Genomic DNA, 224648 nt, shown 5'->3' with positions numbered 1-224648 from the left:
AGCCGAGCATCGCCATGCCGTCGACCGCGACGGCGTTCTTGTCGAAGCCGGCCGCGAGGCCGAACGGGCCGTGCATGCGCAGGCCGAACGCCTCGGTGCGCAGCTCCTTGTAGCGGGGCGCGAGCACGGCGGCGACGAACGTACGCAGAACGGGGACGCGGGCCGCCAGGCGGATCCAGCGGAAGGCCATGTGGTGGGCCTGCTCGGGGTCCATGCGCTTGAAGACGAGGTGGAAGAAGAGTTTGTACATGGTCGGTGTCCTCGGTGGCTCGGGGAGAGGGCTCATGAAGAGGGGGACACCGTTTCCGGTGTCCCCCTGCTTCCCCGTCCGCTAGTCGCGGGCCGCGGTCAGGTGTTCCGCGTGTTCCTGGAGGGAACGTACGCCCACGTCACCGCGGTTGAGGGCGTCGATGCCCTGGACGGCGGCGGCGAGCGCCTGGACCGTGGTCAGGCAGGGCACGGAGCGGGCGACCGCCGCCGTGCGGATCTCGTAGCCGTCGAGGCGGCCACCGGTGCCGTACGGCGTGTTGACGATGAGGTCCACCTCGCCGTCGTGGATGAGCTGGACGATCGTCTTCTCGCCGTTCGGGCCCTCGCCCTCGCTGAGCTTGCGCACGACCGTGGCGTTGATGCCGTTGCGGCGCAGCACCTCGGCGGTGCCGGAGGTGGCCAGCAACTCGAAGCCGTGGGCGACCAGTTCGCGCGCCGGGAAGATCATCGTGCGCTTGTCCCGGTTGGCCACCGAGATGAACGCGCGGCCCTTGGTCGGCAGCGGACCGTAGGCGCCCGCCTGCGACTTGGCGTACGCGGTGCCGAACACCGAGTCGATGCCCATGACTTCACCGGTGGAGCGCATCTCCGGGCCGAGCACCGTGTCGACGCCGCGTCCGTGGACGTCGCGGAAGCGGCTCCACGGCATCACGGCCTCCTTGACGGAGATCGGCGCGTCCAGCGGCAGTGTGCCGCCGTCGCCCTCCCTGGGCAGCATGCCCTCGGCGCGCAGCTCGGCGACGGTGGCGCCCAGCGAGATGCGGGCCGCGGCCTTGGCGAGCGGCACCGCGGTCGCCTTGGAGGTGAAGGGCACGGTGCGCGAGGCGCGCGGGTTGGCTTCCAGGACGTACAGGATGTCGCCGGCCATGGCGAACTGGATGTTGATCAGACCGCGGACGCCGACGCCCTTGGCGATGGCCTCCGTCGAGGCGCGCAGGCGCTTTATGTCGTGGCCGCCCAGCGTGATCGGGGGCAGCGCGCACGCCGAGTCGCCGGAGTGGATGCCGGCCTCCTCGATGTGCTCCATGACGCCGCCGAGGTAGAGCTCGGTGCCGTCGTAGAGGGCGTCCACGTCGATCTCGATCGCGTCGTCGAGGAAGCGGTCGACCAGGACCGGCCGGGTCGGGCTGATCTCGGTGGACTCGGCGATGTAGGAGGCCAGGCGCTCCTCGTCGTACACGATCTCCATGCCGCGGCCGCCGAGCACGTACGAGGGGCGTACGAGGACGGGGTAGCCGATCTCGTCGGCGATGGCCTTGGCGCCGGCGAAGGTGGTGGCGGTGCCGTGCTTGGGCGCGGGCAGGCCGGCCTCGGCGAGCACCCGGCCGAAGGCGCCCCGGTCCTCGGCCGCGTGGATGGCCTCGGGCGAGGTGCCGACCACGCGGACGCCGTTGTCCTTGAGCGCCTGCGCCAGGCCCAGCGGGGTCTGCCCGCCGAGCTGGACAACGACGCCCGCGACCGGTCCGGCAAGCGTCTCGGCGTGGACGATCTCAAGGACGTCTTCGAGCGTCAGGGGCTCGAAGTACAGGCGGTCGGAGGTGTCGTAGTCGGTGGAGACGGTCTCCGGGTTGCAGTTGACCATCACGGTCTCGTAGCCCGCGTCGCTCAGCGCGAAGGAGGCGTGGACGCAGGAGTAGTCGAACTCGATGCCCTGGCCGATGCGGTTGGGACCGGAGCCCAGGATGATCACCGCGGGCTTCTCGCGCGGGGCGACCTCGCTCTCCTCGTCGTAGGAGGAGTAGAAGTACGGCGTCTTGGCGGCGAACTCGGCGGCGCAGGTGTCGACCGTCTTGTAGACCGGGCGCACCCCGAGCGCGTGCCTGACCTCGCGCACCACGTCCTCGCGCAGACCCCGGATGCCGGCGATCTGGACGTCGGAGAAGCCGTGGCGCTTGGCCCCGGCCAGCAGCTCGGGGCCGAGCTTGTCGGCGGCGGCCAGCTCGTCGGCGATCTCCTTGATGAGGAAGAGCTGGTCGACGAACCAGGGGTCGATCTTCGTGGAGTCGAAGACCTCTTCCTGGGTGGCACCGGCGCGGATCGCCGCCATGACCGTGTTGATGCGGCCGTCGGTGGGGCGCTTGGCCTCGGCAAGCAGGGTGTCCTTGTCACCGGTCGGGCTCGTGAAGTCGAACTGCGAGCCCTTCTTCTCCAGGGAGCGCAGCGCCTTTTGCAGGGCCTCGGTGAAGTTGCGGCCGATCGCCATGGCCTCGCCCACCGACTTCATGGTGGTGGTGAGGGTGGAGTCGGCAGAGGGGAACTTCTCGAAGGCGAAGCGCGGGGCCTTCACCACGACGTAGTCGAGGGACGGCTCGAAGGAGGCCGGCGTCTTCTCGGTGATGTCGTTGGGGACCTCGTCCAGCGTGTAGCCGATGGCGAGCTTGGCCGCGATCTTGGCGATCGGGAAGCCGGTGGCCTTGGAGGCGAGCGCGGAGGAGCGCGAGACGCGCGGGTTCATCTCGATGACGATGACGCGGCCGTCGGCCGGGTCGATCGCGAACTGGATGTTGCAGCCGCCGGTGTCGACGCCGACCTCGCGGATGATCGCGATGCCGATGTCGCGCAGGCGCTGGTACTCGCGGTCGGTCAGGGTCATCGCCGGGGCGACGGTGATGGAGTCGCCGGTGTGCACGCCCATCGGGTCGAAGTTCTCGATGGAGCAGACGACCACGACGTTGTCGTTCTTGTCGCGCATCAGCTCCAGCTCGTACTCCTTCCAGCCGAGGATGGACTCCTCCAGAAGCACCTCGGTGGTCGGCGAGAGCGTGAGGCCCTGGCCGGCGATGCGGCGCAGCTCCTCCTCGTCATGCGCGAAGCCGGAGCCCGCGCCGCCCATGGTGAAGGAGGGGCGGACCACGACGGGGTAGCCGCCGAGGGTGTCGACGCCGGCGATGACGTCGTCCATGGTGTGGCAGATGACCGAGCGGGCGGACTCGCCGTAGCCGATCTTCTGCTTGACGGCCTCGACGACGCCCTTGAACAGGTCGCGGTCCTCGCCCTTGTTGATGGCCTCGACGTTGGCGCCGATCAGCTCCACGCCGTACTTCTCGAGCACACCCTGCTCGTGCATGGAGATCGCGGTGTTGAGCGCGGTCTGGCCGCCGAGGGTGGGCAGGAGGGCGTCGGGGCGCTCCTTGGCGATGATCTTCTCGACGAACTCGGGGGTGATCGGCTCGACGTACGTGGCGTCGGCGATCTCCGGGTCGGTCATGATCGTCGCGGGGTTGGAGTTCACCAGGATGACCCGCAGGCCCTCGGCCTTGAGGATGCGGCAGGCCTGGGTGCCGGAGTAGTCGAACTCGGCTGCCTGGCCGATGACGATCGGGCCGGAGCCGATGACCAGGACGGACTGGATGTCGGAGCGCTTAGGCACGCTGGCCCTCCATGAGCTCTACGAAGCGGTCGAAGAGGTACGCGGCGTCGTGCGGGCCCGCGGCGGCTTCGGGATGGTACTGGACGCTGAAGGCCGGCTGGTCGAGCAGCTGGAGGCCTTCGACGACCTGGTCGTTCAGACAGACGTGGGAGACCTCGGCGCGCCCGTAGGGCGTCTGCGAGACCTCGTCGAGCGGCGCGTCCACGGCGAAGCCGTGGTTGTGCGCGGTGACCTCGACCTTGCCGGTGGTGCGGTCCTGCACGGGCTGGTTGATGCCCCGGTGACCGTACTTCAGCTTGTAGGTGCCGAAGCCGAGCGCGCGGCCGAGGATCTGGTTGCCGAAGCAGATGCCGAACAGCGGTGTCTTGCGTTCGAGTACGGCGCGCATCACGGCGACGGGACCGTCGGCGGTGGCCGGGTCGCCCGGGCCGTTGGAGAAGAACACCCCGTCGGGGTGGACCGCGTACACGTCCTCGACGGTGGCGGTCGCGGGCAGCACGTGCACCTCGATGCCGCGCTCGGCCATGCGGTGCGGGGTCATGCCCTTGATGCCGAGGTCCACGGCGGCGACGGTGAACTTCTTGGTCCCGATGGCGGGGACGACGTACGTCTCCTTGGTGGCGACCTCTGCGGAGAGGTTCGCGCCCACCATCTGGGGCGCTTCCTTCACGCGGGCCAGCAGCGCCGCGTCGTCCGCGACCGCGTCACCGGAGAAGATGCCGACGCGCATGGCGCCGCGCTCGCGCAGGTGGCGGGTGAGGGCGCGGGTGTCGACGCCCGAGATCCCGACGACGCCCTGCTGGACGAGTTCGTCGTCCAGGGTGCGGCGCGAGCGCCAGTTGGAGGGCATCCGGGCAGGGTCGCGCACGACGTAGCCCGCCACCCAGATCCGCGCGGACTCGGGGTCCTCGTCGTTCACGCCGGTGTTGCCGACGTGCGGGGCGGTCATCACGACGACCTGGCGGTGGTACGAGGGGTCGGTCAGGGTCTCCTGGTAGCCGGTCATGCCGGTGGAGAACACGGCCTCGCCGAAGGTCTCCCCCACGGCCCCGTAGGAGCGGCCGCGGAAGATGCGGCCGTCCTCCAGGACGAGTACGGCGGGAGTCGCCTTTCCTGAGGGGGCGATTCCCCGGGTGGAGGTCGTCATCGTGCGGCGCCTTCCGTCGTGGTGGTGGGTTGTTCAGTGGTCTGGGCGGTCTGAGCGGTCTGGGTGGCCCGACCGGTCCGAGCGGGCTCGGGCATGGAGTTGATGGCCTCGACCCAGGCCGGGTGCTCTTCGGCCCGGTCGGAGCGGAAGCCCGAGTCGATCAGGCGGTCGCCGTGGTCCCAGGTGATGACCAGCAGCCCGCCCTCGGTGAGGACCTTGCCCGCGATGCCCTTGTCGAGCCGGGCCTCGTGGAGCTGTTCGGCCGGGACGAAGAAGTCGTTCGCCCCGGGGCGTACGACGATCAGGCCCGCGTCCGTCAGGGTGAGCTCCGCCTTGCTGCGCACGCCGAGGCCGTGCGCCACGATGCGGTCGAGCCACTGCCCGGCGGTGGTGGAGCCGTGGTAGCGGCCGCTCAGCCTCAGTTTCACCTCGCCGGGCTCTTGCGGCGCGGCGGGGAGGGCGGGAAGGTCGGACTGGAGGCGGCGGCGCCACTGCCAGCCCTGGCGCATCAGCCAGTAGACGAGGGCCACGAAGAGCGCGAGGCCGACCAGCCAGCCGATGCGCCCGCCCCAGTTGGTCACCTCGGCGGACTTCTCCTCGGCGGCCAGATTGATCAGTGGTGCGTACCTCACGCCAGCTTCCCGTCCACGAGCGTTGCCCGGCCCCGCAGGAAGGTGTGCGTGACGCGCCCGGGCAGCTCGCGGCCCTCGTAGGGGGTGTTGCGGCTGCGGGAGGCGAAGCCCGCGGGGTTCACCTCACCACGGTATGCCGGATCCACCAGGGTCAGGTTGGCGGGTTCGCCTGCCGAGACGGGGCGGCCGTGGCCGGTGGCCCGCCCGATCTCGGCGGGCTTGTGCGCCATGCGGTCGGCGACGCCCGCCCAGTCGAGCAGCCCGGTCTCGACCATCGTGTGCTGGACGACCGAGAGCGCCGTCTCCAGGCCGACCATGCCCATGGCGGCGGCGGCCCACTCGCAGTCCTTGTCCTCGTGCGGGTGCGGCGCGTGGTCGGTGGCGACGATGTCGATGGTGCCGTCGGCCAGCGCCTCGCGCAGCGCCATGACGTCCTTCTCGGTGCGCAGCGGCGGGTTGACCTTGTAGACCGGGTCGTAGGAGCGGACCAGCTCGTCGGTGAGGAGCAGGTGGTGCGGGGTGACCTCGGCGGTCACGTCGATGCCGCGCGACTTGGCCCAGCGCACGATCTCGACCGAGCCGGCCGTGGAGAGGTGGCAGATGTGCACGCGGGAGCCGACGTGCTCGGCGAGCAGCACATCGCGGGCGATGATCGACTCCTCGGCGACGGCGGGCCAGCCGCCGAGGCCGAGCTCGGCCGAGACGACGCCCTCGTTCATCTGGGCGCCCTCGGTCAGGCGGGGCTCCTGGGCGTGCTGGGCGACGACGCCGCCGAAGGCCTTCACGTACTCCAGGGCGCGGCGCATGATCACCGCGTCGTGGACGCACTTGCCGTCGTCGGAGAAGACGGTGACGCCGGCGGCGGATTCGTGCATGGCGCCGAGCTCCGCGAGCTGCTTGCCCTCAAGGCCCACTGTGACGGCACCGATGGGCTGCACGTCGCAGTAGCCGGACTCCTTGCCGAGCCGCCATACCTGCTCGACCACGCCCGCGGTGTCGGCGACGGGGAAGGTGTTGGCCATGGCGAACACGGAGGTGTAGCCGCCGCTCGCGGCCGCCCGGGTGCCGGTCAGGACGGTCTCGGAGTCCTCGCGGCCGGGCTCGCGCAGATGGGTGTGCAGGTCGACGAGGCCGGGCAGCAGGATCTGGCCGGTGGCGTCGACGACGGTCGCGTCCCCGGCGTCGAGGCCGGTGCCGACGGCCGCGATGGTCTCGCCGTCGATCAGTACGTCCTGGACGTCACCGCCGAGGACCTTCGCACCACGGATAAGGATCGTGCTCATGGTTACTTGTTCTCCGCATCGGTGGGGCGGGCGTGGCTGACGGCGGGCTCGTTGCCGCCCAGGAGCAGGTACAGGACCGCCATACGGGTGTGGACGCCGTTGGCGACCTGTTCGACGACCGTGCAGCGGTCGGAGTCGGCGACCTCGGCGGTGATCTCCATGCCGCGCACCATCGGGCCGGGGTGCATGACGATGCCGTGCTCGGGCATCTTGGCCATGCGGTCGCCGTCGAGTCCGTAGCGCCGCGAGTACTCGCGCTCGGTCGGGAAGAAGGCGGCGTTCATGCGTTCGCGCTGCACACGCAGCATCATCACCGCGTCGGACTTCGGCAGCACGGCGTTCAGGTCGTACGACACGTCGCAGGTCCAGTGTTCGACGCCGACCGGGAGCAGGGTGGGCGGGGCCACCAGGGTGACCTCGGCGCCGAGCGTGTGCAAAAGGTCGACGTTGGAACGGGCGACGCGGCTGTGCAGCACGTCGCCGACCAGGGTGACGCGCTTGCCGGACAGGTCCTGGCCGAGCGCGTCCTCGCCGACCAGGCGCCGGCGCATGGTGAACGCGTCGAGCAGCGCCTGGGTGGGGTGCTGGTGGGTGCCGTCGCCGGCGTTGATGACGGGCGCGTCGATCCAGCCGGACGTGGCCAGGCGGTAGGGGGCGCCGGACGCGCTGTGGCGGATGACGACGGCGTCCACGCCCATCGCCTCCAGGGTCTGCGCGGTGTCCTTCAGGGACTCGCCCTTGGAGACCGAGGAGCCCTTGGCGGCGAAGTTGATGACGTCGGCCGACAGGCGCTTCTCGGCGGCCTCGAAGGAGATCCGGGTGCGGGTGGAGTCCTCGAAGAACAGGTTGCAGACGGTCCGGCCGCGCAGGGCGGGGAGCTTCTTGATGGGCCGGTCGGAGACCCGGGCCATCTCCTCGGCGGTGTCGAGGACGAGGACGGCGTCGTCGCGGGTGAGGTCGGCGGCCGAGATGAGGTGACGCATCATCGGGGGGTTCTCCAGGTGGGATGGAGGGTGGGGGCGTGCGGGCGCGCAGAAGCAGCCCGTGCGGGTCCGAGGGGCCGTACGGGGGTGCGGGGAGCTACTGCTCGCCGGCCGGAGCGGTCTGCTTGACACCGAGCAGCACGGCGTCGCGGCCGTCCTCCTCGGCGAGCTGGACCTTGACCGTCTCCCGCAGCGACGTGGGGAGGTTCTTGCCGACGTAGTCGGCGCGGATGGGCAGTTCGCGGTGGCCGCGGTCGACGAGGACCGCGAGCTGGACGGCGCGGGGGCGGCCGAGGTCGCCGAGGGCGTCCAGGGCGGCGCGGATGGTGCGGCCGGAGAACAGGACGTCGTCCACCAGGACGACCAGGCGGCCGTCGATGCCGTCGCCGGGGATCTCGGTGCGGCCGAGCGCGCGGGCGGGCTTCATCCGCAGGTCGTCGCGGTACATGGTGATGTCGAGGGAGCCGACGGGAGTCTTGCGCCCGGTGATGGCTTCGAGCTTCACGGCGAGCCGTTCGGCGAGGAAGACGCCTCGGGTCGGGATGCCGAGGAGCACCACGTCGTCGGCGCCCTTGGCGCGTTCGACGATCTCGTGGGCGATGCGGGTCAGGACGCGGGCGATGTCGGGGCCTTCGAGAACGGGCCGCGCCGCATCGGGTTGCGCCGGATCCTGCTGGTTCTGCGGGTGCTGCGTGTCCATATGAAACGGACCTCCTTCTCCGCCTCACGGGACGGACCTTAAAGGACGTCGAAATTGCGACCCCCACGTTACCAGGGGCCGAGGCCCGCCCGGTACCGGCCCCTCACTCGTACGGGTGAACGGGCCGGGACGATCGCCGTGACCAGGAGGGGCGCGCCACGCCCGGAGCGTGTCACTCCTGCGGGGCGTGGGTGTGGACCATTCGGCTTGACGCGGCCAAGTAACGCTGCGTAACCTCACAGTGAGTTACAGCCGCGCGGCGGAGCCGCACGTTGTCACAGCGTCCGGGGAGCTATATGTCCAGCGAATACGCAAAACAGCTCGGGGCCAAGCTCCGCGCCATCCGCACCCAGCAGGGCCTGTCCCTGCACGGTGTGGAGGAGAAGTCCCAGGGCCGCTGGAAGGCCGTCGTGGTCGGGTCGTACGAGCGTGGCGACCGCGCCGTGACCGTTCAGCGCCTCGCCGAGCTGGCGGACTTCTACGGGGTCCCGGTGCAGGAGCTGCTGCCGGGTACCACGCCGGGCGGGGCCGCCGAGCCGCCGCCGAAGCTCGTCCTCGACCTTGAGCGCCTGGCGCACGTGCCGCCGGAGAAGGCCGGCCCGCTCCAGCGCTACGCGGCGACCATCCAGTCGCAGCGCGGCGACTACAACGGCAAGGTGCTCTCGATCCGCCAGGACGACCTGCGCACCCTCGCCGTCATCTACGACCAGTCGCCCTCGGTCCTCACCGAGCAGCTGATCAGCTGGGGCGTCCTGGACGCGGACGCGCGCCGCGCCGTCGCCCACGAAGAGGCCTGACGGCCTTAAGCAGAAACGTGCCGCCGGGCCCGGTGTGAGCAATCGCTCCCACCGGGCCCGCCGGCGTTTCGGGAGGCGCCCGGGGATCCGGGGGGCCGGGTGCCCTGGACCGGCTCCAGGGCCTCCCGCGTGCCCGCCGAGGCCGGGCGCTCCAGGCCCCCCGAGCTCCCGGGGGATCCCGAACCCCCGAAGCTGGCCCCAGGCCTCCCCAGCATCCCAAGGACACCGGATCCCGAGGCCGGACCCCTGGCCTTCCGAATTCCCGGGGGACCCGGATCCCAAAGCCGGACGGGCCCCTGAGTGCCCGAAGAATCCGGGACCCCCGAGGCAGGGCCCCAGGCCCCCAGGCCCCCAGGCCCCGAGTGCCCGAGGGACCCGGGATCCCAGGATCGGGCTCTGGGGCTTCCCAAGTTCCCGAAAGGTCGCGGATTCCGAGGCCGGACCTCGGCCTCCGGGGGCCGGGGGCCGGGGCCGGGGGCCGGGGCCGGGGGCCGGGGGCCGGGGGCCGGGGGCCGGGGGCCGGGGGCCGGGGGCCAGAGTCTCCGGGATCCCGGAGGTGCCGGGTTCCGAGGGGCCCGGGTTCCGAGGGGCCCGGATTCCGAGGGTCCCGGGTTCTGAGGGGCCCGGGTTCTGAGGGGCCCGGGTTTCCGAGGGACCCGGCGGGCCCGGGGGGTCCCCGGGATGCCGGAGGGCCCGCGGCGTGTGCCGCGGGCCCTTCGGTTGGCTCCTGTACCGCCGGAGGCTAGTCGCGGCGCAGGCTGGGCTTGAGGTCCTTGAAGCGGGCGAGCATCCCGTTCACGAAGGCCGGGGAGTCGTCCGTGGAGAACTCCTTGGCCAGCTGGACGGCCTCGTCGATGACGACCGCGTCGGGCGTCTCGTCCTCCCAGACCAGCTCGTAGGTGCCGAGCCGCAGGATGTTCCGGTCGACGACCGGCATCCGGTCGAGCGTCCAGTCCACCGCGTAGGTGGAGATCAGGTCGTCGATGCGGTCCACGTACTCCGCGTACCCCTCGACGAGCTGCATCGTGTACTCGTTGACCGGAGGCTGACGGTCGTCGGACCGCGAGTGCCGCACCCAGTCCGCGAGGACCGTCTGCACGGTCTCACCGCGCTGGTCGGCCTCGAAGAGGATCTGGAAGGCGCGCTTGCGGGCCTTGTTCCGGGCAGCCACGGTTAGCTGTTCACCCGGCCGAGGTAGTCGCCCGTGCGGGTGTCGACCTTGATCTTCTCACCGGTGGTGATGAAGAGCGGGACGCCGATCTCGTAACCGGTCTCCAGGGTGGCCGGCTTGGTGCCGCCGGTGGAGCGGTCGCCCTGGACGCCCGGGTCGGTGTGCTGGATGGTCAGCTCGACGGCGGCCGGCAGCTCGACGTAGAGCACCTCGCCCTCGTGCTGCGCGACCGAGGCGGTGAAGCCCTCGATCAGGAAGTTGGCGGCGTCGCCGACAGCCTTGCGGTCGACCATCAGCTGGTCGTACGTGTCCATGTCCATGAAGACGAAGTAGTCGCCGTCCATGTACGAGAACTGCATGTCGCGCCGGTCAATGGTGGCCGTCTCGACCTTCACACCGGCGTTGAAGGTCTTGTCGACCACCTTGCCGGAGAGCACGTTCTTGAGCTTGGTGCGCACGAAGGCCGGGCCCTTGCCGGGCTTGACGTGCTGGAACTCGACGACGGACCAGAGCTGGCCTCCGTCGAGCTTGAGCACCAGGCCGTTCTTGAGGTCGTTCGTGGAAGCCACGGTTGCGGAATCTCCTGGACTGAAAGCTGGTGGACGACCGAGGGTACGCGCGCGGTGCGCGTACGCGTGCTAGAGCGCTAGCAGCTCCTTGGTCGTGATGGTGAGTAGCTCGGGGCCGCCGTCCGCCTCGGGGCGTACGACGAGCGTGTCATCGATCCGGACGCCGCCCCGGCCCGGGAGGTGGACCCCCGGTTCGACGGTGACCGGCACGCAAGTGTCCAGTTTACCCATGGCTACAGGTGCGAGCTGCGGCTCCTCGTCGATTTCGAGCCCGACCCCGTGTCCGGTGAGCGGTCCGACGGCCTCCGCGTGGCCGGCCGCGTCCAGGACCTGACGGGCCGCACGGTCCACCGCGCGGTACTCGGTGCCGGGCAGCAGGGCCTCCCGGCCGGCCCGCTGGGCTGCGAAGACGGCGTCGTACAGCTCGATCTGCCAGTCGGCGGGGGTCGTGCCGATCACGAACGTACGGCCGATCTCGCAGCGGTATCCGCGGTAGGTGGCGCCCAGGCAGACCGAGAGGAAGTCGCCCTCCTCGACCCTGCGGTCGGCCGGCCGGTGGCCCGCGCGGCCGGAGTTGGGGCCGGTGCCGACCGACGTCATGAAGGCGGGCCCGTCGGCGCCGTGGTCGACCAGGCGGCGTTCCAGCTCCAGGGCGAGGTGGCGTTCGGTGCGGCCCACCAGGATCGACTCGAGGAGTTCACCCAGGGCCTGGTCGGTGATCTCCGCGGCGATCCGCAGACAGGCGATCTCCTCCTCGTCCTTGACCAGGCGGCGCTGTTCCACCGCGCCCGCGAGGTCGCCCAGGAGCAGGTGCGGCGCGACCGAGCCGATGGCGCGGTGACGGGCCACGGACAGGTGGTGCTCCTCCACGGCGAGGGAGTCGGCCCCGCCGGCCTGGGCGAGGTCGGCGGCCGCCACGGCCGGGTCGCCGCCGGGGGCCGGCAGCACGGTGAGCCGCAGCTGTTCGTCGAGGTGGCCCTCGATGAGGTCGCCCGAGGGCGTGCGCGGGCACAGCAGGACGTCCTCGGCCGGGCCGATCAGCAGGACCGCGCCCGGCGGGGCGCCGCCCGCGAGGTAGCGGACGTTGGCCGGGCGCGAGACCAGGGCGGCCGCGCTGCCTGCGGCCGCGCAGCGGTCCCGCAGCCAGGCGCGGCGCACCGCGAACACCTCTGACATGCCCCGAGCGTATGAGCGGGGCGGGTGTTCGGCCGTTTCTGCGCGTCCGACCGGGGGCCGCCCCGGTAGTCGGTCCGTCCTTGTCCTCAATCGCCGGACGGGCTGAGGTTGCCCATGCCCGGCATGCCACCGGGGCCGACCCCGCCCGGGGCCTCGAACGCCGGGCCGGCTGGGGGTGTGCATGCTGCCCGGCACCAGTACCGCCAGGGGCGCGGGGAACTGCGCGAGACGCCAGCACGATCCGCAGACGGAAACGGGGATGCCAGGGGCCTCCGCCCCTCCGCACGCCCCGGACGGGCCGAGGATTCCGCCGTCGCCCGGCACCGAGTAGTCCAGGGGCGCGGGGAACTGCGCGAGACGCCAGCACGATCCGCAGACGAAAACGGGGGTGCCTGGGGCCTCCGCCCCTCCGCACGCCCCGAACGGGCCGAGGATTCCGCCGTCGCCCGACACCGAGTAGTCCAGGGGCGCGGGGAACTGCGCGAGACGCCAGCACGATCCGCAGACGGAAACGGGGATGCCAGGGGCCTCCGCCCCTCCGCACACCCCGGACGGGCCGAGGATTCCGCCGTCGCCCGACACCGAGTAGTCCAGGGGCGCGGGGAACTGCGCGAGACGCCAGCACGATCCGCAGACGGAAACGGGGGTGCCTGGGGCTTCGCCCCAGGGGTGGGGGCCGGGGCTACCAGGCCGGGGGGCTCGCGATGGTGCGGGCCAGGACGTCGTCCAGGAGGCGGGCCGTGGTGGGGACGTCGTACTGGGAGTTGTCGATGATCGGCAGGCCCGAGCCGTACCAGCCGGCCATGCGTCCGTGGATGCCCGCCACTTCCTCGTCGGACAGGCGCCGGTTGCCGCTGCGCTCCGCGTTGCGCTCCAGGACCACTTCGAGGCCGGGCAGGAGCACGACGGGAAGCAGCCCGGGCCCCACGTGCCGTTTCCAGCCGCCGAGGCCGACGACCGGCCGGTCGGGGAAGACCGCGTCGTCCAGGATGCAGGAGATCCCGTTGGCCAGGAAGTTGCGCGCGGCGAAGCCGCAGGTGCGCCGGGCCAGGCGGTACTGGGCCTCGGAGTGGTCGTTCCAGCCGGACTGGGGGTCGGCGAACCCCGAGCACACCCACTCGCGTACGTCGTCGAGGCTGATGTGCGCGGTGGGCACCTGGCGGTGCTGCGCCCAGTACCGGGCCACGGTCGTCTTGCCCGCGCCCGCCGGGCCGATGAGCAGCACGGCGAGCGTGGTGGCGCCGGTGCCCTCGGGCGCCTGGGGCACCGGCACGGGCCCGCCGGGCGGCAGGGCGACGTGCCCGGTGGTGTCGAGGGAGGGCGGCCGCACCGAGGCGTGCTGCGGCGCCGGGCCGTGCCAGCCCTGGCCGGGCGGCTGCTGGGTGGCGGGGTGGCGCGGCGCCTGGGCCGGCGGGGCCGGGGGGTGGGCCGGCGGCCCGGCGGGACCGGCTCCCGGCGCGGCCCCCGGCTGGTAGGACGGCGAGGCGCCGGCCAAGGGCGCGGCCGGCCGCACTGGAGCCGTGCCTTCCGGTTCGATGCCCTGGACCCACTCGTGCGGGGGCTGCCCCGGGGCGTGGGGCGGCGGCAGTGGAGCCCCCCCTGCGTGCTGCATCCGGTGCCACTCCGTCTCGTACAGGCAACTGGCGCTGGTGGGACGCCCGTCGGTGTCGGGCGGCCCGGTGCAGAACCGTACCTTCCCCGGCCGCCACAGTGTGAACGGCCGGGAGGCGTCAAGCATGCCCCGTCAGCCGGTTTCCGCGGCCAGTTCGTCGGCGAGCGCGCGCAGGGCGAGCCGGTAGGAGCCGATGCCGAAGCCCGCGACGGTGCCGGTGGCCACGGGCGCGATCACCGAGGTGTGGCGGAATTCCTCCCGCGCGTACGGGTTGGAGATGTGCACCTCGATGAGCGGCGCGGTGCGCTGAGCGGCCGCGTCGCGCATTCCGTACGAGTAGTGCGTGAAGGCGCCCGGGTTGATGACGACCGGAACGCGCCCGTCCGCGGCCTCGTGGAGCCAGCGGATGAGCTCACCCTCGTCGTTGGTCTCGCGCACCGAGACCTCGAAGCCGAGCTCCTTGCCCAGCGTCTCGCAGACCTCGACGAGGCCGGCGTAGCTGGTGGCGCCGTACACGTCGGGCTCGCGCGAGCCGAGGCGGCCGAGGTTGGGGCCGTTGAGGACGAACACGCGCCGGGTCACGCGGAGACCTCGCCGTAGGCGGCGAGCAGCATCGCCGGGTCGGGGCCCTCAAGGACGGTCGGCTTGGCGAGGCCGTCGAGGACGATGAAGCGGAGCAGGTTGCCCCGGGACTTCTTGTCGAGCTTCATGTTCTCCACGAGCTTGGGCCACTGGTCGCCCCGGTAGGTCAGCGGAAGCCCGACCGACTTGAGGACAGCGCTGTGCCGGTCGGCGGTCGCGTCGTCCAACCGCCCTGCCAGGCGGCCGAGTTCGGCCGCGAAGACCATGCCGACGGAGACGGCGGCGCCGTGGCGCCACTTGTAGCGCTCGTTCTTCTCGATCGCGTGGGCGAGGGTGTGGCCGTAGTTCAGGATCTCGCGCCGGCCCGATTCCCTCAGGTCGCCCGAGACCACCTCGGCCTTGACCCGGATGGAGCGCTCGATGAGCTCGGCGGTGTGCGGGCCCTCGGGGGTGCGGGCGCCGGCCGGGTCGGACTCGATGAGGTCGAGGATGACCGGGTCGGCGATGAAGCCGGTCTTGATGACCTCGGCCAGGCCCGACACGTAGTCGTTGACGGGCAGCGAGTCCAGCGCGGCCAGGTCGCACAGGACGCCGGCGGGCGGGTGGAAGGCGCCCACCAGGTTCTTGCCCTCGGCGGTGTTGATGCCGGTCTTGCCGCCGACGGCCGCGTCCACCATGCCGAGCACGGTGGTCGGCACCGAGATCCAGCGCACCCCGCGCAGCCAGGTGGCCGCGACGAAACCCGCGAGGTCGGTGGTGGCGCCGCCGCCCACGCCGATGACGAGGTCGGTGCGGGTGAAGCCGGACTGCCCGAGCGCCTTCCAGCAGTAGGCGGCGACCTCGGCGGTCTTGGCCTCCTCGGCGTTGGGCACCTGGATCGCGATGACCTCGTAGTCCTGGCCCGCGAGGTCGTCGCGGATCGCGTCCCCCGTGCCGGCCAGGGCCTCGGGGTGGATGATCGCGACCCGCTTCGCCTTGTCGCCGATGAGCCCGCCCAGTTCGCCCAGCAGGTTGCGGCCGACGAGCACGTCGTACGGGTCGGTGCCGGCGGCGGCGCCGACCTGGATCCGGGTGGGTGCCTGCTCCGTCATGCGTCCTTCAACTCCAGTGCGTCGAGGACCGCCTGGGCGACCTCTTCGGGGGTGCGCTCGTCGGTCGCGACGACCGCACGGGCGACTTCGGTGTACAGATGGCGCCGCGCGTCCATCAGCTCGCGCCACTGCCGGCGCGGGTTGACGGCGAGCAGCGGGCGGGCGGTGTTCAGGCCGACGCGCTTGACGGCCGCCTCGACGTCCATCGAGAGGTAGACCACCGGGTGCGGCGCGAGCAGCGCCCGGGTGCCCTCGTCGAGGATGGCGCCGCCGCCGAGCGCGAGGACACCCGTGTGCCCGGCGAGCGCGGCGCGTACCGCGTCGCGCTCCAGGGCGCGGAAGTGCTCCTCGCCGTCCTCGACGAAGATGTCCGAGATGGCGCGGCCCTCGGTGGCCACGATGTCGGCGTCGGTGTCCCGGTAGGGCACGCCGAGCCGCTGGGCCAGCAGCGCGCCCACGGTGGACTTGCCCGAGCCCATCGGGCCGACCAGGACGACCAGGGGTCCGGTGGCGCTCACCGGATCTGGAGGTTGTCGAGGTAGGAGCGCACGTTGCGGCGGGTCTCGGGCACGCTGTCGCCGCCGAACTTCTCGACGACCGCGTCCGCGAGGACGAGCGCGACCATGGCCTCGGCGACGATGCCGGCGGCCGGCACGGCGCACACGTCGGAGCGCTGGTGGTGGGCCTTGGCGGCCTCGCCGGTTGCGACGTCGATGGTGGCCAGCGCGCGCGGCACGGTCGCGATGGGCTTCATCGCGGCGCGCACCCGCAGCAGTTCACCGGTGGTCAGACCGCCCTCGGTGCCGCCGGAGCGGCCGGAGGTGCGCTTGACGCCCTCGGGGGTGTTGACGATCTCGTCGTGCGCCTGGGAGCCGGGCACCCGGGCCAGGTCGAAGCCGTCGCCGACCTCGACGCCCTTGATCGCCTGGATGCCCATGAGGGCGGCGGCGAGGCGCGCGTCCAGGCGGCGGTCCCAGTGCACGTGCGAGCCGAGACCGACGGGCACGCCGTAGGCAAGGACCTCCACGACCCCGCCGAGGGTGTCGCCGTCCTTGTGGGCCTGGTCGATCTCGGCGACCATCGCCTTCGACGCGTCCGCGTCCAGGCAGCGCACCGGGTCCTCGTCCAGCTTCTCGACGTCGGCGGGCGTCGGGTAGACGCCGTAGGGGGCCTTGGCCGCGGCCAGCTCCACCACATGGCTGACGATCTCGATGCCGGCCGTCTCCTTCAGGAAGGAGCGGGCCACCGCGCCGAGCGCGACCCGGGCGGCGGTCTCGCGGGCGCTGGCGCGCTCCAGGATCGGCCGGGCCTCGTCGAAGCCGTACTTCTGCATGCCGGCGAGGTCGGCGTGGCCGGGCCTGGGGCGGGTCAGCGGCGCGTTGCGGGCCTGCTCGGCCAGCACCTCGGGGGCCACCGGGTCGGCCGACATGACCTGCTCCCACTTGGGCCACTCGGTGTTGCCCACCATGACCGCGACGGGCGAGCCCATGGACAGGCCGTGCCGTACGCCGCCGAGGAAGGTCACCTCGTCCCGCTCGAACTTCATGCGGGCGCCGCGTCCGTAGCCGAGCCGCCGCCGGGCCAGGTGGTCGGCCACCATCTCCGTGGTGATCGGTACGCCGGCGGGAAGACCCTCCAGCGTCGCGACAAGTGCGGGTCCGTGGGATTCCCCAGCGGTCAGCCAGCGCAGCCTGCTCAACGGTGCTCCTCGTTGCTCGCGCGTCCTGGTAATCCGACGGCGCGGCCGGGGTGCGCGGCCCTGGCCCGCCACCACTGATCCTCCCACGTCCAAGATGGTGGGCCGGGACGTAGTCCAGCTGGCGGACTGTGATCTGGTCCCGTGCGGGCCGTTGTGGGTTGCTCGCGCAGTTCCCCGCGCCCCTGTAGGTGGCGCGGCCCCGAGCGTGCGGCCCACCCGAGTTCAGGTCGCGCCCGTGCGGCGGAGGCACGCCGAGTGAGGGCTCAGCGCTCTGCCAGGGCGGCTTCGCCTGCCTTGCGCATGGCGTCCAGTGGCGCGCTCGCGCAGCCCGTCATCTGCTCGACCTGGAGCACGGCCTGGTGGACGAGCAGGTCGAGGCCGCCGACGACCGCTCCCCCGCGCTCCGCCCAGGCCGCCGCCAGCGCGGTCGGCCATGGCTCGTACAGCACGTCGAAGAGGGTGCCCCCGTGGTCGGGGACGGCGCCGGCCAGGGCGTCGGTGGCGCCGGCCGGCGTGGTGGCGACGACGAGCGGCGCCGCGAAGGCTTCCGCCGCCCGCGACCAGTCGACGGTGCGGACGTCGACCTCGAGGCGTTCGCCCCAGCCGCGCATCTCGGCGGCGCGCGTCTCGCCGCGTACGTACGCGGTGACCGGACCCGTGCAGATCCGGGCGAGCGCGGCGAGCGCCGAGGACGCGGTGGCGCCCGCTCCCAGGACGGCGGCGGACTCCACTCGGGTCACCCCGCGCTCCCCCAGGGCCGCGACCATGCCCGGGATGTCGGTGTTGTCGCCCAGGCGGCGGCCGTCGTCCGCGAAGACGACGGTGTTGACCGCCTCCACCAGCGCCGCGGTGGGGCTCACCGCGTCGAGCAGCGGGATGACCGCGCGCTTGAGCGGCATCGTGAGCGAGAGGCCGGCCCAGGACGTGTCGAGCTCCGCGAAGAAGCCCGCGAGTCCCGCCTCGTCGACCTCGAACCGGTCGTAGGACCAGTGGCCGAGGCCGAGTTCGGCGTACGCGGCCCGGTGCAGGACCGGGGACAGCGAGTGCGCGATGGGCGACCCGAGGACGGCCGCCCGGCGCGCTCCCTCACTGGCCGGACTGGGCATTGAACTCTTCCTTCAGCTTGTTGAACTCGGCGAGCGTCTTGGCGAATTCCGTCTTGTGCTTGCCGTCGGTGGCCACGAAGTACATCCAGCCGTCCTTCGTGGGATCCAGCGCCGCCGCCATCGCCTCGCTGCCCGGGTTGCCGATCGGCCCGGGGGTCAGGCCCCGCCACTTGTAGGTGTTGTACGGGTCCGGGTTGCTGTTGATCTCGGACAGGCCGATCTTGATGTTGCTCTGGTTGGTCAGGTAGTTGTACGCCGAGTCGAACTGGAGCTTCTGGTTGGTCTGGTAGTTGTCCGGCTTGAGGCGGTTGTAGATGACCTCCGACATCTTGCGGAAGTCGTCGGGCGTCTTGCCCTCCGCCTGCACCAGGCTCGCCACCGTGATGAGCTGCCAGGGACCGTCCAGCTTGAGCTTCTTGGCCTCGGCGGCCAGGTCCTGCTTGCCGTACTCCGAGGTGGCGCGATCCACCATCTTCTTCAGGACGTCCTCGGGCTTCATGCCCTTGGCGACCGGGTAGCTCGCCGGGTAGAGGAATCCTTCCAGCGGGTCCTTGACGTCCTTGTGGTTCTTGGCCCAGTCGGGCAGGCCCATGCTGCCCGCGTCCTTGAGCGCGACGCCCTTGGTCGTCCCCGGCGCCACGCCGAGCCGCTTGTCGATCTGCTCGTACACCCAGGCGTTGCGTTTGCCTTCGGGAATGATGAGCGCGTTGCGGCTGCTCGGATTGAGCATCAGCTTGATCGCGTTCGCCGCCGACATGCCCTTCTTCATCGTGTAGGCGCCGGCCTGGATCGTCTTGCCCTTGGGGTCGTCGTTCTGGGCCTGCACGAAGGCGTCGATGCTCTTGACGACACCGGCCTGCTTGAGGAGCTGGCCGATCTCGGAGCCGCCCGCGCCGGCCGGCACCTCGATGGTGACCGTGTCGCCGCTGCCCTCGCCCACATAGTCGGGCGCCGCGCCGAACTTCTTCTGGTAGAAGTCGTACCCCACGTAGCCGATGCCGCCGGCGCCCACGGCGAAGATCACCGCGAGCACGAGGCAGGCGCGCCCGCTCTTGCCCTTCTTCTTCGGCTTGCTGCGCCGGTCGCGTCCGGCGCCGCCGTCCGCGGCCCGACCGGACTCGCGCGGCTCTTCGCCTTCGCCTTCGCTGTCGCCAACGCCGGTGAAGAACGGGTGGTCCTCCTCCTGCGCCTCGGCGTTCCACTCCTCGCCCTGCCCCGGCACCTCGGGCACGGTGGGTGCCTTGCGCTGGCCGGGGGGCTGGGGCGGCGGGAACGCCTCGTCGGTCCGGTAGGGGTCGTGCCCCTCGGCGCCGTAGCCGTTGTGGTACGGATCGGGCTGCTGGCCCCCGTACGGCATCGCGGCCTGCTCGCCGGTGGCCGTGTCCCAGCCACCGCTGAACTGCTGGGCCTGGGAGGGCTGCGCCGCGTACTGGCCGGCGTACTGGTCCGCGTGCTGGTCCGCGTGCTGGTCCGCGTGCTGGTCCACGTGCTGCTGCGGATAGCCCTGCTGGGGCTGTTCCGCGTACCCCTGCTGGTACTGCTGCTCGGCATAGTGCGCCTGGGGCTGCTGCTGGGCGTAGTGCTGCCCGGGCTGCTGCTGCTCGGCGTAGTGCGCCTGGGGCTGCTGCTGTCCGTACGGATCCTGCGACTGCTGCGGGTAGTACTGCTGCTGCTGAGGCTGCTGCTGGTACTGCTCGTCCTGGCCGGCGTACAGAGCCTGACCGGAGGCAGCCTGGCGCTCTCCCCACCCCTGGTCCCCGTAGAGGGGGTCCTCTGGGTGCCACGGTTCGGAGCCTTGGCCCCGGCCATACTCAGTCATCGGTCCCCTAGAGCCGCGAGGCATCCGGACGGTCCGCCTCTTTTGCTGTGCGGCGACTGTTCGAATGCCTCCGCATCGGCCGGAACGTTACCGTATCGCGATCAGATAACCACTTCGACGCCTTCGCCCGGTTCCGTGTCCGACACCCGTTCGGCCTCAAGGGCGTTCTGAAGGATGATCACGGCGGCGGCCTGGTCGATGACCGATCTGCCCTTCTTCGACTTCACGCCCGAGGCCCGCAGCCCCTGGGTGGCCGTGATGGTCGTCATGCGCTCGTCGACGAGCCGGACCCCGACCGGGGCGATGCCGCGCGCCAACTCCTGGGCGAAACGCCGGACTTTGGCCGCGGCCGGACCCTCGCCCCCGTTGAGGGAGCGGGGCAGTCCGACGATCACCTCGATCGGTTCGTACTCCTCGACCAGCTGCCGCAGCCGCCGGTGGGCGGCCGGGACATCGCGTCCCGGCACGGTCTCCACCGGCGTGGCGAGCACCCCGTCGGGGTCGCACGAGGCGACCCCGATCCGGGCGTCACCGACATCGATCGCCAGTCGGCGTCCTCTGCGCATCAGGCGGTCTCGGCGACCTGGCGCTCGACGGCGTCGATGGCGTCGCCGATCGCGTCCGGGTTCTGTCCGCCGCCCTGGGCGACGTCCGGCTTGCCGCCACCGCCGCCGCCGAGGGTCTTGGCCGCCGTACGGACCAGTTCACCGGCCTTCAGACCGCGCTCGCGGGCGGCCTCGTTGGTGGCGATGACGGTGACCGGACGGCCGTTGGCCGTGGTGAACAGCGCGACGACCGCCGGGCGGTCACCAGGGATGCGGCCCCGGACGTCCAGGACCAGCTTGCGCAGGTCGTCGGCGGAGGTACCGTCCGGCACCTGGCCGGTGACGAGCGCGGTGCCGCGGACGTCCTTGGCGGAGTCGACGAGACCGGCGGCGGCCTGGAGCACCTTCTCCGCGCGGAACTTCTCGATCTCCTTCTCGGCGTCCTTCAGCTTGCCGAGCATCGCGGAGATCTTCTCCGGCAGCTCCTCGGAACGGCCCTTGACCAGCTCCTGGAGCTGGGCGACGACCGTGTGCTCACGGGCCAGGAAGTTGTACGCGTCGACGCCGACCAGGGCCTCGATGCGGCGCACGCCGGAGCCGATGGACGACTCGCCGAGCAGCTTGACCAGGCCGAGCTGGGCGGTGTTGTGCACGTGGGTGCCGCCGCACAGCTCCTTGGAGAAGTCGCCGATGGTGACCACGCGGACCCGCTCGCCGTACTTCTCGCCGAACTCGGCGATGGCGCCCTGCTTCTTGGCCTCGTCGATCGACATGACCTCGGCCTGCACGTCGAGCTCGCGGGCCAGGACCTCGTTGATCTTCTGCTCGACGTCGGTGAGGACCGTGCCGGGGACGGCGGCGGGGGAACCGAAGTCGAAGCGGAAGCGGCCCGGGGAGTTCTCGGAGCCGGCCTGGGCGGCCGTCGGGCCGAGCGCGTCACGCAGCGCCTGGTGGGTGAGGTGGGTGGCGGAGTGGGCGCGGGCGATGGCGCGCCGGCGCTTGGTGTCGATGGCGGCGTACGCGGACGCGCCGACCGTCACCTCGCCGACCTGCACGACCCCCTTGTGCACATGCACGCCGGGGACCGGCTTCTGTACGTCGCGGATCTCGATGACCGCGCCGCTGTCGAGCTTGATGCGGCCCTGGTCGGCGAGCTGGCCGCCGCCCTCGGCGTAGAACGGGCTGCGGTCGAGGACGACCTCGACCTCGTCGCCCTCGGTGGCGGCCGGCGAGGGCACGCCGTCGACGAGCAGGCCGACGATGGTCGACTCGTTCTCGGTGGAGGTGTAGCCGGTGAAGTCGGTGGCGCCGGAGACGTCGGCCACCTCGCGGTAGGCCGACAGGTCGGCGTGGCCGGTCTTCTTGGCGCGCGCGTCGGCCTTGGCCTGGTCGCGCTGCTGCTTCATCAGGCGGCGGAAGCCGTCCTCGTCCACGGAAAGGCCCTGTTCGGCGGCCATCTCCAGGGTGAGGTCGATCGGGAAGCCCCAGGTGTCGTGGAGCAGGAACGCCTTGTCGCCGGCGAGGACGGTGCCACCGGTGGCCTTGGTCTCGGTGATGGCGGTGTCGAGGATGTTGGTGCCGCCGCGCAGCGCCTTGAGGAACGCGGCCTCCTCGGCGAGCGCGACCGTCTCGATGCGCTTGCGGTCGGTGACGAGCTCCGGGTACTGCTGGCCCATCGTCTTGATCACGACGTCGATGAGGTCCTGGACGACCTGGCCGGTGGCGCCCATGAGGCGCATGTTGCGGATGGCGCGGCGCATGATGCGGCGCAGCACATAGCCGCGGCCCTCGTTGCCCGGGGTCACACCGTCGCCGATGAGCATCACGGACGTACGGATGTGGTCGGCGACCACGCGCATCGAGACGTCGGAGGTGTGCTGGTCGCCGTAGCGCACACCGGTCAGCTCGGTGGCCTTGTCCATGACGACGCGCAGGGTGTCGGTCTCGTACATGTTCCGCACGCCCTGAAGGATCATCGCGAGGCGTTCGAGGCCGAGGCCGGTGTCGATGTTCTTGGAGGGCAGGTCCCCGAGGATCGGGAAGTCCTCCTTGTTCTCACCGGCGCCGCGCTCGTACTGCATGAAGACCAGGTTCCAGATCTCCACGTAGCGCTCGTCGTTGACGGCCGGGCCGCCCTCGGGGCCGAACTCGGGACCCCGGTCGTAGTTGATCTCGGAGCAGGGCCCGCACGGTCCCGGCACGCCCATGGACCAGAAGTTGTCCTTCTTGCCCAGGCGCTGGATGCGCTCGGAGGGCACGCCGATCACGTCGCGCCAGATCGTCTCGGCCTCGTCGTCGTCGAGGTAGACGGTGATCCACAGCTTCTCGGGCTCAAGGCCGTAGCCGCCGTCCGCCACGGAGCTGGTCAGCAGCTCCCAGGCGTACTTGATGGCGCCTTCCTTGAAGTAGTCACCGAAGGAGAAGTTGCCGCACATCTGGAAGAACGTGCCGTGGCGGGTGGTCTTGCCGACCTCTTCGATGTCGGGGGTGCGCACGCACTTCTGCACGCTGGTGGCGCGCGGGGCGGGCGGCTTGGTCTCGCCGAGGAAGTAGGGCTTGAAGGGGACCATGCCCGCGTTGACGAGCAGCAGAGTCGGGTCGTCCGCGATGAGCGACGCCGAAGGGACGACGGTGTGCCCGCGCTCCTCGAAGAAGCTCAGCCAGCGGCGGCGAATCTCGGCCGACTCCATCAGTGGTCCTCATTCCGGTTGTACGAATGCGTGCTGTTCTGCTGCTGGGGGTACTGCTGCTTGCTGTCCTGCTGCTTGCCGTACCGCTCGTGGGCGGTCTCCAGCGCGACGAGGCGGCGCTGCGCGGGAAGTTCGCGCGCCTCGCTCTCGCCGATGCCCAGGACGTCGTTGAGTTCGGCCTCGCGCTGGGCCATGCCGGACTTGATGTCGAGGGCGAAGTCCTTGAGCCGGTGGCCGGCCTCGACGGCCTTGTCGGCGGTGCGCGCGGCCAGGCTCTCGGGGGTCAGTTGCTTCAGCTTCCGGTTGACCTTGGTGGTGGCCCAGACGCCGGCGGCCGCGCCCGCGGTGAACCAGAACGTACGGCGGAACATCGCGGCGTCAGCCCTTTCGCTTGGTGCGCCGCGCGGACGGCACGGTCCGCCCGACGATCACGGTTCGTCGGCTCTCCCGAGCGGGTCCCTCGGCGGCGGCGCCCTTGCGTCCGATCGCCCGGCGCACCCCGTATCCGAAGGCGGCCACCTTCACCAGCGGGCCGCCGAAGGTGGAGGCGACGGTGGTGGAGAGCGCGGACGCGTTGGAGGTGACCTCCTGGACGTCGGAGGCGATGGCGTCGACCCGGGCCAGCTGGGTCTGCGCGGAACGCACCGCGGTGGAGGCGTCCGCGAGCAGGGGCACCGCTTGGTCGGTCACGTCCGCGACCAGTCTGGTCGTCGCCTTGAGCGTCTGGGCCAGCCTCACGAGAACGACCGCGAGGAAGGACACCAGGATCGCCCAGAAGACGGCCACCAGGATCCCGGCCACCTCACCACCGGACACTTGCACCGCTCCCCGCAACCCGTCGGAACTCGAAAACCTCGAAATATAGCCCCCTGAGCCTATCGCGCCGGGCATCGCTTCCCGAACCGCGTCACGGCCCGTCACAAGCGGAGTCGCGCAAGCCGATTGTACGCAGTGCATACCCTTGAGTACGCTGCGTGTTCCATGCGCTCCCATCTGCCCGCAGAGTTGAACCGTTTCGTCGGGCGAGACCGAGATCTGGCCCGCCTCGACCGCCTGCTCACCGAGGCGCGCATGGTCACCGTGACCGGCGTCGGCGGCGTCGGCAAGTCCCGGCTCGCGCTGCGGGCCGCGGCCACCACGGCCGAGCAGGAACGGTACTGCGACGGCGTGCGGCTGGTCGAGCTGTCGTGCCTGAACGACCCCGCCCTGCTCGACCACGCGGTCATCGAGGCCCTTGGCCTGACCGACCACACGGCGCGCGCTCCCCGCCGGCTGCTCCTCGACCACCTCGGTGAGTGCGAACTCCTGCTGGTGGTCGACGGGTTCGAGCAGATCGTGGACGCCTGCGCCGAACTCGTACGCGAACTCCTCAGGGGCTGCCCCGGACTTCGGGTGCTCGCCGCCGGCCGGCTGCCGCTGAGGATCGACGGCGAGCGGGTGTTCGCGCTGGCGCCGATGTCCGAGGAGGACGCGCTGCTGCTGTTCACCGAGCGCGCGGCCGCGGCCCGTGCCGGGGAACGGCCGGCCGAGGGGCAGCAGGCCGCGGCCGCCGAGCTGTGCCGGCGCCTCGACGGGATCCCGCTGGCCCTGGAGCTCGCGGCCGGGCGGCTCGGCACGCTCTCGGTGGAGCAGCTGCTGAAGCGCCTTGACGACCGGTTCCGGCTGCTGACCGGCGGCGGCCGGGGCGCGCTGCCCCGCCACCAGACCCTGCGCACGACCATCGGCTGGAGCCATGAGCTGTGCACGGCGGGCCAGCGGCTCCTGTGGGCGCGGCTGTCGGTGTTCGCCGGGACCTTCGACCTGGAGGCGGTGGAGTACATCTGTGTCGGCTCGGGTCTGCCCCAGGAGCAGGTCCTTGACGTCCTCGGGGCGCTGCTCGATCAGTCGCTCGTGGTGCGCGAGGACGGCCCGTGCGGCGTCCGCTACCGGCTCCTGGACACGGTGCGGGAGTACGGCGCGCAGTGGCTGGCCGAGACGGGCGACGCGGAGCGGCTGCGCCGGCGCCACCGCGACTGGTTCCTCGGGCTCGCCACCTGGTGCGAGCTGGACTGGTTCAGCCCGCGCCAGGGCGAGGTCGCGACGCGGATCGAGGGCGAACTGCCCAATCTGCGGGCCGCGATGGAGTTCTCGCTCGCCTCGCCCGAGGACGCGCACCTGGCCCAGTACCTGGCGGGCACGCTCTGGTTCTGCTGGGTGGGCTGCGGGCGCCTCGCCGAGGGGCGGCACTGGCTGGCCCAGGTCCTCGACGCCTCGGCCGAGCACGGCAGTTCACGCCTGAAGGCGCTGTGGGTCCTTGGCTATGCGGCCGTGCTCCAGGGGGACGCGGTGGCGGCGATCGCCGCGCTCCAGGAGTGCCGCGAGGAGGCCGAGGCGCGGGGCGACCGGGTCGCGGCGGCGTACGCCGTGCACCGCTCGGGGTGTCTGGCCCTGGTCACCGACGACATGCCGCGCGCCGAGGAACTGCTGGGGGCCGCGCTCGCCGGGTACGAGGAGGTCGGCGAGCTCAACAGCAATGTGCTGATGGGGCAGGTGGAGCTGGCGATGGCGGTGGGTTTCCGCGGCCGTCTCGACGAGGCCGTGGCGATGTGCGAACGGACGGTGGCGATCTGCGACGACCACGGCGAACGCTGGGCCCGCGCCTACGCGGTGTACGTCCTGGCGTACGCGGCCTGGTGCCGCGGCGACGGCGACCGCGCACGGGCGCTGCTGCGCGAAACGCTCGCCGTCCACCACGCCTTCCACGACCTGGTGGGCACGGTGCTCACCCTGGAGATGCTGGCGCTGGTGGCGGTGGACGCCGGGGATCCGGTGGAGGCGGCCGTGCTCCAGGGGGCCGCCGAGCGGATCTGGCCCTCGGTGGGGCTGCCCCTGTTCGGTTCGGCGTACTTCTACGCCGCGCACGTCCGCTGCGAGGAGCGGACCCGGGAGCTGCTGGGCGACGCGCGGTATGAGGAGCACCGCCGCCGGGGCGCCCGGATCGACGCGGACGCGGCCGTCGAGCGGGCGCTGGGACACGGCCGAGGGACGGGCGGAGTACGGGAGTTGGCGCCGGCACGCGAGGCGCGGGCGGCGCGCGCGGGGCAGGCCGGCGACGACCAGCCGCACGAGGGGTCCGGACACGACGGGTCGGGACATGAGGGGCCCGGGCGCACGGGGTCCGGACAAGCGGAAGCCCGCCGCCTCCCGCTCCGTGCGGAGCGGGGGGACGGCGGGCTGAAGCGCTGAGGCTCCGGTGCTACGCCGTGATCAGCGGGCGTAGTACTCGACGACGAGCTGCTCGTCGCAGATGACCGGGATTTCCTTGCGGTTCGGGTCGCGGTCCAGGCGGAAGGCCAGGGCCTTCAGGTTCACCTGGAGGTAGCGCGGGGTCTCGCCCTCGCCGGCGTAGCCACCCTCGCGGGCGACCTGGAAGGGGACCTTCTCGCGGCTGCGCTCGCGGACCGTCACGACGTCGTCGGGACGGACGCGGAACGACGGCTTGTCGACCTTGCCACCGTTGACCTGGATGTGACCGTGCACGACCATCTGGCGGGCCTGGTAGATCGTGCGGGCGATGCCCGAACGCAGGACCAGCGCGTCGAGGCGGCGCTCGAGCTCGACGACCAGCGCCTCGCCCGTCTTGCCCTCGGCCTTCTTGGCGCGGTCGTAGGCACGCGCCATCTGGCGCTCGCTGATGTCGTACTGGGCGCGCAGACGCTGCTTCTCGAGCAGACGGACCTTGTAGTCCGAGTTCTGCTTGCGGCCACGGCCGTGCTCGCCCGGCGGGTAGGGGCGGGCCTCGAAGTACTTGACGGCCTTCGGCGTCAGCGCGATGCCGAGCGCACGGGACTTCTTGACCTTGGGACGCGACTGGTTAGGCACGTTCTCCAAACCTCCATGGTTGGGTTAGGTTAGGCTCACCTTACTCAAGGAGATCGCATGTCGCGTCCGGGGAACACCAGTCACATCACGGACAGCACGAAGAAGGCCGACCCTGCTCCCTCGGGAGAGGTCGACTCCTCCGGCCCCCAGTCGAAGCATGGGGCCGGGCACGTGACGGAGGTCCGATCAGATCGTGGTCAGCCGCGTCCCAGCGGACTTGAAATCGCGCGGATGCCGTCAGCAGCCGAGCGCACACGAACTCTCGTACATAGTACCTGCTCGGCGGTGCTCCTCGTACCGGGCCTCCCGGCGGCCCGGCCCGACCAGCTCGTCGCCGACCTCCGCACCGTGGGGCCCGACGGCGATGTCTTCCTCGACTTCCCCGCCGATTCCCCGGCCGTACGGGCCGCGACCCGTTCCGAGGACGGCGAGGTCCGGGCGGTGCTGGAGATCACGGATGTGGCTCCGGTCTCCGTCCCCCGCCGGATCCGGGGACGGGCCTGGGTCTCCGGCCGGCTGACCCCGGTGCCGGGCCAGGCCGGGCCCGGGCGCATGACGCTGCGCCTGGACGTGGGCGAGGCCTGCGTGGACGATCTGTGGGGCGCAGGACCGGTGGACCCCGAGGACTTCGCGCGGGCCGCCCCCGATCCCCTGCTGCGCCACGAGACCGAAATCCTCCAGCACCTGGCCTCGGCCCACGGCGAGCAGATGGACCTGCTGTGCTCGCTCGTGGGACGCGAAGGCGTGACAGGGGCCACGCCGCTGGCCCTGGACCGCTTCGGTCTGCGGGTGCGGTTCGCCCTGGACGACGGCCACACCTTCGACGCCCGCTTCGACTTCCCCGAGCCGGTGGCCGACATCACGGACCTGCGCCGCGCGATGCACCGGCTCTTCGAGGCCGCGGCCCGCTAGCCGCCGCCGCGAGGCGCGAGGGCTTCCACACCCGCCAAGGGGCGCGAGGAACTGCGCGCCCAGCCACCGACGGCCCGCACCCGGAACACGGGGCGCGCCCCGGCGTGGCGATCCGGACCGACATCGCGGCCCGCCCGGCCGGGCACCCCGCGCCCCGTCGAGGGCGTCAGTCCTCGCCCCGCCGGAGGCGCTCGCGCACCTTCTCCACCACATCCGCGTACCGCGCCTCCGCTCCGTACCGCGTCGGCTCGTAGTAGCGCCGGTCGGCCACCGCGTCCGGTGCGTACTGCTGGGGGGCGATCGCGCCCGGCACGTCGTGCGGATAGACATAGCCCTGGGCGTGCCCCAGCTTGGCCGCACCCTTGTAGTGGCCGTCCCGCAGATGCGGCGGGACCGGGCCCGCCAGGCCCTTGCGCACGTCTTCCATCGCGGCGGCGATCGCCGTCGTCGCGGAGTTGGACTTCGGGGCCAGTGCCAGCGCGATCGTGGCGTGGCTCAGGGTCAGGGCCGCTTCCGGGAAGCCGATGAGGGCCACGGCCTGGGCCGCCGCGACGGCCGTGGGCAGCGCGGTCGGATCGGCCAGGCCGATGTCCTCGCTCGCGGAGATGATCAGACGCCGGGCGATGAAGCGGGGGTCCTCGCCCGCCTCGATCATCCGGGCCAGATAGTGCAGCGCCGCGTCCACGTCGGAGCCACGGATCGACTTGATCAGGGCGCTCGCCACGTCGTAGTGCTGGTCGCCGCCCTTGTCGTACTTCACCGCAGCCCGGTCGACGGTCTCCTCCACCGTCTGGAGCGTGATCTCCTGCTCCGACTTGGCCAGCGCCGACCCGGCCGCCGCCTCGAGCGCGGTCAGCGCCCGGCGCGCGTCACCGCCCGCGATGCGCAGCAGATGCGCCTCCGCGTCCGCCGGCAGCGTGACCGCGGAGCCCAGACCCCGCTCCTCCACCAGCGCCCGCCGCACCAGGGCCCGCAGGTCGTCGTCGGTGAGCGGTTCGAGCGTGAGCAGCAGGGAGCGCGAGAGCAGGGGGGAGATCACCGAGAAGTACGGGTTCTCTGTCGTCGCCGCGATCAGGGTGACCCAGCGGTTCTCGACGGCGGGGAGCAGGGAGTCCTGCTGGGCCTTGGAGAAGCGGTGGATCTCGTCGAGGAAGAGGACGGTCTCCTTGCCGAAGCCGCCGATGGCGCGGCGCGCGCCGTCGATGACCGCGCGGACCTCCTTGACCCCGGCGGTGATCGCCGAGAGCTCGACGAACCGCTTGTTGGTGGCCTTGGACACCACGTACGCCAGCGTCGTCTTGCCCGTGCCCGGCGGGCCCCAAAGGATCACCGAGGACGGCCCGGCGGGGCCGCCCGCGCCCTCACCGACCAGGCGCCGCAGCGGCGAGCCCTGCTTCAGGAGGTGCTGCTGGCCGACCACCTCGTCCAGGACGCGCGGGCGCATCCGTACGGCAAGAGGGCTGCCCGCCGGGTCTTTCTCCTGGCGGTCCTCTGCGGCTGCGGTGAAGAGATCGGGTTCCACGTCAACGAGCCTAGGGCACGCCACTGACAACGCCGCCGACCAGCGGCGACGCCGGTCAGCTGGTCCAGAAGTCCCACCAGCGCGTCAGGATCAGCATGCCGATGATCCCGATGTGCAGCACCGTAAGCACCCAGGTGAACTCGGACAGGAAGTTCTTCATCCAGCGCGGCGCGGGCAGCAGGCCCTTGCGCAGGTTGAAGGAGGTGACGTACCAGAACATCAGGATCGTGGCGACCCAGGCCAGGCAGCACCACAGGCAGAGCGAGTTGATGCGGTACAGCGACTCGAACTGGAGCCAGCTGACGAAGCAGACACCGAAGAGAGTGCCGGCGTTGAAGGTCAGCCAGTACCAGCGGCGGAAGCGGCCGCCCGCCAGGATGCTCATGCCGACGCAGACGACGATGCCGTAGGTGACCAGGCCCAGCATCGGGTTCGGGAACCCGAAGGCCGCCGCCTGGTCGCTCTTCATGATGTTGCCGCAGGAGACGACCGGGTTGAGGCTGCACCCCGGTACGAAGTTCGGGTTCTCCAGCAGCTTGAACTTGTCGAGCGTGATGACCCAGGCCGCCAGTACACCGGCGGCGCCGGTGATCACGAGCAGCCAGGCGAAGGCGCGGCCGGCGCCGATCGTCCCCTCGCTGCTCACCTCCCGGTTGCCGGAGTCGGAGGAGACGTCGTCAAGTGGTGTCGTCATAGCGCCGGTCCGTCATCCCGTCATCGTTGTCCTGTGCTGCCGCCGCCTCATTCTGCCGCACGGGGCGCACTGTTCACCGTTCGATGCGGATAAGGAAGCCGCTCCGGGGCCGGGCGCGGGGGGGCGCCTTGTGACAGGCGGCTCCCCCGGCTCCGTCCCGTCTCAGGCCAGCCGCTCCTGAAGGGTGCTCAGGACGTCGTCCAGGCCCACCGGCGTCTGCTCGCCGGACTCCATGTCCTTCAGCTGCACCATGCCCTCCGCGAGGTCGCGCTCACCCGCGACCAGCGCGAAGCGGGCGCCGGAGCGGTTGGCGTTCTTCATGGCGCCCTTCAGACCCTTGCCGCCGAAGCTGAAGTCGGCCGAGATGCCGGCTCGGCGCAGCTCGGTCACCTTGGCGAACAGCACGCGCCGCGCCTCCTCGCCCAGCGGGACCGCGAACACGCTGGTGGTGGAGGGGAGTTCGAGGGTCACGCCCTCGGCTTCGAGGGCCAGGACCGTACGGTCCACGCCGAGCGCCCAGCCCACCGACGGCAGCGCGGGGCCGCCGATCATCTCCGAGAGCCCGTCGTAGCGGCCGCCGCCGCCGACCGCGGACTGCGAGCCGAGGCCGTCGTGGACGAACTCGAAGGTCGTGCGCGTGTAGTAGTCCAGGCCGCGCACCAGCTTCTCGTCGTCCTCGAAGGCGACGCCCGCCGCCGTGATCAGGACGCGCACCTCCTCGTGGTACGCCTTGCACGCGTCGCACAGGTAGTCGCGCAGCACCGGCGCGCCCACGAGCTGCTTCCGCACATCGGGGCGCTTGTCGTCGAGGACCCGCAGCGGGTTGATCTCGGCGCGGCGGACCGTCTCCGCGTCGAGGTCGAGGCCGCGCAGGAAGGACTGAAGGGCCTCCCGGTAGACCGGACGGCACTCCTTGTCGCCGAGCGAGTTCAGCAGGATGCGGAAGTTCCGCAGGCCGAGCGAGCGGTACGCGTCGTTCGCCAGGATGATCAGCTCGGCGTCGATCGCCGGGTCCTCGGCGCCGATCGCCTCGGCGCCGACCTGCGAGAAGTGGCGGTAACGGCCCTTCTGGGGGCGCTCGTAGCGGTAGTACGAGCCGGAGTACCAGAGCTTGACGGGCAGGTTGCCCGCCTTGTGCAGGTTGGCCTCGAGGGCCGCGCGCAGCACGGAGGCGGTGCCCTCGGGGCGCAGCGCGAGCCGGTCGCCGCCCTTGGTCTCGAAGGCGTACATCTCCTTGGTGACGATGTCGGTGGACTCGCCGACCCCGCGCGCGAACAGCTCGACGTTCTCGAAGCCGGGCGTCTCGATGTAGCCGTAGCCGGAACCGCGCAGGGGCGCGGCGATCGCCTCGCGGACCGCGAGGAACGTCGCGGAGTCCGGCGGGAGCAGGTCGTAGGTGCCCTTGGGGGCCTGGAAGGTACTCATGGGAAGACTTCTCGTCACATTCCTCGTCGGGGAGAGGCGATGCCCTCTCCCTGGCCGGCGGCCACCTGCCGCAGATACGGATTGGTGGCGCGCTCCTGGCCGATGGTCGTCTGGGAGCCGTGGCCGGACAGCACCACGGTGGAGTCGTCGAGCGGCAGGCACACGCGGCCCAGCGACTCGAGCAGTTCCCCGTGGCTGCCGCCGGGCAGGTCGGTGCGTCCGACGGAGCCGGCGAAGAGCAGGTCGCCCGAGAACAGGATCGGAGGGATGTCCTCCGCCTCGGGCAGCCCGAACGTCACCGACCCCTTGGTATGGCCGGGCGCGTGCGACACGGTGAGCTCCATGCCCGCGAGCGCCAGCTTGGCGCCGTCGGTGAGCTCCTTGACGTCGTCGGGCTCCCCCACCGTCAGCTCGCCCAGGAGCTGGGCGCCGAAGGCGCGGCCGAGCGCCTTCTCCGGGTCGCTCATCATGTAGCGGTCCTGGGGATGGATCCAGGCGGGTACGTCGTGGGCTCCGCAGACCGGGACGACCGAGGCACAGTGGTCGATGTGGCCGTGGGTGAGGACGACGGCGACGGGCTTGAGCCGATGCTTCCTCAGCGTTTCCTCGACGCCCTGGGCGGCCTGGTGGCCGGGGTCGATGATCACGCATTCCTCGCCTGCGGCGGGGGCGACCAGATAGCAGTTGGTCCCCCAGGCCCCGGCGGGGAACCCGGCAATCAGCACGATCGTCCTCGATTTCTTGCGCGGCGGGTGATTACGGCTGTTCAGAGCCTACCGGCGCTGCTCCGATCACAGCGAACCCATATACGGTACGGGGCACAGTCAGCTCGTACGCACGTACCCGCAACCTCATGAGACCGCACAAGGAGACGACCGGTGGTCAGCAGCGAACAGCGTCGGCGCCAGCTCGCGCGCGAGAAGTTCGAGCGGCAGCAGCAGCGCCGGGAGGCAGCCCGGCGCAGGGCCAGGCGCCGCAACACCGTCATCGCGGCCACCCTCGCGGTGATCGTCGCCGCGGGCGGCGCCGCCTACGCGACGGGTGTGTTCTCCGGCGACGGCGACAAGAAGAGCGACGCCGCGTCCCCGTCGAGCAGCCCCTCGCCCTCCGCAAGTTCCTCGGCCGAGCCGAAGATGGCCGTCGACGCCAAGGCGAAGTACGACATGGCGCTCAAGACGAACGCCGGTGACATCACGTTCGCCATGGACGCCGCGAAGACCCCGCACACGGTGAACTCGTTCAAGTACCTCGCCGACAAGGGCTTCTTCAACAACACCAAGTGCCACCGTCTGACCACGCAGGGCATCTATGTGCTCCAGTGCGGCGACCCCCAGGGCACCGGCTCGGGCGGTCCCGGCTACACGATCCCCGACGAGAACCTGACCGGCCTCGGCAAGGCGGGCGCGGACGGCACCGTGACGTATCCGGCGGGCACCGTCGCCATGGCCAATACCGGCCAGGCGCACACCGGCGGCAGCCAGTTCTTCCTGGTGTACAAGGACAGCAAACTGCCGCCCACCTACACGCCGTTCGGCACGATCGACGCCGCCGGTCTGAAGGCCGTCCAGGACGTCGCCAAGGAGGGCGTCGAGGGTGGCGCGGGCGACGGGGCGCCGAAGAAGGCCGTCACCATCGAGAAGGCCACCGTCACCAAGCAGTGACTCCGGTCGGCGCCCGGCGCCCGGCACCGAGCGTGAACCGCTGAATTCGGCCGCGCTGAGTGCGGACAGCCGGGCGGCCGGTCGCCTAGATTGGCGTTGTGCGGCGCGGGCTCGTGAACCGCGCCGTGGAGGGCGGGCGAGGCCCGCCGGGAAACTGTGGACGATGCCCCGGGGGGAGGACCCCCCGCGCAGGCATCATGTGGAGGAGGCGCTGTGAGCAGCGACCCGTGGGGCCGCGTCGATGAGACGGGCACCGTGTATGTGCGTACAGCCGAGGGCGAAGTCGTCGTCGGATCGTGGCAGGCGGGCTCCCCGGAGGAGGCCCTGGCCTACTTCGAGCGCAAGTACGAGGGCCTGGTCGTCGAGATCGGCCTCCTCGAACGACGGGTGAAAACCACCGACCTGTCGGCGAAGGACGCCGGGGCCGCGATCGACCATCTGCGCGCGCAGGTGGACGAGCACCACGCGGTCGGTGACCTCGACGCGTTGCGGGGGCGCCTCGACCAGCTCGTGAAGACCGTCGAGTCGCGTCGCGAGGAGCGCAAGGTCCAGAAGGCCAAGCAGACCGACGAGGCCAAGCACGCCAAGGAGGCGCTGGTCGCCGAGGCGGAGGAGCTGGCGCAGAGCGAGCAGTGGCGCTCGGCGGGCGAGCGGCTGCGAGCCCTGGTGGACACGTGGAAGGGGCTGCCGCGCCTGGACCGCAAGTCCGACGACGAGCTGTGGCACCGCTTCTCGCACGCCCGCTCGGCGTTCTCCAAGCGCCGCAAGGCGCACTTCGCGTCGCTCGACGCGCAGCGTGAGGACGCCCGCAAGGTCAAGGAGAAGCTGGTCGTCGAGGCGGAGGCGCTGTCCGGGTCGACGGACTGGGCGCCGACCGCCGCGCGTTACCGCGATCTGATGGCGGAGTGGAAGGCCGCGGGGCGTGCGCAGCGCGAGGCGGAGGACGAGCTGTGGAACCGCTTCCGCGGCGCCCAGGACGTCTTCTTCGCGGCGCGCAGTGAGGTCTTCGCCGAGCGCGACGCCGAGCAGAGCGAGAACCTGAAGCTCAAGGAGGAGCTGGCCGTCGAGGCCGAGAAGATCCTCCCGGTGACCGATCTGAAGGCGGCGCGGGCCGCGTTCCGCTCGGTCAACGAGCGGTGGGAGGCCATCGGTCACGTGCCGCGGGACGCGCGGCCCAAGGTCGAGGGGCGGATGCACGCCGTGGAGCGGGCGATCCAGGAGGCCGAGGAGGCCGAGTGGCGCCGTACGAATCCGGAGGCGCGGGCCCGTGCGGCCGGGCTCACGGGTCAGCTCCAGGATGCCGTCGACAAGCTGCACCGGCAGATCGACGCGGCGCGTTCGGCCGGCAACGATGCCAAGGCGGACAAGTTGGCCCGTGAGTTGGAGGGCCGCCAGGCCCTCCTCGACCAGGCCCTGAAGGGCCTGGAGGAATTCGGCGGCTGAGCCGCCCGCCGCATCCCGGCGGCGAGGCCCCCGGAACTCTAGGGTTCCGGGGGCCTCCCCATGCACCCGGCCCCGGGGAGGGGCGCGGGGAGCCGCGCCACGGCCCGCACACGAGTGGGGGCCCAGCCCCGACTCACCCCCCAGGCCGACCAGGCCCACGCGGGCCGACACCGCCCCTGCCAGGGGCGCGGGGAACTGCGCGCCCAGCCACGCACGGCCCGCTGCCGAGGCCCCTGGGCCTCCGCCCCAGACCCCGGGTTGCCCCTCCCCGCCCCTCCCCTAAACCCTCCGGGGGTGAAAGCAAAACCCCCTGGGGCTCCGCCCCAGACCCCGTTCGGCCTGAACGGCCTCGTCCTCAAACGCCGGACGGGCTGAGGTTGCCCGTGCGGGCCAGCACCAGGTGCTCAGGGGCGCGGGGAACCGCGCAGGCCGAGCTGAAACCCCCGTGCGGGCCAGCGCCAGGTGGTCAGGGGCGCGGGGAACTGCGCAGGCTGAAGCCCCCGAGCGGGCCAGCACCAAGTGCCCAGGGGCGCGGGGAACTGCGCAGGCCAAGCTGAAGCCCCCGCGCGGGCCAGCACCAGGTGCTCAGGGGCGCGGGGAACTGCGTGGCCAGCCCAGCACGACCCGCACCTGGAAGCGGGCCGCACGGGGTAGGGGCTGGGAGACCCGGCCCGGGCGGAACCCGGGGAGGTTTCCAGCGCGCCGCAGGCTAGGGGCGGCGCGCCGACGTGACCCGGTACACGTCGTACACACCCTCCACACCCCGAACCGCCTTGAGCACGTGCCCCAGGTGCTTGGGATCCCCCATCTCGAAGGTGAACCGTGACGTCGCGACCCGGTCGCGAGACGTCTGCACCGCCGCCGAGAGGATGTTGACGTGCTGGTCGGACAGGACCCGCGTGACGTCGGACAGCAGCCGCGAGCGGTCAAGCGCCTCGACCTGGATGGCGACCAGGAAGACCGAGGACTGCGTCGGCGCCCACTCCACCTCCAGGATCCGCTCGGGCTGCTGGGACAGCGAGTCCACGTTCACACAGTCCGCCCGGTGCACCGAGACGCCGCTGCCCCGCGTGACGAAGCCGATGATGGGGTCGCCGGGAACGGGCGTACAGCAGCGCGCGAGCTTGACCCACACGTCGTCGACGCCCTTGACGACCACGCCCGGGTCGGCGTTCTTGCGGCGCTTGCTGCGGCCCCGCGAGGGCGGCGCCGACTCGGCGATGTCCTCGTTGGCGGCCTCCTCGCCGCCGAGCGCCTGCACCAGCTTCTGCACGACGCCCTGGGCCGCGACATGGCCCTCCCCGATCGCCGCGTACAGCGAGGAGATGTCGGGGTAGCGCATCTCGTGGGCGAGGGTGACCAGCGAGTCACCGGTCAGGATCCGCTGGATCGGCAGGTTCTGCTTGCGCATGGCACGCGCGATCGCGTCCTTGCCCTGCTCGATCGCCTCTTCGCGGCGCTCCTTGGAGAACCAGGCCCGGATCTTGTTGCGGGCGCGCGGCGACTTGACGAAGCCGAGCCAGTCCCGCGAGGGCCCCGCGCCGGCCGCCTTGGAGGTGAAGACCTCCACCAGGTCGCCGTTGTCCAGGGTCGATTCGAGCGGTACGAGCCGGCCGTTGACCCGCGCGCCTATGGTGCGGTGACCGACCTCGGTGTGCACCGCGTAGGAGAAGTCGACGGGTGTCGAGCCGGCCGGGAGCGCGATGACGTCGCCCTTGGGCGTGAAGACGAAGACCTCGTTGCGCGACAGGTCGAAGCGCAGCGACTCAAGGAACTCGCTGGGGTCCTCGGTCTCCTTCTGCCAGTCCAGGAGCTGGCGCAGCCACGCCATGTCGTTGAGATGGTCGTCCTTGCCGGTCTTGCGCGGCACGTCGGTGCGCACCTTGGACGCGCCGGCGACCGCCTCTTGCTTGTACTTCCAGTGCGCGGCGATGCCGTACTCGGCGCGGCGGTGCATGTCGAACGTGCGGATCTGGAGCTCGACAGGCTTGCCGTTGGGGCCGATCACCGTCGTGTGCAGCGACTGGTACATGTTGAACTTGGGCATCGCGATGTAGTCCTTGAACCGGCCGGGGACCGGATTCCATCGCGCGTGCACCGTGCCGAGCGCCGCGTAGCAGTCGCGGACCGTGTCCACCAGGACGCGGATGCCCACCAGGTCGTAGATCTCCGCGAAGTCACGGCCGCGGACGATCATCTTCTGGTAGACGCTGTAGTAGTGCTTGGGGCGGCCGGTGACGGTCGCCTTGATGCGGGCCGCGCGCAGGTCGGACTGGACCTCGTCGGTCACTATGGCCAGATACTCGTCGCGCTTGGGCGCGCGCTCGGCGACGAGCCGCACGATCTCGTCGTACATCTTGGGGTAGAGGATCGCGAAGGAGAGGTCCTCCAGCTCCCACTTGATGGTGTTCATGCCCAGGCGGTGGGCGAGCGGCGCGTAGATCTCCAGGGTCTCGCGCGCCTTCTTCTCCTGCTTCTCACGCTTGAGGTAGCGCATGGTGCGCATGTTGTGCAGGCGGTCGGCGAGCTTGATGACCAGGACGCGGGGGTCCTTGGCCATCGCCACGACCATTTTGCGTACGGTCTCGGCCTGCGCGGCGTCGCCGAACTGCACCCGGTCGAGCTTGGTGACGCCGTCGACGAGCAGGGCCACCTGGTCGCCGAAGTCGCGCCGCAGGGTGTCCAGGCCGTACTCGGTGTCCTCGACGGTGTCGTGCAGCAGGCCCGCCATCAAGGTGGCCGGATCCATGCCGAGCTCGGCGAGGATCGTGGTCACCGCGAGGGGGTGGGTGATGTACGGGTCGCCGCTCTTGCGCTTCTGTCCCCGGTGCCAGCGCTCGGCGACCTGGTAGGCCTTCTCGACCTGGCGCAGCGTGGCCGTCTCGATCTTGGGGTCGTTGCCGCGCACTATCCGCAGCAGCGGTTCGAGCACCGGGTTGTACGCGGACGAGCGCTGCACACCCAGGCGGGCGAGGCGGGCGCGGACCCGGTTGGAGGAGCCGCCGGAGCGCGACACCGCGCCGGCCGGCACGACCGGCTTCGCGACGGGCGCGGGAGCCTTGGCCGGCGGGGCCGGGCTCTCGGCCTTTCCGGGCGCGGCGGGCTCGGCCTCGGCCGCGGGCTCGGAGGGCGCGGCCGGGGCCGCCGCGGGCTCTTCGGCCGTGTGGTCGGGCTCGTCGGGCTGCGCGGCGGAGAGTGGCTGGGCCTCGTCTGGCAAGAGCGCTCCTCTGGGGTCCCCCCGGACGGTGTCTGGGGGAGGGTCCGGGTCCCCCGGTCAGGCCCGGAAGTACATGGTATCGAGCCAGGGCCCCGCGCTCGCCCCCGGCCGGGTGCGAGCGCTCTGCCCCGACCAACGCCGAAGGCGGGCGCCGGATTCCTCCGGGCCCGCCTTCGGCGGTCTGTGCGACCGGCTCAGATGGTGATCAGGGCGTCGAGCGGGGCGCCCGCCAGGGCGGCGCTCAGGCGCTCACGGCCGCCGAGGAAGCCGAGCTCCATCAGGACCGCGACGCCTGCGACCTCGGCCCCGGCGCGGCGGATCAGATCGAGGGACGCCTCCGCGGTGCCTCCGGTGGCCAGCACGTCGTCGATGACCAGGACACGGTCGCCCGCGCTCAGGTCCTCGGCGTGCACCTCGATCTCCGCGGTGCCGTACTCCAGCTCGTAGGCCTGCTTGAGCGTGGCCCCTGGCAGCTTGCCCGCCTTGCGTACGGGGATGAAACCGACCCCGGCGCGGACGGCGACGGGCGCCGCCAGGATGAAGCCGCGCGCCTCAAGTCCGACGATCTTCGTCGCGCCGTGCTGGACGCACAGTGCGGCGAGGGTGTCGGTGAGGGCCGTGAACGCCTCCGGGTCCGCGAGCAGCGGGGTGATGTCCTTGAACATCACACCCGGCTTCGGATAGTCCGGCACGTCACGGATGCGGCTGAGCAGCAGCCCGACGGTTTCGGTGGAGACGCTGGTCATCGGCGCTTCCCCCGGTTGTTGCGGCTGGGCTGACGGCGCTGGCCGACGACCGCGCCCGCGGTCTGCGCCGCGTCGGTGTCATCGTCCTCAGCGTCCGCGCCGTCCTGCGCGTAGGCGCTCTCGTCCCGCGCTCCCTCGTCCGGCTCGCCCTTGGCGGCGGCCGCCGCGCGCTTGGCGAGCACCCGCTTCTTGAGCGCCTTCATCTCCGGCATGGTCTCCTTCAGGTCGGCGACCAGCGGAGTGGCGATGAAGATCGAGGAGTACGCGCCGGCGGCGAGACCGACGAACAGCGAGAGCGAGATGTCGTTCAGCATGCCGGCGCCGAGGACGCCGCCACCGATGAACAGCAGGCCCGCCACCGGGAGCAGCGCCACGACCGTGGTGTTGATGGAACGGACCAGGGTGCCGTTGAGGCTCTTGTTCGCCATCTCGCTGTAGGTGACCCGGGTCTGCTTGGTGATCCCCTTCTGGCCCTCCTTGAGTCCGTCGAAGACGACGACGGTGTCGTAGAGGGAGTAACCGAGGATCGTGAGCAGACCGATCACGGTGCCCGGGGTGACCTCGAAACCGACCAGGGCGTAGATGCCGACCGTGATCGTGAGGTCGTGGATCAGGGCGACCAGGGCCGCGAGCGCCATCCGCCACTCGAAGGCGATCGCCAGGTAGAGCACGACGAGGACCATGAAGATGATCAGGCCCGTCCAGGCCTTGTTGGCGATCGTCTGGCCCCAACTGGGGCCCACCAGGTCGGCGTTGATGTTGTTCGCATCGACCTTGAGGTTCTTGGCCAGGTCCTGCTTGATCTGGTCGGACTTCGCGGTGTCGACGCCGCCGATGGTGATGCGGATGGTGTTGTCGCCGAGCTTCTGGGCGATCGCGTCGTGGCCCGACGCGGCTTCGGCGTACTTCTCCGCCTGTGAGGCCGACAGGGAGGTCTTCGGGGTGGTGAAGACCGCCCCGCCCTCGAACTCGATGCCCATCGTCAGACCCCGCACCGCCAGGCCCACGATGGCCGTGATGGTGATCAGGATCGAGATGCCGTACCAGATCTTCCGCTTGCCGACGAAGTCGTAACCGACCTCACCGCGGTACAGCCTGGCGCCGAGAGTGCCGAGCTTCGACATCTCACGCCTCCTTCGGGTTGTCGACGGGGGCGGAGGTGGTGCGGCGGGCCCGGCGCAGCGGGGGCTTGGCGCCGAGTCGCTTCGGGTCGAGGCCGGACCAGGGGTGGCCGCCGGCGAAGAACTTCCGGCGGGCCAGAAGCGTCATCACCGGCTTGGTGAACAGGAAGACGACGACGACGTCGAGCAGGGTGGTCAGGCCCAGCGTGAACGCGAAGCCCTGGACCTTGCCGACCGTCACGATGAACAGCACCGCCGCGGCCAGGAACGACACGAAGTCGGAGACCAGGATGGTGCGCCGGGCGCGCGGCCAGGCCCGCTCGACGGCGGGACGCAGGGTGCGGCCCTCGCGGATCTCGTCACGGATGCGTTCGAAGTACACGATGAACGAGTCCGCGGTGATGCCGATGGCGACGATGGCGCCGCAGACCGCGGGCAGGTTCAGCGCGAAGCCGATGCCGGGGCCGAGCAGCGTCATGATCGTGTACGTCAGGATCGCCGAGACGACGAGACTGAGGATGGCGATCGTGGCCAGTCCCCGGTAGTAGGCCACCAGGTAGATGATGACCAGCGCGAGGCCGATGGCACCGGCGATGAGACCCGCGTGCAGCTGGTCGGCGCCGAGGGCCGCGGTCACGGTGGTGACGCTCTGCTCCTGGAAGGAGAGCGGCAGCGCGCCGTAGGACAGCACGTTGGCCAGGTCCTGGGCGCTCGTCTGGTTGAAGTTGCCGGAGATCTCGGCGGAGCCGCTGAGCGTGGAACTCACCGTCGGGGCCGAGACGACCTGGTTGTCCAGCGCGATCGCGAAGCGGTTGTTCGGGTACTGCTGCTGCGAGAGCTTCCCGGTGATCGCCGCGAACTTCTTCGAGCCGCCGCTGGTGAAGTCCATCTGAACGATCCACTGACCGTTCTGGTTGATCACGGCCTGCGACTTGGAGACGTCGGTGCCGTCGACCTCGGCCGGGCCGAGGATGTACTTCTCCGCGCCGTCCTTGTCGCACGCCACGGTCGGCTCGCTGGACTTGGCGCCCTGGCCGGCCTTGGAACGGGCTTCCCTGGTGGAGCAGTCCAGCGCCGCGAACTGGGCCTGGAGCTTGGCCGCGGCCGCGTCACCGGAGGCCGACGGGTCGGGCGCGGGGCTGGCCGGCTTGCTCGCGCCCGGCGTGGGCGAGCCTGGGGCCTTGAGCGCGTCGGTCAGGGCGCGGCCCTGGGGCGTGCTGCCGGAGCTCGGCTTGCCCGCGTTCGGCGTGCCCTTGGCGGAGGCGTTCGGCGCGGGCTTGCCGGTCGCGCTCGGGGCGCCCGAGGGGGTGGCCTTGCCGGTGCCGCTCGGAGAAGCGCTCGGGGTGGGCGCCGCGGTCGGCTGGGCGGTCAGGACCGGCCGGAAGTACAGCTTGGCGGTCTGGCCGACCTGCTGGCGGGCCTGCTCGGAGTTCGTACCCTTGGGGATGTTGACAATGATGTTGTCACTGCCCTGGGTCTGAACCTCGGCTTCGGTGACACCGAGACCATTGACGCGGCGGTTCATGATCTGGACCGCCGTGTCCATGTTCTTCTTGTTGATCGCCGACTCCTGGCCGGGCTCCGCCTTGGCCTTGAGCGTGATGCTCGTGCCGCCGGCGAGGTCGATGCCCAGCCTCGGGGTGGTGGTGTGGGAAATGAACATCCCACCGGTGAGCGCGACCATGGCGATGAGGATGAAGGCCAGGGCACGGCCCGGCCTGCTCTGACCCCCCGCCGCCGGCCTTCGGCCCTTGTTCGGTGCTGCCACCTTGTCGTTTCTCCCTGTCCAACCGCCCGGCGCCGGGTAATGCGCGTGGGCGGCCACGAAGTGTTGTGGGGACGTCCCCCGCGGAAGTCGGCCCGCTCGGGGGCCGTCGGCGCCGGTCGGGCGCCGTGCGGTCCCGGCGCGTGACTACTTCGCTTCGGCCCCGCCGTCGGCCTTGCCGTCCTTGCCGTCCGTGTCGTCCGTGGGCAGGGCCGCGTTCTGCGCCTCGTCCTTCTTGCCCAGGTCGATCTTGGCGTTCTTGCTGTCCTCGGCCCCGGCCTCGGTGGCGCCGGTCAGCGACGAGGCGTCGTCCGGCACCTCCGGGAGCTCGACGTCGGTGTCGTCGGTGTCGCCGTGCACGATGCGGTTGTACTCGGCGTCACTGAGGACCGCGCCGATCGCGTTCTTGGCGTAGACGGCGTGGACGCCGGGCGCCACCTCCAGGAGGACCGTCTCGTCGCCGATCTCCTTGACCGTGGCGTACATGCCCCCGATCGTGCGGATACCGGTGCCGGGCTGCATCTCTTCGCGCATAGCCGCGGCGGCCTGCTGCTTCTTCTTGGCCGACCGCGTCATCAGGAACATGGCCCCGATAAGCAAAACCAAGGGGAGGAGGGTGATAGGGCTCACGGGACGGAACTTCCTTCGCATGACCACACGAAAGCGCGGCCTGATCTGGGGGTGGGTACGCCGGCCTGGAAGGGCGGCATCGGCGGAGTCTAAGCGAGTCCGCACAGATGGAACAACGCCCAGCATCCCACCGGGGTTCCTCCGCGTACGATCCTCCGCGCCGTCACGCCCCGAAGAGCCCCGGTTGTCCGCTTCCCGCCGGGCCGCCGCCCTGCCGCGGGGGTACGAGGCCGAGGTGGGCCCAGGCGGCGGGCGTCGCCACCCGGCCCCTCGGGGTGCGCGCGAGCAGACCCTCGCGCACGAGGAAGGGCTCGGCCACCTCCTCCACCGTTTCGCGCTCCTCCCCCACCGCGACCGCCAGGGTGGACAGGCCCACCGGGCCGCCGCCGAACAGCTTGAGCAGGGCCTGGAGCACCGCCCGGTCCAGGCGGTCGAGGCCGCGCGCGTCGACCTCGTACACCCCGAGCGCGGCCGACGCGATCTCAGGGGTGATGACGCCGTCCGCCTTGACCTGGGCGTAGTCGCGCACGCGGCGCAGCAGCCGGTTGGCGATGCGGGGGGTGCCACGGGAGCGGCCGGCGATCTCGGCGGCGCCCGCGGTGTCGATCTCCACGTCGAGCAGCCGGGCGGAGCGGTGGATGACGCGCTCCAGCTCGGCGGGTTCGTAGAACTCCATGTGACCGGTGAAGCCGAACCGGTCACGCAGCGGGGGCGGCAGGAGGCCCGCCCTGGTGGTGGCGCCGACCAGCGTGAAGGGGGGCAGTTCCAGCGGGATCGCGGTGGCGCCGGGGCCCTTGCCGACGATGACGTCGACCCGGAAGTCCTCCATCGCCATGTACAGCATCTCCTCGGCGGGGCGCGACATCCGGTGGATCTCGTCGAGGAACAGGACCTCGCCCTCCTGGAGGGAGGAGAGGATCGCGGCGAGGTCGCCCGCGTGCTGGATGGCGGGGCCGCTGGTGATGCGGATCGGGGCGCCCATCTCGGCCGCGATGATCATCGAAAGAGTGGTCTTGCCGAGGCCGGGGGCGCCCGAGAGCAGCACGTGGTCGGCGGTCGCGCCCCGGGCCCGTGCCGCGCGCAGAACCAGATCCAGCTGTTCGCGGACCTTCTCCTGGCCGACGAACTCCTCCAGGTCCTTGGGGCGCAGGGCGGCCTCGACCGCGGTGTCCTCGCCGTCGGCGGCGGCCCCCACCAAGCGGTCGCCGGGGCCGTCGGCGGTCGCCGACAGATCCGCGGTGCCGGAGCTGTCTTCCCAGTTCATGACGTGTGCCTCGGATCGTGGTGGGTGGTCGCGGTGCGGGGGCGCAGGCGGGGGGTGTGGGGGCGGGCCGGGGGCGCTCGGTGACCGCCGGGCGCCCCTGGCTCAGCGGGCGCGGTTGAGGGTCTGCAAGGCGGCCTTGAGCAGCGCGCCCACGTTCGGCGGGCTGGAGGCCTCGGCCTGGGGGGTCACCGCGGCGACCGCCTCGTCGGCCTCGCGCGTGGCGTAGCCGAGACCGATGAGGGCCGCGTGCAGCTGGTCGCGCCAGCCCGAGGTGACGGGTGCGCCGACGGCGGGGGCGCTGCCGACGGGCGCTCCCAGCCGGTCCTTCAGCTCGATGAGGAGCTTCTGGGCGCCCTTCTTGCCGATGCCGGGCACGGCGGTGAGCGCCTTCTCGTCGCCGGAGGCGAAGGCGCGGCGCAGCGCGTCGGGCGTGTGCACGGACAGGACGGCCTGGGCGAGCCGGGGACCGACGCCGTTGGCGGTCTGGAGCAGTTCGAACACCTGCTTCTCGTCGTCGTCGGCGAAGCCGTACAGGGTCAGCGAGTCCTCCCGCACGACCAACGACGTGGCGAGCTTGGTGTGTTGGCCCACGCGCAGTTCGGCCAGGGTGTTGGGCGTGCACTGAAGGGCCATGCCGACGCCGCCGACCTCGACCACCGCGGTGTCGGGAGCGAGGGCGGCGACCGGGCCGCTGACGAAGGCGATCATCGGGTGACCTTCCGGACGGAGTGCTGGGCGTGGGCCTGTTGGAGCCGGTTGAGCGCGGGGGCTCGCCAGATGTGACAGATGGCCAGGGCGAGCGCGTCCGCGGCGTCGGCCGGCTTGGGCGGGGCGTCGAGCCGCAGCAGGCGCGTGACCATCGCGCCGACCTGGGCCTTGTCGGCGCGGCCGCTGCCGGTGACGGCGGCCTTGACCTCGCTCGGGGTGTGCAGGGCGACAGGGATGCCGCGCCGGGACGCGCACAGCATGGCGACCGCGCTCGCCTGGGCGGTGCCCATCACCGTACGCACGTTGTGCTGGCTGAACACGCGCTCCACGGCGACGAATTCGGGCCGGTGCGTATCCAGCCACTCCTCGATGCCGCGCTCGATGGCGACGAGCCGGTGGCCCAGCTCCGCGTCCGCCGGTGTGCGCACGACGCCGACGCCGAGCATGGTGAGCGGCCGGCCCGCGACCCCCTCGACGACGCCCACGCCACATCGCGTGAGGCCGGGGTCCACCCCCAGTACGCGCACGGCCCCTCCCCTCGACGATCTTCGACCTTCCGCCAGGCTAACCGGCGGCACTGACAACGGCGGCGGGCCGATGGGACGTGTCCCATCGGCCCGCCACAACCGCTCGGCTCACGGTGATGCCAGGGGGTGTCTGGTGGATCAGGGTCGGTCAGGGTGCGGCGCCTGGTGCGGTGCATCGCAAGGCGCTGGAACGTCGTGATAGCGGAGCTATCGGGGCGTTTCGGCAACGCCGCGAGGTGCCGTGCCAGGCGCCGCACCCCCGGCCATGATCCACCAGACACCCCCCTAGGCGTCGACCTTCTCCATGACCTCGTCGGAGACGTCGAAGTTGGCGAAGACGTTCTGCACGTCGTCGCTGTCCTCCAGCGCGTCGATCAGCTTGAAGATCTTCCGCGCGCCCTCTTCGTCCAGCTCGACCTGCATGGTCGGGACGAAGTTGGCCTCGGCCGAGTCGTAGTCGATGCCGGCCTCCTGGAGCGCCGTGCGGACCGCGACCATGTCGGTGGCCTCGGAGATGATCTCGAAGGAGTCACCGAGGTCGTTGACCTCCTCGGCGCCCGCCTCGAGCACGGTCTCCAGGACGTCGTCCTCGGAGAGCTCACCCTTGGGCAGGACGACGACGCCCTTGCGGTTGAACAGGTACGACACGGAGCCCGGGTCGGCCATCGAGCCGCCGTTGCGGGTCATCGCGACGCGGACGTCGGACGCGGCGCGGTTGCGGTTGTCGGTAAGGCACTCGATGAGCACCGCGACACCGTTCGGACCGTAGCCCTCGTACATGATCGTCTCGTAGTCGGCGCCGCCCGCCTCGAGACCGGCGCCGCGCTTGAGCGCGGAGTCGATGTTCTTGTTGGGCACCGACTGCTTCTTCGCCTTCTGCACGGCGTCGAAGAGGGTCGGGTTGCCGTCGATGTCGGCGCCCCCGGTGCGGGCCGCGACCTCGATGTTCTTGATCAGCTTCGCGAAGAGCTTGCCACGCTTGGCGTCGATCACGGCCTTCTTGTGCTTCGTCGTAGCCCATTTAGAGTGGCCGGACATCTGCCTGTCTCCTTCGCGTAACCCATTCTGCGTCGTTCGGCAGAGATCCTACCGGGACCCGGCCCACCCGTCGCCCGGCCCCCGCGTCGCGGGCGCCGGGCGGGCGCTTGTCAGCCGGCGGCGCGCACCATGTCGACGAAGAGCGCGTGCATGCGGTGGTCGCCGGTGAGTTCGGGGTGGAACGAGGTCGCCAGCGCGTTGCCCTGGCGTACGGCGACGATGTGGCCGCCGTGCTCGGCCAGCACCTCGGCCCCGGCGCCGACGGACTCCACCCAGGGCGCGCGGATGAACACGCCTTCCACGGGGCCCACGCCCGCGACCTCCACGGTCGCCTCGAACGACTCGTTCTGGCGGCCGAAGGCGTTGCGGCGCACGATCATCTCGATGCCGCCGAAGGTCTCCTGGCCCGAGCGCGGGTCGAGGATCTTGTCGGCGAGCATGATCAGGCCGGCGCAGGTGCCGTAGACGGGCAGGCCCGCGCGGACCCGCTCGCGCAGCGGCTCCAGCATGCCGAACAGGGCGGCCAGCTTGGAGATGGTGGTGGACTCGCCGCCGGGGATGACGAGGCCGTCCACCTCGGCGAGCTCTTCGGGGCGCCTCACCGGCCTGGCCACGGCGTCCGCCGCGGCCAGGGCGATCAAGTGCTCCCGTACGTCGCCCTGGAGCGCGAGGACGCCGATGACGGGGGGGTTGTTCATGAGGGATTACCAGCCGCGGTTGGCGTAGCGCTCGGTCTCGGGCAGCGTGTCGCAGTTGATGCCGACCATGGCCTCGCCGAGGTTGCGGGAGGCGTCCGCGATGATCTTCGGGTCGTCGTAGAAGGTGGTGGCCTTCACGATGGCGGCGGCGCGCTTGGCGGGGTCGCCCGACTTGAAGATGCCGGAGCCCACGAAGACGCCCTCGGCGCCGAGCTGGCGCATCAGGGCAGCGTCGGCGGGGGTGGCCACGCCACCGGCGGAGAACAGCACGACCGGGAGCTTGCCGAGCTCGGAGACTTCCTTGACGAGCTCGTACGGGGCGCGCAGCTCCTTGGCGGCGGCGTACAGCTCGTTGTTGTCGAAGCCGCGCAGCTTGGCGATCTCGTTCTTGATCTGGCGCAGGTGGCGGACGGCCTCGACCACGTTGCCGGTGCCGGCCTCGCCCTTGGAGCGGATCATGGCCGCGCCCTCGGCGATGCGGCGCAGGGCCTCGCCCAGGTTGGTGGCGCCGCACACGAACGGCGTGGTGAAGGCGAACTTGTCGCTGTGGTTGACCTCGTCGGCCGGGGTCAGGACCTCGGACTCGTCGATGTAGTCCACGCCGAGCGACTGAAGGACCTGGGCCTCGACGAAGTGGCCGATGCGGGACTTGGCCATCACCGGGATGGAGACCGCGCCGATGATCTCCTCGATCATGTTCGGGTCGGACATCCGGGCCACGCCGCCGTCCTTGCGGATGTCGGCCGGAACCCGCTCGAGGGCCATGACGGCGACGGCGCCCGCGTCCTCGGCGATCTTCGCCTGCTCGGCGTTGACCACGTCCATGATCACACCGCCCTTGAGCTGCTCGGCCATGCCGCGCTTGACGCGTGCGGTACCGACGGCGGGGCTGTCGGCCTGGGGGGTGCTGGAAGGGGTGCTGGACACGGAGCGACCTCACGGGGGTGAAGATGGGATTCTGCTGTCCCGAGACAACCCCGGTGGGGCGGGCCACATCAAGGGCCAATGCGCACCCGGTGGATCGTTTTTCCTGCTGGAGCGGGTCATCGGCCCCGCGAGCGCGCCGCTTGGCGCGCCGCCCAGGTTCCGCCGGGCTCAGCTCCCCGGCCGGTCGGCGAGCGCCGTCGGCGGCTCGTCGTCCATCTCGAAGGCGAGCGGGAACGGCGCGTGGCCCGCGAGCCGGAACCAGCGCACCGTGCGGTGCCTGCGCAGCGCCCTGGCCGCGCGGACGGCGTCATTGTGGAAGCGCCGCGCCATCGGCACCCGGCGCGCCGCCTGAGCCAGCTCCTCTGCGGCCTCCACACCGCCGGGCGCCGCGCGGACGGCGTCCACCTGCGCGGGCTCGGTGAAGACGGCGCGCAGCGCCTGGCTGAGCTCGCTCTCGGCGACCTCCCGGTGCTCCTCCTCCGCCTGGCGCGCGGCGTGCGCGGCCTCGTAGAGCACGATGGAGGCGGCCGGGTCGAGCACGCCGCTGGTGGCGATTTCCTGGGTGACCGAGGCGCGGCGCACCAGCTGGGCGTCGAGGGCCGCCCTGGCCGCGTCGATGCGGGCGTGCAGGCGGTCGAGGCGGCCCGCGGTCCAGCCGAGGTAGAGGCCGATCGCGACGAGGGCGACGGCGATCCAGATGAGGGTTACGGTCACGGGCCGCAAGGCTACCGGCAGCCGTCCGGCGGTTGAGGCCGAACGCCGTGCGGGCCGAACCCGGGTCTGGGGCAGCCCCAGGGGCCCCGGCTGCGGGCCGTGGGTGGCTGGGCGCGCAGTTCCCCGCGCCCCTGGCAGGGCTCGGGCGGGCCCGCATGGGCATCCTCGGGCCGCCTGGAGCAGCCAATCCTGGCCCGCACCGGCATCCCCAGCCGGCTTGGAGCATTCAACCCTGGCCCGCACAGGCGTGGTCAGCCCGTCATGGCGGTCCCGCCTGGCCCTTAAGGCCTTGGGGGAGATTGAGGACGAGGGCCCTTCAGGCCCGAACGGGGGTCTGGGGCGGAGCCCCAGGGACGTCGGCTGCGGGTCGTGGTCGCTTCTCGCGCAGTTCCCCGCGCCCCTGGCAGGGTTGGCGCTGGCCCACACCGGCACCCTCAGCCCGTCATGGGGGTCCCCCCTGGCCCTTAAGGCCTTGGGGGAGGTTGAGGCCGAACGCCGTGCGGGCCGAACCCGGGTCTGGGGCAGCCCCAGGGGCCCCGGCTGCGGGCCGTGGGTGGCTGGGCGCGCAGTTCCCCGCGCCCCTGGCGGGGCTCGGGCGGGCCCGCATCGGCATCCTCGGCCCGCCTGGAGCATTCAACCCTGGCCCGCATCGGCATCCGCAGCCCGCCTGGAGCATTCAACCCTGGCCCGCACCGGCATCCGCAGCCCGCCTGGAGCATTCAACCCTGGCCCGCACCGGCATCCGCAGCCCGCCTGGAGCATCCAATCCTGGCCCGCACCGGCATCCCCAGGCCGCCTGGAGCATCCCATCCTGGCCCGCATCGGCATACCGTCGCCGGGGCTCAGTCGCGGGCCAGGCCGAAGCGGGCCCGGAAGCCCGGGCGTTCGTCGGCCGCGACGGCCGCCGCCCCGTGCGTCACCGTCTCGTACACCGCGAGGATGTCCGCACCGACCGTCGACCAGTCGAAGCGCCGCACATGGGCCGAGCCGCGCCGGCTCAGGCCCGCGCGGCGCCCGGGGTCGGCGAGCAGCCGCACCGCGGCCGACGCCAACGCGTCGGCGTCCTCGTTGGCGAACAGATCGCCCGCCTCCCCCTGGTCGAGCACCTGCGCGAACGCGTCCAGGTCGCTGGCGAGGACCGCGGCGCCCGCCGACAGCGCCTCGACCAGGATGATCCCGAAGCTCTCGCCCCCGGTGTTGGGCGCGACGTACACATCGACGCTGCGCAGCAGCCGCGCCTTGTCCTCGTCGCTCACCATGCCAAGGAACTCCACTCGGGAGCGCAGCTCGGGCGGCAGGGAGGCGACCGCTTCCTCCTCGTCGCCCCGTCCCGCCACGAGCAGCCGGGCGCCAGGGCGCTCGGCGAAGATCTTCGGCAGCGCCTTCATCAGGACCGGCAGGCCCTTGCGGGGCTCGTCGATGCGGCCGATGAAGCCCAGGGTCTGGCCCTGCCACTCCTTGTTCGGCTCCGCCCGCGCGAAGAAGTCGACGTCGACCCCGTTGGGGATGACCACCGCGTCGCCGCCCAGGTGCTCCACCAGGGTGCGGCGCGCGTACTCGCTGACCGCGATGCGCGCGCTGATCTTCTCCAGGGCCGGCTGGAGGATGGGGTACGCCGCGATCATGGCCCGCGAGCGCGGGTTGGAGGTGTGGAAGGTCGCCACGATGGGGCCCTGCGCGGCCCAGCACGAGAGCAGGCCGAGCGAGGGCGAGGCGGGCTCGTGGATGTGGATGACGTCGAAGGTGCCCTCGTGCAGCCAGCGCCGCACGCGCGCCGCCGAGAGGAACCCGAAGTTGAGCCGCGCCACCGAGCCGTTGTAGGGCACCGGCACGGCACGGCCCGCCGAGACGACATAGCGGGGCAGCGGGGTCTCGTCGTCGGCCGGCGCGAGGACCGACACGTCGTGGCCCAGCCGGATCAGGTGCTCCGCCAGGTCCCTGACGTGGAACTGGACGCCGCCCGGCACGTCCCAGGAGTACGGGCAGACGATGCCGATCTTCACGCCCGTCGTTCCTCCAGATCCGCGAGCCACACCCGTTGCAGCATGTGCCAGTCCTCCGGGTGGTCGGCGATTCCGCCGGCGAAGGCGTCCGCCAGCGCCTGTGTCATGACGGACGTCTTCGCGGCCCGGTCGCCTGTCTCGGGCACCTCGATGGGCGGGTGCACCCGGCCCTTCATGACGGGCGTCTCGTCGTACCAGAGCGTCACCGGCAGCAGCAGCGCGCCGGTCTGCTGGGCCAGCAGCGCCGGGCCCGCCGGCATCCGGGCGGTCTCGCCGAAGAACGTGACCTCGACGCCTGAGGCCGAGAGGTCGCGGTCGGCGACCAGGCAGACCAGGCCGCCCGCGCGCAGCCGCCGGGCCAGCGCGCCGAAGGCCGCGCCGCCGGTGTGCGGCAGCACCTCCATGCCAAGGCCCTCGCGGTAGGCGACGAAGCGGTCGTACAGCGTCTCGGGCTTGAGGCGTTGGGCGACCGTGGTGAAGGGGGTGTCCAGGCGGGTGGTGACCCAGGCGCCCGCGAGGTCGTAGTTGCCCATGTGCGGCAGGGCGACGACGACGCCGCGCCCGGAGGCGAGACCGTCGACGAGGTGGTGGATGCCCTCGCCCTCGAACCCGTTCCTCATCCGCTCCTTGCTCCACGCGGGCAGCCGGAAGGACTCCATCCAGTACCGCATGTACGAGCGCAGGCCGGCCCGGGAGAGCTCGGCGAGCCGGTCGGGGCCCGCGTCGGGGACGACGCGCGCCAGGTTGGCCTCCAGGCGCAGCACGCTCTTGCCGCGCCGCTTCCACACCTGGTCGGCGATGCGCCGGCCAAGACCGGTCGCGACGGGTTCGGGCAGTTTCTTGACCGTGGCCCAGCCGAGGCCGTACAGCGCGTCGCTCAGCCTGTCGTTCATGCGCCCGCCTCGCCGGCGGACCGCGCGGCGGCCGTGTCCGCCTCGGCGGACTCACGGCGGACCGTCACCACGCGCTGGATCAGCGTGATCAGGCTGCCCACGGCGACGATCCACAGCGCGATGGGCAGCAGCACCTGGATGCCCGGCACGCCGAAGCCGTGCAGTCCCGCGAGGCCCGCGGCGACCAGCGAGATCACCAGGCGCTCGGCGCGCTCCACCAGGCCGTTGACCGCGACCGGGAGCCCGATCGCCTCGCCGCGCGCCTTGGTGTAGGAGACGACCTGGCCGCTGGCCAGGCAGAAGATGGCGACCGCGCACAGAATGTTGTCGTCGCCGCGTCCGGCGTACCAGAGCGCGAAGCCGCCGAAGATCGCGCCGTCGGCGACCCGGTCGAGCGTGGAGTCGAGGAAGGCGCCCCAGCGGCTGGAGATCCCGGCCTGGCGGGCCATGTTGCCGTCGACCAGGTCCGAGAAGACGAACAGGGTGATGACGATCGTGCCCCAGAAGAACTCTCCACGGGGGAAGAAGACCAGCGCACCCGCCATCACTCCGGCCGTGCCGACGAGGGTCACCGCGTCGGGGCTGACTCCTCGGCGGAGCAGAAACGCGGCGATCGGCGTGAGGACACGCGTGAAGAATGCACGCGCGTACTTGTTCAGCATGGCCTTCCCGAGGGGTCGGTGTGGCCGCGCGGCCCCTGCTGGCCACCGGCCGACCCATCGTAGCCACGACTGGCGGGCGCCACCGCCGGGCACCCGCCGGGCGGCGCCCGGGCGGCGTGTGTCACGTACGACGTATGGACGCACCGTGACCGGAGTGGAAAGCTCGAATTACCGCGGGCATCGCAGCTGCCGCCTCGGCACGCGCAGTCCGCGTGTCCGCGCCCTCACACCACCTCGCCGCGCGTCACGAGCGGGAGGACCGAGAGGAACCGACATGGGCGACAAGGCGAACGCACACCCCGGGGCCGCCGGCAGGGCCACGACGGCCGGCCACCCCGCATCGGTACGGAATGTGGTGCTGGTCGGCCACAGCGGCTCAGGAAAGACCACGCTGGTGGAAGCCCTCGCGCTGGCGGCGGGGGCCGTCAACCGCGCGGGCCGGGTCGAAGACGGCGGGACCGTCTCCGACCACGACGAGATCGAGCACCGCCAGCAGCGCTCCGTACAGCTGTCGCTGGTCCCGATCGCCTGGGACGGCTTCAAGATCAACCTACTGGACACCCCCGGATACGCCGACTTCGTCGGGGAGCTCAGGGCCGGTCTGCGGGCGGCGGACGCGGCCCTGTTCGTCGTCTCGGCGGCGGACGGCATGGACGGCTCCACCCGGATGCTCTGGGACGAGTGCGCGGCCGTACGCATGCCGAGGGCCATCGTGGTCACGCACCTGGAGGCGGCCCGCGCCGACTTCGACGCGATGACCGGGATCTGCGCGGGCGCCTTCGGCGGCGACGATCCCGACGCCGTACTCCCGCTCTACCTGCCGGCGCACGGCGCGCCGGGCCCCGACGGGCACGCCCCGGTGACCGGGCTCATCGGCCTGCTCTCGCAGCGGGTGTTCGACTACTCATCGGGTGAGCGCAAGGAGATCGGGCCCGACGCGGGCCAGCTCCCGCTGATCGAACAGGCCCGCAACCGGCTCATCGAGGGGATCATCGCGGAGAGCGAGGACGAAACCCTCATGGACCGCTACCTGAGCGGCGAGGACATCGACTTCACGTCGCTGGTCGCCGATCTGGAGCGAGCCGTGGCGCGCGGCACCTTCCACCCCGTCCTGGCCGCGGCGCCCGCCGCCGACGGCGCCCGGCACGGCCTCGGCACCATCGAACTGCTCGAACTCATCACCGGCGGCTTCCCCTCGCCCCTGGAGCGGGCCACGCCCGACCTCACGACCCCCGAGGGCAAGCCCCGCCCGGCCCCGGCCCGCACCGCCGATGGTCCCCTGGTCGCCGAGGTGATCAAGACCTCGTCCGACCCGTACGTGGGCCGGATCAGCCTGGTACGGGTCTTCTCGGGCACCCTGCGCCCCGACGAGACGGTGCACGTCTCGGGTCACGGCATGGCGGAGCGGGGCCATGAGGACCACGACGTCGAGGAGCGCGTCGGCGCCCTGTCCTCGCCCTTCGGCAAACAGCAGCGCCCCCTCACGCAGTGCGTCGCGGGCGACCTGGCGTGCGTGGCGAAGCTGGCGCGGGCCGAGACCGGCGACACCCTGTCCGCCAAGGACGACCCGCTCCTGATGGCGCCCTGGGACATGCCCGATCCGCTGCTCCCCCTCGCCATCGAGGCCCACAGCAAGGCCGACGAGGACAAGCTCTCGCAGGGCCTGGCCCGGCTGGTGGCCGAGGACCCGACCATGCGGCTCGAACAGAACCCGGGCACCCACCAGTTGGTGCTGTGGTGCCTGGGCGAGGCCCACCGCGACGTCGCCCTGGAGCGCCTGCGCACCAGGTACGGCGTCCAGGTCGACGTCGTCCCGCACAAGGTGTCCCTGCGGGAGACCTTCGGCGCGCGCTCGGCCGGGCGCGGCCGGCACGTCAAACAGTCGGGCGGGCACGGGCAGTTCGCGATCTGCGAGATCGAGGTGGAGCCCCTGCCGCCGGGCAGCGGCATCGAGTTCGTCGACAAGGTGGTCGGCGGCTCCGTGCCGCGCCAGTTCATCCCCTCGGTCGAAAAGGGCGTACGGTCCCAGGCCGCCAAGGGTGTGGCCGCGGGCTATCCGCTGGTGGACGTGCGCGTCACACTCCTGGACGGCAAGGCGCACTCGGTGGACTCCTCCGACGCCGCGTTCCAGACCGCCGGGGCGCTCGCCCTGCGCGAGGCGGCCGCCGAGGCCCGCATCCATCTGCTCGAACCGGTCGCCGAGGTCCAGGTCATGGTCGCCGACGACTACGTGGGCCCGGTCATGAGCGACCTGTCGGGACGCCGGGGCCGGGTGGTGGGCACCGAACAGGCGGGACCGGGGCGCACCCTGGTCAGGGCCGAGATCCCCGAGATCGAGATCGGCCGCTACGCCCTCGACCTCAGGTCGCTCTCGCACGGCACCGGACAGTTCAGCCGCAGGTACGCACGGCACGAGCCGATGCCGCCCCAGCTCGCCGACAAGATGCGCGCACAGGACGAAGGGAAGTGAGGGGGCACAAGGGCGGGAAGGCGCACGGCAGTTGACGTTGCGTCAGCAGGGCGCCCGGCGCGCGCCTCCGCTCGACGGGCGGCATCACGACGTCACCTGACGGGCGGGCCGCCTCCCCGATACGCTGGGGTCGCAGATCAGATGGTGTGCGCGGGGCGGCGGCCGGGAACAGGCCGCAGGACGGCGTGCGGCGATGGGGGCGGCAGTGACCACGGAAGAGCCATTCTTCGACTTCTTGCCCAGGCCACAGGTGCCGTTGCAGGGCTCCGCGGGCCAGACGGCGGCGACCCAGGCCCTCGCCTCGGCCGCGTACCGGGACAGCCCGGTCCAGGACATACTCATGGCCAACAGCGAGTGGCACGAGTCCGTGGTGACCAAGGGCAAACTGTCCCTCCTGGAACCCAACCTCGGCGAGGCCTTCTCGCGTGCCGTGCAGTCCCGGATGCTCGGCGCCACCCGCAAGGGCATCATCCAGTCCTTCGGCACCGAGCCCGGCACCATCGTCGAGCACTGCCTGGCCGCGATCCGCATCCGCAAGGAACGCGACACCAAACTCACCCTGGTCATGGCCGTCTTCGGGCTGCTCTTCCTGCCCGGCATGCTGCTCTGGCTCGGCCTCTTCCAGCTGCGCCGCACCCTGGCCGGGGCCAAGGACCGCCGCGTCGGGGCGCTCGGCACCATCCTGCTCGTGGCGGCCGCGGGCCTGGCCGTGCTCTTCCTGATCAAACTGCCCTTCCACGGCTTCCTCGGCCTCTATCTGCGCGCGATGATCGTGGCCCCGGTCATCGGCTGGTTCTGGGCCAAGGTGATCTGCGAGAAGACCGCGCGCGACCTGCGCTCCCGCTGGGACAGCCTGCTCGGCGGCGGCGGCATAGGAGCCAAGATCCCCGAGGCGGTGCCCAAGAGCGCGGCGGCCGGCTCCGCCGAGCAGCTGCGCCAGTCCCTGGTCAAGCTGGCCGCCGAGGACCAGAGCAACGTCGTCTTCTACGCCGGGCCCAAGGGAATACTGGGCATGGGCACCCGCTGGGGCAGCTGGCAGCTCGCCGAGGAGCTTGAACCCAAGGAGCCCGGCAAGGAGATCCACGGCTTTCGCAGCTGGGACGTCATACGGGCCATCCAGGACCGCCTCCAGCTCCTGGAACGCGGTCCGCTGCACACCGGCGGCTTCCCCACCCCCTCCATCAAGAACTGGGTGGTCTCCCCCATCGGCGAGGGCGCCAAGGAGGTGTCACGCCCCAGTGGCCAGGACATCGACAACTTCCAGGTGCGCCAGCACGAGATACAGCGCATCTGCAACGAGCAGCAGTTCTCCAGCGGGAACCGGCACTACCTCGGCATCCAATTCACGCTGTGGGACGGCCAGTTGGTCATCACGATGATGGTCACCGTCACCGTGCTGCACGAGACGCTGCGGATCGAGGTGACCGGGCACGCACTAGGCCCGGTGCACCCCTTGTTCACCACCAAGCCCTCCCCCAAGACCAAGGAGGTCGACAAGACCTTCAAGTTCTGGGAGAAGAAGACGGTCCAGCTGCCCCTGGTCGACGCCGCGGAAGTGGTGCGGCTCACCGCCCGCGCCCCGCTGACCTGGTACCCGCCGGTCCTCGACCACCTGGGCGGCAAAATAGCGCTGCCCGAGCCCTTCGGCCTGCGGCACGCCTGGGCGGACAAGCCCTGGCGCCACCGCTTCATGGCCGACGACGCGATGCGCGCGGCGACACCCGTCCTGCGGGTGGTGCACGCCGCGGCCATGAAGGTGCTCGACGAGCACGGGGTGAACACCGAGCGCTTCACCAACCGCTCGATGATCCTCAGCGGCCTGGTCCAGGACCCGGCGCCCAGGAAGGCCGACGTGTACGACGCGTAGACCCTGTCCAGGTGTCACGGTGTCACGACCCGCGGGCGCGCGAACACCGAGTTGTCGATGACGACGTCCATCATCGGCAACGGGTCGACTTCCCGCAGATGGACGCGCTCGGCGGCCAGATACCTGGTGCGGTGCAGCGTCTCCGCCCCGGCCCAGTCCTGGTCCCGCTCGGCACCCCGCCGGACGGACAGTTCCGCGTCCACCCGCAACCACACGCGGAAGTCCCAGTAAGCGTTGATCTCGGGACGGAAGGCGAACACCCCGTCCACGATCAGCACGGAGTCCGCCCCGAGCGGCGTCACTTCGGATGAGTGGTCGCGCTGGGTCAGTGGGTCGATGCCGCACAGCGCACACGTCGTCGCTCGCGATGACCGGCAGGGGTCCAGCAACAGGCGCTTGACCGCTTCGTAGTCGTACGCGTTCCGGTAGTACCCCTCACCGGACTCCCGGTCGTAGAGGTGCCGGTCCCTCCACGGCTTCTTGAAGTCGTCGAGAGTCGCCCGGAGTACCGGCCGTCCCGCTGCGCTGATCCGCTCGGCCAGTTCATGCCCGAAGCTCGTCTTCCCGGCTGCGGTGAAGCCGTCGATCCCGACGAGCAGACGGTCCTGACCGCATGCGAGGACGCGCTCGGCGATCTCTTCCACCAGCGCGCCGCGCTCGGCGGAGGCTTCCGGCGGACAGGGCTGCCGCCAGGACGAAGCCGAATGCTGGACGGCTGGCCGCGGTGGTCTCATGGAGGGAACCTATCGGCCGGTTCGTCGGCCGGGAAGATCACACGTCAGCGGCCGACGGCTCAGGTGAGGGCGGTGACCAGGGTGGCGAAGGCGGCGATGATGACGGCGACGCGGACGTAGTGGAAGCGCTGCCAGCGGTCCAGTTGCTCTCTCCAGTCGGCGGGCCGGTCCTCGGGGGTCCACGTCTTGTTCCGGTTGTTGATCGGGACGAGCAGCAGGATCGACATGATCACGCTGAGAATCAGCAGCGCGCCCGCGGTGACGACCAGGCCGGCGCCGCGATGGTGCCGGCCGGTGACGGCCCAGGCCGCGACGAGGACGCACGAGCCGATGTACCAGAACGGCATCACGGCGCCGAGCATCCGGCCCCCGTGGGCGTGGCCCTGCTGGGCGCTGTCCTCCGGGAGGGCGTTGAGGATCCGGCTCATGACGACGAGGACGGCGAACTCCACCCCCACCAGCACGCCGACCACCACAGTGGTGAAGACCTCGAGTGCGTGGAACATGACGGCCCCTCCTAGAATCTAGCGCCGCTAGCCGATGAGGCAACGCTAGACCTACTGCCGCTCGATTGTCTAGCGGTGCTAGAATCGGATCATGTCGGTACAGGAACGCAAGGAACGCGACCGGGCGGAGCGCGAGCGCCTGATCGTGGCGACGGCCCGCCAACTCGCCGAGCAGCAGGGCTGGGACGCGGTCACCACCCGCCGGCTCGCCGAGCGCATCGAGTACAGCCAGCCGGTCCTCTACAGCCACTTCCGCGGCAAGCGCGAGATCATCGGCGCCGTCGCCCTCCAGGGCTCCACCGAGATGGCCGCGGCGGTGCGGGCCGCGACCGCCGCCGCGAACGGGCCGCGCGCCCGGGTGTACGCCCTCGCCCGCGCCTACCTCGACTTCGCCGAACGCAACCCGGCGGTCTATGACGCCATCTTCCAGCTCGACGGCGGCCTCGCGTACGCACAGGAGGAGACCCCGGAACCCCTCAAGGACGCTTTCGCCGCGCTACTGGAGTGCCTGGGCGAGGTCACGGGGGAAGGCGTCGCTTCGGGACTGTTCACCGAGGTGTTCTGGGCGTCCCTGCACGGAGTGGCGACCCTGACCCGGTCGGGACGGCTCCCGCCGGAGGACACCGAGGCGAGGGTGCGGCTGCTGGTGGACCGGCTTCCTGTGCACGCTGCCGAGGGCGGGCTCAACGGCGGGGCGTGACCGGGTCCCGCACACCGAGCCACGGAGCGGCACCCGAGGCCCGGTAGCGCTCCACCTCGGTGAACCCCGGCTTTGCCGCGAGGCGCATCGAGGCGGCGCCGGCGGTCGGGGTGGCGAGCACCACCGGCTCACCGGGGAGGACACTGTCGAACCAGTCGAGCGCCGCCGCGCAGCTCGATGAACGCCGCGAACAAGACGTGCGGACCCGCCGGCCCCTCGGTGCCCTAGGCAGGCCAGGCGTTTGCGAGCATCGTGCGGGTGTCCGCGAGGAGTTGGGGCAGCACCCGGGTGTGGCCGACGACCGGCATGAAGTTGGTGTCGCCGCCCCAGCGGGGCACGATGTGCTGGTGCAGATGGGCGGCGATCCCGGCACCGGCCACCGAGCCCTGGTTCATGCCGATGTTGAACCCGTGCGCGCCGGACGCCGCGCGCAGCGCGGTCATCGCCCGCTTGGTGAGCTCGCCCAGCTCCAGGGTCTCGGCCGCGTCGAGCTCGGTGTAGTCGGCGACGTGCCGGTAGGGGACGACCATGAGGTGCCCGCCGTTGTACGGGTACAGGTTGAGCACCGCGTACACGTGCTCGCCCCGCTTGACGATCAGCCCGTCCTCGTCCGACTTCGCCGGAATCGAGCAGAACGGACACCCGTCGCCGGACTCCGGTCCCGTCGGCTTGTTCTCGCCCTGGATGTAGGCCATCCGGTGAGGCGTCCACAGGCGCTGGAACGCGTCCTGGACACCCACTCCGATCTGCTGCTCCGGCTCACTCGTCATGGGGAAAAGCATAGGACTTCGGTGCCCCGGCACATCGTCCGGGTCACCCGCCACGGAACATGCGCGGGCCCCCGGGAAGGCGCGCTTCCCGGGGGCCCGGCGTGGGGCGGGGCTCAGACCTGGGTCCGCTCCGCCACGACCTTCTCGATCTTCGCGATGGCCTCGGCCACCGGGATGCCGTTCTCCTGCGAACCGTCGCGGTAGCGGAAGGAGACGGCGCCCGCCGCCATGTCCTCGTCACCCGCGATGATCATGAACGGGACCTTCTGCTTCTGCGCGTTGCGGATCTTCTTCTGCATGCGGTCCGACGAGGCGTCGACCTCGACCCGCAGCCCCTGGGCCTTGGCCTGGCGGGCGAAGTCCTGAAGGTACTCCACGTGCGCGTCACCGATCGGGATGCCGACCGCCTGGACGGGGGCGAGCCACGCCGGGAACGCGCCCGCGTAGTGCTCCAGGAGCACCGCGAAGAAGCGCTCGATGGAGCCGAACAGCGCGCGGTGGATCATGACCGGACGCTGCTTGGTGCCGTCGGACGAGGTGTACTCGAGGCCGAAGCGCTCGGGCTGGTTGAAGTCGACCTGGATGGTCGACATCTGCCAGGACCGCCCGATCGCGTCCTTGGCCTGCACCGAGATCTTCGGGCCGTAGAACGCGGCGCCGCCCGGGTCGGGAACCAGCGGGAGGTTCTGCTTCTCGGCCGCCAGACGCAGCGCCTCGGTGGCCTCCTCCCAGGCCTCGTCGGTGCCGATGAACTTGTCGGACTCCGGGTCACGGGTGGACAGTTCGAGCTCGAAGTCGTCCAGGCCGTAGTCGCGCAGCAGGTCGAGCACGAAGGTCAGGAGCGAGTCGAGCTCCTGCGGCATCTGCTCCTTGGTGCAGTAGATGTGCGAGTCGTCCTGCGTGAAGCCCCGCGCGCGGGTCAGGCCGTGCACCACGCCGGACTTCTCGTAGCGGTAGACCGTGCCGAACTCGAAGAGCCGCAGCGGCAGTTCACGGTAGGAGCGGCCGCGCGCCTTGAAGATCAGGTTGTGCATGGGGCAGTTCATCGCCTTGAGGCGGTAGTTCTGCCCGTCGAACTCCACCGGCGGGAACATGCCCTCGCCATAGTGCGGCAGGTGGCCCGAGGTGACGAAGAGCTCTTCCTTGGAGATGTGCGGGGTGTTCACGAACTCGTAGTCGGCAGCCTCGTGCTTCTGGCGCGAGTACGCCTCCATCTCCCGCCGGACGATGCCGCCCTTGGGGTGGAAGACCGCGAGACCCGAGCCCAGCTCCTCGGGGATGGAGAACAGGTCGAGCTCGGCGCCGAGCTTGCGGTGGTCGCGCTTCTCGGCCTCGGCAAGGAACTCCAGGTGCGCCTTGAGCTCTTCCTTGGTCGGCCACGCGGTGCCGTAGATGCGCTGGAGCATCGGGTTCTTCTCGCTGCCTCGCCAGTAGGCGGCGGCGTTGCGCATCAGCTTGAACGCGGGGATGGCGCGGGTGGTCGGCAGGTGCGGACCGCGGCAGAGGTCCTTCCAGCACAGCTCGCCGGTCTTGGCGTCGAGGTTGTCGTAAATGGTCAGCTCGCTGCCGCCCACCTCGACGTCGGCGCCGTCGTCCGTGGACGCCGAGCCCTTGATGCCGATGAGCTCCAGCTTGTACGGCTCGTCGGCCAGCTCCGCGCGGGCCGCCTCGTCGCTGACGACGCGGCGCGAGAAGCGCTGGCCGCGCTTCTGGATCTCCTGCATCTTCTTCTCGATGGCCTTCAGGTCCTCGGGAGTGAAGGGCTTCTCGACGTCGAAGTCGTAGTAGAAGCCGTCCCGGACCGGCGGGCCGATGCCGAGCTTCGCCTCCGGGTGCAGCTCCTGCACGGCCTGGGCCATGACGTGCGCGGTGGAGTGGCGCAGGATGTTGAGGCCGTCCTCGGAGGAGATCTCGACGGGCTCGACCTCCTCGCCGTCCTTCACCTCGTACGCGAGGTCCTTCAGCTCGCCGGCCACGCGGGCCGCGACGATGGTGCGCTCACCGGCGAAGAGCTCGGCCGCCGTAGTGCCCGTCGTCACCACGCGCTCTTCCCGCTCGGAATCGCGTTGGATGATCACACGGACGTCTGACACCGGACTTCTCCTGCCGTAGGGGGCGCGCAGCGCTTCTCGCGTACGCGGGACGATCCTACCGAGCCGGTGGGGTACGTCGCGAAATGGATATCGCGGCGCTCACCGGGGAGCGGGTCCCGCTTCCGTGCCGCAGGCCTCCTCGAAGAAGTCGACGTTCTCCTGGAGCGACTTCATCAGCCGGTCCCGCTCGGCGTCGTCCACCGGGACCGGCGCCACGTCATGGGCGCCGCGGATCCGCCGGAACCCGTCCCGGCTCTCCAGCTGCCCCACGACCCGGATCGGCAGCCCGACCAGGTGCGCGTGCCCGGCGATGCGGTACGCCTCCTCGTCCAGCTCCACGCGCACGTGCGCGACCTCGGCCCCGGCCAGCACCCGCAGCCGTACGAACCCCGGACCGCGCGGCTCAGGCCGGCGCAGGCGCACCACCGCGCCGGTGACGCGCACCGGCACCGACGGTTCGCCGCCCAGGTAGCGGGCGCCGGCGGCGCGCAGGGCGGGCAGGTCGCCGGGTGAGAAGTCGACGGGTTCGGGCCGGGCCGCGCAGCCTTCGGGGACTCCCGCTGCGGGTGCCCAGGCCAGGGCCACGCGCGCTCCCTCGCTGCCCCGCACCAGGGCGACAAGGGACTCGGTCAGCTCCCTGCTGACGCCCGCGTTCACGGCGGCGTCGAAGGCCTCCATGCCGCCGGTGGTGCGCTGGTAGTCCACCGCGTCGCGGACCGCGTTCAGCGCCGCGTACAGCTGGACCACGGCCGCTCGCGCGGTGGCCGCGGGCACGAACGCGGTGAGCCCGCCGCCCCGCGCGGGTTCCACCAGGACGCCGTCGAGGCAGGCAAGGGCCTGGCGGCGGTGGCGCGCCCCGTGGTGGCCGGCGGGCCCGCGCGCGGCCAGGGCTCCCGCGAGCAGCATCCGGTGGGCCGCGCCGCGCAGGTGTTCCTGCTCGGCCCAGGAAGCGGTGCCGGCCGGTCCCTCGGGCACCTCGCGCCACCAGCGCACCTCGTCGCTCGGCACGGCGAGCGAGACGAGCACGTCGCGTGCCGAGGGCGCGGCGCTGCGCGCGAGCGCGGTCAGGGCTTCGCCGATCAGGTCGTCGCTGTCGGGGTAGGCACGGCTCTCGGGGACCAGCAGGCTGGTGCCCGGGCCGGCCGCGCCCGGCGGCGTCCAGCGCGCGTAGCGCCCCGGGGCTCCGCCGCGCCGGTGCCAGCCGTGCCGGCGCAGCAGCGCGCCGAGGACGGCCGGGTCGACCGGGCCGGGGACCGGCGGGATCGAGCCGGGTTCTTCGTCGGGCCGGCGCATCAGGGTCTCCCTCCCGCTCCGACCCGCGTCATGATCTCGCAGAGCGCGCGGTCGTCGAAGATCCGCGAGGTCGGTATCCGCACCGTGGTCCTGCGCCGGCCGGTCACCGGGTGTCCGGCCAGGTTGATCCAGTAGCAGCAGTGGCGCAGGGCCAGGCGGTCGTGGCCCGCGCGCAGCCACTCGTCCCGGCTCCTCGGCGCCAGCATCACGACCAGGATCTTGTGGACCGACACGGGTGTGCGGGCCAGCTTCACCAGGTGGTCGTTGTCCAGCGTGAAGGAGAAGACCCCGCCCGGCGGGTGCGGCGGGATCTGGTAGGTGCACTTGAGCTGCACCTTGATCGTCACTTCGTCGTCGACGACATGGCCTGCGGCGCTGTGGCTCACGTGCCAGTCGATCCCGTTGTCGGGGAAGGGCTGGGACAGCGAGCACCCCGCTGCGGCCGCCACCGCGTGCAGGTAGCCCACCTGAAGGGTCTCCATGCAGGCGGTGGTGGCGAGTGAGCCGCGCAGCGGTGCGATCCGCCCCGACAGCAGACCGTGGCCGGGCGCGGCCGGATCGGGCTGCGCGAGCGCCATGGCTGCCGTATGCCTTCCGGGCGGTGCCGAACCATTTCTCATGACGGTCCGTCAACACCTTGGACCGTCATCTGTGTTGTCTCCGCAGTCCACGGCCCGCAAACGGCGTATGACGCAAACAGCACGGGTATCACGCAATCGGGCAGGGGAAGCACGCCATCTGCCAGGAGTGCGCGAGGAGTTGAGTAGACATGACGTGCTGGTACGAGGGTCCCCTGGCGGCGTTCGACACGGAGACGACCGGGGTGGACGTCGAAGGGGACCGCATGGTGTCGGCCGCGCTGGTCGTGCAGGACGGCCCGGGCGGGCGGCCTCGGGTGACGCGCTGGCTGATCAACCCGGGCATACCCGTCCCGGCGGGCGCGACCGCCGTGCACGGTCTGACCGACGAGCACCTGCGGCTGAACGGGCGCTGGCCGGCGCCGGTGATGGAGGAGGTCGCCAAGGCGCTGGCCGAGCAGTGCGCGGCGGGGCGCCCGCTGGTCATCATGAACGCGCCGTTCGATCTGACGCTGCTCGACCGGGAGTTGCGCCGCCATCGCGCGGCCTCCCTCGGCCACTACCTGGGCCGCAATCCGCTGCGGGTGCTGGATCCCCGGGTCCTGGACAAGCATCTGGACCGCTACCGCAAGGGCCGGCGCACCCTGACCGATCTGTGCGAGCACTACGGCGTGACGCTGGAGGGCGCGCACGACGCGGCCGCCGACGCGCTGGCCGCCCTGGAGGTCGTACGGGCCCTCGGGCGCAGGTTCGCGGGCCGGCTGGAACGGCTGACGCCCACCGAGCTGCACGCGCTCCAGGCGACCTGGCACGCGGCCCAGGCGCGGGGCCTTCAGGCCTGGTTCAGCAAGCAGGGCACCCCGGAGCTGGTGGACACCGCGTGGCCGTTGCGGCCCGAACTCCCGGCGGCCGCCTGAGCGTTGGCGGGCCGGCGGTGGAGGCGGGCAGCAAAAAGGCCGGTCCGTCGGGGACGGACCGGCCTTTCCCGGTGGGCGATACTGGGTTCGAACCAGTGACCTCTTCGGTGTGAACGAAGCGCTCTCCCACTGAGCTAATCGCCCGGGAACGGACTGAACCATACAGGCCTTGTGGCCCCGCTTTCAAACCGCGCCCAGACGCCGGCGAAGGCGACGGCGACCGGAGCGCATCATCAGGGCGTGGTTGGCCCGGAACAGCGGGCGGCCCGGCACGGCGAGGCGGCGCAGGAGCGGCCGGACGACCTCGACGTCCTGCTCGTAGACGACGCGCGTACCGGCGCCGTGCGCGCTCAGCGTCCAGCGCGCCATGCCTTCGAGGTCGCCGCTGAGTGCGGCCTCCAGGACCAGCGCCACCGGATCGCGCCGGGTCTCGCGCGCGGTGACGACCAGCTCGTATGGGATGAGCGCGCGGAACCGGGCGGTGGCGGTGCGCTCGTCGAGCGGGACCATCTCGCGGACCTCGGGCCACCAGTGGGGGTACTCCTCGTGGCGCTCCAGGACGGCGTAGACGGCGCCAGGGGCGGCCGGCAGGTCCCAGACGCTGCGGAAGCGGTAATGGCTCCAGTTCATGCGGCCAGTGTGCGCGGGGCGGCGAGGCGGCGGCCGGGCGCCCCCGGGGCGGGAACGCCGAAGGCCCCGGAGATCGTGACGATCTCCGGGGCCTTCGGTCCGGGTGGGCGATACTGGGTTCGAACCAGTGACCTCTTCGGTGTGAACGAAGCGCTCTCCCACTGAGCTAATCGCCCGGGCGCAGCGCCAACATTACCGCATGTCAGCGGGGTCTTTGACCACGCGCCGTCAGTTGTTGATCTTCCATGGCGCCACCATGCCGAACTTCCCCACGTAGACGCCCGCGAGCGCGGCGGCGATCACCAGGCCGGCCGTGGTCACGGTGATGTTGCGCCGCCGCACCTTGGGGTCGAGCGCCTTGCGCGTCGCCTCGGCGACCTTCCGCTTGGTCCAGCGCAGCACGAGCTGGGCCCAGACGAATTCGGTCGCCCAGATCGCCATGCCGCCGAAGATCACCAGCCAGCCGGGGCCCGGCAGCGGCAGCATGACCACGCCCCCGGCCACGACCGCGAGACCCACCACGAAAACGCCGACCTGCCAGCTCAGGCGCAGCGGCCTCGACGCCCTGATGAACGCGGGCGCCCGCGACCCGAGTGCCGTGGTGCCCTGCTCGTCACTCCCCGTATCCATGCGCCCCAACGTACCGGACGGGTGTCTCGAAACGGGTTCACCGAAATGGGCGTATAACCCAAAGTAATACTCCGCCGTACGAGCTACGTGAACCCCTTCAAAACGGTCAGAGGGGTTTACAACGGCACCGTAGGTGGCATGTCGATTTCGCCGACGTGCGAATCCCCGAGCGCACACTGAGCGAAAGGCCCTGGCGCTTATGAACACCACGGTCAGCTGCGAGCTGCACCTGCGCCTCGTTGTGTCGAGCGAGTCCTCACTGCCTGTACCCGCGGGCCTGCGGTATGACACGGCCGATCCCTATGCCGTGCACGCCACCTTCCACACCGGAGCCGAGGAAACCGTCGAGTGGGTCTTCGCTCGCGACCTCCTCGCGGAGGGCCTGCACCGGCCCACCGGAACCGGCGACGTCAGAGTCTGGCCGTCGCGCAGTCACGGCCAGGGCGTCGTCTGTATCGCCTTGAGCTCGCCGGAAGGAGAAGCCCTGCTCGAAGCCCCCGCGCGGGCCCTGGAGTCGTTCCTCAAGCGGACCGACGCCGCGGTGCCGCCCGGCACCGAGCACCGTCACTTCGATCTCGACACGGAACTCTCGCACATCCTGGCCGAGAACAACTGAGGCCAGGCAGAGAGCCGCACGGCGCCGTCCGACTCGGGGCGACGGCGCCGCGCGGACAACCACGGAGCGGCAGCCACCGGCGCCGTCCCCCACGAAGCCGTCGTGGGGGACGGCGCCGGTGCGCGTCCGGCACGAGCCGCTAGAGTCGGCCAGCATCCGACGGGCGCCGCCCGCCGCAGGCCAGGGAGCGAATCGTGCTGATCCCTCACGACACCCGGATCGCGCTCGACATGGTGGTCGATCTGGTGAACACCGCACCGGAGAGCGAGGCCAGGGACCGTCTCGCGGACGTCGACGCGCTGCACGCCTTCGTCAAGGACCACAGCGTCAGCGGCGTGGAACGGCTCTCCCCCGGTGACCTCCTGGGCGTCAAGCAGGTGCGCGCCCGGTTCGCCGAGATCTTCGCCGCGCCCGACGCCCGCAGCGCGGCCGCGCTGGTCAACCAGCTCGTCGCGGCCGCCGGCACCACCCCGCAGCTGACCGACCACGACGGCTACGACTGGCACGTGCACTACTTCGCGCCGGGCGCCTCGGTCGCCGACCACCTGGCGGCCGACGGCGGCATGGCGCTCGCCTTCATCGTCGTCACCGGGGAGCAGGAGCGTCTGCGCCGGTGTGAGGCGCCGGACTGCGGGCGGGCCTTCGTGGACCTCTCGCGCAACCGCTCCCGCCGCTACTGTTCGAGCCGTACCTGCGGGAACCGGCTGCACGTGGCCGCCTACCGGGCCCGGCGCAAGGAAGCCGCCGGCTGAGCCGTCCCGGCGGCGGGCCTCAGAGCAGGAACAGATCGTGTACGGCCGCCATGAGCAACAGGGCGCCGATCACCCCCAGGAAGATCATCAGGGGCGGCTGGGAGAGCGCGAAGAGGCAGCCCCGCGCCTGGGGGTCGGGGGCGCTCGGCTCGTCGGTGGGTGCAGGGACGGGGCCCTGGGAAGTGTCCAGCATCTCGGGGTGATGATGACCCAGCCGCGCCGCATGGATATACCAACGTGGCCATATTCAGCGGGAGTTCACCCGATCTTGCGGCGCGTACGAAAACAGCCGCACGGGCCGGCGCACCTAGGCGCGCGCGGCGGCCGGGCCGCCTCAGATGCCGTGCTTCTTCAAGATGGCCTCGATGTCGCTGAAGTCCTCGTTCGCCGCCGGCTTGCCCTGGGGCCGGGCGGCCGGCTGAGCCGGCGCGCGGCCCGCGCCGAGCGAGGGGGCCGACGCCTCCGGCGCCACCGCCTCACGCCGGGCGGCCGCCGCCGCCTTGCGCTCCTTGCGGGTGCCACCGCCGCGCCGCTCCACGGCGCGGGTCGCCAGGAACAGCAGCCACGCGGCCCCGAGCAGGCCGAAGCCGATCCAGACGCTGGGCTTGAAGACGATGCCGGACACCCACTGCACGACGCCCGTCATGACCAGGCCCACAGGGACCAGCGAGTAGGCGGCGACGCGCGTGGCCGCCAGAAAGCGCCTGCGGTACGCCGTGATGGCGGCGATGCCCAGGCCGGCCGCGGAAACGGCGGAGCAGACGGTCTCGGCAAGCATCCGGTTCCTCCAGGCGGGAGCGGCGGGGCGAAACGAACGGTGGGGCGAAATCAGCGGTGGGGCGAAATGAGTGGTGACGCTCCTTCCATCCTGCACCGGAACGTGGTCCGCGGGCCACGCCCGGCCTCGACCTCAGGGACATCTCCGGGGCCAGATCCTCCCCAGGTGCCGGTTGCTGGGAGACTGGACCCATGAGCGACACCGCCCCCTCCAGCACCACCGGCCCCGCCGACGCCCCTGGCACCCCTGGCCCCCTTGTCCTCGATGTGTGGTGCGAGTTGCAGTGCCCCGACTGCCACACCGCCCTGGACGACATCCGCGCCCTGCGCGCCCGCTACGGCGACCGCCTCGACATCCGGCTGCGGCACTTCCCGCTGGACAAGCACCAGCACGCCTTCGCCGCCGCCCAGGCCGCCGAGGAGGCCTTCGAGCAGGGGCAGGGCTGGCCGTACGTGGAGGCCGTGCTCGCGCGCACCGAGCGCCTGGCCACCCGGGGCGAGCGCACGCTGGTGGAGACGGCGGGCGAACTCGGCCTGGACACCGACGAGTTCGAGACCGCCCTCATCGACGGGCGGCACATGCTGATCGTCGACGCCGACCAGGCCGAGGGCAAGGCGATCGGGGTGACGGGCACACCGACGTACGTCATCGGCGAGGAGCGTCTGGACGGCGGCACGAGCCAGGAAGGGCTGCGCGAGCGCATCGAGGAGATCGTGGACCGCCTGCTCGCCCGCTAGGGGGTGTCTGGTGGATCAGGGTCGGTCAGGGCGCGGCGTCTGGTGCGGTGCATCGCAAGGCGCCGGAGCGTCTCGATAGCGGAGCTATCGGGGCGATTCGGCAACGCCGCGAGGTGCCGTGCCAGACGCCGCGCCCCCGGCCATGGTCCACCAGACACCCCCTAGCTCAGAGCAGCCGTTTGACGAGGTGGTGGCGGGTGGCGCGGTAGCCGAGGGAGTCGTACAGGCGCGCCGCCGGGGTGTTGTCGGCGTAGACGTGCAGCCCGATCGTGTTCATACCGTCGGCCAGCGCCACCCGCTCCGCCAGCAGCATCAGCGAGCGCCCGTGAGCGCGCCCCCGGTGCTCGTCGGCGACCAGGACGTCGTAGATGTAGCCGCCTCCCCCGGGTTCCTCGCGTTCCTCGCGTTCCTCGCGTTCCTCGGTCGGCGCGGACGCGGGCGCCCGGGCCACCCAGAGGCTGCCGACCGCCCTGCCCCGCTCCTCGAGGACCATCAGATGCGCCCCCTCGGTCGCGGCTCCCCCGGGCAGCAGCTCACCGTGCTCGCGCTCGGACATCGCCCGGGCCCGCGCCTCGTCCGTGCCCCGCTCGATCCAGTCCCGCGCGTAGCCCTCCACCGCCTTCGCGCGCCAGCTCGCGTACTCCTCGGCGGTCATGGGCCTGCCGGTGGTCCCGGCGGGCAACTCCGGCGGTACGGGCGGGAGTTGCTTGACCATGGTGCGGCTGCGCTCCACGTAGCCGAGGGCGCCCGCCATCCTGAGCGCCGCATCGGCCTCCGCCGGGACGGTGACACGGACCTCGCCGCTGCCCCAGCCGCGCAGCACCTCCTCGGCGGCGAGCGCGGCGACGGTGCCCCGGCCGCGCCCCCGGTCGGCCTCCTCGATCCGCAGTCCTTCGATCCGGCCCACGGCGGGCCCGAACCGCGGGTCGGTGGCGATCTGGATCCGTCCGACGTGCCGGCTGTTCACACACACGTCGTAGGTACGTGACTTGGCGCCGTCGGCACCCTGCTGGAGCGGCCCGGTCGGCCGAATGGTGGTGGTCATCAAGGCCGTTGTACCTGCCCCGGCGCCCCCCGTCACGGGGTTTACGGGTCCAGATCCGATCCGGCCCGCTCCTCGAAGATCCGCATGGCCTTCGCCGTGACCGGACCGGGCGCCGTGCCCAGAACCCGCCCGTCGACCCGGTGCACGGCCTGGACGTCGCGCAGGGTGGAGGTCAGGAAGATCTCCTCGGCGCGCTCCAGGACGTCCAGGTCCAGCTCGCTCTCGTACGCGCCGGTCCACTCCACGGTCAGCGCGCGGGTGATCCCGCCGAGGCAGCCGGAGGCGAGCGGCGGGGTGTGCAGGCGGCCTTCGACGACCACGAACACATTGGAGCCGGTGCCTTCGCACAGCCGGCCCGCGGTGTTCGCGAACAGGGCCTCCGACGCCCCGGCCGCGTGCGCCCTGGCGAGGGCGACGACGTTCTCCGCGTACGAGGTGGTCTTCAGGCCCGCCACCGCACTGTGCTCGTTGCGGGTCCAGGGCACCGTGACCACGGCGGTCGTGTCGGGGCGGCGCGCGGTCTCGCCGAGCGCGACGACCAGGCTCGGCCGGTCGTCGCCCCGGTCGGAGCCGAGCGGTGAGATGCCGCCGGTGTAGGTGATCCGCAGCCGGCCCAGCGGCATGGGGTTGGCGTCAAGAACGGCCGCGCAGGCCCGCCGCACCTCGTCGAGGTCGGGGTCGGGCAGGCCGAGGCCGCGGGCCGAGCGCGTCAGCCGGTCCAGATGGCGGGTGAGCGCGAAGAGCCTCCCGCCGGTGGCCTTCACCGTCTCGAAGACGCCGTCGCCCACGGTGAGCCCGTGGTCGAGCACCGACACCTGCGCTGCGCCGGCGTCACGCAGGGCGCCGTTGACCCAGATCTGCATTTACGCGGTCCTTCCCCTGTGCCCGTCGTGGGCCCGGTCGCCCGACGCTATCGCGAGCAGCCTGGAGGCCTTCAGCTCGGTCTCGCGCCACTCCCCCTCGGGGTCGGAGCCCCAGGTGATGCCCGCCCCCGCGCCGAACCGCAGCATTCCGTGCGGCCGGTCGAGCCAGAACGTGCGTATACCCACGGCGATCTCCGCGGTGCCCCGGTCGGCGTCGACCCAGCCGATGCCGCCGCAGTAGGGGCCACGGGGTTCGGTCTCCAGCGCCTCGATGATCCGCGTCGCGCTGGTCTTCGGTGCCCCGGTGACCGAGCCCGGCGGGAAGGCGGCGGCAAGCAGCTCCGGCCAGCCGGCCCCCTCGCGCAGCTCGCCGCGCACGGTGGAGACGAGGTGGACGAGGCCCGGGTACTCCTGGACCGCGCACAGCTCGGGCACGCTCACCGTGCCGGTGGCGCAGACGCGCCCCAGGTCGTTGCGGACGAGGTCCACGATCATCACGTTCTCGGCGTGGTCCTTCTCCAGCAGGTCCGCCTCGGTGCGCGCGGTCCCCTTGATGGGTCCGGACTCCACGGTCCGCCCGGCGCGGCGCAGGAAGAGTTCGGGTGAGGCGGTGGCGATCTCGACCCCGTGGGCGGGCAGACGGATCGTTCCCGCGTACGAGGCGGGGTTGCCCCGGGCAAGCAGCGCGGTGAGCGCGTCCACGTCGGCCGTCGCCGGCTCGGGCAGCGGGGCGCTCAGTACCCGGCAGAGATTCACCTGGTAGACGTCGCCGGCCGCGATGTGCTCGCGGATGCGGCGTACGCCCGCCAGGTAGGCGGCGCGGTCGAGGGAGGTCGTCCAGTCCTCGGCGGCGGGCCCGCGCCAGGCGCCCGGTACGGGCTCGGGGACGGGCAGGGTGCGGACGTCCGCGAACCGGGCGCAGACGAGCCGTCCCTCGAAGTCGGCCGAGACGGCCCAGAAACCCGCGGAGTCGAGGGCCGCGGGGTCACTGGTGACATCACGCAGGTCAGTGGCGACGAGGCGGCCGAAACGGGCCAGCGGAGTGAGTGCGTGCACGCTGGTGAGTCTAGAGCGGGTGCGGGTGGGGTGCCCCTGGGTGACGTGGAGGCGAACGCCGGGCGTCGTCCCTGGCGGGGGCACGGACCGGACGCACCGCAGCACGCTGCACAAACGCGTTTTTGTACTGGCCCGGGAATCCGCTAGAGTTCAACACGTCGCCGGGACGCGCAAGCGGAACGGAAACGACAAGCGGACGTGGCTCAGTTGGTAGAGCATCACCTTGCCAAGGTGAGGGTCGCGAGTTCGAATCTCGTCGTCCGCTCGATGTGGGGGATCTTCCCGACCCTCATATGCACTCCTGGTGGAGTGGCCGAGAGGCGAGGCAACGGCCTGCAAAGCCGTCTACACGGGTTCAAATCCCGTCTCCACCTCCAGGCGCGATTAGCTCAGCGGGAGAGCGCTTCCCTGACACGGAAGAGGTCACTGGTTCAATCCCAGTATCGCGCACGCAGTAACACGAAGTAACCGGTCCCGTAGGGTTTGGGGCCGTTCCCGCGCGATTAGCTCAGCGGGAGAGCGCTTCCCTGACACGGAAGAGGTCACTGGTTCAATCCCAGTATCGCGCACGCAGTAACACGAAGTAACCGGCCCGGTAAGGTTTGGGGCCGTTCCCGCGCGATTAGCTCAGCGGGAGAGCGCTTCCCTGACACGGAAGAGGTCACTGGTTCAATCCCAGTATCGCGCACCACCCGGGACCCCCGGCCTTCTCGAAGGCCGGGGGTTTCGTCGTTCGGGCCGTCGGCTTGGCAGCTCAACACCCTTGCGGGAGCGCCGAGTCGGGGACCGAGTCGCGAACGAGCCGTGGGACGTGCCGCAGAACGAGCCATGGGAACGGCGAGGAAAAGGCGTGGCCCGATCGGCTCCCCAGCCGATCGGGCCACGCCTTCTACTGCCGTCCGCCGCACCCCCGTCCCCACGGGGCTGATATGGCCGGATGTCCCGACCCGGTCCGCTCTACCGGGTCCGGGGCGCCGCTCAGCGCCCCAGCATCACGCCCACGGACGACGCTTGTGTGACCACCGCGTCCCAGCCGCCGAAGACGACTACGAGCAGGGCCGCCAGGGGAAGGACCATGGCCGTCGCCACCAGGGGGTGGCGCGGGCCGGAACGACGGGCGCCGAACGCGATGCCGTGCGCCGCGCGTCCCCGCGCGCGGACGACTGGCCGCGTCACCGTGTGCGCCATGGTCCTCTCCTGTCCGGTTCAAGGTGTTCTTCGTTGCCGCTGCCAAGCGTCGTGCTTGGCAGCGGCGGGTGTCTGGCCTCGGGGGACGAGTGCGCCACCCGCCGCTTGACTCCCACAGTAGGCAGGCGCGCGGCGCCGCACGTCATGCCCTCGTACCGCTTGACTGGCCTCCCAGGGGATGAGCCGTCACCCCCGTGCCTACTCCCCTGGGTGGAGACGGGCCTCCTGCCTCTTGGGGTCTTCCCGGAGGGGACGGGGCCCCGGGCGGCTCTCCCGCTCCCCCGCGTCCTCCCTGGGGACGGGCTGCTCGACCAGGGCGAGCACCCGCGTCGCCATGAAGCGGGCGGTGCGCACGACCGTGCCGCTGCGGGTGACTTCGCTCACTTCGACCACACCGCGACGGACCGCCGTCTCGACCCTGCGCCCCGCCCTGCTCGCCACCACTTCATAGGTGCGCGTCGTGTCTCCGGCGTCCACCACTATCTCCACGCGGTCACCCTTCATGGCCCCAAACCCCCTTCTGCGACGGACCGTTGAGATCTCGCACGGGCCAGCCGCCAGGGATCCACGGCTCGCTGACCACTCTTCAAGTTTCCCACCGGGCACTGACAATCGGTCGGGCCGTGAGGGCGCGGCCTATGAGCACACCGGGCGACGGGTACGTAAGCTGTGCCACGTCAACAGGACTGGCAGCGGGGATGAAAATGGCGATGATGCGGCTCCGGCGCGAGGACCCGCGTGTCGTCGGCTCGTTCAGGCTCCACCGGCGTCTCGGCGCCGGCGGCATGGGGGTGGTGTACCTCGGTTCGGACCGGCGCGGGCAGCGGGTGGCGCTGAAGGTGATCCGGCCCGACCTCGCCGAGGACCAGGAGTTCAGGTCGCGGTTCGCCCGCGAGGTCTCGGCGGCGCGCCGGATCCGTGGCGGGTGCACGGCCCGGCTGGTTGCCGCCGACCTGGAGGCGGAGCGCCCCTGGTTCGCCACCCAGTACGTCCCGGGACCCTCGCTGCACGACAAGGTCGCCGAGGAGGGCCCGTTGACGGCCGCCGACACCGCGGCAATCGGCGCCGCCCTGTCCGAGGGCCTGGTCGCGGTGCACGAGGCCGGGGTCGTCCACCGCGACCTCAAGCCGTCCAACATCCTGCTGTCCCCCAAGGGACCGAGGATCATCGACTTCGGCATCGCGTGGGCCACCGGCGCCTCGACGCTGACCCATGTCGGCACGGCCGTGGGCTCCCCCGGCTTCCTCGCCCCCGAGCAGGTGCGCGGCGCCGCGGTCACGCCGGCCACCGATGTCTTCTCGCTCGGCGCGACCCTGGCGTACGCCGCGATGGGTGACTCGCCGTTCGGACACGGCAGTTCCGAGGTGATGCTCTACCGCGTGGTCCACGAGGAGGCGCAGCTGCGCGGTGTGCCCGACGCGCTGGCCCCCTTGGTCCAGGCGTGTCTGGCCAAGGACCCCGAGGAGCGGCCGAGCACCTTGCAGCTGTCCATGCGGCTCAAGGAGATCGCCGCACGGGAGGCGCAGGGCGGCTCGCACGCACCGGGCGCGGACGTGCGTCCCCCGGTGCAGCGCGACCGTGCCGAGGTGGAGCGGCCCACCGGACGGATCGACGAGCGCACCCAGCGCTACACCGAGGCCGGCCGTGACATCCCTTCCCCCGCGTCCCGGCCCGGGGCGCGCACGGGCGGCTCCGCGTCCCGTACGGGCGGCTCGTCATCCCGTACGGGCGGTTCCGCGCCGCGCACGGGCGGCTCGGCGCCTCGTACCGGTGGCTCCTCTTCGCGTACCGGCGGCTCCTCGTCGCGCACCGGTGGTTCGCGTCCGGGTGGGCCGCGCGGGGGTGCGTCCCGCCCCGGGGGGCGTCCCGGGACGCGGCCCGGGGCGCGCACGTCGGGCGGGGGGCTGCGGCCCGCCAACCCGCGGCTGCTGCGGCAGCGGCTCACCGTGTTCGTGCTGGTGACCTTGATCGTGCTGTTGGGCATCGCGGCGGTCAAGCAGTTCTGAGCAGTTCTCAAGGCGGGCAGACCTCTCGGTGCTCACGCGCCCCGGGTGGCTGCCGCTACTTGGTCCGCAGCGTGGCCAAGGGGTCGGGGTCCGCCTCGAGTTCGCTCATCACCGCCTTCCAGGAGGTGTCGCCCGGGTGGAGGGCGCTGTGCAGGAACGCCGTGGTGAGGCGCTGGAGCAGGGCGACACGTGTCGGGTTCTCATCCGTCGTCTCGCCGGCCTCGTATCCGGCGACGCCGCCCAGCGAATGCTCCCCGCCGGCCAGGGTGAGCAGGCTCTTGGGGGCCGGGCTGTGGGTGTAGGGGTCGGTGAACCAGTCCGGCCCGCGCGTGGTCAGCCGGGAGTGGTCGTTGTCCCCGGCGACGACGAGCGTGGGCGGCGTCATGGCGGCGAAGGACGGCGTCATGAAGGGAAGGTGCTCCCGCGCGAACGGGGTCAGCTCGTCGCCGAGGCCCGGCGCGGCGAGCAGCACGCCCGCCGTCACGCGGGGATCGGACATGTCCTCTCCGGGCGCACCGTCCGGGCCGAGGACGCGCGCGCCCAGCAGCATGCTCGCGCTCTGGGCCCCCCAGGAGTGCCCCGCCACGGCGACCCGGGCGCGATCGACGCGGCCGGCCAGGCCCGGTATCGCCGCTTCCAGGACGGCCAGTTCGTCCAGCACGCGCACCAGGTCCGCGACGCGCACGCGCCAGATGCCCGGCGTGCGGGGATCGTCGGCGGGTAGGGCGAGGGTGCGGGAGTCGAGGTGGGTGGGTTGCACGACCACGAAGCCGTGCGCGGCCCAGTGGTCGGCCAGCGGGCCGTAGCCGTTCATCGAGGAGCCGGAGCCGTGCGAGAGGACGACGACGGGCAGATCGCCGCCGGTCGCGGGGGCGGACACGCGGACCTGAAGGTCCTCGCCGCGGCCCGGGGCGGGCAGGACGACCGGCTTCGCGGAGACCACCGCGGCGGGGACGCCCCGCACGTTGCGCGCGGCGAGGGTGATGGAGTCGGACATGGAGGTGCCTTCCCTTGACGGCGATGGCGGGCCGGGGTCCGGTCTGCCATCATGAGTGAAGCGGAACCTTGTTCCGTTTACGATACGGAACCGTGTTCCGTTTTACAAGGGTGAATCCGGGTGATCGCGAGAGGTGATCGCCGAACACCGCCCGGCGGTGCGGAAAAAGGGAAGGGAGTGCCGCGTGAGCGACAGCGGCAAGGGGACGGCGGGCTCGGCCGGGTCCCGGCGCAAGGACGCCCGGCGCAATCAGCAGACGCTGCTGGAGGCCGCGGCCGCGGTCTTCGTCGAATCGGGCGTGGAGGCGCCGGTCCGGGACATCGCCGCCGAGGCGGGGGTCGGCGTGGGCACCATCTACCGCCACTTCCCCACCCGGGCGGACCTCGTCGTCGCGGTCTACCGCCATCAGGTGGACGCCTGCGCCGAGGCGGGCCCCGCCCTGCTGACGGCGGCGCCCTCACCCCGGGCCGCCCTGGAACAGTGGGTGGACCAGTTCGTCGACTTCCTGGTCACCAAACACGGCCTCGCCGGGGCGCTGCGGGCCGACACCAGCGGCTTCGAGCCGCTGCACACCTATTTCCTCGACCGGCTCCTGCCGGTCTGCGCCGGGCTCCTGGACGCCGCCGCCGAGTCCGGGGAGATACGCTCCGACCTCGAGGCCTATCAGCTCATGCGGGGCATCGGAAACCTGTGCGCGGGCGCCGAGGACGACCCGCGCTATGACGCGCGCCGCCTGGTCGCGCTGCTCCTCGCGGGACTGCGAAAGGACCCGGCGGCCCGGAGTTGAGCGCCGGAGTCCGGCGCGGTCAGGCCGTCGGCCTGCCGGTGGCCACCGCGTAGAAGGCGACGGCCGCCGCCGCGCCCACGTTGAGCGAGTCGACGCCGTGGGCCATCGGGATGCGTACCCATTCGTCGGCGGCGACCAGCGCCTGACGGGACAGCCCCTCGCCCTCCGCGCCCAGCATGAGGGCCACCTTGTCGAGCGTGTGCGGCGCGGCATCGTCGATGCTGGAGGCCTGCTCGGCCGGGGTGAGCGCGAGCAGCTTGCAGCCGGCCGCGCGGACCGTCTCCAACCCCTTGGGCCAGGAGTCGAGCCGGGCGTAGGGGACCGAGAAGACCGCGCCCATCGACACCTTCACCGACCGCCGGTACAGCGGGTCGGCGCAGTCCGGCGAGAGCAGCACCGCGTCCATGCCGAGGGCGGCGGCGCTCCGGAAGATCGCGCCGATGTTCGTGTGGTCGTTGACGGCTTCCATGACCACCACGCGGCGCGCGGTGGTCAGCAGTTCCTCGGCGGCGGGCAGCGGCTTGCGCTGCATCGAGGCCAGCGCCCCCCGGTGCACGTGGTAGCCGGTGACGCGTTCGGCGAGGTCGGGGCTCACCGCGTAGACGGGCGCGGGCAGTTCGTCGATGACGTCCCGCATCACGTCGACCCACTTGGCCGAGAGCAGCATCGAGCGCATCTCGTACCCGGCGTCCTTGGCCCGTCTGATGACCTTCTCGCCCTCGGCGATGAAGAGGCCTTCCGCGGGTTCGCGGCGGCGCCGCAGTTCCACGTCGGTCAGGCCCGTGTAATCGCGCAGACGGGGATCGTCGGGGTCGTCGACGGTGATGAGATCGGCCACAGGGTGATACTGCCTTGTCCTGAGTGAGGTGCCAACGGCTGGAACGCGGCTCCGTCACTGAGGGGCGGGGGCCGCGTCACCGAGGGTGAGCGGGCGGCGGGCGTTCGCGGGGGTCAGGGGCGCGCGTTCACCCTGACGACCTCGCCGACGACGATGACGGCCGGAGGCTTGACCTCCTCGGCCCTGGCGACCTCGCCCACGCTTCCCAAAGTGGCGTCCACGCGGCGCTGGGCGGCGGTGGTGCCTTCCTGGACGAGCGCGACGGGGGTCTCGGGGCTCTTGCCGTGCGCGATGAGCGCCCGCGCGATCGCGCCGATCTTGTCGACGCCCATGAGGATCACCAGGGTGCCGCGCAGCTGGGCCAGCGACTTCCAGTCGACGAGCGAGCGCTCGTCGTCCGGGGCCACATGGCCACTGACCACGGTGAACTCGTGCGCGACACCCCGGTGCGTGACGGGAATGCCGGCCGCGCTCGGCACCGAGATGGAGCTGGAGATGCCGGGCACCACGGTGCAGGTGATGCCCTCGTCGGCCAGCGCCTGGAGCTCTTCCATGCCGCGCCCGAAGACGTACGGGTCGCCGCCCTTGAGCCGCACGACGGCCTTGCCGGCCTTCGCGTGCTCGATCAGCGCGTTGTTGATGGCCTCCTGGGCCATGAAGCGGCCGTAGGGGATCTTCGCCGCGTCGATGACCTCGACGTGCGGCGGCAGTTCGTCGAGCAGGTCGCGCGGCCCGAGCCGGTCGGCGATGACCACGTCGGCCTCGGCCAGCAGCCTGCGGCCGCGCACGGTGATGAGGTCCGGGTCGCCGGGGCCGCCGCCGACCAGGGCGACGCCCGGGGTGCGGGTGCGCTGCTGCGGGGCGACCAGCGTGCCGTCGCGCAGGCCCTCGACGACCGCGTCACGGATCGCGGCCGAGCGGCGCGGGTCGGGGGTGTCGGTGGTGAGGACGGCGACCGTCACGCCCTCGGAGCGGCCGGTGGCCGGGGTCCAGGCGGTGGCGGCGCTCGCGTCGTCGGAGCGTACGCACCAGACGCGGAAGCGCTCGGCCTCGGCGGAGATCCGCTCGTTGGAGGCAGTGTCGGCGGTGGCGACGAGCGCGTACCAGGCGTCCGCGAGGTCGCCGTCCTGGAAGCGGCGGCGCTCCCAGCGGATCTCGCCCGCGTCGGCCATCGCCTCGACGGAGGGGGTGGCGCTCGGGGAGATCAGGGTGACGTCCGCCCCGGCGGCGACGAGGGCCGGCAGACGGCGCTGGGCGACCTGGCCGCCGCCGACGACGACGACGCGGCGGCCGGTGAGGCGAAGGCCCACCGGGTACGCGGGGTGTTCGACCATGGTGGCGGTGCTCCTCGGGCGGGCTGGCGTGCGATGGGCCGCTGCGGCGGTGAAGCGGCTGGTGGGAGGGGTACGCGCCCCCGCCGACAGCCTAAGGGGCGGGTGCGGCGTCGGCGGGGGCCGGGGTCGCCGGCCCCGGCCCCCGCCGACGCGTACGTACTACTTCTCGGTGACGCCCGCCGAGTCGAACGTGGCGACCTCGTGCATGGCGCGGGCCGCGCTCTGCACCAGGGGCAGGGCGAGCAGCGCGCCGGTGCCCTCACCGAGGCGCAGGTCCAGGTCGACCAGCGGGCGAAGGCCCAGCTTGTTGAGGGCGGCCACATGCCCGGGCTCGGCGCTGCGGTGTCCGGCGATGCAGGCGGACAGCACCTCGGGGGCGATCGCGCGGGCGACCAGGGCGGCCGCTCCCGTGCTGACGCCGTCGAGGATCACCGGCGTACGCAGCGACGCGCCACCGAGCAGGAAACCGACCAGGGCCGCGTGCTCCAGACCACCGATCGCGGCGAGGACGCCGATCGGGTCGGCCGGGTCGGGCCGGTGCAGTTCCAGGGCACGGCGTACGACATCGACCTTGCGGGCGTGCGTCTCGTCGTTGATGCCGGTACCGCGTCCGGTCACCTCCACCGGGTCGACGCCCGTGTAGAGCGAGATGAGGGCGGCGGACACGGTGGTGTTGGCGATGCCCATCTCACCGGTCAGGAGCGCCTTGTTGCCGGCCGCCACCAGGTCGCGGGCGGTCTCGATGCCGACCTCGATGGCGGCGATCGCCTCCTCGCGGGTCATGGCGGGCCCGGCCGTCATGTCGCCCGTACCCGGGCGCACCTTGCGGGGCAACAGGCCGGGAGTGGCCGGGAGTTCACTGGCCACGCCCACGTCGATCACGCAGACCTCGGCGCCCACCTGGCCGGCGAAGGCGTTGCAGACGGCGCCGCCGCCGAGGAAGTTGGCGACCATCTGGCCGGTGACTTCCTGGGGCCAGGGGGTGACGCCCTGCGCGTGCACCCCGTGGTCACCGGCGAAGATCGCGACGGCGGCCGGCTCGGGGATCGGCGGCGGGCACTTGCGCGAAAGCCCGGACAGCTGCGCGGAGATGATCTCCAGCATGCCGAGGGCGCCCGCCGGCTTGGTCATCCGCTTCTGCCGCTCCCAGGCCTCGCCGAGCGCCTTGGCGTCGAGCGGGCGGATCCCGGCGATGGTCTCCTGAAGGAGGTCGTGCGGGTCCTCGCCGGGCAGCGCGCGCCGGCCGTACGTCTCCTCGTGCACGACCCACGACAGCGGGCGGCGCTTGGACCAGCCGGCCTGCATCAGCTCGGGCTCGTCCGGGAACTCGTCCACGTAGCCGACGCACAGGTAGGCGACGACCTCCAGGTGCTCGGGCAGGCCGAGGGCGCGGACCATCTCGCGCTCGTCGAAGAAGGAGACCCAGCCGACACCGAGGCCTTCGGCGCGGGCGGCGAGCCACAGGTTCTCGACGGCGAGCGCCGAGGAATACGGGGCCATCTGCGGCTGCGTGTAGCGGCCCAGGGTGTGCCGGCCGCCACGCGTCGGGTCCGCGGTGACCACGATGTTCACCGGGGTTTCGAGGATGGCCTCGATCTTCAGTTCCTTGAACTGCTTGGCCCGGCCCTTGGGCAGCGACTTGGCGTAGGCCTCGCGCTGGCGCTCGGCCAGTTCGTGCATGGTGCGCCTGGTCTCGGCGGACCGGATCACCACGAAGTCCCAGGGCTGGGAGTGCCCGACGCTGGGCGCGGTGTGGGCCGCCTCCAGGACGCGCAGCAGCACCTCGTGCGGGATGGGGTCGGAGCGGAAGCCGTTGCGGATGTCACGGCGCTCACGCATGACGCGCAGGACGGCCTCGCGTTCGGCGTCGTCGTACCCGGGCGCGGCGGGCCCCTGCTCCAGGACTTCGGCCCCCTCATCGGCCCGCTCGGGCGTCTCCGCCTCCGCCTCCCCGGCGGCCGGCACGACCGCTTCCGGAGCCTCGACCGGCTGCGGCGCGACGGCCGCTTCGGGAGCCACGGGCGCGGCAGCGGCCTCGGCCACCGGCGCCGCAGGGGCGACCTCCTGGACCGGTTCGGCGGGCTGGGCCGCGCCCTGGTCCTGCCGCGGTACGAGGACGGGCTCGGGGGCCTGCACGGGTTCGGGGGCCTGGACCTGCTCGGAGGCTTGGGCGGGCTCGGGCACGATGGCGGCGGCCGCCGCCTCGGGGACGCCGGGCTGCCCCGGGACCTGCTCCTCGGCCACGATCTGCGGCACGGGGACGGCGACATGCGTGGGCGCCTGGTCCGGCGCGACCGCGACCGGCGCGGGCTCGGCGGCGGGTGCGACGGGTTCGGCGGCGGGCGCCGACTGGGCCGGGGCCGGCTCGACGACGGTCGGCTCGACGACGGGCTCGGCCACGGCCGGCTCGGCGGGAAGCGGCTGGGCCGTCTGATGAGCTTCGGCTGCCTGGGGTCCGGCCACCTGGGGCTCGGTGGGCAGCGGCGCGACGACAGCGTCGGGCGCGGCGGGCGCGGACGCGGCTGCCTCGGGCGCGGCGGGCTCGGGCATGACGGCCTCGGCCACGACGGGCTGGGCGACGACGGGTTCGGGAGCGACCGCCTCAGGCGCGACGGATTCGGGCGCGACGGATGCGGGCCCGGTGGCCTCAGGCGCGACCGCATCGGACACGACCGCATCAGGCGCGGCGGATTCGGCAACGGCCTGCGGGGCCGGGGTCGGAGCCTGGGTCTGCTCGGCGGCCCCCGCATGCGCAACCTGCGGCGCGGCGGCCGACGCCTCGGGGGCGGGCGCGTCGGGGGCGGTCGCGACGGACTCGGCGCCGGGCTCGACCACGGCCGGTTCGGGCGTCACGGGCGCGGCGGCGTCCGGAGCCACGGGCGCGGCCTCGGCGGCCGGCTCCGGCTGTGCGACCACGGCGACGGCCTCGGGTGCCGGCTGCGGCACCTCCTGCGCGCCGGCCACCTCGGGCGCGGGCGCGTCCGACGCGGGCACCTCAGGCGCGGGCGCGTCCGACGCGGGCACAAGGCGCTCGGGCGCGAGGTGCGGTCCGGTCGGGACCGAGCCCTCCACGGGCACGAACTGGCCCACCGGCTGCGGCTGTCCGCCCTGTCGCGGCTGTCCGCCCTGCTGCGCCACGAGCTGGTCCACCAGGAGCATGGGCGCGGGCTGCGTCATGTGCGGGGCCGCCTGCGGCGATGCCTGGGCCGGTACGGCCCGAACCGCCGCGTGCGCTTCGGCACCCTCCGGGACGACCGTTTCTGCAGGGGCCACGGGCGTGTTGAGTGACGTCTGCGGCGCGGAACGCTGCTGAGGCGTCCATGCCATACCTCCCCCCGGCTGCCCGTCCCCGGGCTGGGGCGCCGGGGGCTGCGGAGCGGCTTCCTCGCGCGGGACGTCCAAGTACTCGGGGCCGACGGTGGGCGGCGCCTGCGTCCGGACGGGCATCGGGTTCGCGGGGGCGCCGGCCGGGCCCCGGTCGGCGAGGGAGCGTACGACGCCGGAGGAGGTGTCCGGCACCTGGGGGCCGAGGTGCAGGGGGCGACGGGCCGGTGGCGGAGCGGGGTTCGCGGGCGCCTGCGCGGCGCGGGCGCCGCCGAGGTCGACCGAGCCCGTGTCGCGGCCGCCGGTCTCGTGCGCGCCGGGCTCCGGTGACGGGCCGGGAGCGGGCGCCGCCGGGGCGGCGACAGGGGCAGCGGCGGCCGCCGACTGCGGGTCGATCCAGGCACCTTGGGCGCCGGGCATCAGGAGCAGGTCGTCGTCGTCCATGGCGGTCGCCGCGTTGTCGGAGGGGTCGAGGAAGGTGTAGGCGCCGGGAGCGGGGACGCCCGGCTGTTCCACCATGCCTGCGTTCTCCGGCAGTCCCTCGCCCGGGATCTGGCCGGTGTCAGTCATGCGTACCCCTCGCCCATCTGTAGTGCTCCTTCGGCCTGCGCCCGGGACCACACACGCTCGGCTCGCGGCACCCGTCGCTCAGGACGTGTGCGCCGCGCGGTTGCGAACGGCCCGCAGGTGTCAACGACACCATGCATTGTCGCGGGCCTTCGCCGCCGTGGCGGTCAGTCCCGGCCACGGACCGTGTGGGCTGCGCCACGTTGCGCGTCCCCCGGATGTGCCGTACCGACCACGGGTCCCTCAATCGGTTCCCCTGTCCGGCCCTTGGCGAGCGGCGCCGCGAACGGCAGGGTGCGGTACAACGATCGGCCAGCCTACCCTTTGCGACGCGCCGCGACCGTCACAGGGATCTTTCTTTTCGCCGTCCGCAGAGCAGGAACGCGACCGAGCGTTCGCGCTCCGACCAGGCACGCGGGTCGAGGTCGACCGATTGGAGGAGCGCGCACTCGACGTCGTATCCGCCGGCGCTCAAAACGGCTCCCACGGCCTCCGCCTCGTCCCGTGTCGAGGCATGCGTGACGATGCGCTCGGGCCTGCGGTCGGCGCACGCCTCCACCACGCCGGCCCCGCCGCCCCCGATCCGTACGACGTCGGGCTCGGGCAGCGTCTCCAGGATGTGCGGGGCCCGGCCCCTGACCACCTGGAGCTGCACGCCGAAGCGGCGGGCGGTGGACTCGGCGCGCGAGCAGGCCCCCGCGTCCTCGTCGACGGCTATCACCGCGGCGCCGAACCGCGCCGCTTCCACCGACAGGGCGCCGCTGCCGCAGCCGATGTCCCACACGAGGTCGCCGACCCTGGGCCCGAGCCTGGCGAGTTGGGCGGCGCGCAACTCGGCGGTCTCACCGGTGCCGAGCCCGGCGTCGTACTCGCGGGCCGGCAGCGCCCAGCCGCGCGGCGCCGAGGGGTAGCCGGGGGCGGGCCCCGCGAGCCAGCCCTCGCCTTCGCCCGCCGGGCCGCCGCCCAGGACGATGACGACGTTGGGGTCGCGCCAGGCGTGGTCGGCGGCGCTCTCGGAGGTGAGGACGGTGACCTGTTCGCGGTCGCTGCCCAGTTCCTCGCAGATGACGAAGGTGCGGTGGACGCCTTCGAGGAGCAGCGCGAGTTCGGCGGGTCCCGCGCCGGGCGAGGTGAGGACGGCGACCTTGGGGTGGGCGCGGCAGACGTTGACGGCGCGGCGCAGGGTGCGGGGGTGGGCGACGACGATCCGGGCGTCGTCCCAGGGCATGCCGGCCCGGGCGAAGGCTCCGGCGACGGCGGAGACGGCCGGCACGACCTCGACCTCAAGGCCGTGCTCGGGGTCCCTGAGGGTGCGCAGGACGCCGAAGAACCCGGGGTCGCCGTCGGCGAGGACGACCGCGCTCCCCCGGTGCCCCGCGATGCGCCGGGCGGCCAGGCTCACGCTGCCGAGCCGGATGCGTTCGGCGCCCGCGGGCACTTCGGGGAGCGCGAGGTGGTGGGCGGCGCCGGCGACCAGGGTCGCGGCGGTCAGGGCGGAGGTGGCCGCGGGGGTGAGGGGCGAGCCGTCCCAGCCGATCACCGTGACGCGGTCGGCCATCTTCGTCAGACTCCAGGGGGTGGCAGGTCGGGCGGCGGGTGCGCCGGGTACGGACTTGAGGGTAGCTCCGGAAAGGGAAGCGGCCGCCGGCCCCGGATCAGTTCCAGTCGGGATAGGAGGCGTATCCGGCCTCCGTGAGCTGGTCGGCGACGCCGTCGAGGTCTTCGGGGAGCAGGCTCCAGACGATGAGGTCGGTGCGGATGTCCGTCCAGCCGCCGTCCTCCGTCTGCGTACGCGCTATCCAGGCGTTGCGCAGGACTCCCTCGCTGACGCAGCCGATCTTCTGGGCGACCTGCTGGGAGGCGGTGTTGTCGGCGGCGGTGCGCAGTTCCAGGCGCTCGAACCGCTGGTCCCTGAAGAGCCATTGGGCCGTGGCGAGCACGGCCTCGGTGGCGTAGCCCTCGCCGCGCGCCCAGGGCGCCACCACATAGCCGACCTCGGTGGCCAGGGTGCGCCAGTTGGTGTGCTGGAGGTGGACGATGCCCACCAGGCGCTGGGTCAGGAACTCGGTGACCGCCAGAACGATTCCTCGGCCCTCGGAGCGCTCGCGCGGGGCGATGTGGCGGACCCAGTCGTCGGCGTCGCGCGCGGTGTAGGGGTGGGGCACCGCGGTCCAGGCGACCACCTGCTCGTCGTTCATCATCTCGATGAGCGCGGAGCCGTCGGCGTCCTCGAAGGGGCGCAGCACCAGCCGGTCCGTGCTGATGGAGATGTCCGGGAACACCGGAAGGTGGGTAGTCATGTGCCGCTCCATGCCGTGGACCGCCTTGGGGACCGCGCCGGCCCCGGGGCCGCGTGGCCCGTCAACCTGTGAGGACCGTAAAGGCACAGCATGCAGCATGGGGACCTCGGCGCGCATGGCCGGGTGGCGGTGACGACGAAGGTCCCGGACACCTGACGCGGTGTCCGGGACCTTCGTCCTGCCATACGTGCAGGGCTACTTGGCGGGGCCGAACGCGGGGACGACGGAGCCCGCGTACTTGTCGGTGATGAACTTCTTGACCTCGTCGGAGTTCAGGAGCTTGGCGAGCTTCTGGATGCGCGGGTCGTTCTCGTTGCCCTTCTTGACGGCGAGGAAGTTGGCGTAGGGGTTGCCTTCGGCCTTCTCCAGGGCGAGGGCGTCCTTGGCGGGCTTGAGGTTCGCCTCGATGGCGTAGTTGCCGTTGATGACGGCGGCGTCCACGTCGTTCAGAGCACGCGGCAGCGTGGCGGCCTCCAGCTCCTTGAACTTCAGGCCCTTGCTGTCCTTGATGTCGGAGAGCTTGGCGCCGGAGCCGACGCCGTCCTTGAGGGTGATCAGGCCGTTGGACGCGAGCAGTTGGAGCGCGCGGCCCTCGTTGGTGGTGTCGTTGGGGACGGCGACGGTCTGGCCGGAGGCAAGGTCCTTGAGCGACTTGACCTTGTGCGAGTAGAGGCCGAGCGGTTCCAGCTCCACGTCGACGACGGGCACGATGTGGGTGCCGTTCTTCTTGTTGAAGTCGTCCAGGTAGGGCTTGTGCTGGAAGAAGTTGGCGTCGACCTGACCCTGCTCGGTGGCGGTGTTGGGCAGGACGTAGTCGGTGAACTCCTTCACCTCCAGCTTCAGTCCGGCCTTGGCGGCCAAGTTGTCCTTGACGAACTTGAGGATGTCGGCGTGCGGGGTCGGGGACGCCGCGACGACCAGCGCCTTGGACTCGTCGGCCTTGCCGGCCGGCTTGGGGTCGGAGGAGGAGCCGCAGGCGGTGAGGCCGACGGCGAGCGCGGCGGTGGCGAGGGCGGCAGCGGTGATCTTGGTGTTCTTACGCACGAAAAGTGCCTCTTTCCGGTGGTGCGGTGTGACGCCCGGACAAGGAGTGCGGGCCGTTTTTCTCAAGGGAGGTTCAGGAGGCCCGGCCGCGACGGGCGAGCAGGCGTCCGATGCCGTCGCCGAGCAGCTGGACCACGGTGACGATCACGATCAGGACGGCGACCGTGATGAGCATGAAGGTGGTCTCGAAGCGCTGGTAGCCGTAGGTGATGGCGACCGAGCCGAGTCCGCCGCCGCCGACCGCGCCGGCCAGCGCGGAGTAGCCGACCAGCGTGATCACGGTGGTGGTGGCCGCCGAGACGAGCGAGGGCAGCGCCTGCGGGAGCAGCACCTTCCACACGATGGTGGGGATGCCGCCGCCCATGGACTGCGCGGCCTCCACTAGCCCGTGGTCGACCTCGCGCACGGCGGTCTCCACCAGACGCGCGAAGAACGGGATGGCGCCGATGGAGAGCGGCACGATCATCGCGCTCGGGCCGATGAACGTGCCGACGGCCCAGGTGGTGAACGGGATCAGGGCGATCAGCAGGATGATGAAGGGCAGCGAGCGGCCGATGTTCACGATCACGCCGACGACCTTGTTCACCGGGCGGTTCTGGAGCAGTCCGCCCTTGTCGGTGAGGACGAGCAGCACGCCGAGCGGCAGGCCTGCCGCGATGGTGACGACGGTCGCCCACAGCACCATGTAGAGGCTGTCGTACGTGCCCTGCGACAGCAGCGGCTGCATCTCCGACCAGGTCACTTGGCACCTTCCTTCACGAGACCGGCCGTCCGGGCCTCGGCCTCGGCGCTGTCGTCCACGACGTCCACCTGGAGGCCCTGCTCGCGCAGGAAGCCGACGGGGACGACGTTCTCCTCGTAACGCCCTGGCAGTTCGATCCGCATCCGGCCGATCTGCTTGCCGGCGACGGTGTCCATCGCGGCGCCGAGGATCGAGATGTCGATGTTGTACGTCCGCGACAGCTGCGAGATGACCGGCTGGGTGGCGGCCTCGCCGTGGAAGGTGACGTCGATGACGGTGCGCTCGGGGCCGGTGGCGGCGCCGGTCACCGGGAACAGTGCGGCGGCGAGTTCGGAGCCGGGCGTCGCCAGCAGTTCGCTCACCGTGCCGGACTCGATGATCCGTCCCTTACGCATCAGCGCGGCCGAGTCGCAGACCGTCTTGACGACGTCCATCTCGTGCGTGATGAGCAGGACGGTGAGGCCGAGCTGCTGGTTGAGGTCGCGCAGGAGCTGGAGGATCGAGCGGGTGGTCTCGGGGTCGAGCGCGCTGGTCGCCTCGTCGGAGAGCAGCACCTTGGGGTCGCCGGCCAGGGCGCGGGCGATGCCGACGCGCTGCTTCTGGCCGCCGGAGAGCTGGGCGGGGTGGGCCTTGGCCTTGTCGGCGAGGCCGACGAGGTCGAGCAGTTCCAGGGCTTTGCGGGTGCGCTCGGCGCCGGAGATTCCGAGGATTTCCAGGGGCAGCTCGACGTTGTCCCGCACGGTGCGCGAGGACAGCAGGTTGAAGTGCTGGAAGACCATGCCGATGCGGGAGCGGGCCCGGCGCAGGTCCCTGCCGGCCCGGCGGCCGCGCCCGGCGAGCGCGGTGAGGTCGACGCCGTCGACGCTCACGGTGCCCGACGTGGGGCGCTCCAGGAGGTTGACGCAGCGGATGAGAGAGGACTTGCCGGCGCCGCTCTGGCCGATGACGCCGTACACCTCGCCCTCGCGGACGTGCAGGTCGACGCCGTCGAGCGCGGTGACATCTCGTCCGCGCGACTGGTAGACCTTGGTCAGGCCCGTTGTGGTGATCACAGGATTTCCGTCACTGTCGAGTGCGCGGCGCGGGGTATGCCGGGCACGGGGCAAACGTGTTCGGGGCGCGGCTCGGCCCCCGCGGTGGGTACCGGGGGCGCGGTGTGCGCGGGGCAGGCCGGGTCCGTGGGATCGGGTACGGAACCGGGCGCGGCCGTCGTGGTCTCGCTTCGGGGCGCGAGGCTCAGGCGGGGGCCCTCAGAAGGCGCACATTCGACACATACAACGAGCACCGGGCGTCATCTTCGCCTCGGTCGCAAGGGTGCGGCTGCTCGTCGTGGTCATGTCGGCAAGTAAAGCAGAACCGGCCCGGCACCCCTCGGAGATGTCCGAATAGCGGACACACCTGGACGGCTCCACGGACGGACGGCCTCCGCCGCGCCGACCCCGACGCCACCCGCTGTGACCTGCGCGGACACGGCCGGAAATGCGACGGCGACCGCAGCCCATCCGGGCGCGTCGGCCGGGGGCGCTGTGGTCAAGGCCACGGTCGCCCGGACCGCCTCGCGCCCGGTGCGGCGACGGCGGCGGTGCCGCGCTCCTCGCCGGGCAGGGGTGAGCGCATCGGGCCTTTCGGACCGTAATACCCTCGACCCCATGCTCGATGCCCTGACGGTCGCGGTCGCCGCCGCCGCGCTCGCCCTCGCCGCCTGGTGCGGATATGCCGCATACCGGGACCAGGCCACCAAGGACTGGCACTTCATCGGCATGGCCGTGGTCGCCGTCCTGGCGCTGGCCCAGCTGGTCGTCGGCCTGGTGGAGCTCGGCCGGGGCGAGCGGCCCGAGCAGGGTGTCGCGATCTTCATCGCGTATCTGGCCGGAGCGTTCGCGGCCGTCCCCGCGGCGGGTTTCCTCTCGCTGTCCGAGCGGACCAAGTGGGGCTCGGTGACGGTGTCGGCGGGCGCCGTGGTGCTCGCCGTGCTCGAAGTGCGTCTCTACGACATCTGGGGAGGCTGACCGTGACCGAGTCCGCCACTGACACCACGCCCGTCGAGAAGATCGGCACCGGGCCCGGCCGGGTGCTCGTCTGGTTCTACGGGGTCTTCACCGTGGCCGCCGCGTCCCGTTCGATCGTCCAGTCGGTCCTGGACTTCGGCAAGGCGCCGCTGGCGTACGTACTGTCCGCGATCGCGGCCTGCGTGTACGGCTTCATCACGTACTCGCTGGTGCGCGGCGGGGAGCGGGCCCGCCGCGCGGCCCTGGTGTGCTGCGCGGCGGAGCTCCTGTTCGTCCTGATCGTCGGCACCTGGACGCTGGTGGACGCCTCGGCCTTCCCCGACAAGACGGTCTGGTCCGACTACGGCATGGGCTACCTCTTCATCCCGGTGATCCTGCCGGTCCTCGGCATGCTGTGGCTCAGGCGCGCCAAGCGCCCACAGCCAGGCGCCGAGCGCTAGGCGCTAGGCGCTGGCCACGAACTCCTGCGCCGCCGCGGCCTTTTCGAGGGTGATCAGGGAGAGCCGCGCGCTCACGGGCTCCGTGGCGACGGTCGCGTAACCGTGCCTGCGGTACAGCCGCAGGTTCGACTCGCTGCGCCGGCCGGTGAGGAGCTGGAAGCGTTTGGCGGCGAGCTCCGCGGCGAAGTGGGCCTCGATGGCGCTCAGGAGCCGGCCGCCCAGGCCGTGCCGCCGCATCCGGGGGTGGACGATCAGCTTGTCGATCCGGCCGGTTCCGGACTCGTCCACCCGGCCCCGCACCGAGGCCACGACCTCGTCGCCGAGCCGGGCCACCAGGGCGTACCCCGTGGACAGTTCACCGCGCAGCTCATCGAGGGTCTGCGTCAGGGGCTCGATCGAGTAGTCGCCGTAGAGTTCGGCCTCGCTCTGGTAGCACAGGTATTGCAGCTTCAGTATCTGCTCGGCATCCTGTGCGCCGGCCGCAGAGATGGTCACGCTCATGCCCATGTGCGCATGCCTCTCGCTCAACTGGTCCCCGATGGTCTACCGCTCCTTTCCCCCGCGTTCAGGAGCGGCAACCTCCGCCGCCAGCATTCTGCGCAGGCATCCCAGGCAACGGGAACGCGTCGGCCCCAGGCTGCCCTGTGAGATATCCAACTCCCCTGCGATTTCCCGGTAGGTGGGGTCCTTCGGTGAGAGCAGCGCGGTGAGCAGACGGGGGCAGCCGCCCGGCGTGCGGGCGATCGCCGCGCGCAGGACACGCCGCCGTTCGGCGCTGAGCGCGGCCAGTTCGGGCCCCGGGCCCGGATCGGGCGCGCGCTCACCGGCGTAGGGACTCTCCTGACGCCGCAGCCGCCGGGCCCGGCGCGCCTCGGCCCGTACGGCGCTGCGCACCCAGCGCGCCGGGAGCGGCAGGTCCGACGGCCGGCGCTCCAACAGCCGCAGCCAGACGGCCTGTTCGAGATCGGCGGCGTCGACACCGGTGCCGGATGCCTCGGCCGCCGCTTCGGCGGCGAGGAGCGGGCTGAGCTCTGTGACGAGATCCATGCCGGGCGGGACGCGCCCGCCGGGGAAGCCGGTTTCCCCGGCGGACACTTGTCACCCGTACGGGGCGGAGGTCAGCGTCCCCGGAAGTCGGCCGCCGCGAGCAGGGCGGTGTCGGCGTTGTCGGAGAACACCGCGTCGATGCCGGTCGCGAAGTACGTCCTGAAGGCGCCGAACGCGTCGCCGTAGGCGTTGGGGTCGCTGCCGCGCCGGTACTCGGCGGGCAGGAAGGTGTTCTCGTCGCGCATCGTGTAGGGGTGCAGGATCAGGCCCTGGGCGTGCGCGTCACGGACGAGGGTGGTCGGCCGGGTCAGCTTCCCGTCGGCGTCCTTGGGGATGATCAGGTCGAGAGTGGGGCCTATGCCCTGGGCGTAGGAGGCGATCCACCGCAGGCCCGCCGGCTTGACCAGGTCGTCCACCGTGCGCGGATCGCCGCTGACGACGAAGTCCCAGGGCTTGGTGCCGGCGTTGGAGAGCAGCACCACGGCAGGGGTGTCCACCAGCTTCGCCAGGCGCTGGATGCTGCTGGGCTCGAAGGACTCGAGGAACTGCGGGGAGTCGGCGCGGTTGCGGCCGTAGCGGCGCAGCAGTGTCGCGACCCGGTTCTCCAGGGGCAGTCCGATGCCCCGGAAGTAGGTGGGGTGCTTGGTCTCGGAGTGCAGCCAGATCCGGCGGCCGAGACGGCGCCCCTGCTCCTCGGCCCAGCGCAGCACCTCCTCGAACGTGGGCACGTCCCAGCGGCCGTCGTATAGCGTGTTGTGCTGCCGGTTGCCCGGGATGCGCTCCTTGGCGCGCAGCGTCTTGAGCTCGGCGAGGGTGAAGTCCTCGGTGAACCATCCGGTGACGGCGGTCCCGTCGACGCTCTTGGTGGTCTTGCGGGACGCGAACTCGGGGTGCGCGGAGACGTCGGTGGTGGCCGATATGTCGTTCTCGTGACGGCACACCAGATGCCCGTCCTTGGTGGGGACCAGGTCCTGCTCGATGACGTGGGCGCCGAGGTCGAGGGCGTGCTGGTAGGAGCCGAGGGTGTGCTCTGGCCGGTATCCGGCGGTGCCCCGGTGCCCGATGACGTACGGGACGGGCAGGTCGCGGTATCCGGCCGGGCCGCCTCCCCGGCGCGGCGCGGCCTCGGCCTCCCCCGCCGTCAGGCCGACGGCAGCCGAGCCGAACACGGCCGCGCCCGCCACGCCCGCCGCACCGAGCACGGCGCGCCGTCCGGGGCTCATCCGCTCACCCTCACTCATGAACTCTCCTTCGTCTGGATGCCACTGGTGTCGCACCTGTCCCGCGGCTGCCCGCCGGGAGGGCACGAGCGTAGGCGGACCGAGCTGAAGAGCGGGATGTCTACGGGGTACTCGGGGGTGAACGAGGGCCAAATCCGGCGCGAACACGCGCCAAGAACGTGTATCCACTGCGTGAACCCGATGTGCGATCGGACGTGCGCCGCGAGTATCGTCCTCACCTGCACAGACAACCGACATCCACCCAGACGACCCCGGAGGGCCCGTTGTCCCGCTTCGCGCTCATCAAGGCAGTGCTCGGACCGATCATGCGCCTGATGTTCCGCCCACAGGTGGAAGGCGCCGAGAACATCCCGGGCACCGGTCCAGTCATCCTCGCCGGTAACCACGTGACGTTCATCGACTCGATCGTGCTGCCCATTGTGTGCGACCGGCAGGTCTCCTTCATCGGCAAGGACGAGTACGTCACGGGCAAGGGGCTCAAGGGCCGCCTGATGGCCTGGTTCTTCACCGGCGTCGGCATGATCCCGGTCGACCGGGACGGCGCGAACGGTGGTGTCGCGGCGCTGATGACCGGCCGCCGCGTGCTGGAGAACGGCCAGATGTTCGGCATCTACCCGGAGGGCACCCGCTCCCCCGACGGCCGCCTCTACCGCGGCCGTACGGGCGTTGCGCGGCTGACCCTGATGACGGGCGCGCCGGTCGTCCCCTTCGCGATGATCGGCACGGACAAGCTCCAGCCGGGCGGCGCGGGGATGCCGCGCCCCGGCAAGGTGACGGTGCGCTTCGGTGAGCCGATGGAGTTCTCGCGCTACGAGGGCATGGACCGGGACCGCTATGTCCTGCGGGCCGTCACGGACTCGGTGATGGCCGAGGTCATGCGGCTGTCCGGGCAGGAGTACGTCGACATGTACGCCACGAAGGCGAAGGCGGCGTAGTCCCTCCGGGGGTCCGCCCCGACCCCGCGTCGCCCGCGCCCTGGCCGGGCCGGCCCTGTTGGGGGCGCGGGGAACTGCCCGACCAGCCACGACGGGCCTGCGGCCGAACAACAGGCCCCCGGGGGCGCCGTCCACGTCAAAGTGCGGACCGCAGGGGGCTGGTCGCGCAGTTCCCCGCGCCCCTGACAGAGCGCATGCCGAGCCCCCGCAAAGTGAACCCCCATCCCGCGCGGGCCCACAGCGCACCCGCGCCCCGCCGGGATCAGTGGTGCTCGGGGCTTTCGGGGAGGCGCTGGCCCCGGAGCAGGAAGAACGCCACCGTCGCCGTGGCGAACAGCACCACCGCCCCCACCCCCGCCGCCGTCTGGAACCCTTGCGTGAACGCGTCCTTGGCCGATGCCAGGACCGCGCGCGCCTGATCGCCCGGCAGCCGCACCGCCGCCTCGACCGCCCCGCCGAGCGAATCGTGGGCCTCGGCCGCGAGATCGGCGGGCACCCCGGCCGGCACCTCGAAGCCCCGGTAGATCCCGGTCACCACCGAGCCGAGCAGCGCGATGCCGAGGGCCGCGCCCAGTTCGTACGCCGTCTCGGAGACCGCCGACGCCGCGCCCGCCTGCTCCTTGGGGACGCTGGAGAGGATGACGTCCGCCGTCACCGTGAAGGCGAGACCCGCGCCGAGACCGCCCACGAACAGGGCGATGCCGAGCGAGACGATGTCCGTGTCCGCGCCGAGCAGGACGCAGGCGGCGAGGGCGACGCCGACCGCCGCGAGACCGCCCGACACCGCGGCCCGCACCGAGGTCCGCCGGGCGATGGAACCGGCCGCGAGCCCCGACCCCACCGCGCCGACGGCGGCGGGCAGTTCGATGAGCCCGGCCTCCAACGGCGAGCGGCCCTGGACCAGTTGGAGGAACTGGGAGAGGAAGAAGACGAGGCCCGAGAGGCCGAGGATGGTCAGCAGGTCGGCCAGGACGGCCCCGGAGAAGCCCCGGTGGTGGAAGAGGCGGATGTCCAGGAGCGGCGAGTCGAGCCGGCGCTGGCGCCGTACGAACCAGACCAGCGCGGCGACGCCGAGGACCGCGGAGGCCAGGATGTCCCAGCGGAACCCGTTGACCGCGGCCTCCTTCACCGCGTATACGACCGCGACCACGCCGACCAGGGAGAGCCCGACGCTGATGAGGTCCCAGGGCCCAGGGGCGGGGTCGCGGGACTCGGGCAGCAGCTTGATGCCGACCAGGACGAGGACGGCCATGACCGGCAGGTTGATGAGGAAGACCGAGCCCCACCAGAAGTTCTCCAGGAGGAATCCGCCGACGACCGGCCCGACCGCCGTGCCGGCGGAGGCGGCGGCGCCCCAGATGCCGATGGCGAGGCTGCGCTCCCTGGGGTCGTGGAAGATGTTGCGGATCAGGGCGAGCGTGGAGGGCATGAGGGTCGCGCCCGCGATGCCGAGCAGCGCCCGGGCCACGATCATCATCTCGGGGCTCGACGCGTAGGCGTTGAGCACGGACACCGCGCCGAAGGCCACCGCGCCGCAGAGCAGGAGTTTCTTACGGCCGATGCGGTCGCCGAGGCTGCCCATGGAGACCAGGAGCCCGGCGATGACGAACGAGTAGACGTCGCCGATCCACAGCAGCTGGGTGCCGGACGGCTTCAGGTCCTCACTGAGGAAGGGCGTGGCGAGGCCGAGCACGGTCGCGTCGACGGCGACGAGCAGGACAGCCAGGACGAGTACCGCCAGCGCGAGCCAGCGGCCCGTGGGGCCGACGGCCTGGGGCGGGCGGGCTTGGGTCGCGGTCACTTCTCCACGCTCCGCCGTACACCGCCGAGCAGCAACTCGACGATCATGTACTGGAAGTCCTTGGCGGCCACCCGGCCGTCCTGCACGCCCCAGGCCCCGGCGCCGATCAGCCCGTACAGCGCCTCGGTGAGCCAGGCGGGCGTGAGGTCGATGCGGAACTCGCCCCGCTCCTGGCCGCGCCGGAAGAGCGCGGAGACCCGGGTGTCGATGCGGGCCCAGCCCGCGTTCATCTCCTCGCCCTCGAAGAGCTGGTTCTCGGTGACGAGGAAGGCGAGCAGGCCCGCGACGGGTTCGACCTCCGCGACCATCCGGCGCAGTCCGTCCGTCGCCGCGCCCTCCTCCAGACGGGCGGCGTCCAGGGCGCCCTCCAGCTCCCGGATGCCCAGCTCCTCCAGCGCTCTGACCAGCGCCTCGCGGCCCGCGAAGTGGCGGTGCAGGGTGGCCCGGCCGATGCCGGCGGCGCGGGCGACCTCGTCCATGGTGGCGGTCGCTTTGCGGGTGAGGAGGGCTGCGGCGGTGCGGAGTACCTGGTCTCGGTCCACGGTCATGAGACAACTCTAGCCCCAGTGAGACACACACGTCTCACTGGGGCGAGGGGAGCCCGGTCCGCCCGGACGCTACTTCTTCGCGTCGGCCCAGGCGCGCTGGACCGCCAAGTCGGCTTTCAGTTCGGCCAGTTGGACGGCGACGGCCGAGGGGGCCGTGCCGCCGCGCCCGTCGCGGGAGGCGAGCGCGCCCTTGACGTCCAGCACCGTACGGACCTCGGGCGTCAGATGCTCGGAGATCTTCGCGAACTGCTCATCGGTGAGCTGGCCGAGCTCGATGCCGTGCGCCTCGCACTCCTTGACGCACTCCCCCGCGACCTCGTGCGCCACCCGGAACGGCACGCCCTGCTTGACCAGCCACTCGGCGATGTCGGTGGCGAGCGAGAACCCGGCGGGGGCCAGCTCCTCCATCCGCTCCCGGTTGACGGTGAGCGTGGCCATCATGCCGGTGAAGGCCGGAAGCAGGACCTCCAGCTGGTCGCAGGAGTCGAAGACGGGCTCCTTGTCCTCCTGGAGGTCGCGGTTGTAGGCGAGCGGGAGCGCCTTCAGGGTCGCCATCAGGCCGGTGAGGTTGCCGATGAGCCGGCCCGACTTGCCACGCGCCAGCTCGGCGATGTCCGGGTTCTTCTTCTGCGGCATGATCGACGAGCCGGTCGAGAAGGCGTCGTGCAGGGTCACGAAGGAGAACTCCTTCGTGTTCCAGATGATGATCTCCTCGGCGATCCGCGAGAGGTTCACGCCGGTCATCGCGGTGATGAAGGCGAACTCGGCGACGAAGTCGCGCGAGGCCGTGCCGTCGATGGAGTTGCCCACCGAGCCGTGCTCGAAGCCGAGCTCCGCGGCGACCGCCTCCGGGTCGAGCCCCAGCGAGGAGCCCGCGAGCGCGCCGGAGCCGTAGGGCGAAACGGCGGTCCGCTCGTCCCACTGCCGCAGGCGCTCGGCGTCCCGGGACAGGGACTGCACGTGGGCGAGCACATGGTGGGCGAAGAGGACCGGCTGGGCGTGCTGGAGGTGCGTACGGCCGGGCATGGCGACGTCCGCGTGCGCCTCGGCGAGGCCGATCAGGGCGTCCTGGAGGTCGGCGATCAGGCCACCGATGATCCGGGCATGGTCGCGCAGGTACATCTTGAAGAGCGTGGCCACCTGGTCGTTGCGGGACCGCCCGGCCCGCAGCTTGCCGCCGAGGTCGGGGCCAAGGCGCTCAAGGAGGCCGCGCTCAAGGGCGGTGTGGCAGTCCTCGTCCGCCACGGTGCCGACGAACGAGCCGTCGGCGACGTCGCTCGCCAGCTGGTCGAGGCCCGCGAGCATCCGCTGGAGCTCGTCGGCGGTGAGCAGGCCGGCCGCGTGCAGCACACGGGCGTGGGCGCGCGAGCCCGCGATGTCGTAGGGGGCGAGCCGCCAGTCGAAGTGGACCGACGCGGACAGCTTCGCCAGCGCCTCGGCGGGACCGTCGGCGAACCGGGCACCCCAGAGCCGGACGTCACCGTTGTTGCTGCTCACAGCTCAAGCTCCTCAGAAGTGGGCGGGCCGCCCGGCGGCGATCTCGTTGTTGGCATAACTATGCAGAGCTCTGCATGTTTTGTCAAAGCACTCGGGGGCGCGGACGTGCGAGCTCTGTCCACGGGCCGGAATTTCCGGTGACCGCCCGGGCGGCGGCGGATAATCCGCCCATGGGAAAGACGTACGACCGCATAGACGGCCGCCTCAGGACCTTCATCGAGAACCAGCCCCTCTTCTTCACCGCCACCGCCCCGCTCGGCCAGGAGGGGACCATCAACCTCTCCCCCAAGGGTGTCGCCGGCTCCTTCGCGGTGCTCGACGAGCGGACCGTGGCCTATCTCGACTTCGCCGGCAGCAACGCCGAGACCATCGCTCACCTGAGGGAGAACGGCCGCATCACCCTGATGTGGTGCGCCTTCCAGGGGCCGCCGAACATCGTGCGGGTGCACGGCAGGGGCGAGCCGGTCTTCCGTGACGACCCGCGCTTCGAAGATCTTGTGGCCCGCTTCCCCGGCGTCGACCCGGCCCCGCACGGGCTGCGCGCCGTCGTGGTCGTCACCGCCGAACTCATCCGCGACACCTGCGGATACGCGGTGCCGTTCCTGTCGTACGACGAGGACCGCGACCTGCACGCCAAACGCTTCGCGCGGGAGGACGACGCCAGTCTGAGCGCGTACTTCGCGAAGAAGGAGCACATCGCCACCAGCATCGACGGCCTGCCCGGGCTCCCGCTCCCGCTGCCCGGACGCGTGGGCTGACGGGCGGGCGGCGGCGCGGGCGCGTCCCGCTTACGGAGCAACCCGGGCCGGTTCGGGCGGCCGTCGCCAGCGGCGGCGCATACGGTCACGAGCATGCGCATCGCCACGCTGCTCCTCGCCTCCCTGCTGGTCCCGCTCGCCGCGCCGGAGCCTCCCGCGCCGCTGCCGGAGCGGCTTGCCCGCACCGGCGGGGGCAGCCAGCTGCTGACCGCGGAGGCGGCCGAGCTCGGCTCGACCACCGGGCGGCTGACCTGGTGGGACCTGCGCGAGGGGCACTGGGTGGCGGCGGGGTCCGCGCCCGCGAGGTTCGGCGCCAAGGGCCTGGCGGATGGCGAGACGCGCGTGCAGGGCACCAACACGACGCCGACCGGCCTGTACGCGTTTCCGTACGCCTTCGGGGTGGCCGCCGCGCCGCCCGGCATCCGCTATCCCTACCGGCGCGCCACCGACCGTTCCTGGTGGTGCGAGGACAACGAGTCCCGCTCCTACAACCGCTGGGTGGAGGGGCTGCCCAAGGACTGCCGGGCGTCGGAGTCGGAGCATCTGACGGCGTTCGCCGGCCAGTACGCCCGGGCGCTCGTCATCGGCTACAACTACGAGCGGCCGGTGCGCGGCCGGGGCGCCGGGATCTTTCTGCACGTCAACGGAAGCGGCGCGACCGCCGGTTGTGTGTCGGTGCCCGCCGAGGCGATGGACCAGGTGCTCGCCTGGGCCGATCCGGCCCGCTCCCCGCACATCGCGATCGGCACGGACACCGGCCCCACCGCCATCACCGGGTACTGAACCGCCCTTCGTCTGACGGCAGTTGAGGGCCGGGCCTCCAACTCCCCTCAGCGGTGGTCGTTCTGCGCCAGGCGCAGCAGATGGTCGGCCAGCGCCTGGCCGCCCGTGGGGTCGCGGCTGATCAGCATCAGGGTGTCGTCACCCGCGATCGTGCCGAGGATGTCGTGCAGTTCGGCCTGGTCGATGGCCGAGGCGAGGAACTGGGCGGCGCCGGGCGGGGTGCGCAGCACCACCAGGTTGGCGGAGGCCTCCGCCGAGATCAGGAGTTCGGCGGAGAGCCTGCGCATCCGCTCCTCCTTCGCCGACTCCCCCAGCGGCGCCTTGGGCGTACGGAAACCGCCCTCGCTGGGCACCGCGTAGATCAGCTCGCCGCCCGTGTTGCGGATCTTCACCGCGCCCAGTTCGTCGAGGTCGCGCGAGAGCGTGGCCTGGGTGACGCTCAGCCCGTCGTCCGCGAGCAGCTTGGCCAGCTGGCTCTGGGACCGCACCGGCTGCCGGTTGAGGATGTCCACGATCCGGCGGTGGCGGGCGGTGCGGGTCTGCGGTACGGCGGGGCCGCCCGGCTCGAAGTCCTGCGCCTCGTCGGTCATCGTCGTCTCATTCTCCGGATCGTCCGTCCCCGCCTGCTGCTCCAAGGATGCCGGGCAGCGCCCGGACGAACGCATCCACCTCCGCGTCGCCGATGACGAGCGGCGGCATGAGCCGTACGACATCGGGCGCGGGCGCGTTGACCAGGAAGCCGGCACCCTGAGCCGCCTGCTGCACCTGAGGTGCGAGGGGCTCGTTGAGCACGATACCCAGCAGCAGCCCCGCACCACGGACATGGGAGACCAGCGGGTGCGCCAGCGCCTCGATTCCCTCCCGCAGCTTCTCGCCGGTCCGCTTGACCCGGTCGAGTACGCCGTCGGCCGCGAGGGTGTCGAGTACGGCCAGGCCCGCGGCGCAGGCGATGGGGTTGCCGCCGAAGGTGGTGCCGTGCATTCCGGGCTCAAGGAGATCGGCCGCCGGGCCGAACGCGACGGTGGCGCCGATCGGCAGCCCCCCGCCGAGCGCCTTGGCGAGCGTGACGACGTCCGGCTCGACCCCCTCGTGCCGCTGGTACTCGAACCAGGCACCGGTCCGGCCGATGCCGGTCTGCACCTCGTCGAGGACGAGCAGCGTGCCGGTGGCGCGGGTGATCTCCCGGGCGGCCCGCAGATAGCCGGCCGGCGGGACGACCACGCCGATCTCACCCTGGATCGGCTCGATGACGACGAGGGCGGTCTCCTCGGTGACGGCCGCCCGCAGCGCCTCGACGTCGCCGAACGGCACATGGGTGACGTCACCGGGCAGCGGCCGGAACGGCTCCTGCTTGCCCGGCTGTCCAGTGAGCGCGAGCGCGCCCATCGTCCGGCCGTGGAAACCGCCGTGGGTGGCGACCATCCGGGTGCGTCCGGTCAGCCGGCCGATCTTGAACGCGGCCTCGTTGGCCTCGGCGCCGGAATTGCAGAAGAAAACGCGTCCGGGCCGCCCGAAGAGCTGAAGGAGGCGTTCGGCGAGCGCCACGGGAGGCTCCGCCGCATACAGGTTGGAGACATGGCCGAGCGTCGCGATCTGCTCGGAGACCGCCCGCACGACGGCCGGATGGGCGTGCCCGAGCGCGTTGACCGCGATGCCGCCCACGAAGTCGGTGTAGGCGGCGCCGTCCGCGTCCCACACCGTGGCGCCCTCACCGCGTACGAGCGCGAGCTTCGGCGTGCCGTAGTTGTCCGTCATGGCGTGCCGCCAGCGCCGCGCCAGTTCCTCGTTGCTCACCGCGTTCCCCCTCCGGTTCCCCGTGCGTCCGGCACGACCATCGTGCCGATGCCTTCATCCGTGAAAATCTCCAGCAGAATCGAGTGCTGGACCCGGCCGTCGATCACGCGCGCGGTGTTGACCCCGTTGCGCACGGCGAACAGACAGCCCTCCATCTTGGGGACCATGCCGCTGGAGAGCTCGGGCAGCAGCTTCTCCAGCTGCGTGGCGGTCAGTTTGCTGATCACCTCGTCGCTGTTCGGCCAGTCCTCGTACAGGCCCTCGACGTCGGTGAGGACCATCAGAGTCTCGGCGCCCAGCGCAGCCGCAAGTGCCGCAGCCGCCGTATCAGCATTGACGTTGTAGACATGTCCGTCGTCCTGGGAGCGGGCGATCGAGGAGATGACCGGGATGCGGCCGTCGTCCAGGAGCGCCGTGATCGCGCCCGGGTCGATCGCGGTGATCTGGCCCACCCGGCCGATGTCGACGAGCTCGCCGTCGATCTCGGGCCGGTGCTGGGTGGCGGTGATGGTGTGGGCGTCCTCGCCGGTCATGCCGACCGCGAGCGGCCCGTGCTCGTTGAGCAGCCCGACCAGTTCGCGCTGCACCTGCCCGGCGAGCACCATGCGCACCACGTCCATGGCCTCGGGCGTAGTGACCCGAAGGCCCGCCTTGAACTCGCTGACCAGGCCGTGCCTGTCGAGCTGCGCGCTGATCTGCGGCCCCCCGCCGTGCACGACGACGGGCTTGAGGCCCGACTGCCTCAGGAACACCACGTCCTGCGCGAACGCGCGCTTCAGCTCCTCGTCGACCATGGCGTTGCCGCCGAACTTGATGACGACGGTCTTGCCGTGGTGCCGGGTCAGCCAGGGCAGCGCCTCGATGAGGATCTGCGCCTTGGGCAGGGCGGTGTGTTTGCGAGTGCTCATGAGCGCGGCCCATTCCTTGGACGGGTGGTGGCGGGAGACGAGTGGGCGCTCATGAGCTGTACGCGCTGTTCTCGTGGACGTAGTCGGCGGTGAGGTCGTTGGCCCAGATGACGACGGGCTCGCTCGTGCCCGCGGCGAGGTCGGCGGTGATCCGGACCTCCCTGAAGCGCATGTCGACCAGGTCGCGGTCCTCGCCGACGGAACCGTTCTCGCAGACCCACACGCCGTTGATGGCGACGTTGAGCAGATCCGGCTCGAAGGCCGCTTTGGTGGTGCCGATCGCGGAGAGCACCCGGCCCCAGTTGGGGTCCTCGCCGTGGATGGCGCACTTGAGGAGGTTGTTGCGGGCGATGGAGCGGCCCACCTCCACGGCGTCGTCCTCGCTCGCGGCGTTGATCACCTCGATGCGGATGTCCTTGGACGCGCCCTCGGCGTCGCCGATGAGCTGGCGCGCCAGGTCGTCGCAGACGGTCACCACTGCCTCGGCGAACTCGCTGTAGGCGGGCGCCACTTGGGACGCGCCGGAGGCGAGCAGGAGCACCGTGTCGTTCGTGGACATGCAGCCGTCGGAGTCCACCCGGTCGAAGGTCTGCCGCGTGGCGTCGCGCAGCGCCTTGTCGAGGGTGGCCGCGTCGAGATCGGCGTCGGTGGTGAGCACGACGAGCATGGTGGCGAGCCCGGGCGCGAGCATGCCCGCGCCCTTGGCCATGCCGCCGACCGTCCAGCCGTCCCGGGTGACGACACTCGTCTTGTGCACGGTGTCGGTGGTCTTGATGGCGATGGCGGCCTTCTCGCCGCCGTGATCGCTGAGCTGGGCCACGGCCTTGTCGATGCCGGGCAGCAGCTTGTCCATGGGGAGCAGGGTGCCGATCAGCCCGGTGGAGGCGACGGCGACGGTGCCCGCGCCGGTCTCGTCGTACCCGGCGGCGTCGAGGGCGGCGGCGGCCTTCTCGGCCGTGGCGTGCGTGTCCTGGAAGCCCTGGGGGCCCGTACAGGCGTTGGCGCCACCGGAGTTGAGGACCACCGCGCGCACCTCGCCACCCTTGAGGACCTGCTCGGACCACAGGACCGGGGCCGCCTTGACGCGGTTGGAGGTGAAGACGCCCGCGGCCGCGAGGCGGGGTCCGGTGTTGACCACGACGGCCAGGTCCGGGTTGCCGTTCTGCTTGATCCCGGCGGCGATGCCCGACGCCTGGAATCCCTTGGCTGCCGTCACGCTCACTGTGTCTCCTCGTTCGCTTCTGGGCCCGCGCGGCGCGCCCGCGCGGCTTTCGTCGTCATCTCCACGGCCCGGCGGCCGCGCGCGCCGCTCACGGCGTCTTCTCGTTCACTTCTGGGCCCACGCGGCGGCGCCCGCGCGGTGTCCGTCGTGATGCGTGGCCCGGTGGCCGCGCGCGACGCTCACGGTGCGACTCCGACCGTCGGCAGGCCCAGGCTCTCCTCGAACCCGAGGGCGATGTTCATGCTCTGCACCGCGCCGCCGGCGGTGCCCTTGGTGAGGTTGTCGATGGCGCTGATCGCGAGGACGCGGCCGGCGCTCTGGTCGTACGCGACCTGCACGTGGACGGCGTTGGACCCGTACACGGACGCGGTCGCGGGCCACTGCCCCTCGGGCAGCAGACGCACGAACGACTCGTTGGCGAAGGCCTTCTCGTACGCCGCCCGTACGCTCTCGGCGCCGACGCCGGGCTTCGCCTTGGCGGAACAGGTGGCGAGGATGCCGCGGGACATCGGCGCGAGGGTGGGCGTGAAGGACACGGTGACGTCCTCGCCGGCCACCGCGCTCAGGTTCTGGATCATCTCGGGGGTGTGCCGGTGGCCGCCGCCGACGCCGTAGGGGGACATCGAGCCCATCACCTCGCTGCCCAGCAGATGGGGCTTGAGCGCCTTGCCCGCGCCGGAGGTGCCGGTGGCCGCGACGATCACCGCGTCGGGCTCGACGAGGCCGTCCCGGTAGGCGGGGAACAGAGCGAGCGAGACGGCGGTCGGGTAGCAGCCCGGCACCGCGATCCGCCGCGCCGACTCCAACGCGGCCCGCCCGCCCGGCAGTTCGGGCAGCCCGTAGGGCCAGGTCCCGGCGTGCGCCGAGCCGTAGAACTTCTCCCAGTCCCCGGCGTCACGGAGGCGGAAGTCGGCCCCCATGTCCACGACGAGCACGTCGTCACCGAGCCGTTCGGCGACCGCCGCGGACTGTCCGTGCGGCAGCGCGAGAAACACGACGTCGTGCCCGGCCAGCACCTCGGCGGTGGTCGGCTCCAGGACCCGGTGGGCCAGCGGACCCAGCTGCGGCTGGAGCGCACCGAGCACCTGCCCGGCGTTGGAGTTCGCGGTCAGCGCCCCGATCTCGACCCCGGGGTGCCCAACGAGCAGCCGGAGCAGTTCCCCACCCGCATACCCACTGGCCCCCGCCACTGCCGCACGTACCGCCGCCATCGCAATCCTCCTCGGTGATGGCATGACTATACGTACCGATGCAGTTTTATGCAAAGAACTCGACTCGAGCTCAGCGATCCGGTTTCCGAAGATCGGGCTCTGTCGCCACGTGGGTGGGTGGCGCTGTGCGTGCGTGAGTGAGACTCCCGGGGCAGGCATCCGGTCGGACTCGAGCCGCTTCGACGAGCTTGTCGCGGTGCACAGCGGGGAAGCCGCATTTCTAGGCGGGTCGTCCTGGCACATCCCGGACTACTTGGCCGTGATCGGCGGCGGAATGTGGCTGCTGGACGTACGCCTGAGAGACTGATCATGGACGAGGACGCGCGGAGGTTCGCGGCGGCCAAGGAGATGGCGGCTGCTTACGGTTGGCGGTACTCGATGGTTACGGGCTGGCGCCCGCACGTCTGGAGCGTCCTTGACCACTTGTCGTCGCGTCGTCGGCCAGGCCCGCAAGATCACCCGAGCACCTGCGGCGGCCGCACCGGCCGCCGCAGACGAACAGTTTCCGGCCGGGATGCCCGTGGCCTGGACCGAGCACGCCCGCATGATCGACCGGGCGGTCGACACCGACCGCCGCCGGCGACGGGAGGAAGCACTCGCCGGAACCCGGCCGGTGGCTCCACCGACGCTGCACGAAGCCCTGAACCGGCGGCCCATGTTCCCGCCGCCGCCGCGCGACGGCGCAGACGCCGAGACAACTGGCCAGGGGGACAACGCGTGACCCGAGCCCCCTCACACGGTGAGCCGCTGGAGTCCTGCCCTTACGGTCCAAGATCGTTGAGTTGATCATGGGCGGCCATCCGCCGCGCGACATCTACGTCGGCCGGCAGAGCTACCCCTCCCGCCGCGGCGGCAGGCTGATCCGGCGCCGGCTGCGTGGGAGCCAATCGCTCCGGCGGAAGTCGGGCCATGTGCGAGACGTGGTCCTCAACCTTCCTCGCCGTTCGAATGGCGGCGGCGCTCGACGTAGTTGATCACCAGATTGGCGAGAGCGACCAACAGTGTGGCCAGTAGCGCTGGAAGCCAGGGGCGTTCGACGCGGAGCCCGGGGGTGAAGGATTCAACGAGCAGCGCACCCAGGAACGTCGTTGTCGCGGATATGGCCATGTCCGCGCGGCGTTTGGACCTCTCGGAAATACCAGTCAGGCTCAGTGCAAGGCGTACAGGAGCTGTGAAGGCAGTCGCGAGCAGGCCGCAGGGAAGGCACAGCAGCACCGCCCAGACGAGGGAGCTGGCGCTGTCAGCTTCGATCAAGTCGCTGGAGAGAAAAGCGACAGCCAGAACGCCTGCCAGCATCACCGCGGCCAAGGCAGCAAGGATACCGAGACCCAGGCCCGTCATGCCGAGGGCGGCAGACACCTTCTCACGAGTTGACAGACAGGCCCAGGTTGGCTCATCGGGCCGCTGGGGCTCCACGATGCACCTCCTTCGTACAGGAGAAGACAGAAGCGGGCGACACCCGAACCAGCCGGTATGCCGCCCGCGAAATCAACGGTCTCAGGCAGCGACCAACATGATGGCCGTCGCGAGATCCTTGGCGATGTCAGCTGGAACACCAGCCTTGACCAGCGCGATGGTCAGCGCAGTCTCGCTCCAGCTCTCGACGTCCTCAATCGCGTCGGCAACCTTACCGCCGTTGCGCTTGAGGAAGTCACCGCTCTTCCTGTGGAGCTTGCCGACGATCTTGCCGGCCCACACGCCACCGTGGCGCAGTCCGGCGACGACCAGTTTGCGAACAATCGTGCCCGACCCCAGGATCCGCTCCGCCTCCTCGTGGGCGCCGGGGTTTTCAAGCTGCTTCGCGTATTGTTCGAATTCTCGAATCTGCTGTGCATCCGCACCGTCTGCCCGCATGCGGGAGACGAGGTCGCGGACATCGCTTGCAGTCGGCTGCAACGACTCCGCCGCCTGCAAAGCCGCCGCCTTGTCACGGTTGGTCTCGACTGCGCTTGCGACTGGCGCGGCTACGCCGAAAGTTAAAGCAGCCATTGCAGTAACAGCAGTCATTCGAATGTGATTCTTCTTCACCTGGACTTCCCTTGCCGCCGGGTGGGAGAAGGCATACGGCAGGCCGCTTGGCGTGGAAACCGAACGGCCCACACCTTCTCCCTCCGGCGCTTTTCTTGGCTTATCTATGCGACGGGCCTGAAATCGGGCCTCACCCTTTCCGACTCCGCGCCCGATCTGGCCATATCTTCAATTCACCGACCAGCCCTTGATAGTGCTGCGACTCACGGAAGGCTCGCCTAACACAATGAACATTACCCAGAGATTCGACACGATTCCATAAGGAAATTTCGATATAGTGATAGGCATTCCCACCCACCCCTCGGTATCCCCTACGCTTTTCCGTGGGGCCGGGCGTGCCCTTCGGTTGGCTCACCGAGGGGCGCCAGGTGCGGCTTTCAGTCTTCTGCCGCCTGTGGCTTGCGTCGATTGGCTGCCCGACGCCCCACGGCGACTCGGCTGCCAATGAGGAATTGCGAATGATCGCACCACAGGGAATCGACAGCGAGGTCGTCCGCCGGGAGGCACCAGCATCCGTCGCACGGAGACACCACATCACCGCGCCCCAGGCCGGCACCAACGCAGGCAAGACGCATCACCACTGCGTCGAGACAGCGAGAGCGGCCGCCGGCCGCTGCCACGACACGTCGCCCACGACGAGCCTTTCCGGCCGCACGGCCGCGCCCCGCCTCGATACCGCTCCGCCCATGGCGCGGCGGTTCGGATGCGTCGACCACGTTCGCCGGCCGCCCGAGCACCTCGGTCACAGATCCGGCGCTCGGGCCACCGCCACCCCCGCCCGCGAACATGGCCCGAATTGATTCAACGTTCAACCTACTTTGACGGCATGCTGGTCACAGAGCCGACAGCCTCCCGCAGGTCCGGCCCGATGCCCCCAACGGCCCACCTGGGCAACGGAGATGACCCGACATGACACTGGCACTCCCCCTCCGCCTCCACCACCACGCCTGGATCACCGACGACCAGGAGGCCAACCGGCGCTTCTACGAAGACGTCATCGGGCTGCCGCTGGTGGCCACGTGGACCGAGCGTGAGGTGTTGTCCGGGGCCGAGCGCGCCTACAGCCACGCTCTTTACGGGCTGGCCGACGGCAGCGCGCTGGCGTTCTTTCAGTTCGCCGACCCCAAGGACCAGGCGGAGTTCAAGACCAGCATCAATGCGACTCCTTTGCGTCACATCGCCTTCAAGGTCGAGGCCGAGACCCAGGACGCCCTGCGCGAGCGCGTCGCCGCGGCCGGCGTCGCGGAGGCGAACGCTCACGTGATCGACCACGGCTTCTGCGTCTCGCTGTACATCACCGACCCGAACGGGCTGATATTGGAGTTCGCGGTCGATCACCCGGACGTGGAGAAGATCGACGCCGAGCGGCGCGCCACGGCACACGCCGACCTCGCCCGCTGGCTCGCGGGCGACCACACCAGCAACAACCACTGGCGTTGAGCACACCCGCCCCGTGGTGGCGAACGCGCGTCACCGCCTGGGCAACGGCACTCCCGCCGCGCGGAGCTTGGCTTCGGTGAGGGCGGTCAGGCGGGCCGCGACCGGTGCCTGGTCGGCGCGGTGGGTGTTGATCAGCTGGTACTGGGCCGATGCCTTCGCCCATGCCCGCAGGCTCGCGTCGTCCCCGCGCGGGGCGGCGTTGGCGAGGTAGCGGTTCGCCAGGGCGCCGGCCAGTTCCTCGACGCGCGGATCGTCCGGGTCCCAGGCCTCCGCCTCCTGGGCCCGCCTGGTCAGATCGACGTACTCGGGGTCGTCGAGCCCGGTCTCCAGCTGGGCCAGGAATCCCTCGAACCCCGTCGGCACCAGCGCGCGGGCCAGCACCATGGCCTCGCGTTGCGCGGCCACGTAGTCGGGATCGAAGCCGAGGTCCGTCATCCGCTCCAGCAGCGCGCAGGCACGGTCGGGCAGCAGCGCCCGGTCGCCGTCGGCGAGCCGGTGCAGGGTGTCGCGCCGGGCGGTCAGCTCCGCGATGCTTTCGGTGAGCCGGCGCTCGACGTCGGCGAGCGCGGTACGAAACCGCGCCGCGTCGGCGTCGAGCATGGGCGCGATCTCGGCCAGCGGCACCCCCGCGCCGGCCAGCGTCCGCGCCTGCACCAGGTGCAGCAACTCCCTCGACCCGTAACGCCGGTAGCCGGAGCTGTCCCGTTCCGGCTCCGCGACCAGGCCGAGCTTGTGATAGTGCCGCACCGTCTTGACGGTGACGCCGGCGAACGACGCCGCCTGCCCGATCGTGACCCCGTTGCTCATCCGGCCAGTCTGCCCGAGAACACCGCCTCCACGAAGCGCTGTTGGGCGGCCTGGAAGGCCGGCGCGATCGTCAGATCGGCGTCGTCGACCCACGTCAGCCCGGCCGTCAGGACCGTACGGCCGTCGGCACTCGCGTACATGAGCGCCGCCGAGCCCATGGTGGCGCCATTGTGGTGGAAGACGGTGCCGCTCCCCGTCTCCTGGGCGAAGACCCCGAGGCCGTAACCGACGGTCGCCTCCGGCGTGCGCATCTCGGCCAGCAGCCCGGCCGGAAGCAGCCGCCCGCCCATCAGCGCGGAGAAGTAGGTGGCGAGGTCCCCGGTGGTCGAGATCATGTCCCCGCCGGCTCCGACCCAGGACGGGTTCTGCCGGGTGACGTCCACGATCCGCTCCTGGCCGGCGTCCTCGTAGCGGTAGTAACCGCGGTTGTGCGGCGCGGGGATCTCCGGGGAGTCGCCCGGCGCGAGCGTGCCGGTCAGCCCGAGCGGCCGCAGGACGAGCCGGCTCAGCTCCTCGGCGAACGTACGCCCCGTGACGTGTTCGATCACCAGCCGGGCCAGGACGTAGTTGGTGTTGGCGTAGCTCCAGCCCGTACCGGGTGCGAACCGGGCCGGCTTGGACAGCGACAGGCGCACCAGGTCCTCTGGCCGGTACGTCGCGAACCGCTTCTCCACCCACTCCTTGCCCTGCCAGGGCACCCCGAGCACGATCGTGCCGTCCTCGTAGAGCTCGCCGGTGTGGTTGAAGATGCCGCTGGTGTGCCGCAGCAGCATGCGTACCGTGATCCGCCGGTCCAGACCGAACTCGGGGAGGTGGTCGGCGGCCGGGGCGTCGAGACCGATCCTGCCCTCGGCGACCAGCAGCAGCACCACGGTCGCGACGAAGCTCTTGGTGGTGCTGCCGATACGGAAGTGGCCGTCCGTCACCGGTCCCGCGCTCCCGTCCAGCTCGCCCGCCCCCGCCCCCGCGACCCATTCGCCCCGCTCGTCGCGCACCCGGAGCTGGACGCCGAGGAAACCGCCGGCGGTCACCTCGTCGAGCACCTTGCGCAGGTGCGGACGGTCCTGGCCCGGGCGCGAAGTGGTGGGGGAAACAGGGGAGTTGGTGGTGGTGTGCAGAGGGGTGCTCATGGTGACGGGCTCCTTCACATCGTCGTCTCCGGCCTCCCGGCCGGGCCGGCGTCCTGCCGATGCGATGAGCCTCGACCCTGACCCGGGGTCAACCTCAACTGTGATGTGGGACACGGTCGTTCGGGCCCCGGTTTCATGGGAGCCGAGGCGCGACCCCGGGTTCAAGGCCCCGGTTCAGACCACCAGCACCCGGCGGCCCCGCGCGTGTCCCGCCTGGCTGTCGATGTGCGCCGCCGCCGCGTCCGCGAGGGCGTACGCCTTCTCGACCGGGATGTGCAGTTCTCCCCGCGCGATGAGGTCGGCGGCCACGGCGAGCGCTTCCGGCACACTTCCGGCCACCCCGGAGAAGCGGACGCCGAACTCCGTCGCCGCGAGGTCGGCGATGGAGACCACCTTGCCCGGGTCCCCCGTCAGCGCGACGAGTTCACGGAGCACGCCCGAGCCGGCCAGATCGAGCGCCGCGTCCACCGGGCCGAGCAGCCGGACCCGCTCGACCCAGCCCTCGCCGTACGTCGTCGCGACGGCGCCCAGGGTGCGCAGGTAGTCCTGGTTCGCGGCCCCCGCCGTGCCGATCACCCTGATGCCGCGCTCGCGGGCGATGTGCAGGACCGCGGAACCAACCCCTCCGGACGCGCCGCTGACCAGCAGCGTCTGCCCGGGCCGCACCCCGCACTCGCGGATGATCCGCAGCGCGGTCTCCACCACCGAGGGGTACCCCGCCGCCTCCTCGAACGTCAGCCCCTCGGGCATCGGGGCCCACGCCGACAGCACGGCGAACTCGGCATAGGTGTCCACCCCCTCGCCGAACACGCGGTCACCGATCCCGACCCCTTCGACGCCCTCCCCCACCTCATCCACGATCCCCGCGGCGTCGAGGCCCACCCCGGAAGGCAGCGTGATCGGGTGGGCGCCGAGGACCTGGCCCTCCCGGATCCTCCAGTCCACGGGGTTGACACCCGCCGCCCGCACGGCGACGCGTATCCGGCCGGGGCCCGCGTGGGGTTCCTCGGCGTCGATGAGGCGCAGGACGTCCGGGCCGCCGAACTCGGCGAAGCTCACTTTCTTCATGCCGAGAACGTAGCACTAACCGTTAGCCTTTTGGAATGGTTACGATTTCATATTTGATAGCGTCCTCTCATGACCGCTCCTCCCGGGCGTCGCGAGCGCAAGAAGGCCGCGACCCGCCAGAAGATCGCCGACACCGCGCTGCGGCTCTTTCTGGAGCGCGGCTACGACGCGGTGGGCATCCGTGATGTCGCCGCGGAGGCCGACGTGGCGGTGACCACGCTCTTCTCCCACTTCGCCTCGAAAGAGGCCCTGGTGTTCGAGCGGGACGACGATTTCGAGCAGCGCCTGACGGGGGCGGTCGCCGCGCGCGCGCCGCACCAGCCGCTCATCGCCTCCCTGCGCCACGAGGTCGAGGCCCTGGTCCGGCACTGCACGGCACAGGGTGCGGCTCCGGTCTGGCGCATGATCGAGGGGTCGTCGGCTCTGCGGGAGTACGAGGAGTCGATGCGGCTGCGCCACGCGGAGTCGCTTGCGGCGGCCATCGTCGAGGACGGGGGCCTGCCGCAGTCGGCGACGGCGTCCCGGACGATCGCGCGGTTCGTGATCGACGCGTACGCGGTGGCCCGTGAGGCGGCGGATCCGGTGGCCGCGCTGGACGAGATCTTCGCGATGATCGAGGCGGCCTGGGCCGCGGCGTCACCCCCCGACCCCGCCCCGTAGCCACCCCGCCGGGCCGGGTGAGCGCGCGTCCGCCTACGGGCGGGGCGTCCGCCACCCCGGCGACCCCCAGTGGCCCCCGGGCCTCCGCCCGGCCCGTAGCGCCAGGTCCGCACCCTTGGCCCGCCCGAGGTCCGGCGCCGCCGCCGCCCGTCTTGCGGCGTAGGCCCAAAGCCCGATCCGGCCCCGGTGCGGGTCTGTCAGCATGGCGGCATGTCGCACTCATGGCCCAGCCATCTCGATGTAGGAGCGGTCCGGTTCGCCCGGCCGACCGCCAAGTACGACGACGTCCTGGTCTTCTACCGGGACGTGCTCGGACTGCCGGTACTCGCGCAGTGGCGCGGTCACCACGGCTACGACGGTGTCGTGCTCGGCCTGCCCGGCACCCCGGTGCACATGGAACTCCTCCAGCACGGCGATCCGCCCCGCATTCCCGAGCCCGACCCGGAGAACCAGCTGGTGCTCTATCTGCGCGGCCCCGAAGCCGTCGCCACGGCCGCCCGCAGGCTGAGCGAGCACGGGCACAGCCCGGTCCCGGCCGCGAATCCGTACTGGCCAGAACGCGGCGCGGTGGTCTTCGAGGACCCGGACGGCTGGCTCGTCGTCCTGGCACCGTGGGTCTTCGGCGAGCAGCCCCCGCCGTCGGTCTCCTGAGGGCTGGGCCGTCCGGGCCGGCTACTGGAGGCCGAGCGCCATCCACTTGGCCGGGTTCTCCAGGGGCCGAAAGCCCAGCTTCTCGTAGACGCCGTGGGCGTCGGCCGTGGCCAGCAGGATCCTGCGCAGACCGTACGGCTCCAGATGGTCGCGCGCGGCGGCCACGAGCGCCGTGCCGAGCCCCTTGCCGCGTACCGCCGGATCGACGTACACATCGCAGAGCCACGCGAAGGTGGCGCGGTCGGTGACGACCCGGGCATAGGCGACCTGCGCCCCCGAACCGGCGTCGTAGGCACCGAAGTTGAGCGAGCCGGAGATCGCGGCGTCCTGCTTCTCGCGGGTGCGGCCGAGCGCCCAGTAGGCGTCGGTGGAGAGCCAGTGATGGATCCGGGCCGGGTCCAGGCGGGCGGGGTCGTTCGAGATCGCGTACTCGCGGAAGATCGTTTCACTCATGGCGCGAGCCTGGCAGGTGGCGGCCCGCGTGTCAGTGGCGGAGGCCACCTTCCGCGCCCGGCAGGACCCGGGTCCGTCAAACGCGCAACACCGTCAACGCGCAACGCCGCCAACACTCAACACCGTCAACGCGCGACACCGTCAAGCGCGACGCGCAGCCTGCGGACCGCCTCGGTGATCTCCGCGCGGCCCGTCACCCCCGCGAAGCTCAGCCGCAGATGGCCCGCCGGTGGCTCCGCGCCGAAGTAGGGCCGGCCCGGCGAGACGGCGACGCCCGCACGCAGCGCGGCCGGGACGAGAGCGTCCTCGGAGGTGCCGTCGGTCAGGCGGACCCAGAGGTGGTAGCCGCCGGAGGGGATGTGGGGCAGGGCGAGTTCGGGCAGGTGCCGCAGGACGGCGGCGGCCAGCGTCTCCCTGCGGGCCGTCAACTCGGCCGAGACAGTGCGCAGATGACGGTTCCAGGCGGGGGAGCCGACGAGTTCGAGGGCGGTCTCCTGAAGGGGGCGCGGCACGAAGAAGGAGTCGACGGCCTGGATGGCGCGCAGGCGTTCGCGCACGGGCCCCCGGGCGGCGAGCGCGCCCACGCGCAGGCTCGGCGAGGTCGCCTTGGTCAGGGAGGAGACGTGCACGACGACGCCGTCGGGATCGTCGGCGGCGAGCGGCGCGGGCAGGGGGCCCGCGTCCTCGTGGGCGAGGCGGCGGGCGAAGTCGTCCTCGACGACGAACGCGCCGAAGGAGTGGGCGATGGCGACCACCTCGCGGCCGCGCTCGGCGGGGAGCAGCGCGCCGGTCGGATTCTGGAAGAGGGGCTGGCAGCACAGGACGCGGGCGCCGGTGGCCCGGAAGGCGCGGGCGAGCAGTTCGGGGCGTACGCCGTCGGCGTCGACCGGGACCGGAACGGGCCGCAGTCCCGCCGCGCGGGCCACGGCGAGGATGCCGGGATAGGTGGGCGACTCCATGAGCACGGGGGCGCCGGGCGCGGCGAGCGCGCGCAGCGCGGTGGTCAGGGCGGTCTGGCCGCCCGAGGTGATCAGGACGTCGGCGGCGCCAACGGCGGGGCCGATCTCGCGGGCGAACCAGGCGCGCAGCTCGGTGAGCCCGTCCACGGGCGGGCGGCTCCACGCCCCCGGGCGGCGCCCGGCCCGTCCGAGCGCCGCCGCCATGGCTCGTTCGGGCTGGAGCCCGGGGTCCAGGTAGCCGCCGCTGAGGTCGATGACGCCGGTCGGCGGGATGGCGAGCGCGCCGAGGACTCCGGCGGCGTCGACCGCGCGCGGCGCCGGCTCGGTGGCGCCGTCGGCACTGAGCGCGACCTCCTGCCAGGAGGTGTCCCCGGCGCGGGCGGCGGTGGTCCGCGGCTCGGCCCGGTAGGCGCCCGCGCCGGGGCGGGTGACGACCAGGCCCTCGGCGACCAGCTGGGCGAGCGCGCGCGAGACCGTCACCGGGGAGACCCGGTGGCGCTCGACGAGGGCCCGGCTCGACGGCAGCTTTCCACCCACCGGGTAGCGGTCGACCTCTTTCCGCAGAGAGTCCGCCAGCTCGGTCACACTGCTACGCTCTTGCATGACAGCACAGGATAGCGCTACTGCTCCCACCTCGATAACGGTCGGCGCCCCGGTCCGCCGCGCCGGCGCCCCTTCCCCGCGCGGGACGCTCTTCGCCGCGCTCGGGGTGCTCTCCTTCTCGCTGACCTTTCCCAGCACCGCGTGGGCTCTGGAGAGTTTCGGCCCGTGGTCGATGGTGTCGCTGCGGCTGCTCGTCGCCGCCCTCCTGGCCGGGGTCTTCCTGTGGCGGGGCCGGGTGCCCTTCCCCGAGCGCGCGCACTGGGCCGGGTTCGCCGCGGTGATCGGGGGCGTGATGATCGGCTTCCCGGTCCTGACCACGCTGGCGCTCGGAACCGCGACCACCTCCCACGCGGCCGTCGTGGTGGGCCTGCTGCCGCTCACCACCGCCGTCTTCGCCGCCGTGCGGACCCGGCGCCGGCCCTCGCGCGCGTTCTGGGCGGCCGCGCTCGCCGGCGCCGCCGTGGTCGTCGCCTTCACGGTCCAGCAGAGCGGCGGCGCGCTCACGCGGGCGGACCTCTACCTGTTCGGGGCGCTGCTCCTGTGCGCGGCCGGATACACCGAGGGCGGGCGGCTCTCGGGCCTGATGCCGGGCTGGCACGTGGTCGGCTGGGCCCTGGTGCTCTGTGTCCCGCTCGCCCTGGTGGGCGCGCTGCTCGGCCTGAGCCTCGAACCCTGGCACCTCACCGTCCACGGCGTCGCCGGGCTGCTCTGGGTGGCCTCGGCCTCGACCTTCCTCGGCCTCTACCTCTGGTACCGGGGCATGGCCGCGATCGGCGTCACCCGGGCCAGCCAGCTCCAGCTGGCGCAGCCGCTCGCGACGCTCGTCTGGTCGGTGCTGCTGCTCGGCGAACAGCTGAGCCCGGCCGCCCCGGTGGCCGCCGCGGGCGTCCTGGTGTGCATCGCGGTGACCCAGCGCGCCCGCTCGTGACGCCCGCTCTCAGCCGCCCCAGTGGTCGGCCACGACGCGCGCCATGGCTCCGATGCGGTCCTCGGTGACCTCTTTCGCGGCGAAGAAGCAGTGGCCGCGTACGGTGGCGTACCGGCGCGCCAGGGTCAGATGGCGCGAGAGTTCCGCCGGGTCCTGCCAGGCGGCGGGCTGGGCGGGGCCGCCCGCCTTGTACAGGGCCTCGCCGATGTAGAGATCGACGCCGGTGCCCCGGGCCACCTCGTCCCACCACGGCACCAGGACGGCGTAGTCGGCGGCGGCGAGCCCGATGTTCCAGTACAGCTGCGGGCAGATGTAGTCGATCAGCGCCTCGCGCACCCACCCGCGGGTGTCGGCGTACAGGTCGTCGTAGGTCTGGGCGCCGGCCGCGGTCGCCGAGCCCCGCGCGTCGCTCGCCTCGTTGCGCCACACCCCGAAGGGGCTGATCCCGAACCGGACTCGGGGCCTGATCTCCTTGATCCGGGCGCCCGTCTCGCGGACCAGGAGGTCGATGTTGTCGCGCCGCCAGGCGGCACGGTCGGGGAAGTCACCGCCGTACCGGGCGTAGGCGTCGTCGTCGTCGAATCTCTCGCCCGCCACCGGATAGGGGTAGAAGTAGTCGTCCCAGTGGACGCCGTCGACGTCGTAGCGGCGTACCGCGTCCAGCATGGCGTCCTCGACGAAGTGCCGGACCTGCGGCAGGCCGGGGTTGTAGTAGAGCTTCCCGCCGTAGGGGACGACCCAGTCCGGGTGGATGCGGGCGGGGTGGGTGGCCACGAGGCGCGTGGGGTCGGTGTGGTTGGCGACCCGGTAGGGGTTGAACCAGGCGTGCAGGGCGAGACCGCGCCGGTGTGCCTCCTCGACGGCGGTGCCCAGCGGATCCCAGCCCGGGTCCTGGCCCTGCGTCCCCGTGAGCCACTGGGACCACGGCTCGTAGGGCGAGTCCCAGAGCGCGTCGGCGGTCGGGCGGACCTGGAGGACCACGGTGTTCAGCCGCCGCTCGACGGCCTTGTCCAGGTGGGCCAGGAGCTCCGCGCGCTGGTCGGCGGCGCCGAGGCCCGGGAGCGAGGGCCAGTCCCGGTTGGCGACGGTGGCCAGCCACACCCCGCGAAACTCCCGTCCGGCGCCCCGGCCCCGCCGGGCGGACGCGGGGGCCGCCGTGATCAGCCCGCCCAGCGCCCCCGCCGTGCCCGCCACGAAGCCCCGCCGCGTGATTAGTCCCACGTTCGCCCCTCGCTCAGGTCGCATGCGCCCAGGTCTACCGGACAGCGTGCCCGCCCCGCCCCCACGAGCACGCGCGCGTTCGGAGTAACGTCTGGGGCCGGAGGCGGGCGCCGGAATCACACGGGGGGCCTGCCGGGGACTGCTGTAGAGCGAAAGGCACGATGTGACCGACATCGAACGCGTCGGAATTGTGGGCTGTGGCCAGATGGGCGCGGGCATCGCGGAGGTGTGCGCCCGCAGCGGCCTGGACGTCATGGTCGCCGAGACCACCGGCGAGGCCCTGGAGATCGGCCGCACCCGGCTGCACAACTCCCTCTCGAAGGCCGCCGAGCGCGGCAAGATCTCCGAGGAGGAGCGCGACGCGACGCTCGCCCGCCTGAGCTTCACCACCGACCTCGGCGAGTTCGCGGACCGCGATCTCGTGATCGAGGCCGTCGTGGAGAACGAGCAGGTCAAGACGGAGATCTTCCAGATCCTCGACCAGGTGGTGACCCGCCCGGACGCGATCTTGGCGTCCAACACCTCCTCGATCCCGCTGGTCAAGCTCGCGGTCGCCACCTCGCGCCCCGACCAGGTCATCGGCATCCACTTCTTCAACCCGGCGCCGGTGCAGAAGCTGGTCGAGCTGATCCCCGCCCTCACCACCTCCGAGGGCACCATCAGCCGCGCCCAGGTCCTGGTCGAGAAGGTGCTCGGCAAGCACGCGATCCGCGCCCAGGACCGCTCGGGCTTCGTGGTCAACGCGCTGCTGATCCCGTATCTCCTCTCGGCGATCCGGATGTTCGAGTCGGGCATCGCGAGCCGTGAGGACATCGACAACGGCATGGAGCTCGGCTGCGCCCACCCGATGGGCCCGCTGAAGCTGTCCGACCTCATCGGTCTCGACACGGTCGCCTCGGTCGCCGACTCGATGTACGACGAGTACAAGGAGCCCCTGTACGCCGCTCCCCCGCTGCTCCAGCGCATGGTCGACGCGGGACGCCTGGGCCGCAAGACCGGGTCCGGTTTCTACTCGTACGCCTGAGTAAAAAGGCGTACGTCTGTATACGCGGGCGTACGTCTGAAAGGCGTGAGCCGGGCTCGTGCCGCGCACACCGGGTGTGCGCGGCGAGCCCGCATATGCCCATCGCACACGCTCCCGCCCCTGGAACACGGCGAGTTGACTCTGCGCCACCACATCAGTGGCACCTCCGGAACAGGGATAAGGAGCCAACCGTGTCCAGGGACCCGGGACATCCGACCACCGTCGACGAACTGGCGGAGTTACGCCGCCAAGTGGACGTCGCCATGGCCCGCGTGGACGGGCAGCTCGCGCTGCTCGCCCTGCGGGGTGAGCAGACCGAGCGAGAAGTGACCGAGGTGGTGGGACGGGTCGCGGCCCTGGAACACCTGCGATGGCCGCTCCCCGCCCTCACCGCGCTGATCGCGCTCGGCGCGCTGACGCTCGCCGCCTGGCAGGCACTCGGTCACTGACCCCGCGCCGGGCGGGTCAGCCCTCGCCCAGGCGGAGATGGTGCAGGAGCAGGAGTCCGGCCGCCATGTTGGCGGCCGGGACCTCCCCCCTCGCGACCAGGTCGGGCACCAGCTTGAGGGGGATCCACTCGCGGCGCGAGGACTCGAAGTCGTCCTCGGGGTGGCCGATGTACTCGGCCGACTCGGACCAGAACAGATGGTGCCGGGCGTCGATGAGCCCGTTGGCCGGCTCGACGGTGAGCAGCGGTTTGAGCGGTCCCGGCCGCCAGCCGGTCTCCTCCTCCATCTCACGGGCGGCCGCCGCCTCGATGTCCTCGCCGTCCTCGACGACTCCGGCGGCCAGCTCCCAGCCCCAGCTGTCGGTGATGAAGCGGTGCCGCCACAGCAGCAGCACCTCGTTGGCGGTGTTGACGACGGTGGCCGCGGCGACCGGCCGCAGCCTGATCAGGAAGTGGTCCAGATGCCGCCCGTCCGGGAGCGCCACGTCCGCGAGGTTGACCCGGAACCAGCGATTCTCGTACACCGTTTGTTCGTTCAGGTTCGTCCACTGCACGGTTCTGCCACCTTTCGACAAGTAGGTGGCAATATCGCAGCAGGCTGACGGTCACAGGGGAACGCGAAGCGCCCCGTCGATCAGCGCGGCGGCTTCGGCCGCGCCGGCGCAGCCGGACGCGACCAGGTGCTCGCGCACCACGCGCAACCGGTCACGCAATCGCTGCGACTCCATCCCCCGGGCCCGCTCGGCCATTTCGACCGCGGTGGCCACGGCCCGGTCGGCGTCGCCCTGGCGCAGCTCGATCTGCGCGAGCATCGCGAGGCGGTGCACCCTGCCCCGGTCGTGGGAGGGCTCCTCGGCCGCGAGCGCGGCCTGTTCGCGCGCCGCCGTCAGGTCACCGAGGCTCAGCAGGGCCTCGGCCACCTGCACATTGACGAGACCGGGCTGGACGTAACCGGTCTCGGCCGGCTCCTGGCCCGGCCGGACGCGTCCGGCGGCCGCCTCTGCGCTCAGGATCGAGGACAGCGCGCTCTGGCCGTCGCCCAGATGCGCGTACGCCTTGGCCTGCATGGCGTGCAGATCGGATGCGAGCGCCGGACTCAGCCGGGTGCCTGCGGCCCGCAGCGCCGCCTCAGCGAAGGCGACCGACTGGCGGTAGTCGCGCATGAACAGCGACTGGTTGACCAGGAGGGCTATGACATAGGCGCCAAGTCCCCTGTCCCCACTGGCCTTCGCGAGCCGCAGCGCCTGGTGGAAGTAGCGCTGGGCCAGGCCCTGGGCGTTGGAGTCATAGGCGCAGATGCCCGCGATGGCCACCAACCCGCCCGTGGCGCGGTGCAGTTGGCGGCCGTTCGCGTCCGTGTAGCCGCCGCGCAGCAGCGGGGCGGTCTCGGCGTTGAGGAAGCCGACGACGCGCGAGCGCGTCGCGATGCCGCCCGCCTTGCGGTACATCAGCTCGTAGTGCTCGCGCGCCGAGCGCAGCATCTCGATGTCGGACTCCCCCACCGCCGTCTGCCCGTCGCGGGAGACATCGGTGTCCTCCGGCGGGTTCTCCCACTCCCATACGGGCATGACGGCCGGGGTGCCGGTGACGGCCGGGGCGTCGAGGATGTGGGTGCGCTGCTGTTCGTCGGAGCGCCACAGGGCGGTGGCCCGCTCGACGAATCCGGCGAGCGGCGAGCGGTGCGCCGGCGCCGGCTCGCCCGGCACACCGAGGCCGATGTCGTCCAGGGTGACCCGGCGCCGCAGCCGCCCGGCCAGCACCTCGCAGATCAGGTCGGGCACCTGGCCGCGCGGGCGCTGGCCCTTCAACCACCGCGCCACGGCGGTGTGTTCGTATCTGAGGGCGACGCCTCTGGCCCGCCCCGCCTGATTGACCCGGGCCGCGAGCCCGGCGTGTGAGATCCCCGCTTCGTCCACCAGGGCGTCGAGCAGGGTATTGGGCTGCATGGGGCCCTCCGTTGGCTCGGTGCCACCAGCGTAATCGAGCCCGGTTCACACGGGGTGTGAAGCGAGTACCCGCATTGGTGCGCCGCGCCCTCTGCCCACCGGCGCCCGCGCTCGGTTGACTCATGGGCGCCTCTCCCCGAGGCAACCGGGCCGCCGGCCCCCCACGACACCGTGCGGCGGCTCGTTCCCGGCGCCGCCGCCCTGTTCGCGCCGCCCGGCACTCCCGGCGGGGCGGCGGCGCCCTCGGCGTCCATGACGGCATACGCCGAGAGGGGCGCGCCGGGATTCCCGGTGCGCCCCTCCCGGTGCGTTCTGCCGCGGGCTACGCCCCGCGCAGCACCGCGCCCGTGACGTCGGCCGCGTGGGCCACCGCCGCGTCGCGGGCGGCCGATGCCTCCTCGACGGTCAGGGTGCGATCGGCGGCGCGGAAGCGCAGCGCGTAGGCGAGCGACTTCTTGCCCTGGCCGGTCTGCTCGCCGCTGTAGACGTCGAACAGGCGGATGGACTCCAGGAGTTCACCGGCGCCGACACGCAGCGCGTTCTCCACGGCGGCGGCAGGCACCCCGGCGTCGACGACGAGCGCGACGTCCTGGGTGGCCACCGGGAAGGTGGAGATCGACGGCGCCCGCACGACGCCCTCGCCGGCCCGCTCAAGGACGTCGAGGTTCAGCTCCATCGCGCAGCTGCGGGCGGGCAGGCCGAACGCCTTGACGACGCGCGGGTGCAGCTCACCGGCGTGTCCGACAAGGGTCTTGACGCCCTCGGGGAACACATACAGCTCAGCGCAGCGGCCCGGGTGCCAGGGGCCGTACTGGCCCTGTTCCACGGCGAGTTCGAGCCCCGCCTCGTGGGCCACGGTCCGCGCGGCCTCCACCGCGTCGGCCCAGTCGGCCGGGCGGCCCTTGCCCCACCAGCCGGCCTGCTCGCGCGCGCCGGCGAGGACGGCGCCCACGTGCCGCGGCTGCGCGGGCAGCACGGCGTCCAGGGCGGCGATCTCCTCGTCGGTGGGGCGGCGGTCGACGGGCAGGCGGGCGGCGACACCCGGCGTCGTCGAGGGGTGGAAGACCAGACCCGTCTCGAAGAGCGCCAGGTCGTGGCTGCCGCGCCCGGCGTTGCGGCGCAGCGTGGCGAGCAGGCCCGGCAGGAGCGTGGTGCGCAGCGCCGGCTCCTCGTCGCTGAGCGGGTTGACCAGCGTCACGACGGCGCGCTGGGTGTCGTCCGCGTCGAGGCCCAGCTGGTCGAAGACCGACTCGGCGACGAACGGGTAGCTCGGCGCCTCGGTGAACCCCGCCCCGGCGAGCGCGCGGCCGACCCTGCGGTGCAGTCGCTGACGCTCCGTCAGGCCCTGCCCGGCCGGCGGCCTGGGCAGCGTGGAGGGCAGGTTGGCGTAGCCCTCCAGGCGGATGACCTCTTCGGCCAGGTCGTTCGGCTCGGTCAGGTCGGGGCGCCAGGACGGCACGGTCACGACGAGCTCGTCCTGCCCGTACGCGTCGCAGCCCACCTCCTGGAGGCGGCGCACGACGGTCTCGCGGCCGTACGCGATGCCCGCGACGCGGTCCGGGTGGTCGGCCGCCATCTTGATGGTGCGCGGCGCGGACGGCGAGACGAGTTCGGTGACGCCGGCCTCGGCCGTGCCGCCCGCGAGCAGCACGAGCAGATCGACGGTGCGCTGGGCGGCGGCGGCCGCGGCCTGCGGGTCGACGCCGCGCTCGAAGCGCTTGGACGCCTCGGAGGACAGCTTGTGGCGCCGGGCGGTCCGGGCGATGGCGACCGGGTCGAAGTGGGCGGCCTCGATGACGACCTCGGTGGTGCCCTTGACCTCGCCGGTCTCGGGGTCCGTGACGGAGTCGGCGATCTCGGTGTTGGCTCCGCCCATCACACCGGCGAGGCCGATGGGGCCCCGGTCGTCGGTGATGACGAGGTCGGCGGCGTCGAGCTTGCGCTTGGTGCCGTCGAGGGTGGTGAGCAGTTCGCCCGGCTCGGCGCGGCGCACCCCGATGGGCCCCTCGATGAGGGTGCGGTCGTAGGCGTGCAGCGGCTGGCCGAGCTCGATCATCACGTAGTTGGTGATGTCCACGGCGAGCGAGATCGGCCGCATGCCGGCCTTCTGGAGCCGGCGCTGGAGCCAGATCGGAGAGCGGGCCTCGGGGTCGAGGCCGGTCACGGTGCGCGCCGTGAAGCGGTCGCAGCCGATCGGGTCGGCGATCTTGACCTGGTAGCCGTAGGAGTTGGGCGCGGGCACGTCGAGCAGGGCCGGGTCGCGCAGCGGCAGGCCGTAGGCGATCGCGGTCTCGCGGGCCACGCCGCGCATCGACAGGCAGTCGCCCCGGTTGGCGGTCACCGCGATGTCCAGGACCTCGTCGACGAGTTCGAGCAGCGCGATGGCGTCGGTGCCCACCTCGTGCTCCGGCGGGAGCACGATGATGCCGCCGGTGGTGTCCGGGCCCATGCCGAGCTCGTCACTGGAGCAGATCATGCCGTGCGAGGTCCTGCCGTACGTCTTGCGCGCGGCGATCGCGAAGTCACCGGGCAGCACCGCGCCGGGCAGCACCACGACGACCTTGTCGCCGACCGCGAAGTTGCGGGCGCCGCAGACGATCTCCTGGGGCTCGCCGGTGCCGTTGGCCTGGCCGACGTCGACGGTGCAGAAGCGGATGGGCTTCTTGAAGCCCTCCAGCTCCTCGATGGTGAGGACCTTGCCGACGACGAGCGGGCCCTTCAGGCCGGCGCCGAGCTGTTCGACGGTCTCGACCTCAAGGCCGGTGTCGACGAGCCTGGCCTGCACGTCACGGCCGGTCTCGGTGGCGGGGAGATCGACGTACTCCCGCAGCCAGGAAAGCGGGACCCGCATCAGATCTCCATCCCGAACGGCCGGGTGAACCGGACGTCACCCTCGACCATGTCTCGCATGTCTTCTACGTTGTGGCGGAACATCAGCATCCGTTCGATGCCGAAGCCGAAGGCGAACCCGCTGTACTTCTCGGGGTCCACGCCGCAGGCGGTCAGCACCTTGGGGTTGACCATGCCGCAGCCGCCGAGCTCGATCCAGCCCTCGGATGAACAGGTGCGGCACGGACGGTCCGGGTTGCCCACGGACTCGCCCCGGCACACGTAACAGACCATGTCCATCTCGGCGGACGGCTCGGTGAAGGGGAAGAAGTTCGGCCGCAGGCGCGTCTCCATGCCCTCACCGAACAGCGCCTTGACCATGTGGTCGAGGGTGCCCTTGAGGTCGGCCATGGTCAGGCCCTCGTCCACGGCCAGCAGCTCGACCTGGTGGAAGACCGGGCTGTGCGTGGCGTCCAGCTCGTCGGTGCGGTACACCCGGCCGGGGCAGATCACGTACACCGGGGGCTCGCCGCGCAGCAGCGAGCGGACCTGCACGGGCGAGGTGTGCGTGCGCAGGACGACACCGGAGCCCGCGGCGCCCTCGGGGCCCCGCACGAAGAACGTGTCGTGCTCGGTGCGGGCCGGGTGGTCGGGGCCGATGTTGAGCGCGTCGAAGGTGAACCACTCGGCTTCGGCCTGGGGACCCTCGGCGACCTCGTAGCCCATGGCCACGAAGACGTCCTCGATGCGCTCCGACAGCGTGGTCAGCGGGTGGCGGGCGCCGGCCGGGACGCGGTCGTGGGGCAGCGTGACGTCCACGGCCTCCTCGACCAGGACCCGGGCGTCCCGCTCGTCCTCCAGCTCGGCCTGGCGGGCGGCCAGCGCCTTGTTCACGGCGCCGCGGGCCATGCCCACGAGCTTGCCGGCTGCGGCCTTGGCCTGCGGCGGCAGCGCGCCGATCTCGCGGTTGGCGAGCGAGAGGGGCGAGGTGCCTGCGGTGTGCGCGGTCTTCGCCTGGGCGAGTTCGTCGAGGTCGCCGGCGGCGGCGAAGGCGGCAAGCGCCTCGTCCCGCATGCGCTCGATCTCTTCCGGTTTCAGCGCCTCGACCTCGACAGGGTCGTACGACTTGTTAGGTGCCGACATCTCTTCCCGTGCTTCCGATTGGCCCCCAGCTCACACTGGGAGGTGCCCCCAGGCCGGGGGTCCCCGCGACCGCGACAGCGATACCGCGACAAGCGCGCGGACACAAACGCGCCAAAGGTCGAGTCTAACGGGGTGGTGGAATGCGAGTGCGCCCGTGGGCGGCTCGGGGGCGGTCTACTGGAGATACGCCGGAGCGCCGACGGGCAGGATAAATCGGAACTGGGCGCCGCCGCCCGGGCCGCGGCCGACCGTGATGGTGCCGCCGTGCGCTTCGACGATGCCCTTGACGATGTAGAGGCCGAGGCCGGTCCCGCCGCGCTTGCTCCCCCGCCAGAAGCGGGTGAAGACACGGCCCATCGACTCCTCGGGGATGCCGGGACCTTCGTCGCTCACGGTGACGGCCGTTCCCTTCTCGTCGTGCTCGTCGATACGCAGGGGCGCGGGCGCCACCTCGATGGTGACAGTTCCCTCACCGTGGCGCACCGCGTTTTCCAGCAGGTTGCCGAGCACCTGGTCGATCTTGTCGGGGTCGGCCCACAGGTCGGGAAGCGGGCACAGGACCCGCACGAGGAAGCGGTCCGGGGCCTGGCCCGATGCGACATGGGCCTGGAGGTGGCGGCCGACGGCGGCCGGCATGTCCACGGGCTGGCGGCGCACTTCGAGGCGGCCGGAGTCGATGCGCGAAATGTCCAGGAGTTCGGCGATGAGCCGGGTGACGCGGTTGGCGTCGGCGTCGACGGTCTCCAGCATGAGCCGCTTCTGCGCGTCCGTGAACCGTTCCCACTTGGCGAGCAGCGTCGCGGTGAAGCCCTTGACGGAGGTCAGCGGGGAGCGCAGCTCGTGGGCGACGGTGGCGATGAGCTCGGCGTGCGAGCGTTCGGTGCGCCGCCTGGCCTCGGTGGAGCGCAGGCTGACCACGACCCGGCGCACCGGCCCGGTGGGGTTTTCGCGTACGTACCGCGCGGAGACCAGCACTTCGCGCCCGCCGGGCAGCAGCAGATTGCGTTCGGGCTGGCCGGTCCGGATGGCGAGGCCGCCGTAGGGGTCGGTGAGCTGCCACCAGCGGCGGCCCTTGAGGTCTTCCAGAGGCAGCGCCCGCTCCAGCGAGAAGCCGAGGGCTTGGCCTTGGGGAATCGCGGTGATCCTCACGGCGGCGGCGTTGAAACAGATCACCCGCCCCTCGTCGTCGGCGACCACGATGCCGTCGGGCAGGTCGTCGGGGTCGAAGCCGAGAACGCCGGGAGCGCCGAGAGCCCCGTGCACCCCGAGATCCCCGAAAACTCCAGCGCCGCCGGGGCGGCCGGACGGGCGGGGCGCGGCGCCCTCGCCGGTGCTGCTCATGCCGACACCCATCCCCGTATCCCACCTCTCCGAAGCGCTCAGTGGGCCCCCGAGCCCGACACCCTACTAGGCGGAGGTCACGGAGCGGCACCCTGAGGGAGCGCGCTGCGCACGGGCGGAGGCGTAGAGACATACGGCGGCGGCGGTGGCGAGGTTCAGGCTCTCGGCCTTGCCGTGGATCGGCACACGCACCACGGCGTCGGCGAGGGCGCGGGTCTCCTCGGGCAGGCCCCAGGCCTCGTTGCCGAAGATCCACGCGGTGGGCCCGCCCATCGTGCCCGCGTCCAGCTCGGCGTCGAGGTCGTCCGAGCCCGCGCCGTCGGCCGCAAGGATCCGTACGCCCGCGTCCCGCAGCCCCTGGACGGCCTGCTCCACAGGGACGCCGACGGCGACCGGCAGATGGAAGAGCGAGCCGACCGAGGCGCGTACGGACTTGGGGTTGTAGAGGTCGACGGAGGCGTCGGTGAGCACGACCGCGTCGGCGCCCGCGGCGTCCGCGCAGCGCAGGACGGTGCCGGCGTTGCCGGGGTCGCGGACGTGCGCGAGCACGGCGACCAGCTTGGGCCGCGCCTTCAGGATCTCCTCGAACGGCGAGTCCAGGAAGCGGCAGACGCCGACCAGGCCCTGCGGGGTGACGGTCTGGGAGACCTCGGCCAGCACCTCGTCGTCGGCGTAGTGCACCCGGGCACCCGCGTCGCGGGCGGCGGCCACGATGTCGGCGTAGCGCTCGGCGGCCTCGACGGTGGTGAAGAGCTCGGTCAGGGTGGCCTCGCCGCCGCTGCGGTGCTCGACGGCCTCGCGCACGGCCTGCGGCCCCTCGGCGATGAACCGGCGTTCCTTGCCCCGGAAGTTGCGCCGGGCGAGCCGCTTCGCGGCGGCGACGCGGGGGGAACGGGAGGAGATCAGCTCGGGGCTGGGCATGTACGCGGTCTCTCTACGAGGTGGCGGGCGGGGTGAGTCCGGGGCGCCGACCCGGGCGGGGTGAGTCCGGGGCGCCGACCCGGGCGGGGTGGGCCCGGGACGCCGACCCGGGGCCCTCGTCCTGAAGGGCTCCCCCCTGGGAGGAGCCCCGCCTTGGGCCGACCCTCGGACCCCCCGAAAACCCGAGGTCCGGGACACACCCACCGAGGGGACGGCAGGACCGCCGAAGCGGCTTCGAGGAACGTACCCCCCGCCGACCGGCCACACCCGCCGAGGCCCGGAGCCGGCCCCACCGGAGCGGGGTCCCGGGGCGCGGCCCCGGAGGCGGGGTCCTGGGGGCACAGCCTCCAAGACGGGGTCCTGGGGCGCGGCCCCCAAGGCGGGGTCCGGGGGCACAGCCCCCCGGCGGGGTCCTGGGGCCCGGCCCCCAAAGCAGGGTCCGAGGGCACAGCTCCCCGGCGGGGTCCTGGGGCCCGGCCCCCAAGGCAGGGTCCGAGGGCACAGCCCCCGAGACGGAGTCCCGGAGACCCAACCCCCGAGGCGGGGTCACGGAGGCGCGCCCCCCAGACGAACGCCGGGGGGCACGCCCCCCGAGACGGACGCCCGGAGGCACAGCCTCCGAAACGGAGGTTCGGGGGCAGTGCCCCCGAGGCGGAAACCCAGAGGCACGGCTCCCAAGAGGGAGCCCCGGAGACACAGCGCCCGAGACGGAGGTTCGGAGGCACGGCCCCCGAGACGGAGTCCCGGAGACACAACCCCCGAGGCGGGGTCACGGAGGCGCGCCCTCCCAGACGGATGCCCGGGGGGCACAGCCCGCGAGACGGACGCACGCCCCCCGAGACGGAGCCCCGGAGGCACGACCCCCAAGACGGACGTCCGGGGACACGACCCCCGAGACAGGGGCCCGGGGCGCGACCCCCAAAACAGACGCCGGGGGGCACGACCCCCGAGACGGGGTGCAGGGGCACGCCCCCCGAGACGGGTGCCCGGCGGCACAACCCCCGAACCTCCGCCCCGGAGGCACGACCCCCAAGACGGACGTCCGGGGACACGACCCCCGAGACAGGGGTTCGGGGGCGCGACTCCCAAGACTGACTGACGCCCGAGGGGCACGGCCCCCAAGACGGACGCCTGGGGGCACGACCCCCAAGGCGGGGTTCGGGGGCACCGCCCCCAAGACGGGGGTTCGGGGGCGCGGCCCCCGAGGGGCCCGGGCCCCCAACGCGTCCGGACCCGCAGGCCATCGGCCTGCGGGTCCGGTCCGGCTCAACAAGCCGTCAGGCGCTCACGCGGCCTTCGGGGCGTTGACGTCGCTCGGGAGGGCCTTCTGAGCCACCTCGACGAGCGCGGCGAACGCGTTGGCGTCGTTGACGGCCAGCTCCGCGAGGATCTTGCGGTCCACCTCGATGTTGGCGGCCTTCAGACCCTGGATGAGGCGGTTGTACGTCATGCCGTTCTGGCGGGCAGCGGCGTTGATGCGCTGGATCCACAGCTGACGGAAGTCGCCCTTGCGCTTCTTGCGGTCGTTGTAGTTGTAGACCAGCGAGTGGGTGACCTGCTCCTTGGCCTTGCGGTACAGGCGCGAACGCTGACCGCGGTAGCCGGAGGCCGCCTCGAGGATCGCCCGGCGCTTCTTGTGGGCGTTGACTGCCCGCTTGACGCGTGCCACTTGTTTAACTCCTTGTAGCGGGGCCGTGGTTGGACTCACACGGCCCGAAATCGAATGGGTCCCGGTCTCGACGTTCCGCCTCCGACGGAGGGAGGCGGAGGAACGTCACTTGCCGAGAAGCTTCTTGATCTTCTTGGCGTCGGCCGGAGCCACGACGACCGTGCCCGTCAGCGAGCGGGTCTTCTTGGACGACTTGTGCTCGAGCAGGTGGCGCTTGCCGGCACGCTCACGAAGCACCTTGCCAGAGCCGGTGATCTTGAAGCGCTTGCTGGTACCGCTGTGCGACTTGTTCTTCGGCATAGCGCCGTTATCTCCTCGTCAGTGGCGCTCCCAGCCGGTCCGGGGACCGGCGCGCGGGAGCGTCATATATGTCGGTTTGATGTCCGGAACGGGCTGTCCCGGAATCAGGCCTCGGCGGGGTGTTCCTCGGCCACGGCCTCGGTGGCGGGCTCGTCCTCGACGGACTCGTCCGCCGCGGCCGGCTGACCCTGGCGCTCGGCCTTGCGGGCCGCCTGGGCCTCGCGGGCCTCGGCCATCGCCTCGGTCTTCTTCTTGTGCGGACCGAGAACCATGATCATGTTCCGGCCGTCCTGCTTCGGGCTGGACTCGACGAAGCCGAGGTCCTCCACGTCCGAGGCGAGACGCTGGAGCAGGCGGTAGCCGAGCTCCGGCCGGGACTGCTCACGACCGCGGAACATGATCGTGATCTTGACCTTGTCGCCCTGCTTGAGGAACCGGACGACGTGACCCTTCTTGGTGTCATAGTCGTGCGGGTCGATCTTCGGCCGGAGCTTCATCTCCTTGATGACCGTGTGCGCCTGGTTCTTGCGCGCCTCACGGGCCTTCATGGCCGACTCGTACTTGAACTTCCCGTAGTCCATGAGCTTGCACACGGGCGGACGGGCGGTCGCCGCGACCTCGACCAGGTCGAGGTCATACTCCTGGGCGAGCTCCAGGGCCTTGGCAAGCGGAACGATTCCGACCTGCTCGCCGCTGGGGCCGACAAGTCGGACCTCGGGAACGCGAATCCGGTCGTTGATGCGGGGCTCGGCGCTGATGGATCCTCCTCAGTAGCACCACACGACTGCCTGGCAGACAGCCGCGTATGTCTGGATGACGTGACCAACCGCCGCGAGGCACAAAAAAATGCCCCGGACGGACACAGGCGGGGCTCCAAGAAAACCGGAACACACGCCGCGGGTCCACCGCGGGGCGCACATCGGGCGGCTCCATCGTCCGTACGGAACGATGGGGGCCACCTGACCGGATGACCCGCCTCCCGTGAGGGTGGTCGGGTGGGAGATCGGAGCCTCCACTTGTGGGCCGGGCACACGTGCCTGGCCGGTCGTTACACAAGGTTAGCAGCAACCCGGCGCAGGGACCAACCGAGCGTGCCGGAGGGGCCGGGTCCGACCAGCGCCTATCGTGGGGGCATGAGTGAGACGCCCCCCCAGAACACCGCTGCCGCCACCTCCGCCGACGCATCCGCCGGCACCGCCGACTTCGACACCATGACCCGCGACATCGCGGAGGTCCCGGCGGTAGAGGTGATCGTGACGGTCGCCGTGAACCTGATGAGCGCCGCCGCCGTGAAGCTCGGCCTGACCGAGGAGGGCGACCAGCACAAGGACCTCGACGAGGCCCGCAAGCTGGTGCACGCCCTGGCCGGCCTCCTGGACGCCGGGGCCACCGAGATCTCGTCCTTCCACGCCGCGCCCCTGCGCGACGGCCTGAAGTCGCTCCAGCTGGCCTTCCGCGAGGCCTCCCTCGTCCCGGACGCGCCGGGCCAGGGGCCGGGCGAGAAGTACACGGGCGCCGTCTTCGGCTGAGCCCTTCCTCCAGGACCCACGCGCGAACGGGCCGCTCCTCACCTCACCGGGTGAAGAGCGGCCCGTTCGGCTGTGGGGCCCCGGACGGCAGCACGGCCAGGTCGAGCCCCCGCACAAGCCGGGCCCGCAAAGTCTCGTCGGCGGCGATCAGCTCGGCCACCCGGCGTCCGGCCTCGGCGGGCGCCGCTCCGTCGGCGAGGACCAGGGCGAGCGTGCCGTCGGCGCTGCCGGGGCCGAGATGGGCGCGCAGCACCTCGGGGACGGCGGCCACCGCCGAGCGCACCGCCTCGATCACCGCCGGGTCCTGGAGCGGCTCGGCATCGGCGCGTCCCTCGGCCAGGGCGAGCAGGGCCGCGCCCTTCAGTTCGTACGCCACCGGCCCCGCCAGGTCGATGACCACGGTGTCCGCCTTCTCGTGCACGGCGGCCGCGAGCGCCTGGCGCAGCGGGACCGCCACCGGCCGGGCCGCCGGGTCCCACAGCGCGAGCGCCTGGGTCGAGGTGAAGGCGGGCAGCGCCGTGCGCCCGCCCGCCTTCAGGGTGGGCACCGCCATGTCGCTGGTCTTCTCGCGCTTGAGGCCGTGTTCGTCGATCTCGCTCTCACCCAGCAGCGCGACCACGGGGACCAGCAGCCGCGCCGTGCGCAGCGCGGCGAGCACGCGTGGCTCGGCCGATCTGTCCTCGGCCCAGGCGGCCAGCGCCTCGGTCAGTTCGGGGGCGGCGGTGCCGTCGTCGTCGGAGAAGCCGGAATCCGGAATGTTCTTGAGCGCCACGCCATGAGACTAACCGGGCCGGCCTGCCGGTCCCGCACGGCCTCCGGACCGGCCTACAGCCACTCGCGCGGCGTCTTGACCCGCGTGGAGCGCCACAGCGCCACGCCGGTGGCGAGCAGCAGGACGCCGCCGCCCGCGGAGAGCGGGGCGAGCCAGTCGCCCGGGTCGTCCGAGGCGGCCGGCACGTCGGGGCCGCCGCCGAAGTAGGTCTTGCCGTACCCGGCGGCATGGGGGCGTACCGCGCCCGGTTTCAGTCCGGCCGCGGCGGCGAGGGCGGCGGCCGGGTCGATCATGCCGTAGCCACGGGCGTCGTCGCGGCCGCCCCGGGGGGAGTCGCGCGCGGTGTCCTGGAGGAGCTTCTTGATCTGCGCCGGGGTCAGGCCCGGGTCCGCCGAGCGCAGCAGGGCGACGGCGCCGGACACGAAGGCGGAGGCGGCGCTCGTGCCCCAGCCCTCGTAGTACTTGCGGTCCGGGTCGGCTATCACGACGTCCACGCCGGGTGCGCTGACGGTGGCGTACCAGCGCCGGGTGGAGAAGGAGGCGTGGGTGCCGTTCTTGTCGACGGCGGCCACCGCGATCACGCCGGGATAGGCGGCCGGGTAGGAGATGTGGTCGCCGGAGTCGCCGCCGTTGCCGGCCGAGGCCACGACGACGGCGCCCTTGCCGAGCGCGTACTGGATCGCGGCGTCCTCGGCGGGTTCGGGGTGCGCGGAGGCGCTGTCGTCGCCGAGCGAGAGGTTGATGACGTCGGCGCCGTTGTCGGCGGCCCAGCGGATGCCGTCGGCGAGCGCGCCGCCCTTGGACTCGCGGGCCTGTGCGCGGGCCGGGTCGGACGACTCCAGGATGACGCGGACGGGAAGGATCCTGGCCTCGGGCGCGACGCCGAGCACGCCGGAACGGTTGTCCGCGCCGTGTCCGTGGCCCGCGATGATCCCGGCCATGGCGGTGCCGTGCCGGGCCCAGTCGCGGCTGCCGGGCTCCGCGCCGAAGCCGATGAGGTCGTTGCCGGGCAGTACCTGCCCCGCGAGGTCGGGGTGGTCGGCGTCGACACCGGTGTCCAGGACCGCGACGGTGACGCCCTTGCCCTGGGAGGTGCGCCAGGCCTGCTGGGTGTGCATGGCGCCCAGTTCCCACTGGCGGTCGCGGATGCCGTCGGCGTGCGCGGGTCCTGCGGCGACGAGCAGGGTGAGCGCGGCGGCGGCGCCCAGCGCGGCCGCGCGGCGCGCCCGGACGGCGGGCACGCGGGCGCGCGCCCGAGTCATCGGCGCTCCAGCCGCCGGCTGCCGGGTCACCGCGCACGCTCCGGGCCCGAGGCCACCTTCTTGCGCAGGTCGCGTTCGACGGTGTCGGCGATGCCCTTGGCGTCGTGGCCGAGGCCCGCCTCGGCCACGGGTCCGCTCGCCGCCTGGGCCGTGGCCGTGTCGGCGGACTGCGGCGCGGGGGCCACGCGGCCGTCCGCGAACCCCGAGACGGCGGTGACGACGACGGGCGCGTCCGTGAGCACCCGTACCGTCCAGCTCGCGCGCTGCTTGTCGCCGAACGCGGCGGCGGCGTTGTTCTTGACGGCGTAGGGTCTCGGCATCAGGTCCGTACGCTCCCCCAGCTTCTCGTTCCTGAACCGGTTCGCCAGGGCGGTCATCGCGGCGGGCTGGGCGCGGGTGAAGAGGAGTCCGACGGTGATCACGCTGGTCTCGGTGGCGTCGGTGTAGGTGGCGCGCAACAGGCGGGCGCAGCCGACCGGTGCCACGACCTTCTGGAGCAGGGGGTCGAGCGCGTCCGCGCAGTCGCCGTCCGGCGCGACGCCGATCCGGGTCCACTGGCGGTCCGCACCGCCCGGGCCCGCGCCGGTGCCCCGGATGCTGGGCGGGAAGAGGGTGTCGACGGGGACGCTGTGCCACAGCTCGCGCGCGGCGGTGTAGGTGCTGGGCGCCGAGGGCCCGCCGGAGCCGCCGTCGAGCCAGGTGCCGGCCGCCGCCCCGCCGATGAGCCCGACGCCGAGGACGACGCAGACCGCGGCCGCCGCCACGCGCCCGGGCCTGCGGGCCGGCACCGGCCGCAGCGGGCCCGGCTCGTCGGACAGCGGTGGCGGAGGCAGCAGCGGCTTGGGCGGGGCGGCCGGCGGCGGGGGTATCGCGACGGGAGGCAGCGCGGTGGGAGGCAGGGCGACGGGAGGCGGCGCCGAAACCCCGGAGGGTATGGGGGTGTTCGGCCGGTCGGGCAGGACCGGGCCCGGGTCCATCAGGTTGAGCGCGCAGCGCGGCCGGTCGGCGGCGCGGGCGGGCGCGGGCCCGGCGGGAGCCGGCGCGGGGGGATCGGACGCCTCGGGTTCCGGTGCGGGGGAGGGCAGTTGGGGGGTGGTGTGCGGGGGCCGTGCGTCGGTGGTCATCCGCCCCCCTCGTACCCCTCTTGCCGTCCGGTCCAGCCCTTTCGCGCTCGGGCGTCACTCTACGGGCTGATCCTGTGCGGGCGCAGACCGGTCCGGGCGCCGCGGCATCCCGTACGGTCCGCGCTCTTCGACCCCTACCTTGTGGTAACCGGTTCTGGCAGGCTTCCGCCATGACACCCCGCGCCGCTGACCGCGCCCGGTACGACCGGGCGACCGCTCATCTCGACGCGCCGGTGGCGATCGTCGATCTGGAGGCGTTCGACGCCAACGCGGATGACGTCGTCCGCCGGGCGGCCGGCAAGCCGGTCCGGGTGGCCAGCAAGTCGGTGCGCTGCCGCGCGCTCCTGGAGCGGGTGCTCGCCCGGCCCGGCTTCGCGGGCCTGATGTCCTTCACGCTCGCGGAGTCGGTATGGCTGGCGCGCGCCGGGTTCGAGGACGTACTGCTCGCCTATCCCTCCACCGACCGCGCGGCCTTCACCGAGCTGACCGGGGACTCCAAGCTCGCCGGCGCCATCACCGTGATGATCGACGACCCGGCGCAGCTCGACCTGGTGGACCGGGCCCGCGAGGGCGCCGGGCACGAGGTGCGGGTCTGCCTGGAGCTGGACACCTCGCTCCAGCTGCTGGGGGGCCGGGTGCGTGTCGGCGCCCGCCGCTCCCCGCTGCGCACCCCGGCCCAACTGGCCGAACTGGCCCGCTCGGTGGCGCGGCGCCCGGGTTTCCGGCTGGTGGGTCTGATGGCGTACGAGGGTCATGTCGCCGGGGTCGGGGACGCGGTGGCGGGGCGTCCGCTGCGTTCGCGGGCGATCCGGGCGATGCAGGCCGTGGCCCGCAAGGAGCTCGCGGCACGGCGGGCCCACGTGGTGCGCGCGGTGCGGGCGGTCGCGCCGGATCTGGAGTTCGTCAACGGGGGCGGCACGGGCAGTGTGCAGCACACGGCGGCCGAGGCGGCGGTGACCGAGATCGCCGCGGGCTCGGGGCTCTACGTGCCGCGGCTCTTCGACAACTACACCTCCTTCAGCGGGCGCCCGGCCGCCCTGTTCGCCCAGCCGGTGGTGCGCCGGCCGGGCGTCGGCGTGGTGACTGTGCTCGGCGGCGGCTACCCGGCCTCGGGCGCGCCCGGCGCGGACCGCCTTCCGGTGCCGTATCTGCCGGAGGGCCTGCGCTACGACCCACAGGAGGGCGCCGGCGAGGTGCAGACGCCGCTGCTCGGCTCCCCCGCCGACGACCTGCTGATCGGCGACAAGGTGTGGTTCCGGCACGCCAAGGCGGGCGAACTGTGCGAGCGTTTCGGGGAGTTGCACCTGGTGGAGGGCGACCGCGTGACGGCGACCGTGCCGACCTACCGGGGCGAGGGCCGCACGTTCCTGTAGGCCCGCCGCCCCCGGATCAGGGCGAGGGCGGGGCCAGGCTGGTGCCGACGCCGCCGTTCTGACCGCCGCCGCCACCCCCACTGCCGCCGATCGGCGCGATGCCCTGCGCGATGGTGTCCATGAGGGCGAGCGGCGGCCCGTCGGACCCCGCGTCGAAGGAGAGCCGCACGATGACCATCGCCTGGTTGGCCATGGGCGCGGGAAAGGCGAGGGATTCGACGTAACCGCCGGGCCCCGCGCCGGTCTTGACCCGCCAGCGCACCAGATAGCCGGTGCTCCCGTCGACCGACACGGGGGCGGACTTCACCTCCTGGTGCGAGGTGATGCCCTTGTAGTGGTGGACGCCGTTGCCGGTGGGGTCCGCGTCGTAGGCGTCCTTGGCGGCGTCGGCGATGTCGTTCTTGGCGACGGCCTCGGGGGTCGTGAGGTCGGTCCGGGTGGCCGTCGTCGTGGAGACCCCGCCGCCACGGCAGTACCCCTGGTCGCCCGGGCAGTACAGGATGTCCTTGGTCACCATGGTGACGCGTCCGGTCACCGGGTCGTCGCCCTCCTCCCAGCCGTCCGGGATGGGCAGGGTGATGCCGTTGAGCTGGTCGACGAGCCGGTGCGGATCGCGCGAGGGTGCCGGACTGTCCTGCGGGGCCGGGGCGTTGGCGGCCGACGGCGCCTTGGGCCCCTTGCTCGGGGCCGCCGCCCGCGCCCCGTCGTCCCCGGGCCGGGCGACGAGGACGGCGGCGACGATCCCGGCCACCAGGAGCACGGCGGCCGAGGCGATGACCGCCGCCCGGCCGCGCCGACGGGCGGGCGGCGGGGCCACGACCGCCACCGGGGGCCCGTAGCCCTGCTGGCCTGCGGCGCGGGTGTGCGCGGTCCAGGCCGCGCCGTCCCACCAGCGTTCGTTGCCGGGCAGGCCCGGATCCGCGTACCAGCCGGGCGGGGTCGTCAAGGTCATGGCCCCAGCCTAGAACCCGTGTTCAGCCGGCGTACACGGAGTCCCGCTGATCCGGAACGACCGAGCCGTCGGCGCGGCGCACCGGGGCCGGGGTGCCGTCGTGGCCGGTGTAGCCGGTGGTGGCGCAGGGGTAGGGCGCCGTCTTTCGGCCCTTGGGCTCGATGAACATCGGGTTCACGATCCAGCGGCCGTCGCTGTCGTCGTACGCCCGGCACATCAGCTCGTTCTTGTTGCGGTTCAGGACGAGCCGAAGACCGGTGGCGTCTCGCAGGAAGGAGACGTCGGTGTCGGAGTCGCCGGCCGCGAACACCTGCCGCCGGCCCGCCGGCTGTACGCGCTCGGCGGCGGCGCCGCGCACCCCGAAGATCTCCTGGTTGATCCAGCAGCGCTTGCCGTCGATGTAGGTGATCACCGAGTCGTCGCCGTCCTTGGCCGAGCCGCAGCCCACGAGGTGCGAGGTGATGCGGCCGTGCTCGGTGGTGGAGCGGATGCCGATGGCGTGGTCCGGGTCCACGCCCGCGCCGCGCGCCCAGACGTCCACCACGGGCTCGGGCGACGCGGAGGTGATCCAGACGTCGAAGCCGGCCCTCTGGAGCGTACGGATCAGATCGCGCTGCTGGTCGTAGTAGCGCACCCAGGCGGTGGCCTTGGTGTTGCTGCCGACCGTCTGGACGGCGTCGGCCGGGGCCGACAGGTTCTCGGCGCGGGCCGCCGCCGCGAAGGACCGGACCTGCGCCGGGGTCCAGCCGTGCAGGAGCTGGGCGAGCCAGGCGTAGGAGGGCTCGATGGTGCGGCGGTCGTACCCGGCGAAGGCGGCCGTGCCCGCGCTGGTGGCGCCCTCGCCGTACACCGCGAGGATTTCGTCCGCGCACCGCGTGTCGCTCGCGGTCGGCAGCGTCTTGGAGGGGCCCGCCGGGCACGCGGCGGACAGCGCCGTGGCCGCGTCCTTGGTGAGGTAGCGGCTGGTGGTGCGCCAGTCTCCGCGCGCCGGGCGCTGGATCTTGGAGTGGCGCAGCAGCCAGTACATGGTGGCGTCACCGACGTCGTTCTTGACGACCGTGTTGTCCCAGTCGAAGACGGCGACCGGCTCCTTCTTGCCGTGACCCGCGCCCGCCTCGCAGGTGCCGTAGGTGTCGATCAGGTCCTGGATGCGGTCCTGGTTGTCGCCGAACCACCCCTGGGAGATGGTCAGTTGGGGGCAGCGCGCCGGGTGCGCCTCGGCGGGCTGTGCGGCGACGAGCCCGGCGGCGGCCATGGAGAGCGCCGCGGCGAGGACGGGAAGCCGGCGGACGGCGGGGACCGCGGAGAGGGCAGACACGCTGGAGGACTCCTGTCGTAGGGAAGATCGTCACGGACGCTAGACAGCGCGGCCGGGCGTCGTGCGACGCCCGGCCGCCCAGTGCGTGACCGTCGGGTGAACAGCCGGGGCCGAGGGGAGGAGAGGGGGTTTAGAGGGGCGTGACGTACGCCCCGGAGATGCCGCCGTCGACCAGGAAGTCGGTGGCGTTGATGAAGGAGGAGTCGTCGCTCGCGAGGAAGGCGACGGCGGCGGCGATCTCGTCGGCCTCGGCGAAGCGGCCCGCAGGGATGTGCACCAGGCGGCGCGCGGCGCGCTCGGGGTCCTTGGCGAACAGCTCCTGGAGCAGCGGGGTGTTGACGGGCCCCGGGCACAGCGCGTTGACGCGGATGCCCTCGCGGGCGAACTGCACACCGAGCTCGCGCGACATCGCGAGCACGCCGCCCTTGGAGGCGGTGTACGAAATCTGCGAGGTCGCCGCGCCCATGACGGCCACGAACGAGGCGGTGTTGATGATGGAGCCCCGTCCCTGGCGCCGCATGTAGGGCAGCGCCGCCTTGCAGCACAGATACACGGAGGTGAGGTTGACCTCCTGGACGCGGCGCCAGGCGTCGAGTCCGGTGGTGAGGATCGAGTCGTCGTCGGGCGGCGAGATGCCCGCGTTGTTGAACGCGATGTCGACGCTGCCGTAGGTGTCGAACGCCGTCTTGAACAGCGCCTCGACCTGTTCTGGGTCGGTGACGTCGACCTTGACGAAGAGCCCGCCGACGGCTTCCGCGGCGGCCTTGCCGGCGCTCTCGTCGATGTCCCCGCACACCACGTGGGCGCCCTCGGCGGCCAAGCGCTTGGCGGTGGCGAGTCCGATACCGCTGCCGGCTCCGGTGATGACGGCGGTGCGGCCGGTCAGGCGGCGGCAGACGGGGTTCCGGGGGGAGTCCCCAGGGGTCGTTGCGGTGTCGTCGGTCATGGGTGCTCAGGCCTCCGTGCTGATGAAGACGTTCTTGGTCTCGGTGAATGCGGCCAGGGCGTCGGGGCCGAGCTCGCGGCCGAGGCCGGACTGCTTGTAGCCGCCGAACGGGGTCGAATAGCGCACGCTGGAATGGGAGTTGACGGACAGGTTGCCGGCCGCGACGGCGCGCGAGAGGCGCAGCGCGCGGCCGATGTCGCGGGTCCAGATCGAGCCGGAAAGCCCGTAGTCGGTGGCGTTGGCGAGCCGTACCGCGTCCTCCTCGTCCTCGAAGGGGAGCACGACGGCGACCGGCCCGAAGACCTCCTCGACGGCGGCGGGCGCGTCGGGGCCCAGGCCGGTCAGGACGGTTGGCGCGAACCAGAAGCCGGGCCCGTCGGGCGCGCTGCCGCGCAGCGCGGGCGCGTCGTCGGGGACGTAGGAGCGGACGCGGTCCAGCTGGACGCGCGAGATCAGCGGGCCCATCATCGTCTTCTCGTCGGCCGGATCACCGACCACGATCTCCTCGATGGCGGGGCCGAGCAGTTCCATGAAGCGGTCGTACGCGCCGCGCTGGACCAGGATGCGGGTGCGGGCGCAGCAGTCCTGGCCGCAGTTGTCGAGGAAGGACATGGGGGTGGCGGCGGCCGCCGCCTCGATGTCGGCGTCGGCGAAGACGATGTTGGGGCTCTTGCCGCCGAGTTCGAGGGTCACCCGCTTCACGCGGTCGGCGCACTTGGCCATGATCTGCTTGCCGACGCGGGTGGACCCGGTGAAGACGATCTTCGCTACGCCGGGGTGCTCGACGAGCGCGTCCCCCGCGATCGTGCCCGCGCCGGGCAGGACCTGGAAGAGGCCTTCGGGCAGCCCCGCCTCCAGGGCGAGGCCGGCCAGCCGCAGGGCGGTGAGCGGGGTGGTCTCCGCGGGCTTGAGGATCACCGCGTTGCCGGCCGCGAGCGCGGGGGCGGTGCCCCAGGCGGCGATGGGCATCGGGAAGTTCCAGGGGGCGATGACACCGACCACGCCGAGCGGTTCGAGCAGGGTGATGTCGAGGCCGCCCGCGACCGGAATCTGACGCCCACTCAGGCGCTCCACTCCCCCGGCCGAGAAGTCGAGCAGATCGCGGACGTTGCCCGCCTCCCAGCGGGCGTTGCCGATGGTGTGCCCGGCCTCCTGGACCTCCAACTGGGCCAGTTCCTCGATGTGTTGGTCGACCACGGCCGCGAAGCGGCGCAGGAGGCGGGCGCGGTCGGCGGGGGCCGCGGCGGCCCAGCCGCGCTGGGCGGCCCTGGCCCGTGCGACCGCGGCGTCCACGTCGGCGACGGTGGCGCCGGCGACGACCGCGATCACCTCCTCGGTGGCGGGGTTGAGTACCTGTAGCTCGTACGCGGTGGACGCGGTGGACAACGTGTTCCTCACAGGCGTTCGAAGGAGCGGCGGAGCTCCCAGTCGGTCACCGCGGCGTCGAACGCGTCGAGTTCGACCCGCGCCATGTTGCGGTAGTGCGCGACGACCTCGTCCCCGAACGCGGCCTTGGCGATGGGGCTGTTCTCCCACAGTTCGGCGGCTTCGCGCAGGGTGGTGGGGACGTGGGCGTAGTCGCCGACATAGGCGTTGGACGTGCAGGGCTCGGGCAGCTCCAGCTCGTTCTCGATGCCGTACAGGCCGGCCGCAACGAGTCCGGCGACGGCGAGGTGGGGGTTGACGTCGCCGCCCGGGAGGCGGTTTTCGAACCGGGTCGAGGCGCCGTGGCCGACGACCCGCAGCGCGCAGGTGCGGTTGTCGTGGCCCCAGGCGACGGCGGTGGGCGCGAAGGAGCCCGGCTGGAAGCGCTTGTAGGAGTTGATGTTCGGCGCGTACAGGAGGGAGAAGTCGCGCAGCGCGGCGAGCTGGCCGGCCAGGAAGTGGCGCATGAGGGGCGACATGTGACCGGGTCCGTCGCCCGCCATCACATTGCGGCCGTCCTCGTCGGTGAGCGAGAGGTGGATGTGGCAGGAGTTGCCCTCGCGCTGGTCGTACTTGGCCATGAAGGTGAGCGAGACGCCCTCCTGGGCGGCGATCTCCTTGGCGCCGGTCTTGTAGATCGCGTGCTGGTCGCAGGTGACCAGGGCCTCGTCGTAGCGGAAGACGATCTCGTGCTGGCCGGGGTTGCACTCCCCCTTGGCGGACTCGACGGTCAGGCCCGCGGCCTGCATCTCGTTGCGGATGCGGCGAAGCAGCGGCTCGATGCGGCCGGTGCCGAGCACGGAGTAGTCGATGTTGTACTGATTGGCCGGGGTCAGGCCCTGGTACCCCGCGTCCCAGGCCTGCTCGTAGCTGTCCCGGAAGACGATGAATTCGAGCTCGGTGCCCACCTGGGCGGTGTAGCCGTGCTCCGCGAGCCGTTCCAGCTGGCGGCGCAGGATCTGGCGGGGCGCGGCGACGACCGGGGCGCCGTCGCTCCAGCCGAGATCGGCGATGAGCATCGCGGTGCCCTCGTTCCACGGCACGCGGCGCAGCGTCGCCGCGTCCGGGCGCATCGCGAAGTCGCCGTAGCCGCGCTCCCAGGAGGACATCGCGTAGCCCTCCACCGTGTTCATCTCGGTGTCCACGGCCAGCAGGTAGTTGCAGCCCTCGGTGCCGTGCGCAAGGACCTCGTCCAGGAAGAAGCCGGCCGCGAAGCGCTTGCCCTGCAACCGCCCTTGCATATCGGGGAAGGCCAGGACGACAGTGTCGATCTCACCGCTCGCGACGAGGTCTCGCAGCTCCTCGATCGAGAGCGGGGGTGTGCGGTCTGCCACGGGAAGCTCCTCCTTGGGTCAGCCGAGAGCCATAAGGTATGGGGTAGGACCATTGATTGGGAAGAGGAATCCACGACGTGGCGAAGAAGATCGACTCGGCGGACCCGGCAGAGGACGGGAGGCCGGACCCGGCAGAGGACGGGAGGCCGGACCCGGCAGAGGACGGGAGGCCGGACGCGCTGGTGCCCGTCCTGCGGACCGTACGGGCCGGGAACGGCTTCGAGGAGGCGCTGGAGCAGGTCCTCCAGCTGCTCCGCCTCGGGCTCGTGCCACCGGGTGAACGGCTCCCGCCCGAACGGGAGTTGGCCGAGCGGATGGGGATCAGCCGGGTCACCCTGCGCGAGGTCTTGAAGGTGCTCCAGGACCAGCGCCTCGTGGAGAGCAGGCGCGGCCGCTACGGCGGCACGTTCGTGCTGGCCAGGGCCGCCGAGGGCGGCGAGGACGAGCTGCGCAGGCGCGTCGCGTCCGTCGACGTCGAGGACACCCTGCGCTTCCGCGAGGTCCTGGAGACCGGGGCGGCCGGATTGTGCGCGGCGCACGGGCTGGACGAGCGGGGCGCCGGGCGGCTGCGCGCCGCGCTCGCCGCGACCCACGACGCCGAACTCTCCGACTACCGCCGCCAGGACACCCTGCTCCACCTCACCCTGGCCGAGCTGTCCGGATCCCCCACGCTCACCGCCCAGTACGCGGCGGTCCGGGCCGGCGTCAACGACCTCCTGGACTGCATCCCGCTCCTGGTGCGCAACCTGGAGCACTCCCAGCACCAGCACACCGCGCTCGTCGAGGCGGTGCTCGACGGCGACGCGGACGGCGCGCGCGAGGTGATGCGGGAGCACTGCGCGGGGACGGCGGCGCTGCTGCGCGGCTTCTTGACCTGAGCGGGTCCGGACCCCGCGGTTTCGCGCCCACCCCTTGCGCATCACCGCGCCCTACGGCAAAGGTATGCAGCCAAACCATTGAATTGATCTCCCCCGACGATCATCTGGAGCGGCTCATGGCCGAGGGCACCGACCTGCGCACCGCACCACCCGCCACCGCCGAGGACGACTATCTGCACCGGCGCACCCTGCGGCGCGGCAGCGCCAGCTGGCTGCTGCTGACCGGGCTCGGCGTCGCCTATGTGGTCTCGGGCGACTTCTCCGGCTGGAACATCGGCCTGTCCAAGGGCGGCTTCGGCGGCCTTGCGGCGGCCACCGTCCTGATGGGCATCATGTACGCCTGTCTCGTCTTCTCGCTCGCCGAACTCTCCGCCATCCTGCCCACGGCGGGCGGCGGTTACGGCTTCGCGCGCCGGGCGCTCGGCACCTGGGGCGGATTTCTCACCGGCACCGCGATCCTCATCGAGTACATCCTGGCGCCCGCCGCGATCTCGCTGTTCATCGGCGACTACGTCGAATCGCTCGGCCTGTTCGGGCTCACCTCGGGCTGGCCCGTCTACCTCGCCTGCTTCGCGCTCTTCATCGGGATCCACCTGTGGGGCGTGGGCGAGGCGCTGCGCTTCAGCCTGGTCGTCACCGCGATCGCGGTGGCGGCCCTGCTGGTCTTCGCCGTCGGCGCGTTCACCGACTTCGACGCGTCCCGGCTCAACGACATCCCGGTGGACACCTCGGCGCTCGGCGCCGGCTCGTGGCTGCCGTTCGGCGTGCTCGGCATCTGGGCCGCGTTCCCCTTCGGCATGTGGTTCTTTCTCGGCGTCGAGGGGGTGCCGCTCGCGGCCGAGGAGGCCAAGGATCCGGTGCGGTCCATGCCGCGCGCGCTCGCCATCGCGCTGTCGGTCCTCGTCCTGCTCGCCGTGGTGACGTTCCTGGCCGCGACCGGGGCGCACGGCTCGGCGGCCCTCAAGGACGCGGGCAACCCGCTGGTGGTGGCGCTCCAGGGCGCCGGCGGACCGACCGCGCTCAGCCGCTTCGTCAACTACGCGGGGCTCGCGGGCCTGGTGGCGTCGTTCTTCTCGCTCATCTTCGCGGGCTCGCGCCAGCTCTTCGCCCTCTCCCGGGCCGGCTACCTGCCCCGCTTCCTGTCCCTGACCAGCCGCCGCAAGTCGCCCTACCTCGGCCTGCTGATCCCCGGCGCGATCGGGTTCGCGCTGGCCGCGTGGAGCGGCAACGGCGGGCGGATGCTGAACGTGGCCGTGTTCGGCGCCACCATCTCGTACGCTCTGATGGCGCTCTCGCACGTGGTCCTGCGGCGCCGCGAGCCGGACCTGGAGCGTCCCTACCGCACACCGGGCGGCATCCTGACCTCCTCCGTCGCCTTCGTGCTCGCGCTGTCCGCGCTGGCGGCCACCTTCCTTGTGGACAAGGACGCGGCGTTCATCGCGCTGGGTGTCTACGCGATCGCGCTGGCCTATTTCGCCTTCTACAGCCGCCACCGGCTGGTCGCCCACGCGCCCGAGGAGGAGTTCGCCGCGCTGGCCGAGGCCGAGGCCGAACTCGCCCGGGACTGACCGGGCCGCCCGCCCCGCCCCGCCCCGCCCCTACGAACGGAGACCGTGACCGTGCCCAAACCGCTGATCGGCATCAGTACGTATCTGGAGCCCGCCGCGTGGGGGGTCTGGCAGATGCCCGCCGCCCTGCTGCCCGCCGGCTATCCCCGGCTCGTGCGGGCGGCCGGGGGCCTGGCCGCGATGCTGCCGCCGGACGACGACCCGGCGGCCGCGGCCGAGGTGGTGGCGCGCGTCGACGGCCTGATCATCGCGGGCGGCGCGGATGTGGAGCCGGTGCGCTACGGGGCCACGGCCTCCCCGCTGACCGGGCCGCCCGCCCGCGCGCGGGACGCCTGGGAGCTGGCCCTGATCGAGGCGGCCCTGGCCTCGGGCACCCCGCTGCTCGGCATCTGCCGGGGTCTTCAGCTCCTCAACGTCGCGCTCGGCGGCACGCTGGTGCAGCACCTGGACGGGCACACCGGTGGACGCGGGGTGTTCGGCGAGCACACCGTCGAGCCGGTGCCGGGCACGCTGTACGCCTCGCTCGTGCCCGAGGCGGCGTCCGTGCCGACCTACCACCACCAGTGCGTGGACCGGCTCGGCGCCGGGCTCGTGGCGTCGGCGTACGCGGCGGACGGCACGGTGGAGGCGGCGGAGCTGCGTGGGCCCGGCTGGGTGCTTGGCGTCCAGTGGCACCCTGAGGCGGGCCACGACATCCGCTTGGCGCGGGGGCTGGTGGGGGCGGCGGCCTGACCCCGGGCCGAGCACGCGGATGCCTGGGGCGCAGCCCCAAGAACCCCGGCCGCGGACCGTGCCCGCTCCTCGCGCAGTTCCCCGCGCCCCTGACGGGGTCAACGCGGGCCCCCACCGGCATACCCAGCCCGTCCGGCAATCGGGGACGAGGCCCTTCAGGCCGAACGGGGTCTGGGGCGGAGCCCCAGGGGGCCCCGGCTGCGGGCCGTGCGTGGCTGGTCGCGCAGTTCCCCGCGCCCCTGGCAGGGCTCGTGCTGGCCCACACCGGCAACCTCAGCCCGTCCGGCGTTTGAGGACGAGGCCCTTCAGGCCGAACGGGGTCTGGGGCGGAGCCCCAGGGGGCCCCGGCTGCGGGCCGTGCGTGGCTGAGCGCGCAGTTCCCCGCGCCCCTGAGGATCGGTGCCGGCTCACACCGGCATCCGGGGGCCTATTTGGGGGCGGCCAAGGAGAGCAGATCGCGGGCGGGGCCGGCCGGAAGCGGGCCCCTGCGCCACACCGCGCGCAGATCGCGCCGCAGCCGTACGCCCTCGACCGGGATCCGCACCAGACGGCGGGCGGCCAGCTCCTCGCCCAGGGCCAGTTCGCTCAGGACCGAGGGCCCGGCCCCGCTGACCACGGACGCCTTCACGGCGGTGGTCGAGGACAGCTCGATGAGAGGGTCGGCAAGTCCGCCGTGCGCGGCCAGCGCCGCGTCCAGGACCTGACGGGTGCCCGAGCCGCGCTCGCGCAGGATGAGCGGGGTCGCGGCCAGTTCGGCCGGGGGCAGCGGCCCGCGCCGGCGCGCCCAGGGGTGCGAGGGCGCCGCGACCACCACGAGCCGGTCGTGCCCGATGACCGCCGAGTCCAGCCCGGCGGGTACGCCAAGCCCCTCGACGAAGCCGAGGTCCGCCTCGTCACCGAGCAGCAGCTTCGCCACGAGGGCGGAGTTCCCTGCGCTCAGGGACACCGCCGTGCCCGGGCGCTCGGCGCGCAGCGCGATCAGCCAGCCCGGCAGCAGGTACTCGGCGATCGTCATGCTGGCGGCGACCCGCAGCCGCGAATCGCGCCGCCCCCGCAGCGCCTGCGCACCCGCGTCGAACGCCTCGGCCGCCTCCACCACCCGCCGCGCCCAGTCCGTCACGAGGACGCCCTCGGCGGTGAGCCGTGAGCCGCGCGGGGAACGGTCGACGAGCGCGACGCCGAGGAGGCGTTCCATCGAGCGGACGCGGCTGCTCGCGGCGGGCTGGGTGATGCCGAGATCGCGGGCCGCGCGTCCGAGACTGCCGTGCCGGGCGACGGCGAGCAGCAGCTCCATCGCTCCGAGGTCGGGCACCCGGTGGGCGAGGGGCGCCTGGTCCTCGGGGCGGCTCGTGGTCATAAACCCAGCTTATGGGCTCATAGGGCCAGCGGGCGTGGTGGGGGTCCGCGCGCGGGACGAGGCTTGATCCATGGCCCTCACCGCGCGACCACGCCCCCGCACCCAACCCCTCGTCGTCCCCCGGCGCCGCCCCGCGCTGCGCCACCTCGGCCCGAACTGGTACGCCGCTGTCATGGGCACCGCCATCATCGCCAACGCGGGCGCGGGGCTGCCCTTCCACGTTCCGGGTCTCGCGCTCGTCTGGGCGCTCTCCCTCGCACTGCTGGCCGTAGTGCTCGTGGCCCGCGCCGGGCACTGGCTGCACCACCGCGACCAGGCCCGCGCCCACCTCCTCGACCCCGCCGTCGCGCCCTTCTACGGCTGCCTCTCGATGGCCTTCCTCGCGGTCGGGATCGGCTCCCTCTCCGTCGGCGCCCAGCTGATCGGCGAGAGCGCGGCGGTCCCGCTGGCGTGGGCGCTGTACGGCGTGGGCACGGTCACCGGTCTGGTGGCCGCGGTGGGCGTCCCGTATCTGATGGTGGTGCGGCACGAACTCGCTCCCGGCAGCGCCTCCCCCGTCTGGCTGCTCCCGGTGGTCGCGCCCATGGTGTCGGCGACGCTCGGCCCGCTGCTGGTCCCCCATCTGCCCGCGGGCCAGGCCCGTGAGGCGATGCTGCTCGCCTCGTACGCGATGTTCGGCATGAGCCTGCTCGCCACGCTCATCATCCTGCCCGTGGTGTTCTCGCGTCTGGTCCACCGGGGCGCGCTGCCGCTCCTGCTCACCCCGACCCTCTTCCTGGTCCTGGGCCCGCTGGGCCAGTCGACCACCGCCGTGAACAAGCTGGCCGATGTGGCGTCCGGCGCGATCGGCGCCCCCTACGCGCGGGGCATGGGCGCCTTCGCCGTGGTGTACGGGGTGCCGGTGATGGGCTTCGCCCTGATGTGGCTCGCGCTCGCGGTGGCGATGGCGGTGCGGGCGGCCCGGCGCGGCATGGGCTTCGCGATGACCTGGTGGGCCTTCACCTTCCCCGTCGGCACCTGCGTCACCGGGGCCGAGGGCCTGGCCCGCCACACCGGCCTGCACGCCTTCGACTGGCTGGCGGTGGCCCTGTACGCGCTGCTGGTGACGGCCTGGCTGGCGGCCGGCTTCCACACCGTACGGGGGCTGCTCGACGGCAGGTTGCTCGCGCCGCCCGCCAAGAAGTGACCCGCTGAGGCGCCGACGCGCTCAGCGGTCCCTCCCCAGCGCCGCGCCCAGCACGGCGGGCGCCCGGACCAGTGAGGGCCCGTACCAGGTGAGATGGCGGCCGTCGACGAGGGCGGCCGGCAGGGCGGGGAACGCCTCGGGACCGTCGCCGGGCGTGAACGGATAGGGCTCGTCGGGCAGCACGACCAGGTCGGCCCCCGCCGTGTTCAGCTCCTCGACGGCGACGCGGGGGTACCGCTCGGCGTGCTCGGCGTAGACGTTGCGTACGCCCAGACGCGCGAGCAGGTCGCCCGCGAAGGTGTCGCGGCCGAGCACCATCCAGGGGCGCCGCCAGATCGGCACAACCGCCCGGCGCTCGGGGCCCGGCCGCACCCCCGCCCACGCCCGCTCGGCCGCGTCGAGCCAGCCCGGACGCGCCAGGCCGCAGCCCTCGACCAGGACCCGTTCCAGCTCGGTGAAGGCCTGCGGCAGCGAGCGGACCTCGGTGACCAGGACGTCGAGTCCCGCGTCCGCCAGGGCGGCCAGGTCGGCGGCCCTGTTCTCCTCCTCGTTGGCGACGACCAGATCCGGCGCGAGCGCGACGATCCGCTCCACATGCGGATTCTTGGTGCCTCCGACGCGCTCGGCGCCGAGCCCGGCCGGATGGACGCACCAGTCGGTGACGCCCACAAGGAATCCGGGGGCGCCGGCCGCGACCGCCTCCGTCAAGGACGGGACGAGGGAGACCACCCGCATCAGTGGCGCCCCGTGCCGAGCCCGCCCGCCATCAGGGGCGGGTCTCCTCGATGGCCTCGATGTGGTCGGCGACCGCGACGACCAGGATGCGGGTGCCGGGCAGCGCGGCGCGCCAGCGGTGGCGCACCCCGCCGGACAGGCACAGCGTGTCGCCCCGCTCCAGACGGTAGGCGCGGCCCTCGGCCTCGACCTCGGCGGCGCCGTCGGCCACGTACATCAACTCGTCGTTGCGGTGCTGGAATTCGCGCCCGGTGTCCTGATCACCGGTGAACTCCATGGCGTGCAGCTGGTGGTGGCCGCGCAGCAGGGCCCGTACGCCCTGGCCCTCCCCCTCGGGCTCGGCGCGCACGACGTCGACGGTGCGGGCGCAGTCGGCGGCGTCGTACAGCTCACCGACCGTGGTGTTCAAGGCGTCCGCGACGCGCTGGAGGGAGCGCGCGCTGGGGCGGGCGCGCTCGTTCTCGACCTGGCTGAGGAAGGGCACCGAAAGGCCGCTGCGCTCGGCGACCACGGCCAGGGTGAGACCGAGACCGCGGCGCAGACGCCGCACCGCCACCCCCACCCGAAGAGTTTCCTTGTCGTCCATCTCCCGGGCCCTCCCCGTTCGCTCGATCCGTCGTGGCACCAGCCACGTGCAGGTCACCCTACGCAGCTTCGGACCCCGACGGGACCGTCCCGCCGAGATCGCCACGGGTTCCGTCCGCGATCGGGCCGGATCACGACGTCGTGCGGCCGCGGCCCGAGGGGGGCCGCGGCCGCACGAAGGAAGGTGGAACGGGGTCCTCAGGAACCGACCGGGGTCCACTTGTCGGCGAGGCCGGGGTTGTCCTTGAGCCAGGCGCGCACCGCGTCCTGCTCCTTGCCCTTGCCGGTGGACTGGATCTTCGCCTCGAGGCTGGTGAGCTGCTTCTCGTCCATGTGGAAGTTCTTCAGCCACTTGCCGACCTCGGCGTTGTCGGCGGAGAAGCCCTTGCGGGCCAGCGTGTGCACGTCGTCACCCTTGCCCCAGGCGCCCTTGGGGTCCTTGAGCTTCTTGAGGTCGTAGGTGTTGTACGCCCAGTGCGGCGACCAGAGCGGAACCACGATCGGCTCCTTCTTGGCGTACGCCCGCTTCAGCTCGGCCAGCATGCCCGGCGTGGAGCCGTCGACGACCTTGTACTCGCCGTCGAGACCGTACTCCTTGAGGATCTTGTCCTTGAGGATCCCGGTCTCACCGGCGCTCGGCTCGATGCCCACGATCCGGTTCTGGAACTCGGCGCCCTTGCCCTTGAGGTCGTCGAGGGTGTTGACGTCCTTGACGTAGGACGGCACCGAGAGCTCGAGGGAGGTCGGGCCGTACCAGGAGCCCACGTCCTCCAGCTTGTCCTTGTACTTCGCCCAGTACTGGGCGTGCGTGGTGGGCAGCCAGGAGTCGGTCTCGAAGTCGATCTGACCGCCCGCCATGCCGGTGTAGAGCGCTCCGGCCTCGTACTGGCGGGCATCGACGGTGAAGCCCCGGCGCTCCAGGAGCTCCTTCCACAGGAAGGTGGAGGCGACGCCCTCGTCCCACGGGATGTAGCCGAGCGAGATCTTCTTGCCCTTGCCGACGTTCTTGGCGCCGGACGCGGCGGCCTCCCCGGAGGAGCCGAACACGTTCATGCCGCCCGCGACGAGCCCGAGGATCACCACGCCGACGATCGCGACGACCGGCTGGGGACGGTGGTTCCAGAGTTTCAGGCCGCCCGCGGCCGCCTTCGCCTTGGCCAGCGCGCGCCGGCCGAGCGGGGAGACCTGGCGGCTGAGCGCGCCGGTCATCCGGTCCAGGTACATGGCGAGGACGACGATGGAGATGCCGGCCTCGAAGCCGAGCCCGATGTCGACGTTGCCGATGGCGCGGTAGACGGCGCCGCCGAGGCCGCCGCCGCCCGCCATGCCCGCGATGACGACCATGGAGAGGCTGAGCATGATGACCTGGTTGATGCCGGCCATGATGGTCGGCAGCGCGAGGGGGAGCTGCACCCGCAGCAGGGTGTTGCGGGGGGTGGTGCCGAAAGCCTCGGCCGCCTCCACGAGTTCGCCGTCGACCTGGCGGATGCCCAGTTCGGTCATGCGCACGCCCGGGGGCAGCGAGAAGACGATGGTGGCGATGATGCCGGGGACGACACCGACGCCGAAGAAGATGATGCCGGGAATCAGATAGACCATCGCCGGCATGGTCTGCATGAAGTCCAGGACCGGCCGCATCACCGCGCTGACCGTCTTGGAGCGCGAGGCCCAGATGCCGAGCGGGACCGCGACGACCAGGGTCACGATGGCCGCGACGAGCACCAGCGAGAGCGTGGACATCGTGTCGTCCCACAGCTGGATCGACTCGATGAGCGCGAACCCGGCGAAGGTGAGGACACCGGCGACGAGCCCGCGCAGCCACCAGGCGACGACGGCGAGGATGCCGGCGAACAAAAGGGGCTGGGGGGCGTCGAGGACGGTGTTGATGCCGTCGTACATGCCGTTGACGACGTGGGTGATGGCGTCGAAGAGCCAGGAGAGGTGGGACTGGAGGAAGTTGACGGCGCTGTCGACCCAGTCGCCGAGGTGGAGCCTAGGCATGGGCGGCCACCTCCTTCATCGAGCAGTCGGCCGGGCCTTGCGTGTCGTCCCCGAGGAAGGCGATCAGACGCTCCTGCGGCACGACGCCGAGCAGGGCGCCCTCGCGGTCCTTGACGGCGACCGGGTGCGGGACCCGGGCCGCCACCGCGCACACGTCCGCGACGGGGGTGTCGGGCAGCACGCTCTCGCAGTCGCAGCTGCCCGCGTCGGGGCGGTGCGGGACGGTCATCACGGACAGCGCGGTGAGCACCCGGGAGCGGTCGACGTCCTGGATGAAGGAGGCCACGTAGTCGTTGGCCGGGGTGAGCAGGATGTCCTCGGCGGTGCCGAGCTGGACTATCCGCCCGTCGCGCATCACGGCGATCTGGTCGCCGAGCCGCATGGCCTCGTTGAGGTCGTGCGTGATGAAGACGATCGTCTTCTTCAGGCGCTTCTGGAGTTCGAGGAGCTGGTCCTGCATGTCGCGCCGGATCAGCGGGTCGAGCGCGCTGAAGGACTCGTCCATGAGGAGCAGATCGGCGTCGGTGGCCAGGGCGCGGGCCAGGCCCACGCGCTGCTGCATGCCGCCGGAGAGCTCGTCGGGCCAGGAGTCGCCCCAGCCGGCCAGGCCGGTCAGCTCCAGGGCCTCCGCGGCACGTTTCTCCCGCTCGGCACGGGGCACACCCTGGACCTCGAGGCCGTACGCGGCGTTCTCCAGGACGCTGCGGTGCGGGAACAACGCGAAGTGCTGGAACACCATGCTGATCTTGCTGGAGCGGACCGCGCGCAGGTCGCGGGCGGACAGGGCGGTCACGTCCTGCCCGTCGAACAGGACGCGGCCCGATGTGGGCTCCAGGAGCCCGTTGAGCATGCGCAGCAGGGTCGACTTGCCCGAGCCGGAGAGGCCCATGACCACGAAGATCTGACCGGGTTCCACCGTGAACGAGGCGTCGATCACCGCCGCGGTCGTCCCCTCCGCCCGCAGCTCGTCGCGGTCGGCGCCGCCTTCAAGCCTGCGGACGGCTCCCTCGGGTCGTCTGCCGAACACCTTGTACAGCTGCTCGGCTTGCAGCCTGGACACATACACCTCACGGGTCGAACTGAGAACGGCCCGCATCCCCCGCGGGCGGGCCGTGGAGCGGCGCGGATTCGGTCCGCAGCCCGAGAAATGGTTGAAATCCATACTTGGGTCCGCTCCGGCGACGCGCCTGCCCGGGCCCGACCAGGGCAAACACGACAGTGACCCAGTTCACTTGTTCACGAGCGGAGCGGCTGGTCGCCGGACGCCCAAGCGTCGGGCGCGGGGCAGATGCGCCGTGAGCGCGGGATGACTGTCAGTGGTGTGCGGCATCATCGGGGATGTGACGCGACGCCTGATGCTCCTCGACACCTCCTCCCTCTATTACCGGGCCTACTTCGGAGTCCCCGACACGGTCAGGGCCCCCGACGGCACGCCGGTCAACGCCGTGCGCGGCCTGCTCGACTTCATCTCCCGCCTGGTCCACGACCACCGCCCGCAGGAGCTGGTGGCGTGCATGGACGCGGACTGGCGGCCGCAGTGGCGGGTGGACCTGATCCCCTCCTACAAGGCCCACCGGGTGGCCGAGGTGACGCCGCCGGGGCAGCCCGACGAGGAGGAGACCCCGGACACCCTGGCCCCGCAGGTCCCGGTGATCGACGCCGTGCTGGACGCGCTGGGCATCGCCCGCGTCGGCGTGGCGGGCTACGAGGCGGACGACGTGATCGGCACGCTGTCCGGCCTCGCGCCCGGCCCGGTCGACATCGTCACCGGGGACCGCGACCTGTTCCAGCTGGTCGACGACGCGCGCGGGGTGCGGGTGCTCTACCCCCGCAAGGGCGTCGGCGACTGCGACGTGGTGGACGACGAGCTGATCCGGACGAAGTACGGCGTGCGCCCCGACCAGTACGCCGACTTCGCGGCCCTGCGCGGCGACGCCAGCGACGGACTGCCCGGCGTGAAGGGCATCGGCGAGAAGACGGCGGCCCTACTGATCAAGGAGTACGGCGATCTGGCGGGCGTCCGCGCGGCGGCCGCCGACCGCTTCTCCAGGCTGACCCCGGCCAAGCGCCGGGGAATCCTGGAGGCGGCCGACTACCTGGATGTCGCGCCGAAGGTGGTGCGGGTCGCGATGGACGTCGCCCTTCCGCCGTTCGACCCGGCGCTGCCGGAAGAGCCCCGCGACCCCGCGGCCCTCGAAGAGCTCGTGGCCCGGTGGGGGCTCGCGGGAGCGACGGGCAGACTGTTCTCCACTCTCCGGGCCTGAGGTGCTAGCTTAGGTAAACCTAACTAGTGGTGGATCAGGGGAGCGCACTGTGGCAGAACGGCCGTCTCGCAAAGCACCGAAGATCAACGAGGCTCAGGTGGTGCGCACCGAGCGGATCACCCCGCACATGGTGCGCGTCGTGCTCGGCGGCGCCTCACTTGCCGGGCTCCCCGTGGGCGAGCACACCGACCACTACATCAAGCTGCTGTTCCCGGCCAAGGGCGTGAGCTACCCGGAGCCCTTCGACATGGAACGGATCCGCGCCGAGTTCCCGCGCGAGCAGTGGCCGAGCACCCGGGCGTACACGGTGCGCGCCTGGGACGCGGAGCGCGGCGAGCTGTCCGTCGACTTCGTGGTGCACGGCGACGAAGGTCTTGCCGGCCCGTGGGCGGCCGGGGTCGAGCCCGGCGAAACGGTCCGCTTCCTCGGCCCCGGCGGTGGCTACGCCCCGGACCCGGCGGCCGACTGGCATCTGCTCGCCGGTGACGAGAGCGCGCTGCCCGCGATCGCGGCGGCCATGGAGCGCATGCCGGCGGGCGCCGTGGTGCGCGCCTTCGTCGAGGTGTCGGGTCCCGAGGAGGAGCAGAAGATCACCACGCCGGACGGCGCCGAGGTGACCTGGCTGCACCGGGGCGAGGCGCCGGTCGGCTCGCGTCTGGTGGGCGCGGTGAAGGACCTGGAGTTCCCGGCCGGTGCCGTGCACGCCTTCGTACACGGCGAGGCGGGCTTCGTGAAGGAGCTGCGCGCCCTGCTCCGGGTCGAGCGGAACGTACCGCGCGAGCGCCTGTCCATCTCGGGCTACTGGCGCCTCGGCCAGGACGACGACGCCTGGCGCGCGACGAAGCGGGAGTGGAACGCGCAGGTGGAGCGCGAGCAGGAGGCCCCCGCCGCCTGAGGCGCATCCCCCACCTGAAGACCTACCCGAAGACCCCCGGCGTCTGCCCCGCCGGGGGTCTTCGCGTGCCCGGACCGCGCGCGGCACCGGTTACTACCGGGTCCGGGCGCAACCGTTACACCGACTTTTGATACGAGCGGAACGTACGGGTGGAGAGCCACACCGCCACGACCGCGAGGGCCAGGAGCGCACCGCCGCGACCGAGGACGAGAGACCAGTCGGGGTCGGCCGCCATGGCCGAACGGCCCGCCACCATGCCCCAGTTGAGGGGGTTGAAGTCGGCGATGTGCCGCATCCAGGACGGCATCTGGGCCGGCGCCATGAACGCCGATGACAGGAAGGTCAGCGGCAGCAGCAGGAAGGTGTTGATCCCGATGATCGACTCGCGCTGGCGGACCAGCATGCCGAGCGCGTTGGAGAAGGCGCCGAAGACCGTGCCGAGCAGGATCGCCGCGACCGCCAGAATGACCAGGCCGCCGAATCCGCCGGGGTAGTGGGCCCCGCCGAGCTTGCCGAGCAGCAGGATGATCACGGTCTGGACGGTGATGCTGATGCCGTTCTGGACGACGTTGGCGTTCATCAGGGCGGCGCGGCTGACCGGGGTGGTCAGGAACCGGTTGAGCGTGCCGCGCTCGATTTCCTCCAGGGTGCCCATGCCGGCCCACATGCTGGAGCCGAGCGCGCTCATCAAGACGATGCCGGGGACGAGGTAGTCCAGGTAGGAGGTGGTGCCGAAGCCGCCGAGCTGGACCACCTTCTTGAAGAGGTTGCCGAAGAGGAAGAGCCAGATCACCGGCTGGACGAGGGTGATCAGGAGATAGGCGGGCTGGCGGACGATCGCCATCAGCTGACGCTGCGTCATGTACCAGGTCTGGGCGAGGGCGTTGGAGCCCTTGAGGCCGGTGGCCGGGCCCGGGGCGGGGAGGTGGGTGGTCATCGCTGGTCTCCCGCGGTCGCGAGGGCGGGGGCTTCGGCTGCCGCCTCGGCCTCGGAGTAGCGGCGTCCGGCATAGCGCAGGTAGACGTCGTCGAGGGAGGGGCGGGCCACGGTCGCCGCGGCGACGGAGGCACCGGCCCGTTCGAGGGCGGCGAGCAGCACGGGCACGGCGGCCGCGCCGTCGTCGGCGCGGGCACTGACCCGGCGGCCGTCGATCAGCACCTCGTGGACGCCGGGCAGTCCGGTGAGGGCCCGGCGCAGCGGTGCGGGCCCGGTGGGTGAGCCGGTCACGGGCTCGCGCAGCTCCATGTGGACGGCGTCGCCGCGCAGTTCGCCCTTCAGCTCGTCGGGGGTGCCTTCGACGACGACCCGGCCCCGGTCGACGATCGCGATCCGCTCGGCCAGCCGGTCGGCCTCTTCGAGGTAGTGGGTGGTCAGCACGATGGTCAGGCCCTCGTCGCCGGCGAGGCGGGAGATCTCTTCCCACATGGCGGTGCGCGCCTCGGGGTCGAGCCCGGTGGTCGGCTCGTCGAGGAAGAGGACTTCGGGCCGGTGGACCAGGCCGAGCGCGACATCGAGGCGGCGCTGCATGCCGCCCGAGTACCCCTTGACCACGCGTTTGGCCGCGTCGGCCAGGTCGAAGCGCTCCAGGAGCTCGTCCACGCGGCGGCCCAGCGCCGCGCCGGTCAGGCCGTAGAGCCGGCCCTGGAGGCGCAGGTTCTCGCGGCCGGTGGCGACGGGGTCGGCGCCGGACTTCTGGGCCACCACGCCGATCGCCCGCCGGACCCGGTCGGGATGGCGCAGCACGTCGTGCCCGGCGACGCTCGCGGTGCCGCTGTCGGGCCGCGCGAGGGTGGTGAGGATCTTGACGGTGGTGGACTTGCCGGCGCCGTTGGGGCCGAGCAGCCCGAAGACCGTGCCGGGTTCGACGGTGAGGGCCATGCCGCCCAGGGCGGTGACATCACCGGGGTACGTCTTGATCAGGTTGCGCGCCTCTACTGCGGGCGCCCGGTTGCTCATGACAAGGCTCTCCTGTGGTGAGCGGGTCGGTCGGGATGACGGACCGATCCGCGTGAGGAGCGCCGGGCTATCCTTGGCGTGCCACACCCTCGATCGCCTGGCCTGCTCCGCGCGGGTCCGGTCCGGGGTCATGACCCCGGCGGGGGCTGCTGCAACAGCCCGTGCCGGGGTTTTTGTGTCGTGTCGATGAGGGTGTCCGCATACGGCCACGAGCGATGCGCGTGTGGCCGCCCCTCTGTATGCGGCCCCTCTGTGCGCGGCCGCGCGGTTCACGCGTCCGCGCCCGATGCCCCGCGCCGCTGTGGGCGCGGGCCGTCGGCTAGCCGTCGGTGTCGGCCTCCTCCAAACGCTCCCATTCCTCGGGCAGCCGTCCCGTGGCGTGCCAGGCGCGCCAGCCGTCGAGACCGTCCAGGGTGCCCTCGGCCATCTCCTTGAGAAAGCCGCGCACCCACTGGATCTCGGCGTCGACCATGTGGAGCTGGTACTCGGTCTCCACGAGCAGGACCCTCGGGATCGTCTCGGTCAGCTTGAGCAGCGCTCCCCTGAGCCCGGCGGCCCGTACCTCCATCGTGGAGACGCGCTGTTCGAGCAGGTCGGCGACGTCGTCGGGCGGGAGGATGCCCATGAGGCACAGCGCCGTCTCGAAGATGGGGAACTCGTGCACGGGCACCGCGACGATGTCCGCCATCCAGTCGAGCATTTCCTCGCGGCCCTCAGGGGTAAGGGCGTAGCGGGTGCGCTCGGGGCGGTTGCCTTCGCGCTGGACGTCGACCACCTCGACGAAGCCGTGCTTTTCGAGGTTCTGCACGACGGTGTAGAGCGATCCGTAGTTGATCTTGATGCTGTACTCCTTGCCGCGTCGGCGCAGAGTCTGGGCGATCTCGTACGGATGCATCGGCGACCGCTCGGCGAGCAGCACCAGCACGGCAAGCGCCAAGGGGTTGCGCAACTTGCGCCGGCCCACGGCCATCGTCATCACCTCACTTCCGAGCCCCGACGACCTCGTCCCCGAGTACTCGTGGCCGAACATATCGCGAGTGCACGGAGGGGTCAACCACGATGTATCGCGTATTTCGAGGACCCCGAGCAGACACCTCGGCACACCCCGACGCGGCGGATAGCCTGGCCGGCATGGACATCGACGAGGCGGGGGCCGGCTGGGCGCACCGCGCAGCGGGCCGGCCCGCCGGATGGGCGGACCGGGTCGAGGGGGCCGTGATCGGCTCGGCCGTGGGTGACGCGCTGGGCGCGCCGTTCGAGTTCGAACTGCCCGGGGTGTACGCGCGGCGCTTCCCCGACGGCGTCGGCTCGATGTGCGGGGGCGGCGGCTGGGAGCCGGGCGAGGCGACCGACGACACGCAGATGGCGGTCCTCGTCGCGGACTCGCTCCTGGCGTGCGGTGGCCTCGAACCGGCCGACATCTTCCGCCGCTTCACGCGCTGGGCGGCCTCGGACCCCAAGGACATCGGGCTCCAGACCGAGGCCGTTCTGACCAGCGGGGACCCCTGGGACCGCGCGGCCGCGCGGCACTTCGAGGGCAACGGGCATGCGGCGGGCAACGGTTCACTGATGCGGGCCACCACGGCCGCGGTCCACTTCGCCGGTGCCGGACGCTCGGCGACGATGGACGCGGCCCGCCGGATCGCCGCGCTCACCCATGGCGACCGGGCCGCGTGGGAGGGCACGGCGGTCTACCACGAGCTGATCCGCGTGGCGCTGGGCGGCATCGACCCCTTGACGGCCGTCCTGGACGCGCTGGCTGCCGTGCACCCCGAGCACCGGGCCCGCTGGGCGGTGGTCCTGGCACCCGACTGGCACCCCGACGACGCCACGGAGTTCAACGGGGCGGTCTGGCCCTGCCTGGGATCCGCACTGTGGGCGCTGCGCACGACGGACTCCTTCGAGGGGGCGCTGGCGGCGGCGATCGATCTGGGCGGGGACACCGACACGGTGGCTGCGGTGACTGGCGGACTCGCCGGCGCCCGCTACGGTGTGGGGGCCATCCCGGCGCGTTGGACGCGGGCACTGCACGTGCCGGTGCCGGGTTGCGGCGGGCGGGTTCTGCGTGCGGGTGAACTCGCGGTCGTGGCGCGGGAGTTGGCGGGTGCGGTGGCGTAGTGGGCGGGGCGGAGAGCGGCCTCAGGCGGTGCCCGCGATGCGCAACGCCGCTGCCGCGGTGGCCTCGGCGAAGACCGCGACCTCGCGGGCCGGCGCCGAGCGGTGGATGAGGATGACACCCTCGATCAGGCCGAACACCAGATCCGCACGCAGCGCCCGCTCGTCGGCGTCCAGCGCCGCGCAGGCCTCGGTCGCCGCGATCAGCTCGGCGTACGCGGCCTTCAACTCGGCCCGGGTCCGGTGGAACGCCGCGAAGCGCTCGGCCCGTACCTCGGGGAGCAGATACAGCGCGCCCAGGTTGTGCGGGCCGCCGCACAGCAGCTCCACGTCGAAACGGCACAGCGCGCGCAGGCGTTCACCGGCGCCGCGCGCGGAGTCGTCCAGGAGCCGGCGCGCCAGGTCGAGGGAGGGGGCCACCGTCGATTCGAGGAGTTCGGCGAGCAGGTCCTCCTTGCCGGCGAAGTAGTGGTACATCGTGGCCTGGCGAAGACCCGCGCGTTCCGCCACCATCCGGGTGGTCGTGGCGGCGTAACCGTGCCGGGTGAACAACTCGGCCGCCGCGCCCAGCAGTTCTTCCCGGGCGGCGAGACCGCTGTCCGGCCGCTGGATCGCCCGGGGCCGTCCGGCCCGTCGTCCCGTCATGGAGCTCATGCGGCCGATCGTCGCACACCCGGCCCACGCACCGGAGGGCGAGGTTCCGCCCCGCCGCGCGGCCGGGGCGGGCAGGCGAACGGCTCCCGTCGTGTCCGACGGGAGCCGTTGCCCCAAGAGCCGTACGCGGCGCGGGCCGCCGCGGCTCAGCCGACCGAGCTGTAGGCGACGACGCCGCGCAGCAACGCGTCGACCGCCTTGCGGGCGTTCTTGGCCACCGTGCTGTTCTCACGCGGGGCGGCCGCCGCGATCTGTCCGAGGACGTCGATGACCTGCTTGCACCAGCGCACGAAGTCACCGGCGGGCATGTCGGCCTCGCGCAGCACCTCGTCCAGGCCCTTGTCGCTGGCCCACTGGTAGGCGGCCCAGGCGAACCCGAAGTCGGGCTCGCGCTGACCCACGCCCTCCGCCTGGTTGATCTTGTGGTCCTCTTCGAGGGCGTCGAGCCGGCCCCAGATCCGTACCATCTCGCCGAGCGCGGCCTTGGCGTTGCCGGACGGCGTCTTGGGCGCGACCGCGTCGTCGGACTGACGGGCCTCATACACCAACGCCGAGACGCAGGCGGCCAGTTCGGCCGGGTTCAGGCCTTCCCACACCCGTGCGCGCAGGCATTCGCTGGCCAGCAGGTCGAGCTCGCCGTACAGCCGGGCCAGGCGCCTGCCGTGCTCGGTGACCTCCTCGTCCCGCAGGTAGTCGAGCTCGGTGAGCAGGGCCACGATGCGGTCGAAGGTGCGCGCGATGGTGTTGGTGCGCCCCTCGATGCGCTGCTCCAGCTGCTTGGTGTCGCGCTGGAGGCGGTAGTAGCGCTCGGCCCAGCGGGCGTGGTCCTCGCGCTCGTCGCAGCCGTGGCAGGGGTGGGCGCGCAGCGCGGTGCGAAGGCGGTTGATCTCCCGGTCGTCGGCCGCGTCCGAGCGGCCCTTGCGGTGCCGCTCGGGGACGATGTGCCCGGCCTTGGTGCGCAGCGCGGACGCGAGGTCGCGGCGGGACTGCGGGGAGCGCGCGTTGAACGACTTGGGCACCCGCATCCGCTCCAGGGCCGCCACCGGCACCGGGAAGTCGATCGAGGCGAGCCGCTTGACCTGCCGCTCGGCCGTCAGCACCAGCGGGCGCGGCCCGTCGTGCTGCTCGAAGCCCCGGTGCCCGTTGGTGCGGCCCGCCGGGATGCCGGGGTCGAGAACGAGGGCGAGACCCGCGAACTTGCCGGTCGGCACATGGATGATGTCGCCCGGCTTGAGCTTTTCCAGCGAGGCGGCGGCCGCCGCGCGGCGCTGGGCCGCGCCGTGCTTGGCGAGCTCGGTCTCGCGGTCCTTCAGGTCGCGCCGCATCCGCGCGTACTCCTCGAAGTCACCGAGGTGACAGCGCATGCCTTCCCGGTAACCCTCCAGGCCCTCCTCGTTGCGCTGGACCTGGCGCGAGATGCCGACGACCGACTTGTCGGCCTGGAACTGCGCGAAGGAGGTCTCCAGCAGTTCGCGCGAGCGGTGCCTGCCGAACTGCTGGACCAGGTTCACGGCCATGTTGTACGACGGCTTGAAGCTGGAGCGCAGCGGATAGGTGCGCGTGCCCGCGAGGCCCGCCAGGGCGTCCGGGTCCATGCCGCGCTGCCACAGCACCACCGCGTGGCCCTCGACGTCGATGCCGCGGCGCCCGGCGCGGCCGGTCAGCTGGGTGTACTCGCCGGGGGTGATGTCGGCGTGCTGCTCGCCGTTCCACTTGACCAGCTTCTCCAACACCACCGAACGCGCCGGCATGTTGATGCCGAGGGCCAGCGTCTCGGTGGCGAACACCGCCTTCACCAGGCCACGGACGAACAGCTCCTCCACGACCTCCTTGAAGGTGGGCAGCATGCCGGCGTGGTGGGCGGCGATGCCGCGCTCCAGGCCTTCGAGCCATTCGTAGTAGCCAAGGACGTGCAGGTCCTCGCCCGGGATGGAGGCGGTGCGCTCCTCGACGATCTCGCGGACCTTCTGGCGGCCCTCCTCGTCGTTGAGCCGCAGCCCCGCGTACATGCACTGCTGCACGGCGGCCTGGCAGGCGGCACGGCTGAAGATGAAGGTGATGGCCGGCAACAGGCCTTCGGCGTCGAGCCGTTCGATGACCTCGGGCCGGCCCGGCGTCCAGATCCGGGAGCGCTGACGGCGCTCGCGCTCGCGGTCGGCCTCGCGCACCATCTTGCCCCGGCGCCGCTCGCGCGGGTTGTACGTCTTCTGGTTCTCCAGGCGCGCCATGCGCAGCAGGTCGGGGTTGACCTCGCGCCGGGCGATGCCCCGGCCGCCGTGGTCGGACTCCTCCTCGAAGAGGTCGTACATCCGCCGTCCGGCCATGACGTGCTGCCACAGCGGCACGGGGCGGTGCTCGGAGACGATCACTTCGGTGTCGCCGCGCACGGTGTCCAGCCAGTCGCCGAACTCCTCGGCGTTGGAGACCGTCGCCGACAGGGACACCAGCGTGACGGACTCGGGGAGGTGGATGATCACCTCTTCCCAGACCGCGCCCCGGAAGCGGTCTGAGAGGTAGTGCACCTCGTCCATCACCACGTAGCCGAGGCCGATGAGGGCCTGGGAGCCCGCGTACAGCATGTTGCGCAGCACTTCGGTGGTCATGACGACCACCGGCGCGTCCGCGTTGACGCTGTTGTCGCCGGTCAGCAGGCCGACCTTGTCCGCGCCATAGCGCCGCGCCAGGTCGGCGTACTTCTGGTTGGACAGCGCCTTGATGGGCGTGGTGTAGAAGCATTTGCGGCCCTGCCCCAGGGCCAGGTGCACGGCGAACTCGCCGACGATGGTCTTGCCCGAGCCGGTCGGGGCGGCGACCAGCACGCCCTTTCCGGCTTCGAGCGCCTGGCAGGCCTCGATCTGGAAGGGGTCGAGATCGAAGTCGTACAGGTCACGGAAGGGTGCGAGCGCGGTGGCCTGCTCGGCGGCGCGGAGCCGGGCAGCTGCGTACGCTTCGGCTGGTGAGAGGTCCTCTGTCATCTTGTCTTCGAGCCTACCCGCCGCCTCTGACAGAGGTCGCGATCTTTATTGAAGGCCGGGTGCCGCGGCCTGCCGGCGGGGCGCCGGCAGAGGAGCCAATACCCGTACGGCGGCGCGTACACACTCCGCGGCGACCGGGAGCGGGCCGAGCCGTTCCCCGTCGGCGTATCCGCTGATGCCGGGCGCCGCGAGCGTGATCGAGGCGACGCGGTGCGTGGTGACATCGGGGTGACTCAGGTGAGTGCCCCGGTGGACGCGCGGGAAGACCTTGATCAGCGTCGCCCGTGAGCAGGCGCCGACGACCTTGAAGCGGCCGCCGGGCAGGCGCATCCGGTTGCCCCGGTCGTTGACCTTGGAGTCGAAGCCGCAGGCGAGGACGGTGGCGAACCAGCGCCCACCGACGCGGCCGAGGTCGATGTCCCGCGGCCGGGCGCTGTTGAGGGCCCGGGCGGCCACGTGTCCCGCGCGGGCGGGGTCGCGCAGGGGCAGGCCGAGGGCGCGGGCGAAGTCGTTGCCTGTGCCCGCTGCGATCACGCCGAGCGGGGTCGTGGTGCCGGCCGCGGTCTGGAGGGCGAGGTTGACCATGGCGTCCCCGCCGACGGCGACGAGCGCCCCCGTCCCGTCCTCGACGGCCCGGCGGGCCCGGCGCGGCGCGTCCCGGGCGTCCGCGCCGAGGACGGTGCGCACCTGGAAACCGGCGGCCCGCAACGCCGAAGCGGCCGGCTGCGCGGCGTGCGCGCCCCGGCCGCGTCCCGCGGTGGGATCGACGAAGAGGGTGATCTCGCCGGTCACCCGCCGGACCTTACAAGCTCCGGCGGGCCCGTCAAGATCAGGTGACGTCGTCGTATCCGCTGAGCCTGCTGCCCCGGCCGCCGTCGGACTGCTCGGGCAGCGCGGGGGGCGAGGTGACGGGCTCGATGGCGCCGACGTCCTCGGGGGTGAGGTCGAGGTCGGACGCCTCGTCGTCGGCGGGCCCGGATTCCGCGCGCTCCCTGCGCCGCTTGTCGTTCAGCAGGGAGATGCCGACGGCGACGAAGTACAGGGCGACGATCGGAGCGGCGAGCGAGAGCATCGAGACCGGGTCGACGGTCGGCGTCGCGAAGGCCGCGAACACGGTGACCCCCATGATCATTCCGCGCCACCAGCCCAGCATCCGGCGGCCGGTGAGAATGCCGCTGAAGTTGAGCATGACGAGGAACAACGGCAGCTCGAAGGAGAGGCCGAAGACGATGATCATGCGGGTGACGAGGTCGATGAGCTCGTTGAGGGGCAGCAGGTTGGCCACGCCCTCGGGGGTGAAGCCCAGCAGCACCTCGGCGGCCGCCGGCAGCACGTTGTACGAGAACCAGCCACCGGCCAGGAAGAGCGGGAAGCCCGCCGCCACGAAGCTCAGCGAGTACCGCTTCTCGTGCTTGTGCAGCCCGGGCGAGACGAACGCCCACAGCTGGTAGAGCCAGACCGGGCTGGCCGCGACCACGCCCGTCACCATGGACACCTTGATCATCAGCGTGAACGGCCCCATGAGGCCGGACATCGTGATGTTGCCGCAGACCTTGGCGCCGTCCTTCTCGGTGAGCTTGGTGAACGGCACCGTGCAGTCCACGGCCTCCTTGATCGGCTTGGTGATCAGCTCGGCGATGTCCTTGTAGTAGAACGCCGCCACGATCGCGCAGACCAGGATCGCGAGCACCGACTTCGCGAGCCGGTTGCGCAGCTCACGAAGGTGGTCCGAGAGCGGCATCCGGCCCTCGGGGTCCCTCTGTTGTTTGCGGGCAGACTTGAGCAACCCACGTCCTCATCTCGTGCGGCAGGTCGCTCTGGTCACACCGGAGGTGAACAGCGCCTGCTGGGACCCGGTGTCAGCGCTTGGTGGTGTCCGTCGGCTCGGCCACCGGGCGCGCGCTGCTCACGTCGCCGGGCGCCGACTGGATGGTGCGCTGGGCCGGCGGCTGCTCGCCCGGGACCGGCGGGTCGGCCGGAGCGGTCTGCTGGCCTTCGGACTTCATGGCCTTGGCCTCGCTCTTGAGGATGCGGGCCGACTTGCCGAGCGAGCGCGCCATGTCCGGGAGCTTCTTCGCGCCGAACAGCAGGACGACGACGATCAGGATGAGAATGATCTCGGGGGCGCCGAGCCTTCCGAACATAAGCGTTTACCTTCTCACCGAGGCTGCGGGGGTGGGAGCTGCTGGGGGCCGCCGGACGGGTGTCCGGACGCCTTACGTGCAGCGATCGTAACGCGCAAGGGTGAACGGCGGGCAATCCCCGTGCGCACTCCCGTTTGCGGACCGTGCCTCGCTATCCGGGCCGCGATGTGCAGCGTACCGCCCCGAAACGGACGACATCGGGGCGCACTGTTCATCCCAGCGTTTCCCCGGCGCCCGCGAGGTCCACGGCCGCGCGTTCCAGGTCCTCGGCGGCGCGGTTGATCTTCCGTGTGGTGTCGGCCACCTGGCGGCCGAGCCGCTGGGCCTCGACGAACACCCTGATGGCCAGGGCGCCGAGGACGGCGATCCCGAGGAAACCGAGGGCGATGGCGGTCATCGGCCAGAACATGGTGGGGGTCCCGGAGGTCTAGGCGGTGGTGTGCAGGCGCAGCGTACGGACGCCGCCGCCGGTCAGGAGCTCGATGATGCGCTCACCGGCCGGCTTGCGGACGGCCGTGCCGCACTCGGGGCAGGTGAAGGAGTAGAAGGTGGTACGGCGGCTCGCGCCGATCGCCAGCCGCAACGCGGGGGCGCCCAGCTCGAAGCGGCCCCGGCACTGAGGGCAGGCCGCCTTGAAGAGCACCGGGATCACCGGACGGGAGACACCGGGCAGTACCGACAGGTTCGACACGTTCCGCGCTCTCCTCAGCTCCGGTGGTCGGGCGTGGGCTGTTCCTCGTAACCGGCCAGCGCCTCGGTGGCCGCGCGCCGGGCACTTATGGCCAGGTCGTGCGGCGAGACGATCCGGCCGTCCTGGCCGAGCCGCAGCGCGAGCCGGCGCAGCGAGGCAGGGTCCGGCGTGCGCAGCGTGATCCGCAGGCCTCCGTCGGGCAGCTCCTGCGCGCTGTCGTGCGGGTAGTACTCCGCGACCCAGCGACCGCCCGGGCCGACCTCTACGACGACCTCGGGGTCCTCGGCCGACGGCTGGACGAGCCCTTCGGACAGGTCGCGCAGTTCCAGCTCGGGCGGCGCGGAGGCCTCGTCGAGCAGCCGGATCTCGGCGACCCGGTCCAGACGGAAGGTGCGCCGCGCCTCGGAGAGACGGCACCACGCCTCCATGTAGGTGTGGCCCACGGCGAAGAGCCGGATCGGGTCGACCTCGCGCTCGGTGAGCTCGTCACGGGCCGGCGAGTAGTACTTCACCCACAGCCGGCGCCGCTCGGAGATCGCCCGGTCCACCTCGGCGAAGACGCCGCCCTCGGATTCGAAGGTGACCGAGAGCCGGGAGCTGGCGCCCGCGGTCTCACCGGCCGCGGTCTCCAGCTTGGCGGTGGCGCGAAGCAGCGCCTGCCGGTCGCCCTCGCGCAGGCCCGGCAGGGTGGAGACGGCCCGGGCGGCCACCAGCAGCGCGGTCGCCTCGTCGGCGGCGAGCCTGAGCGGGGCCGCGACGTCGTCGGGGTTGTGCCACCAGATGCGGTCGCCGTCGGTGTCGATGTCCAGCAGGTCGCCGCCCCGGAAGCTCGTGCCGCACATGGGCAGCACGTCCAGGTCGGAGATCAGTTCGTCCTCGGTGATGCCGAAGGCGCGGGCGACATCGGCGACGTGGGCGCCGGGGCGCTCGCGCAGATACGTCACCAGCGACAGCATCCGCCGTGTCTGGTCGATGGCATTGGCAGCCATGATCGCGGTCCCCCTCAGCCCTTGGCCACGGCGCGCAGCCGCTCGATCACGTCGGCCCGCAGATCGGCCGGTTCCAGCACGACCACGTCGGGGCCGAACTCCACGAGGTGGGCGTCGAGCCCGTGCCCGTACGGAATCTCCAACTCCGCCCACCCGTCGCCGAGTTCCCGCACCGAGGTGGCCCGCGCCCGCAGCGGATAGCCGGCGCCGGAGCGCAGCCGGATCCGCGCCGAGCGCGTCGCGGTCTCCCCCGCCCAGCTCTCGACCGTCTCGCGTACGGTCACGACGTCCGGCACGGGCGCGGTGAACGCCCCGGCACGCGAGCGGACCTTGCCCGAGATGCGGCTGAGCCGGAAGACCCGCTCGGCGCCCCGGTCGCGGTCCCAGCCGGCCAGATACCAGTGGCCGCGCCAGCACTCAAGACCCCAGGGCTCGACGTGGCGCGTCTCGGGGCGTACGGCGGTGACCTTGCGGTAGTCGAAGATCACCGGGCGCCGGTCGCGGCAGGCCAGCATCAACGGCTCGAAGGCGCTCTCGTGGACCGGGATGCGCGGTTCGATGGCGCTGTGCTCATAGGGGTTGTCGGCCTCCGGCATGCCGGCGGCGCGCAGTTTCTGGAGCGCTCCGCTGGCCGCACCCGCGAGCCTGGCCTGCTGCCAGACCCGGGCGGCGAGCCCGAGGGCGGCGGCCTCCTCGGCGTCGAGCTGGACCGGGGGCAGCCGGTTGCTGTCGCGGCGGGCGAGGTAGCCGGTCTCGCCGTCCAGGTTCTCGACGGTCTCGATGACCAGGCCGAGCTCCCGCAGATCGTCCTTGTCCCGCTCGAACATCCGGTTGAAGGAGTCGTCGGAACCGGCTTCCAGATAGGCCTCGATGGACTCGCGCAGCTCCCGCTTGCTGAGTGCGCGCCGTGTCCCGAGCAGACACAGCGCCAGGTTCATCAGCCGCTCGGCCTTGGCAATCGCCATCGATGCCCTACGCCCTCTCGTGTTGTGCGCTACGACCGTTGACCGTACCGCTCCGGGCTGTCCGGGCAAAAGCCGAGGGCCCATGCCCGCAGGCATGGACCCTCGCTCCGATCAGGTCCCATCACTCGGGACCGCTCGGGGTGTTCCTCAGACGGCGACCAGGTCGCAGACGAAGATCAGCGTCTCGCCCGGGGCGATGGCGCCACCGGCACCGCGGTCGCCGTAGGCGAGGTGGGCGGGGATGGTCAGCCGGCGGCGGCCGCCGACCTTCATGCCCTGGATGCCCTTGTCCCAGCCCTCGATGACCTGACCGGCACCCAGCTTGAACTCCAGCGGGTTGCCGCGGTTCCAGGAGGCGTCGAACTCCTCGCCGGTGGAGAAGGCCACGCCCACGTAGTGGACCTTGACGAAGTCGCCGGCCTTGGCGACGGCGCCGTCGCCCTCCCAGATCTCCTTGATCTCGAGGTCCGCCGGCGGCTCGCCCTCGGGGAAGTCGATCTCGGGCTTGTCGATGCTCACGTAATGCTCCTACTGATCTCTATGGGCAACCGGGACAGTCTTACACTGCTCCGAGGATGTCCACGACGAAGACCAGGGTCGAGTTCGCGGGGATGTCCGCTCCCTGGGCCTTGTCCTTGTAGCCCTGCTCCGGCGGGATGACCAGCAGGACGCGGCTGCCGACCTTCTTGCCGACCAGGCCCTTGTCCCAGCCCTCGATGACCTGGCCCTGGCCGATCGTCGTCGTGAACGGGGCGCCGGTCTTCCAGGACGTGTCGAACAGCTTCGCCTGCGGCAGGCCCTCGTTGGGCTTCCAGGTGGCGCCGCTGTACTGCATGTAGACGGTCTGGCCGCTCTTGACCTCGTCGCCCTTGCCCTCGATGAGGACCTGGTCGACGAGCTTCTTCGGCGGATCGTTCTTGGGCACCGTGATCGTGGCGGCCTCCTCCTTGTCCGCCTTGATCTGCGGCAGGTCCGAGGGGATGGCCGCCTGGGTGCCGTCGACCTTCTTCGGCATCACACTGTCGACGTCGAGGACGAAGACCAGGGTGTCGGTGCCGCTCACCCCGAGCTCCTGCTTGCCCGCGGCGCCGAACGCGGCGGACGGCGGGGCGACGACCAGGACACGGGCGCCGATCTTCTGACCGAGCACCGCCTCACTGAACGCGGGGATGTAGGTCGCCGAGCCCGCCGGGATGACCTGGGGGGCGCCGCCCTGGTCGTAGGAGCCGGACAGCTCCTTGCCGCTCTTCCAGATCTTCCCGGTGTACTTGGTGACCGCCAGGTCGTCCTTCTTGACCTCCGCGCCGGTGCCCGCCGTCAGCGTCTTGACGACGAACTTCCCGCTCGGGTCGCCCTTCGGGATGGTGATCGTGGGCTTCTTGCCCGCGTCACCGGCGACGGTGGGCATCGGCGCGGCCTCGGACACCGGCTTGGGGGCGGCGGGCGGCTGCGACGCCTGCGCGGAGGGGGAAGCGGACGCGTCCTTCTTCTTCCCCCCGTCGTCACCCCCTCCACAAGCCGCGGTGAGCATCAAGGCCGGCACGATGAGCGCGGCAGCAAGTCGGCGTCGCACAGTGGTCCTCGGGGGTAGCTGGAATGGTCGGAGCGGCCACTCTACGGCCCGGACCGGCCACCACAAGGGTGCGGCATGCCCGGGGGCCCCGTGCGCCACAGCGCGCGGGGCCCCCGGAACACGGCCGCCGAGGCCGCCTCACATACCGGCGATCAGCTTCTCCACCCGGTCGTCCACCGATCGGAAGGGGTCCTTGCACAACACGGTGCGCTGCGCCTGGTCGTTGAGCTTCAGATGCACCCAGTCGACCGTGAAGTCGCGCCGCTGTTCCTGCGCGCGGCGGATGAAGTCGCCGCGCAGCCGGGCCCGAGTGGTCTGCGGGGGCACCGACTTGCCCTCGAAGATCTTCAGGTCGTCACAGATGCGCGCCGCCTGGCCCTTGCGCTCCAGCAGGTAGTACAGACCCCGCCGACGGTGGATGTCGTGGTAGGCGAGGTCTATCTGCGCGACCCGGGGATGCGACATGGTCATGTTGTTCTTGGCCCGGTACCGCTCGATCAGCTTGTACTTCATGACCCAGTCGATCTCGGTGCCGATCCGGTCCAGGTCCTCGGCCTCGATGGCGTCCAGCGTGCGGCCCCACAGCTCCAGTACCTGGGCCACGGTGCCGGTGCGGATGCCGCGGTGCTCCACGAAGTCCACGGCCTTCTCGTAGTACTCGCGCTGCACTTCGAGGGCGGAGGCCTCGCGCCCGCTGGCCAGACGCACCTTGCGCTGGCCCGTGATGTCGTGGGAGACCTCGCGGATGGCCCGGATCGGGTTCTCCAGGGTGAGGTCGCGCATGACGGTGCCGGCTTCGATCATGCGCAGCACGAGGTCGGTGGCGCCGACCTTGAGCAGCATGGTCGTCTCCGACATGTTGGAGTCGCCCACGATGACATGCAGACGCCGGTAGCGCTCGGCGTCCGCGTGCGGCTCGTCCCGGGTGTTGATGATCGGGCGCGAGCGGGTGGTGGCGGAGCTGACGCCCTCCCAGATGTGCTCCGCGCGCTGGCTCACGCAGTAGACCGCGCCGCGCGGGGTCTGGAGCACCTTGCCGGCGCCGCAGATCAGCTGACGGGTCACCAGGAAGGGGATGAGGATGTCCGCGAGCCGGGAGAACTCTCCGTGCCGGGCCACCAGATAGTTCTCGTGGCAGCCGTAGGAGTTTCCCGCCGAATCGGTGTTGTTCTTGAAGAGATAGACGTCGCCCGCGATTCCCTCCTCGTGCAGGCGGCGTTCGGCGTCGACGAGCAGGCCTTCGAGAATGCGCTCACCGGCTTTGTCGTGGGTGACCAGTTCGGTCACGTTGTCGCATTCGGGCGTTGCGTATTCCGGATGCGATCCCACGTCGAGGTAGAGGCGGGCGCCGTTCCGCAGAAAGACATTGCTGCTGCGGCCCCATGACACGACTCGGCGGAAGAGGTAGCGCGCCACTTCGTCAGGAGACAGTCGGCGCTGTCCCCTGAACGTGCACGTGACGCCGTACTCGTTCTCCAGCCCGAAAATGCGGCGGTCCATGAGGGAACATTACGCCTGATGGCCTGAGCTGAAACCGGGTTCGACGGCACGGTTTTGATCATTTTCGTCAAGTCCGGCGACATCGCGCCGACGCCCGGGCGCCGCGAGGACCTTGTGTGTCGCGAGCAGCACCACCAACGCCGCCACTCCGCCGCCCCCCGCGACCGCGAAACCCGCTCCCGTTCCGCCGAGTTCGAGCGCGGGACCCGCCGCCGCCGTACCGATCGCGGTGCCCACCCCGAAGGCCGTCACCAGCCAGGAGAAGGCCTCGGTGACCGTGCCGCGCGGCGCGTGGCGGTCCACCGCGATGAACGCGCAGGCGATGCAGGGCGCGAGGAACACGCCGGAGAGGACGGTGAGCGCGACCATCGCGGGCAGGCCCGGGACCAGGGCCAGCGGCAGATAGCCCACCGCGAGCAGCGCCACCAGGACCCGCAGCCGCTTCTCGGGCGCCCCGCTCCACTGCCGCGCGCCATAGGCGAGGCCGCCGAGCAGCGCGCCGAGGCCGTTGGCGGCCATCAGCCAGCCGTAGACCGAGTCGCTGCCCTGGTCGTCGCCGTAGGCGGACGCGGCCACGATGATGGCGCCGAGCGCCAGGCCGACGAAGAAGAACGAGCCGAGCAGCGCGAGCAGGCCTGGCGAGCGCAGCGCGCCCAGCCAGTGCGCCTCGCGCGGCGCCGAGCGCCAGGTCCTGGACGGCTCGGACAGGACGACGCTGAGGGCGCCGAGGACCCCGAGCGCGTTGATCAGGAGCAGCGCGGTGGCGGGTGACCACAGGGCTATGGAGACGGTGACGAGCAGCGGGCCGACGGTGAACATCACCTCCTGGGCTATCGCGTCCATGGCGTACGCGGTGTGCACCTGGCCCTCGCCCCCGAGGACGCTGGGCCACAGGGCCCGCAGACCGCCCTCCAGGGGCGGGGTGGCGATCCCGGCCACCAGCACGGCCGCGTACGCCAGGAACACGGGACGGATGCCGACGACGGCGAGCATGGCCATGCCGAGGGCGGAGAGGACGGAGGCGGGGAGCATCACGCGCGGCTGCCCGTACAGGTCCACGGCGCGCCCGAGCAGCGGCTGGCCCACGGCCGTCGCCACCCCGTACACGGCGGTCAGGGCGCCCGCAAGCGAGTAGCCGCCGCCCTCGGCGCGCACGAAGAAGACGACCGCGATGGCGGCGGTCGCGTTGGGCAGCCGGCCCGTCAGCGTGCCCGCGAGCAGCCGCGCGGCATGCCGGGTCCGAAGGATCTGCGCGTACCCCGCCGCCATGGCCACTCCTCACGTGTTACGTATAACGTCCGGGGTCATACGTACCATGTGGCGCGTGGACGGGTCCACCCCACCCGCCCCGACCAGCCGCTTTGGAGGACGCGTGACAAGGCCGGACGAACCGGAAACCGCAGCGGTGGCGCCCCGGGCAGGAGTACGCGCCGCCCGCGCCGCCCTGTCCGGCCGCCCCGCCGGCACCCGCCCCACCAGCCGCGACGTCGCCGGCGCCGCAGGCGTCTCCCAGGCCACCGTCTCACTCGTCCTGGGAGACAAATGGCGCGGCCGGGTCTCCGAACGCACCGCGGACCTGGTCCGCGAAGCCGCCCGGGAACTCGGCTACCGCCCCAACCTCGCCGCCCGCAGCCTCCGGCTCGGCCGCACCCGCACAGCACTCCTCGTCGTCCCCGCCATGACCAGCGAATTCTTCGCCCAGGTCTACGCCGGCGCGGCCAAGGTCGCCGCCGAACACGGCTTCGGCGTGGTCCTCTACCCCTCCCCCGAAGGCATCGGCCCCGCCCGCGACCCCTTCGACTCCGCGCGCACCGCACTCGACGGCGTCATCGCCTCCTCCATGGCCGCCGACGCCCTCGCCTCCATCCGCGGCAGCGACCTGCCCCTCGTCATGCTCGACAGCGACCCCGCCGAGCCCGGACCGGCCGCCCACGTGAACCTCGACATCGCCGACGGCGTACGCCGCCTGACCGCGCACCTGCTCGACCTCGGACACCGCCGGATCACCCACCTCGCCGCCGACGTGGACTCCTGGACCTTCGTCGTACGCGCCAAGGCCCTGGCCCAGGCGCTCGCCGGCGTCCCGGACGCCGAGCTGCACACCATCCGGGCCCCCCTCAGCGTCGCCGGCGGACACCGGGCCGCGCACCAGGCCCTGAACTCCCCCGGCCCCCGCCCCACCGCCCTGGTCTGCGACGACGACTTCCTCGCCGCCGGCGCCTGCAAAGCCGCCCACCGGCTCGGCCTGCGCATCCCCGACGACATCTCCGTCACCGGCTTCGACGGCCTCACCCTCGCCACCGCCCTGGAACCCGAACTGACCACACTGGCCCTGCCCGCCGAACAGGTCGGCGCACGCGGCATGGCGGCGCTCCTCGCCGTCCTCGAAGGCCGCCCGCCCGAGACCGGCGACCTGCCCGTCGCCCTGGCCGTACGGGGCTCAACGGCCGCGCCCCGGCCCGCCTGAGGCGGAACCGGGGCACGAAAGGAACCGAAGCACGAAAGGAACCCGAGGCACGAAAGGAACCCGGGCGCCCACGGGCCAGGGGCGCTCAGAGCCGGAAGGGACGGCGCACTACTCGTCCTCCGTCTCCTCCAGATCCGAAGGGGCCTCCGTGGGCTCGGTCTTGGCCACATCGGCCTGCAACAGCCGGGAGAGCTGCCGGCCCACGATGCGCTTGAACTTCCGCTTCTGCGGCCGCGTCCGGTCCAGGACCGCCACCTCAAGACGCTCGGCCGGAATCTCCCGGTCGGAACCGTTGGACTGACTGGACAGCGCCTGCACCGCCAGCATCAACGCCTCAGCGAGCGACATGCCCTCCTGATGACGCTGGTCGAGGAAGGTGGAGATCTGCTCCGCATTGCCGCCCACCGCGACCGAACCGTGCTCGTCCACGATCGAGCCGTCGTGCGGCAGCCGGTAGATCTGATCCTCTTCGGGCGTGCTCCCGACCTCCGCGACGACCAGCTCCACCTCGTACGGCTTCTCGCCGACGCTGGAGAAGATGGTGCCCAGCGTCTGCGCGTAGACGTTGGCCAGCCCACGGGCCGTCACATCGTCACGGTCGTAGGTGTATCCCCGCAGATCCGCGTACCGGACGCCGCCGATGCGCAGGTTCTCGTACTCGTTGTACTTGCCGGCCGCCGCGAAGCCGATCCGGTCGTAGATCTCGCTGAACTTGTGCAGCGCGCGGGACGGATTCTCACCGACGAACACGATGCCGTCGGCGTACTGGATCACAACCAGGCTGCGGCCGCGGGCGATGCCCTTGCGGGCGTACTCCGCACGGTCGGCCATGGCCTGCTGGGGTGAGACATAGAACGGGGTCGACACCGGCTAACCGTCCCTTTCTGTCAGTGGCTGGGTCATCTCGGGGCTCAGCGGGCTCAGAGGAGGGAGGCCCGGGGGCCGTCCGGCTGCTCCAGCCGCCGCGCCAGGACGGAGCGCGCCAGCTCGGAGGACTCCTCGTCGGTCAGCCTGCGGAAGCCGTCCTCAGTGATGACGGTGACGATCGGGAAGATTCGGCGCGCCATGTCGGGACCGCCGGTCGCCGAGTCGTCGTCGGCGGCGTCATAGAGCGCCTGGATGACCAGAGTGGTGGTCTCCTGCTCCGTCAGGTCCTCGCGGTAGAGCTTCTTCATGGAGCCCCGGGCGAAGATGGAGCCGGAACCGGTGGCGGCGAACCCGTACTCCTCGGAGCGGCCGCCGGTGACGTCGTAGGAGAAGATGCGGCCCTTGTCGCGGTCCACGTCGTACCCCGCGAACAGGGGGACCACGGCCAGGCCCTGCATGGCCATGCCCAGGTTGCCGCGGATCATCGTGGAGAGCCGGTTGGCCTTGCCCTCGAGCGAGAGCGTGGCGCCTTCCACCTTCTCGAAGTGCTCCAACTCCAGCTGGAAGAGCTTGACCATCTCCACCGCGAGGCCCGCGGTGCCCGCGATGCCGACCGCCGAGTACTCGTCGGCCGGGAAGACCTTCTGGATGTCGCGCTGGGCAATCATGTTGCCCATCGTGGCCCGCCGGTCGCCGGCCAGCACCACACCGCCGGGGAAGATGGCCGCGACGATGGTCGTCCCGTGCGGCGCCTCGACGTGGCCCTGCACGGGCGGCACGACGCGCCTGCCGGGCAGCATCTCCGGCGAGTGGTCGGACAGGAAGTCCATGAAGGAGGACGACCCAGGCGTCAGGAAGGCAGCTGGTAGACGCCCGGTGCCACGAGTATTGGCTTCCACGAGTTTCCTTCCAAGTAGGCGGCAGCGCGACGGACGGTGTCGGGATCGTCTCCCAACTTGCCGATGGCCGGATTGCAGTTGAAGCAGAGTACGCCTCGGACCCTACCCGTCTGATGGCAGTGATCCACATGAACGGCGGGGGCGGAGAGACAGATGACGCAGAGGCCCTTCTGCTCAGCGATCATCCGGTCGCGGTCGTCTTCGGTGATGCCGTACTGGCGCTTGAGGTGCCCTGCACGACCCTCGACGGCCCGGCACGCCTTGCAGCGCGTCGACAGACCGTCGGAGGCGGTCGAATTACGGTGCCACTCGGAGTTCGGCTTGATCTCCCCGCAACGCTGACAGTGCTTGTACCCTTCGGGCACCTCTACCCGCGGGCGAACATTCTTGCCGAGGGCAAGTTGACGCCGTCGGTGATAGTCAGCAGCACACTCACGGCATTCGCGTTGCAAGCCATCGAGATTCGACCGTCTGATAGCGAAGGCCGCGCGGGGCTTCTCTTCACCACACCGCGCGCAACGCTTCATCTCCGCCAGCTCAGTCACCGTTCCCCCCTCGCCCTTCAATTCGAAGGCGAAGTGGCCAAGACACCCACTACTCCCCACCCTTCTGAACGAAGCTTCGAACGAAATCCTCGGCGTTCTCCTCCAAGACATCGTCGATTTCGTCCAGCACGGAGTCCACGTCGTCCGACAGCTTCTCCTGGCGTTCCTTGAGGTCTTCCGAGGCCTGCGCGTCCTGCGTCTGCTCCTCGGTCTCCTCGGTGGAGCGCGTCGCCTTCTGCTGGCCGCCGCCGGTGTCCTTGGTCGCCATCTACCTCACCCCGCTCGGTTCGATGTCCTTGATCAGAATCCTTGATCAGACCCTACAAGCCGGGTCCGACATCGGCCCCGCACTCGGTGGAACGCGTGGGGCCTACCTCTGTGTTTCCCACACCCGGGGGCTTTCAGCCGCCCGAGAGCACCCGCACCAGATCTTCGGCCGTACGGCACCGGTCGAGCAGCGCCTTCACGTGATTACGCGTTCCGCGAAGGGGCTCCAGGGTTGGGACCCGCTGGAGCGAGTCGCGGCCCGGCAGGTCGAAGATGACCGAGTCCCAGGAGGCGGCCGCGACGTCGTCGGCGTACTGCTCAAGGCAGCGGCCGCGGAAGTAGGCCCTGGTGTCCTCGGGCGGGGCCGTCCGCGCCCGGGTGACCGCCGCGTCGTCCAGGAGGCGCTTCATCTTGCCCCGGGCCACCAGGCGGTTGTAGAGGCCCTTCTCGGGGCGTACGTCGGCGTACTGGAGGTCCACCAGATGCAGTCGGGCCGCGTCCCACTCCAGGCTGTCGCGGCGGCGGTAGCCCTCCATCAGTTCACGCTTGGCGATCCAGTCCAGCTCGCCCGACAGGCTCATCGGGTCGTTCTCCAGCCGGTTCAGGACGTCCTCCCAGCGGACCAGGACGTCCTTGGTCTGCTCGTCGGCGTCCGCCCCGAACCGCTCGTCGACGTACTTGCGGGCCAGCTCGAAGTACTCCATCTGGAGCTGGACGGCCGTGAGGGTGCGGCCGCTGCGCAGCGTGATCAGGTGGCGCAGGTCGGGGTCGTGCGAGACCTGGTGGAGGGTGCGGACGGGCTGGTCGACGGCCAGGTCGACGTTGATGAACCCTTCCTCGATCATGGACAGGACCAGGGAGGTGGTGCCCAGCTTGAGGTAGGTGGAGATCTCCGAGAGGTTGGCGTCGCCGATGATGACGTGCAGGCGGCGGTATTTCTCGGCGTCGGCGTGGGGCTCGTCGCGGGTGTTGATGATGGGGCGCTTGAGGGTGGTCTCCAGGCCGACCTCGACCTCGAAGTAGTCGGCGCGCTGGCTGATCTGGAAGCCGTGCTCGTGGCCGTCCTGGCCGATGCCGACGCGTCCGGCGCCGGTGATGACCTGGCGCGAGACGAAGAAGGGCGTGAGGTGGCGCACGATGTCGGAGAAGGCGGTCTCCCGCTTCATCAGGTAGTTCTCGTGCGTGCCGTAGGAGGCGCCCTTGTTGTCGGTGTTGTTCTTGTACAGGTGGATGGGCTGGGCGCCGGGCAGCTGGGCCGCGCGTTCGGCCGCCTCGGCCATGATGCGCTCGCCGGCCTTGTCCCACAGGACGGCGTCCCGGGGGTTGGTGACCTCGGGCGAGCTGTATTCGGGGTGTGCGTGGTCGACGTAGAGCCGCGCCCCGTTGGTGAGGATGACGTTGGCGAGGCCGATGTCCTCGTCGGTGAGCTGGGTGGAGTCGGCGGCCTCGCGGGCGAGGTCGAAGCCGCGGGCGTCCCGCAGCGGGTTCTCCTCCTCGAAGTCCCAGCGGGCGCGGCGCGCCCGGTGCATCGCCGCCGCGTAGGCGTTGACGATCTGGGACGAGGTGAGCATGGCATTGGCGTTGGGGTGGCCGGGGACGGAGATCCCGTACTCCGTCTCGATGCCCATTACTCGCCGTACGGTCATGCGGCCCTCCTTGCCCGGCGGCGCTCCCCCGCGGGAGCGGCGCTCAAGTACCGCTGGTTCTCCGGTGCGTGTGCGGTGCCCGTCCCCGCACGGCGCGACTCGGCGGTACCGAAGAGCCTAGAACGCCTTTGCGCTGGTGGGGAGATCAATTGCGTCATTGCTGTTGTCCGCTGATGGCCTGAAAAGCAGTCGGCTGCGGATGCCCGCACCGGGCATCCGCAGCCGGCCTGCCTTTTACAGGTACTGACCGGTGTTGGCCACCGTGTCGATGGAGCGTCCGGTGTCCGCGCCCTGCTTTCCGGTGACGAGCGTTCGGATGAATACGATCCGTTCGCCCTTCTTTCCGGAAATCCTGGCCCAGTCGTCCGGGTTGGTGGTGTTGGGCAGGTCCTCGTTCTCCTTGAACTCATCCACGCATGCCTGGAGGAGGTGGGAGATGCGAAGGCCCTTCTGGTTCTGGTCGAGGAAGGCCTTGATGGCCATCTTCTTGGCCCGGTCCACGATGTTCTGGATCATGGCGCCGGAGTTGAAGTCCTTGAAGTAGAGGACTTCCTTGTCGCCGTTGGCGTACGTGACTTCCAGGAAGCGGTTCTCCTCGGATTCCGCGTACATCTGCTCCACGACGGACTGGATCATCGCGTGGGTGGTGCCGTCCTTGTCCCCGCCGTGTTCGGCGAGGTCGTCGGCGTGCAGGGGCAGCGAGGACCTGAGGTACTTGGCGAAAATGTCCTTGGCCGCCTCCGCGTCCGGGCGCTCGATCTTGATCTTCACGTCGAGCCGGCCGGGCCGCAGGATCGCGGGGTCGATCATGTCCTCGCGGTTGGAGGCGCCGATGACGATGACGTTCTCCAGGCCTTCCACGCCGTCGATCTCGGCGAGCAGCTGGGGGACGATGGTGTTCTCCACGTCCGAGCTGACACCGGATCCGCGGGTGCGGAAGAGGGATTCCATCTCGTCGAAGAAGACGATGACGGGGGTGCCTTCGCTCGCCTTCTCCCGGGCGCGCTGGAAGACGAGACGGATGTGGCGCTCGGTCTCGCCGACGTACTTGTTGAGGAGTTCGGGGCCCTTGATGTTGAGGAAGTAGCTCTTCCCCGCGGGCTGGCCGGTGACCTCGGCGACCTTCTTGGCAAGGGAGTTGGCGACCGCCTTGGCGATCAGCGTCTTGCCGCATCCGGGCGGCCCGTAGAGCAGGATGCCCTTGGGTGGCCGCAGTTCGTGCTCCTTGAAGAGGTCCGGGTAGAGGTAGGGGAGTTCGACCGCGTCGCGGATCAGCTCGATCTGGTTGCCCAGACCGCCGATCTTGTCGTAGTCGACGTCCGGGACCTCTTCGAGGACGAGTTCTTCGACCTCGCTCTTGGGGACCACTTCGTAGACGTAGCCGGACCTGGGTTCCAGCAGGAGCGCATCGCCGGGGCGGATGGTGATGTCCAGGAGCGGCTCGGCGAGCCTCACCACCCGTTCCTCGTCGGTGTGCCCGATCACCAGGGCGCGCTCGCCGTCCTCAAGGATCTCCTTGAGGGTGACGATGTCCCCGGCGCGCTCGAACTCCATGGCCTCGACCACGTTGAGCGCTTCGTTGAGCATGACTTCCTGGCCGCGCCTGAGTTCGTCGGGCTCGACGCTGGGGCTGACGTTCACCCGGAGCTTGCGGCCCCCGGTGAAGATGTCGACGGTGCCGTCCTCGTTGGACTGCAGGAAGACTCCGAAGCCGGCCGGCGGCTGTGCGAGCCGGTCGACCTCCTCCTTGAGGGCCACGATCTGGTCGCGGGCCTCGCGCAGGGTGTTGGCGAGCCGCTCGTTCTGTGCGGACACGCCCGCCAGGCTGGTCTGCAGCTCGACGATCCGCTCTTCGAGAATCCTCGTATGACGCGGAGAGTCGGCGAGCTTACGTCGCAGGACGGCGATTTCCTGCTCTAGATAGGCAACCTGGCCGGCTGGGTCCTCGGACCCCCGCCCGGGCCGGATGCCGCGGTTGTTGTCGTCGTCGTGGGCTGCCACGGTCCTCACCTCCTCCAAGGGGAGCTGGACGCTTCCTGACCCTACCTGGGCTGGTGGTGATTGAAACCCCTAGATCACAAAGACTCTGAGGTGTGTCTGATCTTCACCCTTGCGCTCTCCCTCACGTCAGGGGAATACCCACCCAACAACATCGGAAAGCGGGCGGTTGTTATCGTCGATGGAGTCAACACCCGTCGGGGCTGGCATCGATTGATTCATTCGCGCAGGAACGGCAGGCACATGAACGAGGCGCTCGAAGTCTGGATCGACCAGGATCTCTGCACCGGCGACGGCATCTGTGTCCAGTACGCGCCCGAAGTCTTCGAGCTGGACATCGACGGGCTTGCGTATGTGAAGAGTTCCGACGACGAGTTGTTGCAGACGCCGGGGGCCACCACGCCCGTGCCGCTGCCGCTGCTGCGGGACGTGGTGGACTCCGCCAAGGAGTGCCCGGGCGACTGCATTCACGTGCGCCGGGTCACGGACCGCGTCGAGGTGTACGGGCCGGACGCGGAGTAGGCGCGCCTGGCGCCGGCTCAGGCGCCGATGGCCTCGGCGCCGGTGGTGCGGATGAACTTGCCGTGCTGCCAGCGCCACTTGATGTCCTGGCGTACGTCGGGTGCGTAGCGTGGTACGTCGTCGGAGGAGTAGCCGAGCAGGGTCGCGGCGACGGCGCCCTCACGCACGGTGAGGCCGGTGACGGTCTTCCTGTCCTTCGGGTCCACCAGGGTCGCCACCAGGCGTGGTGGTGCCCCTTTCGACGCGGGCCGGGTCAGGACGTAGACGCCGCTCGGCGGGGTGCCGCCGCCGGCGTCGCAGTGCACGATCGCGACGGTTTCGGGGGCGCCGTCGCCGTCGAGGTCGCCGGATGCTTTCTGCTCGACCACCGTGCCCAGGCCGGCGCAGTCCAGCGGGAAGGTGACCGTGCCGGGGTCGGGGGCGGCCGTGGTGGTGAGCGGGGCGCCGTGGCCGCTCGGGCTCTGGGACGCTTTGGCCGGATCCGGGGTCAAGAAGCCCGCGAGGGCGACCACGGCGGCCGTCGCGACGGCGGTGGCGGCCCAGTGGGCGGGGCGGGCGTGGGTGTGCGCGAGCTCAGGGACGGCGGCATTGTGCACGCGGGAGGTCTCCTGTGAGGGCGGTGCGGGCGGTGGGGTGGCCAGCATCGTGTCACACGTCACAGACGGGCGGAATACTGGGGCATCAGGCTCAACGCGAAGGCGCCGCCGCCGAGTTCCCGTGTCGGTCCGGGAACTCGGCGGCGGCGCCGGTTCGTTGTACGAGGCGAAGCCCGCGGCCGCGGTGAGGCAGCGGTCGGGCCGCGGTCAGTCCTTGTTGGGACCCTCGTAGTCGTCGCCGTAGGCGCCCTTGGCGGGGCGGCGGCGGCGCATGGGGGGCTCGACGCCGTCCGCGAGGCGTCGGGCGGTCACCAGGAAGCCGGTGTGGCCGATCATCCGGTGGTCGGGGCGCACGGCGAGGCCTTCGACGTGCCAGTTGCGGATCATCGACTCCCAGGGCTGCGGCTCGGCGAAGCAGCCGATCTCGCGGATGGATTCGACGGTGCGCGACAGCTGGGTGGTGGTGGCCACGTAGCAGCAGAGGATGCCGCCGGGGACGAGCGCCTTGGAGACGGCGTCCAGGCACTCCCAGGGGGCGAGCATGTCCAGAATGACGCGGTCGACGTCGGTGTCCGACAGGTTGTCCTGGAGGTCGCCGACGGTGAGCTGCCAGGCGGGGTGGGGGCCGCCGAAGTAGCGCTCCACGTTCTGCGTGGCGATCTCGGCGAAGTCCTCGCGGCGCTCGTAGGAGTGCAGCATTCCGTGGTCGCCGATGGCGCGCAGCAGGAAGGCGCTCAACGAGCCCGAGCCGACCCCGGCCTCGACGACGCGGGCGCCGGCGAAGATGTCGGCGAAGGCCAGGATCTGCCCCGCGTCCTTGGGGTAGACCACGGCTGCGCCGCGGGGCATGGAGAGGACGAAGTCGGGGAGCAGGGGGCGCAGCGCGAGGTAGGCGACGTTTCCCGTGGTTCGGACAACACTGCCCTCGGGAGCACCGATCAGCTCGTCGTGCGGGAAGGAACCCTTGTGGGTGTGGAAATTCTTCCCGGCTTCGAGCGTGAACGTGTAGTGGCGTCCCTTGGGGTCGGTGAGCTGGACCTGGTCCCCGACCTTGAAGGGCCCGCGACGGCGGGCGGCACCGGTCGGTTCGGACATACGACCAGAGTACCGGCCGTTCCAGGTCGCGAACGCCACGGCTGTGACGGCGGTCCGGGGGCGGAGGTCCGGGGTGATGTGGGCGGGCGGGGGTCAGGAGCCGGGCCGGGCCATGGCGGCGACGAAGGCCTTCTCCACGTCGGCCGCCGAGAGCACTCCGTAGATCTCGCCGGTCTCCTCGACCACCAGGTACTCGGTGGCGGGGGTGGCCCTGAGCAGGTCGAGCAGCGGCTCCCCCGCGAGTTCGGCCGGGACGCGCATGCCGTCGGTGAGGTCCTGGGCGAGGCCGCTGACGGCGACCCAGGGACGGCGGTGCTCGGGTACGCCGACGATGGCGGCCTCGCGGACCAGCGCGGTCGGGTCGCCGTGTCCGTCGACGACGACCAGGGCGCGGGCGCCCGATTCGTTGGCGCGGCGCAGCGCCTCGGAGAGCGGGGTGGTGGATTCGACGGGGACCGCGCGGCGGGTCAGGGTGCGGGCGCGCAGTTCGGGGAGGTGTTCGCGCAGCCTGGCCATGCGCAGGCTGTTGCCGGCGCCGGTCCAGATGATGGCGGCGAGGATGGCGGCGAGCAGCGCGTCGGTGACGGTGTCCATGCCGCTGACCTCGTCGGGCGAATTGCCGAGCACCCCGGTCTGCGTGAGCATCGGCAGGCCGATGAGGACGGTGACGGCGAGGGCGCGGCCGACCCAGGCGGCGGCGACGGTGCCGCTCATGGGCCTGCCGGTGATCTTCCAGACGACGGCGCGGAGCATGCGGCCGCCGTCGAGGGGCAGCCCGGGCAGCAGGTTGAAGCCGGCGACGATGAGGTTGGAGATCATCAGTCCGGCGAGCAGCACACCGGGCACGGTGCCGGGTTCGACGGCTTTCATGCCGAGGTAGAAAAGGCCGGACAGGACCAGCGAGAGCAGGGGGCCGACGAAGGCGAGGACGAATTCGCGCCCCGGTGTCTCGGTCTCCTTCTCGATCTCGGAGACGCCGCCGAAGAACTGGAGCTGGATGCGGCGCACCGGCAGTTGGAAGCGGAGCGCGGCCACGGTGTGGGCGAGCTCGTGCACCAGGACCGAGGCGTAGAAGGCGACGGCGAAGAAGAGGGAGACGAGGTAGCGGGCGGCGCCGAGTTCCGGCAGGACGCGGTCGAGCTGTCCGCCGAAGACCCAGGTGATGAGGGCGGCGACCAGGAACCAGCTGGGGGCGACGTAGACGGGCACGCCGAAGGGGCGGCCCATCAGCAGGCCGCCGCCGGGCCCCGGGCGGGGCTGCTTGCCGGGGCCCGCTCCCGTGCCCGATGGCTTGTCCTCCGCGCCGGACCGCGGCCGTCCGCGCTTGCCGCTGTCTTCCACGGGTTCCCTTCGTCGGTACGATGTCTGCCCTGAGAATGTGCCCAGGGGCACCGGCCGGACTCTTCTCGTCCGCCGGATCTTCGCCGGTCTGTCTCGTGGTTGCGATGTCACGATCATGCCGGGTGAGGGCGCCTGTCGTCGATGGTATTCCGCTCGCTGTCAGTGGCGGGTCGTAGGGTCTGAGTCATGAGTGAGAGCACCGGTGGGGCTTCGGCCGCACAGCAGCCGACGTCGTTGTCGCCGTCGCGGGCGAACGACTTCATGCAGTGTCCGCTGCTGTACCGGTTCCGCGTGATCGACCGGCTGCCGGAGAAGCCCAGCGAGGCGGCGACGCGCGGCACGCTGGTGCACGCGGTGCTTGAGCGGCTTTTCGACGATCCGGCGGCCGAGCGCACCGCGCCGCGCGCCAAGTCGATGATCCCGGGGCAGTGGGACCGGTTGCGCGAAGCGAAGCCGGAGCTGGCCGAGTTGTTCGCCGAGGACGCCGAGGGTGAGCGTCTGGCCAAGTGGCTCGGTGAGGCCGAGCGGCTGGTGGAGCGCTGGTTCTCGCTGGAGGACCCGACCCGGCTGGAGCCGGTGGAGCGGGAGTTCTTCGTGGAGACGGAGCTGGATTCGGGGCTGCGGCTGCGCGGGGTCATCGACCGGGTGGACGTGGCGCCGACCGGCGAGGTGCGGATCGTCGACTACAAGACGGGCAAGGCCCCGCGTCCGCAGTACGCGGAGGGCGCGCTGTTCCAGATGAAGTTCTACGCCCTGGTGGTGTGGCGCCTCAAGCAGGTCGTGCCGCGCCGGCTCCAGCTCGTCTACCTCGGCAGCGGCGACGTGCTCACCTATGACCCCGTCGAGGCGGATCTGGTGCAGGTGGAGCGGAAGCTGCACGCGCTGTGGGAGGCGATCCGGCTGGCCACCGAGACGGGCGACTGGCGGCCGAGGCCCACGAAGCTGTGCGGCTGGTGCGATCACCAGGCGGTCTGCCCCGAATTCGGCGGGACTCCCCCGGTATACCCGCTGCCCGTCGTAGCGGCGCCGGATTCGGCAGGCTGAGCCCACCGGCTTTCCTCCCACCCGGGGTGAGCAGGGCAGAATGGGCCCGGTCCAGCAATCCTGATGAGGAGTACCCGTGGCGATCCGCGTCCTACTGGTCGACGACCAGCCGCTGCTGCGCACCGGCTTCCGGATGATCCTGGAGGCCGAGCAGGACATCGCGGTGGTCGGTGAGGCCGGTGACGGTCTGCAAGCCATCGACCAGGTGCGGGCGCTTCAGCCCGATGTGGTGCTCATGGACATCCGGATGCCGCGGATGGACGGGGTGGAGGCCACCCGGCAGATCAGCGGTCCCGGCAAGGACGGCCCGGCCAAGGTGCTCGTCCTGACCACGTTCGACCTCGATGAGTACGTGGTGGAGGCGCTGAAGGCGGGGGCCAGCGGCTTCCTTTTGAAGGACGCGCCCGCCAACGAGCTGGTGCAGGCGATCCGGGTGGTCGCGGCCGGCGAGGCGATGCTGGCGCCCTCGATCACACGGCGGCTGCTCGACAAGTACGCCGATCACCTGCCCTCCGGCGAGGACCCGGTGCCGGACATCCTGCACACCCTGACCGACCGCGAGGTCGAGGTCCTGAAGCTGGTCGCGCGCGGTCTGTCCAACGCTGAGATCGCGGCCGACCTGTTCGTCAGCGAGACGACGGTCAAGACGCACGTGGGGCACGTACTGACGAAGCTCGGGCTGCGCGACCGGGTGCAGGCGGCGGTCTACGCGTATGAGAGCGGGCTGGTCCGGCCGGGCGCCCAGTAGAGCGCGCCGGCCCCCGGGCTTCCTCGGGAGCGCCACCCAAAAAGCCCGCCCTCGGCTCCAGAGAGCCGGGGGCGGGACGACTTGGAGAGGGTTACGCCTTGCCCCGGCCCAGCTCCCAGAGCCGGAGGTTGGACGAGGAGTCGATGGCCCACTCGGTGCCGGTGATGTCGGTGCGGGCCGCGACGTACTGCTTGCCCTGCCACAGCGGGATGACCGGGACGTCGTTGGCGACGATGTCCTGGATCTGCTCGAACGACTTCGACGCCTGGTTGCGGTCGGCGGCCACCCGCGACTCGGGGATCAGCGTGTTGCGTATGTCCGTGCTGACGTAGGGCGTGTTGAGGAAGTTGTCCTTGTCGAAGAACGGGGCGACGAAGTTGTCCGGGTCGGGGAAGTCGGGGAACCAGCCGAGGCCGTAGACCGCGTACTCGCCCTTCTTCTGCGCCGGGCGGAACTTCGACCACTCGGTGCCCTGCACGGTCGTGCTGAACAGGCCGGTCGCGTTCAGCTGCTCGGAGAGGTTCTTGAACTCCTCCGCGGTGATCGAACCGTAGTGGTCCTTGGTGTAGTTGAGCGTGAGCTTGACCGGCGTCGAGATGTTGGCGGCCTTGAGGATCTGCGCCGCCTTGGCCTTGCTGGCCTCGCCGTACTTGTTGAAGAACGAGTTGGTGTGCCCGGCGATGGAGGTGGGGATCAGCGAGTACAGCGGCTCGGCGGACTGCCCGTACACCTTGCTCACGAGCGCGCCGCGGTCGATGGACTGCGCCATCGCCTGGCGCACGGCCTTGTTCTTCACCGCCGGGTCGTCGGTGTTGAAGGCCAGGTAGCGGATCTCCAGGCCCGGCATCTCGACCAGGTTGACGTCCTTGTTCGGGCTGACCTGCATCTGCTGGATCTGCCCGGGCGACATGGCGCGCGCCATCAGGTCGATGTCGCCCTTGTCGAGCGCGGTGCCCATGGCCTCGGCGGTCGGGAAGGAGCGCAGCTCGACCTTGTCGTTGGCGAACTTCACGTCGCCCTTGTAGTTCGGGTTCTTGGTGAAGGTGACCTTGACCGCCTGGTCGTTCTTGACCTCGGCCTTCATCTTGTACGGGCCCGAACCGTCGATCTGGAAGCCACTGCGCAGCTTCTTCGGCTCGTACTTGTCCTTCGGCACGATCCCTGCGGCGGGCGTCGCGAGCTTGTACGGGAAGGTGGCGTCCGGCGTCTTGAGGTGGAAGACGATCTCGGCGTCGCCCTTGGTCTCCATCGTGTCGATGTTGTCGAGGAGACCGCCGGGGCCGTTGTCGTCCTTGATGTCCATCACGCGCTGGATGGAGTACTTGACGTCGGTGGCGGTCACCTTGGTGCCGTCGGAGAACTCGAGGCCGGTGCGCAGGGTGCAGCGGTAGCTCTCGTTCTCCTTGTCGGTGAAGCCGCACGAGGAGGCCGCGTCGGGGACCGGCAGTCCGCCGCCGCGCGGAACGTGGACCAGCGACTGCGTGGTCTGCATCATCACGTTCCAGATGCCCGTTTCATAGGCATGCGCCGGATCGAACGGGGCGGGGGCGTCCTTGGTCGCCACGAACTGGTCCGTGGTACCCACGACGATGGTCTTGCCGCCGTCTCCCCCGCTCTGCGATCCGCCGCACGCGGCGAGTACGGGGGCGAGCAGGCCCACTACGGCCGGCAGCACCAAAGTCTTGCGGTTCATCCTGGACGATCTCCCTTGTCCGGCACTTTGGGGTGGAGCTGTGTACGGGACACTCCGCCGCGTCCGCCCGTTCGGGGCGGGGCGATCGGGCCGGGTTTGTGCGATCGGACCTGCGCTCCCGTCCGCTGGGTGTGCGGCGGGGCAGATAAGGGTGCGGCGAAGTTCTCGCGACGAGATTAGTGCGCCGCGCGGCAAAGCTGGAACCGGCTTCGGTGCGCGGGGAATCGGTGGGGCGGCCGTCGTGCCGGGGCCCCGGCACGGGGTGCCGGAATGATTCGTACACCGGTTCACCAAACGGGACACAAGGGTGGCCCGAGGGGAGGCGGAGGGACGTGATCGGGGCCGCGTCGACCCCTGGACGGGTGACGAACATCACCCGTGGGTCCCTTTGACGGACCGTGATCCGGGGCCCAGGTGGTCACCGACGCCGCACGGGCGACTGCGATGCGTTCTCTCCCCTCGGCCCGCGCGGGCCGAGGGGAGGCCGGCTAGTTCGCCCGGGTGATCAGGGTGCGCAGGAAGGCCAGGTCGACGTCTTCGAGCGAGCCGACCACGACCCGGCTGTCCACGGCCGCGATGGGGGCCACCGACGGCACGGCGACGACCCGGCAGCCGGCGGCCTCGGCGGCCGCGACCCCGGTCGCGGTGTCCTCCACGACCGCGCATCTGGCCGGGTCGGCGCCCAGACCTCGGGCAGCGATCAGATACGGGTCCGGGTAGGGCTTGGTGCGGGCCACCTCGTCGCCCGCGACGGTCAGCGCGAAGTGCTCAGGGCCCAGCGAGCGCACGATCTCGTCGATGATGCGCCGGTGCGAGGCGGAGACCAGGGCGGTCGGCACGCGGTGCTCGGCCAGCTCGGCGAGCAGCCGGGCGGCGCCGGGCATCAGCGGCACGCCCCGGCTGATGCGCGCCTCGAAGTGGTCGTTGAGCAGCACGGTCAGCTCGGGCACGGTGATGTCGGCGCCAGTGGCCTCGATGAGGAAGGCCGCGCTGCGCGTCATGGGGCCGCCGACCACCACGTCCCGCCAGGACTCGTCCAGGACATGGCCGAGGGCGGCGAAGGCCTCACGCTCGGCGTCCCACCAGAAGCCCTCGGTGTCCACGAGCGTGCCGTCCATGTCAAGCAGGACGGCCTGAAGGGCGGAGCCTTCGGCCGTCCTGGTCAAGGCTTGGGGGACCGTACTGGTCATCGGCACACCTCCTGGGGGGACGAGAAGGCCGGCCGCTGCCCCCGGCGGGGACGAGCGGCCGGCCTTCTACTGGGCCGACCAGTGTACGTCGGTCCCGCTGAACGCGCGTTGAATTCGGTGCGGCGTCCGGTCAGCGGGCGTTGAAGTACTTCGCTTCGGGGTGGTGGATGACGATGGCGTCGGTGGACTGCTCGGGGTGGAGCTGGAACTCCTCGGAGAGGTGGACGCCGATGCGCTCGGGTTCGAGCAGTTCGGCGATCTTCGCCCGGTCCTCCAGGTCGGGGCAGGCGCCGTAGCCGAGCGAGAAGCGCGCGCCGCGGTACTTGAGCGCGAACATGTCCTCCACCTGCGAGGGGTCCTCGCCGGCGAAGCCGAGCTCGGAGCGGACCCGCGCGTGCCAGTACTCGGCCAGCGCCTCGGCCAGCTGCACCGACAGGCCGTGCAGCTCCAGGTAGTCGCGGTAGGAGTTGGACTCGAACAGCTCGGCCGTGGCCTCGCCGATCTTCGAGCCGACCGTGACGACCTGGAGCCCGACCACATCGGTCTCGCCGGACTCCTCGGGGCGGAAGAAGTCGGCCAGGCACAGCCGGCGGCCCCGGCGCTGGCGCGGGAAGGTGAAGCGGGTGCGCTCGGAGCCGTCCTCGTTGAGCAGGATCAGGTCGTCGCCCTTGGACACGCACGGGAAGTAGCCGTAGACGATGGCCGCTTCGAGCAGGTTGCGGGTGTGCAGCTGTTCCAGCAGGCCGCGCAGCCTGGGGCGGCCCTCGGTCTCGACCAGCTCCTCGTAGGTGGGGCCGCCCGCGCGGGCCTGCTTGAGGCCCCACTGGCCCTTGAACAGCGCGCCCTCGTCCAGCCAGGACGCGTACTCCTTGAGGCCGATGCCCTTGATGACGCGGGTGCCCCAGAACGGCGGGGTGGGCACCGGGTTGTCGGTGGACACGTCGGAGCGCACCGAGCCCTCGGGCGCGTCCTGCGCGGCCGGCTCCCCGTCGGTCCCGGGGCGCCTGGGGACGCGGCGCTGCTTCAGCTCGGGCAACACGGCGCCGGGCACGCCGCGCTTCACGCCGATCAGGGCGTCCATGAGCCGCAGGCCCTCGAAGGCGTCGCGGGCGTAGCGGACCTCGCCCTCGTAGATCTCGTGCAGGTCCTGTTCGACGTAGGCGCGGGTCAGCGCGGCGCCGCCGAGGATGACCGGGTAGTCGGCGGCCAGCTTGCGCTGGTTCAGCTCCTCCAGGTTCTCCTTCATGATCACCGTGGACTTGACCAGGAGGCCGGACATGCCGATCACGTCGGCCTTGTGCTCCTGCGCGGCCTCCAGGATCGTCGAGACCGGCTGCTTGATGCCGAGGTTGATCACGTTGTAGCCGTTGTTGGACAGGATGATGTCCACGAGGTTCTTGCCGATGTCGTGGACGTCTCCGCGCACGGTGGCGAGCACGATCGTGCCCTTGCCGTCCGCGTCGGACTTCTCCATGTGCGGCTCAAGATGGGCCACGGCCGACTTCATGACCTCGGCGGACTGGAGGACGAACGGCAGCTGCATCTGGCCGGAGCCGAACAGCTCACCGACCACCTTCATGCCCGCGAGCAGGGTGTTGTTCACGATGTCCAGGGCGGGCGCGGACTGAAGGGCCTCGTCGAGGTCGGCCTCGAGGCCGTTCTTCTCGCCGTCGATGATGCGGCGCTGCAAACGCTCGTCCAGCGGGAGCGCGGCCAGTTCCTCCGCCTTGCCCGCCTTCATCGACTTCATGTTGACGCCCTCGAAGAGCTCCATGAGCCTCTGCAAGGGGTCGTATCCCTCGGAGCGCCGGTCGTAGATCAGGTCGAGGGCGACCTTGACCTGCTCCTCCTCCAGGCGCGCGATGGGCAGGATCTTGGAGGCGTGCACGATGGCGGAGTCCAGGCCCGCCTTCACGCACTCGTCGAGGAAGACGGAGTTCAGCACGACCCGGGCGGCCGGGTTCAGGCCGAAGGAGATGTTGGACAGGCCGAGCGTGGTCCCCACGTCGGGGTGGCGGCGCTTGAGTTCGCGGATCGCCCCGATCGTGGCGATGCCGTCGCCGCGCGACTCCTCCTGGCCGGTGCAGATGGTGAAGGTGAGGGTGTCGATGAGGATGTCCGACTCGCGGATGCCCCAGGTGCCGGTCAGGTCGGCGATGAGGCGTTCGGCGATGGCGACCTTGTGCTCGACGGTACGGGCCTGGCCCTCCTCGTCGATGGTCAGGGCGATCAGCGCGGCGCCGTGCTCTGCGGCGAGGGCGGTGACCTTCGCGAACCGTGACTCCGGTCCGTCGCCGTCCTCGTAGTTGACGGAGTTGATGACGGCGCGCCCGCCCAGCTTCTCCAACCCGGCCTCAAGGACCGGGAGTTCGGTGGAGTCCAGGACGATGGGCAGGGTGGAGGCGGTGGCGAAGCGGCCGGCCAGTTCCTTCATGTCGGCCACGCCGTCGCGGCCCACGTAGTCGACGCACAGGTCGAGCATGTGGGCGCCCTCGCGGATCTGGTCGCGCGCCATCTCCACGCAGTCGTCCCAGCGCCCCTCCAGCATGGCCTCGCGGAACTTCTTCGAGCCGTTGGCGTTGGTCCGCTCGCCGATCGCCATGTACGCGGTGTCCTGGCGGAAGGGCACCGTCTGGTAGAGCGAGGCGGCGCCGGGCTCGGGGCGCGGGTCGCGGGCGGCGGGGCTGAGGCCGCGCACCCGCTCGACCACCTGGCGCAGGTGCTCGGGGGTCGTGCCGCAGCAGCCGCCCACCAGGGAGAGCGCGTAGTCGCGGACGAAGTTCTCCTGCGCGTCGGCCAGACCCTCGGGACCGAGCGGGAAGTGGGCGCCGTCCTTGGTCAGGACGGGCAGGCCCGCGTTCGGCATGCACAGCAGCGGGATGCGGGAGTGGCGGGTGAGGTAGCGCAGGTGCTCGCTCATCTCGGCGGGGCCGGTCGAGCAGTTCAGACCGATCATGTCGACGCCGAGCGGTTCGAGCGCGGTCAGCGCGGCGCCGATCTCGGAGCCCAGCAGCATGGTGCCGGTCGTCTCGAAGGCGAGCGAGACCACCAGCGGCAGGTCGGCCCCGGCCGCCTCCATGGCGCGGCGGGCGCCGAGGATGGCGGACTTGGTCTGGAGCAGGTCCTGGGTGGTCTCGACGATCAGGGCGTCGGCGCCGCCCGCGATCAGGCCCTCGGCGTTGGCCTGGAAGCCGTCGCGCAGCGTCCTGTAGTCGATGTGGCCGAGGGTCGGCAGCTTCGTACCGGGGCCGATGGAGCCGAGCACCCAGCGCTGCTGTCCGCTGGAGGCGGTGAACTCGTCGGCGACCTCGCGGGCGATGCGCGCGCCGGCCTGGGACAGCTCGAAGACCCGCTCGGGGATGTCGTACTCGCTCATCGCGGTGTGGTTGGCGCCGAAGGTGTTGGTCTCCACGCAGTCCACACCGGCCGCGAAGTACGCCTCGTGGACCGAGCGCACGATGTCGGGCCGGGTCACGTTCAGGACCTCGTTGCACCCTTCGAGGTCCTGGAAGTCCTCCAGGGTGGGGTCCTGCGCCTGCAACATGGTGCCCATCGCGCCGTCGGCGACCACCACCCGGGTGGCGAGCGCGTCGCGCAGGGCGTCGACGCGGGTCCGGCTGTCAGCGGAAGGGGACGGCAACGAGGCCATGGATGTACTCCCTGGAGTGCGACGGCTGTCGGCTTTGCGCCGTCCAGTGGGAGGGCGCACGTCGTCAGCCTAACCGGGCGGCCCCGGGCGGCGCGCGGGTGTATCAGGGGGCGGACGCCGGGCGAGGGAACAGGCCAGGCTGTCCGGAAGCAGTGCGCGGGGTTCCCATTACGGTGACATGAGGTCGGCAACGCCCGATACTGTTCAGCATTGTCGAATCAGTCGATTTCAGAGCCGGCCGCTCCTGCGGCGAGCACCGGCTCGGCAGTGCCCGAAAGGGAGGGAGCGCGATGGCGCGCAACATCCAGTCGCTCGAACGGGCGGCCGCCATGCTGCGGCTGCTCGCCGGGGGCGAGCGGCGGCTCGGCCTTTCGGAGGTCGCCTCCACGCTCGGCCTTGCGAAGGGTACCGCGCACGGAATTCTGCGGACGTTGCAGGCCGAGGGCTTCGTGGAGCAGGACCCCGCGTCGGGCCGCTACCAGCTGGGGGCGGAGCTGCTGCGCCTGGGAAACAGCTATCTGGACGTCCACGAGCTGCGGGCGCGCGCCCTGGTGTGGACGGACGATCTGGCCCGCTCCAGCGGCGAGAGCGTGTACGTGGGGGTGCTCCACCAGCAGGGCGTGCTGATCATGCACCACGTCTTCCGTCCCGACGACAGCCGCCAGGTCCTGGAGGTGGGCGCCATGCAGCCGCTGCACTCGACGGCGCTGGGCAAGGTGCTTTCGGCGTACGACCCGGTGGCGCACGGCGAAGCGGTGGACCACACCCTTGAGGCGTTCACGCCCCGCACGGTCACCGGCGCCGACGCCTTCGAGCAGGTGCTCGGCGTGACCCGCGCGCGCGGCTGGGGCTCGGACGTCGAGGAGACCTGGGAGGGCGTGGCCTCGGTGGCCGCCCCCATCCACGACCGGCGCAGGATGCCGGTCGGAGCGGTGGGCGTCACGGGCGCGGTCGAGCGGGTCTGCAAGGAAGGCGAGGTGCGCCCGGACCTCGTGGCGGCGGTACGGGACTGCGCCCGGGCCGTCTCGCGCGACCTGGGCGCCGGGCGCTTCTAGAACCCGAAGCCCGGGAATCCCGTGGCTCGCGGCGCCCCGGGCGCTTCCTGAACCGGACACTTCCTGGGGCGGGCACTTCCTCGGCCGGGCACTTGCCGGGCCGGGCACTTGCCGGGCCGGGCTCCCCTGGCCGGGCGCTTGCCGACCAGGGCTCCCCGGCCAGGCCCCCGACCAGCCGGACCAGACCCCGGCCTGGCCCGGGCGGCCGACGGGCCCGCGTGGCGCCGCCCCCACGCACCCGCCCCATACCACCGCATGATCTTGGTCGCGCGGCCGGGGCCGCATGCGCGGATGTTTGGCGGTTCGTACCACCTGGTAACGATCAGGGATCCCTGCTCGCGGAAACCTTGACGTCCCGTTGAGCCGGGGGAAAACTGCCGTTCAACGGTCGGCATTGTCGAACACCTACCGGCAATACGAGTTAGAGTGTGACAACGCCATGGGCCGGCAGCCCTCAGCCATGAGGGCGCGGAGCACCGGATGAAACCGGCGCTTCGCCTGTTGGGGTTTCCCCTGGACGAAGGACAAAGGAGTCGCGGGTGTCCAGCCACGACATCTTCATCGGCGAGACCATCGGTACCGCCGTACTCATCCTGCTCGGCGGCGGCGTGTGCGCCGCCGTCACCCTGAAGCGCTCGAAGGCAATGAACGCGGGCTGGCTCGCGATCACCTTCGGATGGGGCTTCGCGGTACTGACCGGCGCCTACATCTCCGCCCCCCTCTCGGGCGCCCACCTCAACCCCGCCGTGACCCTGGGTCTGGCGATAGAGGGCGGCACCAAGTGGAGCGATGTCCCCGTGTACCTCGGCGGACAGATCCTCGGCGCCATGCTCGGCGCGGTCCTCGTGTGGCTGGCGTACTACGGCCAGTTCCACGCCCACCTCACCGACCCCGAGATCGTGGGGGACGGCGTGGGTGACGGCAAGGCCGTCGAGGCCCGCGAAAGCGCGGCCGGTCCGGTGCTCGGCGTCTTCTCCACCGGACCCGAGATCCGTAACGTGGTCCAGAACGTGGTCACCGAGGTCATCGCCACCGTGGTCCTGGTCCTCGCGATCCTTACCCAGGGCCTCAACGGCGACGGCAAGGGTCTCGGCGTCATCGGTGTCCTGATCACGGCGCTCGTCGTCGTCGGCATCGGCCTCTCACTGGGCGGCCCCACCGGCTACGCCATCAACCCGGTCCGCGACCTCGGTCCCCGCATCGTGCACTCCCTGATCCCGCTGCCCAACAAGGGCGGCTCGGACTGGAGCTACGCGTGGATCCCGGTCGTCGGACCGCTGATCGGCGGCGCCATCGCCGGCGGTATCTACAACATCGCCTTCGCCTGACGAGACACGTCGAGAAACCCTTCGGACTTTCAGGAGCACCCATGAGCGACAACCACTCCAGCGGCACTTCCTCCCACGGGCACGGCACTTCCTCCCACGGCCACGGCCCGTTCATCGCCGCCATCGACCAAGGCACCACATCCAGCCGCTGCATCGTCTTCGACAAGGACGGCCGAATCGTCTCGGTCGACCAGAAGGAGCACGAGCAGATCTTCCCCAAGCCCGGCTGGGTCGAGCACGACGCCACCGAGATCTGGACCAACGTCCAGGAAGTCGTGGCCGGCGCGCTCGACAAGGCGGACATCACCGCCGCCGACGTCAAGGCGATCGGCATCACCAACCAGCGTGAGACCACGCTGCTGTGGGACAAGAACACCGGCGAGCCCGTGCACAACGCGCTGGTCTGGCAGGACACCCGCACCGACGCCCTGTGCCGCGAGCTCGGCCGCAACGTCGGCCAGGACCGCTTCCGCCGCCAGACCGGCCTGCCGCTCGCCTCGTACTTCGCGGGCCCCAAGGTGCGCTGGCTGCTCGACAACGTCGAGGGGCTGCGCGAGCGCGCCGAGCGCGGCGACATCCTCTTCGGCACCATGGACTCCTGGATCATCTGGAACCTGACCGGTGGCCCCGACGGCGGTGTGCACGTCACGGACGTCACCAACGCCTCGCGCACCCTCCTGATGAACCTGCACGAGATGGCGTGGGACGAGAAGATCCTCGCCTCCATGAACATCCCGGCGGCCGTGCTGCCCGAGATCCGCTCCTCCGCCGAGGTGTACGGAAACGCCAAGGGCGGCATCCTCGAAGGCGTCCCGGTCGCCTCCGCGCTCGGCGACCAGCAGGCGGCCCTGTTCGGCCAGACCTGTTTCTCCGAGGGCGAAGCCAAGTCCACCTACGGCACCGGCACCTTCATGCTGATGAACACCGGTGACAAGCCGGTGAACTCCTACAACGGGCTGCTCACCACCGTCGGCTACCAGATCGGCGACCAGAAGCCCGTCTACGCGCTCGAAGGCTCGATCGCCGTCACCGGCTCGCTCGTCCAGTGGATGCGCGACCAGATGGGCATGATCAAGACCGCCGCCGAGATCGAGACGCTGGCCTCCTCCGTCGAGGACAACGGCGGCGCCTACTTCGTGCCCGCCTTCTCCGGCCTCTTCGCCCCGTACTGGCGCCCCGACGCCCGCGGTGTGATCGCCGGCCTCACCCGGTACGTCACCAAGGCGCACATCGCGCGCGCCGTCCTTGAGGCCACCGCCTGGCAGACCCGCGAGATCAGCGACGCCATGACGAAGGACTCGGGCGTCGAGCTGACCGCGCTGAAGGTCGACGGCGGCATGACCTCCAACAACTTGCTGATGCAGAACCTCTCGGACTTCCTGGACGCGCCGGTGGTGCGTCCGATGGTCGCCGAGACGACCTGCCTCGGCGCCGCCTACGCCGCCGGCCTCGCCGTCGGCTTCTGGCCGGACACCGACGCGCTGCGCGCCAACTGGCGCCGGGCGGCGGAATGGACCCCTCGCATGGACGCCGACAGGCGTGAGAGCGAGTACAAGAGCTGGCTCAAGGCCGTAGAGCGGACCATGGGCTGGATCGAGGACGAGGAGTAATCGACATGACCACCCTGCAGAGCGTCCCTGCCGTCGGGACGCACCCGGCGCCCGGCTCCCCCCTGTCTTCCTTCAAGGCAGTGAGCCGCGCCGAGACCCGGGAGCAGTTGTCCAAGGCGACGTACGACCTCCTGGTCATCGGCGGCGGCATCCTGGGCATCTCCACCGCCTGGCACGCCGCGCAGGCCGGTCTGCGGGTGGCCCTGGTGGACGCCGGCGACTTCGCCGGCGCCACCTCCTCCGCCTCCTCCAAGCTGCTCCACGGCGGTCTGCGCTACCTCCAGACCGGCGCGGTGAAGCTGGTGGCGGAGAACCACTTCGAGCGGCGTGCGGTGTCCCGTCAGGTGGCCCCGCACCTCGCCAACCCGCTCACCTTCTACCTGCCCGTGTACAAGGGCGGCCCGCACGGCGCCGCCAAGCTGGGCGCGGGCGTGTTCGCCTACTCGGCGCTGTCCGCCTTCGGCGACGGCGTCGGCCACCTGCTGTCCCCCGCGAAGGCCTCGGCGGACGTGCCGGAGCTGCGGACCGACAACCTGAAGGCCGTGGCCGTCTACGGCGACGACCAGATGAACGACGCCCGCATGGCGCTGATGACGGTGCGCGCCGCCGTCGAGGCCGGCGCGGTCGTCCTCAACCACGCCGAGGTCACCGGGTTGCGCTTCACCAAGGGCCGGGTCACGGGCGCCGAGCTCAAGGACCGCCTGGACGGCGAGGAGTTCGGCGTCGACGCGCGCCTCGTCCTCAACGCCACCGGCCCCTGGGTCGACCACCTGCGCAAGATGGAGGACCCGGCATCGGCTCCCTCCATACGCCTGTCCAAGGGCGCGCACCTGGTCCTCAAGCGCACGTCCCCCTGGAAGGCCGCGCTGGCGACCCCGATCGACAAGTACCGCATCACCTTCGCCCTCCCCTGGGAGGACATGCTCCTGCTCGGCACCACCGACGAGGAGTTCGAGGGCGACCCGGCGGATGTGGGCGTCACCGAGGCCGACACCGCGCAGATCCTGGACGAGGCCGCGTTCTCCATCCGGGACCAGCAGCTGTCCCGTGACCTGATCACGTACTCCTTCGCGGGGCTTCGGGTGCTGCCGGGCGGTCCCGGTGACACCTCCAAGGCCAAGCGCGAGACGGTCGTCACCGAGGGGCGCGGCGGCATGCTGTCGGTGGCCGGCGGCAAGTGGACCACGTTCCGCCACATCGGCCGTACCGTGATGAAGAAGCTGGAGCAGCTGCCGGGCCACCCGCTCGGCACCTACGCCGAGGGGTCCGTGCCCATCTCGCAGCTCCCCGGCAAGATGCCGCTGCCCGGCATCGCCAACCCGCGCGCCGTCGCCCACCGCCTGATGGTGGACGGCCCGGCGCCCGGCCCGCGCATGGCGGCCGACACCGCCCAGCACCTGGCCACGCACTACGGTTCGCTCTCCTTCGACATCGCGCGCCTGGCGAGCGAGGACGCGGCGCTCGCCGAACGCATCCACCCCGACGCCCCCGAGATCTGGGCCCAGGTCGTCTACGCCCGTGACCACGAGTGGGCCGAGACGGCCGACGACGTGCTGCGCCGCCGTACGACCCTGACGATCCGGGGTCTGGCCACGGACGAGATCCGCGGCAAGGTCGACGACCTGCTGGGCAAGAAGAACTGACGATACGTCAGCTCTGACGCGAGGGGCGGTTCCCACCGGGAGCCGCCCCTTCGCCGCGCCCGGGCCGCGCCGCCCGGGCCCCTGGCCGTCACCCCCGCGCCGCCGCGTCACTCCCACCGGCACGGGGCCGTGCACAGGGGCTGCGGCGGGGTAGGTCTGAAGCCGTAAGGTTGGGACGTACGCAAGGAACTTCTGAGGGAGGCACTGGGTGATCGAGCTGGAGGGCGTTCCCGAGCTGGTCGACCCGGTCATGATCGCCGCGTTCGAGGGCTGGAACGACGCGGGCGACGCCGCATCCTCCGCGATCGCGCACCTGGACGCGGTGTGGAAGGGCGAGGTCTTCGCCGCGCTGGACGCGGAGGACTACTACGACTTCCAGGTCAACCGGCCCACCGTGTGGCTGGACGGCGGGGTCCGCAAGATCACGTGGCCCACCACCCGGCTCTCCGTCGTCCGGGTCGGCGGCGACAAGCCGCGCGATCTGGTGCTGGTGCGCGGCATCGAACCGTCGATGCGGTGGCGCTCGTTCTGCAACGAGATCCTGGGGTTCGCCCACGAGCTGGGCGTCGAGATGGTGGTGGTCCTCGGCGCGCTGCTCGGTGACACCCCGCACACCCGGCCCGTGCCGGTCAGCGGCGTGACCAGCGACCCGGACCTGGCGCGGACCATGGATCTGGAGGAGACGCGGTACGAGGGCCCCACGGGCATCGTCGGCATCCTCCAGGAGGCGTGCACCCACGCGGGCGTCCCCGCGGTCAGTCTGTGGGCCGCGGTGCCGCACTACGTCTCGCAGCCGCCGAATCCGAAGGCGACGCTCGCGCTGCTCAACCGCCTCGAAGACCTCATCGACCTCAGGATCCCGCTCGGCGAGCTCGCCGAGGACGCCCGCGCCTGGCAGCTGGGCGTCGACCAACTGGCCGCCGAGGACAGCGAGGTGGCGGAGTACGTGCAGACGCTGGAGGAGGCGCGGGACACCGCGGACCTGCCCGAGGCGTCCGGTGAGGCCATCGCCCGGGAATTCGAGCGCTACCTCAGGCGGCGCGACGGCGGCCCCGGCCAGGGCACGGCGGGCGGGCCCGCCACCGAGGCCGACGGGTCCTATCTGCGCGACACCTCCAGTGGGCGCACCCGGCCGCCCAAGCCGCCCAAGGTGGACGACCCGGGCGAGGACACCCCCGATGAGTGAGCGCCCGGGCGCATAGCCGCCTCCACCCGGGGCACGGGTCGGCCGTACGGGCCGCACAGGAGCCCGCCGCGGCCACCGTCCCGCGTTGCGGCCCCCGCGATCGCGCGGGAAGGTCGAAGGACCCGTGCCCTCAGGAGGTGTCGTACGTCATGGCCATCGCCACGGTGAACCCGGCTACCGGTGAAACGCTCAAGAGCTTCGGCGTCATGGGGGCTGAGGAGGTGGAGCGGCGGCTGGCCACGGCCGAGACCGCCTTCGGCTCCTACCGCACGACGGGCTTTCAGGAGCGGGCCCGGCTCGTGCTGCGGGCCGCCGACCTCCTGGACGCCGACCGGGACGACATCGCGCGCACCATGACCCTGGAGATGGGCAAGCCGGTCGTGGCGGCCCGGGCGGAGGCCGCGAAGTGCGCGAAGGCGCTGCGCTGGTACGCCGAGCACGCGCCGGCCCTGCTCGCCGACGAGGAGCCGGACCAGGACGACATCCGCGACTCCGGCGCCGAGCGGGCCCGGGTCGTGTACCGGCCGCTCGGTGTGGTCCTCGCGGTGATGCCGTGGAACTTCCCGCTGTGGCAGGTCGTGCGGTTCGCCGCGCCCGCGCTGATGGCGGGCAACGTGGCGCTGCTCAAGCACGCGTCGAACGTGCCCCAGACCGCCCTGTACCTGGAGGACCTGTTCCGCAGGGCGGGCTTTCCCGACGGCTGCTTCCAGACGCTCCTGATCGGCTCCGACGGCGTCGAGAAGGTCCTGCGCGACCGGCGGGTGGCGGCGGCGACCCTGACCGGCAGCGAGCCCGCAGGCCGCTCGGTCGCGGCGATCTGCGGCGACGAGATCAAGAAGACCGTGCTCGAACTCGGCGGCAGCGACCCCTATCTGGTGCTCCCCTCCGCCGATGTGGGGCGGGCCGCGCGGACCGCGGTGACCGCCCGCACGCAGAACAACGGGCAGTCCTGCATCGCGGCCAAACGCTTCATCGTGCACACGGACGTCTACGACGCCTTCGCCGAGCGGTTCACCGCCGGGATGCGGGCGTTGAACGTCGGCGACCCACTCAAGGAGGACACCGACATCGGGCCCTTGGCCAGCGAGCGGGGCCGCGATGACCTGGAGGAACTGGTCGAGGACGCCGTGCGCAAGGGCGCGGTCGCGCTGTGCGGCGGCGGCCGGCCCGATGGGATGGACCGGGGCTGGTTCTACCGGCCGACGATCCTGGCCGACATCACCGTCGACATGCGCATCCACCGCGAGGAGACCTTCGGCCCGGTCGCCACGCTGTACCGGGTGCGGGACCTGGACGAGGCGGTGGCGCTCGCCAATGACACGCCGTTCGGCCTGAGTTCCAATGTCTGGACGCGTGAGGCGGGCGACATCGAGCGCTGTGTGCGCGACCTCCAGGCCGGCGGGGTCTTCTTCAACGGGATGACCGCGTCGCACCCCGCCTTCCCCTTCGGCGGCGTGAAGCGGTCCGGCTACGGCCGGGAGCTCTCCGGGCACGGCATCCGCGAGTTCTGCAATGTGACGACGGTGTGGCACGGGGCCGAGCCCTCGGATTCCTGACAGCGAGAGCGGCGGGACGGCGAGGCGGCGGGCGGGTGTCGCTCCGTCCGCCGCCCGCCGCCCCGCGAGCACCCCCTAGGCGCAGCTGAACTTCGCGCCGGCCCAGTCCCCGTGGTCACCGGACTTGGAGTTGTTGGTGTCGGTGATCTTCAGATGGACGTGCCGGGCCCCGCCGAGCGGCACGTTCACCGCCACCGTCGCCGAGGCGCCGGTCACCTTCGGCGAGGTCCACAGCACCTTGCCGTCCGCCTCGACGGAGAAGGCCACTTCCCCGTAGCCGTTGATCTCGTCGTCGATGCCCACGTCGGCGGTGAAGGCCGTGCACCGGCCGCCGGTGTAGACCTCGATGTCGGAGTCGGCGTGGCCGCCGATGCCCTTGGCGTACGTGGTGCCCGCGAGCGTGAGGGGGTGTCCGTCGGCCGCCCCGGACTCGCCGTTGGAGCGGTCGCGCTCCGGGGGCCCGTATCCGTTGACCGAGGTCAGCCAGGCCATGTCACTGGCCCAGGTGTCGCCCGATGGCGGCGCGGGCATCACCGAGACGGCGATCCTCTGCTGCGAACTGCCGCTGGCGTAGGCGGAGTTGGCGGTCAGGGTGACCTCGCCCGGCCCCGCGTCCTTGGCGGGGGTGACGCCCACCTCGACGCGCCGGGTGGTGCCGGCCGGTACGCGGTCCAGGGCGGGCGCCGGGGTCACGGTCCAGCCGGCCGGCGCGGAGAGGGAGACCCGCACACCGGTGGCGTCCTTCGCGCCGGCCGTGACGTCCACGGCCACCTTCCCGGCCGCGCCCGCGCCGAGCTCCTGCCCGGTGGGCGCGGCAAGGGTGACCGCGGCGCCCGGAACCTTGCCGCCCACGGCGCTGGTCCCCTTCAGTTCGACGTCGAACGCCTTGTCCGTGCGCAGGGTCGCGGTCTTCACCAGGACCACCCCGCCCCGGTCGCTCGCGTCGTAGAACCATCCGGTGCCCGCCCGGTCGTACGCGGCCTTCGAGCCGAGCCGGGCGAGGGCGCGGCCCTGGATCTCCACCTTGGCGGGGGCACTGGCGGTGTGCACGGTGAACTGGTAGGGGCGCGCGGTCTGCTGTCCCGCGAACCGGCCCTTGGCGGCGCCGACTTGGACCCGCACGTCACCGGCGCCGCGCTGGGGCGCCGTGACGTCGACGCGCTGGGTGGTGAAGGCGCCGGCGCGGTTCGCGCGGGTCACGCCGTCGTCCTCGTACAGCTGGAAGGACGATCGGCCCTGGGGGTAGATGTCCCAGGCGAGCGGTGAGGTGGCGGTGCGGTCCTGGTAGGAGCGGATGCCGGGCCACATCGGGACGGCGGCGCCCGCCTTCACGAACAGCGGCAGCGTGTCGAGCGGCGCGCTGTAGCCGTCGAGAGTGGCCGGGCCCTGATAGGTGCGCCCGCTCCAGTAGTCGATCCAGGTGCCCTTGGGCAGGTAGATGCCGTCGCGTACGGCCGTGTCCTGGTAGACCGGCGCGACCAGGAAGTCCTCGCCGGACAGGAACTCGTACTTGGCGGCGTCGGTCGCCGCCTTCGGGTCGTCGGGGTATTCGAGCGCGAGCGGCCGCACCGGTCCGACGCCGGTCTTCGTCGCGTCGTGGGCGTAGGAGTACATGTAGGGCAGCAGCGACTCCTTGAGCTTGAGGTAGTCGCGGTTGATGGAGGTGTAGGGCTCCCCGTACTGGTAGGGCTGCTTGTCGCTCGCCGCCCAGCCGTCCATGGTCATCACGGCGGGCAGGAACGCCTTCCACTCCAGGTCGCGGGTGTAGGTCTTGGGGCTCCCGCCGAAGATGCCGTCGATGTCGCCGCTGGTGTAGGCGAGCCCGGACATGCCGGCGCCGGCGTACGTCGGGATCTGCCAGCGGATGTAGTCCCAGCTGCCCGACTGGTCGCCGGACCACTGCACGCCGCAGCGCTGCGCGCCCGACCAGCTCTCGGGCGCCCAGGTAAAGCCGCGGGCGTCGCTGTTGGCCTCGATGCCCCGGTAGGCGTCCTTGCAGCCGTCGAGCGCGTGCTTGTACCCGTCGCCGACCCAGGCCACGTCCAGTTTCGCGACCCGCTGGCCGGCCTTGACCTGGTCGGCGAGCTTGTCGAGGCCGTCCTCGGTCCACAGGCCCATGTGCATCGCGTCCTTCTGGAGACCCGCGCCGGTCTCGGGAAGGTTCTCGTAACCGCAGCCGTAGCCGTCGTTGACCAGCATCCAGCCGTTGGGCATGTCATGGGTCTTGTACGCGTCGGCGACCTTGAGCGCGTCGAGGGTGTGGCGCTCGCCCCGGTTGGCGTTGTGGAGATAGCAGTCGGAGTCGCCCGGCTCGAGCCCGTAGACCGGCGGCATGAACGGCTTCCCGGTCAACTGGGTGTAGGCGCCGATGACGTGCTTGGGGTCGCCGGCGAAGTAGTAGGCGTCGAAGCGCTGTTCCTTGGCGCTCGCGGTGACCGGCTCACCGAAGGCGTACGTGTTGGGGGCGTAGGTGTTGCGGAAGACGCCGTAGCCGGCCGTCGAGAGGTAGAACGGCACGGAGTTGGGGTGGCCGCCGTCGTTCCAGTTGTCGTCGACGCCGACCTCGACGGTCCGGTCGCGGTGGGAGGTGTTGCCGCGCCCGTTCTGCATGCCGCCGCCGTAGAACTGCTCGGTGGCGCCACGGGCGAGGGTCTGGGTGGTGGTGTCCTTGGTCCAGCTGAGCGGTTTCGACTCGGCCCACAGCCGGGTGCCGTCCGCCTTGTCCAGGGCGAAGCGCAGCGGGGACTTGAAGGCGCGCAGGGTGACCTGGTCGGTGCTCAGTTCGTAGCGGTCGCCCTTGTCCTTCCAGCGGGCGGCCGGCGGCTTGCCCTGCGGCAGGACGATGTCGGAGCCCGTCGGGTCGGTGAAGGCGCCGTCCGGGGCGAGCTGGATGCGGAAGGTGTCGGCGGCGACGAAGCTGACGCGGGCCTCGGCCGTGCCCGCGCGCAGCGTGAACACTGCGCCGGGGGAGGCCCGGAAGCCGGTCACGTCGCCGACGGAGGTTTCGCTCGCCGCGCCGGCGGACGGGTCGGCCTGGGCGCTGCCGGGTCCGGCGAACGCCGCGAGCAGACCGAGCACGGCCGCACCCACGAGCATCACTCTCGTGCGTATTGGTGATTGCATAGAGCGTGTTTAGCGCACAAACGAGCATGGGGCCATGGGGCGGACCCAGCAAAAAAGAAAACCGCCCCCGGACTCACGAGGAGTCCAAGGGCGGTTCCGGGCCTGCGTGTTGGCGTTACAGAGCGACGCCGAGCAGGGCGTCCACGGTGCGGGACACCAGGCCGGGGGCGGACTCGTCCGTGCCGCCCGCCGCGTTCTGGGCCTCGGCCCAGCGGTCGACCGCGGCGAGCGCGGCCGGCGCGTCCAGGTCGTTGGCGAGGGCGTCGCGCACCTCTTCGACCAGCGCGTCGGCGGACGGCCCGTCGGGCCGCGACACGGCGGCGCGCCAGCGGCCAAGGCGGTCCACGGCGTCCTGGAGGACCTGGTCGGTCCACTCCCAGTCGGCCCGGTAGTGGTGGGCGAGCAGCGAGAGCCTGATGGCGGCCGGGTCCACACCGTCGCGGCGCAGCCGCGAGACGAAGACCAGATTGCCCTTGGACTTGGACATCTTCTCGCCGTCCAGGGCGACCATGCCCGCGTGCACGTACGCCTGGGCGAAGGGGTGCTCGCCGGTGAGCGCCTGGGCGTGCGAGGCGCCCATCTCGTGGTGCGGGAAGATCAGGTCTGAGCCGCCGCCCTGGACGTCGAAGCCCATGCCGAGGTGGTCGAGGGCGATGGCGACGCACTCGATGTGCCAGCCGGGGCGGCCCCGGCCGAGCGAGGCGCCGTCCCAGCTCGGCTCGCCCTCGCGGGCGGCCATCCACAGCATCGGGTCGAGCGGGTTCTTCTTGCCGGGCCGCTCGGGGTCGCCGCCGCGCTCGGCGGACAGGGCGCGCATGAACTCGGCGTCGTAGTGCGAGACTTCGCCGAAGTGCGGGTCGCTCTCGACGGAGAAGTAGATGTCCCCTTCGAGTTCGTACGCCGCGCCCGCGTCCCGCAGCCGTTCGACGAGCGGGACGATGCCGGGTATGGCCTCGACCGCGCCGATGTAGTGCTTCGGGGGGAGCAGGCGCAGGGCGGTCATGTCCTCGCGGAACAGCGCGGTCTCGCCCTCGGCGAGCTCCACCCAGTCCTTGCCGTCGCGGATGGCTCGCTCAAGGAGGGGATCGTCCACGTCTGTCACGTTCTGGACATAGTGAACCTGCCGCTTGGTGTCGAGCCACACGCGCTGCACGAGGTCGAACGCGTTGTAGGTCGCCGCGTGACCCATGTGGGTCGCGTCGTACGGGGTGATCCCGCAGACGTAGATACGGGCGACGGGACCGGGGTCGAGGGAGACCAGACCGCCGGTCGCGGTGTCGTGGATCCGGAGGTCGCGGCCCTTGCCGGGCAGGGCGGGGACCTCAGAAGCGGGCCAGGCATGCATGCCTTGAGCGTAACCGGACGCACGTTCCGGATACGAACCGGATCCCGCTCTTGGCCGAATCCGCCACCTTGCCATCCAATCCGGCCCCCTGCTAAGAGCCGGTCAGTCTGGATGGTCCATGCGGGCCTGCACCGGTCCTGCCAGGGGCGCGGGGAACTGCGCGAGAAGCGATCACGGCCCGCACCCGAAGCAGTCACCCCCGGCGGGTTTCGGGAAGGGGCGGGGTGGGGGAAAGCCCGCCGGGCAAGGCCCGCGAGGGGTCAGACCGGGGGCCAGGGGATGGCGGGCCACTCGCCCGAAGGGGCGGGGTGCAGGCCGGTGGACAGGAGGGCCGCCACCCGCGCCCGGACCGCGTCCAGCTCCACCTCCGTGATCAGCGAAGCAAGCCGCACCGCAAGCACCCCCCGGGGTCGAAGGGCCTCGGCCAGGCCCTTCAAGGCGCCCACCGCCTCCGAGGTGAGCGGCTCCCCCGCCCACCCCCACAGCAACGTCCGCAACTTGTCGTCCACGTTGAACGTGACCCCGTGATCGATCCCGTAGAGCCGCCCGCCGGGCGCGGGCAGCAGATGCCCGCCCTTGCGGTCCCCGTTGTTGATCACCGCGTCGAGCACCGCGAGCCGCCGCAACCGCTCGTCGTCCGCGTGCACGAGCAGCGCGGTCCGTCCCTCGCCCACTTCCGCGAGCGCGACCGCCTTCCAGCCCTCGGCCGGCTCCTCGTCCTCCACGAGCGCGAGCAGCCCCGAGTCGCCCTCCACCGGCTCGATCCACAGCTGGACCATGCCCTCGCCGTAGGGCCCCTCACGCAGCACGGTGGGCGGCACCAGGTCCCAGCCGGTCGCCCGCGACACCTCGTACGCCGCGACTTCGCGCTGCGCGAGCGTGCCGTCGGGAAAGTCCCACAGCGGCCGCTCCCCCGCGACGGGCTTGTAGACGCAATGCGCGCTCTCGTCCCCGTACGCCACCGAGCAGTACAGGACGGCGTTGGAGGCCTCCCGGATCCGGCCGAGGACGGTCAGCTCGCCCCGGGCAAGGAGCTCGGCAGAGGTCATGCTCCGCGGCGGTATCCGTTCTGGCGCGGGCATACGTGTCCTTCCGGGTCGAGCGGCAGGCTGCACAGCGGGCACGGCGGCCGCCCCGCGTTGACCACGTCCAGGGCCCGCTTGGCGAAGGCCCTGGCCTGGGCGCCGGTCAGGCGCACCCGCAGCATCGGCGGGCCGTTCTCCTCGTCCTGGAGCATCCGCTCCTCGGCCTCGGCCAGGTCGTCCTCGGTCTCGGCGTCGAGCTCGACCAGGGCCTGCGCCTCGATGATCATGCGCTGCTCGTCGCCGTCCCAGGCCAGCGCCATGGTGCCGACCCGGAACTCCTCCTCGACCGGCGAGTCGAGCGGCGCGCTGTCGGTGACGTCGGGCGGGGCGACGGCGGGCACGGGCGCGTTTCCGCCGGTCCTGCGCACGACCTCGTCAAGCAGCTCGTCGATCCGCTCGGCCAACGCGGCGACCTGGGTCTTCTCCAGCGCCACACTGATGGTGCGGCCGCCGGCCGACGCCTGGAGGAAGAACGTACGGCGCCCGGGGAGCCCGACCGTGCCGGCCACGAAACGGTCCGGCGGGTCGTAGAAGAACACCTGACGGGACACGTTCTGGTCTCCCTAGTTCGGAGTTGGAGCAGCGGTTTTCGGCGCGTCCACCCTACTGCGCCGAGCGATCACGGTGCTCCCGCACCGCCACCGACCTCCGCCTGATCCTGCGTGGGGGCCTCGCGCGGCAGCAGCGAGGCGAGGTCGCCGGTGTCTCCCAGGCGCAGGAGATAGGGCCGCAGGCGGGTGTAGCGGATCACGGTCAGGGAACACGGTTCAACCGAGATCCGCTGAAAGAGGTCCAGATGCATGCCGAGGGCGTCCGCCACGACGGACTTGATGATGTCGCCGTGCGAACACATGACATAAGTGGCGTCGGGGCCGTGCTCGGTCTCGATGCGCGTGTTCCAGTCCCGTACGGCTTCGACGGCCCTGGCCTGCATCGCGCGCATCGACTCGCCGCCGGGGAAGGCCGCGTTGGAGGGGTGCTGCTGCACGACCTCCATCAGCGGATCGGCGGAGAGTTCGGCGAGTTTGCCGCCCGACCAGTCGCCGTAGTGGCACTCCCCGATCAGGTCCTCGGGGTGCAGCGGCAGTCCCGGGCGGGCGTCGAGGAGCGGGCGCACCGTCTCGCGGCAGCGCTGCAAGGGGCTGGTGACGACGGCGGCGAGCGGCACCCCGGCGAGCCGGGCGGGCAGGGCGGCGGCCTGGGCGGCGCCCCGCTCGTCGAGGGCGACACCCGGCGTCCAGCCGGCCAGCACCCCCGCCGTGTTGGCGGTGGAACGTCCGTGACGTACGAGGATCAGCGTGGCCATGGGCGTCAGCCTAGGCGGCCGGTGTCCCGCGGGTGCGGGCGGCTCCCGTTCACGGGAGAATGCCCGCGATGATCGTCGACTGCGCCATCTACCGCCAGGGCCGCCGGACCGAGGGCCCCGAGGACTTCTCGGACGCCCTCGCGCAGGCGCGCGCCACCGGCGACAGTTTCCTCTGGGTGGGACTGCATGAGCCGACCGAGGAGGAGTTCGACCGGGTCAGCACCGAGTTCGGGCTGCACGCGCTGGCCGTCGAGGATGCCTTGAAGGCCCATCAGCGGCCCAAACTGGACGTCTATGACGGCTCGCTGTTCATGGTCCTCAAGCCCGTCGTGTACGAGCCCGAGAGCGACACCGTGTCCACCGGGGAACTGATGCTGTTCGTCGGCGACGGCTTCGTGGTGACCGTCCGGCACGGGGAGGGCGCGCCGCTCAAGGCGGTGCGCCACCGCCTGGAGGCCGAGCCGGAGCTGTTGCGGCACGGACCGACGACCGTCCTGTACGCGGTGAGCGACGCCGTGGTCGACCACTACACCGAGGTGGCGGCCGAGCTCCAGACCGACCTGGAGGAGCTGGAGGCGCGAATCTTCTCGCCGAGCGGCGGCGACGACACGAAGAACACCGCGTCGCGGATCTACACCTTCAAGCGCCAGCTCCAGGAGTTCCGCCGGGCGACGGGCCCCCTGGCGCAGCCGGTGCAGCGGCTCGCAAGCGCGGGCGTGCCGTTCGTGAACGCCGCCTCGCAGCCGTTCTTCCGCGACGTGGACGACCACCTGGTGCGGGCCAACGAGGCGGTGGAGGGCCTTGACCGGCTGCTCTCGGACATCCTCTCGGCCCACCTCGCGCAGGTGAGCGTCCGCCAGAACGACGACATGCGCAAGATCTCGGCGTGGGCGGCGATGGCGGCGGTCCCCACCATGCTGGCCGGTGTCTACGGCATGAACTTCGACCACATGCCGGAGCTGCACTGGAGGTGGAGCTACCCGGCGCTGATCGCGTTGATGGTGGTCCTGGAACTCGGCCTGTACCGCCTGTTCAAGCGGCGCGGCTGGCTGTAGCCGGGCGGCGGGCCCTGCCCCCGGCGCTCCCGTCAGGCGAAGCCGGGCGCGGGCAGGGCCGGGCCGCCCAGCGCGTCGCGCCGCTGCGGCATGGCGAGGGTGACCATCCGGCGCCACCCCGCGAGCCGTTCATAGGCGTACACGGCGTGGATCGCGGCCCTCAGGAGCGCCGCCTTGGCGCCGGACCAGCCCAGGATGCGGCCCATGTGGGCCATGACGGCGAGGCTCACGTCGCGGTAGACGCGGATCTCGGCGAGGGCGCACGCCCGCAGCGCCCGGTGGATCGCGGGGCCGTGCCCGGCCCGGGCCAGGCGCAGCAACTCCTCGTGGCAGTACGCGAGATGGTTGTCCTCGTCCTCGGCGATCATCCGCACCGCGCGCCCGATGTCGGGGTGGTCGCCGAAGTGCCTGCGCAGCAGCCGCATCTGTTCGCCGGCGCGCTGCTCGGTGACGCGGCTGTGCGCGAGGTAGACCACGACGTCCCGCTCGGTGAGCGGTTCCTCGCGCCGGAGCTGGTCGTGGCCGAGGCCGATCCCGCGCCGCTCCAGCAGCCTCGTGTAGTCGGTGTCGCCGGGTACGTCGACGGGCTTGAGGCCGCGTCTTTTCAGGAGGGCGTGGAAGATCCGGCCGTGCTTGTCCTCGTCGGCGCCGTGCCGGGCCGCCTTGGGGGCCAGGTCGCGGCACTTGTCGGGCAGGAGGGCGGCGATCCGGCCGTTCTCCCAGCCACCCTGCGCCTCGCCGCTGGCCGCGATGGAGCAGAACAGCCGGAACGACTCGTCGTGGTCGAGGATTTCCTGGAACAGGCTCTTGGCCGAGAGCATCGTTGCCGTACCTCCGGGTGCGCGCAGGACTCTGCGCAACCGAGTCAAATGCGGCATACCCGCGGCGGCAACAGGGGTCGCGCCACGCTGGGCCGAACGAAGGAATGTGCGGTGCCCCCCGCACCGTAACCGCGCGGGCGGCCCGGGCGTTGATAGGCGTGACGGCCGTGGCGGGGAAGACCCCCGAGCCCCCACCACGGCCGCGGCACACCTCCCCCTTACGCCAGGCCCGCGCGCTCCAGCGCCTCGGTGCCCGCGCGCAGCGAGGCAAGCCGCTCGTCGAGCGTGAAGCCGGCGGGGGCCAGGGTGAGGGTGGTGACACCGGCGGCGGCGTAGGCCCCCATCCGGTCGGCGATGCGCTCCACCGAGCCGAGCAGCGTGGTCGAGTCGATGAGCTGCTGGGGCACCGCGGCGCCCGCGCCCGCCTTGTCGCCGGAGAGGTACTTGTCCTGGATCTCGGCGGCTTCCTTCTCGTATCCCATGCGCTGGGCGAGCTGGTTGTAGAAGTTCTGCTTGCGGCTGCCCATGCCGCCGACGTACAGCGCGGTGTAGGGGCGGAACATGTCGGCGAGCGCAGGGACGTCCGCGTCGGCGCCGAGCGCGATCGGCAGCGTGGGGCAGACGTCGAAGCCCTCCATGCTCAGACCGGCCTTCTCGCGGCCCGCGCGCAGATGCGAGATCGCGGTGGCCTCGATGTGCTCGGCGGCCGGGAAGATCAGCAGGGCGCCGTCGGCGATCTCACCGGTCTGTTCCAGGTTCTTCGGGCCGATCGCGGCGATGTAGAGCGGGATGTGCTCGCGCTCGGGGTGCACGGTCAGCTTGATGGGCTTGCCCGGGCCGCCGGGCAGCGGCAGCGTCCAGTGCTCGCCCTCGTAGGAAAGACGCTCGCGCGTCATCGCCTTGCGGACGATCTCGACGTACTCGCGGGTGCGCGCCAGCGGCTTGTCGAACTTGACGCCGTACCAGCCCTCGGAGACCTGCGGTCCCGAGACGCCGAGGCCGAGGCGGAAGCGGCCGCCGGACAGCGAGTCGAGGGTGGCGGCCGTCATCGCGGTCATCGCGGGCTGGCGGGCCGGGATCTGGAGGATCGCCGAGCCGACGTCGATGCGCTCGGTCTGGGCGGCGACCCAGGCGAGCACGGTGGGCGCGTCCGAACCGTAGGCTTCGGCCGCCCAGCAGACGTCGTAGCCGAGCCTGTCCGCCTCCTTGGCCACGGCGAGGTTGTCGCCGTCCATTCCCGCGCCCCAGTAGCCGAGGTTGATGCCGAGCCGCATGGCCGATCCCCTTACTCGTCAGGACGCGTCCGTGCGCGTCCGCTCCCGCGTCTTACTCATGAGTAACGTTCCTGTGCCGGGGACTCTAGCGCGCGCCGCCGTGATGCGGCAGGGCCGAGTTGTCCACAGGCTCTCTCCCCGCAGGCCCTTGGCCAGTAATCTCGCGCCCATGGAGCAGAGGCATCTCGGCCGCACGGGCCTGCGCGTATCCCGGATCGGGCTCGGCACCCTGACCTGGGGCCGGGACGTCGGCGAGCAGGACGCCGCCGAACTCCTGAAGGGGTTCTGGGAAGCGGGCGGCACACTGATCGACACGGCCGACGTGTACGGCGGTGGGGACGCGGAGTATCTGCTCGGGCGGCTGATGGAGCGTCTGGTGCCGCGCGGGGACCTGGTCCTTGCGACCAAGGCGGGCAGCGTGCCCGACCCCGACCGCCGGTTCGACGGTTCGCGCGGCCACCTCCTGCGCGCGCTGGACGCCTCGCTCGAACGGCTCGGCACCGACCATGTGGACCTGTGGCAGGTGCACGCCTTCGACTGCGAGACCCCGCTGGACGAAACCCTCCAGGCGCTGGACATCGCGGTCGCCAGCGGGCGGGCGCGCTATGCGGGCATCTCCAACTTCAGCGGCTGGCAGCTCGCCAAGGCCGCGACCTGGCAGCTCGCCGCGCCCGGCACCCGGACCCGCCTTGCGAGCACCCAGATGGAGTACTCACTGCTCCAGCGCGGGGTGGAGCGCGAGGTGCTGCCCGCCGCGCTCGACCTGGGCGTGGGCCTGCTGCCCTCGTCGCCGCTGGGGCGGGGCGTCCTGACGGGCAAGTACCGGCACGGCACGCCGGCGGACTCGCGGGGCGCGTCGGAGGGTCTTTCAGCGTTCGTCGCGCCCTACCTGGACGACGCGGCGAGCCGGATCGTGGACGCGGTCGCGATAGCCGCGGACGGTCTGGCCACGACACCCCTTCAGGTGGCGCTGGCATGGGTGAGGGACCGGCCGGGAGTGGTGGCGCCGATCGTCGGCGCGCGTACGGCACACCAGCTCGCGGCGGCGTTGTCAGTGGAGACCCTTAGTCTTCCTGACGAGATCTGCCAGGCGCTCGACGATGTGTCGGCGCCCGTGCACCGCTATCCCGATCAGGACTGGAGCACGCTGTGACTGCGCTTCCCCAGGGCTCGGCCCCTGGATCCACGGCCGACGAACCCGCCGAGACGGAGGTGGCCCGAGTCGCGACCGCGAACGGCCCCGCCGGGCCGGTGGCGGAGGGTACGCCGGAGGCGGTCGAGGTGGGGGTGGCGGAGGTCGCGGCGGCGCGGGCGGAGGCGGCTGACGGGGGCGCGGGTCAGGGTGACGGTGATGGGCCCACGGGAGCGGTCGGCGCGGACTTGGCCCGGGCCTCGGAGTCCGGCGACGACGCGACTGGAACCCCGGAGGCCGATGCGCTGGCCGGCACGGCCGGGGGGCCGGATGCGGACGCCGACGCCGACGCGGTTGCCGGCCCGGATTCGGACGCCACTGCCGACGCGGCCGTGGTGCCGGAGGCCGACACCGGCGCGGCCGGGGGGTTGGAGGCTGACGCGGCCCGGGGCTCCGAGACCGATGCCGGCGCCAACGCCGACGCGGCCGGGGAGCCGGAGGCCGACGCGGGTCAAGACGCGCCCGGGGATGCGGAGACCGACGGTGCCAGCTCCGACGCATCCGGAAAACCGGAAGCCGGGGCTGACGCCGACGGGACCGGGGTTTCTGAGGCGGCCGCCGAACTCGCCGCGCAGCGGGAGTTGCGGGCCAGGATCGAGCGGCGCAAGGCCGAGAAGGAGGCGCCGATCCCGGCCGGCACCAAGCTGAGCGGGCAGGCGGCCGACCTGCTCGCGGCGGTGCGGGCCGTGGAGAAGGGCGAGAAGTCGGGCGCCGCGTTCTTCGCCGGCCCCCCGCCCGCACCCCGCAGGCCCGCCCCCGGCCCCGCCCAGGACGCCGCCGCAGCCCGCCCCCGCGCGCCCGAACCGGCGCAGCCGCCCGCCACATCGGCCGAGGCCCTGGCCGCCGTACGGGCCGTGCTGACCCGGGGCGGCGCGCCCGAGGCGCTGGCCGCGCAGGTCACCGGCGTCCTCGGTGAGCAGGCGGCCGAACGCCTGGGCGCCGACCCCTGGCAGCTCCTCGCGGTGCCCGGGGTACGCCCCGAGCAGGCCGACGGCTTCGCGCGGGCGCTGCTCGGCGAGGCGTGCCGGCCCGACGACGAGCGCAGGTCGGCCGCGCTGGTGGGCTGGATCTTGGAACAGGCCGCCGCGCGCGGGCACACCGCGCTGCTCGCGGACGACGTGCGCAAGGCCCTGGCCGCCCGGTCCGTGCCCGACCCGGACGAGGCGGTGCAGCAGGCCGTCGCCGAGGGCGTGGTGCTGGTCTTCCAGGACGGCCTCCCGGACCGGCCCGGCCTGGAAGAGGGCGCGGACGACGTACAGAACGAGGCGGCGCCGCAGACCGAGGACGGCGAACCGGCTGAGCCGGTCGAGGTGTTGCTCGGGCTCGACCGGTACGCGCTGGCCGAGGAGAGCCTGGCCGACGGCCTAGCCCGGCTGCTCAACGCACCGGTGCGGGACGACGGTTCGGTGTGGCCCGACGCCGGGGAGCTGGTCCGCGCGGTCGCGGGCAGCGGCCTGGTCGCCCACACCGGCGGCGAGGCGGCGCGCGCCGAGTCGGCCTCGGTGGTGACGGCCGCGGCCGCCGCCGGACTGCGGGCCGCCGGCGCGGCGCACACCGCGGACGGACAGCGCCGCCTGGCCCAACTGACGGGCCCGCTGGCCGCGTTCACCGTCGCGGGCCTGCTGTCCGCCGACGGCCCGGGGCGGGACGCGGAGGGCGCGCTCGCCCTGGACGTCCTGGTGGTGCAGGACGCGACACAGCTGGACGTGGAGACCGCGGCGATGCTCGTGGAATCGCTGCCCGACGGCTGCCGGCTCGTCCTGAGCGGCGACCCGGGCGTGCTCCGCCCGGCGGGCGCCGGCCTGGTCTTCCAGGATGTGCTGACCGCCCGGATCTGCCCGGTGGTGGCCTCCCGCGTCCCCGACCCGGGCCCGGTCGGCGAGCTGGTCTCCGGCATCGGCATCGGCGAGCTCAACCAGGTCGAGGCCCCCGGCAAGGAGGTCGTGATCGTCCCCGTGCGGGACGCGGGCGAGGCCGTGCACCGCTCGGTGCAGCTCCTGGCCGATTCCATCCCCCGGGCGATCGGCATCCCGGCCGAGCAGACCCAGGTGGTGACGGTCGGCCACGGCGGCTCGGCGGGAACGCGCGCGCTGAACGCGGCCCTGAAGCAGCGCCTCAACCCCGGCCCCGGCCGCTTCGGCGGCTTCGACCCGGGCGACCGGGTGGCGTACGCGGAGGTCGTGGGCCGTACGGTGACGGGCACGGTCGTCGGGGCGGACGCGGAGGGCCTGCGGCTCGACTGCGCCGGCACGTCCGTCCTCGTACCGAAGGAGCGCGTCGAGTCCGCGCTGCGGCACGGATGGGCGCTCACCGCGCACCAGGCGGCCGGGATGCGCTGGCCCGCGGTGGTCGTGGTGCTGCCGGGTGACGCGGCGCAGGGGCTCAACCGCGCCTGGGTCTATACGGCGTTCGGCCGGGCGGAGCGGCATCTGTCCGTGGTCCACGGCGTCGACCAGGCTCTGCCCCGCGCGGTCGCGGAGGTCCTGCCGCCGCCGCGCACGACCCGGCTCGCGCCGCTGCTGCGGGGTCTTCTGAAGACCGGGGAGTAGCCGGGCGGCGCCCCACGCACACGGCCAGGGCCGCGCACCCCCGGCGGGGTGCGCGGCCCTGGCCGTGGTGAACGGGGGGTCAGGGTGCGGGCCGCAGATCGTCCTCGTCGTCGAGGTCGTCCTCCAGCTCCTCCTCGTCGAAGACGGCGCTCACGTCGAAGCGGCACACCACGCGCTGGGGGTCGGCGTGATCGAACGGCGTGCTCAGCCACTCCCCCGGCTCGGGCAGCTCGTCGACGGCCGACACCCACAGCGTGGAATCGCCCTCCTCCAGGCCGAACTCCTTGTGCCGCGAGGCGATTTCGTCCGGTTCGTACTCGCCGAAGAGCACCCCGAGCGCGGCATGGACGCTGCTGCCGACCACCGGCAGAGTGTGCTCGGCCACGCCGGCGTCGTCGGCGTCGTCCACGCCGGGATCGAGATCGGTGATCCGCTGGGCCTGGGCGAGCAGCCGCTGGGGCTCGGCCACGGCGTAGTCGCGCCGGATGAGGACGCTGAGGGCGTGCGGTTCTTCCGGGCCCGCGTAGGGCGGCAGGGAGTCGTCGGCGCCGGGGATCTCGAAGGGGGTCACCTCGTCGTAGCGGTCGTAGAGCCGTTCGTCGTACGCCTCGGCTGCCGCCGCGAGCGCGTTGAAGGCCTCGTACACGTCCGGATCGTCGTCCCCCGTGCGGCGTTCCACCGCATCGAGGTGACGGTCCAGCGCGGCTTTGACCGCCTCGGCGGCGGCACGTACCTCGGCAGCGGTGGGCTGCGCAGCATCAGACATAGTGCAGACGCTATCCGTACCGGGCCTCTGCCCGCACAATAGATGCGATGCCGGAATACGAATTTGTCGACGTGTACGTGCCGCGCGGGGTGTCCCGCAAGGAAGCGACGCGTCTGCTGACCGACCATGCCGAGTACGGACACTGGGAGTTGGACCGACTGAGTCTGCGTCGCGACGGAAGCCGCCGAGTGCGGCTGCGCAGGCGGATCATCCGTCAGGTGCGTGCCACGTGGTGACGTGGGCACGCACGGGGTGACGCCGGAGCGGGCCCCGCGTGTGCGGGGCCCGCTCCGTCCGATCCGCCGCGTGGCGCGGCCGTGGTGCTAGCGCGCGGCACGTCCACGGCGGTAGAGCACCGCGCCGCCGAGCAGCAGTCCCGCGGCGGCCGGGGCGGCGTAGCCCATGCCGTCCGAGCCGGTGTGCGCCAGCGCGGCCGGGGCGCCGGTGCGCGCGGTGGCGGCCACGGCGGCGGTGACCGGGGCGGCGGTGTGACCCGTGCCGACGGGCGTCGCCGGCCCGGCCGGGTGCGTGGGCGCGCCCGGCTGGTGCGCGATGGGGCCCACCGGGTGCTGCGGCACACCGGGGTGGCCGGGGTGGCCCGGCTGACCGGGGTGCCGCGGAACGCCGGGGTGGCCCGGCTGTCCCGGCGTGCACGGCGGCTGGTGCTGCCCCGGGTGCCCGGGGTGGTGGGGCCGGCCCGGGTGCTGCGGCTGGCCCGGGTGACCCGGGTGCTGCGGGTGACCGGGGTGCTGCGGGTGACCCGGGTGCTGCGGGTGGCCGTTTTCGCCGTTCACGCAGTCGTTGCCGAACACCGGGTTGCCGACGCCCACCACGTTCACACTGTTCCCGCACACGGTGACGGGGACGTCGATGGGCGCCTGGATGGTGTTGCCCGAGCCGACGCCGGGCGAGCCACTGGTGTGACCCTTCGCGCCCGCTCCGACGCCGCCCCGGTGCCGACCGCCCGTGTTGGCGCAGTGGTTGGCGAACGCCGGGTTGAGCGCGCCGATCACGGTGACGGTGTTGCCGCAGGCGTTGACCGGCACGTGCACCGGCACCTGGACTGCGTTGCCGGACAGCACGCCCGGCGAGTTCGACGCACTGCCCTGAGCCCCCGAGTCGGCGTGCGCCGCGCCGCTGCCCAGGGCGATGACGCCGCTCGCGGCCGCCATAGTGATCAGTGACGTGCGGGTGACCTGTCGCATGGATTCGTTCCCCTGCCCTCTGCCTTGCGGAAAACCCGGTCGCGCCGTCGCGCCCGGGGTGGAACGCCCGGCGGCCCCGGAGTGCATGGCGCGCACTCCGGGGCCGCCCGGCTCAGACCCTCACGGGTAGAGGCACAACGTCACTTGTTGACGCAGGTGTTGCCGAAGGCGGGGTTCAGCAGGCCGATCACGGACACCGTGTTGCCGCACACGTTCACCGGCACGTGAACGGGGACCTGGAGGACATTGCCGGACGCGACGCCCGGGGAGTTCACGGCGGCACCCTGCGCGCCCGCGTCGGCAGCGGCAATGCCCGCACCCGCGAGAACCAGAGAACCGGTGACAGCCGCAGCAGCGACGACCTTCTTGATCATAATTTCCTCCTTGTTGGCAAAGGTGCGATCCCAGCCGCGGACCGCACACCCTGTAACGAGGGGGAAGTTATGGAGCTACGAGCATATGAGCACATTCACTCTTCTCAGTCCGATACGTACGCTCAGACGATTAACGGAGCGGGCCCCGCCTCAGGACGCGTCAGCAGGGCCCCACGTCAGGACGCGTCGATGAACCGGTCCAGGACGCGTACGCCGAACTTCAGGCCGTCCACCGGCACCCGCTCGTCCACGCCGTGGAACATGCCCGCGAAGTCCAGCTCCGGCGGCAGCTTCAGCGGCGCGAAGCCGAAGCCCCGGATGCCGAGGTCGTCGAAGGACTTGGCGTCGGTGCCGGCCGAGAGCATGTACGGCACGGCGCGCGCGATCGGGTCCTCGGCCTGGAGCGCGGTCTGCATGGCGTCGACCAGGGCCCCGTCGAAGGTGGTCTCCAGGGCCTTGTCCGCGTGGACGTCCTCCCGCTTGACGCGCGGGCCGAGGATCCGGTCGAGGTCGGCCAGGAACTCCTCCTCGTACCCCGGCAGGAAGCGCCCGTCTACGTGGGCGGTGGCCTGCCCGGGGATGACGTTGACCTTGTAACCGGCGCCCAGCTGGGTGGGGTTGGCGGTGTTCTGGAGGGAGGCGCCGATGAGCTTGGCGATGCCGCCGAGCTTGGCGAGCGTGGCGTCCATGTTCTCGGGGTCGAGCTCGGTGCCCAGCGCGTCGGAGAGCTCGTCGAGGAAGTGGCGCAGCGTCTTGGTCACCCGCACCGGGAACTTGTGCCGGCCAAGTCGCGCCACCGCCTCGGACAGCTCGGTGATGGCGTTGTCCTTGTGGATCATCGAGCCGTGTCCGGCGGTGCCGTCCACGGTCAGTTTCATCCAGTGCATGCCCTTCTGGGCCGTCTCGACCAGATAGAGCCGCAGCTTCTCGTTGACGGTGAAGGAGAAGCCGCCGACCTCGCTGATGGCCTCGGTGACGCCCTCGAAGAGTTCGGGGTGCTTGTCCACGAGGAAGCGCGCCCCGTAGGTGCCGCCGGCCTCCTCGTCGGCGAGGAAGGCGAGGACGATGTCGCGCGGGGGCTTGCGCCCGCTGCGCAGCCGGTCGCGCACGACCGCCAGGGTCATCGCGTCCATGTCCTTCATGTCGACGGCGCCCCGGCCCCAGACACAGCCGTCGACGATCTCGCCGCCGAACGGGTCGTGGGTCCAGTCGTCGGCGTTGGCGGGCACGACGTCGGTGTGGCCGTGGATGAGCAGCGCGGGCCGCGAGGGGTCCTCGCCCGCGATCCGGGCGACGGTGGAGGCGCGGCCCTTGTGCGACTCGAAGATCTTCGGCTCCAGGCCGACCTCTGCGAGCTTTTCCGCGACGTACTCCGCGGCCGCGCGCTCACCCGGCCCCGAGTGGTCGCCGTAGTTGCTGGTGTCGATCCTGATCAGATCGCGACAGAGGCCGACGACCTCGTCCTCGCCGGTCCCGCCGCCGGTCCGGGTCGTGCTCGATTCGCTCACGCTGCTTCCTCCCACTGTCGCTCCGTGTCGTCCTCCCCATCCTGCCCCCGCGCCCCCTAGGCACCCAAGGGCGGCCCGTCCCCGACATCCGGAGTTCACGCAGGCCAAGAGGGTGATCGAGCACCCCCGGATGTTTGCTATTGTTTTCCACGTCGGAACGGGCACGGCCCGCGAGACAGACACCTTGTCCGGGTGGCGGAATGGCAGACGCGCTAGCTTGAGGTGCTAGTGCCCTTTATCGGGCGTGGGGGTTCAAGTCCCCCCTCGGACACCAGCGAGAACCCCAGTTGATCTGGGGTTTTCTGCGTTTCTGGGGTGCGTCGTGACCAACCACGTGCCCAACAGGCCAGATGGTCCGTTCCGGGAGCGAGGCAACCGGGCTACGCCCCGTAGCGCGAAGAACGCTCGGCCACCTGGTCAGGGCTGAGCCCGTCCACGGTCAGGTTGCCTGTCCACAGGTGGTCCCGGTTGGCACAGGTGGACTCGAAGCGGACGCGCTTCCCGCCGGGCTCCAGCTGCCAGCCCTGGTGCTGAAATTGGGCGATGCGGTCGCTGCCGCAGACGAACGCCCTGGTCGCCTGGATCAGGATCCACTGGGCGAGTTCGGCGTCTTTGGCGGCGGGCCTTCCGCAGGTGCGGGCCATCTGCCAGAGCCGGGGCCATGCGACGCCGGGGCTCAAGGGACCGATCACAGCCACGTCCCCGATCCGTCGTTCGTCGAGATGGTGGGTGGCGTAACCGAAGACCGTGCCGAACATCGCCCACACCGTGACCCGACTTCGTCCGGCCAGGCGCTCGTCATTGCCGCTCATCCTTGGAACCCTTGGCTGTGGCGGTCCGGGCGCCTCAGCCACGCCGGGCCGCTTCCGTTCAGTGAGAGTGGATCAGCAGCCGTCGCCGCAGCACGCGGGCGGGTCCTGACGCGGTCCACCACGGAACCGATCAGCGGGCGGGTGCGGACGGTCGCCTTGGGCTCGTGCCCGAGGAAGAAGCCGAACTGTTCGTCGCACCACGCGGCGTACGCCTGGGTGTGGAGCACGAACGAGTGCCATCCGGGGTTCACAGCGTCGGACGGGGTCATGTCGAACGCGCGGGCGTCGCCCATGACCGGGGTCCGGCTACGCGGCGGGCGGGGGCGGGGAGCATCCCCGGGTCAGTGGCGGTCCCGTGCATCCGCAGCAGGATGTTGCAGTCAGCGATCGTGCTGCTGTCCCGCTCCATCACGGCGGCCTTCCGGAGCCGGGCCAGCCGCGCGCACTCGGGACAACCGGCCACCGGCCGGGGTGCGGGACGCTCCTTCCGTGCGGGCAGCGTCACCGGCTCTTCCTGCCACCGCGTGGGTTCCGTCTCCATTACGCCGCGCCCTTCCGATCGTTTCCGAGGTGGATGGAATGACCCTGGGAAGCGGGGAACGGAGTCGGCCACGGTCTTGCACAACCTTGCACGCGAACTAGCCGAGGGACGTGATCGCGTCCGAGACCAGAGCCCGGGCGGGCGCACCATGGACAGCGAGCTTGAACAGCTCGGAGAACGCCTTGCCGTACGTGGCAACCTCACTGGGCGCCGTGACGTTCACCGCGGCCGTAAGGAGCTCCACGCTCGCTTGGCGGCCATCGAAGAGATAGAAGGCCTCCAAGGGCCACACAAGCCGCTGGGCCGTGAAGGGGATTACCCCCAGGCTCACATTCGGAAGTGCCATGACAGCCAACAGGTAGCCCAGCTGTCCAGCCATGACGGCAGCGTCGCCAATGCGAGAGCGAAGCACCGTTTCTTCCAACAGCAGAGCGAAGCGGTGGTTGCCGTCATGGAGCACGCGTGAGCGCTCGATTCGAGATGCCGCCGCGGTCTGCGAGTCGTCAGGGGTGCCCTGAAACGCGGCGATGGTCGACAGCAGAGCTGCCGCGTACGCCTCGGTCTGGAGCATGCCCGGCACCACGTTGGAGCAGTACACGCGGAACTGGCGGGTCTGCTCGTAGAGAAGGACAATCTCTTCCTGCGCCCGGCGCATGCCGTGCCGGTGCAGCTTCTGCCAGTGAACGTACATCTGGTCGGCTTGGCGGTTCGCCGCGATCAGGTCGTCGGTCTGGTCCTCTGCTCCGCACGCTTTGCACCAGGCGCGGATGTCGGCGGCCGATGCGGGGGTTTTGGCCCGCTCGATGCGGGACGACTTCGCGGGACTCCAGCCGCACCGAAGAGCCAACTCATGCCCGGTCAGCTCCGCGTCTTTGCGTAGGCCCCCGAGGCGGACGGCGATGGCCTCGCGGGCGGCCTGGGCGCTGGACGAGGGGGACGCGGACATGAGTGGGCTCTTCGTCTTCCGTAAAGGTCAGACCGTGTATTTCTCGTGCGGGATGCCGCGCTCCCAGACTGCCTCGAACGCAGCCGAAGCCAGCCGTGCCACAGCGGGCTCGGAGCGAACCTCCCACCCGGGCTCGGACCAGTTCCCCTCACCGGAGAAGTGGTTGAAGAGCACGGTCTCTCCGTCGAACACCCAGCAGTCGTTTCCGGGAAGCGCGATGTCCGAAGCCTGCCGCCTGGGCAGCCAGCGAACCTGCTCCCCGGCGTGAAGGTTGACCACGGTGCCGGCGTGCTCGTACCGGATGTAGTCCGTTACCGGTTCCGATACGACGCGGGCACGGCGGACCGTCACACCTCGGGCCACGGTGTTGCGAATCACATCAACCCACGGCGCCCAGTAGGCCGACGCCGGGTCAATGTCGCGCCGGCCCGTGCGGTTCCAGGTTTCGAAGTCCTCGGCCTCATCACCCACGCCGTACGAGTCGCGCAGCTCCAGGTGCACAGCCGAGTGCTTGGCTGCGGCCAGCAGCTCGTTAAAGCCCGGCTCGTTCTGCGACATCGCACGCCTTCCTGAGCAGCGGCACCACACGGGCCGGAACGCGAATCACGGCTTCGTGCGGCGGGATGCCCGGAGCGTGCCCGGAAACGTCGAACGCCGCACACTTGCACGCGTTTTGTTCTGAGGGCGTGGCAACGTCAAGGTTGGCGAGCGCGTGCACGGCCGGCAGGACGCCCGCTCTGGGAGCGCGTCCTTTGGGCGGACCGGAGCCGGTCGGTGTACGGGTTCGGCTCGGCGGGCCGGGGCGCAGGCGGCCGTACGCGGGGCGGCGCCCCGAGGGTCACAGCCTTCGCAAAGCCAGCACCGCGTTGTGGCCGCCGAAGCCGAACGAATTGCTGAGGACCAGGTTGCCGCAGGGTGGGAGGGGGCGAGGGGCGCCACGGACGATGTCCAGGCCCAGGCCCTCCTCGGGGTCGTCGCAGCCGACCGTCGGCGGGATCAGGCCGTCGCGCAGGGTCAACACCGCCGCGATCGCCTCCACCGCGCCCGCGCCCCCCTGAAGATGCCCCAGGGCGCCCTTGTTCGCGGTGACGGGGACGTCCCGGATCTGGTGGCCGAAGAGCCGGCCGAGCGCCAGCGCCTCCGTGCGGTCGCCCTCGATCGTCGCCGTGGCGTGGGCGTTGATGTGGGCGACGTCGGCGAGGGTGGCGCCCGCGTCCGCGAGTGCGCGGCGCAGCGCGGCCTCGACGCCCCGGCCCTCGGGCTGCGGCGCCGCCATGTGGTACGCGTCCGCGGACAGCCCCCAGCCGGCCGCCTCGCAGTAGACGTGGGCGCCGCGCGCGCGGGCGTGCTCCTCGGCCTCCAGGATGACGACGCCCGCGCCCTCCCCCAGGACGAATCCGTCGCGGGCGTCGTCGAACGGCCTTGAGGCGTGCTCGGGTTGGTCGTTGCGCGTCGACACGGCCCGCATCGCGGCGAAGGCCGCAAGGATCTCCGGGGTGATCACCGCCTCGGTGCCGCCCGCGACGACGAGGTCGAGCCGTCCGTCCCGCACCGCGTCGATGGCCTGCCCGATCGCTTCCGTGCCGGACGCGCACGCGGACACGAAGGTACGGGACTGGCCCCGGATGTCCAGGTCCTTGGATATCTGGGCGGCCGAAGCGGACGGCACGATCATGGGGGTGGTGTGCGGGGAGACCGCCCGGGGCCCGCGCGCGTCCAGGGCGAGCCGGTTCTCGACCAGGACGGGCGCGCCGCCGATGATCGTGCCCATCGACACCCCGGTATGTTCCGGTCGCAGCCCCGACGCGACGGTTCCCGCGGGGTCGAGCCCCGCGTCGCGCCAGGCCTCGCGGGCGGCGAGCAGCGCGAACTGGGCGGATCTGTTCATCCGCCGGGCCACCGCCCTCGGCAGCAGCTCGGCGGGGTCGGCGGCGGACCGGGCCGCCAGGCGCACCGGCAGTCCGTCGAACCCCGGCCCCCGCATCACCGACACCCCGCAGCGGCCGTCGAGCAGCCCCTGCCACAGTCCCGGCGCGTCACCGCCGAGCGGGCTGAGGGCGCCGAGGCCGGTCACCACCACCCGTCTGCCCCGGGATGCCGCCCAGGGTGCGGGGCCGGGCAGCCCTTCGGGGTCGACCCGCGTCCTGCGGACGACTTGGCGTTCGTAGCGCGGCAGTACGCGTTCCACGCCGGATCCGCCGGATCCGCCGGTCAGCGGACGCAGCCGCAGTCTGGTCCTGGTCTCGGTGGCGGGCGCCGTGCTCACCACGACGAGCCAGGGGCCCTCCGGGTCCGTCGCGATGACGTCGCCGGGCACCAGTTCACTCGTGGTGAGCAGATAGCAGGCGCCGCCCATGACCGACTCTTCGCTCATCGTGGACCCAAGCCTTACGTTCTTGACGTGCCCTGCATGCCCCGCATGCCCTTACAGGAACTATTCCGGCATTCCGGCGTAAACCCTGTAGGCAGCATGCCTCTTCGGCGGGCGGAAGGCAGTGCGGGGCGTACGCGGGGGATGCGCCGGGCCAGCGCGCGGCCCGTGCGCAACCCGTGCTGACCTGGGCTTCTCTTGCTTCTGGCGGGCCCCGTGGGGTTCTCTGGTTCCGTGAGACGCAGATCCAGGACCCCGGCCGCACCGCTCGCCCAGCGCGACGGCATCGATCCGGTGCGTGTGCGGCTGCCCGCCGATCCGGATGGCGCCTGGGCGACGGTCGGTGATCATCTGATGGGCCGGTTCGCCGGGGCCATCGGCGCGGACCGGGTGGCCTCGATGCTGCGCGAGGGACGGTTCGTGGGCGCCGATGGGGTGCTGCTCGGCACGGAGGCGTACCGGGCCGGGGCGTATGTGTGGTTCCACCGGGACTTCGCGCCGGAGACGCCGGTGCCGTTCGAGGTGAGCGTCGTCCACCGCGACGAGCGGATCGTGATCGCGGACAAGCCGCACTTCCTCGCCACCACGCCACGGGGCCGGCACATCACCGAGACCGCGCTGGCCCGGCTGCGGCGGGAGCTGGCCCTGCCCGCGCTCCAGCCCGCCCACCGGCTCGACCGGCTCACCGCGGGTCTCGCGCTCTTCGTCGTGCGGCCCGAGGACCGGGGGGCGTACCAGGGTCTGTTCAGCGGGCGCCGGGTGCGCAAGGAGTACGAAGCCGTGGCCGCGTACGAACCCGGGGTGGCGCTGCCCGTGACGGTGCGCAGCCGGATCGTGAAGGAGCGGGGGGTGATGGCGGCGCGGGAGGAGGCGGGGGAGGTCAACGCGGAGAGCCGGATCGAGCTGGTGGAGCGGCGCGGGGCGCTGGGGCGGTACCGGTTGCTGCCCGCGACGGGGCGTACCCATCAGTTGCGGGTCCATATGAATGGGCTGGGGCTGCCCATTCTGAACGATCCGGTGTATCCGGTGGTGCTGCCGGAGCGGGGGCCGGGGCCGGGTGAGTTCGAAGCGCCGCTTCAACTGCTCGCGCGGGTGCTGGAGTTCGTCGATCCGGTGGACGGGCGGGTGCGTCGCTTCGAAAGCGCGCGCCACCTCGCGGCGTGGGCCGGCCCGGGCCCGCGCCACCTCGCGGCGTGGGCCGGCCCGGGCCCATCGGCCTGATCCGGGGCTCCGCCCCGGCTTCGGAGGCCCCGCCCCTTCCCTGAACCCTCCGGGGGTGAAAGGGCCTCCTGGGGCTTGGCCCCAGACCCCCGGTCACGCCTGAAGGGCGCTCGTCCTCAATCGCCGGACAGGCTCAACATGCCCACGCGGGCCCGCGCCGGATGCTCAGGGGGCGCGGGGAACCGCGCGAGAAGCGTCCGCGCCCCGCACCCGAACGGCAGGCAGCCGGCCCCCGCGCCCCCGGCCCGCAGCGAAACCCGGGCCCGACCCCACGGCGCCCCCGGGGCACACCTACCCGGGCCGGCCCGGCGCTGATCCGGGCCCGACGCGATCGCCTCAGTGCCCCCGCGCCACCCACTCCCCCAGCGCGGGCGCCTCCGCGCCGATCGTCGTCGTGTCCCCGTGGCCCGTCCGCACCACCGTGTCCGGCGGGAGCGTCAGTACCCGCTTCCTGAGCGAGTCGATGATCGTCGGGAAGTCCGAGAAGGAGCGGCCCGTCGCACCGGGGCCGCCGGCGAACAGGGTGTCGCCCGTGAAGACCGTGCCGAGGGAGGGGGCGTACAGGCACACCGCGCCGGGCGCGTGGCCCGGGGTGTGGATGACCTCCAGGGCCGCCCCGGCGACGGGCAGACGCTGCCCGTCGCTGAGGTCGCCGTCCGGGAGCCGGTCCGGATGCGTCTGCTTCCACAGCGGAAGGTCGTCCGGGTGGAGCAGGACCGGCGCACCCGTCGCCTCCGCCAGCGCGGGCGCGGCGTCGATGTGGTCGTTGTGGGCGTGCGTGCAGACGATCGCCCGCAGCGTGCGCCCGCCCAGCGCCGCCAGGATCGCGTCGGCGTCGTGCGCCGCGTCGATGACGACGGCCTCCTCGTCGTCCCCGACGATCCACACGTTGTTGTCGACGTCCCACGTACCGCCGTCGAGAGCGAACGTGCCGGACGTGACCAAATGATCGATACGTGCGCGAACGCTCATCAGAACTCCACCACCGATCGCAGGACATCGCCTTCGTGCATACGCTCAAAGGCCTTCTCGACCTCGTCGAGCGCGATCGTCTCGGTGACGAACGCTCCGAGATCGATCCGGCCCTGCTGGTGCAGATCGATCAGCATCGGGAAGTCGCGGGACGGCAGGCAGTCGCCGTACCAGGAGGACTTCAGGGCGCCGCCCCGGCCGAAGACGTCAAGGAGCGGGAGCTCCAGGGTCATCTCCGGGGTGGGCACGCCGACCAGGACGACCGTGCCGGCCAAGTCGCGGGCGTAGAACGCCTGCTTGTACGTCTCGGGGCGGCCCACCGCCTCGATGACGACGTCCGCGCCGTTGCCCCCGGTCAGCTCGCGGACCGTCTCGACGACGTCCTGCTCACGGGAGTTGACGGTGTGCGTGGCGCCCATCGACTTGGCGGTGGCGAGCTTGCGGTCGTCGATGTCGATGGCGATGATCCGCGCCGCCCCCGCCAGCCTCGCGCCCACGATCGCCGCGTCGCCCACGCCGCCACAGCCGATGACGGCGACCGAGTCGCCCCGGCCCACGTTGCCGGTGTTGATGGCGGCGCCGATGCCCGCCATCACCCCGCAGCCGAGCAGCCCCGCCACGGCCGGCGAGACCGCCGGGTCGACCTTGGTGCACTGGCCGGCCGCCACCAGCGTCTTCTCGGCGAACGCCCCGATGCCGAGGGCCGGCGAGAGCTCGGTGCCGTCAAGGAGCGTCATCTTCTGCCGCGCGTTGTGCGTGTTGAAGCAGTACTGCGGCCGGCCCCGCAGGCAGGCCCGGCAACTGCCGCACACCGCGCGCCAGTTGAGAATCACGAAGTCGCCGGGCGCGACGTCGGTGACGCCCTCGCCCACCGACTCCACGATCCCGGACGCCTCGTGGCCAAGCAGGAACGGGAAGTCGTCGTTGATGCCGCCCTGCTTGTAGTGCAGATCGGTGTGGCAGACGCCGCAGGCCTGGATCTTCACCACCGCCTCGCCGGGGCCCGGGTCGGGCACCACGATGGTCTCCACCCGTACGGGCTGGTTCTTGCCCGGTGCGATGACCCCTTGGACCTGCTGCGCCATGCCGCCACTCCCTCTACCCTGCCGTCGGACGTATCAGGAATACACCCTATGAGGAGACCTGGTGCACGCGACGGCCTCCCACGTAGGTCGCGAGCACCCGGGTGTCGCCGATCTCCTCGGGCGGCCCCGCGTACGGGTCGCGGTCGAGCACCGCGAGGTCGGCGAGGGCGCCCGCCCGGATGGAGCCCGTGTCGTCGAGGTGGTTCACGTACGCGGTGCCCGAGGTGTACGCGGCGAACGCGGCGGTCAGGGTGATCCGCTGCGCCGGCAGGAACACCGGGCCCTTCTCGCCGGGCGCGATCCGGTTCACCGCCGTGTGGATGCCCTGCATCGGGTCGGGGCTGCTGACCGGCCAGTCCGAGCCGGCCGCCACGGTCGCCCCGGCGCACAGGAGCGCCGCGAACGGATACTGCCACCCGGCCCGCTCCTCGCCGATGAAGGGGATGGTCAGCTCGTCCATCTGGGGTTCGTGGGAGGCCCACAGGGGCTGGATGTTGGCGGTGGCGCCCAGCGCGCGGAAGCGGGCGATGTCGTCGGGGTGGACGATCTGGAGGTGGGCGAGGTGCGGGCGGGTGTCGGTCCACCCGTTCTTCTCGCGGGCCGCGGCCACCGCGTCAAGGGCGTCGCGCACAGCGCGGTCACCGAGCGCGTGGAAGTGCGCCTGGAAGCCCAGCGCGTCCAGCTCCGTCACATGGGAACGCAGTCGCTCCGGGTCCACGAAACTGGTGCCGGTGTTGGCGGTGGCGCACCCACAGGCGTCGAGGTAGGGGCCGAGCAGCGCCGCCGTGCCGGTCTCGGCGACGCCGTCCAGCATGATCTTGACCGATCCGGCGCGGAAGCGTCCATGGCTCAACTCCCGGCGCTTCTCGACCAGTTCGGGGATCTGCTCGGCGCCGCGCTCGCGGTCCCACCACAGGGCGCCGACGACCCGCGCGGTGAGCGAGCCGTCGCGGGCGGCGCTCCCGTAGGCGTCGGCCGGGTCGTCCATCGAGCCGAAGGTGCCGACGATCGCGTCCTGCCAGGCGGTGATCCCGTACGCGTGGAGGTGGGCCTGGGCGCGCAGCAGCGCCGCGAGGCGTTCGGCGGGGGTGGAGCGGGGGGTGAGCCGGCCGACCAGGTCCATGGCGCCTTCCTGGAGCAGCCCGGTCGGCTCGCCCGCCGCGTCGCGCTCGATGCGGCCGTCGGCGGGGTCGGGTGTGTCCCGGGTGATCCCGGCGAGCGTGAGGGCCGTGGTGTTGACCCAGGCGCCGTGGTGGTCCCGGTTGGGGAGGTAGACGGGGCGGTCCGGCACGACGCGGTCGAGGAGGTCGCGGGTCGGGCTGCCGCCCTCGAAGGCCTCCATGGACCAGCCCCCGCCGGTGATCCACTCCTGCTCGGGGTGGGTGTCGGCGTAGGCCCGTACCGCCGCGAGGGTGTCGGCCGCCGTACGCGTGCCCGTGAGGTCGCAGCGCGCCAGCTCGATGCCCGCCGATACCGGGTGGACATGGGCGTCCTGGAAGCCCGGGATCAGCAACTTGCCGTGGAGGTCGACGACTTCGGTCCTGGGGCCGATCAGTTCGCGCACCTCGTCGTGGCCGACGGCGGTAACGCGGCCCGCGGTGACGGCGACGGAGGTGGCACGGGTACGGGCGGCGTCCAGGGTGAGGACCGGACCGCCGGTGAAGACGAGGTCGGCGGGGTCGTGGCGCATGCGAGATCCGTTTCTGTGCGGGGAGACAGGAGACAGGGAGGGAGGTGCGGTTCTGTGTGTGGGGCAGGTCCCCAGGGGTGGCAGGGAGCAGGCGCGGTTCTGTTGGGGAGGCCGGGGGAACGTGCGGTTCTCTGCGGGAGACAGGGCGAGGAAGGCCGGCGCGCGTGGGCCACACGGTTCGGGGTGCGGTGCCCGGCCATCCTCGCGGACGGCTCAGACGGCCTCGGATGCGGCGCCCAGCTGCGGCGCCGGCCCGGCCTCGGTGACGGACAGGCCGGTGACGAAGTACGGGGACTTCCGCACCCATTTCGCCCAGGCCCCCACGGCGAACCCGCTCAGGAGCATCGCCGCCGGGCAGGCCAGCATGAACCAGCCGTTGTCGGGGCTGACTTCGAAGTGGTCGGCCGAGGTGTAGAAGGTCCAGGCGAGGTAGCCGCCGAGGCCGAGCAGGAAGAGCGCGCTGAGCACCGGGATCACCACGGCCCGTACGGCCTCGCCCGGGCCCGTCCTCAGGGCGCCCCGGAAGCGGCCGGCCGCGGCCAGGGCGGTCAGCGCGTAGTACAGGGACACCACGATCCCGATGGCGTTGACCGAGGCCAGGATCAGATCGCCGATCTTGGGGATGACCAGCGAGAGCACGGCGATGGCCGCCGCGACGGCGCCGACGGCGAGGGTGCCGGCGACCGGGGTCCCGTACCGGGGGCTGACCTTGAGCCAGAGCGGACCCAGCGTCCGGTCGCGGCTCATCGCGAACATGCCGCGCACGGTGGGGATGACGCCGGACTGGAGGGACGCGGTCGCCGAGAAGACCAGGGCGACCAGCGGAAGGGCCGCGAGCGGCTGGGCGGCGAGGCGGTCACCGAAGAAGGTGAGCCCCTGGGCGCCGTGGCCCACCAACTCGTCCTGGCTGAGCACCCGTTGGAAGGCGAAGGAGCCGAGCAGGAACAGGCCGAGCATGGTGAACAGGGTGATGAGGCCCGCCTTCGAGGCGTCCTCGGGGTCGCGTATCTCCTCGTTCACGCTGAAGGTCGACTCGAAGCCCCAGTAGCAGAACACGGAGAGCAGCAGCCCTTGGGCGAGTGCCTGGCCGGAGGGGATGGTGAAGGGGTTCAGCCAGTCGAGCCTGAAGGGGTGCGGGCCCCGGATCAGTCCGTAGCCGCAGAAGCCGAGCAGCACCGCGTACTCGAAGACCAGGAGCCACTTCTGGAGGGTGGCGGCCGAGCGGGTGCCGACGACGGCGGTGAAGGTGACGGCGACCAGGACGAGGATGCCGATCGCGGTGGACTGGGCCGTGGAGTCCGGGTCGAGGCGCAGGCCGAAGGGGGTGCGCAGGCCCGTTTCGCCGGCCAGTTGGAGCAGCGCGGAGCCGGTCACGGCGGTGGTGTAGGCGAGGAAGACGACGGTGGAGACGATGCCGATCCAGCCGGTCAGAAAGCCCAGCCACGGGCTGAGCGAGCGGCCCACCCACACATAGCCGCTGCCCATGTTGGGCTCGACCTTGTTGAGCCGGGTGTACGCGCTCGCGATGCCCAGGATCGGGACGAACGCGAGCAGCATGACGATCGGCAGGTGGGAGCCCACGGCGCCGGCGGTGACGCCGAGGCCGATGCCGATGCTGGTGGTGGCCGCCGTGGAGGACGCGGCGATGGCGACGCCGTCCAGGAGGCCGAGGCTCTTGCGCAGAACGGGTGGGTCGCTGCCGTAGGGAGTGCGCACGCGGGGGCTCCTTCGCCGAGGGGCGCTCATCGGCCCCGATGGCGGCACATCGAACTCCTCGCGGCCCGATTGCGTCAACGCTGTTGTCATAAGGGCGCCCGGTTCGTAGGGTGCGGCGCATGAGCGAGCGAGTGGTGGCGGACGGCGAGCGGCGCCGCCGCCGGCCCACCAAGCGGGGCACGGTCTTGTCGGAGGCCCTGATCGTCGAGACGGCGCTGCGCCTGATCGGGGAGCACGGCGCGGCGGCGCTGACCGTGCGCAGGCTCGGCACGGCGCTCGGCGCGGATCCGAGCGCGCTCTACCGGTACTTCCGGGACACCGACGACCTGCTGCTCGCGGTGGCGGACGAACTGATCGGGCGCACGCTACGCGTGTGGCGGCCGTCCGGCGACTGGCGGGCGGACCTGCGCTCGCTCGGCCTGCGCATCCACGCCGACTACCAGGCGCATCCCCGGGCGGCGGTGCTCACCTGCACGCGGGTGACCGGGCGCGCGCACGAGATGCGGTCGGTGGAGACCATCCTCAAGATCCTTCGCGGGGCCGGGTTCCCGGACGCCGAGGCGGTGCGGATCTACCACGTGTTCGTGGACCAGACGCTGGCGTTCGCGGCGCTCGACGCGACCGTGCTCACGCTGTCCGAGCAGTCCCGTGAGCTGGAGGAGCGGACCTGGCGGGAGCGGTACGCGGCGCTCGGCGCGGACACCCATCCGCATGTGGCCGCCACGGCGCCGGTCCTGGTGGCGGAGATGGGCCGCAGCGCCTATCCGGCCGCCCTGGAGATGATGCTCGCCGCGGCCGCGGCCCGGCTGCGGCACGTGGGGGCGTGAGCCCGGCGTGGACTCGGGCGCGGGTCGGGCGCCGACCGGGCGTGGATCGGGCGCCGACCCGGTGTGGATCGGGCGCGGACCGGACGCGCGAGAGGGCGGCACCCCGTGGTCGGGGTACCGCCCCCTCAAAAGGAGCCGGGACTCGGTGAGGCTACGCCTTGGGCTTGTCCGCGGCGAGCACGCCGACGCGCTTGCGCACCACGTACCAGCCGCCGACGAGCAGCGCCGCGATGATCGGCAGGCAGTAGATCGTGGTGCGGCCCACTCCCCCGCCGTACCACATCAAGAACGCCACGGCCGCGAGGAAGACCAGCGTCACGATCTGGGTGTAGGGCGCCCAGGGCAGCTTGTAGGAGGGGCGCTGAAGGCGGCCCTCCTGGGCGCGGCGCCAGAACAGCAGCGAGCAGATCATGATCATCGCCCAGGTGCCGAGGATGCCGATGGAGGCGAAGTTGAGCACGATCTCGAAGGCGTCGTCGGGCACGAAGCCGTTGAGGGCGACGCCGAGGACACCGAAGAACGC

207 protein-coding genes, 8 tRNA genes and 1 pseudogene (2 of these 216 only partly in view) are annotated in these 224648 nt (G+C 71.7%); 58 read left to right on the top strand and 158 right to left on the bottom strand.

The window, feature by feature from the left end; genetic code table 11:
* From ACFYM2_RS14070 to pyrR, 7 genes are all read right to left on the bottom strand, one after another.
* On the bottom strand, window positions 1–250 hold the start of the coding sequence (locus ACFYM2_RS14070) for a quinone-dependent dihydroorotate dehydrogenase (RefSeq protein WP_388460243.1). Its footprint begins 863 nt before the window's first position; 250 of the gene's 1113 nt are visible here — the first part of the coding sequence; its start codon is at window positions 248–250; its stop codon lies off the left edge, out of view.
* Window positions 251–331: 81 nt separating this feature from the next.
* Window positions 332–3640 (bottom strand): carbamoyl-phosphate synthase large subunit, encoded by a 3309-nt coding sequence (carB, locus tag ACFYM2_RS14065; RefSeq protein ID WP_388836118.1) that lies wholly within the window; start codon window positions 3638–3640, stop codon window positions 332–334.
* The gene (gene carA, locus ACFYM2_RS14060) at window positions 3633–4787 is read right to left on the bottom strand and encodes a glutamine-hydrolyzing carbamoyl-phosphate synthase small subunit (RefSeq protein ID WP_388460245.1); all 1155 of its coding nucleotides are present in this window, start codon (window positions 4785–4787) and stop codon (window positions 3633–3635) included. Before carA ends, carB begins: the two co-directional genes overlap by 8 nt.
* Window positions 4784–5419 carry a hypothetical protein gene (locus tag ACFYM2_RS14055; RefSeq protein ID WP_388460246.1) on the bottom strand — a complete coding sequence of 212 codons (636 nt, stop codon included), beginning with the start codon at window positions 5417–5419 and terminating at the stop codon, window positions 4784–4786. The genes carA and ACFYM2_RS14055 overlap by 4 nt, the downstream gene beginning before the upstream one ends.
* Entirely contained in the window at window positions 5416–6702 is a 1287-nt protein-coding gene (locus ACFYM2_RS14050) for a dihydroorotase (protein ID WP_358996591.1), read from the bottom strand. Before ACFYM2_RS14050 ends, ACFYM2_RS14055 begins: the two co-directional genes overlap by 4 nt.
* Before the next feature lie 2 nt (window positions 6703–6704).
* Complete coding sequence (locus ACFYM2_RS14045; protein WP_388836114.1) at window positions 6705–7688, bottom strand: aspartate carbamoyltransferase catalytic subunit; 984 nt, start codon at window positions 7686–7688, stop codon at window positions 6705–6707.
* Window positions 7689–7782: 94 nt separating this feature from the next.
* On the bottom strand, window positions 7783–8385 hold the full coding sequence (gene pyrR, locus ACFYM2_RS14040) for a bifunctional pyr operon transcriptional regulator/uracil phosphoribosyltransferase PyrR (RefSeq protein ID WP_358996585.1): 603 nt from the start codon (window positions 8383–8385) through the stop codon (window positions 7783–7785).
* A gap of 296 nt (window positions 8386–8681) precedes the next feature.
* On the opposite strand from pyrR, the gene bldD reads away from it, so the two are divergent.
* Window positions 8682–9182 carry a transcriptional regulator BldD gene (gene bldD / locus ACFYM2_RS14035; protein WP_093894511.1) on the top strand — a complete coding sequence of 167 codons (501 nt, stop codon included), beginning with the start codon at window positions 8682–8684 and terminating at the stop codon, window positions 9180–9182.
* A 742-nt stretch (window positions 9183–9924) separates the two neighbouring features.
* Here bldD and nusB read toward each other — a convergent pair.
* From nusB to ACFYM2_RS13965, 14 genes are all read right to left on the bottom strand, one after another.
* Entirely contained in the window at window positions 9925–10353 is a 429-nt protein-coding gene (nusB, locus tag ACFYM2_RS14030) for a transcription antitermination factor NusB (RefSeq protein ID WP_350229313.1), read from the bottom strand.
* 2 nt (window positions 10354–10355) lie between these two features.
* Window positions 10356–10922, bottom strand: a complete 567-nt coding sequence (gene efp / locus ACFYM2_RS14025) for an elongation factor P (protein ID WP_350229314.1) — start codon at window positions 10920–10922, stop codon at window positions 10356–10358.
* A 69-nt stretch (window positions 10923–10991) separates the two neighbouring features.
* Window positions 10992–12098, bottom strand: coding sequence for a M24 family metallopeptidase (locus ACFYM2_RS14020; protein WP_388836111.1), 1107 nt, complete (start codon window positions 12096–12098; stop codon window positions 10992–10994).
* A 682-nt stretch (window positions 12099–12780) separates the two neighbouring features.
* Window positions 12781–13710 carry a Pro-rich N-terminal domain-containing protein gene (locus ACFYM2_RS14015; protein ID WP_388836108.1) on the bottom strand — a complete coding sequence of 310 codons (930 nt, stop codon included), beginning with the start codon at window positions 13708–13710 and terminating at the stop codon, window positions 12781–12783.
* A gap of 132 nt (window positions 13711–13842) precedes the next feature.
* Complete coding sequence (gene aroQ / locus ACFYM2_RS14010) at window positions 13843–14292, bottom strand: type II 3-dehydroquinate dehydratase (protein WP_388836105.1); 450 nt, start codon at window positions 14290–14292, stop codon at window positions 13843–13845.
* Entirely contained in the window at window positions 14289–15383 is a 1095-nt protein-coding gene (aroB, locus tag ACFYM2_RS14005) for a 3-dehydroquinate synthase (RefSeq protein WP_358996576.1), read from the bottom strand. The genes aroQ and aroB overlap by 4 nt, the downstream gene beginning before the upstream one ends.
* Window positions 15380–15862 carry a shikimate kinase gene (locus ACFYM2_RS14000; protein WP_358996782.1) on the bottom strand — a complete coding sequence of 161 codons (483 nt, stop codon included), beginning with the start codon at window positions 15860–15862 and terminating at the stop codon, window positions 15380–15382. The genes aroB and ACFYM2_RS14000 overlap by 4 nt, the downstream gene beginning before the upstream one ends.
* A 35-nt stretch (window positions 15863–15897) precedes the next feature.
* A complete protein-coding gene (aroC, locus tag ACFYM2_RS13995; protein ID WP_358996573.1) occupies window positions 15898–17082 on the bottom strand; it encodes a chorismate synthase in 1185 nt (394 codons plus the stop codon).
* Between the two features lie 263 nt (window positions 17083–17345).
* A complete protein-coding gene (locus ACFYM2_RS13990) occupies window positions 17346–18188 on the bottom strand; it encodes a shikimate dehydrogenase (protein WP_358996570.1) in 843 nt (280 codons plus the stop codon).
* Complete coding sequence (mltG, locus tag ACFYM2_RS13985) at window positions 18169–20007, bottom strand: endolytic transglycosylase MltG (protein WP_388836102.1); 1839 nt, start codon at window positions 20005–20007, stop codon at window positions 18169–18171. Before mltG ends, ACFYM2_RS13990 begins: the two co-directional genes overlap by 20 nt.
* Window positions 20008–20108: 101 nt before the next feature.
* On the bottom strand, window positions 20109–20573 hold the full coding sequence (ruvX, locus tag ACFYM2_RS13980; RefSeq protein WP_350229322.1) for a Holliday junction resolvase RuvX: 465 nt from the start codon (window positions 20571–20573) through the stop codon (window positions 20109–20111).
* Entirely contained in the window at window positions 20573–23242 is a 2670-nt protein-coding gene (gene alaS / locus ACFYM2_RS13975; RefSeq protein ID WP_388836099.1) for an alanine--tRNA ligase, read from the bottom strand. The genes ruvX and alaS overlap by 1 nt, the downstream gene beginning before the upstream one ends.
* Window positions 23242–23613, bottom strand: coding sequence for a DUF6167 family protein (locus ACFYM2_RS13970; RefSeq protein ID WP_358996561.1), 372 nt, complete (start codon window positions 23611–23613; stop codon window positions 23242–23244). The genes alaS and ACFYM2_RS13970 overlap by 1 nt, the downstream gene beginning before the upstream one ends.
* 7 nt (window positions 23614–23620) lie before the next feature.
* Window positions 23621–24058: a DUF948 domain-containing protein gene (locus ACFYM2_RS13965; protein WP_358996559.1), complete on the bottom strand. Its 438-nt coding sequence runs from the start codon at window positions 24056–24058 to the stop codon at window positions 23621–23623.
* A gap of 165 nt (window positions 24059–24223) precedes the next feature.
* Here ACFYM2_RS13965 and ACFYM2_RS13960 point away from each other — a divergent pair, with 165 nt between their 5' ends.
* A complete protein-coding gene (locus ACFYM2_RS13960; RefSeq protein ID WP_388836096.1) occupies window positions 24224–26467 on the top strand; it encodes an ATP-binding protein in 2244 nt (747 codons plus the stop codon).
* Window positions 26468–26488: 21 nt separating this feature from the next.
* On the opposite strand, the gene rpsD is transcribed toward ACFYM2_RS13960, so the two are convergent.
* The gene (gene rpsD / locus ACFYM2_RS13955) at window positions 26489–27103 is read right to left on the bottom strand and encodes a 30S ribosomal protein S4 (RefSeq protein WP_053723667.1); all 615 of its coding nucleotides are present in this window, start codon (window positions 27101–27103) and stop codon (window positions 26489–26491) included.
* Between the two features lie 231 nt (window positions 27104–27334).
* On the opposite strand from rpsD, the gene ACFYM2_RS13950 reads away from it, so the two are divergent.
* A complete protein-coding gene (locus ACFYM2_RS13950; protein WP_388836093.1) occupies window positions 27335–28015 on the top strand; it encodes a DUF2470 domain-containing protein in 681 nt (226 codons plus the stop codon).
* Window positions 28016–28181: 166 nt separating this feature from the next.
* On the opposite strand, the gene ACFYM2_RS13945 is transcribed toward ACFYM2_RS13950, so the two are convergent.
* From ACFYM2_RS13945 to ACFYM2_RS13930, 4 genes are all read right to left on the bottom strand, one after another.
* A complete protein-coding gene (locus ACFYM2_RS13945) occupies window positions 28182–29537 on the bottom strand; it encodes a replication-associated recombination protein A (RefSeq protein WP_350229328.1) in 1356 nt (451 codons plus the stop codon).
* Between the two features lie 55 nt (window positions 29538–29592).
* On the bottom strand, window positions 29593–30231 hold the full coding sequence (locus ACFYM2_RS13940) for a vitamin K epoxide reductase family protein (RefSeq protein WP_388836089.1): 639 nt from the start codon (window positions 30229–30231) through the stop codon (window positions 29593–29595).
* Window positions 30232–30393: 162 nt separating this feature from the next.
* Complete coding sequence (gene hisS, locus ACFYM2_RS13935; protein WP_388836086.1) at window positions 30394–31656, bottom strand: histidine--tRNA ligase; 1263 nt, start codon at window positions 31654–31656, stop codon at window positions 30394–30396.
* Window positions 31657–31670: 14 nt separating this feature from the next.
* Window positions 31671–32381, bottom strand: a complete 711-nt coding sequence (locus tag ACFYM2_RS13930) for an MBL fold metallo-hydrolase (protein WP_388460267.1) — start codon at window positions 32379–32381, stop codon at window positions 31671–31673.
* A 153-nt stretch (window positions 32382–32534) separates the two neighbouring features.
* Between ACFYM2_RS13930 and ACFYM2_RS13925 the strand changes: the two genes are divergently transcribed.
* Together ACFYM2_RS13925 and ACFYM2_RS13920 are read left to right on the top strand one after the other, a co-directional pair.
* The gene (locus ACFYM2_RS13925) at window positions 32535–33317 is read left to right on the top strand and encodes a peptidylprolyl isomerase (RefSeq protein WP_358996539.1); all 783 of its coding nucleotides are present in this window, start codon (window positions 32535–32537) and stop codon (window positions 33315–33317) included.
* Between the two features lie 213 nt (window positions 33318–33530).
* Complete coding sequence (locus ACFYM2_RS13920; protein ID WP_388836083.1) at window positions 33531–34760, top strand: DUF349 domain-containing protein; 1230 nt, start codon at window positions 33531–33533, stop codon at window positions 34758–34760.
* Window positions 34761–35469: 709 nt separating this feature from the next.
* On the opposite strand, the gene ACFYM2_RS13915 is transcribed toward ACFYM2_RS13920, so the two are convergent.
* The 15 genes from ACFYM2_RS13915 to pgsA all read right to left on the bottom strand — a co-directional run bounded on the left by ACFYM2_RS13915 (window position 35470) and on the right by pgsA (window position 51673).
* Window positions 35470–37977, bottom strand: coding sequence for a bifunctional (p)ppGpp synthetase/guanosine-3',5'-bis(diphosphate) 3'-pyrophosphohydrolase (locus tag ACFYM2_RS13915; RefSeq protein ID WP_358996534.1), 2508 nt, complete (start codon window positions 37975–37977; stop codon window positions 35470–35472).
* 194 nt (window positions 37978–38171) lie between these two features.
* The gene (locus ACFYM2_RS13910) at window positions 38172–38723 is read right to left on the bottom strand and encodes an adenine phosphoribosyltransferase (RefSeq protein ID WP_350229335.1); all 552 of its coding nucleotides are present in this window, start codon (window positions 38721–38723) and stop codon (window positions 38172–38174) included.
* Window positions 38720–39847 carry a protein translocase subunit SecF gene (gene secF / locus ACFYM2_RS13905; RefSeq protein WP_358996531.1) on the bottom strand — a complete coding sequence of 376 codons (1128 nt, stop codon included), beginning with the start codon at window positions 39845–39847 and terminating at the stop codon, window positions 38720–38722. Before secF ends, ACFYM2_RS13910 begins: the two co-directional genes overlap by 4 nt.
* A 1-nt stretch (window position 39848) precedes the next feature.
* Entirely contained in the window at window positions 39849–41612 is a 1764-nt protein-coding gene (secD, locus tag ACFYM2_RS13900) for a protein translocase subunit SecD (RefSeq protein WP_388836080.1), read from the bottom strand.
* Window positions 41613–41756: 144 nt separating this feature from the next.
* The gene (gene yajC, locus ACFYM2_RS13895) at window positions 41757–42239 is read right to left on the bottom strand and encodes a preprotein translocase subunit YajC (RefSeq protein ID WP_358996525.1); all 483 of its coding nucleotides are present in this window, start codon (window positions 42237–42239) and stop codon (window positions 41757–41759) included.
* A gap of 163 nt (window positions 42240–42402) precedes the next feature.
* Window positions 42403–43503 carry a Holliday junction branch migration DNA helicase RuvB gene (ruvB, locus tag ACFYM2_RS13890; RefSeq protein WP_358996522.1) on the bottom strand — a complete coding sequence of 367 codons (1101 nt, stop codon included), beginning with the start codon at window positions 43501–43503 and terminating at the stop codon, window positions 42403–42405.
* A gap of 102 nt (window positions 43504–43605) precedes the next feature.
* Window positions 43606–44211, bottom strand: coding sequence for a Holliday junction branch migration protein RuvA (ruvA, locus tag ACFYM2_RS13885; RefSeq protein ID WP_358996519.1), 606 nt, complete (start codon window positions 44209–44211; stop codon window positions 43606–43608).
* Window positions 44208–44738, bottom strand: coding sequence for a crossover junction endodeoxyribonuclease RuvC (gene ruvC, locus ACFYM2_RS13880; protein ID WP_388460275.1), 531 nt, complete (start codon window positions 44736–44738; stop codon window positions 44208–44210). The genes ruvA and ruvC overlap by 4 nt, the downstream gene beginning before the upstream one ends.
* Window positions 44739–45023: 285 nt before the next feature.
* Window positions 45024–45776, bottom strand: coding sequence for a YebC/PmpR family DNA-binding transcriptional regulator (locus ACFYM2_RS13875; RefSeq protein ID WP_328313930.1), 753 nt, complete (start codon window positions 45774–45776; stop codon window positions 45024–45026).
* A 110-nt stretch (window positions 45777–45886) separates the two neighbouring features.
* Window positions 45887–46474 (bottom strand): pyridoxal 5'-phosphate synthase glutaminase subunit PdxT, encoded by a 588-nt coding sequence (pdxT, locus tag ACFYM2_RS13870; RefSeq protein ID WP_358996514.1) that lies wholly within the window; start codon window positions 46472–46474, stop codon window positions 45887–45889.
* 6 nt (window positions 46475–46480) lie between these two features.
* Window positions 46481–47401, bottom strand: a complete 921-nt coding sequence (gene pdxS / locus ACFYM2_RS13865) for a pyridoxal 5'-phosphate synthase lyase subunit PdxS (RefSeq protein ID WP_388460277.1) — start codon at window positions 47399–47401, stop codon at window positions 46481–46483.
* A gap of 168 nt (window positions 47402–47569) precedes the next feature.
* Window positions 47570–48115, bottom strand: a complete 546-nt coding sequence (locus tag ACFYM2_RS13860) for a hypothetical protein (protein WP_388460279.1) — start codon at window positions 48113–48115, stop codon at window positions 47570–47572.
* Window positions 48116–48957: 842 nt separating this feature from the next.
* The gene (locus tag ACFYM2_RS13855) at window positions 48958–50118 is read right to left on the bottom strand and encodes a glycosyltransferase family 4 protein (protein WP_388460281.1); all 1161 of its coding nucleotides are present in this window, start codon (window positions 50116–50118) and stop codon (window positions 48958–48960) included.
* Complete coding sequence (locus ACFYM2_RS13850; RefSeq protein ID WP_358996503.1) at window positions 50115–51011, bottom strand: phosphatidylinositol mannoside acyltransferase; 897 nt, start codon at window positions 51009–51011, stop codon at window positions 50115–50117. Before ACFYM2_RS13850 ends, ACFYM2_RS13855 begins: the two co-directional genes overlap by 4 nt.
* Window positions 51008–51673, bottom strand: coding sequence for a phosphatidylinositol phosphate synthase (pgsA, locus tag ACFYM2_RS13845; protein ID WP_350229348.1), 666 nt, complete (start codon window positions 51671–51673; stop codon window positions 51008–51010). Before pgsA ends, ACFYM2_RS13850 begins: the two co-directional genes overlap by 4 nt.
* A gap of 274 nt (window positions 51674–51947) precedes the next feature.
* On the opposite strand from pgsA, the gene ACFYM2_RS13840 reads away from it, so the two are divergent.
* Window positions 51948–54143, top strand: a complete 2196-nt coding sequence (locus tag ACFYM2_RS13840; RefSeq protein WP_388836077.1) for an elongation factor G-like protein EF-G2 — start codon at window positions 51948–51950, stop codon at window positions 54141–54143.
* Between the two features lie 193 nt (window positions 54144–54336).
* Window positions 54337–56010 (top strand): hypothetical protein, encoded by a 1674-nt coding sequence (locus ACFYM2_RS13835; protein WP_358996497.1) that lies wholly within the window; start codon window positions 54337–54339, stop codon window positions 56008–56010.
* A 14-nt stretch (window positions 56011–56024) separates the two neighbouring features.
* Here ACFYM2_RS13835 and ACFYM2_RS13830 read toward each other — a convergent pair whose 3' ends face one another.
* Both ACFYM2_RS13830 and ACFYM2_RS13825 read right to left on the bottom strand, forming a co-directional pair.
* Window positions 56025–56744, bottom strand: coding sequence for a uridine kinase (locus ACFYM2_RS13830; protein WP_358996494.1), 720 nt, complete (start codon window positions 56742–56744; stop codon window positions 56025–56027).
* A 59-nt stretch (window positions 56745–56803) separates the two neighbouring features.
* Entirely contained in the window at window positions 56804–57250 is a 447-nt protein-coding gene (locus ACFYM2_RS13825; protein ID WP_388836074.1) for an anthrone oxygenase family protein, read from the bottom strand.
* A gap of 91 nt (window positions 57251–57341) precedes the next feature.
* Here ACFYM2_RS13825 and ACFYM2_RS13820 point away from each other — a divergent pair, with 91 nt between their 5' ends.
* Window positions 57342–57950: a TetR/AcrR family transcriptional regulator gene (locus ACFYM2_RS13820; protein ID WP_358996489.1), complete on the top strand. Its 609-nt coding sequence runs from the start codon at window positions 57342–57344 to the stop codon at window positions 57948–57950.
* Here ACFYM2_RS13820 and ACFYM2_RS13815 read toward each other — a convergent pair.
* The 5 genes and pseudogenes from ACFYM2_RS13815 to ACFYM2_RS13795 all read right to left on the bottom strand — a co-directional run.
* A pseudogene (locus tag ACFYM2_RS13815) lies at window positions 57934–58131 on the bottom strand (GNAT family N-acetyltransferase); the annotation flags it as partial. The gene ACFYM2_RS13820 and the pseudogene ACFYM2_RS13815 overlap by 17 nt on opposite strands.
* Window positions 58132–58174: 43 nt before the next feature.
* Window positions 58175–58732 carry an HIT domain-containing protein gene (locus ACFYM2_RS13810; RefSeq protein WP_358996486.1) on the bottom strand — a complete coding sequence of 186 codons (558 nt, stop codon included), beginning with the start codon at window positions 58730–58732 and terminating at the stop codon, window positions 58175–58177.
* A gap of 101 nt (window positions 58733–58833) precedes the next feature.
* On the bottom strand, window positions 58834–60813 hold the full coding sequence (gene thrS, locus ACFYM2_RS13805) for a threonine--tRNA ligase (RefSeq protein ID WP_388836070.1): 1980 nt from the start codon (window positions 60811–60813) through the stop codon (window positions 58834–58836).
* Between the two features lie 99 nt (window positions 60814–60912).
* Window positions 60913–62106, bottom strand: a complete 1194-nt coding sequence (locus ACFYM2_RS13800; RefSeq protein WP_358996480.1) for a hypothetical protein — start codon at window positions 62104–62106, stop codon at window positions 60913–60915.
* On the bottom strand, window positions 62106–62684 hold the full coding sequence (locus tag ACFYM2_RS13795) for a DUF4365 domain-containing protein (protein WP_350229357.1): 579 nt from the start codon (window positions 62682–62684) through the stop codon (window positions 62106–62108). The genes ACFYM2_RS13800 and ACFYM2_RS13795 overlap by 1 nt, the downstream gene beginning before the upstream one ends.
* 191 nt (window positions 62685–62875) lie before the next feature.
* On the opposite strand from ACFYM2_RS13795, the gene ACFYM2_RS13790 reads away from it, so the two are divergent.
* Window positions 62876–63601, top strand: coding sequence for a 3'-5' exonuclease (locus tag ACFYM2_RS13790; protein ID WP_350229358.1), 726 nt, complete (start codon window positions 62876–62878; stop codon window positions 63599–63601).
* Window positions 63602–63673: 72 nt separating this feature from the next.
* On the opposite strand, the gene ACFYM2_RS13785 is transcribed toward ACFYM2_RS13790, so the two are convergent.
* The 4 genes from ACFYM2_RS13785 to ACFYM2_RS13770 all read right to left on the bottom strand — a co-directional run bounded on the left by ACFYM2_RS13785 (window position 63674) and on the right by ACFYM2_RS13770 (window position 64861).
* Window positions 63674–63745: transfer RNA gene (locus ACFYM2_RS13785), tRNA-Val, on the bottom strand.
* A 39-nt stretch (window positions 63746–63784) separates the two neighbouring features.
* Complete coding sequence (locus ACFYM2_RS13780) at window positions 63785–64231, bottom strand: SRPBCC family protein (protein ID WP_388836067.1); 447 nt, start codon at window positions 64229–64231, stop codon at window positions 63785–63787.
* 104 nt (window positions 64232–64335) lie between these two features.
* Window positions 64336–64407, bottom strand: a tRNA-Val gene (locus ACFYM2_RS13775).
* 52 nt (window positions 64408–64459) lie between these two features.
* The gene (locus tag ACFYM2_RS13770; RefSeq protein WP_388836063.1) at window positions 64460–64861 is read right to left on the bottom strand and encodes a TIGR02611 family protein; all 402 of its coding nucleotides are present in this window, start codon (window positions 64859–64861) and stop codon (window positions 64460–64462) included.
* A 199-nt stretch (window positions 64862–65060) separates the two neighbouring features.
* Here ACFYM2_RS13770 and ACFYM2_RS13765 point away from each other — a divergent pair, with 199 nt between their 5' ends.
* Both ACFYM2_RS13765 and ACFYM2_RS13760 read left to right on the top strand, forming a co-directional pair.
* Window positions 65061–65477: an SsgA family sporulation/cell division regulator gene (locus tag ACFYM2_RS13765; RefSeq protein ID WP_053723613.1), complete on the top strand. Its 417-nt coding sequence runs from the start codon at window positions 65061–65063 to the stop codon at window positions 65475–65477.
* A gap of 194 nt (window positions 65478–65671) precedes the next feature.
* Complete coding sequence (locus ACFYM2_RS13760; RefSeq protein ID WP_388836060.1) at window positions 65672–66229, top strand: CGNR zinc finger domain-containing protein; 558 nt, start codon at window positions 65672–65674, stop codon at window positions 66227–66229.
* Window positions 66230–66248: 19 nt separating this feature from the next.
* Here ACFYM2_RS13760 and ACFYM2_RS13755 read toward each other — a convergent pair whose 3' ends face one another.
* Both ACFYM2_RS13755 and ACFYM2_RS13750 read right to left on the bottom strand, forming a co-directional pair.
* Window positions 66249–66422, bottom strand: coding sequence for a hypothetical protein (locus ACFYM2_RS13755; protein WP_350229362.1), 174 nt, complete (start codon window positions 66420–66422; stop codon window positions 66249–66251).
* Window positions 66423–66563: 141 nt separating this feature from the next.
* Entirely contained in the window at window positions 66564–67007 is a 444-nt protein-coding gene (locus ACFYM2_RS13750; protein ID WP_388836057.1) for a hypothetical protein, read from the bottom strand.
* 191 nt (window positions 67008–67198) lie between these two features.
* Between ACFYM2_RS13750 and ACFYM2_RS13745 the strand changes: the two genes are divergently transcribed.
* On the top strand, window positions 67199–67744 hold the full coding sequence (locus ACFYM2_RS13745; RefSeq protein ID WP_388836054.1) for a DsbA family protein: 546 nt from the start codon (window positions 67199–67201) through the stop codon (window positions 67742–67744).
* A gap of 166 nt (window positions 67745–67910) precedes the next feature.
* Here the strand turns inward: ACFYM2_RS13745 and ACFYM2_RS13740 are convergent, their stop codons facing one another.
* From ACFYM2_RS13740 to ACFYM2_RS13730, 3 genes are read right to left on the bottom strand one after another with little or no spacing between them, the layout of a single operon-like run.
* Complete coding sequence (locus ACFYM2_RS13740) at window positions 67911–68789, bottom strand: GNAT family N-acetyltransferase (protein ID WP_388836052.1); 879 nt, start codon at window positions 68787–68789, stop codon at window positions 67911–67913.
* A 41-nt stretch (window positions 68790–68830) separates the two neighbouring features.
* Window positions 68831–69652 (bottom strand): aminodeoxychorismate lyase, encoded by an 822-nt coding sequence (locus ACFYM2_RS13735; RefSeq protein WP_359004097.1) that lies wholly within the window; start codon window positions 69650–69652, stop codon window positions 68831–68833.
* Window positions 69653–70708, bottom strand: a complete 1056-nt coding sequence (locus tag ACFYM2_RS13730; RefSeq protein WP_388836049.1) for a chorismate-binding protein — start codon at window positions 70706–70708, stop codon at window positions 69653–69655.
* A gap of 192 nt (window positions 70709–70900) precedes the next feature.
* On the opposite strand from ACFYM2_RS13730, the gene ACFYM2_RS13725 reads away from it, so the two are divergent.
* The 5 genes from ACFYM2_RS13725 to ACFYM2_RS13705 all read left to right on the top strand — a co-directional run bounded on the left by ACFYM2_RS13725 (window position 70901) and on the right by ACFYM2_RS13705 (window position 71399).
* A tRNA-Gly gene (locus ACFYM2_RS13725) sits at window positions 70901–70973 on the top strand.
* A 38-nt stretch (window positions 70974–71011) separates the two neighbouring features.
* Window positions 71012–71085, top strand: a tRNA-Cys gene (locus tag ACFYM2_RS13720).
* A 1-nt stretch (window position 71086) separates the two neighbouring features.
* Window positions 71087–71158, top strand: a tRNA-Val gene (locus ACFYM2_RS13715).
* Window positions 71159–71205: 47 nt separating this feature from the next.
* Window positions 71206–71277 (top strand) — tRNA-Val (locus tag ACFYM2_RS13710).
* A 47-nt stretch (window positions 71278–71324) separates the two neighbouring features.
* Window positions 71325–71399: transfer RNA gene (locus ACFYM2_RS13705), tRNA-Val, on the top strand.
* A 287-nt stretch (window positions 71400–71686) separates the two neighbouring features.
* On the opposite strand, the gene ACFYM2_RS13700 is transcribed toward ACFYM2_RS13705, so the two are convergent.
* On the bottom strand, window positions 71687–71896 hold the full coding sequence (locus ACFYM2_RS13700; RefSeq protein WP_350229368.1) for a hypothetical protein: 210 nt from the start codon (window positions 71894–71896) through the stop codon (window positions 71687–71689).
* A gap of 198 nt (window positions 71897–72094) precedes the next feature.
* On the bottom strand, window positions 72095–72400 hold the full coding sequence (locus ACFYM2_RS13695; RefSeq protein WP_359004103.1) for a hypothetical protein: 306 nt from the start codon (window positions 72398–72400) through the stop codon (window positions 72095–72097).
* 194 nt (window positions 72401–72594) lie between these two features.
* Between ACFYM2_RS13695 and ACFYM2_RS13690 the strand changes: the two genes are divergently transcribed.
* Window positions 72595–73902 (top strand): serine/threonine-protein kinase, encoded by a 1308-nt coding sequence (locus tag ACFYM2_RS13690; RefSeq protein ID WP_388836046.1) that lies wholly within the window; start codon window positions 72595–72597, stop codon window positions 73900–73902.
* 55 nt (window positions 73903–73957) lie between these two features.
* Here the strand turns inward: ACFYM2_RS13690 and ACFYM2_RS13685 are convergent, their stop codons facing one another.
* Complete coding sequence (locus ACFYM2_RS13685) at window positions 73958–74899, bottom strand: alpha/beta hydrolase family protein (RefSeq protein WP_388836044.1); 942 nt, start codon at window positions 74897–74899, stop codon at window positions 73958–73960.
* A gap of 184 nt (window positions 74900–75083) precedes the next feature.
* Here ACFYM2_RS13685 and ACFYM2_RS13680 point away from each other — a divergent pair, with 184 nt between their 5' ends.
* A complete protein-coding gene (locus ACFYM2_RS13680; protein ID WP_359004112.1) occupies window positions 75084–75686 on the top strand; it encodes a TetR/AcrR family transcriptional regulator in 603 nt (200 codons plus the stop codon).
* 19 nt (window positions 75687–75705) lie between these two features.
* Here the strand turns inward: ACFYM2_RS13680 and ACFYM2_RS13675 are convergent, their stop codons facing one another.
* From ACFYM2_RS13675 to ACFYM2_RS13640, 8 genes are all read right to left on the bottom strand, one after another.
* Window positions 75706–76524, bottom strand: a complete 819-nt coding sequence (locus tag ACFYM2_RS13675; RefSeq protein ID WP_359004115.1) for an RNA methyltransferase — start codon at window positions 76522–76524, stop codon at window positions 75706–75708.
* A 113-nt stretch (window positions 76525–76637) separates the two neighbouring features.
* Entirely contained in the window at window positions 76638–77858 is a 1221-nt protein-coding gene (cobA, locus tag ACFYM2_RS13670; RefSeq protein WP_350229374.1) for a uroporphyrinogen-III C-methyltransferase, read from the bottom strand.
* 159 nt (window positions 77859–78017) lie between these two features.
* The gene (gene cobT / locus ACFYM2_RS13665; RefSeq protein WP_388836041.1) at window positions 78018–81752 is read right to left on the bottom strand and encodes a nicotinate-nucleotide--dimethylbenzimidazole phosphoribosyltransferase; all 3735 of its coding nucleotides are present in this window, start codon (window positions 81750–81752) and stop codon (window positions 78018–78020) included.
* Window positions 81753–82092: 340 nt separating this feature from the next.
* Window positions 82093–83307 carry a precorrin-6y C5,15-methyltransferase (decarboxylating) subunit CbiE gene (gene cbiE / locus ACFYM2_RS13660; protein ID WP_388836038.1) on the bottom strand — a complete coding sequence of 405 codons (1215 nt, stop codon included), beginning with the start codon at window positions 83305–83307 and terminating at the stop codon, window positions 82093–82095.
* Window positions 83308–83404: 97 nt separating this feature from the next.
* Window positions 83405–84061, bottom strand: a complete 657-nt coding sequence (locus ACFYM2_RS13655; RefSeq protein WP_359004124.1) for a GNAT family N-acetyltransferase — start codon at window positions 84059–84061, stop codon at window positions 83405–83407.
* 183 nt (window positions 84062–84244) lie between these two features.
* Complete coding sequence (locus ACFYM2_RS13650; protein WP_388836035.1) at window positions 84245–85093, bottom strand: MetQ/NlpA family ABC transporter substrate-binding protein; 849 nt, start codon at window positions 85091–85093, stop codon at window positions 84245–84247.
* Window positions 85094–85166: 73 nt separating this feature from the next.
* The gene (locus tag ACFYM2_RS13645; protein WP_350229379.1) at window positions 85167–85835 is read right to left on the bottom strand and encodes a methionine ABC transporter permease; all 669 of its coding nucleotides are present in this window, start codon (window positions 85833–85835) and stop codon (window positions 85167–85169) included.
* Window positions 85832–86887, bottom strand: coding sequence for an ATP-binding cassette domain-containing protein (locus tag ACFYM2_RS13640; RefSeq protein ID WP_359004130.1), 1056 nt, complete (start codon window positions 86885–86887; stop codon window positions 85832–85834). The genes ACFYM2_RS13645 and ACFYM2_RS13640 overlap by 4 nt, the downstream gene beginning before the upstream one ends.
* A 597-nt stretch (window positions 86888–87484) precedes the next feature.
* On the opposite strand from ACFYM2_RS13640, the gene ACFYM2_RS13635 reads away from it, so the two are divergent.
* Both ACFYM2_RS13635 and ACFYM2_RS13630 read left to right on the top strand, forming a co-directional pair.
* Window positions 87485–87844, top strand: coding sequence for a hypothetical protein (locus tag ACFYM2_RS13635; protein WP_350229381.1), 360 nt, complete (start codon window positions 87485–87487; stop codon window positions 87842–87844).
* A 2-nt stretch (window positions 87845–87846) separates the two neighbouring features.
* Window positions 87847–88284, top strand: a complete 438-nt coding sequence (locus ACFYM2_RS13630) for a hypothetical protein (RefSeq protein WP_388836032.1) — start codon at window positions 87847–87849, stop codon at window positions 88282–88284.
* Window positions 88285–88287: 3 nt separating this feature from the next.
* Here ACFYM2_RS13630 and ACFYM2_RS13625 read toward each other — a convergent pair whose 3' ends face one another.
* Genes ACFYM2_RS13625 through ACFYM2_RS13615 form a run of 3 tightly spaced genes read right to left on the bottom strand, consistent with a single transcriptional unit; the run spans window position 88288 to window position 90572 of the window.
* Complete coding sequence (locus tag ACFYM2_RS13625; RefSeq protein ID WP_359004260.1) at window positions 88288–88791, bottom strand: GNAT family N-acetyltransferase; 504 nt, start codon at window positions 88789–88791, stop codon at window positions 88288–88290.
* 36 nt (window positions 88792–88827) lie between these two features.
* Window positions 88828–89379 carry a sigma-70 family RNA polymerase sigma factor gene (locus ACFYM2_RS13620; protein WP_388459053.1) on the bottom strand — a complete coding sequence of 184 codons (552 nt, stop codon included), beginning with the start codon at window positions 89377–89379 and terminating at the stop codon, window positions 88828–88830.
* Between the two features lie 23 nt (window positions 89380–89402).
* Window positions 89403–90572 carry a glycerophosphodiester phosphodiesterase gene (locus tag ACFYM2_RS13615; protein WP_388836029.1) on the bottom strand — a complete coding sequence of 390 codons (1170 nt, stop codon included), beginning with the start codon at window positions 90570–90572 and terminating at the stop codon, window positions 89403–89405.
* 314 nt (window positions 90573–90886) lie between these two features.
* Here ACFYM2_RS13615 and ACFYM2_RS13610 point away from each other — a divergent pair, with 314 nt between their 5' ends.
* Window positions 90887–91507 carry a 1-acyl-sn-glycerol-3-phosphate acyltransferase gene (locus tag ACFYM2_RS13610; RefSeq protein WP_246033685.1) on the top strand — a complete coding sequence of 207 codons (621 nt, stop codon included), beginning with the start codon at window positions 90887–90889 and terminating at the stop codon, window positions 91505–91507.
* Window positions 91508–91769: 262 nt separating this feature from the next.
* Here the strand turns inward: ACFYM2_RS13610 and ACFYM2_RS13605 are convergent, their stop codons facing one another.
* The 3 genes from ACFYM2_RS13605 to argH all read right to left on the bottom strand — a co-directional run bounded on the left by ACFYM2_RS13605 (window position 91770) and on the right by argH (window position 95353).
* Window positions 91770–93308 (bottom strand): MFS transporter, encoded by a 1539-nt coding sequence (locus ACFYM2_RS13605; RefSeq protein WP_359004139.1) that lies wholly within the window; start codon window positions 93306–93308, stop codon window positions 91770–91772.
* Window positions 93305–93856 (bottom strand): helix-turn-helix domain-containing protein, encoded by a 552-nt coding sequence (locus ACFYM2_RS13600; RefSeq protein ID WP_359004142.1) that lies wholly within the window; start codon window positions 93854–93856, stop codon window positions 93305–93307. The genes ACFYM2_RS13605 and ACFYM2_RS13600 overlap by 4 nt, the downstream gene beginning before the upstream one ends.
* A 69-nt stretch (window positions 93857–93925) precedes the next feature.
* Complete coding sequence (argH, locus tag ACFYM2_RS13595) at window positions 93926–95353, bottom strand: argininosuccinate lyase (protein ID WP_388459048.1); 1428 nt, start codon at window positions 95351–95353, stop codon at window positions 93926–93928.
* Between the two features lie 170 nt (window positions 95354–95523).
* Between argH and ACFYM2_RS13590 the strand changes: the two genes are divergently transcribed.
* Together ACFYM2_RS13590 and ACFYM2_RS13585 are read left to right on the top strand one after the other, a co-directional pair.
* Entirely contained in the window at window positions 95524–96111 is a 588-nt protein-coding gene (locus tag ACFYM2_RS13590; protein WP_388459046.1) for a pyridoxamine 5'-phosphate oxidase family protein, read from the top strand.
* A 93-nt stretch (window positions 96112–96204) separates the two neighbouring features.
* The gene (locus ACFYM2_RS13585; protein ID WP_359004150.1) at window positions 96205–96894 is read left to right on the top strand and encodes a L,D-transpeptidase family protein; all 690 of its coding nucleotides are present in this window, start codon (window positions 96205–96207) and stop codon (window positions 96892–96894) included.
* Window positions 96895–96941: 47 nt separating this feature from the next.
* Here ACFYM2_RS13585 and ACFYM2_RS13580 read toward each other — a convergent pair whose 3' ends face one another.
* From ACFYM2_RS13580 to argC, 5 genes are all read right to left on the bottom strand, one after another.
* Window positions 96942–97484, bottom strand: coding sequence for an arginine repressor (locus ACFYM2_RS13580; protein ID WP_350229389.1), 543 nt, complete (start codon window positions 97482–97484; stop codon window positions 96942–96944).
* Between the two features lie 7 nt (window positions 97485–97491).
* The gene (locus tag ACFYM2_RS13575) at window positions 97492–98649 is read right to left on the bottom strand and encodes an acetylornithine transaminase (RefSeq protein WP_388459087.1); all 1158 of its coding nucleotides are present in this window, start codon (window positions 98647–98649) and stop codon (window positions 97492–97494) included.
* Window positions 98650–98684: 35 nt separating this feature from the next.
* Window positions 98685–99596, bottom strand: a complete 912-nt coding sequence (gene argB, locus ACFYM2_RS13570) for an acetylglutamate kinase (protein WP_359004154.1) — start codon at window positions 99594–99596, stop codon at window positions 98685–98687.
* A gap of 49 nt (window positions 99597–99645) precedes the next feature.
* Window positions 99646–100818: a bifunctional glutamate N-acetyltransferase/amino-acid acetyltransferase ArgJ gene (argJ, locus tag ACFYM2_RS13565; protein ID WP_359004156.1), complete on the bottom strand. Its 1173-nt coding sequence runs from the start codon at window positions 100816–100818 to the stop codon at window positions 99646–99648.
* A gap of 179 nt (window positions 100819–100997) precedes the next feature.
* Window positions 100998–102029 carry an N-acetyl-gamma-glutamyl-phosphate reductase gene (argC, locus tag ACFYM2_RS13560; RefSeq protein WP_388459043.1) on the bottom strand — a complete coding sequence of 344 codons (1032 nt, stop codon included), beginning with the start codon at window positions 102027–102029 and terminating at the stop codon, window positions 100998–101000.
* Between the two features lie 133 nt (window positions 102030–102162).
* On the opposite strand from argC, the gene ACFYM2_RS13555 reads away from it, so the two are divergent.
* Entirely contained in the window at window positions 102163–102336 is a 174-nt protein-coding gene (locus tag ACFYM2_RS13555; protein ID WP_359004162.1) for a hypothetical protein, read from the top strand.
* A gap of 108 nt (window positions 102337–102444) precedes the next feature.
* Window positions 102445–102750, top strand: a complete 306-nt coding sequence (locus ACFYM2_RS13550) for a hypothetical protein (protein WP_359004165.1) — start codon at window positions 102445–102447, stop codon at window positions 102748–102750.
* Between the two features lie 206 nt (window positions 102751–102956).
* On the opposite strand, the gene ACFYM2_RS13545 is transcribed toward ACFYM2_RS13550, so the two are convergent.
* Both ACFYM2_RS13545 and ACFYM2_RS13540 read right to left on the bottom strand, forming a co-directional pair.
* Entirely contained in the window at window positions 102957–103445 is a 489-nt protein-coding gene (locus ACFYM2_RS13545; protein ID WP_359004168.1) for a hypothetical protein, read from the bottom strand.
* 81 nt (window positions 103446–103526) lie between these two features.
* Entirely contained in the window at window positions 103527–104057 is a 531-nt protein-coding gene (locus ACFYM2_RS13540; RefSeq protein WP_388836023.1) for a hypothetical protein, read from the bottom strand.
* Between the two features lie 909 nt (window positions 104058–104966).
* Between ACFYM2_RS13540 and ACFYM2_RS13535 the strand changes: the two genes are divergently transcribed.
* A complete protein-coding gene (locus tag ACFYM2_RS13535) occupies window positions 104967–105497 on the top strand; it encodes a VOC family protein (RefSeq protein WP_359004173.1) in 531 nt (176 codons plus the stop codon).
* Between the two features lie 30 nt (window positions 105498–105527).
* Here the strand turns inward: ACFYM2_RS13535 and ACFYM2_RS13530 are convergent, their stop codons facing one another.
* The 3 genes from ACFYM2_RS13530 to ACFYM2_RS13520 all read right to left on the bottom strand — a co-directional run bounded on the left by ACFYM2_RS13530 (window position 105528) and on the right by ACFYM2_RS13520 (window position 108502).
* Window positions 105528–106304, bottom strand: coding sequence for a MerR family transcriptional regulator (locus ACFYM2_RS13530; RefSeq protein WP_388836020.1), 777 nt, complete (start codon window positions 106302–106304; stop codon window positions 105528–105530).
* Window positions 106301–107434 (bottom strand): serine hydrolase domain-containing protein, encoded by a 1134-nt coding sequence (locus ACFYM2_RS13525; RefSeq protein WP_359004179.1) that lies wholly within the window; start codon window positions 107432–107434, stop codon window positions 106301–106303. Before ACFYM2_RS13525 ends, ACFYM2_RS13530 begins: the two co-directional genes overlap by 4 nt.
* Before the next feature lie 174 nt (window positions 107435–107608).
* Window positions 107609–108502 carry an NADP-dependent oxidoreductase gene (locus ACFYM2_RS13520; RefSeq protein ID WP_388836017.1) on the bottom strand — a complete coding sequence of 298 codons (894 nt, stop codon included), beginning with the start codon at window positions 108500–108502 and terminating at the stop codon, window positions 107609–107611.
* 69 nt (window positions 108503–108571) lie between these two features.
* On the opposite strand from ACFYM2_RS13520, the gene ACFYM2_RS13515 reads away from it, so the two are divergent.
* Window positions 108572–109162 (top strand): TetR/AcrR family transcriptional regulator, encoded by a 591-nt coding sequence (locus ACFYM2_RS13515; RefSeq protein WP_388836014.1) that lies wholly within the window; start codon window positions 108572–108574, stop codon window positions 109160–109162.
* Between the two features lie 210 nt (window positions 109163–109372).
* Window positions 109373–109813, top strand: coding sequence for a VOC family protein (locus ACFYM2_RS13510; RefSeq protein WP_359004188.1), 441 nt, complete (start codon window positions 109373–109375; stop codon window positions 109811–109813).
* 21 nt (window positions 109814–109834) lie between these two features.
* On the opposite strand, the gene ACFYM2_RS13505 is transcribed toward ACFYM2_RS13510, so the two are convergent.
* On the bottom strand, window positions 109835–110266 hold the full coding sequence (locus ACFYM2_RS13505; RefSeq protein WP_359004191.1) for a GNAT family N-acetyltransferase: 432 nt from the start codon (window positions 110264–110266) through the stop codon (window positions 109835–109837).
* A 125-nt stretch (window positions 110267–110391) separates the two neighbouring features.
* A complete protein-coding gene (locus ACFYM2_RS13500) occupies window positions 110392–111828 on the bottom strand; it encodes a PLP-dependent aminotransferase family protein (protein ID WP_388836011.1) in 1437 nt (478 codons plus the stop codon).
* On the opposite strand from ACFYM2_RS13500, the gene ACFYM2_RS13495 reads away from it, so the two are divergent.
* Complete coding sequence (locus ACFYM2_RS13495) at window positions 111827–112756, top strand: DMT family transporter (protein WP_359004197.1); 930 nt, start codon at window positions 111827–111829, stop codon at window positions 112754–112756. The genes ACFYM2_RS13500 and ACFYM2_RS13495 overlap by 2 nt on opposite strands.
* 9 nt (window positions 112757–112765) lie before the next feature.
* Here the strand turns inward: ACFYM2_RS13495 and ACFYM2_RS13490 are convergent, their stop codons facing one another.
* The gene (locus ACFYM2_RS13490) at window positions 112766–114001 is read right to left on the bottom strand and encodes a glycoside hydrolase family 10 protein (RefSeq protein ID WP_388836008.1); all 1236 of its coding nucleotides are present in this window, start codon (window positions 113999–114001) and stop codon (window positions 112766–112768) included.
* Between the two features lie 139 nt (window positions 114002–114140).
* Here ACFYM2_RS13490 and ACFYM2_RS13485 point away from each other — a divergent pair, with 139 nt between their 5' ends.
* Both ACFYM2_RS13485 and ACFYM2_RS13480 read left to right on the top strand, forming a co-directional pair.
* A complete protein-coding gene (locus tag ACFYM2_RS13485; RefSeq protein ID WP_120725057.1) occupies window positions 114141–115001 on the top strand; it encodes a 3-hydroxybutyryl-CoA dehydrogenase in 861 nt (286 codons plus the stop codon).
* Between the two features lie 191 nt (window positions 115002–115192).
* Window positions 115193–115450, top strand: a complete 258-nt coding sequence (locus tag ACFYM2_RS13480) for a hypothetical protein (protein ID WP_359004204.1) — start codon at window positions 115193–115195, stop codon at window positions 115448–115450.
* Window positions 115451–115466: 16 nt separating this feature from the next.
* Here ACFYM2_RS13480 and ACFYM2_RS13475 read toward each other — a convergent pair whose 3' ends face one another.
* The 9 genes from ACFYM2_RS13475 to infC all read right to left on the bottom strand — a co-directional run bounded on the left by ACFYM2_RS13475 (window position 115467) and on the right by infC (window position 126356).
* Window positions 115467–116003, bottom strand: coding sequence for an NUDIX domain-containing protein (locus ACFYM2_RS13475; protein WP_388836005.1), 537 nt, complete (start codon window positions 116001–116003; stop codon window positions 115467–115469).
* 51 nt (window positions 116004–116054) lie between these two features.
* On the bottom strand, window positions 116055–117395 hold the full coding sequence (locus ACFYM2_RS13470; protein WP_359004210.1) for a transcriptional regulator: 1341 nt from the start codon (window positions 117393–117395) through the stop codon (window positions 116055–116057).
* Between the two features lie 322 nt (window positions 117396–117717).
* Window positions 117718–120246, bottom strand: coding sequence for a phenylalanine--tRNA ligase subunit beta (pheT, locus tag ACFYM2_RS13465; RefSeq protein WP_359004211.1), 2529 nt, complete (start codon window positions 120244–120246; stop codon window positions 117718–117720).
* Complete coding sequence (gene pheS / locus ACFYM2_RS13460; protein WP_359004214.1) at window positions 120246–121367, bottom strand: phenylalanine--tRNA ligase subunit alpha; 1122 nt, start codon at window positions 121365–121367, stop codon at window positions 120246–120248. The genes pheT and pheS overlap by 1 nt, the downstream gene beginning before the upstream one ends.
* 174 nt (window positions 121368–121541) lie before the next feature.
* Complete coding sequence (locus ACFYM2_RS13455; RefSeq protein ID WP_388836001.1) at window positions 121542–122720, bottom strand: ATP-binding protein; 1179 nt, start codon at window positions 122718–122720, stop codon at window positions 121542–121544.
* Between the two features lie 54 nt (window positions 122721–122774).
* The gene (locus tag ACFYM2_RS13450; RefSeq protein ID WP_388835998.1) at window positions 122775–123629 is read right to left on the bottom strand and encodes a TrmH family RNA methyltransferase; all 855 of its coding nucleotides are present in this window, start codon (window positions 123627–123629) and stop codon (window positions 122775–122777) included.
* Between the two features lie 1285 nt (window positions 123630–124914).
* Window positions 124915–125298: a 50S ribosomal protein L20 gene (rplT, locus tag ACFYM2_RS13445; protein ID WP_003970214.1), complete on the bottom strand. Its 384-nt coding sequence runs from the start codon at window positions 125296–125298 to the stop codon at window positions 124915–124917.
* Between the two features lie 105 nt (window positions 125299–125403).
* Window positions 125404–125598, bottom strand: coding sequence for a 50S ribosomal protein L35 (gene rpmI / locus ACFYM2_RS13440; protein ID WP_100577122.1), 195 nt, complete (start codon window positions 125596–125598; stop codon window positions 125404–125406).
* Window positions 125599–125702: 104 nt separating this feature from the next.
* Window positions 125703–126356 carry a translation initiation factor IF-3 gene (infC, locus tag ACFYM2_RS13435; protein WP_359004267.1) on the bottom strand — a complete coding sequence of 218 codons (654 nt, stop codon included), beginning with the start codon at window positions 126354–126356 and terminating at the stop codon, window positions 125703–125705.
* Window positions 126357–126731: 375 nt separating this feature from the next.
* Between infC and ACFYM2_RS13430 the strand changes: the two genes are divergently transcribed.
* The gene (locus ACFYM2_RS13430) at window positions 126732–127127 is read left to right on the top strand and encodes a DUF1844 domain-containing protein (protein ID WP_359004224.1); all 396 of its coding nucleotides are present in this window, start codon (window positions 126732–126734) and stop codon (window positions 127125–127127) included.
* Between the two features lie 43 nt (window positions 127128–127170).
* On the opposite strand, the gene ACFYM2_RS13425 is transcribed toward ACFYM2_RS13430, so the two are convergent.
* Genes ACFYM2_RS13425 through ACFYM2_RS13415 form a run of 3 tightly spaced genes read right to left on the bottom strand, consistent with a single transcriptional unit; the run spans window position 127171 to window position 130285 of the window.
* Window positions 127171–127899, bottom strand: coding sequence for an SseB family protein (locus tag ACFYM2_RS13425; protein ID WP_388835995.1), 729 nt, complete (start codon window positions 127897–127899; stop codon window positions 127171–127173).
* Window positions 127900–127952: 53 nt separating this feature from the next.
* Window positions 127953–129161 carry a type VII secretion-associated serine protease mycosin gene (mycP, locus tag ACFYM2_RS13420; protein WP_388835992.1) on the bottom strand — a complete coding sequence of 403 codons (1209 nt, stop codon included), beginning with the start codon at window positions 129159–129161 and terminating at the stop codon, window positions 127953–127955.
* A 26-nt stretch (window positions 129162–129187) separates the two neighbouring features.
* Window positions 129188–130285: a hypothetical protein gene (locus tag ACFYM2_RS13415; RefSeq protein ID WP_388835989.1), complete on the bottom strand. Its 1098-nt coding sequence runs from the start codon at window positions 130283–130285 to the stop codon at window positions 129188–129190.
* Window positions 130286–130455: 170 nt separating this feature from the next.
* On the opposite strand from ACFYM2_RS13415, the gene ACFYM2_RS13410 reads away from it, so the two are divergent.
* The gene (locus ACFYM2_RS13410; protein WP_359004236.1) at window positions 130456–131658 is read left to right on the top strand and encodes an amino acid deaminase/aldolase; all 1203 of its coding nucleotides are present in this window, start codon (window positions 130456–130458) and stop codon (window positions 131656–131658) included.
* 16 nt (window positions 131659–131674) lie between these two features.
* On the opposite strand, the gene ACFYM2_RS13405 is transcribed toward ACFYM2_RS13410, so the two are convergent.
* The 5 genes from ACFYM2_RS13405 to ACFYM2_RS13385 all read right to left on the bottom strand — a co-directional run bounded on the left by ACFYM2_RS13405 (window position 131675) and on the right by ACFYM2_RS13385 (window position 137633).
* Entirely contained in the window at window positions 131675–132610 is a 936-nt protein-coding gene (locus tag ACFYM2_RS13405) for a DUF2510 domain-containing protein (protein ID WP_388835985.1), read from the bottom strand.
* A 22-nt stretch (window positions 132611–132632) separates the two neighbouring features.
* Entirely contained in the window at window positions 132633–133865 is a 1233-nt protein-coding gene (locus tag ACFYM2_RS13400) for a haloacid dehalogenase-like hydrolase (protein WP_388836247.1), read from the bottom strand.
* A 193-nt stretch (window positions 133866–134058) separates the two neighbouring features.
* Window positions 134059–134874 carry a 3-oxoacyl-ACP reductase gene (locus ACFYM2_RS13395; RefSeq protein ID WP_388835981.1) on the bottom strand — a complete coding sequence of 272 codons (816 nt, stop codon included), beginning with the start codon at window positions 134872–134874 and terminating at the stop codon, window positions 134059–134061.
* A gap of 6 nt (window positions 134875–134880) precedes the next feature.
* Window positions 134881–136260: an aldehyde dehydrogenase family protein gene (locus ACFYM2_RS13390; protein ID WP_388835978.1), complete on the bottom strand. Its 1380-nt coding sequence runs from the start codon at window positions 136258–136260 to the stop codon at window positions 134881–134883.
* 8 nt (window positions 136261–136268) lie between these two features.
* A complete protein-coding gene (locus tag ACFYM2_RS13385; RefSeq protein WP_359004249.1) occupies window positions 136269–137633 on the bottom strand; it encodes a glutamine synthetase family protein in 1365 nt (454 codons plus the stop codon).
* 179 nt (window positions 137634–137812) lie between these two features.
* Here ACFYM2_RS13385 and ACFYM2_RS13380 point away from each other — a divergent pair, with 179 nt between their 5' ends.
* The 3 genes from ACFYM2_RS13380 (at window position 137813) to ACFYM2_RS13370 (ending at window position 140811) form a co-directional block, all read left to right on the top strand.
* Window positions 137813–138511, top strand: a complete 699-nt coding sequence (locus tag ACFYM2_RS13380) for an FCD domain-containing protein (RefSeq protein WP_359004270.1) — start codon at window positions 137813–137815, stop codon at window positions 138509–138511.
* Between the two features lie 116 nt (window positions 138512–138627).
* Window positions 138628–140079 (top strand): ethanolamine permease, encoded by a 1452-nt coding sequence (gene eat, locus ACFYM2_RS13375; protein WP_388836244.1) that lies wholly within the window; start codon window positions 138628–138630, stop codon window positions 140077–140079.
* Between the two features lie 51 nt (window positions 140080–140130).
* Complete coding sequence (locus tag ACFYM2_RS13370) at window positions 140131–140811, top strand: gamma-glutamyl-gamma-aminobutyrate hydrolase family protein (RefSeq protein ID WP_359004275.1); 681 nt, start codon at window positions 140131–140133, stop codon at window positions 140809–140811.
* Between the two features lie 427 nt (window positions 140812–141238).
* Here the strand turns inward: ACFYM2_RS13370 and ACFYM2_RS13365 are convergent, their stop codons facing one another.
* The gene (locus ACFYM2_RS13365; RefSeq protein WP_359004251.1) at window positions 141239–142168 is read right to left on the bottom strand and encodes a LysR family transcriptional regulator; all 930 of its coding nucleotides are present in this window, start codon (window positions 142166–142168) and stop codon (window positions 141239–141241) included.
* Window positions 142169–142238: 70 nt separating this feature from the next.
* Between ACFYM2_RS13365 and ACFYM2_RS13360 the strand changes: the two genes are divergently transcribed.
* Complete coding sequence (locus tag ACFYM2_RS13360) at window positions 142239–143354, top strand: TDT family transporter (protein WP_388835975.1); 1116 nt, start codon at window positions 142239–142241, stop codon at window positions 143352–143354.
* Window positions 143355–143375: 21 nt separating this feature from the next.
* Here ACFYM2_RS13360 and ACFYM2_RS13355 read toward each other — a convergent pair whose 3' ends face one another.
* From ACFYM2_RS13355 to ACFYM2_RS13340, 4 genes are all read right to left on the bottom strand, one after another.
* The gene (locus tag ACFYM2_RS13355; RefSeq protein ID WP_359004257.1) at window positions 143376–144089 is read right to left on the bottom strand and encodes a helical backbone metal receptor; all 714 of its coding nucleotides are present in this window, start codon (window positions 144087–144089) and stop codon (window positions 143376–143378) included.
* A 31-nt stretch (window positions 144090–144120) separates the two neighbouring features.
* Window positions 144121–144675, bottom strand: coding sequence for a helix-turn-helix domain-containing protein (locus ACFYM2_RS13350; RefSeq protein WP_350229425.1), 555 nt, complete (start codon window positions 144673–144675; stop codon window positions 144121–144123).
* Window positions 144676–144872: 197 nt separating this feature from the next.
* Entirely contained in the window at window positions 144873–146675 is a 1803-nt protein-coding gene (locus ACFYM2_RS13345; RefSeq protein WP_388835972.1) for an ABC transporter permease/substrate binding protein, read from the bottom strand.
* Window positions 146668–147771, bottom strand: a complete 1104-nt coding sequence (locus tag ACFYM2_RS13340) for a glycine betaine/L-proline ABC transporter ATP-binding protein (RefSeq protein ID WP_388836241.1) — start codon at window positions 147769–147771, stop codon at window positions 146668–146670. Before ACFYM2_RS13340 ends, ACFYM2_RS13345 begins: the two co-directional genes overlap by 8 nt.
* 259 nt (window positions 147772–148030) lie before the next feature.
* On the opposite strand from ACFYM2_RS13340, the gene ACFYM2_RS13335 reads away from it, so the two are divergent.
* Window positions 148031–148939: a 5'-3' exonuclease H3TH domain-containing protein gene (locus ACFYM2_RS13335; protein ID WP_388836238.1), complete on the top strand. Its 909-nt coding sequence runs from the start codon at window positions 148031–148033 to the stop codon at window positions 148937–148939.
* 49 nt (window positions 148940–148988) lie between these two features.
* Window positions 148989–149834, top strand: coding sequence for a siderophore-interacting protein (locus ACFYM2_RS13330; RefSeq protein WP_359001023.1), 846 nt, complete (start codon window positions 148989–148991; stop codon window positions 149832–149834).
* Between the two features lie 115 nt (window positions 149835–149949).
* On the opposite strand, the gene ACFYM2_RS13325 is transcribed toward ACFYM2_RS13330, so the two are convergent.
* From ACFYM2_RS13325 to ACFYM2_RS13315, 3 genes are all read right to left on the bottom strand, one after another.
* Complete coding sequence (locus ACFYM2_RS13325) at window positions 149950–150771, bottom strand: ABC transporter permease (protein WP_359001026.1); 822 nt, start codon at window positions 150769–150771, stop codon at window positions 149950–149952.
* The gene (locus ACFYM2_RS13320; protein WP_359001029.1) at window positions 150768–151790 is read right to left on the bottom strand and encodes an ATP-binding cassette domain-containing protein; all 1023 of its coding nucleotides are present in this window, start codon (window positions 151788–151790) and stop codon (window positions 150768–150770) included. The genes ACFYM2_RS13325 and ACFYM2_RS13320 overlap by 4 nt, the downstream gene beginning before the upstream one ends.
* A gap of 319 nt (window positions 151791–152109) precedes the next feature.
* Window positions 152110–152760: a PadR family transcriptional regulator gene (locus ACFYM2_RS13315; protein ID WP_388836235.1), complete on the bottom strand. Its 651-nt coding sequence runs from the start codon at window positions 152758–152760 to the stop codon at window positions 152110–152112.
* A 161-nt stretch (window positions 152761–152921) separates the two neighbouring features.
* Here ACFYM2_RS13315 and ACFYM2_RS13310 point away from each other — a divergent pair, with 161 nt between their 5' ends.
* A complete protein-coding gene (locus tag ACFYM2_RS13310) occupies window positions 152922–153908 on the top strand; it encodes an ADP-ribosylglycohydrolase family protein (RefSeq protein ID WP_388835968.1) in 987 nt (328 codons plus the stop codon).
* A gap of 21 nt (window positions 153909–153929) precedes the next feature.
* Here ACFYM2_RS13310 and ACFYM2_RS13305 read toward each other — a convergent pair whose 3' ends face one another.
* The 13 genes from ACFYM2_RS13305 to ACFYM2_RS13245 all read right to left on the bottom strand — a co-directional run bounded on the left by ACFYM2_RS13305 (window position 153930) and on the right by ACFYM2_RS13245 (window position 166665).
* Window positions 153930–154559, bottom strand: coding sequence for a TetR/AcrR family transcriptional regulator (locus ACFYM2_RS13305; RefSeq protein ID WP_388835965.1), 630 nt, complete (start codon window positions 154557–154559; stop codon window positions 153930–153932).
* A 146-nt stretch (window positions 154560–154705) separates the two neighbouring features.
* Complete coding sequence (locus tag ACFYM2_RS13300) at window positions 154706–157534, bottom strand: DEAD/DEAH box helicase (protein ID WP_359001037.1); 2829 nt, start codon at window positions 157532–157534, stop codon at window positions 154706–154708.
* A gap of 45 nt (window positions 157535–157579) precedes the next feature.
* Entirely contained in the window at window positions 157580–158326 is a 747-nt protein-coding gene (locus tag ACFYM2_RS13295) for a diacylglycerol kinase family protein (protein ID WP_388835962.1), read from the bottom strand.
* A gap of 37 nt (window positions 158327–158363) precedes the next feature.
* Window positions 158364–159320 carry a twin-arginine translocase subunit TatC gene (gene tatC, locus ACFYM2_RS13290; protein ID WP_359001040.1) on the bottom strand — a complete coding sequence of 319 codons (957 nt, stop codon included), beginning with the start codon at window positions 159318–159320 and terminating at the stop codon, window positions 158364–158366.
* Window positions 159321–159393: 73 nt separating this feature from the next.
* Window positions 159394–159678, bottom strand: a complete 285-nt coding sequence (gene tatA, locus ACFYM2_RS13285; protein WP_359001042.1) for a Sec-independent protein translocase subunit TatA — start codon at window positions 159676–159678, stop codon at window positions 159394–159396.
* Window positions 159679–159889: 211 nt separating this feature from the next.
* Window positions 159890–160087, bottom strand: a complete 198-nt coding sequence (locus ACFYM2_RS13280; RefSeq protein WP_388458996.1) for a hypothetical protein — start codon at window positions 160085–160087, stop codon at window positions 159890–159892.
* 18 nt (window positions 160088–160105) lie between these two features.
* Entirely contained in the window at window positions 160106–160369 is a 264-nt protein-coding gene (locus ACFYM2_RS13275) for a hypothetical protein (RefSeq protein WP_359001047.1), read from the bottom strand.
* A gap of 14 nt (window positions 160370–160383) precedes the next feature.
* The gene (locus ACFYM2_RS13270; protein WP_359001050.1) at window positions 160384–161358 is read right to left on the bottom strand and encodes a WYL domain-containing protein; all 975 of its coding nucleotides are present in this window, start codon (window positions 161356–161358) and stop codon (window positions 160384–160386) included.
* Between the two features lie 14 nt (window positions 161359–161372).
* The gene (locus ACFYM2_RS13265) at window positions 161373–162323 is read right to left on the bottom strand and encodes a WYL domain-containing protein (protein WP_359001053.1); all 951 of its coding nucleotides are present in this window, start codon (window positions 162321–162323) and stop codon (window positions 161373–161375) included.
* A 147-nt stretch (window positions 162324–162470) separates the two neighbouring features.
* Entirely contained in the window at window positions 162471–162842 is a 372-nt protein-coding gene (locus ACFYM2_RS13260; RefSeq protein ID WP_359001055.1) for an FKBP-type peptidyl-prolyl cis-trans isomerase, read from the bottom strand.
* A gap of 40 nt (window positions 162843–162882) precedes the next feature.
* Complete coding sequence (locus ACFYM2_RS13255; protein WP_359001058.1) at window positions 162883–163896, bottom strand: FKBP-type peptidyl-prolyl cis-trans isomerase; 1014 nt, start codon at window positions 163894–163896, stop codon at window positions 162883–162885.
* A 138-nt stretch (window positions 163897–164034) separates the two neighbouring features.
* A complete protein-coding gene (gene pafA / locus ACFYM2_RS13250; protein WP_328313841.1) occupies window positions 164035–165396 on the bottom strand; it encodes a Pup--protein ligase in 1362 nt (453 codons plus the stop codon).
* A 9-nt stretch (window positions 165397–165405) separates the two neighbouring features.
* The gene (locus ACFYM2_RS13245; protein WP_388835959.1) at window positions 165406–166665 is read right to left on the bottom strand and encodes an MFS transporter; all 1260 of its coding nucleotides are present in this window, start codon (window positions 166663–166665) and stop codon (window positions 165406–165408) included.
* A 175-nt stretch (window positions 166666–166840) separates the two neighbouring features.
* On the opposite strand from ACFYM2_RS13245, the gene ACFYM2_RS13240 reads away from it, so the two are divergent.
* The gene (locus ACFYM2_RS13240) at window positions 166841–167863 is read left to right on the top strand and encodes a LacI family DNA-binding transcriptional regulator (RefSeq protein ID WP_388836232.1); all 1023 of its coding nucleotides are present in this window, start codon (window positions 166841–166843) and stop codon (window positions 167861–167863) included.
* 108 nt (window positions 167864–167971) lie between these two features.
* Here ACFYM2_RS13240 and prcA read toward each other — a convergent pair whose 3' ends face one another.
* The 6 genes from prcA to arc all read right to left on the bottom strand — a co-directional run bounded on the left by prcA (window position 167972) and on the right by arc (window position 174088).
* The gene (gene prcA / locus ACFYM2_RS13235) at window positions 167972–168730 is read right to left on the bottom strand and encodes a proteasome subunit alpha (protein WP_359001063.1); all 759 of its coding nucleotides are present in this window, start codon (window positions 168728–168730) and stop codon (window positions 167972–167974) included.
* 53 nt (window positions 168731–168783) lie between these two features.
* Entirely contained in the window at window positions 168784–169629 is an 846-nt protein-coding gene (gene prcB / locus ACFYM2_RS13230; protein ID WP_359001065.1) for a proteasome subunit beta, read from the bottom strand.
* Window positions 169581–170156, bottom strand: a complete 576-nt coding sequence (locus ACFYM2_RS13225; RefSeq protein WP_388836229.1) for an endonuclease VII domain-containing protein — start codon at window positions 170154–170156, stop codon at window positions 169581–169583. The genes prcB and ACFYM2_RS13225 overlap by 49 nt, the downstream gene beginning before the upstream one ends.
* 67 nt (window positions 170157–170223) lie before the next feature.
* Window positions 170224–170442, bottom strand: a complete 219-nt coding sequence (locus tag ACFYM2_RS13220; RefSeq protein WP_124267463.1) for a ubiquitin-like protein Pup — start codon at window positions 170440–170442, stop codon at window positions 170224–170226.
* A 133-nt stretch (window positions 170443–170575) separates the two neighbouring features.
* Window positions 170576–172087, bottom strand: coding sequence for a depupylase/deamidase Dop (dop, locus tag ACFYM2_RS13215; protein ID WP_350229443.1), 1512 nt, complete (start codon window positions 172085–172087; stop codon window positions 170576–170578).
* Between the two features lie 234 nt (window positions 172088–172321).
* Entirely contained in the window at window positions 172322–174088 is a 1767-nt protein-coding gene (arc, locus tag ACFYM2_RS13210) for a proteasome ATPase (RefSeq protein ID WP_350229444.1), read from the bottom strand.
* A gap of 240 nt (window positions 174089–174328) precedes the next feature.
* Between arc and ACFYM2_RS13205 the strand changes: the two genes are divergently transcribed.
* Entirely contained in the window at window positions 174329–174607 is a 279-nt protein-coding gene (locus ACFYM2_RS13205) for a ferredoxin (RefSeq protein ID WP_388835956.1), read from the top strand.
* A gap of 17 nt (window positions 174608–174624) precedes the next feature.
* Here ACFYM2_RS13205 and ACFYM2_RS13200 read toward each other — a convergent pair whose 3' ends face one another.
* The 3 genes from ACFYM2_RS13200 to ACFYM2_RS13190 form a co-directional block, all read right to left on the bottom strand.
* Window positions 174625–175251, bottom strand: a complete 627-nt coding sequence (locus ACFYM2_RS13200; protein WP_388458986.1) for a hypothetical protein — start codon at window positions 175249–175251, stop codon at window positions 174625–174627.
* Window positions 175252–175410: 159 nt separating this feature from the next.
* The gene (locus tag ACFYM2_RS13195; RefSeq protein WP_053723500.1) at window positions 175411–176298 is read right to left on the bottom strand and encodes a tRNA (adenine-N1)-methyltransferase; all 888 of its coding nucleotides are present in this window, start codon (window positions 176296–176298) and stop codon (window positions 175411–175413) included.
* Between the two features lie 93 nt (window positions 176299–176391).
* Entirely contained in the window at window positions 176392–177639 is a 1248-nt protein-coding gene (locus ACFYM2_RS13190) for a site-2 protease family protein (RefSeq protein ID WP_359001073.1), read from the bottom strand.
* A 186-nt stretch (window positions 177640–177825) separates the two neighbouring features.
* Here ACFYM2_RS13190 and ACFYM2_RS13185 point away from each other — a divergent pair, with 186 nt between their 5' ends.
* On the top strand, window positions 177826–178683 hold the full coding sequence (locus ACFYM2_RS13185; protein WP_350229448.1) for a RecB family exonuclease: 858 nt from the start codon (window positions 177826–177828) through the stop codon (window positions 178681–178683).
* A 76-nt stretch (window positions 178684–178759) separates the two neighbouring features.
* Window positions 178760–179431 (top strand): response regulator transcription factor, encoded by a 672-nt coding sequence (locus tag ACFYM2_RS13180; RefSeq protein ID WP_350229449.1) that lies wholly within the window; start codon window positions 178760–178762, stop codon window positions 179429–179431.
* A 91-nt stretch (window positions 179432–179522) separates the two neighbouring features.
* On the opposite strand, the gene ACFYM2_RS13175 is transcribed toward ACFYM2_RS13180, so the two are convergent.
* The 3 genes from ACFYM2_RS13175 to metH form a co-directional block, all read right to left on the bottom strand.
* A complete protein-coding gene (locus ACFYM2_RS13175; protein ID WP_359001077.1) occupies window positions 179523–181124 on the bottom strand; it encodes an ABC transporter substrate-binding protein in 1602 nt (533 codons plus the stop codon).
* Between the two features lie 488 nt (window positions 181125–181612).
* Entirely contained in the window at window positions 181613–182314 is a 702-nt protein-coding gene (locus tag ACFYM2_RS13170; protein ID WP_388835951.1) for an HAD family hydrolase, read from the bottom strand.
* Window positions 182315–182444: 130 nt separating this feature from the next.
* Window positions 182445–185963, bottom strand: a complete 3519-nt coding sequence (metH, locus tag ACFYM2_RS13165; protein ID WP_388835948.1) for a methionine synthase — start codon at window positions 185961–185963, stop codon at window positions 182445–182447.
* Between the two features lie 290 nt (window positions 185964–186253).
* Between metH and ACFYM2_RS13160 the strand changes: the two genes are divergently transcribed.
* The 6 genes from ACFYM2_RS13160 (at window position 186254) to ACFYM2_RS13135 (ending at window position 194341) form a co-directional block, all read left to right on the top strand.
* Entirely contained in the window at window positions 186254–187018 is a 765-nt protein-coding gene (locus ACFYM2_RS13160; RefSeq protein ID WP_350229453.1) for an IclR family transcriptional regulator, read from the top strand.
* 539 nt (window positions 187019–187557) lie between these two features.
* Window positions 187558–188346 carry an MIP/aquaporin family protein gene (locus tag ACFYM2_RS13155; RefSeq protein ID WP_359001086.1) on the top strand — a complete coding sequence of 263 codons (789 nt, stop codon included), beginning with the start codon at window positions 187558–187560 and terminating at the stop codon, window positions 188344–188346.
* Between the two features lie 41 nt (window positions 188347–188387).
* Window positions 188388–189956, top strand: a complete 1569-nt coding sequence (gene glpK / locus ACFYM2_RS13150; protein ID WP_359001089.1) for a glycerol kinase GlpK — start codon at window positions 188388–188390, stop codon at window positions 189954–189956.
* A 5-nt stretch (window positions 189957–189961) separates the two neighbouring features.
* Window positions 189962–191599: a glycerol-3-phosphate dehydrogenase/oxidase gene (locus ACFYM2_RS13145; protein ID WP_359001092.1), complete on the top strand. Its 1638-nt coding sequence runs from the start codon at window positions 189962–189964 to the stop codon at window positions 191597–191599.
* 208 nt (window positions 191600–191807) lie between these two features.
* Window positions 191808–192785 carry a PAC2 family protein gene (locus tag ACFYM2_RS13140; RefSeq protein WP_359001095.1) on the top strand — a complete coding sequence of 326 codons (978 nt, stop codon included), beginning with the start codon at window positions 191808–191810 and terminating at the stop codon, window positions 192783–192785.
* A 149-nt stretch (window positions 192786–192934) separates the two neighbouring features.
* Window positions 192935–194341, top strand: coding sequence for an NADP-dependent succinic semialdehyde dehydrogenase (locus ACFYM2_RS13135; protein WP_388835945.1), 1407 nt, complete (start codon window positions 192935–192937; stop codon window positions 194339–194341).
* Between the two features lie 75 nt (window positions 194342–194416).
* Here ACFYM2_RS13135 and ACFYM2_RS13130 read toward each other — a convergent pair whose 3' ends face one another.
* The 5 genes from ACFYM2_RS13130 to ACFYM2_RS13110 all read right to left on the bottom strand — a co-directional run bounded on the left by ACFYM2_RS13130 (window position 194417) and on the right by ACFYM2_RS13110 (window position 201200).
* Window positions 194417–197464: an NPCBM/NEW2 domain-containing protein gene (locus ACFYM2_RS13130; protein WP_388835942.1), complete on the bottom strand. Its 3048-nt coding sequence runs from the start codon at window positions 197462–197464 to the stop codon at window positions 194417–194419.
* Between the two features lie 115 nt (window positions 197465–197579).
* A complete protein-coding gene (gene mshC / locus ACFYM2_RS13125; RefSeq protein WP_388835938.1) occupies window positions 197580–198809 on the bottom strand; it encodes a cysteine--1-D-myo-inosityl 2-amino-2-deoxy-alpha-D-glucopyranoside ligase in 1230 nt (409 codons plus the stop codon).
* Between the two features lie 260 nt (window positions 198810–199069).
* Complete coding sequence (locus tag ACFYM2_RS13120) at window positions 199070–199891, bottom strand: SCO1664 family protein (RefSeq protein WP_388835935.1); 822 nt, start codon at window positions 199889–199891, stop codon at window positions 199070–199072.
* Window positions 199855–200445 carry a DUF3090 domain-containing protein gene (locus ACFYM2_RS13115; RefSeq protein ID WP_388835932.1) on the bottom strand — a complete coding sequence of 197 codons (591 nt, stop codon included), beginning with the start codon at window positions 200443–200445 and terminating at the stop codon, window positions 199855–199857. Before ACFYM2_RS13115 ends, ACFYM2_RS13120 begins: the two co-directional genes overlap by 37 nt.
* 68 nt (window positions 200446–200513) lie before the next feature.
* Entirely contained in the window at window positions 200514–201200 is a 687-nt protein-coding gene (locus ACFYM2_RS13110; RefSeq protein ID WP_388835929.1) for a histidine phosphatase family protein, read from the bottom strand.
* A gap of 59 nt (window positions 201201–201259) precedes the next feature.
* On the opposite strand from ACFYM2_RS13110, the gene corA reads away from it, so the two are divergent.
* The gene (corA, locus tag ACFYM2_RS13105) at window positions 201260–202255 is read left to right on the top strand and encodes a magnesium/cobalt transporter CorA (protein ID WP_388835927.1); all 996 of its coding nucleotides are present in this window, start codon (window positions 201260–201262) and stop codon (window positions 202253–202255) included.
* 32 nt (window positions 202256–202287) lie between these two features.
* On the opposite strand, the gene ACFYM2_RS13100 is transcribed toward corA, so the two are convergent.
* Window positions 202288–203076, bottom strand: a complete 789-nt coding sequence (locus tag ACFYM2_RS13100) for a ferritin-like domain-containing protein (protein WP_359001118.1) — start codon at window positions 203074–203076, stop codon at window positions 202288–202290.
* 218 nt (window positions 203077–203294) lie between these two features.
* Window positions 203295–204350 carry an LLM class F420-dependent oxidoreductase gene (locus tag ACFYM2_RS13095; protein ID WP_359001121.1) on the bottom strand — a complete coding sequence of 352 codons (1056 nt, stop codon included), beginning with the start codon at window positions 204348–204350 and terminating at the stop codon, window positions 203295–203297.
* A gap of 169 nt (window positions 204351–204519) precedes the next feature.
* Here ACFYM2_RS13095 and ACFYM2_RS13090 point away from each other — a divergent pair, with 169 nt between their 5' ends.
* Entirely contained in the window at window positions 204520–205503 is a 984-nt protein-coding gene (locus tag ACFYM2_RS13090; RefSeq protein WP_388835924.1) for an aldo/keto reductase, read from the top strand.
* Between the two features lie 284 nt (window positions 205504–205787).
* Entirely contained in the window at window positions 205788–208091 is a 2304-nt protein-coding gene (locus ACFYM2_RS13085; RefSeq protein WP_388836226.1) for a helix-hairpin-helix domain-containing protein, read from the top strand.
* Between the two features lie 79 nt (window positions 208092–208170).
* Here the strand turns inward: ACFYM2_RS13085 and ACFYM2_RS13080 are convergent, their stop codons facing one another.
* Window positions 208171–208857 carry a hypothetical protein gene (locus ACFYM2_RS13080; RefSeq protein ID WP_388458963.1) on the bottom strand — a complete coding sequence of 229 codons (687 nt, stop codon included), beginning with the start codon at window positions 208855–208857 and terminating at the stop codon, window positions 208171–208173.
* 47 nt (window positions 208858–208904) lie between these two features.
* Between ACFYM2_RS13080 and ACFYM2_RS13075 the strand changes: the two genes are divergently transcribed.
* Window positions 208905–209093 (top strand): DUF5703 family protein, encoded by a 189-nt coding sequence (locus tag ACFYM2_RS13075; RefSeq protein ID WP_018535088.1) that lies wholly within the window; start codon window positions 208905–208907, stop codon window positions 209091–209093.
* Window positions 209094–209180: 87 nt separating this feature from the next.
* Here ACFYM2_RS13075 and ACFYM2_RS13070 read toward each other — a convergent pair whose 3' ends face one another.
* The 3 genes from ACFYM2_RS13070 to ACFYM2_RS13060 all read right to left on the bottom strand — a co-directional run bounded on the left by ACFYM2_RS13070 (window position 209181) and on the right by ACFYM2_RS13060 (window position 211944).
* Entirely contained in the window at window positions 209181–210062 is an 882-nt protein-coding gene (locus tag ACFYM2_RS13070) for a chaplin family protein (RefSeq protein ID WP_388835921.1), read from the bottom strand.
* 140 nt (window positions 210063–210202) lie between these two features.
* Complete coding sequence (locus ACFYM2_RS13065; RefSeq protein ID WP_350229470.1) at window positions 210203–210436, bottom strand: chaplin; 234 nt, start codon at window positions 210434–210436, stop codon at window positions 210203–210205.
* A 176-nt stretch (window positions 210437–210612) separates the two neighbouring features.
* Entirely contained in the window at window positions 210613–211944 is a 1332-nt protein-coding gene (locus ACFYM2_RS13060; protein WP_359001133.1) for a M20/M25/M40 family metallo-hydrolase, read from the bottom strand.
* Window positions 211945–212130: 186 nt separating this feature from the next.
* On the opposite strand from ACFYM2_RS13060, the gene ACFYM2_RS13055 reads away from it, so the two are divergent.
* Window positions 212131–212218: transfer RNA gene (locus ACFYM2_RS13055), tRNA-Leu, on the top strand.
* 106 nt (window positions 212219–212324) lie between these two features.
* Here ACFYM2_RS13055 and ACFYM2_RS13050 read toward each other — a convergent pair.
* The 5 genes from ACFYM2_RS13050 to ACFYM2_RS13030 all read right to left on the bottom strand — a co-directional run bounded on the left by ACFYM2_RS13050 (window position 212325) and on the right by ACFYM2_RS13030 (window position 216617).
* Window positions 212325–212756 carry a hypothetical protein gene (locus ACFYM2_RS13050; RefSeq protein ID WP_388835918.1) on the bottom strand — a complete coding sequence of 144 codons (432 nt, stop codon included), beginning with the start codon at window positions 212754–212756 and terminating at the stop codon, window positions 212325–212327.
* Entirely contained in the window at window positions 212753–213049 is a 297-nt protein-coding gene (locus ACFYM2_RS13045) for a hypothetical protein (protein WP_388835915.1), read from the bottom strand. Before ACFYM2_RS13045 ends, ACFYM2_RS13050 begins: the two co-directional genes overlap by 4 nt.
* Before the next feature lie 345 nt (window positions 213050–213394).
* Complete coding sequence (locus tag ACFYM2_RS13040; protein ID WP_388835912.1) at window positions 213395–214243, bottom strand: helix-turn-helix domain-containing protein; 849 nt, start codon at window positions 214241–214243, stop codon at window positions 213395–213397.
* Window positions 214244–214270: 27 nt separating this feature from the next.
* Window positions 214271–214801 carry a DUF6879 family protein gene (locus ACFYM2_RS13035; protein ID WP_359001147.1) on the bottom strand — a complete coding sequence of 177 codons (531 nt, stop codon included), beginning with the start codon at window positions 214799–214801 and terminating at the stop codon, window positions 214271–214273.
* Window positions 214802–215081: 280 nt separating this feature from the next.
* Window positions 215082–216617, bottom strand: a complete 1536-nt coding sequence (locus ACFYM2_RS13030) for a beta-ketoacyl-[acyl-carrier-protein] synthase family protein (RefSeq protein WP_388835909.1) — start codon at window positions 216615–216617, stop codon at window positions 215082–215084.
* Window positions 216618–216848: 231 nt separating this feature from the next.
* Here ACFYM2_RS13030 and ACFYM2_RS13025 point away from each other — a divergent pair, with 231 nt between their 5' ends.
* On the top strand, window positions 216849–217835 hold the full coding sequence (locus tag ACFYM2_RS13025; RefSeq protein WP_388835906.1) for a pseudouridine synthase: 987 nt from the start codon (window positions 216849–216851) through the stop codon (window positions 217833–217835).
* Window positions 217836–218171: 336 nt separating this feature from the next.
* On the opposite strand, the gene ACFYM2_RS13020 is transcribed toward ACFYM2_RS13025, so the two are convergent.
* The 4 genes from ACFYM2_RS13020 to ACFYM2_RS13005 form a co-directional block, all read right to left on the bottom strand.
* Entirely contained in the window at window positions 218172–218807 is a 636-nt protein-coding gene (locus ACFYM2_RS13020; RefSeq protein ID WP_359001154.1) for an MBL fold metallo-hydrolase, read from the bottom strand.
* The gene (locus ACFYM2_RS13015) at window positions 218807–219892 is read right to left on the bottom strand and encodes an S-(hydroxymethyl)mycothiol dehydrogenase (protein WP_388835903.1); all 1086 of its coding nucleotides are present in this window, start codon (window positions 219890–219892) and stop codon (window positions 218807–218809) included. The genes ACFYM2_RS13020 and ACFYM2_RS13015 overlap by 1 nt, the downstream gene beginning before the upstream one ends.
* A gap of 46 nt (window positions 219893–219938) precedes the next feature.
* Window positions 219939–221582: an amidohydrolase gene (locus ACFYM2_RS13010; RefSeq protein WP_388835900.1), complete on the bottom strand. Its 1644-nt coding sequence runs from the start codon at window positions 221580–221582 to the stop codon at window positions 219939–219941.
* 213 nt (window positions 221583–221795) lie between these two features.
* The gene (locus ACFYM2_RS13005; protein WP_388836223.1) at window positions 221796–223328 is read right to left on the bottom strand and encodes an APC family permease; all 1533 of its coding nucleotides are present in this window, start codon (window positions 223326–223328) and stop codon (window positions 221796–221798) included.
* 89 nt (window positions 223329–223417) lie between these two features.
* Here ACFYM2_RS13005 and ACFYM2_RS13000 point away from each other — a divergent pair, with 89 nt between their 5' ends.
* Complete coding sequence (locus tag ACFYM2_RS13000) at window positions 223418–224125, top strand: TetR/AcrR family transcriptional regulator (protein WP_388835897.1); 708 nt, start codon at window positions 223418–223420, stop codon at window positions 224123–224125.
* Between the two features lie 151 nt (window positions 224126–224276).
* Here the strand turns inward: ACFYM2_RS13000 and ACFYM2_RS12995 are convergent, their stop codons facing one another.
* Window positions 224277–224648, bottom strand: the 3' end of a protein-coding gene (locus tag ACFYM2_RS12995) for an amino acid permease (protein ID WP_388458942.1). The gene runs 1095 nt beyond the window's last position; only the last 372 of its 1467 coding nucleotides appear in the window; the start codon falls outside the window, past its right edge; its stop codon occupies window positions 224277–224279.

The organism is Streptomyces sp. NPDC006711 (assembly GCF_042869775.1).
Classification (GTDB): domain Bacteria; phylum Actinomycetota; class Actinomycetes; order Streptomycetales; family Streptomycetaceae; genus Streptomyces.
Note: the sequence above shows the minus strand (reverse complement) of the source record. Positions and strands in the feature narration are given on the sequence as shown.

Coding starts and splice junctions, on each gene's coding strand:
- carA (WP_388460245.1), bottom strand. CDS start 4,787: ATGACGACCTCCACCCGGGGAATCGCCCCCTCAGGAAAGGCGACTCCC.
- ACFYM2_RS14050 (WP_358996591.1), bottom strand. CDS start 6,702: ATGAGCACGATCCTTATCCGTGGTGCGAAGGTCCTCGGCGGTGACGTC.
- ACFYM2_RS14045 (WP_388836114.1), bottom strand. CDS start 7,688: ATGATGCGTCACCTCATCTCGGCCGCCGACCTCACCCGCGACGACGCC.
- pyrR (WP_358996585.1), bottom strand. CDS start 8,385: ATGGACACGCAGCACCCGCAGAACCAGCAGGATCCGGCGCAACCCGAT.
- bldD (WP_093894511.1), top strand. CDS start 8,682: ATGTCCAGCGAATACGCAAAACAGCTCGGGGCCAAGCTCCGCGCCATC.
- ACFYM2_RS14020 (WP_388836111.1), bottom strand. CDS start 12,098: ATGTCAGAGGTGTTCGCGGTGCGCCGCGCCTGGCTGCGGGACCGCTGC.
- ACFYM2_RS14015 (WP_388836108.1), bottom strand. CDS start 13,710: ATGCAGCACGCAGGGGGGGCTCCACTGCCGCCGCCCCACGCCCCGGGG.
- aroB (WP_358996576.1), bottom strand. CDS start 15,383: ATGACGGAGCAGGCACCCACCCGGATCCAGGTCGGCGCCGCCGCCGGC.
- ACFYM2_RS14000 (WP_358996782.1), bottom strand. CDS start 15,862: ATGGGCTCGGGCAAGTCCACCGTGGGCGCGCTGCTGGCCCAGCGGCTC.
- ACFYM2_RS13990 (WP_358996570.1), bottom strand. CDS start 18,188: ATGCCCAGTCCGGCCAGTGAGGGAGCGCGCCGGGCGGCCGTCCTCGGG.
- mltG (WP_388836102.1), bottom strand. CDS start 20,007: ATGACTGAGTATGGCCGGGGCCAAGGCTCCGAACCGTGGCACCCAGAG.
- ruvX (WP_350229322.1), bottom strand. CDS start 20,573: ATGCGCAGAGGACGCCGACTGGCGATCGATGTCGGTGACGCCCGGATC.
- alaS (WP_388836099.1), bottom strand. CDS start 23,242: ATGGAGTCGGCCGAGATTCGCCGCCGCTGGCTGAGCTTCTTCGAGGAG.
- ACFYM2_RS13970 (WP_358996561.1), bottom strand. CDS start 23,613: ATGTTCCGCCGTACGTTCTGGTTCACCGCGGGCGCGGCCGCCGGCGTC.
- ACFYM2_RS13960 (WP_388836096.1), top strand. CDS start 24,224: ATGCGCTCCCATCTGCCCGCAGAGTTGAACCGTTTCGTCGGGCGAGAC.
- ACFYM2_RS13950 (WP_388836093.1), top strand. CDS start 27,335: ATGCCGTCAGCAGCCGAGCGCACACGAACTCTCGTACATAGTACCTGC.
- ACFYM2_RS13940 (WP_388836089.1), bottom strand. CDS start 30,231: ATGACGACACCACTTGACGACGTCTCCTCCGACTCCGGCAACCGGGAG.
- hisS (WP_388836086.1), bottom strand. CDS start 31,656: ATGAGTACCTTCCAGGCCCCCAAGGGCACCTACGACCTGCTCCCGCCG.
- ACFYM2_RS13910 (WP_350229335.1), bottom strand. CDS start 38,723: ATGACCAGCGTCTCCACCGAAACCGTCGGGCTGCTGCTCAGCCGCATC.
- secF (WP_358996531.1), bottom strand. CDS start 39,847: ATGTCGAAGCTCGGCACTCTCGGCGCCAGGCTGTACCGCGGTGAGGTC.
- ruvB (WP_358996522.1), bottom strand. CDS start 43,503: ATGAACTGGGAAGACAGCTCCGGCACCGCGGATCTGTCGGCGACCGCC.
- ruvA (WP_358996519.1), bottom strand. CDS start 44,211: ATGATCGCCTTCGTCAGCGGCCCGGTCGCCGCCCTCGCTCCCGACACC.
- ACFYM2_RS13875 (WP_328313930.1), bottom strand. CDS start 45,776: ATGTCCGGCCACTCTAAATGGGCTACGACGAAGCACAAGAAGGCCGTG.
- pdxT (WP_358996514.1), bottom strand. CDS start 46,474: ATGAACAACCCCCCCGTCATCGGCGTCCTCGCGCTCCAGGGCGACGTA.
- ACFYM2_RS13850 (WP_358996503.1), bottom strand. CDS start 51,011: ATGAACGACAGGCTGAGCGACGCGCTGTACGGCCTCGGCTGGGCCACG.
- pgsA (WP_350229348.1), bottom strand. CDS start 51,673: ATGCTGAACAAGTACGCGCGTGCATTCTTCACGCGTGTCCTCACGCCG.
- ACFYM2_RS13840 (WP_388836077.1), top strand. CDS start 51,948: ATGGGCGACAAGGCGAACGCACACCCCGGGGCCGCCGGCAGGGCCACG.
- ACFYM2_RS13835 (WP_358996497.1), top strand. CDS start 54,337: ATGGGGGCGGCAGTGACCACGGAAGAGCCATTCTTCGACTTCTTGCCC.
- ACFYM2_RS13830 (WP_358996494.1), bottom strand. CDS start 56,744: ATGAGACCACCGCGGCCAGCCGTCCAGCATTCGGCTTCGTCCTGGCGG.
- ACFYM2_RS13825 (WP_388836074.1), bottom strand. CDS start 57,250: ATGTTCCACGCACTCGAGGTCTTCACCACTGTGGTGGTCGGCGTGCTG.
- ACFYM2_RS13820 (WP_358996489.1), top strand. CDS start 57,342: ATGTCGGTACAGGAACGCAAGGAACGCGACCGGGCGGAGCGCGAGCGC.
- ACFYM2_RS13810 (WP_358996486.1), bottom strand. CDS start 58,732: ATGCTTTTCCCCATGACGAGTGAGCCGGAGCAGCAGATCGGAGTGGGT.
- ACFYM2_RS13800 (WP_358996480.1), bottom strand. CDS start 62,106: ATGCGCCGGCCCGACGAAGAACCCGGCTCGATCCCGCCGGTCCCCGGC.
- ACFYM2_RS13795 (WP_350229357.1), bottom strand. CDS start 62,684: ATGGCGCTCGCGCAGCCCGATCCGGCCGCGCCCGGCCACGGTCTGCTG.
- ACFYM2_RS13790 (WP_350229358.1), top strand. CDS start 62,876: ATGACGTGCTGGTACGAGGGTCCCCTGGCGGCGTTCGACACGGAGACG.
- ACFYM2_RS13780 (WP_388836067.1), bottom strand. CDS start 64,231: ATGAACTGGAGCCATTACCGCTTCCGCAGCGTCTGGGACCTGCCGGCC.
- ACFYM2_RS13770 (WP_388836063.1), bottom strand. CDS start 64,861: ATGGATACGGGGAGTGACGAGCAGGGCACCACGGCACTCGGGTCGCGG.
- ACFYM2_RS13765 (WP_053723613.1), top strand. CDS start 65,061: ATGAACACCACGGTCAGCTGCGAGCTGCACCTGCGCCTCGTTGTGTCG.
- ACFYM2_RS13755 (WP_350229362.1), bottom strand. CDS start 66,422: ATGCTGGACACTTCCCAGGGCCCCGTCCCTGCACCCACCGACGAGCCG.
- ACFYM2_RS13750 (WP_388836057.1), bottom strand. CDS start 67,007: ATGCTTGCCGAGACCGTCTGCTCCGCCGTTTCCGCGGCCGGCCTGGGC.
- ACFYM2_RS13745 (WP_388836054.1), top strand. CDS start 67,199: ATGAGCGACACCGCCCCCTCCAGCACCACCGGCCCCGCCGACGCCCCT.
- ACFYM2_RS13740 (WP_388836052.1), bottom strand. CDS start 68,789: ATGACCACCACCATTCGGCCGACCGGGCCGCTCCAGCAGGGTGCCGAC.
- ACFYM2_RS13735 (WP_359004097.1), bottom strand. CDS start 69,652: ATGCAGATCTGGGTCAACGGCGCCCTGCGTGACGCCGGCGCAGCGCAG.
- ACFYM2_RS13700 (WP_350229368.1), bottom strand. CDS start 71,896: ATGGCGCACACGGTGACGCGGCCAGTCGTCCGCGCGCGGGGACGCGCG.
- ACFYM2_RS13695 (WP_359004103.1), bottom strand. CDS start 72,400: ATGAAGGGTGACCGCGTGGAGATAGTGGTGGACGCCGGAGACACGACG.
- ACFYM2_RS13690 (WP_388836046.1), top strand. CDS start 72,595: ATGAAAATGGCGATGATGCGGCTCCGGCGCGAGGACCCGCGTGTCGTC.
- ACFYM2_RS13685 (WP_388836044.1), bottom strand. CDS start 74,899: ATGTCCGACTCCATCACCCTCGCCGCGCGCAACGTGCGGGGCGTCCCC.
- cobA (WP_350229374.1), bottom strand. CDS start 77,858: ATGGTCGAACACCCCGCGTACCCGGTGGGCCTTCGCCTCACCGGCCGC.
- cobT (WP_388836041.1), bottom strand. CDS start 81,752: ATGACTGACACCGGCCAGATCCCGGGCGAGGGACTGCCGGAGAACGCA.
- cbiE (WP_388836038.1), bottom strand. CDS start 83,307: ATGGCCGACCGCGTCACGGTGATCGGCTGGGACGGCTCGCCCCTCACC.
- ACFYM2_RS13655 (WP_359004124.1), bottom strand. CDS start 84,061: ATGGAGCGGCACATGACTACCCACCTTCCGGTGTTCCCGGACATCTCC.
- ACFYM2_RS13635 (WP_350229381.1), top strand. CDS start 87,485: ATGCTCGATGCCCTGACGGTCGCGGTCGCCGCCGCCGCGCTCGCCCTC.
- ACFYM2_RS13625 (WP_359004260.1), bottom strand. CDS start 88,791: ATGGGCATGAGCGTGACCATCTCTGCGGCCGGCGCACAGGATGCCGAG.
- ACFYM2_RS13615 (WP_388836029.1), bottom strand. CDS start 90,572: ATGAGTGAGGGTGAGCGGATGAGCCCCGGACGGCGCGCCGTGCTCGGT.
- ACFYM2_RS13610 (WP_246033685.1), top strand. CDS start 90,887: ATGTTCCGCCCACAGGTGGAAGGCGCCGAGAACATCCCGGGCACCGGT.
- ACFYM2_RS13600 (WP_359004142.1), bottom strand. CDS start 93,856: ATGACCGTGGACCGAGACCAGGTACTCCGCACCGCCGCAGCCCTCCTC.
- ACFYM2_RS13590 (WP_388459046.1), top strand. CDS start 95,524: ATGGGAAAGACGTACGACCGCATAGACGGCCGCCTCAGGACCTTCATC.
- ACFYM2_RS13585 (WP_359004150.1), top strand. CDS start 96,205: ATGCGCATCGCCACGCTGCTCCTCGCCTCCCTGCTGGTCCCGCTCGCC.
- ACFYM2_RS13580 (WP_350229389.1), bottom strand. CDS start 97,484: ATGACCGACGAGGCGCAGGACTTCGAGCCGGGCGGCCCCGCCGTACCG.
- ACFYM2_RS13575 (WP_388459087.1), bottom strand. CDS start 98,649: ATGACGGACAACTACGGCACGCCGAAGCTCGCGCTCGTACGCGGTGAG.
- argB (WP_359004154.1), bottom strand. CDS start 99,596: ATGAGCACTCGCAAACACACCGCCCTGCCCAAGGCGCAGATCCTCATC.
- argC (WP_388459043.1), bottom strand. CDS start 102,029: ATGGCGGCGGTACGTGCGGCAGTGGCGGGGGCCAGTGGGTATGCGGGT.
- ACFYM2_RS13535 (WP_359004173.1), top strand. CDS start 104,967: ATGACACTGGCACTCCCCCTCCGCCTCCACCACCACGCCTGGATCACC.
- ACFYM2_RS13530 (WP_388836020.1), bottom strand. CDS start 106,304: ATGAGCAACGGGGTCACGATCGGGCAGGCGGCGTCGTTCGCCGGCGTC.
- ACFYM2_RS13525 (WP_359004179.1), bottom strand. CDS start 107,434: ATGAGCACCCCTCTGCACACCACCACCAACTCCCCTGTTTCCCCCACC.
- ACFYM2_RS13520 (WP_388836017.1), bottom strand. CDS start 108,502: ATGAAGAAAGTGAGCTTCGCCGAGTTCGGCGGCCCGGACGTCCTGCGC.
- ACFYM2_RS13515 (WP_388836014.1), top strand. CDS start 108,572: ATGACCGCTCCTCCCGGGCGTCGCGAGCGCAAGAAGGCCGCGACCCGC.
- ACFYM2_RS13510 (WP_359004188.1), top strand. CDS start 109,373: ATGTCGCACTCATGGCCCAGCCATCTCGATGTAGGAGCGGTCCGGTTC.
- ACFYM2_RS13505 (WP_359004191.1), bottom strand. CDS start 110,266: ATGAGTGAAACGATCTTCCGCGAGTACGCGATCTCGAACGACCCCGCC.
- ACFYM2_RS13495 (WP_359004197.1), top strand. CDS start 111,827: ATGACAGCACAGGATAGCGCTACTGCTCCCACCTCGATAACGGTCGGC.
- ACFYM2_RS13500 (WP_388836011.1), bottom strand. CDS start 111,828: ATGCAAGAGCGTAGCAGTGTGACCGAGCTGGCGGACTCTCTGCGGAAA.
- ACFYM2_RS13490 (WP_388836008.1), bottom strand. CDS start 114,001: ATGCGACCTGAGCGAGGGGCGAACGTGGGACTAATCACGCGGCGGGGC.
- ACFYM2_RS13470 (WP_359004210.1), bottom strand. CDS start 117,395: ATGCAGCCCAATACCCTGCTCGACGCCCTGGTGGACGAAGCGGGGATC.
- pheT (WP_359004211.1), bottom strand. CDS start 120,246: ATGCGGGTCCCGCTTTCCTGGCTGCGGGAGTACGTCGATCTCCCCGCC.
- pheS (WP_359004214.1), bottom strand. CDS start 121,367: ATGTCGGCACCTAACAAGTCGTACGACCCTGTCGAGGTCGAGGCGCTG.
- ACFYM2_RS13455 (WP_388836001.1), bottom strand. CDS start 122,720: ATGGGTGTCGGCATGAGCAGCACCGGCGAGGGCGCCGCGCCCCGCCCG.
- ACFYM2_RS13450 (WP_388835998.1), bottom strand. CDS start 123,629: ATGCCCAGCCCCGAGCTGATCTCCTCCCGTTCCCCCCGCGTCGCCGCC.
- rpmI (WP_100577122.1), bottom strand. CDS start 125,598: ATGCCGAAGAACAAGTCGCACAGCGGTACCAGCAAGCGCTTCAAGATC.
- ACFYM2_RS13430 (WP_359004224.1), top strand. CDS start 126,732: ATGAGTGAGACGCCCCCCCAGAACACCGCTGCCGCCACCTCCGCCGAC.
- mycP (WP_388835992.1), bottom strand. CDS start 129,161: ATGACTCGGGCGCGCGCCCGCGTGCCCGCCGTCCGGGCGCGCCGCGCG.
- ACFYM2_RS13415 (WP_388835989.1), bottom strand. CDS start 130,285: ATGACCACCGACGCACGGCCCCCGCACACCACCCCCCAACTGCCCTCC.
- ACFYM2_RS13410 (WP_359004236.1), top strand. CDS start 130,456: ATGACACCCCGCGCCGCTGACCGCGCCCGGTACGACCGGGCGACCGCT.
- ACFYM2_RS13405 (WP_388835985.1), bottom strand. CDS start 132,610: ATGACCTTGACGACCCCGCCCGGCTGGTACGCGGATCCGGGCCTGCCC.
- ACFYM2_RS13400 (WP_388836247.1), bottom strand. CDS start 133,865: ATGGCCGCCGCCGGGCTCGTCGCCGCACAGCCCGCCGAGGCGCACCCG.
- ACFYM2_RS13395 (WP_388835981.1), bottom strand. CDS start 134,874: ATGACCGACGACACCGCAACGACCCCTGGGGACTCCCCCCGGAACCCC.
- eat (WP_388836244.1), top strand. CDS start 138,628: ATGGCCGAGGGCACCGACCTGCGCACCGCACCACCCGCCACCGCCGAG.
- ACFYM2_RS13365 (WP_359004251.1), bottom strand. CDS start 142,168: ATGACCACGAGCCGCCCCGAGGACCAGGCGCCCCTCGCCCACCGGGTG.
- ACFYM2_RS13360 (WP_388835975.1), top strand. CDS start 142,239: ATGGCCCTCACCGCGCGACCACGCCCCCGCACCCAACCCCTCGTCGTC.
- ACFYM2_RS13355 (WP_359004257.1), bottom strand. CDS start 144,089: ATGCGGGTGGTCTCCCTCGTCCCGTCCTTGACGGAGGCGGTCGCGGCC.
- ACFYM2_RS13350 (WP_350229425.1), bottom strand. CDS start 144,675: ATGGACGACAAGGAAACTCTTCGGGTGGGGGTGGCGGTGCGGCGTCTG.
- ACFYM2_RS13345 (WP_388835972.1), bottom strand. CDS start 146,675: ATGCCTAGGCTCCACCTCGGCGACTGGGTCGACAGCGCCGTCAACTTC.
- ACFYM2_RS13340 (WP_388836241.1), bottom strand. CDS start 147,771: ATGCGGGCCGTTCTCAGTTCGACCCGTGAGGTGTATGTGTCCAGGCTG.
- ACFYM2_RS13335 (WP_388836238.1), top strand. CDS start 148,031: ATGCTCCTCGACACCTCCTCCCTCTATTACCGGGCCTACTTCGGAGTC.
- ACFYM2_RS13325 (WP_359001026.1), bottom strand. CDS start 150,771: ATGACCACCCACCTCCCCGCCCCGGGCCCGGCCACCGGCCTCAAGGGC.
- ACFYM2_RS13320 (WP_359001029.1), bottom strand. CDS start 151,790: ATGAGCAACCGGGCGCCCGCAGTAGAGGCGCGCAACCTGATCAAGACG.
- ACFYM2_RS13315 (WP_388836235.1), bottom strand. CDS start 152,760: ATGGCCGTGGGCCGGCGCAAGTTGCGCAACCCCTTGGCGCTTGCCGTG.
- ACFYM2_RS13310 (WP_388835968.1), top strand. CDS start 152,922: ATGGACATCGACGAGGCGGGGGCCGGCTGGGCGCACCGCGCAGCGGGC.
- ACFYM2_RS13305 (WP_388835965.1), bottom strand. CDS start 154,559: ATGAGCTCCATGACGGGACGACGGGCCGGACGGCCCCGGGCGATCCAG.
- ACFYM2_RS13300 (WP_359001037.1), bottom strand. CDS start 157,534: ATGACAGAGGACCTCTCACCAGCCGAAGCGTACGCAGCTGCCCGGCTC.
- tatA (WP_359001042.1), bottom strand. CDS start 159,678: ATGTTCGGAAGGCTCGGCGCCCCCGAGATCATTCTCATCCTGATCGTC.
- ACFYM2_RS13280 (WP_388458996.1), bottom strand. CDS start 160,087: ATGTTCTGGCCGATGACCGCCATCGCCCTCGGTTTCCTCGGGATCGCC.
- ACFYM2_RS13270 (WP_359001050.1), bottom strand. CDS start 161,358: ATGGCTGCCAATGCCATCGACCAGACACGGCGGATGCTGTCGCTGGTG.
- ACFYM2_RS13265 (WP_359001053.1), bottom strand. CDS start 162,323: ATGGCGATTGCCAAGGCCGAGCGGCTGATGAACCTGGCGCTGTGTCTG.
- pafA (WP_328313841.1), bottom strand. CDS start 165,396: ATGGACCGCCGCATTTTCGGGCTGGAGAACGAGTACGGCGTCACGTGC.
- ACFYM2_RS13245 (WP_388835959.1), bottom strand. CDS start 166,665: ATGGCGGCGGGGTACGCGCAGATCCTTCGGACCCGGCATGCCGCGCGG.
- ACFYM2_RS13225 (WP_388836229.1), bottom strand. CDS start 170,156: ATGAAGCGTTGCGCGCGGTGTGGTGAAGAGAAGCCCCGCGCGGCCTTC.
- ACFYM2_RS13220 (WP_124267463.1), bottom strand. CDS start 170,442: ATGGCGACCAAGGACACCGGCGGCGGCCAGCAGAAGGCGACGCGCTCC.
- dop (WP_350229443.1), bottom strand. CDS start 172,087: ATGACCGTACGGCGAGTAATGGGCATCGAGACGGAGTACGGGATCTCC.
- ACFYM2_RS13205 (WP_388835956.1), top strand. CDS start 174,329: ATGAACGAGGCGCTCGAAGTCTGGATCGACCAGGATCTCTGCACCGGC.
- ACFYM2_RS13200 (WP_388458986.1), bottom strand. CDS start 175,251: ATGCTGGCCACCCCACCGCCCGCACCGCCCTCACAGGAGACCTCCCGC.
- ACFYM2_RS13195 (WP_053723500.1), bottom strand. CDS start 176,298: ATGTCCGAACCGACCGGTGCCGCCCGCCGTCGCGGGCCCTTCAAGGTC.
- ACFYM2_RS13185 (WP_350229448.1), top strand. CDS start 177,826: ATGAGTGAGAGCACCGGTGGGGCTTCGGCCGCACAGCAGCCGACGTCG.
- ACFYM2_RS13175 (WP_359001077.1), bottom strand. CDS start 181,124: ATGAACCGCAAGACTTTGGTGCTGCCGGCCGTAGTGGGCCTGCTCGCC.
- ACFYM2_RS13170 (WP_388835951.1), bottom strand. CDS start 182,314: ATGACCAGTACGGTCCCCCAAGCCTTGACCAGGACGGCCGAAGGCTCC.
- metH (WP_388835948.1), bottom strand. CDS start 185,963: ATGGCCTCGTTGCCGTCCCCTTCCGCTGACAGCCGGACCCGCGTCGAC.
- ACFYM2_RS13160 (WP_350229453.1), top strand. CDS start 186,254: ATGGCGCGCAACATCCAGTCGCTCGAACGGGCGGCCGCCATGCTGCGG.
- glpK (WP_359001089.1), top strand. CDS start 188,388: ATGAGCGACAACCACTCCAGCGGCACTTCCTCCCACGGGCACGGCACT.
- ACFYM2_RS13145 (WP_359001092.1), top strand. CDS start 189,962: ATGACCACCCTGCAGAGCGTCCCTGCCGTCGGGACGCACCCGGCGCCC.
- ACFYM2_RS13135 (WP_388835945.1), top strand. CDS start 192,935: ATGGCCATCGCCACGGTGAACCCGGCTACCGGTGAAACGCTCAAGAGC.
- ACFYM2_RS13130 (WP_388835942.1), bottom strand. CDS start 197,464: ATGCAATCACCAATACGCACGAGAGTGATGCTCGTGGGTGCGGCCGTG.
- mshC (WP_388835938.1), bottom strand. CDS start 198,809: ATGCATGCCTGGCCCGCTTCTGAGGTCCCCGCCCTGCCCGGCAAGGGC.
- ACFYM2_RS13120 (WP_388835935.1), bottom strand. CDS start 199,891: ATGCCCGCGCCAGAACGGATACCGCCGCGGAGCATGACCTCTGCCGAG.
- ACFYM2_RS13110 (WP_388835929.1), bottom strand. CDS start 201,200: ATGGCCACGCTGATCCTCGTACGTCACGGACGTTCCACCGCCAACACG.
- corA (WP_388835927.1), top strand. CDS start 201,260: ATGCCCGCGATGATCGTCGACTGCGCCATCTACCGCCAGGGCCGCCGG.
- ACFYM2_RS13100 (WP_359001118.1), bottom strand. CDS start 203,076: ATGCTCTCGGCCAAGAGCCTGTTCCAGGAAATCCTCGACCACGACGAG.
- ACFYM2_RS13095 (WP_359001121.1), bottom strand. CDS start 204,350: ATGCGGCTCGGCATCAACCTCGGCTACTGGGGCGCGGGAATGGACGGC.
- ACFYM2_RS13090 (WP_388835924.1), top strand. CDS start 204,520: ATGGAGCAGAGGCATCTCGGCCGCACGGGCCTGCGCGTATCCCGGATC.
- ACFYM2_RS13080 (WP_388458963.1), bottom strand. CDS start 208,857: ATGTCTGATGCTGCGCAGCCCACCGCTGCCGAGGTACGTGCCGCCGCC.
- ACFYM2_RS13075 (WP_018535088.1), top strand. CDS start 208,905: ATGCCGGAATACGAATTTGTCGACGTGTACGTGCCGCGCGGGGTGTCC.
- ACFYM2_RS13070 (WP_388835921.1), bottom strand. CDS start 210,062: ATGCGACAGGTCACCCGCACGTCACTGATCACTATGGCGGCCGCGAGC.
- ACFYM2_RS13065 (WP_350229470.1), bottom strand. CDS start 210,436: ATGATCAAGAAGGTCGTCGCTGCTGCGGCTGTCACCGGTTCTCTGGTT.
- ACFYM2_RS13050 (WP_388835918.1), bottom strand. CDS start 212,756: ATGAGCGGCAATGACGAGCGCCTGGCCGGACGAAGTCGGGTCACGGTG.
- ACFYM2_RS13045 (WP_388835915.1), bottom strand. CDS start 213,049: ATGGGCGACGCCCGCGCGTTCGACATGACCCCGTCCGACGCTGTGAAC.
- ACFYM2_RS13040 (WP_388835912.1), bottom strand. CDS start 214,243: ATGTCCGCGTCCCCCTCGTCCAGCGCCCAGGCCGCCCGCGAGGCCATC.
- ACFYM2_RS13035 (WP_359001147.1), bottom strand. CDS start 214,801: ATGTCGCAGAACGAGCCGGGCTTTAACGAGCTGCTGGCCGCAGCCAAG.
- ACFYM2_RS13030 (WP_388835909.1), bottom strand. CDS start 216,617: ATGAGCGAAGAGTCGGTCATGGGCGGCGCCTGCTATCTGCTCACCACG.
- ACFYM2_RS13020 (WP_359001154.1), bottom strand. CDS start 218,807: ATGAGCGTTCGCGCACGTATCGATCATTTGGTCACGTCCGGCACGTTC.
- ACFYM2_RS13015 (WP_388835903.1), bottom strand. CDS start 219,892: ATGGCGCAGCAGGTCCAAGGGGTCATCGCACCGGGCAAGAACCAGCCC.
- ACFYM2_RS13010 (WP_388835900.1), bottom strand. CDS start 221,582: ATGCGCCACGACCCCGCCGACCTCGTCTTCACCGGCGGTCCGGTCCTC.
- ACFYM2_RS13005 (WP_388836223.1), bottom strand. CDS start 223,328: ATGAGCGCCCCTCGGCGAAGGAGCCCCCGCGTGCGCACTCCCTACGGC.
- ACFYM2_RS13000 (WP_388835897.1), top strand. CDS start 223,418: ATGAGCGAGCGAGTGGTGGCGGACGGCGAGCGGCGCCGCCGCCGGCCC.